This window comes from Amycolatopsis iheyensis (assembly GCF_024703995.1).
GTDB lineage: Bacteria > Actinomycetota > Actinomycetes > Mycobacteriales > Pseudonocardiaceae > Amycolatopsis > Amycolatopsis iheyensis.
This window is the reverse complement of the sequence record NZ_JAMXQV010000023.1, coordinates 1-172,253: the sequence shown is the minus strand read 5'-3', so window position 1 is coordinate 172,253 and position 172,253 is coordinate 1. Positions and strand designations below refer to the sequence as shown.

At 71.6% G+C, this 172,253-nt stretch carries 167 protein-coding genes and 1 pseudogene; 90 read left to right on the top strand and 78 right to left on the bottom strand.

Translation table 11 applies throughout. The annotated features are described in order from the left end of the window. Positions 1–271: 271 nt before the first annotated feature. The 6 genes from M8542_RS36000 to M8542_RS35975 all read right to left on the bottom strand — a co-directional run bounded on the left by M8542_RS36000 (position 272) and on the right by M8542_RS35975 (position 4,458). Complete coding sequence (locus M8542_RS36000; protein WP_257924793.1) at positions 272–640, bottom strand: hypothetical protein; 369 nt, start codon at positions 638–640, stop codon at positions 272–274. Next, complete coding sequence (locus M8542_RS35995; RefSeq protein WP_257924792.1) at positions 637–1,977, bottom strand: alpha/beta hydrolase; 1,341 nt, start codon at positions 1,975–1,977, stop codon at positions 637–639. Before M8542_RS35995 ends, M8542_RS36000 begins: the two co-directional genes overlap by 4 nt. A gap of 25 nt (positions 1,978–2,002) precedes the next feature. Next, positions 2,003–3,307, bottom strand: coding sequence for a WXG100 family type VII secretion target (locus M8542_RS35990; RefSeq protein ID WP_257924791.1), 1,305 nt, complete (start codon positions 3,305–3,307; stop codon positions 2,003–2,005). Further along, complete coding sequence (locus M8542_RS35985) at positions 3,304–3,690, bottom strand: hypothetical protein (RefSeq protein ID WP_257924790.1); 387 nt, start codon at positions 3,688–3,690, stop codon at positions 3,304–3,306. Before M8542_RS35985 ends, M8542_RS35990 begins: the two co-directional genes overlap by 4 nt. A gap of 103 nt (positions 3,691–3,793) precedes the next feature. Continuing rightward, positions 3,794–4,096 (bottom strand): hypothetical protein, encoded by a 303-nt coding sequence (locus M8542_RS35980; RefSeq protein WP_020644701.1) that lies wholly within the window; start codon positions 4,094–4,096, stop codon positions 3,794–3,796. Positions 4,097–4,113: 17 nt separating this feature from the next. Then, positions 4,114–4,458 carry a WXG100 family type VII secretion target gene (locus tag M8542_RS35975; RefSeq protein ID WP_155541946.1) on the bottom strand — a complete coding sequence of 115 codons (345 nt, stop codon included), beginning with the start codon at positions 4,456–4,458 and terminating at the stop codon, positions 4,114–4,116. Between the two features lie 256 nt (positions 4,459–4,714). On the opposite strand from M8542_RS35975, the gene M8542_RS35970 reads away from it, so the two are divergent. Next, complete coding sequence (locus tag M8542_RS35970) at positions 4,715–6,133, top strand: class I adenylate-forming enzyme family protein (protein ID WP_257924789.1); 1,419 nt, start codon at positions 4,715–4,717, stop codon at positions 6,131–6,133. On the opposite strand, the gene M8542_RS35965 is transcribed toward M8542_RS35970, so the two are convergent. The 7 genes from M8542_RS35965 to eccCa form a co-directional block, all read right to left on the bottom strand. Further along, complete coding sequence (locus tag M8542_RS35965) at positions 6,130–6,615, bottom strand: nucleotidyltransferase domain-containing protein (RefSeq protein WP_257924788.1); 486 nt, start codon at positions 6,613–6,615, stop codon at positions 6,130–6,132. The two genes, M8542_RS35970 and M8542_RS35965, sit on opposite strands and share 4 nt — an antisense overlap. Continuing rightward, positions 6,612–7,055, bottom strand: a complete 444-nt coding sequence (locus tag M8542_RS35960) for a YdeI/OmpD-associated family protein (RefSeq protein ID WP_257924787.1) — start codon at positions 7,053–7,055, stop codon at positions 6,612–6,614. The genes M8542_RS35965 and M8542_RS35960 overlap by 4 nt, the downstream gene beginning before the upstream one ends. Positions 7,056–7,105: 50 nt before the next feature. Then, positions 7,106–7,810: a S1 family peptidase gene (locus M8542_RS35955; protein WP_372508692.1), complete on the bottom strand. Its 705-nt coding sequence runs from the start codon at positions 7,808–7,810 to the stop codon at positions 7,106–7,108. A 111-nt stretch (positions 7,811–7,921) separates the two neighbouring features. Next, complete coding sequence (locus M8542_RS35950) at positions 7,922–9,673, bottom strand: arabinofuranosyltransferase AftB family protein (RefSeq protein ID WP_257924785.1); 1,752 nt, start codon at positions 9,671–9,673, stop codon at positions 7,922–7,924. Positions 9,674–9,828: 155 nt separating this feature from the next. Further along, positions 9,829–11,706, bottom strand: a complete 1,878-nt coding sequence (locus tag M8542_RS35945) for an FG-GAP-like repeat-containing protein (RefSeq protein WP_257924784.1) — start codon at positions 11,704–11,706, stop codon at positions 9,829–9,831. Between the two features lie 694 nt (positions 11,707–12,400). Continuing rightward, entirely contained in the window at positions 12,401–13,621 is a 1,221-nt protein-coding gene (locus M8542_RS35940; RefSeq protein WP_257924783.1) for an HNH endonuclease signature motif containing protein, read from the bottom strand. 214 nt (positions 13,622–13,835) lie between these two features. Then, positions 13,836–17,759, bottom strand: a complete 3,924-nt coding sequence (gene eccCa, locus M8542_RS35935; RefSeq protein ID WP_257924782.1) for a type VII secretion protein EccCa — start codon at positions 17,757–17,759, stop codon at positions 13,836–13,838. Between the two features lie 143 nt (positions 17,760–17,902). Here eccCa and M8542_RS35930 point away from each other — a divergent pair, with 143 nt between their 5' ends. Genes M8542_RS35930 through eccD form a run of 6 tightly spaced genes read left to right on the top strand, consistent with a single transcriptional unit; the run spans position 17,903 to position 23,353 of the window. Further along, entirely contained in the window at positions 17,903–18,676 is a 774-nt protein-coding gene (locus M8542_RS35930) for a WXG100 family type VII secretion target (RefSeq protein ID WP_257924781.1), read from the top strand. 37 nt (positions 18,677–18,713) lie between these two features. Further along, positions 18,714–19,793: a hypothetical protein gene (locus tag M8542_RS35925; protein ID WP_257924780.1), complete on the top strand. Its 1,080-nt coding sequence runs from the start codon at positions 18,714–18,716 to the stop codon at positions 19,791–19,793. A 3-nt stretch (positions 19,794–19,796) separates the two neighbouring features. Then, on the top strand, positions 19,797–21,158 hold the full coding sequence (locus tag M8542_RS35920) for a WXG100 family type VII secretion target (protein WP_257924779.1): 1,362 nt from the start codon (positions 19,797–19,799) through the stop codon (positions 21,156–21,158). Continuing rightward, the gene (locus M8542_RS35915) at positions 21,158–21,628 is read left to right on the top strand and encodes a hypothetical protein (RefSeq protein WP_257924778.1); all 471 of its coding nucleotides are present in this window, start codon (positions 21,158–21,160) and stop codon (positions 21,626–21,628) included. The genes M8542_RS35920 and M8542_RS35915 overlap by 1 nt, the downstream gene beginning before the upstream one ends. Continuing rightward, the gene (locus tag M8542_RS35910) at positions 21,625–21,945 is read left to right on the top strand and encodes a YbaB/EbfC family nucleoid-associated protein (RefSeq protein ID WP_257924777.1); all 321 of its coding nucleotides are present in this window, start codon (positions 21,625–21,627) and stop codon (positions 21,943–21,945) included. Before M8542_RS35915 ends, M8542_RS35910 begins: the two co-directional genes overlap by 4 nt. 37 nt (positions 21,946–21,982) lie before the next feature. Further along, the gene (gene eccD / locus M8542_RS35905) at positions 21,983–23,353 is read left to right on the top strand and encodes a type VII secretion integral membrane protein EccD (protein ID WP_257924776.1); all 1,371 of its coding nucleotides are present in this window, start codon (positions 21,983–21,985) and stop codon (positions 23,351–23,353) included. 3 nt (positions 23,354–23,356) lie between these two features. On the opposite strand, the gene M8542_RS35900 is transcribed toward eccD, so the two are convergent. Both M8542_RS35900 and M8542_RS35895 read right to left on the bottom strand, forming a co-directional pair. Continuing rightward, positions 23,357–23,905: a DUF1062 domain-containing protein gene (locus M8542_RS35900; RefSeq protein WP_257924775.1), complete on the bottom strand. Its 549-nt coding sequence runs from the start codon at positions 23,903–23,905 to the stop codon at positions 23,357–23,359. Positions 23,906–24,083: 178 nt separating this feature from the next. After that, complete coding sequence (locus M8542_RS35895) at positions 24,084–25,133, bottom strand: type VII secretion protein EccE (protein ID WP_257924774.1); 1,050 nt, start codon at positions 25,131–25,133, stop codon at positions 24,084–24,086. A gap of 141 nt (positions 25,134–25,274) precedes the next feature. Here M8542_RS35895 and eccB point away from each other — a divergent pair, with 141 nt between their 5' ends. From eccB to M8542_RS35880, 3 genes are read left to right on the top strand one after another with little or no spacing between them, the layout of a single operon-like run. After that, positions 25,275–26,696: a type VII secretion protein EccB gene (eccB, locus tag M8542_RS35890; RefSeq protein ID WP_257924773.1), complete on the top strand. Its 1,422-nt coding sequence runs from the start codon at positions 25,275–25,277 to the stop codon at positions 26,694–26,696. An 11-nt stretch (positions 26,697–26,707) separates the two neighbouring features. Beyond that, entirely contained in the window at positions 26,708–27,406 is a 699-nt protein-coding gene (locus tag M8542_RS35885; RefSeq protein ID WP_257924772.1) for a response regulator transcription factor, read from the top strand. Then, positions 27,403–28,059, top strand: a complete 657-nt coding sequence (locus tag M8542_RS35880; protein ID WP_257924771.1) for a response regulator — start codon at positions 27,403–27,405, stop codon at positions 28,057–28,059. Before M8542_RS35885 ends, M8542_RS35880 begins: the two co-directional genes overlap by 4 nt. Positions 28,060–28,064: 5 nt before the next feature. Here M8542_RS35880 and M8542_RS35875 read toward each other — a convergent pair whose 3' ends face one another. Beyond that, positions 28,065–29,051 carry a hypothetical protein gene (locus M8542_RS35875; protein ID WP_257924770.1) on the bottom strand — a complete coding sequence of 329 codons (987 nt, stop codon included), beginning with the start codon at positions 29,049–29,051 and terminating at the stop codon, positions 28,065–28,067. Between the two features lie 200 nt (positions 29,052–29,251). Then, on the bottom strand, positions 29,252–30,046 hold the full coding sequence (locus M8542_RS35870) for a carbon-nitrogen hydrolase family protein (RefSeq protein WP_257924802.1): 795 nt from the start codon (positions 30,044–30,046) through the stop codon (positions 29,252–29,254). Positions 30,047–30,129: 83 nt separating this feature from the next. Here M8542_RS35870 and hisD point away from each other — a divergent pair, with 83 nt between their 5' ends. The 5 genes from hisD to M8542_RS35845 are packed head-to-tail and all read left to right on the top strand — an operon-like array spanning position 30,130 to position 33,781. Next, the gene (gene hisD, locus M8542_RS35865) at positions 30,130–31,455 is read left to right on the top strand and encodes a histidinol dehydrogenase (protein ID WP_257924769.1); all 1,326 of its coding nucleotides are present in this window, start codon (positions 30,130–30,132) and stop codon (positions 31,453–31,455) included. Continuing rightward, positions 31,452–32,552, top strand: coding sequence for a histidinol-phosphate transaminase (locus tag M8542_RS35860; protein WP_257924768.1), 1,101 nt, complete (start codon positions 31,452–31,454; stop codon positions 32,550–32,552). The genes hisD and M8542_RS35860 overlap by 4 nt, the downstream gene beginning before the upstream one ends. Next, positions 32,549–33,148 (top strand): imidazoleglycerol-phosphate dehydratase HisB, encoded by a 600-nt coding sequence (gene hisB, locus M8542_RS35855; protein WP_257924767.1) that lies wholly within the window; start codon positions 32,549–32,551, stop codon positions 33,146–33,148. Before M8542_RS35860 ends, hisB begins: the two co-directional genes overlap by 4 nt. Further along, on the top strand, positions 33,145–33,303 hold the full coding sequence (locus tag M8542_RS35850) for a CG2302 family histidine operon protein (protein WP_257924766.1): 159 nt from the start codon (positions 33,145–33,147) through the stop codon (positions 33,301–33,303). Before hisB ends, M8542_RS35850 begins: the two co-directional genes overlap by 4 nt. A 55-nt stretch (positions 33,304–33,358) precedes the next feature. Continuing rightward, positions 33,359–33,781 (top strand): nitroreductase/quinone reductase family protein, encoded by a 423-nt coding sequence (locus M8542_RS35845; RefSeq protein WP_257924765.1) that lies wholly within the window; start codon positions 33,359–33,361, stop codon positions 33,779–33,781. 61 nt (positions 33,782–33,842) lie between these two features. On the opposite strand, the gene M8542_RS35840 is transcribed toward M8542_RS35845, so the two are convergent. Then, entirely contained in the window at positions 33,843–36,035 is a 2,193-nt protein-coding gene (locus tag M8542_RS35840; protein ID WP_257924764.1) for an MMPL family transporter, read from the bottom strand. A 206-nt stretch (positions 36,036–36,241) separates the two neighbouring features. Here M8542_RS35840 and M8542_RS35835 point away from each other — a divergent pair, with 206 nt between their 5' ends. Beyond that, entirely contained in the window at positions 36,242–36,835 is a 594-nt protein-coding gene (locus M8542_RS35835; protein ID WP_257924763.1) for a TetR/AcrR family transcriptional regulator, read from the top strand. 267 nt (positions 36,836–37,102) lie between these two features. Here M8542_RS35835 and M8542_RS35830 read toward each other — a convergent pair whose 3' ends face one another. Further along, positions 37,103–37,636: an RNA 2'-phosphotransferase gene (locus tag M8542_RS35830; RefSeq protein WP_257924762.1), complete on the bottom strand. Its 534-nt coding sequence runs from the start codon at positions 37,634–37,636 to the stop codon at positions 37,103–37,105. A gap of 33 nt (positions 37,637–37,669) precedes the next feature. Next, a complete protein-coding gene (gene soxR / locus M8542_RS35825) occupies positions 37,670–38,131 on the bottom strand; it encodes a redox-sensitive transcriptional activator SoxR (RefSeq protein ID WP_257924761.1) in 462 nt (153 codons plus the stop codon). Between the two features lie 53 nt (positions 38,132–38,184). On the opposite strand from soxR, the gene M8542_RS35820 reads away from it, so the two are divergent. The 3 genes from M8542_RS35820 to M8542_RS35810 are packed head-to-tail and all read left to right on the top strand — an operon-like array spanning position 38,185 to position 40,208. After that, complete coding sequence (locus M8542_RS35820; RefSeq protein WP_257924760.1) at positions 38,185–38,877, top strand: thiamine pyrophosphate-binding protein; 693 nt, start codon at positions 38,185–38,187, stop codon at positions 38,875–38,877. A gap of 7 nt (positions 38,878–38,884) precedes the next feature. Then, positions 38,885–39,775, top strand: coding sequence for a transketolase family protein (locus M8542_RS35815; protein ID WP_443642672.1), 891 nt, complete (start codon positions 38,885–38,887; stop codon positions 39,773–39,775). A gap of 10 nt (positions 39,776–39,785) precedes the next feature. Further along, complete coding sequence (locus tag M8542_RS35810) at positions 39,786–40,208, top strand: NUDIX hydrolase (protein WP_257924758.1); 423 nt, start codon at positions 39,786–39,788, stop codon at positions 40,206–40,208. Here the strand turns inward: M8542_RS35810 and M8542_RS35805 are convergent. Genes M8542_RS35805 through M8542_RS35795 form a run of 3 tightly spaced genes read right to left on the bottom strand, consistent with a single transcriptional unit; the run spans position 40,194 to position 42,157 of the window. After that, positions 40,194–40,721, bottom strand: a complete 528-nt coding sequence (locus M8542_RS35805) for an NIPSNAP family protein (RefSeq protein WP_257924757.1) — start codon at positions 40,719–40,721, stop codon at positions 40,194–40,196. The two genes, M8542_RS35810 and M8542_RS35805, sit on opposite strands and share 15 nt — an antisense overlap. A gap of 38 nt (positions 40,722–40,759) precedes the next feature. Next, positions 40,760–41,932: an acyl-CoA dehydrogenase family protein gene (locus tag M8542_RS35800; RefSeq protein WP_257924756.1), complete on the bottom strand. Its 1,173-nt coding sequence runs from the start codon at positions 41,930–41,932 to the stop codon at positions 40,760–40,762. A gap of 48 nt (positions 41,933–41,980) precedes the next feature. After that, positions 41,981–42,157 carry a hypothetical protein gene (locus M8542_RS35795; RefSeq protein WP_257924755.1) on the bottom strand — a complete coding sequence of 59 codons (177 nt, stop codon included), beginning with the start codon at positions 42,155–42,157 and terminating at the stop codon, positions 41,981–41,983. Between the two features lie 170 nt (positions 42,158–42,327). Between M8542_RS35795 and M8542_RS35790 the strand changes: the two genes are divergently transcribed. The 6 genes from M8542_RS35790 (at position 42,328) to M8542_RS35765 (ending at position 47,774) form a co-directional block, all read left to right on the top strand. Next, on the top strand, positions 42,328–43,182 hold the full coding sequence (locus M8542_RS35790) for a hypothetical protein (protein ID WP_257924754.1): 855 nt from the start codon (positions 42,328–42,330) through the stop codon (positions 43,180–43,182). A gap of 32 nt (positions 43,183–43,214) precedes the next feature. Continuing rightward, entirely contained in the window at positions 43,215–43,832 is a 618-nt protein-coding gene (gene hisH / locus M8542_RS35785; protein WP_257924801.1) for an imidazole glycerol phosphate synthase subunit HisH, read from the top strand. Positions 43,833–43,867: 35 nt separating this feature from the next. Further along, entirely contained in the window at positions 43,868–44,605 is a 738-nt protein-coding gene (priA, locus tag M8542_RS35780) for a bifunctional 1-(5-phosphoribosyl)-5-((5-phosphoribosylamino)methylideneamino)imidazole-4-carboxamide isomerase/phosphoribosylanthranilate isomerase PriA (RefSeq protein WP_257924753.1), read from the top strand. A 30-nt stretch (positions 44,606–44,635) separates the two neighbouring features. Next, entirely contained in the window at positions 44,636–46,828 is a 2,193-nt protein-coding gene (locus tag M8542_RS35775) for a hypothetical protein (RefSeq protein ID WP_257924752.1), read from the top strand. A gap of 78 nt (positions 46,829–46,906) precedes the next feature. Continuing rightward, positions 46,907–47,248 carry a DUF1330 domain-containing protein gene (locus M8542_RS35770; RefSeq protein ID WP_257924751.1) on the top strand — a complete coding sequence of 114 codons (342 nt, stop codon included), beginning with the start codon at positions 46,907–46,909 and terminating at the stop codon, positions 47,246–47,248. Positions 47,249–47,297: 49 nt separating this feature from the next. Then, positions 47,298–47,774, top strand: a complete 477-nt coding sequence (locus M8542_RS35765; RefSeq protein WP_257924750.1) for a GNAT family N-acetyltransferase — start codon at positions 47,298–47,300, stop codon at positions 47,772–47,774. Here M8542_RS35765 and M8542_RS35760 read toward each other — a convergent pair. From M8542_RS35760 to M8542_RS35750, 3 genes are read right to left on the bottom strand one after another with little or no spacing between them, the layout of a single operon-like run. Continuing rightward, positions 47,758–48,144: a PPOX class F420-dependent oxidoreductase gene (locus tag M8542_RS35760; protein WP_257924749.1), complete on the bottom strand. Its 387-nt coding sequence runs from the start codon at positions 48,142–48,144 to the stop codon at positions 47,758–47,760. The two genes, M8542_RS35765 and M8542_RS35760, sit on opposite strands and share 17 nt — an antisense overlap. Before the next feature lie 13 nt (positions 48,145–48,157). After that, complete coding sequence (locus M8542_RS35755) at positions 48,158–48,892, bottom strand: ABC transporter permease (protein ID WP_257924748.1); 735 nt, start codon at positions 48,890–48,892, stop codon at positions 48,158–48,160. Continuing rightward, entirely contained in the window at positions 48,889–49,602 is a 714-nt protein-coding gene (locus M8542_RS35750) for an ABC transporter ATP-binding protein (RefSeq protein WP_257924747.1), read from the bottom strand. The genes M8542_RS35755 and M8542_RS35750 overlap by 4 nt, the downstream gene beginning before the upstream one ends. Before the next feature lie 145 nt (positions 49,603–49,747). On the opposite strand from M8542_RS35750, the gene M8542_RS35745 reads away from it, so the two are divergent. Further along, on the top strand, positions 49,748–50,695 hold the full coding sequence (locus M8542_RS35745; protein WP_257924746.1) for a hypothetical protein: 948 nt from the start codon (positions 49,748–49,750) through the stop codon (positions 50,693–50,695). Here M8542_RS35745 and M8542_RS35740 read toward each other — a convergent pair. The 6 genes from M8542_RS35740 to M8542_RS35715 all read right to left on the bottom strand — a co-directional run bounded on the left by M8542_RS35740 (position 50,685) and on the right by M8542_RS35715 (position 55,059). After that, positions 50,685–51,647 (bottom strand): hypothetical protein, encoded by a 963-nt coding sequence (locus M8542_RS35740; RefSeq protein ID WP_257924745.1) that lies wholly within the window; start codon positions 51,645–51,647, stop codon positions 50,685–50,687. The two genes, M8542_RS35745 and M8542_RS35740, sit on opposite strands and share 11 nt — an antisense overlap. Next, a complete protein-coding gene (locus tag M8542_RS35735) occupies positions 51,644–52,141 on the bottom strand; it encodes an RNA polymerase sigma factor (RefSeq protein WP_257924744.1) in 498 nt (165 codons plus the stop codon). The genes M8542_RS35740 and M8542_RS35735 overlap by 4 nt, the downstream gene beginning before the upstream one ends. Before the next feature lie 70 nt (positions 52,142–52,211). Further along, positions 52,212–53,327, bottom strand: a complete 1,116-nt coding sequence (locus M8542_RS35730; RefSeq protein WP_257924743.1) for a phytase — start codon at positions 53,325–53,327, stop codon at positions 52,212–52,214. Positions 53,328–53,396: 69 nt separating this feature from the next. Next, positions 53,397–53,969 carry a DUF3558 domain-containing protein gene (locus tag M8542_RS35725; protein WP_257924742.1) on the bottom strand — a complete coding sequence of 191 codons (573 nt, stop codon included), beginning with the start codon at positions 53,967–53,969 and terminating at the stop codon, positions 53,397–53,399. Positions 53,970–54,004: 35 nt separating this feature from the next. After that, positions 54,005–54,412, bottom strand: coding sequence for a hypothetical protein (locus M8542_RS35720; protein ID WP_257924741.1), 408 nt, complete (start codon positions 54,410–54,412; stop codon positions 54,005–54,007). A gap of 62 nt (positions 54,413–54,474) precedes the next feature. Next, positions 54,475–55,059 carry a TetR/AcrR family transcriptional regulator gene (locus tag M8542_RS35715; RefSeq protein ID WP_257924740.1) on the bottom strand — a complete coding sequence of 195 codons (585 nt, stop codon included), beginning with the start codon at positions 55,057–55,059 and terminating at the stop codon, positions 54,475–54,477. A gap of 38 nt (positions 55,060–55,097) precedes the next feature. Between M8542_RS35715 and hisF the strand changes: the two genes are divergently transcribed. Genes hisF through M8542_RS35685 form a run of 6 tightly spaced genes read left to right on the top strand, consistent with a single transcriptional unit; the run spans position 55,098 to position 58,293 of the window. Next, the gene (gene hisF, locus M8542_RS35710; protein ID WP_257924739.1) at positions 55,098–55,871 is read left to right on the top strand and encodes an imidazole glycerol phosphate synthase subunit HisF; all 774 of its coding nucleotides are present in this window, start codon (positions 55,098–55,100) and stop codon (positions 55,869–55,871) included. Further along, positions 55,868–56,245: a hypothetical protein gene (locus tag M8542_RS35705; protein WP_257924738.1), complete on the top strand. Its 378-nt coding sequence runs from the start codon at positions 55,868–55,870 to the stop codon at positions 56,243–56,245. The genes hisF and M8542_RS35705 overlap by 4 nt, the downstream gene beginning before the upstream one ends. Next, positions 56,242–56,604, top strand: a complete 363-nt coding sequence (gene hisI / locus M8542_RS35700; RefSeq protein WP_257924737.1) for a phosphoribosyl-AMP cyclohydrolase — start codon at positions 56,242–56,244, stop codon at positions 56,602–56,604. Before M8542_RS35705 ends, hisI begins: the two co-directional genes overlap by 4 nt. Then, positions 56,601–56,963 carry a DUF1304 domain-containing protein gene (locus M8542_RS35695; RefSeq protein ID WP_257924736.1) on the top strand — a complete coding sequence of 121 codons (363 nt, stop codon included), beginning with the start codon at positions 56,601–56,603 and terminating at the stop codon, positions 56,961–56,963. Before hisI ends, M8542_RS35695 begins: the two co-directional genes overlap by 4 nt. A gap of 58 nt (positions 56,964–57,021) precedes the next feature. Then, positions 57,022–57,753, top strand: a complete 732-nt coding sequence (locus M8542_RS35690) for a hypothetical protein (protein ID WP_257924735.1) — start codon at positions 57,022–57,024, stop codon at positions 57,751–57,753. A 15-nt stretch (positions 57,754–57,768) separates the two neighbouring features. Next, complete coding sequence (locus tag M8542_RS35685) at positions 57,769–58,293, top strand: hypothetical protein (RefSeq protein WP_257924734.1); 525 nt, start codon at positions 57,769–57,771, stop codon at positions 58,291–58,293. A gap of 143 nt (positions 58,294–58,436) precedes the next feature. On the opposite strand, the gene M8542_RS35680 is transcribed toward M8542_RS35685, so the two are convergent. Further along, positions 58,437–59,270, bottom strand: a complete 834-nt coding sequence (locus M8542_RS35680; RefSeq protein WP_257924733.1) for a helix-turn-helix domain-containing protein — start codon at positions 59,268–59,270, stop codon at positions 58,437–58,439. A 127-nt stretch (positions 59,271–59,397) separates the two neighbouring features. On the opposite strand from M8542_RS35680, the gene M8542_RS35675 reads away from it, so the two are divergent. Then, positions 59,398–60,441 carry a DUF3592 domain-containing protein gene (locus M8542_RS35675; protein ID WP_257924732.1) on the top strand — a complete coding sequence of 348 codons (1,044 nt, stop codon included), beginning with the start codon at positions 59,398–59,400 and terminating at the stop codon, positions 60,439–60,441. On the opposite strand, the gene M8542_RS35670 is transcribed toward M8542_RS35675, so the two are convergent. After that, complete coding sequence (locus tag M8542_RS35670) at positions 60,422–61,054, bottom strand: TetR/AcrR family transcriptional regulator (RefSeq protein ID WP_257924731.1); 633 nt, start codon at positions 61,052–61,054, stop codon at positions 60,422–60,424. The genes M8542_RS35675 and M8542_RS35670 overlap by 20 nt on opposite strands. A 79-nt stretch (positions 61,055–61,133) precedes the next feature. On the opposite strand from M8542_RS35670, the gene M8542_RS35665 reads away from it, so the two are divergent. The 10 genes from M8542_RS35665 to M8542_RS35620 all read left to right on the top strand — a co-directional run bounded on the left by M8542_RS35665 (position 61,134) and on the right by M8542_RS35620 (position 69,730). Further along, on the top strand, positions 61,134–62,693 hold the full coding sequence (locus M8542_RS35665) for an anthranilate synthase component I (RefSeq protein WP_257924730.1): 1,560 nt from the start codon (positions 61,134–61,136) through the stop codon (positions 62,691–62,693). Further along, positions 62,686–63,258 carry a Trp biosynthesis-associated membrane protein gene (locus tag M8542_RS35660; RefSeq protein WP_372508688.1) on the top strand — a complete coding sequence of 191 codons (573 nt, stop codon included), beginning with the start codon at positions 62,686–62,688 and terminating at the stop codon, positions 63,256–63,258. Before M8542_RS35665 ends, M8542_RS35660 begins: the two co-directional genes overlap by 8 nt. 124 nt (positions 63,259–63,382) lie before the next feature. Beyond that, positions 63,383–64,192 carry an indole-3-glycerol phosphate synthase TrpC gene (trpC, locus tag M8542_RS35655; protein ID WP_257924729.1) on the top strand — a complete coding sequence of 270 codons (810 nt, stop codon included), beginning with the start codon at positions 63,383–63,385 and terminating at the stop codon, positions 64,190–64,192. After that, on the top strand, positions 64,171–65,400 hold the full coding sequence (gene trpB, locus M8542_RS35650; protein ID WP_257924799.1) for a tryptophan synthase subunit beta: 1,230 nt from the start codon (positions 64,171–64,173) through the stop codon (positions 65,398–65,400). Before trpC ends, trpB begins: the two co-directional genes overlap by 22 nt. After that, positions 65,397–66,188, top strand: coding sequence for a tryptophan synthase subunit alpha (trpA, locus tag M8542_RS35645; protein WP_257924728.1), 792 nt, complete (start codon positions 65,397–65,399; stop codon positions 66,186–66,188). Before trpB ends, trpA begins: the two co-directional genes overlap by 4 nt. 33 nt (positions 66,189–66,221) lie before the next feature. Beyond that, complete coding sequence (locus tag M8542_RS35640) at positions 66,222–66,599, top strand: MerR family transcriptional regulator (protein WP_257924727.1); 378 nt, start codon at positions 66,222–66,224, stop codon at positions 66,597–66,599. Positions 66,600–66,641: 42 nt separating this feature from the next. Beyond that, complete coding sequence (locus M8542_RS35635; RefSeq protein ID WP_257924726.1) at positions 66,642–67,262, top strand: hypothetical protein; 621 nt, start codon at positions 66,642–66,644, stop codon at positions 67,260–67,262. Then, the gene (locus tag M8542_RS35630) at positions 67,259–68,380 is read left to right on the top strand and encodes a PrsW family intramembrane metalloprotease (protein WP_257924725.1); all 1,122 of its coding nucleotides are present in this window, start codon (positions 67,259–67,261) and stop codon (positions 68,378–68,380) included. The genes M8542_RS35635 and M8542_RS35630 overlap by 4 nt, the downstream gene beginning before the upstream one ends. A gap of 74 nt (positions 68,381–68,454) precedes the next feature. Next, the gene (locus M8542_RS35625; protein ID WP_257924724.1) at positions 68,455–69,003 is read left to right on the top strand and encodes a Uma2 family endonuclease; all 549 of its coding nucleotides are present in this window, start codon (positions 68,455–68,457) and stop codon (positions 69,001–69,003) included. 46 nt (positions 69,004–69,049) lie between these two features. Beyond that, on the top strand, positions 69,050–69,730 hold the full coding sequence (locus M8542_RS35620; RefSeq protein WP_257924723.1) for a peptidoglycan recognition protein family protein: 681 nt from the start codon (positions 69,050–69,052) through the stop codon (positions 69,728–69,730). On the opposite strand, the gene M8542_RS35615 is transcribed toward M8542_RS35620, so the two are convergent. Further along, the gene (locus M8542_RS35615) at positions 69,683–71,041 is read right to left on the bottom strand and encodes a type I glutamate--ammonia ligase (RefSeq protein WP_257924722.1); all 1,359 of its coding nucleotides are present in this window, start codon (positions 71,039–71,041) and stop codon (positions 69,683–69,685) included. The two genes, M8542_RS35620 and M8542_RS35615, sit on opposite strands and share 48 nt — an antisense overlap. A 49-nt stretch (positions 71,042–71,090) precedes the next feature. Here M8542_RS35615 and M8542_RS35610 point away from each other — a divergent pair, with 49 nt between their 5' ends. Genes M8542_RS35610 through lgt form a run of 4 tightly spaced genes read left to right on the top strand, consistent with a single transcriptional unit; the run spans position 71,091 to position 75,828 of the window. Further along, a complete protein-coding gene (locus tag M8542_RS35610; protein ID WP_257924721.1) occupies positions 71,091–72,524 on the top strand; it encodes an APC family permease in 1,434 nt (477 codons plus the stop codon). Next, positions 72,521–73,645 carry an amidohydrolase family protein gene (locus M8542_RS35605; protein WP_257924720.1) on the top strand — a complete coding sequence of 375 codons (1,125 nt, stop codon included), beginning with the start codon at positions 72,521–72,523 and terminating at the stop codon, positions 73,643–73,645. Before M8542_RS35610 ends, M8542_RS35605 begins: the two co-directional genes overlap by 4 nt. Continuing rightward, positions 73,642–74,811 (top strand): M20 metallopeptidase family protein, encoded by a 1,170-nt coding sequence (locus tag M8542_RS35600; RefSeq protein ID WP_257924719.1) that lies wholly within the window; start codon positions 73,642–73,644, stop codon positions 74,809–74,811. The genes M8542_RS35605 and M8542_RS35600 overlap by 4 nt, the downstream gene beginning before the upstream one ends. 15 nt (positions 74,812–74,826) lie before the next feature. Then, positions 74,827–75,828, top strand: coding sequence for a prolipoprotein diacylglyceryl transferase (gene lgt / locus M8542_RS35595; protein WP_257924718.1), 1,002 nt, complete (start codon positions 74,827–74,829; stop codon positions 75,826–75,828). Positions 75,829–75,873: 45 nt separating this feature from the next. Here the strand turns inward: lgt and M8542_RS35590 are convergent, their stop codons facing one another. The 4 genes from M8542_RS35590 to M8542_RS35575 all read right to left on the bottom strand — a co-directional run bounded on the left by M8542_RS35590 (position 75,874) and on the right by M8542_RS35575 (position 79,151). Further along, positions 75,874–76,800, bottom strand: a complete 927-nt coding sequence (locus M8542_RS35590; RefSeq protein ID WP_257924717.1) for a hypothetical protein — start codon at positions 76,798–76,800, stop codon at positions 75,874–75,876. Positions 76,801–76,808: 8 nt separating this feature from the next. Further along, positions 76,809–77,855 (bottom strand): hypothetical protein, encoded by a 1,047-nt coding sequence (locus M8542_RS35585; protein WP_257924716.1) that lies wholly within the window; start codon positions 77,853–77,855, stop codon positions 76,809–76,811. Between the two features lie 17 nt (positions 77,856–77,872). Then, positions 77,873–78,262: a hypothetical protein gene (locus M8542_RS35580; protein WP_257924715.1), complete on the bottom strand. Its 390-nt coding sequence runs from the start codon at positions 78,260–78,262 to the stop codon at positions 77,873–77,875. Positions 78,263–78,362: 100 nt separating this feature from the next. Beyond that, positions 78,363–79,151 carry an SDR family oxidoreductase gene (locus M8542_RS35575; RefSeq protein WP_257924714.1) on the bottom strand — a complete coding sequence of 263 codons (789 nt, stop codon included), beginning with the start codon at positions 79,149–79,151 and terminating at the stop codon, positions 78,363–78,365. Between the two features lie 312 nt (positions 79,152–79,463). Here M8542_RS35575 and gltB point away from each other — a divergent pair, with 312 nt between their 5' ends. The 7 genes from gltB to M8542_RS35540 all read left to right on the top strand — a co-directional run bounded on the left by gltB (position 79,464) and on the right by M8542_RS35540 (position 93,312). Next, positions 79,464–84,017, top strand: coding sequence for a glutamate synthase large subunit (gene gltB / locus M8542_RS35570; RefSeq protein ID WP_257924713.1), 4,554 nt, complete (start codon positions 79,464–79,466; stop codon positions 84,015–84,017). Continuing rightward, positions 84,010–85,518, top strand: coding sequence for a glutamate synthase subunit beta (locus M8542_RS35565; protein ID WP_257924712.1), 1,509 nt, complete (start codon positions 84,010–84,012; stop codon positions 85,516–85,518). Before gltB ends, M8542_RS35565 begins: the two co-directional genes overlap by 8 nt. 113 nt (positions 85,519–85,631) lie before the next feature. Next, on the top strand, positions 85,632–88,838 hold the full coding sequence (locus M8542_RS35560) for a P-loop domain-containing protein (RefSeq protein WP_257924711.1): 3,207 nt from the start codon (positions 85,632–85,634) through the stop codon (positions 88,836–88,838). Between the two features lie 112 nt (positions 88,839–88,950). Beyond that, on the top strand, positions 88,951–89,838 hold the full coding sequence (locus M8542_RS35555; protein ID WP_257924710.1) for a trypsin-like serine peptidase: 888 nt from the start codon (positions 88,951–88,953) through the stop codon (positions 89,836–89,838). An 81-nt stretch (positions 89,839–89,919) separates the two neighbouring features. Continuing rightward, complete coding sequence (locus M8542_RS35550) at positions 89,920–91,311, top strand: alpha/beta hydrolase (protein ID WP_257924709.1); 1,392 nt, start codon at positions 89,920–89,922, stop codon at positions 91,309–91,311. A gap of 66 nt (positions 91,312–91,377) precedes the next feature. After that, positions 91,378–91,701: a hypothetical protein gene (locus tag M8542_RS35545; protein WP_257924708.1), complete on the top strand. Its 324-nt coding sequence runs from the start codon at positions 91,378–91,380 to the stop codon at positions 91,699–91,701. Between the two features lie 219 nt (positions 91,702–91,920). Continuing rightward, on the top strand, positions 91,921–93,312 hold the full coding sequence (locus M8542_RS35540) for a class II 3-deoxy-7-phosphoheptulonate synthase (protein ID WP_257924707.1): 1,392 nt from the start codon (positions 91,921–91,923) through the stop codon (positions 93,310–93,312). Here M8542_RS35540 and M8542_RS35535 read toward each other — a convergent pair. Continuing rightward, a complete protein-coding gene (locus M8542_RS35535) occupies positions 93,309–94,091 on the bottom strand; it encodes an SDR family NAD(P)-dependent oxidoreductase (RefSeq protein WP_257924706.1) in 783 nt (260 codons plus the stop codon). The genes M8542_RS35540 and M8542_RS35535 overlap by 4 nt on opposite strands. An 86-nt stretch (positions 94,092–94,177) precedes the next feature. On the opposite strand from M8542_RS35535, the gene M8542_RS35530 reads away from it, so the two are divergent. Then, on the top strand, positions 94,178–95,014 hold the full coding sequence (locus M8542_RS35530) for a helix-turn-helix transcriptional regulator (RefSeq protein ID WP_257924705.1): 837 nt from the start codon (positions 94,178–94,180) through the stop codon (positions 95,012–95,014). Positions 95,015–95,166: 152 nt separating this feature from the next. Here the strand turns inward: M8542_RS35530 and M8542_RS35525 are convergent, their stop codons facing one another. The 5 genes from M8542_RS35525 to pknB all read right to left on the bottom strand — a co-directional run bounded on the left by M8542_RS35525 (position 95,167) and on the right by pknB (position 101,297). After that, complete coding sequence (locus M8542_RS35525) at positions 95,167–96,483, bottom strand: wax ester/triacylglycerol synthase family O-acyltransferase (protein WP_257924704.1); 1,317 nt, start codon at positions 96,481–96,483, stop codon at positions 95,167–95,169. Between the two features lie 185 nt (positions 96,484–96,668). After that, complete coding sequence (locus M8542_RS35520; RefSeq protein WP_257924703.1) at positions 96,669–97,370, bottom strand: hypothetical protein; 702 nt, start codon at positions 97,368–97,370, stop codon at positions 96,669–96,671. Between the two features lie 136 nt (positions 97,371–97,506). Then, a complete protein-coding gene (locus M8542_RS35515; protein ID WP_257924702.1) occupies positions 97,507–99,012 on the bottom strand; it encodes an SPFH domain-containing protein in 1,506 nt (501 codons plus the stop codon). A 57-nt stretch (positions 99,013–99,069) separates the two neighbouring features. After that, positions 99,070–99,279 (bottom strand): NfeD C-terminal domain-containing protein, encoded by a 210-nt coding sequence (locus M8542_RS35510; protein ID WP_020644793.1) that lies wholly within the window; start codon positions 99,277–99,279, stop codon positions 99,070–99,072. Then, positions 99,276–101,297 (bottom strand): Stk1 family PASTA domain-containing Ser/Thr kinase, encoded by a 2,022-nt coding sequence (gene pknB / locus M8542_RS35505; RefSeq protein WP_257924701.1) that lies wholly within the window; start codon positions 101,295–101,297, stop codon positions 99,276–99,278. The genes M8542_RS35510 and pknB overlap by 4 nt, the downstream gene beginning before the upstream one ends. 103 nt (positions 101,298–101,400) lie before the next feature. Between pknB and M8542_RS35500 the strand changes: the two genes are divergently transcribed. Continuing rightward, positions 101,401–101,769, top strand: coding sequence for an Rv2175c family DNA-binding protein (locus tag M8542_RS35500; protein WP_257924700.1), 369 nt, complete (start codon positions 101,401–101,403; stop codon positions 101,767–101,769). A gap of 414 nt (positions 101,770–102,183) precedes the next feature. Here M8542_RS35500 and M8542_RS50685 read toward each other — a convergent pair. After that, positions 102,184–102,852 (bottom strand): annotated as a pseudogene (locus M8542_RS50685) (MFS transporter); the annotation flags it as partial. Between the two features lie 22 nt (positions 102,853–102,874). On the opposite strand from M8542_RS50685, the gene M8542_RS35490 reads away from it, so the two are divergent. Together M8542_RS35490 and M8542_RS35485 are read left to right on the top strand one after the other, a co-directional pair. Continuing rightward, positions 102,875–103,402, top strand: coding sequence for a CGNR zinc finger domain-containing protein (locus M8542_RS35490; RefSeq protein WP_257924698.1), 528 nt, complete (start codon positions 102,875–102,877; stop codon positions 103,400–103,402). A 111-nt stretch (positions 103,403–103,513) separates the two neighbouring features. Then, the gene (locus M8542_RS35485; protein WP_257924697.1) at positions 103,514–104,110 is read left to right on the top strand and encodes an MmpS family transport accessory protein; all 597 of its coding nucleotides are present in this window, start codon (positions 103,514–103,516) and stop codon (positions 104,108–104,110) included. Between the two features lie 45 nt (positions 104,111–104,155). On the opposite strand, the gene M8542_RS35480 is transcribed toward M8542_RS35485, so the two are convergent. From M8542_RS35480 to merB, 5 genes are read right to left on the bottom strand one after another with little or no spacing between them, the layout of a single operon-like run. Then, entirely contained in the window at positions 104,156–104,935 is a 780-nt protein-coding gene (locus tag M8542_RS35480; RefSeq protein WP_257924696.1) for an LLM class F420-dependent oxidoreductase, read from the bottom strand. Continuing rightward, complete coding sequence (locus tag M8542_RS35475) at positions 104,932–105,858, bottom strand: phytoene/squalene synthase family protein (protein WP_257924695.1); 927 nt, start codon at positions 105,856–105,858, stop codon at positions 104,932–104,934. The genes M8542_RS35480 and M8542_RS35475 overlap by 4 nt, the downstream gene beginning before the upstream one ends. Then, entirely contained in the window at positions 105,855–107,324 is a 1,470-nt protein-coding gene (gene crtI / locus M8542_RS35470) for a phytoene desaturase family protein (RefSeq protein ID WP_257924694.1), read from the bottom strand. The genes M8542_RS35475 and crtI overlap by 4 nt, the downstream gene beginning before the upstream one ends. 1 nt (position 107,325) lies before the next feature. Further along, complete coding sequence (locus tag M8542_RS35465) at positions 107,326–108,417, bottom strand: polyprenyl synthetase family protein (RefSeq protein WP_257924693.1); 1,092 nt, start codon at positions 108,415–108,417, stop codon at positions 107,326–107,328. 60 nt (positions 108,418–108,477) lie between these two features. Further along, the gene (gene merB, locus M8542_RS35460; protein ID WP_257924692.1) at positions 108,478–109,170 is read right to left on the bottom strand and encodes an organomercurial lyase; all 693 of its coding nucleotides are present in this window, start codon (positions 109,168–109,170) and stop codon (positions 108,478–108,480) included. 49 nt (positions 109,171–109,219) lie between these two features. Here merB and M8542_RS35455 point away from each other — a divergent pair, with 49 nt between their 5' ends. The 3 genes from M8542_RS35455 to M8542_RS35445 all read left to right on the top strand — a co-directional run bounded on the left by M8542_RS35455 (position 109,220) and on the right by M8542_RS35445 (position 112,910). Beyond that, positions 109,220–110,104, top strand: a complete 885-nt coding sequence (locus M8542_RS35455; protein ID WP_257924691.1) for a methylenetetrahydrofolate reductase — start codon at positions 109,220–109,222, stop codon at positions 110,102–110,104. 42 nt (positions 110,105–110,146) lie between these two features. After that, a complete protein-coding gene (locus M8542_RS35450; protein WP_257924690.1) occupies positions 110,147–111,829 on the top strand; it encodes a DUF885 domain-containing protein in 1,683 nt (560 codons plus the stop codon). Positions 111,830–112,040: 211 nt separating this feature from the next. After that, positions 112,041–112,910, top strand: coding sequence for a DMT family transporter (locus M8542_RS35445; RefSeq protein WP_257924689.1), 870 nt, complete (start codon positions 112,041–112,043; stop codon positions 112,908–112,910). Here M8542_RS35445 and M8542_RS35440 read toward each other — a convergent pair. From M8542_RS35440 to M8542_RS35430, 3 genes are all read right to left on the bottom strand, one after another. Continuing rightward, complete coding sequence (locus tag M8542_RS35440) at positions 112,907–113,479, bottom strand: GNAT family N-acetyltransferase (protein WP_257924688.1); 573 nt, start codon at positions 113,477–113,479, stop codon at positions 112,907–112,909. The genes M8542_RS35445 and M8542_RS35440 overlap by 4 nt on opposite strands. Beyond that, on the bottom strand, positions 113,476–113,988 hold the full coding sequence (locus M8542_RS35435; protein WP_257924687.1) for a YbaK/EbsC family protein: 513 nt from the start codon (positions 113,986–113,988) through the stop codon (positions 113,476–113,478). Before M8542_RS35435 ends, M8542_RS35440 begins: the two co-directional genes overlap by 4 nt. Before the next feature lie 277 nt (positions 113,989–114,265). Continuing rightward, entirely contained in the window at positions 114,266–114,658 is a 393-nt protein-coding gene (locus M8542_RS35430) for a hypothetical protein (RefSeq protein ID WP_257924686.1), read from the bottom strand. Between the two features lie 27 nt (positions 114,659–114,685). Between M8542_RS35430 and M8542_RS35425 the strand changes: the two genes are divergently transcribed. The 5 genes from M8542_RS35425 to M8542_RS35405 all read left to right on the top strand — a co-directional run bounded on the left by M8542_RS35425 (position 114,686) and on the right by M8542_RS35405 (position 118,837). Then, a complete protein-coding gene (locus M8542_RS35425; protein WP_257924685.1) occupies positions 114,686–115,324 on the top strand; it encodes an SAV_6107 family HEPN domain-containing protein in 639 nt (212 codons plus the stop codon). Then, complete coding sequence (locus M8542_RS35420) at positions 115,314–116,081, top strand: maleylpyruvate isomerase family mycothiol-dependent enzyme (protein WP_257924684.1); 768 nt, start codon at positions 115,314–115,316, stop codon at positions 116,079–116,081. Before M8542_RS35425 ends, M8542_RS35420 begins: the two co-directional genes overlap by 11 nt. Positions 116,082–116,139: 58 nt before the next feature. Beyond that, a complete protein-coding gene (locus tag M8542_RS35415) occupies positions 116,140–116,871 on the top strand; it encodes a VOC family protein (RefSeq protein WP_257924683.1) in 732 nt (243 codons plus the stop codon). 14 nt (positions 116,872–116,885) lie between these two features. Then, entirely contained in the window at positions 116,886–117,722 is an 837-nt protein-coding gene (locus M8542_RS35410; protein WP_257924682.1) for an alpha/beta fold hydrolase, read from the top strand. Between the two features lie 74 nt (positions 117,723–117,796). Next, positions 117,797–118,837, top strand: a complete 1,041-nt coding sequence (locus M8542_RS35405) for a GNAT family N-acetyltransferase (RefSeq protein ID WP_257924798.1) — start codon at positions 117,797–117,799, stop codon at positions 118,835–118,837. 23 nt (positions 118,838–118,860) lie between these two features. Here the strand turns inward: M8542_RS35405 and def are convergent, their stop codons facing one another. The 6 genes from def to M8542_RS35375 are packed head-to-tail and all read right to left on the bottom strand — an operon-like array spanning position 118,861 to position 128,379. Next, a complete protein-coding gene (gene def, locus M8542_RS35400) occupies positions 118,861–119,361 on the bottom strand; it encodes a peptide deformylase (protein WP_257924681.1) in 501 nt (166 codons plus the stop codon). A gap of 36 nt (positions 119,362–119,397) precedes the next feature. Next, positions 119,398–124,077, bottom strand: a complete 4,680-nt coding sequence (locus M8542_RS35395) for a DEAD/DEAH box helicase (protein ID WP_257924680.1) — start codon at positions 124,075–124,077, stop codon at positions 119,398–119,400. Then, positions 124,058–124,858 (bottom strand): DeoR/GlpR family DNA-binding transcription regulator, encoded by an 801-nt coding sequence (locus M8542_RS35390; RefSeq protein WP_257924679.1) that lies wholly within the window; start codon positions 124,856–124,858, stop codon positions 124,058–124,060. Before M8542_RS35390 ends, M8542_RS35395 begins: the two co-directional genes overlap by 20 nt. Further along, on the bottom strand, positions 124,830–126,107 hold the full coding sequence (locus M8542_RS35385) for an MFS transporter (RefSeq protein WP_257924678.1): 1,278 nt from the start codon (positions 126,105–126,107) through the stop codon (positions 124,830–124,832). Before M8542_RS35385 ends, M8542_RS35390 begins: the two co-directional genes overlap by 29 nt. Beyond that, on the bottom strand, positions 126,104–127,132 hold the full coding sequence (pdxA, locus tag M8542_RS35380) for a 4-hydroxythreonine-4-phosphate dehydrogenase PdxA (RefSeq protein ID WP_257924677.1): 1,029 nt from the start codon (positions 127,130–127,132) through the stop codon (positions 126,104–126,106). Before pdxA ends, M8542_RS35385 begins: the two co-directional genes overlap by 4 nt. Continuing rightward, complete coding sequence (locus M8542_RS35375) at positions 127,129–128,379, bottom strand: four-carbon acid sugar kinase family protein (protein ID WP_257924676.1); 1,251 nt, start codon at positions 128,377–128,379, stop codon at positions 127,129–127,131. The genes pdxA and M8542_RS35375 overlap by 4 nt, the downstream gene beginning before the upstream one ends. A 180-nt stretch (positions 128,380–128,559) precedes the next feature. Between M8542_RS35375 and M8542_RS35370 the strand changes: the two genes are divergently transcribed. The 4 genes from M8542_RS35370 (at position 128,560) to M8542_RS35355 (ending at position 132,526) form a co-directional block, all read left to right on the top strand. Next, on the top strand, positions 128,560–130,398 hold the full coding sequence (locus M8542_RS35370; RefSeq protein WP_257924797.1) for an Hsp70 family protein: 1,839 nt from the start codon (positions 128,560–128,562) through the stop codon (positions 130,396–130,398). 36 nt (positions 130,399–130,434) lie between these two features. Next, positions 130,435–130,629 (top strand): DUF3046 domain-containing protein, encoded by a 195-nt coding sequence (locus M8542_RS35365; RefSeq protein ID WP_176175862.1) that lies wholly within the window; start codon positions 130,435–130,437, stop codon positions 130,627–130,629. A 227-nt stretch (positions 130,630–130,856) separates the two neighbouring features. Then, on the top strand, positions 130,857–131,906 hold the full coding sequence (gene recA / locus M8542_RS35360; RefSeq protein WP_257924675.1) for a recombinase RecA: 1,050 nt from the start codon (positions 130,857–130,859) through the stop codon (positions 131,904–131,906). Between the two features lie 92 nt (positions 131,907–131,998). Beyond that, positions 131,999–132,526: a regulatory protein RecX gene (locus tag M8542_RS35355; RefSeq protein ID WP_257924796.1), complete on the top strand. Its 528-nt coding sequence runs from the start codon at positions 131,999–132,001 to the stop codon at positions 132,524–132,526. Positions 132,527–132,545: 19 nt separating this feature from the next. Here M8542_RS35355 and M8542_RS35350 read toward each other — a convergent pair whose 3' ends face one another. From M8542_RS35350 to edd, 4 genes are all read right to left on the bottom strand, one after another. Continuing rightward, positions 132,546–133,922 carry an MFS transporter gene (locus tag M8542_RS35350; RefSeq protein ID WP_257924674.1) on the bottom strand — a complete coding sequence of 459 codons (1,377 nt, stop codon included), beginning with the start codon at positions 133,920–133,922 and terminating at the stop codon, positions 132,546–132,548. Between the two features lie 18 nt (positions 133,923–133,940). Further along, positions 133,941–135,908, bottom strand: a complete 1,968-nt coding sequence (locus M8542_RS35345; RefSeq protein ID WP_257924673.1) for a PEP/pyruvate-binding domain-containing protein — start codon at positions 135,906–135,908, stop codon at positions 133,941–133,943. 213 nt (positions 135,909–136,121) lie between these two features. Further along, a complete protein-coding gene (eda, locus tag M8542_RS35340) occupies positions 136,122–136,733 on the bottom strand; it encodes a bifunctional 4-hydroxy-2-oxoglutarate aldolase/2-dehydro-3-deoxy-phosphogluconate aldolase (protein WP_257924672.1) in 612 nt (203 codons plus the stop codon). Continuing rightward, complete coding sequence (gene edd, locus M8542_RS35335) at positions 136,730–138,619, bottom strand: phosphogluconate dehydratase (RefSeq protein WP_257924671.1); 1,890 nt, start codon at positions 138,617–138,619, stop codon at positions 136,730–136,732. Before edd ends, eda begins: the two co-directional genes overlap by 4 nt. 253 nt (positions 138,620–138,872) lie before the next feature. Between edd and M8542_RS35330 the strand changes: the two genes are divergently transcribed. From M8542_RS35330 to M8542_RS35300, 7 genes are read left to right on the top strand one after another with little or no spacing between them, the layout of a single operon-like run. Beyond that, complete coding sequence (locus M8542_RS35330) at positions 138,873–139,160, top strand: Rv0250c family protein (RefSeq protein WP_163046790.1); 288 nt, start codon at positions 138,873–138,875, stop codon at positions 139,158–139,160. After that, positions 139,157–139,981 carry a succinate dehydrogenase subunit SdhC gene (sdhC, locus tag M8542_RS35325; RefSeq protein ID WP_257924670.1) on the top strand — a complete coding sequence of 275 codons (825 nt, stop codon included), beginning with the start codon at positions 139,157–139,159 and terminating at the stop codon, positions 139,979–139,981. Before M8542_RS35330 ends, sdhC begins: the two co-directional genes overlap by 4 nt. A 51-nt stretch (positions 139,982–140,032) precedes the next feature. Beyond that, positions 140,033–141,949 (top strand): fumarate reductase/succinate dehydrogenase flavoprotein subunit, encoded by a 1,917-nt coding sequence (locus M8542_RS35320; RefSeq protein WP_257924669.1) that lies wholly within the window; start codon positions 140,033–140,035, stop codon positions 141,947–141,949. Further along, positions 141,946–142,698 (top strand): succinate dehydrogenase/fumarate reductase iron-sulfur subunit, encoded by a 753-nt coding sequence (locus tag M8542_RS35315; RefSeq protein WP_257924668.1) that lies wholly within the window; start codon positions 141,946–141,948, stop codon positions 142,696–142,698. The genes M8542_RS35320 and M8542_RS35315 overlap by 4 nt, the downstream gene beginning before the upstream one ends. Further along, complete coding sequence (locus M8542_RS35310; RefSeq protein WP_257924667.1) at positions 142,695–143,285, top strand: nucleotidyltransferase domain-containing protein; 591 nt, start codon at positions 142,695–142,697, stop codon at positions 143,283–143,285. The genes M8542_RS35315 and M8542_RS35310 overlap by 4 nt, the downstream gene beginning before the upstream one ends. 12 nt (positions 143,286–143,297) lie before the next feature. Next, positions 143,298–143,822, top strand: coding sequence for a GNAT family N-acetyltransferase (locus tag M8542_RS35305; protein WP_257924666.1), 525 nt, complete (start codon positions 143,298–143,300; stop codon positions 143,820–143,822). After that, complete coding sequence (locus tag M8542_RS35300; protein ID WP_257924665.1) at positions 143,819–144,934, top strand: amidohydrolase family protein; 1,116 nt, start codon at positions 143,819–143,821, stop codon at positions 144,932–144,934. The genes M8542_RS35305 and M8542_RS35300 overlap by 4 nt, the downstream gene beginning before the upstream one ends. Here M8542_RS35300 and M8542_RS35295 read toward each other — a convergent pair. Beyond that, a complete protein-coding gene (locus tag M8542_RS35295; RefSeq protein WP_257924664.1) occupies positions 144,921–145,772 on the bottom strand; it encodes a helix-turn-helix domain-containing protein in 852 nt (283 codons plus the stop codon). The genes M8542_RS35300 and M8542_RS35295 overlap by 14 nt on opposite strands. A gap of 395 nt (positions 145,773–146,167) precedes the next feature. Between M8542_RS35295 and M8542_RS35290 the strand changes: the two genes are divergently transcribed. Then, positions 146,168–146,857: a YoaK family protein gene (locus M8542_RS35290; protein ID WP_257924663.1), complete on the top strand. Its 690-nt coding sequence runs from the start codon at positions 146,168–146,170 to the stop codon at positions 146,855–146,857. On the opposite strand, the gene M8542_RS35285 is transcribed toward M8542_RS35290, so the two are convergent. The 5 genes from M8542_RS35285 to M8542_RS35265 form a co-directional block, all read right to left on the bottom strand. Then, on the bottom strand, positions 146,811–147,548 hold the full coding sequence (locus tag M8542_RS35285) for an SDR family NAD(P)-dependent oxidoreductase (protein ID WP_257924662.1): 738 nt from the start codon (positions 147,546–147,548) through the stop codon (positions 146,811–146,813). The two genes, M8542_RS35290 and M8542_RS35285, sit on opposite strands and share 47 nt — an antisense overlap. A gap of 75 nt (positions 147,549–147,623) precedes the next feature. Continuing rightward, on the bottom strand, positions 147,624–148,481 hold the full coding sequence (locus M8542_RS35280; RefSeq protein ID WP_257924661.1) for an amino acid ABC transporter permease: 858 nt from the start codon (positions 148,479–148,481) through the stop codon (positions 147,624–147,626). After that, positions 148,478–149,125, bottom strand: a complete 648-nt coding sequence (locus M8542_RS35275; protein ID WP_257924660.1) for an amino acid ABC transporter permease — start codon at positions 149,123–149,125, stop codon at positions 148,478–148,480. Before M8542_RS35275 ends, M8542_RS35280 begins: the two co-directional genes overlap by 4 nt. Positions 149,126–149,207: 82 nt before the next feature. Beyond that, entirely contained in the window at positions 149,208–150,134 is a 927-nt protein-coding gene (locus tag M8542_RS35270) for a glutamate ABC transporter substrate-binding protein (RefSeq protein ID WP_257924659.1), read from the bottom strand. Positions 150,135–150,190: 56 nt separating this feature from the next. Next, positions 150,191–150,919, bottom strand: coding sequence for an amino acid ABC transporter ATP-binding protein (locus M8542_RS35265; protein WP_257924795.1), 729 nt, complete (start codon positions 150,917–150,919; stop codon positions 150,191–150,193). A gap of 285 nt (positions 150,920–151,204) precedes the next feature. On the opposite strand from M8542_RS35265, the gene M8542_RS35260 reads away from it, so the two are divergent. Then, entirely contained in the window at positions 151,205–151,879 is a 675-nt protein-coding gene (locus M8542_RS35260; protein WP_257924794.1) for a response regulator transcription factor, read from the top strand. Positions 151,880–151,884: 5 nt separating this feature from the next. Further along, positions 151,885–153,276 carry a sensor histidine kinase gene (locus M8542_RS35255; RefSeq protein ID WP_257924658.1) on the top strand — a complete coding sequence of 464 codons (1,392 nt, stop codon included), beginning with the start codon at positions 151,885–151,887 and terminating at the stop codon, positions 153,274–153,276. On the opposite strand, the gene M8542_RS35250 is transcribed toward M8542_RS35255, so the two are convergent. Next, positions 153,273–154,199 carry a TAXI family TRAP transporter solute-binding subunit gene (locus M8542_RS35250; RefSeq protein WP_257924657.1) on the bottom strand — a complete coding sequence of 309 codons (927 nt, stop codon included), beginning with the start codon at positions 154,197–154,199 and terminating at the stop codon, positions 153,273–153,275. The genes M8542_RS35255 and M8542_RS35250 overlap by 4 nt on opposite strands. A gap of 18 nt (positions 154,200–154,217) precedes the next feature. After that, complete coding sequence (locus M8542_RS35245; protein WP_257924656.1) at positions 154,218–154,580, bottom strand: beta-class carbonic anhydrase; 363 nt, start codon at positions 154,578–154,580, stop codon at positions 154,218–154,220. A gap of 136 nt (positions 154,581–154,716) precedes the next feature. Between M8542_RS35245 and M8542_RS35240 the strand changes: the two genes are divergently transcribed. Continuing rightward, complete coding sequence (locus M8542_RS35240) at positions 154,717–155,649, top strand: zinc-binding dehydrogenase (protein WP_257924655.1); 933 nt, start codon at positions 154,717–154,719, stop codon at positions 155,647–155,649. A 91-nt stretch (positions 155,650–155,740) separates the two neighbouring features. Then, the gene (locus M8542_RS35235) at positions 155,741–156,280 is read left to right on the top strand and encodes a hypothetical protein (RefSeq protein WP_257924654.1); all 540 of its coding nucleotides are present in this window, start codon (positions 155,741–155,743) and stop codon (positions 156,278–156,280) included. On the opposite strand, the gene M8542_RS35230 is transcribed toward M8542_RS35235, so the two are convergent. Continuing rightward, positions 156,277–156,921 (bottom strand): TetR/AcrR family transcriptional regulator, encoded by a 645-nt coding sequence (locus M8542_RS35230; protein ID WP_257924653.1) that lies wholly within the window; start codon positions 156,919–156,921, stop codon positions 156,277–156,279. The genes M8542_RS35235 and M8542_RS35230 overlap by 4 nt on opposite strands. Before the next feature lie 88 nt (positions 156,922–157,009). Here M8542_RS35230 and M8542_RS35225 point away from each other — a divergent pair, with 88 nt between their 5' ends. The 3 genes from M8542_RS35225 to M8542_RS35215 all read left to right on the top strand — a co-directional run bounded on the left by M8542_RS35225 (position 157,010) and on the right by M8542_RS35215 (position 160,096). Continuing rightward, positions 157,010–158,083: an FAD-dependent oxidoreductase gene (locus M8542_RS35225; protein ID WP_257924652.1), complete on the top strand. Its 1,074-nt coding sequence runs from the start codon at positions 157,010–157,012 to the stop codon at positions 158,081–158,083. 61 nt (positions 158,084–158,144) lie between these two features. Then, complete coding sequence (gene miaB / locus M8542_RS35220) at positions 158,145–159,626, top strand: tRNA (N6-isopentenyl adenosine(37)-C2)-methylthiotransferase MiaB (RefSeq protein WP_257924651.1); 1,482 nt, start codon at positions 158,145–158,147, stop codon at positions 159,624–159,626. Continuing rightward, entirely contained in the window at positions 159,623–160,096 is a 474-nt protein-coding gene (locus M8542_RS35215) for an Rv2732c family membrane protein (protein WP_257924650.1), read from the top strand. Before miaB ends, M8542_RS35215 begins: the two co-directional genes overlap by 4 nt. On the opposite strand, the gene M8542_RS35210 is transcribed toward M8542_RS35215, so the two are convergent. Beyond that, on the bottom strand, positions 160,093–160,524 hold the full coding sequence (locus M8542_RS35210; RefSeq protein WP_257924649.1) for a hypothetical protein: 432 nt from the start codon (positions 160,522–160,524) through the stop codon (positions 160,093–160,095). The two genes, M8542_RS35215 and M8542_RS35210, sit on opposite strands and share 4 nt — an antisense overlap. Before the next feature lie 147 nt (positions 160,525–160,671). Beyond that, positions 160,672–161,985, bottom strand: coding sequence for a DUF349 domain-containing protein (locus tag M8542_RS35205; RefSeq protein WP_257924648.1), 1,314 nt, complete (start codon positions 161,983–161,985; stop codon positions 160,672–160,674). Between the two features lie 219 nt (positions 161,986–162,204). Here M8542_RS35205 and miaA point away from each other — a divergent pair, with 219 nt between their 5' ends. Further along, on the top strand, positions 162,205–163,107 hold the full coding sequence (gene miaA, locus M8542_RS35200; protein ID WP_257924647.1) for a tRNA (adenosine(37)-N6)-dimethylallyltransferase MiaA: 903 nt from the start codon (positions 162,205–162,207) through the stop codon (positions 163,105–163,107). Between the two features lie 10 nt (positions 163,108–163,117). After that, positions 163,118–163,945 (top strand): diaminopimelate epimerase, encoded by an 828-nt coding sequence (dapF, locus tag M8542_RS35195; protein ID WP_257924646.1) that lies wholly within the window; start codon positions 163,118–163,120, stop codon positions 163,943–163,945. 16 nt (positions 163,946–163,961) lie between these two features. On the opposite strand, the gene valS is transcribed toward dapF, so the two are convergent. Both valS and M8542_RS35185 read right to left on the bottom strand, forming a co-directional pair. Next, the gene (gene valS, locus M8542_RS35190) at positions 163,962–166,475 is read right to left on the bottom strand and encodes a valine--tRNA ligase (protein ID WP_257924645.1); all 2,514 of its coding nucleotides are present in this window, start codon (positions 166,473–166,475) and stop codon (positions 163,962–163,964) included. A 9-nt stretch (positions 166,476–166,484) separates the two neighbouring features. Next, positions 166,485–167,738, bottom strand: coding sequence for an MFS transporter (locus tag M8542_RS35185; RefSeq protein WP_257924644.1), 1,254 nt, complete (start codon positions 167,736–167,738; stop codon positions 166,485–166,487). 61 nt (positions 167,739–167,799) lie between these two features. On the opposite strand from M8542_RS35185, the gene M8542_RS35180 reads away from it, so the two are divergent. The 3 genes from M8542_RS35180 (at position 167,800) to M8542_RS35170 (ending at position 170,865) form a co-directional block, all read left to right on the top strand. Further along, positions 167,800–168,303 (top strand): ArsR/SmtB family transcription factor, encoded by a 504-nt coding sequence (locus tag M8542_RS35180; protein ID WP_257924643.1) that lies wholly within the window; start codon positions 167,800–167,802, stop codon positions 168,301–168,303. A gap of 42 nt (positions 168,304–168,345) precedes the next feature. After that, the gene (gene hflX / locus M8542_RS35175; RefSeq protein WP_257924642.1) at positions 168,346–169,794 is read left to right on the top strand and encodes a GTPase HflX; all 1,449 of its coding nucleotides are present in this window, start codon (positions 168,346–168,348) and stop codon (positions 169,792–169,794) included. A 66-nt stretch (positions 169,795–169,860) separates the two neighbouring features. After that, positions 169,861–170,865, top strand: coding sequence for an SdiA-regulated/phytase-like domain-containing protein (locus tag M8542_RS35170; RefSeq protein WP_257924641.1), 1,005 nt, complete (start codon positions 169,861–169,863; stop codon positions 170,863–170,865). 219 nt (positions 170,866–171,084) lie between these two features. On the opposite strand, the gene lexA is transcribed toward M8542_RS35170, so the two are convergent. Beyond that, positions 171,085–171,744 (bottom strand): transcriptional repressor LexA, encoded by a 660-nt coding sequence (lexA, locus tag M8542_RS35165; RefSeq protein WP_257924640.1) that lies wholly within the window; start codon positions 171,742–171,744, stop codon positions 171,085–171,087. Positions 171,745–172,253: the final 509 nt, after the last annotated feature.

Below are 172,253 nucleotides of genomic sequence, written 5' to 3'. Positions count from 1 at the left end.
CGCAAACGCTGGACGATGCGCTGGAAACCCGCGTTGAACGCGTTCGAGATCGCGTTCGACGGCCGCCTGGCCGCCGGACGCAAGTAGATCCTTTCAACCCGAGTTACACCGCTCGTTTGACAGACCCTACCTGGAGGGTCGGTTCGCCGGAACTCGCGTGATTGAAGCCGGAACTGGCGTGATTGAAGGCGGAACTCGCGTGATCAGAAGGGCATCTCGCGTGATTGGGGAGGCATCACTCGTGATTGGAGGGGCATCACGGGTGGACTTGTCAGGCGGGGACTGGGCGGGTTGAGCCGATTATTGCCACCGCGTTGCCCGCTCGGGTGATGTGGACTGTGAAGTCTGCGCCTTCGCGGCTGAAGCGGGCGATCAGCTCGCGTGGGGTGCTGCGGTCGTGGGCCTGCCAGCCGCGCTGTTCCAGCGTTGGGCGGACGACCTCGGTCAGGCGGCGTTCCGGCTCGCCGGGGTGGTCGAGCCGGACGCCGTACTGCCAGCACCGCACCTGGCCGGGGCGGGTCGGGTCGCAGTCGAGCTCGCCGTCGACCGTGCGGTCGGCCGTGGGGCCGAACACCGCCGCGACGCTGTCGATCACGTCCGTCAGCTCGCCCGCCAAGCGGTCCAGGTCCGACGCGGTCATCGCAGCACACCCCCGTCGTTCAGGAACTCGACGCCGTGCTCCAGGATGCCATCCGGCTGGAAGGTGCCGTCAAGGGTCGTGGGACCGCTGGTGACGACGCGGTAGATGTTCGTCCACGACTCCGAACCCGGCTTCAGCACGTCACTGTGCGAGGACAGCCCCCACAGCTGGTCCCCGGACGCGGACCGCCCGGTCTCCAGATCGGTGACGCCGGGGAAGGTGTCCGGGTCCGCGCCGTGCCCGATGCCGGTCCACTCCAGGCCCCACGCGTTGCCCTGGGCGATCTCGATCGGGTCGAGCGGCGCGGTCATCGAGTACCGCTGGACGCCCGCCTGGCTCGCCGGCAGGTCGGCCGGCGACCAGACGCCGTGCCCCATGCCCGCCGACTCGACGTGCAGCACCCGGTCGACGTCGAGGCCCTGGGTCTCGGCCAGCCCGACCGTCGCGCCGCCGTAGCTGTGCCCGATCGCCGTCAGCGCGACGTCGGAGCCGGCGTGGCTCGCGATCTCGCCGCGCAGGTCGTCGGTGAAGTGCTTGAGGTCGGGCGCCATCGCCTCCGCGTAGCTCGCGGAAGGACCCTGCACCACCGGGTTCTGCGGGAACACGCCGTCGGCCCAGACGACCATCGCCGTGCGCCCGGTCGGGTCCGCCGCCACCAGGCTGCGCCCGAGTCCGGCGTAGGCGTCGAAGTTGGACATCTGCGTGTTGACGCCGGGGACGAACAGCCCGACGTTGCGCGTGCCCGGCTCGATGTGCCCGACCAGCTCGGCGATCCGGCCGTTGCCCGCCGGGTCGAACTTCAGGATCTGCCGGTTGTTCGCCAGGATGTCCTCGTACAGCTTGATCCGCGACTGCGACCGCGCGATCTCGTCGGCGTCGGTGAGCGACGCCAGCCGGGTCCGTTCCGCGGTCAGCGCGTCGGACACCTTCGTCCGGTTGGCGGCGATCGCCTGCGCCCACGCGCCGGTGTCCGCCGAACCACCGATGCCCGCGGGGTTTCCGGCGGGCGGCAGGGGATCCTCGGGCAGCAGGGCCCGGTACATCGCGGCGATCTGCGCGTCGGTGCGGCGATAACCCGCCGCCGACGCCGTCAGTCCGTTTTGGACTGTCTGCAGGTGCGACACCTGGGACTCGAGCTTCGAACCCAGCTCGGTCATGGTCTTTTCGAACGTCTTGGCCGCGGCCTTGGCCTCGTCGACCTGGCCGAACGCGGTGGCGGGCACCTTCTCACCCGCAACCGCCCGCTGCGCCGAGGAAAGTGCCTCGGCGAGGGTGCCGTACTGGCCGGCCACCTGGTCGAGGCGGGCCGGGGCGACGCGGTATCCAGCAGCCGTCACGGCCCGCCTCCAACTAGAGAGTGACTCAGTACGCTTCCGGCTCTTCGCCGATCACCGGAGGCGCGACCGGGGCCGACTGACCCCAGACGTTCTCCGTTTCCACCAGCCACGCGGGAATCCGGCGCCCGGACCCCATGTCGCCACTGCCGCCCATGCCCATCGGCATCATGGGCATCATCGGCATCGCGCCCTTGGCCGCCGACGCCGCCGCGGCTCCGGCCGCGCCGCCGGCGAGCCCGCTCAGCGCGTTGCCCGCGCCGCCGTCGCCGGCCAGGCCGGAGTGCGCCGCCGGGCCGTCCGCGCCGCCGCCGATGCCGGCGCCGCCGGGAATGCCGCCCGCGCCGCCCAGCGAAGGCGCGTCACCGCCGCCGATCGGGATGCCGCCACCGGCCCCGCCCTCGACGCCGGCGCCACCGCCGCCGAGCTTCGTGCCCGGCGCCTCGTCCTTGTTCTCCTTGGGGTCCTTGCCCGACGCCCACCCGGGCACCTTCGGCATGATCGACCCGAACCGGCCGAACGCGGCGGCCGAAGCCGCGGCGAGCCCGGCGGTGAACATGTCGCCGAACAGCGGGTTCGACGTCGGCACGGTCGTCCCCGGCTGCTGCGGGGTGCCGGTCGAGGGCAGCGGGTGCCCGTCGCCCGGGGTGACGACGACGCCGGGGTCGGTGACGCCGTTGCCGACGAGCCCGGGCGAACCGGCGCTCCCGGCCCCGCCGCCGGCGGGCGGCGCGGTCGGCGTCTCGACGGCGTTCGGTGACGCCGGGATCGAGTCTTCGGCCACCGTGTACTCACCGGCCAGCTGGGTCATCACCACGATCGCCTTGCCGTGCGCGTTGCCCGCGGCGTTGGCGGCGGACTGCTGCGCCTCGACGTTGGCGATGGCCTGCTGGCGCTGCTGCGCCGCGGCCTGCATGACGGCGGGCGAGGCGTCCGGCGGCAGCAGCGGCGGGTTGACCGCGAGCGCGACGTCGGCGGGGGAGACGTCCGGCACCGAAACCGGCGGCGGCATCTCCTTCTTGGCCTTCACCAGCGCGTCGGCGGCGTCGTCGAGCATCACGTTCATCGCTTCGGCGGTCTGCGCCACCTTCGAGATGCCGTTCGCGAGGTCGACGATCATGTGCTGGTACTGATCGGCGGCGCCACCGGTCCACTGGTCCTTGAACTCGGTCAGCTCGCCGTTGAGGTTGTGGGCCTGCTCGTGCAGGTGCAGCGCGGCGGACTTCCACTTGTCGGCGGCGTGCCGCGCGCTGTTCGGGTCACCCGCCTGCAGCATCGCGTACAGCTGCTGGTGGCTGTACGCGGCGAAGTTCGTGTGCGCGGTGTTCGTCATCCCTTGCGGCTCCCGTCCGAGTCGCCCAGGCCGAGCAGGCCGAGCACGGGGTCGAGCAGGCCGGTGACGGCGCCCGAGGTGTGGAGGTCTCCGGCGACCGCCTCGTCGGCGTGCTGGTAGCCGTCGGCGACCGTGGTGGTGACGTCCTGCGCGAACCCGATCGCGCTGCGGACCTGGTCGAGCACGCCCTGCATCTCCGCGACGGCGGCGCGGTGGGCCTCGGCCAGCGAGCCGGCCTCGCCGAACTCGCCGAACAGCAGCGGCTCCTGGCCGAGGGTGAGCAGGAAGTCGTTCGGCTTGGCCATCGCGTGGATCTGGGTTTCCAGCTCCCGCACGAAGTCCTTCAGCGATTCCAGGTGGACGTAGTACGACTGGTCTGGCATCGGGTCCCGGCTCTCTGGGTCGCACGCTCTGACAGTGGGAAAGCCGGTCGGCCGGTGCGAGCGGGGGGTTTCCCGCACCGGCCGACCGACGTCTGGGCGCGGATCAGCCCGCGAACAGTCCCTGGTTGCGGTTCTCCAGCGACTGCTGGAGGTCGTGGGCCTCGCCGACCTTGCCGCCGAACTGGGCGATGATGGCGACGATGTCCGCGGTGGCCTGGCGCAGCCGGGTCTCCGACTGGCGGGCCGCGTCACCGGCGGAGCTGCCGGAGGCGTACCAGGTCGCGGTGATCGGCTGGAGGTTCTGGTGCAGCTGCTCCAGCTGCGAGGTGAGGGCCTTGGCCTTGGCGGCCAGGGACGCCGAGCTGTGCTGCAGCGCGGCGAAGTTGATTTCGACGACGTCGGCCATCGATCAGTCCTCTCAGGTCAGGGGTTGAGGCGGGGGATCACGCCCGAGCCCTCGAGGGTGTTGCCGACCCCCTGGAAGCTCTGGTGGACGTCGGCGTCGCCGCGGCCGTAGTTCTGGTGGCTGGTGTGGACGAGCTGCGACATGGTGTCGAGCTCCTTGACCGCCACGGTCATCTTCTCCTGCAGGCGCCGCTGGAGGTCCCAGAACGCGACAGCCTGGTCACCCTTGTAGTTGCGGAGCGCCTCGGTCAGCTCGGACTCCAAGCTGGCCATCGTGGACTTGGCGTTCGTCGCGGTTTCCTCGAAACCCTGGACGGCGCGCGTCATGGCAGCGGAATCTGCCTGGAATCCCGGACTGGACATCGACGGGCCACCTCCTTCCTGAAGCGAATAACCCCTGGCGCGGTGGTCCGCGCGGTGTGAAACTCACGCTAGAAAAGAGCGTGGTGTGGTCAAACGGCACAACTGCCGGTCGCGGTGACGGCTTTTATACCCACAGGGATCACCCCGCCCGCGCGTCTGCCGTGGCAGACGGGGAAAACCGCAGGTCGGCGCGGTTCTGCCGAAATTCTGAGATCCGCCCGGTAGACCCGGAGGCCCCGGGCGAAAGGCGGTCGAGATGGTCCACCCGCAGGCACTGCTGGACGAGCTGGGGCGCGCCCCGGACGTCCCGGCGTTCGAACTCGGCTCGCGGGTCACCACCCGCGGCGCGCTGCGGGAGCTCGTCGGGCGGTGTGCCGCCGGCCTGCGGGCCGCCGGGATCCGGCCGGGTGACGGGGTCGGGCTCGCCACCGGGGTCACGCCCGAAGGGTTCGCCGCGCTGGTCGCCGTGCACGTGCTCGGCGGCCGCGCGGTCGCGGTGCGGGCCGGGCTCCCGGAAGCGCAGGTGCGCCACGTCCTCGGCGACGTCGCGGCGGTCGTCGTGGACGGCTCCGTCGAGCTGGGTGCCGCCGGGGTGCCGGTCCTGCGGCTCGACGACGTGCTCCGGGCGGACTACGCCGAGCCGGTGCCGCGGGGGCGGCCGGACGACATCGCGACGGTCGTGTTCACCAGCGGCAGCACCGGCGTCCCCAAGGGGGTGGCCTACAGCTACCGCGCGCTGACCGAGGGCCGGGTGTGGCAGCCGCCGGCACCCGGCTCCGCCCACGCGCGGCTCGGCGAGAAGTTCGGCCGGTACCTGCTGTTCGGCTCGCTCGCGAGCGCGGTGATGGTGGAGCAGCTGGCGTTGTCGCTGTTCGCCGGCGGCACCGCCGTGATCCCCGAAGACCTGCCGGACTTCCCGTACATCCTGCCGCGGCTGCGGATCACGGCGGCGCTGACCACCGTGCCCCGGCTGATCCAGGTCCTGGACGTGCTGCGCACCGAAGACGTCGACCTGAGCGGGCTGCGGATGTTGATGGTGGCCGGTTCCCCGGTGCCGCCGCACAAGCTGGCCGAGGCGGCCCAGCGGGTCGGGCCGGCGATGCACCACGCGTACGGGCAGACCGAGACCGGGATGCTGACCGTCTGCCGGGCCGACGAGGGCCCGGGCTCGGTCGGGAAAGCTTGTGACGCCGTCGAAATCGACGTCCGCGCCGGCGGCGAGATCTGGGTGCGGACGCCGTCGGCGTTCGCGGGGTACTGGCGGGACGAGGCGGCCACGGCCGAAGTGCTGCGCGACGGCTGGGTGCGCACCCAGGACCTCGGGCATCTCGACGCGGCGGGTTACCTGCACCTGTCCGGCCGCGCCCGCGACGTCGTGATCGTCAACGCGATCATCCACTACACCGGCCCGATCGAGCGGGCGATCGCCGCGCACCCGGACGTCGACCAGGCCTACGTCGTGGCGGTTCCGGACGAGCGCACCGGCGAGGCGGCGCACGCGTTCGTGGTCCCGGCGCCCGGCCGGTCACCCGAGCCGGCCGCGCTGCGCAAGGCGGTGGCGGCGGAGCTGGGCGAGGCGGCGGTGCCGGCGCGGTTCACGTTCGTGGGCGCGGTTCCGGTGGCGCCGTCGGGGAAACCGGACAAGGCGGCGCTGCGGCAGTCCATTGTGGACTAGAAGTGGGTGGTCACCCCGAAGGCCTCGCGGAGGTGGCGCATGTCCGCGAGGTCGTGCGGCCGGGCGTCGTAGCCCTGGTGGAAGAAGACCTGCTGGGCAACGGAAACGCACGGCACTTCGACGCCGAGGACTCGGCCGGTGACGAAGCAGTCTGCGGGGTACGGAAAAGTCGCGCCCTGATCGTCGGCGGCCTGGGTGGCCGAGCCGTCTTCGGCGAAGACGAGCGGGTGCAGGTCCAGTTCGGTCCGGCCGTCGGAAAGCACGAACCGGACCGGGCGCAGGTCGAGGGTTTCGCGGTAGCCCAGGCCGTCGAGTGCCGCCAGCACGGCGGGCTCCTGGTCGGCGCGGTGCAGCAGGTCGAGGTCGCGGTGTTCGCGTGTCCGGTGGCCCAGAAGCGCGTCGATGCCCCAGCCGCCGGCCAGCCACACCCGCGCCGGGCGAACGGCGTCGAGCACGCGCAGCAGCGTGCCCGCGTCCATCATGGATCGGCACGCAGGTCGGTGATCACCTTGGCGACGCGACGCTGCCGGGTCTCTTCGGTCTTCGCTTGGCCGATCGGCAGCACGAACCGCTGCTTCGCGCTGTAGGAAAGGCTTTCGAACCGGGCCCGCGCGATGTCGTCAGCGGCGAGCGCCGCGGTCAGGTCCGGCGGGATCTCCAGCACCCGCGGCGCGGTGTCGAGCGCGATCTCCACCTCGACGTCGTCGCCCGCGGCGACGCCGGCCTTCTCGCGGTTCTCCGCGCTCAGCGACAGCAGGAACTGCCCGGCCCGGCTCGCGACCGTCGTGCGGTAGGTGTGCCCGCCGAGCGTCACGGTGACCGCGGGCTTCTTGCCGGCGCCGAGCGCTTCGACGACCTCGGCGGGAACCGGCAGGCCGGTCGCGGTCTTGCCGCCGAGCAGCACCTGGGTGCGGAACTTCATGGCGCGAGTATGCCGCGGGAAGGCCGAAGCGGCCTCCCCGCGACACTCCGTCAGACGCCGGCGGTGGTGCGGATCCAGCTGCGGCTCGAGTCGATGCTCGCGTAGTTCTGCGTGCCCTGCGGGTTCGAACCGGAGTTGTTGCCCGTCGAGCAGACGCCCACCTGGACGCCGTTGTAGAGCTGCGGGCCACCCGAGTCGCCGTGCCACGCCGAGCCGTTGACGCCCTGGCTGGCGATCGCGCGGCCGCCGAACGCGTCGGTGCTGGTGCCCGTCACGCGCACGTTGGCCGCCTTGAGGGTGCTCGAGGGCGGGCTGGTGCCCTGCGTGCGGCCCCAGCCGTAGATCTGGTTGGTCGAGCCCGTCGGCGGGTTCCCGGTGCCGAGCTTCATGAAGGTCGTGTTCACCGCGGTGCTCAGGTGCAGCAGCGCGATGTCACCGTTCGGCGAGGCCTTCTGCTGGTCGACGTTCGCGTTCGTGCCCTGCTGCAGCGTCACGTTGCCGACCTTGACGTGCATGCCCGGCGAGTTCAGGCAGTGCTGGGCGGTGAGCACCCACTGCGGGGCGATGATCGTCCCCGAGCACTCGAAGCCGCCGTAGGTCGTCACGTTGTTCCAGTAGATCTGGGCGCCCCACGGCGCGGAGGAGACGGTGCTCCCGCCGATGATGTCCTCCTGGGCGTTCGCCACTCCCGCTGAGACCAGACTCAACGCCGCGGCGGCAGCACCCACCGCGGCAACAGCCCTCGACATTCGCATGAAAATGCCCTTCGGCCCAGGTGATCCGGATATCCGTCCCGAACGGGACGACCAGCTCAAACTAAAAGCCGTGAAGGATTCGCGAAACCTACCGAAGTCGGGTAATCGCTGTCAGCGACAGGTCTGGGCCACGGCCGGGTCGTGGTCGTAGCGGAGACCGGTGCGCCCGACCGCGTGCACGAGGTTGTCCCAGAACCGGCCGAACGTCAGCGGCGCCCGGACCGAGTCGAGCATCTCCTGGTTGTGCGGGCACGCCAGGGTGCGGCGGATCGCGTCGAGGTGCTCCGGCGTGAAGTCGCCCCGCGCCGCCAGCTCGGCCGGCGACGTCCCCTGACCGAACTGGGCCGCCTCCCAGTCGATGCCCGCGTACTTGTTGTGGCCGATCCGCCGGTCCGCGTACGGCGTGGTGTGCGCGGCGACCGGGTTCGACAGGCCGATCGGGTCGTGCACCCACATGTCCAGCGGCAGCAGCTGGCCGGGTCCGCCGATGTTGAAGAACGTGACGACGCTGTGCCCGTTCGACGACGGGTACCGGTGCCAGCTGCCGTCCTTCGCCGGCACGAAGACCGACGGCGTCGGGTCCGCCGCCAGGAGCGCTTCGATCGGGCGGGTGATCACCGTGAACTGGTCGAAGTCCTCGGCGAGGATCGGGTGGACGTGGTGGCTCTCGGACACGTACGCGGCCCGCTCGTCGGCGATGCCCAGCGTCTCGTTGAACGGCTTCGCCAGCGGGGTGTAGTCGGTGCGCAGCCAGCCCGCGGCGACCACCGCCCACGCGCCGAGCGCGAGCGCGGGCACCACGGTGGCCCGGGTGAGCTTGACGACCAGCACCGGCAGCAGCAGGCAGAACAGTGCGGGCAGCAGCATCCGGGCGTGCATGAAGTCGCCGCCCACGCGGACCACGTAGAGCGCCAAGGCGGCCGCGCCGACCACGGGCACGGCCACGACGACCGCGACGCGCCGGTCGATCCGGGTCCGCAGCAGGGCCAGCCCGCCGAGCAGGACGCACAGGAGGAGCGGGACCCAGAGGTAGTACGGGTCGGTGAAGTCGCGCAGGTACGCCCAGCCGCGGCTCCACAGCGTGTTGGAGGCCTCCTTGACCAGGGCGGTGTTCGGCGTGAGCAGGCCGTAGTAGCCCATCCGGAAGATCTGGTAGGCGACCGGCAGGGCCGCCGCCACCGCCACCCACGCCACCGCGCGCAGCCAGCCACGCCACTCGAGCACCAGCAGGCCGAGGCCCGCGACCGCGGTGAACAACGCCAGGTCGGGGCGGACGAGCACGCCGAGGCCGACCACCAGCGCGGTGACCCACACCGGGCCGGCGGGGGTGTTGCGCGCGTGGCGCACGAGCAGCCACCAGGTGACGCCCAGCCACAGCGTGATCAGGCCGGTCTCCAGGCCGGAGGTGGCGAAGTCGCGGAACGGCGGCAGCGCGATCAGCACGAGCGCGCCGGCGGGCGCGACGAACGTGGGCCGCGCCGCCCCGACGAGCCGCCGGGTGCCGTCGAGGGCGAAGAGCAGGCCGCCGGTGGAGCACAGCAGCCCCATGACCACCGCGAGCCACTCGAGCCGCAGCCCCGGGATCCAGGCGAACACCGCCAGCAGGTACGTCCAGAGCGTGCTGGTGTTGGACTCGACGCGCTCACCCATGTTGAAGACCGGGCCGTTGCCGTCGAGCAGCTGGCGGACCGTGCGCAGGACGATCAGGCCGTCGTCGCTCATCCAGCGCCGGTTCCAGGCGAGCACCGCGAACAGGGCGACGGTGAGCCCCAGCGCGAGCCAGTTCCAGAGCCGCGCGCGCCCGCCGCCTTCGGTCTCGTCGACGGGCGGAGCGGGGGTCTCGTCGGCGACGACCGTGCTCATCTGCGGGAAGCTCCTTGGGCCGAAGGTCCCGGGCGCACCACGGGGTTCGCGGCTCCGGATGATCGATGCGCCGCTCGCGCGCACTTTACCAACCAGCGAAAACGGCCCGGGCCAGGGGGAGTCCCCGGCCCGGGCCGTCGTTCCCGCGCGGCTCGCTACATGATCGTGATCGCCCGGGGCAGCGGAACCTCGCTGTTGTAGGCGAAGTTGTCGTGCCACTTGACGCTGGTGCCGACGAACTTGGTGCCGTCGGACACCGCGACGTAGACGTCGGCGGCGGTCCCGCGGGTGAAGACCGCGATGTCGGCCTTGCCGTCGCCGTTGAAGTCGCCGGTCGCGGGGATCTCGCCGTCGAGCCCGAAGGCGTCGTGCCACTTGACGCTGTTGCCGACGAACTTCGTGCCGTCCGACAGCGAGACGAACACGTCGGACGTGGTGCCGCGGGTGAACGTGGCGATGTCGTCCTTGCCGTCGCCGTTGAAGTCGCCGACCGCCGGCTGCTCGCTGTTCCACGCGAAGCTGTCGTGCCACTTGACGCCGTTGCCGACGAACTTGGTGCCGTCGGACAGCGCGACGTAGACGTCGGCGGTGCTGCCGCGGGTGAAGACCGCGATGTCGTCCTTGCCGTCCCCGTTGAAGTCCCCGATCGCGGGCAGCTCGGTGCCGTAGCCGAAGTCCCCGTGCCAGAGCGCGCCGGCGCCGAACTTGGTGCCGTCGGAGAGGGCGACGTAGACGTCGCCGGAGGTGCTGAGCGTGAAGGTGGCGATGTCGTCCTTGCCGTCGCCGTTGAAGTCGCCGACCATCGGGACCTCGCCGTTGGGGGCGAAGTAGTCGTGCCACAGCACGCCGTTGCCGTCGAACTTGGTGCCGTCGGACAGCGCGACGTAGACGTCGCCGGTGCTGCCGCGGGCGAACGTCGCGACGTCGGCCTTGCCGTCGCCGTTGAAGTCACCGGAGAGCGGGATTTCGCTGCCGACCGAGAAGCGGTCGTGCCACAGGACGCTGGTGCCGGCGAACTTCGTCCCGTCCGAGCCGGCCACGAAGACGTCGCCGGCGGAGCCGCGGGTGAAGGTGGCGATGTCGGCCTTGCCGTCGCCGGTGAAGTCGGTCAGCGACCGCGCGCCGGTCGTCACCGAGAACACCGGGCTCATCGTGCCGGTGGAGGAGACGATGAGGTAGGACCAGGTGGTCTTGGCCGTGGCCGAGTGCAGGAACGTCGTCCCCGGCGTCTCGGCGACCCGCAGTTCCGCGGCCGGGCTCGGCGTGCCGTTCGGGCTGGCGTAGACGGAGTAGCTGGTGGCCCCGGCCTCCGGGGTCCAGGACAGCGTGACCCCGTGACCGACGGCCTTCGCCGTGCCGACGATGGCCTGGCCGCGGATCCAGGAGGTCAGGTCGTCGACCCGGACACCGGTCGTACCCTGCTGGGTGCCGGTCTCACCGAAGCAGCCGTGCTGCCAGGAGGTGCCGGTGACGGCGACGACGGTGCCGTCCGCGCGGTAGACCGGCCCACCGGCGTCGCCCTTGCAGGCGTCGACCCCGCCGGCCCCGGTCAGCGCGAGGGTGGTCGCGGTGCTCGTGGCGGCGGTGAACGCGGCGACGTGCGCCTCGTTGGGCACCCACTCGGTGGCGGTGCGCCCCCAGCCGGCGAGCGTCAGCGTGTCGGACGGCCCGGGCACGCCGGCGGCGGCGCTGAGCTTGAGCGGCGTGACGTCGGTGACCGCGGTGTCGATCCGGGCCAGCGCGACGTCGCGGTCGGTGCGCTTGACCAGCGAAGTCACCTTCGCGGTGTGCCCGCCGACGGTGACGGTGACGGGCTTGACCGCCGGGTCGTCGGGGAAGCAGCTCGCGGCGGTGAGGACGAGCGCGGGCTCGACGAGCGCGCCACTGCAGGCGCGTCCCTCCGCGGTGAGCTTCGCGGTGAAGCCGATGTTCGTGCCGGCACCGCCGGGGACGGCGCTCGCGGGAACCGCCGCCAGCAGACCGGCGACGACCACCGCCGCCGAGACCGTGGCGGCTCTTCGGGAGTTGATCACGGGTTTCCGTTTCTCTCAGGGGTTGGCGATGCAGGAGTCCGGCGCGGCGGTGACGCCGGTCGCGGGCGTTGCCGCTTCGCGAGCGAGGGATTGCCGTCGGCGACCACGACCGCAGTCGGGCGGGCGGTTCTCGCGCTGCGCATGGTTTTGGTGTCCTTCTCCGGTGGGTCAACCGGGATCCGGTACTGGTCGGCGGCGAAGTCCTCGCCGACCGTGCGGAATGCACGCGGCATGGTGTTCGCTCACCGAAATTTCGGCGCGTTCGGCCGAATGGCGTGAAGAAGCGCTCCCCGTTTCCCCGCCTGGTATTCCTCCCCTAGTCGACCCCGCCTGACCTGTCCATACGCCGAATGTCGCAACCGCTGTGACGGCGGCCGCAGGCGCGGAAAAGGTCCCCTCTCGGGCTTTTGTCCGTTTCCGGGTAATGACTGGAAACGGCTGTTCGCCCGTTGATCCCATCGTTGACGGGGAAGGGGCATTACCGGAAGCATCGGTGATGTACCTCACATTCCGGCCGTCGAGGTGGTTGGTTAGTGTGTGAAAGCCTGCCCTCTTCGGGGTGGTGCTGAGGGGATATTTCTATTTATTTGGCGAGCCGCTTTTTGTGGTGTTCGCAATTCTTTCGCGCGACCGCTTGGGCGCGTGGGTGTAGGCCCGTAGCCGGTTGGCTGCGGGCCTGTCCCATGTTCGGTTGTCAGGCTGCGGTGGGTATCGGTTGGTGGAGGTTGTTGCGCCGGGGTTGTCGGCGCTTGTCCAACCACACCGGCGGTAAGAACTCCGGAAGCCCGTCAGCCGCGATGCGGACCTCCCACCCGGAACGATGCAGCAACCGGTGGTGGTGAGCGCACATCAACGCCAAGTTCATCAAGTCCGTCGGGCCACCGTCAGCCCAGTGCCGGATGTGATGACCCTGGCAATGCCGCGGTGGACGATGGCAACCCGGGAAGGCGCAGCCGCGGTCACGCAGGTAGAGGGCGTTGCGGATATGGGTGGGGATCAAGCGACGGGCACGGCCCAGGTCCAGCGGGGCGCTGGCGCTGTCGAGGACTGCGGGGATCAGCCTGCAGTCGCAGGCATGGATCCGAGCCTCCGCCGCGCTCATCGTGCCGGTGTCACCCAGCAGGGCCGTGCCGAGGCCGGAGGTCAGATTCTGCAGCGGGATGGTGACCATCACGTGGGCTCGTTCGCCGGCCTGGGTGGGCAGGTCGGGGGTATTCAACGCGAGGTCGATGGCGTCGGAGAACGCGTCGCCGTAACGCTCGGCCGGGGACCGGTGGTCCTCCGAGCCGCGCCGCTGGGCCAGCGAGTCCAGCAGCGCGCTGGCCCGGGTGCCGGTCTCGTCGTCGAGATGACCGGACAGTTCCCAGATGCCGGTCTTCTTGCGGCGGAGGGAGAGTTCGCGCTGGGGGGTGGCGGGTTCGGTCTCCTCGGGCGCGGTGCCGTCGGGGTCGAGGTGGGCCACGATCCGCGCGCCCAGGGCCGCGACCTGCTTGTGCCCGGAGTCTTCGGCGAAGCTGAGCAGACTCTGCTCGGCTTCCTCACGGTGCTCGGGTGGGATCTGGGTCAGTGTCGCGACGATTGTGTCGATCATCGGGTTGCTCAGCGAGCCAGACGCGGCAACCGAGCCGGTGGCGGGAGCGATCGCCGGGATCGGGGCGCCGTCGAGAGCGCGGGAGGGATTGATGGTCCGGGCGCGCTTGAGGAGCTTCTCGGCGGTCGATTTGGGGATGTCGGCCAGTTGTGCCAGCAGGTGGGGAACGGAGCGGTAGCCGAAGAGTTCCAGGACGCCGCGGGTTTCGATTTCCACGAGCAGCGTCCCGAGTTCGGCTTCGGCGGTCCGGACGACGCCCAGCAGAGTGCTGATCCGGTCGGCGAGGGCGACCGGATCGGCTTGCCAGGCGAAGTTTCTGTCCACACCCCAAGATTACCGGGGTTCGAACACCAGTTCATCACACGATCAGGTGGCAGGTTAACGAACCGTCCGGACCACAGAACACCAGCCACAGCAGCAAAGCTAGGGAGAGATTCGTTGCGTGGGGAATCGGCGCTACCGGCCACACCAGGAATAGACCACAGGGCGCCGATTTCCCACGCCCCGGCGAAGCCGTATCAGTAAAATCAGGGAAAAGTCAGGAATCCACAGGCTTAGTCCAAGCAACTTGAACAAGCCCAGTCCCATAACGCCGAGAAACAAGAGTACCCCGCCCAGGAGGCTGCAAAGAAGGCTTCACATCAGCAAGCAAAGCCCCTTCATCCTTGGTCCCAGACATAACAAGCCCAGGAGAACCAAGCTCTCGCAACCGCTGAAGAACGGGCTCGAAGAGAGCCCGCCCAGCCCCACCGGACCCCCGAACGATCACAAGGTGCAACCCGATATCCCGAGCTTGAGGAAGGAACTCGAGCAAGGGCTGCAAGGGATTCCGCCCAACGGTGGCAACAAGCTCATAGTCATCGACAAGCACGAAAAGCTCAGGCCCCCGCCACCAGGACCGGTTCCGCAGCTGCTCGGGAGTGACGGAAGGCCCAGGCAACCGGTTCCGCATGGCGGTAGCACACTCACCGATGAGATCGGTCAGCTTCCCTTCAGCACCGGCATAACCGAGAAGGTGCTCCTCGGACACAGCCCCGAGCAACCCCCGCCGATAGTCGGCAACGATGATCGCGGCTTCCTCGGGCGAGTAAGCCGAAGTGATCCCGTGGGCGAGAGCACGAAGCAGCGAACTCTTACCGGACTCGACGTCGCCGAAGGCCACAAAATGCGGGTCGGCGGCGAAGTCCAGGTGAACCGGCCGCAACGTCGATTCCGCGATGCCCAGGGTGACCTGCCGCGAAGGAGCAGCGGGAAGGGTGTCCAGAGGCACTTCGGGCGGCAGCAGCCGGACCTGAGGAGCCCGCGGCCCCTTCCAAGCATCGGAAATCCGCCGGGTCAGGTCGACACCCCCGGCGCCGATCGTCTCCGGGCGCTGGTCGGCGTCGATGCGGGGCAACGCCGCCAGGAAGTGCAGTTTTTCGGCCGTGATGCCACGTCCCGGCCGGTCCGCCGGGACGTTCACCGCCACCTTGCGGTCGATCGACGAGTCCTGGGGGTCACCCAGCCGCAGCTCGAAACGGGTGCCGATCGCGTCGCGCAGCTGGGCGCGGACGCCGATCCACTGGTTCAACGAGACGATCACGTGGATGCCGAACCCGAGCCCGCGCGCGGCCAGCCCGGTGATCTGCTCCTCCAGCTGCTCGTACTCCTGGCGGATCGTGGTCCAGTTGTCCACGAACAGGAACACGTCGCCGAACTCGCGGCCGTCCGTGCTCTCGGTGAACTCGGCGCGGCGCTGGCGGAACGTCGTGATCGACTCGATCCCGTTGGCGGCGAAGAACTCCTCGCGCTGCTCCAGCAACGTCGTGAGCTCGGCGACGACCCGGCGGCAGCGCTGCGCGTCGCGGCGGGTGGCGTAGCCGGACGTGTGCGGCAGGCCGGCGATCGGGGCGAGCGCGCCGCCGCCCATGTCCAGCACGAAGATCTGCACTTCGGCCGGGGTGTGGGTGAGCGCGAGCATGCCCGCGATGTCCTTCATCAGCGTCGACTTGCCGCTCTGCGGCGCGCCGACGATCATCGCGTGGCCGGCGGCGCCCGAGAAGTCGGCCCACAGCATGTCCCGGCGCTGCTCGAACGGCTTGTCCACCAGCGCGACCGGGATCGTCAGCTTGCCGTTGCCGCCCCAGCCGAGCGGGCACAGGCCGCGGGCGGCGTCCTCGCCCAGCGGGGGGAGCAGCTGGTCCAGCGTCGGCGGTTCGGCCAGCGGCGGCAGCCAGATCTGGTGCGCCGCCGGCCCGCGGCCCTCGAGCCGGGACAGCATCGCGTGGATGATCGTCTCGCCGGTGCCGTCGACGACGGGGGCGTCCGAGACTTCGGTGGTCACCGGGATCTCGACCGGCGCCAGGGAGAACGGCAGCACGCCGAGCTCCTGGCCGTCCTCGCGGACGACCGTGCTGCGCGGCGGCAGCTCTCCGGAGACGTACGCCGCCTTGAGCCGGATCAGCGTTTCCGTGTCGGACTTCAGGTACGCCGACCCCGGCACCGGCGGCAGGTGGTAGGCGTCGGCGACGCCCAGCACCGTGCGGCTCTCGGCGGCCGAGAACGTCCGCAGGCCGATCCGGTACGACAGGTGCGAGTCCAGCCCGCGCAGCCGCCCCTCCTCGAGCCGCTGTGACGCCAGCAGGAGGTGGATGCCGAGAGATCGTCCGAGCCGGCCGATCGCGACGAACAGGTCGATGAACTCCGGCCGCGCGGACAGCAGCTCGGAGAACTCGTCGATGATGACCAGCAGCGACGGCAGCGGGTCGAGCGTCACGCCGTCCGCGCGCGCCTTCTCGTAGTCGCGCACCGAGGCGTAGTTCCCGGCCGCGTGCAGCAGCTCCTGGCGCCGCAGCAGCTCGCCGTTCAGGGCGTCGGCCATCCGGTCGACGAGCGCGAGGTCGTCGGACAGGTTCGTGATGACGGCGCAGGTGTGCGGCAGATCGGTCATGCCGGCGAACGTCGCGCCGCCCTTGAAGTCGATCAGCGCCAGGTTGAGCGTCTCCGACGAGTGCATCACGGCGAGCGCCGTCACCAGCGTGCGCAGCAGCTCGCTCTTGCCGGACCCGGTCGCGCCGATGACCAGGCCGTGCGGGCCCATGCCGCCCTCGGCCGACTCCTTGAGGTCCAGGTCCACCGGGCGGCCCTCGGGGTTGACGCCGAGCGGGATCCGCAGCCGGTCGCGGGCCGCGCGCGGCGCCCAGGTCACCGTCGTGTCGGTGTCGCGCGGGTCGCCGATGCCGAGCAGCCCGGCCAGCCCGAACGTCGACGACATCGGCTTCTCGCCGACGACCGCGGCGGGCGTGTGCAACGGTGTCAGCATGCGGGCCAGCGCCTCGGCGGCGCCGCGGTCGAGGACGTCCGGGCGGCCGAGGAAGCCGAGGCGCTGCTCGGTCGCGTCGCCGACGACCATGCCGAGCGACTCGGGCTCGGTGTGCAGGCTCAGCAGCCGCTCGGTCGAGTACGTGCGCGGGTGCTCCTGGCCGATCTCGAGCACCGTGACGCCGAGGCGGCCGTCCTCGCCGATCAGGCGGGGCTCGCCGTGGGCGTTGCCGCCGTCGACCACCACGATCAGGTGCGGCAGGTCGAGCTCGGCGGCGCGGCGGCTGAACGCGGGGCGTTCGCCCAGGTCCGCGCCGAGCAGCTCGGCCAGGCCGGCCGCCGAGTCCGCGGCCAGCCGCCGGGAGCCGACGGCGTCGGACGCGCCGGCCGCCGTCGCGTGCGGCAGCCACTTGGCCCACTCCCAGTCGTGCTGCCGGTCGGCCGGCACGCACAGCGCGACCCGCAGGTCGGAGGGGGAGTGGAAGGCGACGAGCTGGCAGACCAGCGCCCGCACCAGGCCCAGGACGTGCGGCCGCCGGCCGGCCACGGTCACCGCGGCGAACGAGCGCAGCGACAACGCCACCGGCAGGCCGTCGACCGTCGAGTAGGTGCGGATGAAGTGCTTGAGGCTGGTGGAGGACACCGGGTCCAGGTCTTCCAGCGGCACGGTCTGCGGGGCCTTGAGCGGGGTCGCCAGCCGCTGCGGGCCGGTGCCCGCGCGGACCTGCGCGAACTGCGGGTCGGTGCGCCGCCGGTCCCAGAGCTTCCCGGTCTCGACGTAGGCCCACAGGTCGGCCGGGTCGGGCTGGACGGCGATCATGGCCGCGCGCTGGCCGTCGGCGATGTCGCGGACCTGGGCCCGCAGGCCGGAGAGATAACGCTGGTAGTCGCGGCGCTCGTCGTTGATCTGCGCTTTCTTGGCCATGCCGCCGCGCCCGAGCGACATCACGACCATGCCGCCCATGGCGCAGATGAACAGCGCGCCGAAGATGTAGGTCATCACCCCGCCGTCGCGTCCGATGTAGACGAACGACATCGCGCCCATGCCGAGCATCATCGGCAGGAACATCATCAGCTGCAGCATCCCGCCGGAGCTGCTCTTGGGGAGCATCGGCGGCGACTGCAGCACGATCTCGGTAGGGCGCTCGGGCGAGAGGCTCATACTGCAATGCTCCAGCGGATCGGGGTGGCTCTCACCGGTATTTTGGCCACTTGCCGACACGGCGCGGTGGGTACTTTTGCCGTCCGCCCGCTTCCGGGGCCGAACTTACGCTCTGCCGAGCAGCCACCCGCGGAAGGAGAGCCATGGCCGGCGAGTACCGGGCTGAGCCCGAGGCGATGCGCTCGTCCGTCGGCAACGTCGGGGGCATCATCGCGCACGGCATCAACGCCGTGGCCGACCTCGAACGGCTGGTCGTGCAGCCGGTGTCGTTCGCGGGGTTCGGTAGCGCGGTCGCCGCCGCGAACGCGGCCCTGCACTCCAGCCAGGTCACCGCCGTCCGCACGCTCCTGCAGCTGCTGCAGCAGATCAACGCGCTCGTCAAGGCCAGCGCCGACGCCTACCAGGCGGCGGACCGCGACGCCGCCGCCGGCTACGGCGGTGGCCACGACGGGTCCACGACACCCACGTCGTCGATCTGGGGGAGCCCGCACGCGTCCGAGCTGGCCACGCTGGCCATCAACGACAGCGCGGGCGCCCACGGCGAGCCGTCCTCGGTCGGCAACGTGCTGCGCTACCTGGGGGACGCGCAGCTGGGCCGGCTCGGCGACCACCCGATCACCGACACGCGCTTCCACGGTGTCGCCGACTTCAACGACTGGCTGGCCGGCGACGCCGACAACCAGGCGCGGGTCGGGCTGATCGAGGTCTACGCCGGCACGGCGCGCACCTTTTCCGACGTTCCCGGCGGCGTGCACAGCGGGGACGTCGTGGTGGTCGAACCACTGCTGTTCTCCGACCGCCAGCCGGTCATCGGCGTCGCCGGCGACGGCGGCCGCCTGTACAACCACGGGCTGCTCGACGCCCGCATCAGCGGGCTGGCGAAGGTCAGCGTGTACCGGCCCGCCTCCGTCGTCTGATCGTCCTGTGCTCACCAGAGAGAACTTGTGAGGTCCGATGCTGACTTTCCCGAACTCCAGCGCGATGGACGCGACCGCGTCGTCGGGCGGGCCGATCACCATCCTGCCGCAGATCGTCACCGGCCAGCCGGAGCAGATCGCGCAGCACGTGCTCGACCTGGTGAAGAAGGCCGAGCAGTTCCTGAGCATGTACACCGAGCTGAACAAGGCCGCCGACCAGCTCGGCAAGATCTGGTCGGGCGCGGCGAGCGAGTCGGCGCTGAAGAAGATCGGCGACTCCCTCAAGCAGCTCGAGACGATCATCAACGTCGTCCAGAAGGGCGCGGAGCTGCTCGGCATCTCCGGCACGCTGATCAAGACGGCGCAGCAGGCCTACCGCTCGGTGGTGGCCGCGGTGAACCCGACGGTCGCCTCGCTGATGTCGAACCCGTGGACCTACGGTGCGGCGGTCGCTTTGTCGACGGCGACCAGCGCGTCGCTGCGCGCGTTCATCACCGCGATCGGCGCGCTGCTCAAGGCGCTCGGCGCGGGTGACCTCGCGCAGCAGGTCACGCAGCTCGCGCAGGTCATCGGCGCGATCGAGAAGCTCTTCCACCACGACTCCGGCAGCTCGGGCGCCACGACGCCGTCGATCGGGAACACCCCGGTCACGGCGCCCCAGGCCCCGCCGTCGGTGGCAAGTCCGGCCGGGCAGCAGGCAGCGTCGTCAGGAAGTCCCACCCCCGGCGGTGAGGGGATCCCGCAGCAGCCTTCGTTCACCGACTACACCCCGCCCGCGCTCGCCAGCTCTTCGCCGAGTTCCAGCGGCGGCGCGACGACGCCGGTGACCGGCAACGGCACCCCGCTCGACCCGTCGAACAGCTGGATCGCGGTGAACCCCGGCCAGAACGGCGCCACCGTGCCGACGCAGCCGTCCCCGGTCACCCAGCCGGCCCCGGTCACCGGCGGCGCGGGCTCGATCGGTGGCGCGAACGAGGTCACCATCCACACGAACCTCACCACCGGTGAGTCCACTGTGGAGGCTCCGGGCGGCCAGGACTTCGACATCGACATCGCGATGGACTACAACGGCAAGCACTTCAGCCAGCACGTCGGTTACGACGCGGCCGGGAACTAGCCCATGTGGTCCTCGGGGGTGGTCGACGCGTCGGGAGTGGTCAGCTCCGTGCTGTCCGGGTACCGGCGCGTCCTCGTCGAGTGCCAGAGACGCGTCACCGGGGATCCCGGTGCGCTGAGCGCCGCGTCGCAGCGGGTCGCCACCCAGGCCTCGACGGTTTCCGGCAAGGCGAAGGAGATCGACGAGTCCGCGAAGAACCTGCACGCGGACTGGGACGGCGACGCCTACACCGCGTTCGCCACGGCGGCGCAGACGCTGAACCAGGAGCTCACCGAAGCCGCCGCGAAGCTCGACGACCAGGCGCAACGGCTTTCGACCGCGTCGCAGCTCGTGCAGTCGGCCAAGGCCGCCGTCGACTCCGTCATCGCGCAGTTCGACCAGTACGCCCAGCAGCTGACCGCGCAGGCCCGCGCGGTGAACTCCGCGTCGGTCGGCGCGTTCATCCAGGCCGCGCGGCAGCTGGGGGAGCAGAGCGTCGAGGCCGCCCGGCAGGTCGTCGACGAGTTCTCCGAGGCGCTCGCCGAGCTGTTCCCGCCCGAGGGCACCCAGCGGCTGGAGTACAAGCTCGGCAAGAAGACCGGCGGGCCGCTGGGCTGGCTCAACGGCAGCCCGCTCGACGGGCGCAAGCGGCCGCGGAGCGCGCCGTCGTGGTTCAAGAACTCGGGCTGGAAGAAGCTCACCTGGGACGGCCTCGAAGGCACGCGCGCGCCGAAGAAGGCGGACACGCCGTTCGGGCAGCCGAAGCCGGAGAGCGTCAAGGACAAGCTGGGCCGCAACACCGAGATCACGTACTACAAGTTCAAGCACGAGCAGGACGGCTTCAGCCCGGAGTACGACGGCAAGATCACCTCGAAGGGCTGGGACGTCGGCGCGTCCGGGCACACCGAACTGGCCGCGGTCAAGGAAGAAGCCGAGCTCAAGGGCGACTGGGGCCCCGCCGCGGCGCACGCCAAGGGCACGGTCTTCGCCGGCGGCGAGGCGAGCGCGTCCGGCACGATCGGCGCGCACGGCGTCGGCGCGCACGCGAACGTCTTCGCCGGCGGCAAGATCGAGGGCGAGGTGGCCGCGGACGTCGCCGGCATCGGCGTCGGCGCGAACGGCACCCTGCAGTACGGCATCGGCGCGCAGCTCGACGCCCAGGCCGTGTACGACGCCGGGCATCTCAAGGTGAACTTCAAGGCGGGCGCGGCGCTGGGCCTCGGCGCCGGGATCGGCGCGAAGATCGACATCGACCTGCCGAAGCTCGGCCACACCATCGGCGAGTACGGCGGCGCGGCGGTCGACTACGTCGGTCACGCGGCCAACGACGCGGCCGACGCCGTCGGATCCGCTTGGGACGACGCAGTTTCGTATGTGGGGCTGTGATGACCCTTCCCCTGGACCTCGTCATCCCGGACGGCTGGACGGCCGTCGACCCGGGTGACTCGGGCGCGGTGTTCGTCGCCGTGCACGACGCGCCACCGGGGGAGTTCGTCCCGAACATCACCGTGAGCGTGCAGCAGCGGCCGGACGAGGCGTCGATCGACGCCATCGCCGCCGAAGCCGTCGAACGCCTTTCGCTGACCTCGGCCGGGCTCGACGTGCTGAGCCGCCGCGACGTCGGCGCCCCGGCCGCGCCCGGCGTCATGCAGCTGCTCCACCTGCGCACCGGCGAAGGCGAAGAGCTGATCCAGACCCAGGTGCACCTGACGGTCCCCGGCGCGACGCCGGCGGAGCGGCTGGTGCTCGAGCTCGCCTGCACGGCCGCGCCCGCGACCGCGCGGACGCTCTCACCCGGTTTCCAGCGGTTCGTGGGCAGTGTCCGCGTCCGCCAGCACGAAGGGATGCAACAGTGACCGATCCGTACGCGGTGCCGGACATGGACGAGCTGCTCGCACAGGTGCGCAAGCAGACCGAAGAGGTCCAGCGGATCCAGCGCACGGTCGAGGCGATGGAGGTCAAGGCGCACTCGCGGCAGAACGAGGTCACCGTCACCCTCCGCGGCGACGGCCGGTTCACCTCGATCGACATCGACCCGCGCGCGATCCGCGAGTACGACGCCCGCAACCTCTCGGAGATCGTCCTCGAGGCGGTGAACGCCGGGCTGTCGAAGCTGGCCGAGGCGTCCAACGCCAAGTTCGCCCCGGTGATCGCGGCCGCGAAGAACGTCTGATGACCACCGCCGACGTACTCTTTTCCGCGGAGGCGGCATGACTACGGCTCTTACGGGGACGACCCGGCGGGTCACGGTGGTGACCCCGCGGGCTCGCGTCGACGTCGCGCTGCCGCAGCAGTCGACGTTCGCCGAGCTGGTGCCGCAGCTGGTCCGGCTGGCCGGGGCGGCCGGGCAGGCGTCGGCCGAGCACCCCGGCTGGGTGCTGTCGCGGCTCGGCGGTGCGCCACTGGCGCTCGGCCTGAGCGTCGCGGCCGCCCAGATCCGGGACGGCGAAGTGCTGCACCTGACCCCGCGGGAGCGCCCGCGGGGTCCCTTGCTGTTCGACGACGTCGTCGACTCGATCGCGAGCGTCGCCGACACCTCCGGCGGCTGGGGTCCCTCGGTCGCGCGGCGGTCCGGCTTGGTCGCCGCGGTGGTGCTGCTGCTGGCGGGCGGACTTCTCGTGCAGGCGGCGGCGTCCGGCAGCGTGCTGGCGCCGGTCGGGACCGGGTTGCTGGCCCTGGTGCTGCTGCTCGGCGGTGGCGCGTTGAGCCGCGCGTACGGCGACGCGGAGGCCGGGGCCGCGGGCGCGGTCGCCGGTGTCGGCGTCGCGTTGCTGGCCGGGATGTCCGTGCTGCCCCCGCACCCGCTGTTCTCGCTCTCGGCCGGGCCGCTGGCGGCCGGCTTCGCGGCGGTGACGGTGTACGGCGTCCTGGCGGCGGTCTCGGTGGCCGACCGGCTGCCGTGGTTCGTCGCGATCACCAGCGCGGCGGGCTTCGGCGCGGTGACGACCGGGGTGGTGCTGCTGGCGGGGGTGTCCGCGGGCTCGGCCGCGGCCGTGGTCGCCGTGCTGTGCACGGCCCTGGCGGCGGTGGCCCCGATGCTGGCGCTGCGCCTGGCGCGGTTGCCGCTGCCCCGCGTGCCCGACGACATGGCAGCCTTCCGCGCGGACGAACAGCCGTCGCTGGGCACCGAGATGATCGGCCGGACGTCACGTGCCCAGGCGGTGCTGACCGGGTTGCTGGTCGGCCTGGGCCTGGTGGTGCTCTGCGCGTCGATCGTGCTGTCCACGGGCGGGCCGTGGGAAGCCGGGCTGGCCGCGGTGCTCGGGGTGGCCTGGGTCCTGCGGTCGCGGTCCTACGCGGGCAAGGCGCAACGCCTGGTCCTGGTCGGCTTCGGCGTCCTCGGCCTGGTGACGGCCGGGGTGTGGCTGGTGGCCTCGGGCAACCGGACGGTGGTGTTCGCGGCGGGCTGCGCGGTGGTCCTGGCGGCGGCGATCTGCCTGGTCTACGCGACGCGGGTGGCGCGCGGGCTGCGTTCGCCGTACTGGTCGCGGCTGCTGGACGTCTCGGAGTTCCTGGTCCTGCTCTCGCTGGTGCCGTTCGTGGGCATGATCGCCGGGGTGTACGACGCGGTTCGCGGCTGAGCCTCACCGCTTGAGCGTGAAGGTGAAGTCGCCGGAGAGCCGGCCGTCCAGCCGGACCGCCGACACGAGTTTCCCTTCCGCAAGCAGCCATTCGACTTCGGCGCGCGGTAACGCGCACCCGTCGGCGATCAGCCGCACCGGCCGGATCGGGATCGGCGTCGTGAAGCGGACCGACACGTCGATCACCTCGCGGTCGAGGTGAGCGGACCCGCCGGTGTCGAGCCGCCAGGCGCCCGCCCAATCGAGGGCGACACGGTTGCGGCGCCGCAGCGCCGGGTCCGCCAGCAGCTCGGCGGCGAGGCCGGGATCGTTGTGGTGCAAACGATCCAGCAGCTCCGGCCGGACGGACCGGACGTTCGCCCGCTCGAAGACCGTGAGCTTCACCGTGTCCCCGCACGAGGTGCAGAGCGCGAGGAGCCAGGCGTCGATCAGCTTGTGGTGGGCGTTGACCCGGAACTTGCCGGTGGTCCGGAAGGTCTCCGACGCGCACGCGTGGCAGCGGCGGCGGACGAGCGGCAGGCGGGTGGGCAGGACGAACCAGGTGGTGAGCACAGGAGTACACCGATTCCAGTGAGAAGACCGCAGCAGAAGGCGGCGCGGCGCACAGCGGCGACGCGCGACAGATCAGCGTTCGGGGGTTCTCACATCGTGTACAACGGCACGTCCTGGCCTGGGCGACTCGGTCCAGCCGGACGTTAGCGGCGCCGGGCGGCGCCGTTCCACTCGTTTTTCAGCTGTCCAAGGCGAGGGGCAGGGTCCGGCGCACCGCGGCGCCGTGGCGGCCGTGCAGCGGGACCACCGGCAGGCCCGGCGCGGGCACCGGAGCCCCCGGCCGCGCCCCGACGCGGATCGTCACTTCGGCCTTCTCCCGCCCACCCGGCGTCCGGGACAGCGTGTACGACGTCGCGGTGAAGGCCGCGTCCGGCGTCGACCAGTCCAGCACCTTCGGCGACCGCGGCGCGAAGCACATCTGCGCCGCGTCACCCCACGTCCACGCACGCCAATGATCCGGCGGGCCCGAAGCCGCGCCCTGGACGCCCAGCGCCACGCGAAGCTCCTTCGCCAGCTCGCCGGCCTCCAGCACCGTGCTCTGGTACCCGGCCTCGGCCAGCGCGCCCATCAGGCTCAACGCCGCCGACGCCGTGCTGCGCAACGCGCCCAGGTCGCCGCCGCCGCGGGCCAGCGCCGCGATCGGCGCGAGGTCCGGGCGGTAGCGGACCGCCAGCCAGCGCACCCGCAGCACCTGGTCGCCGCGCGGGATGGCCCAGGTCAGCAGCTGCGCCGACGCCAGCGGGACGTCGGTGCGCCGGTAGGCCGCACGCAGCACGTCCACCAGCGGCCCCGGCGCGCCCGGGCCCTGGGTCAGCCGGACCAGGGCACTCCAGCCGCCGTCGACCTCCGCGACGCCGAAGCGGTTGCCCGCGCGGTCGACGTGCTGGCGCACCTTCACCGGGCCGGCCACCGAAAGCAGCGCGTCCGGGCTTTCGCGGCGCGTGTCGTGGCGGCGCAACCGGTAGGCCGTCCACGTCAGCGCCCAGCCCCCCGCGTGCCGCCCGGCGAAGCGCACCGAGGTGAGCAGCACGAGCAGCCCGGCGGCGGCGCTGACGCCGATCCGCAGGGGCTGCGGCACGGCGTCCACCAGCCACACGAGCAGGACGGCGATCCCGGCGATCTCCCACAACGCGGCCTGCAGCGGCCGGATCGGCAGCAGCCACGGCAACGGCGTCGATGCGGGCCGGGACGGTGCCGGGCGCACGGCGCCGGCGGTTTCGACGGACACGGGTTCCCCTTTCCCCGGGCCTGCGACGCTACTGCCTCCCCAGATACCGCGTGGGCGTAAAAATTACCCTCGCCGGGCCCGCGGGTGCGGCTTAACCTCGGGCACTCGGGAGGACGACGCACACAGCCGGGGGCACAGCGCGTGTGGACGCAGCGGGACCAGATCCAGGCGTACCAGTTCCTCCGGCGCAGGCTGGTCTCCGCGCTCGTCGCCGCCGACGCCAACCACCCCGTCTCGCCCAGCCGCCGGCTCGTCCTCGCCACCGTGCTGGGCCTCGTCGCCGCGCTGCTCGTCACCGCCGTCTTCGGCATCATCGGCCTGCTCAACCCCTCCGGCGGCAAGGACTGGCTGGCCGGTGGCAAGGTGATCGTCGAGGAGGGCTCGGGCGCGCGGTTCGTGCTCGGCGCCGACGGCGTGCTGCACCCGGTCCTCAACTACGCCTCCGCGCGGCTGCTGGCCGGCGGCAACGGCGACGCGACGGTGTCCGTCTCCTCGGAGAACCTCGGCAAGGCCGGCCGCGGCACCCAGATCGGCATCCCCGGCGCGCCCGACTCGCTGCCGGCGGCGAGTGCGCTGGTGGCCACCCCGTGGACGAGCTGCACCCGCACGACCCAGGACGCGCCCGCGTCGGCTGAGCCGCGCACCGCCGTCCTGCTCGCCGCGCCCGCGTCCGGCGTCGAGCTGCCCCGCGACCAGGGCGTGATCGTCCGGCTGCCGTGGGGCGACCGCTTCCTGCTCGCCGACGGCCGCCGCTACAAGCTGAGCGACGAGGCCGCGACCGCGTTGCAGTTCGACAGCTACCCGACGATCGCGGTGTCCGCGCGGTGGATCGACACCGTCCCGGCCGGGCGTGACCTCACCGCGCTGCCGGTCGACGGCGCCGGCGGCCCCGGGCCACGGGTGGGCGGGCGCGACACCCGCGTCGGCGAGGTGCTCGCGGTCGTGGACGCGATGGCCGCGCCCGGCGCCGCGACGTCGTACTACCTCGTCCGCCCCGACGGGCTCGAGCCGGTGGGGCAGACCGAAGCGAGCCTGCTGGTGACCACGGAGGCCAACGCCGCCGCGTACGAGGGCGCGCCCAAGCCGGTGGAGGTCCGCGCGGCGGACGTCGCCGCGGCGCGGAAGGTCGGCGCGCCGCGGGCCGGTGGCGCCGACCCGGCCGCGTTGCCCGACCGCATCCCCGGCAAGGCGCCGATCACCGGCAACTCGGTCGCGTTGTGCATCCAGGGCAGCCGGTTGCTCGTTTCGGCCGAATTCCCGCTTCCCGCCGGCGCCAAGGCAATCCAGGTCGCGACGAGGACCGAAGCTCGGGTGGCGGACGAGGTGTTCGTCCCCCCGTCGGGGGGCGCGGTCGTCGTCGAATCCGGTTCGGCCACCACCTACCTGGTGACCGACACGGGCCGGAAGTACCCGGTGGTGAACGCGCAGGCGGTGGCTTCGCTCGGCTACGGAAGCGTGGCGAAGTCATCGGTCACAGGTAGTTTGCTGGCATTGGTGCCGACGGGCCCCGCGCTGGACCCGGCCACGGCCGGGCAGCCGGCTCCGTCGGGTGGAACGGGGTGAAAGTCGTGCAGATGACAGAGGAAGAGCGTTCGACCGACGACGTGCCGGGCCAGGGGCGGGTCCGCGTCGCGGTCGTCGAGGACCACCCGCTGTACCGCGTCTCGGTGGAGCGGGTGCTCGCCGAAGCCGACTTCGTCGAGCTCGGCGCGGTGGTCGATTCGGTCGCCCGGTTCCACGTCCACCGGCAGCCGCCGGGCAGCGTCGTGCTGCTCGACCTCGGCCTGCCCGGTGTCGCGGGGGCGGCGGCGGTGCTGGAGGTCTGCGAGCTGGGGCACCACGTGCTCGTCGTCTCCGCGCAGGCGGAGCCCGAGGTGGTGCTGGGGGCGATCGCGGCGGGGGCGCGCGGGTTCCTGTCCAAGGACGTCGACGCGGACGAGCTGCTGATCGCGATCAAGACGGTCGCCGGGGGCGGCGCGTACGTCTCCGCGGTAGTCGCCGGGATGATCATGAAGGACAACGCCGACCGGCCCGCGCCGTCGGCGGAGGTCGAGCTGTCGCCGCGGGAGGAGCAGGTGCTGCGGCTCGTCGCGGCGGGGGAGCGCGACGTCGACATCGCGCTGATCCTCGGCATCGGCGTCCGGACGGTCCGGGGTTACCTCGACCGCATCCGCGACAAGACGGGTGAGCGACGGCGACCGGGCCTGGTCAAGGAAGCGATCCGGCGCGGCCTCATCGGCGGCACGGACCCGCGGCGCGGCGGCCGCAAATGAGCGAGCCCGCCGAGGACGCCCCGGCCCCCCGACGGATCCACGTCGGGGTCATCGAGGACCACCCGCTCTACCGGTACGCGCTCACCCGCGTGCTCACCGAGGCCCCGGACATCGAGCTCGGCGCGGTCGCCGACTCCGTGGCCCGGTTCGCGGTCCAGGACCAGCCCGCGGGCAGCGTGGTGGTCCTCGACCTGAAGCTCCGTGGCGTCCAGGACGCGGCCGCGGTCCTGGAAGTGGGGCAGATGGGGCACAAGGTGCTGGTGGTGTCCGCACACGCGGAACAGCCGGAGGTGCTCGGCGCCATGCAGGCGGGCGCGAAGGGCTTCCTGTCCAAGGACGTCGACGGCGACGAGCTCCTGCGCGCGATCCGCACCATCGCCGACGACAACGCGTACGTGTCGCCGACGCTGGCCGGAATGATCATCCAGGACAGCGAAGAGCGGCACGCGGGCCCGAAGATCGTGCTGTCCGAGCGCGAGAAGCAGGTCCTCCGGCTGGTGGCGGCCGGGGAGCGCGACGTCGACGTGGCGGAGATCCTCAACATCAGCGTCCGCACGGTCCGGTCCTACCTGGACCGCATCCGCGACAAGACGGGCGAGCGCCGCCGCGCCGGCTTCGTCCGCGTGGCGATCCGCGAAGGCCTGCTTCGCTAGCACTTTCACGTGAAAGTGCGGCTCAGCCGCCGGCGGACGCCGTAGCCGGTCGCGGCCATCGCCAGGGCGAAGGCCCACAACGGCCACAGCAGCATCGGCAGGGTGACCAGCGGCCAGTCCGTCACCGCGGCGAGGGCCGAGTCACTCGTGGCGAAGGACAGCAGGAGGTCCTTGGCGGTGGTCGCCACCAGCACGGCGACCACCAGGCCGGGCACCACCGCCAGCCGGACGGGGACCCGCTTGCCGCGCAGCCCGGGGATCCAGCGGGGGAAGACCTCTCCCCAGGGCCGGATCAGCCCGCTGGTGAGCCAGGCGCCCGCGGCGGCCGACACGGCCAGGCCGAGACCCGCCCACAGGACCGGTTCGCCGAAGCCGAACATGGCGAACCCCGGCACGCGGAAGAACATCAGCACACGGGTGAGCGCGTAGAGCAGTGGTGCTTCCATCGCGATCTTCGTCCAGAACCGGGTCCGCGCCGTCACACGGGCGAGCCGCTGCGCACGGTCGTCGGTCGGCTCGGTGTGGCCGAGCCGCAGGTGCCGGGCGAGGACGGTGCCGAACGCGGCCACGGTGCCGAGGAGCGTGACCTGCAGCACCAGGCCCGGAGACAGCAGGACCGCCGGGCTCACCTCGGCGAAACCGAGGACCGAACCGACCAGGATGGCCGGGAGGTAGCCGACCAGGATCAGGCCGGAGCCGTCCATCAGCAGCACCAGCGCGAGGATCGACACCCCGGCAGCCCAGATCGCGACCCGGCGGCTCGCCAGCAGCCACAGCGCCCCGGCCAGCGCGACGACCGCGCAGGCGGTGAAGATGCCGTTGGCCCAGCCGTCCGAGTAGGCGGCCAGGGCCGAGCTGAACTTCCGGTCGGGCCGGTCCAAGGGATTGGGCCGGCCCTGGACGAGCCAGTACAGACCGAGCACGCTCAGCACGAAGCTCGTCACGGCCGCCGCCACCAGCGGCAGGCGTGGCCCGGGATCAGTGGTTTCCATGGCGGCAACCCTCGCTGTCCCAGGGGCTGCCGCACTTCCCCCGCCGGGACGGGCCCGCTCCCTCTCCGGCGGGAGCCGGCCCGGCGCCGCGGCCTCGGCTCAAGCGCCCCAATGTGGCCTTGGTTGCGTCAGACGCACCGAAGGGCCCCTTGGGTGCGTGAGACGCACCGAAGGCCACATTGGGGCGCTCGGGACCGGAGTCAGAGCCGGCGGTTGGCCAAGGCGCCCGTCGCCGCGCGGGCCTTGGCCGACACCGCGGTGTCGACGTCCACCACCAGCGTCTCCGGGGCCGCGCCCGCGGCGGCGTGCACCCGGCCGAAGCCGTCCGACACCGTCGAGTAGCCGATGCCCGTCGGGGCCTTCGGGTTCACCGTGAGGCCCGTCGCCGCCGGGTCGGCCTGGCCGCACGCCAGCACCCAGCAGCCCGAATCCAGGGCCCGCGCCCGCACCAGCACCTCCCACTGCTCGCGCTTGCCCTCGCCGGCGCCCCAGGACGCCGGCAGCAGCACGACGTCGGCGCCGTCGTCGGCCAGGGCGCGGAACAGCTCCGGGAACCGCAGGTCGTAGCAGGTCGCGACGCCGTAGACGACGCCGTCCAGCTCGAAGGTGGTCACCGCGTCGCCGGGGGCCACGGTGTCGGACTCGGCGAAGCCGAACGCGTCGTAGAGGTGGATCTTGTCGTAGCCGCGGTGCTGCCCGCCGCCGGTGACCAGCAGCGTGTTGCGCACCCGGCCCTCGTCGGCGGGGGTGAACATCCCGGCGACGACCAGCACGTCGTGCTCGGCCGCGACCGCGGCCACCGCCGAGGCCCACGGCCCGTCCAGCGGCTCCGCGACCGGTTCCAGGGGCCGCCCGAACCGCGCCATGGTCGCCTCGGGGAACACGACGATCCGCGCGCGGTCCGCCACCGCGGCCTCGACGCCTTCACGAACCAGCTTCAGGTTCGCTTCCGGGTCGTCACCCGAGTTGACCTGGCACAACGCGATTCGCGCCACTGCTGCCTCCTGCATGCTGGGATCCGCCGTCACGGGGGAGTATCGCTGAAAACCCCTTCGGCGTGACCTCGTACCCTGGGGGCATGTTGAACCGCACCGACCTGCGTGGGCAGGTCCCGACCGCCGCCGAACTGCGCGCCACGCTCCCACGCGCCGAATACGACGTGGACGCGGCGCTGCATCACGTGCGCCCGGTGGTCGAGGCGGTCCGTGACCGCGGTGTCGATGCCGTCCTCGAGTACACGGAGAAGTTCGACAAGGTCCGTCCGGCGTCGGTGCGGGTGCCGCGTGCTTCGCTCACGCAGGCTCTGGAGCAGCTGGACCCGGCTGTGCGCGCCGCGCTCGAGGAGTCGATCACCCGCGCCCGGAAGGTGCACGCCGAGCAGCGCCGCACCGACGTCACGACCACGGTCGTCGACGGCGGCACGGTCACCGAGAAGTGGGTGCCGGTCGAGCGCGTCGGGCTCTACGCGCCGGGCGGGCTGGCCGTGTACCCGTCCACTGTGGTCATGAACGTCGTCCCGGCGCAGATCGCCGGCGTCGGCTCGCTGGTCGTCTGCTCGCCGCCGCAGGCCGCTTTCGACGGCCTGCCGCACCCGACCATCCTCGCCGCCGCCGAGCTGCTCGGCGTCGACGAGGTGTGGGCGGCCGGCGGCGCGCAGGCCGTCGCGCTGCTCGCGTACGGCGGCACGGACACCGACGGCGCCGAGCTCACCCCGGTCGACATCGTCACCGGGCCGGGCAACATCTACCTCACCGCGGCCAAGCGGCTCCTGCGCGGCCTGATCGGCATCGACGCCGAGGCCGGCCCGACCGAGATCGCCATCCTCGCCGACGAGACGGCCGACCCGGTGCACGTCGCCGCCGACCTGATCAGCCAGGCCGAGCACGACCCCCTCGCCGCGAGCGTCCTGGTGACGACCTCGCTCGAGCTCGCCGACGCCGTCGACAAGGAACTGGTGAACCGCGTCGCCGCGACGAAGCACTCGGAACGCGTCGCCGAGGCCTTGGGCGGCAAGCAGTCCGGCGTGATCCTGGTGTCCACAGTGGACGATGGGCTGCGTGTCGTCGACGCGTACGCCGCCGAGCACCTCGAGATCCAGACGGCGGACTCGCGCGCGGTCGCGGCCCGGGTCCGCAACGCGGGCGCCATCTTCGTCGGCGCGTACGCCCCGGTGTCGCTCGGCGACTACTGCGCCGGGTCCAACCACGTGCTGCCCACCGGCGGGTTCGCCCGCCACTCCTCGGGGCTGTCCGTGCAGAGCTTCCTCAAGGGCATCCACGTCGTGGACTACACCGAGGACGCCCTGCGCGAGGTCGCCGGCCGCGTCGTCGCGCTGGCCGACGCCGAGGACCTGCCCGCGCACGGCGAGGCCGTCACTGCGCGCTTCGGAGGTTCGATCCGATGACGATCGGCGAAGACGTCACCCTGGACCAGCTGCCGCTGCGCGAAGACCTGCGCGGCAAGTCGCCCTACGGCGCGCCGCAGCTGGACGTCCCGGTCCGGCTCAACACCAACGAAAACCCGTACCCGCCGCCGCCCGCGCTGGTCTCGGACGTCGCCGAAGCGGTCCGTCTCGAAGCGGCCGAGCTGCACCGTTACCCGGATCGGGACGCGGTGGCGCTGCGCCAGGACCTGGCCGACTACCTGAGCGTGTCGACGCGGGTGGTGCTGTCGGAGGCGAACGTGTGGGCCGCCAACGGGTCCAACGAGGTGCTGCAGCAGATCCTGCAGGCGTTCGGCGGGCCCGGGCGCAGCGCGCTCGGCTTCGAGCCGTCGTACTCGATGCACCCGATCATCGCGTCGGGCACGCGCACCGAGTGGGTGCCCGCGCCGCGCCGTCCCGATTTCACGCTGGACACGGCCGCGGCGGCCGCGGTCATCGCCTCGAAGCGGCCCGACGTCGTGTTCGTCACCAGCCCGAACAACCCGACGGGTGGCTCGATCCCGCTCGACGAGCTGCGCTCACTGCTCGACGTGGCCACCGGGATCGTGGTCGTCGACGAGGCGTACGCGGAGTTTTCGTCGCAGCCGAGCGCGGTTTCGCTGCTGGCGGACTACCCGGCTTCGTTGATCGTCTCACGCACGATGAGCAAGGCGTTCGCGTTCGCGGGTGGCCGGCTCGGCTACCTGGCGGCGGCCCCGGCGGTGGTGGACGCACTGCAGCTGGTGCGGCTGCCCTACCACCTGTCCCGCCTGACGCAGGCGGCGGCGCGGGCGGCACTGCGCCACGCGGACGCCACTTTGGACAGCGTGCACAAGCTGGCCGCGGAGCGCGACCGCGTCGTGGAAGCGTTGGCGGGCCTGGGGTACGACCCGGTGCCGAGCGACTCGAACTTCGTCCTGTTCGGACGGTTCGCTTCGCCGTCGGCGGCTTGGCAGTCCTATTTGGAGTGCGGAGTGCTGATCCGCGACCCGGGCATCGAAGGACACCTGCGCGTCAGCATCGGCACGCCGGAAGAGAACGACGCCTTCCTCGAGGCGAGTAAGGAAGTTTCCCGATGACCCGCATCGGCAAGGTCGAGCGCACCACCAAGGAGTCCTCGATCTTCGTCCAGCTGGACCTCGACGGCACGGGCGAGGTCGACATCTCGACCGGCGTCCCGTTCTACGACCACATGCTGACGGCGTTCGGCGTGCACGGCTCCCTGGACCTGAAGGTCGAGGCCACCGGCGACGTCCACATCGACGCGCACCACACGGTGGAGGACACGGCGATCGTGCTGGGCCAGGCGATCCGCCAGGCCCTGGGCGACAAGAGCGGCATCCGCCGCTTCGGCGACGCGTGGATCCCGATGGACGAAACGCTGGCCCACGCGGCAATCGACGTCTCGGGCCGGCCGTACTGCGTGCACGTGGGCGAGCCGGAGCAGTTCAACACCTTCACGATCGGCAACAACTACCCGTTCGTGCTTACCCGCCACGTGTTCGACTCGCTGTCGTTCCACGCGCAGATCGCGTTGCACGTGCGGGTGATCCACGGCCGCGACCCCCACCACATCGCGGAGGCGGAGTACAAGGCGGTGGCTCGCGCGTTGCGTGCGGCAACCGAACCGGACCCGCGCGCGGCCGGCATCCCGTCGACGAAGGGCGTTCTGTGAGCAAGGAAGTCGTCGGAGTCCTCCTGCTGGCCTTGGGCGGCTTCCTGGTGGGCGGGGTGTACTCGACGTGGAAGACGGCGAAGTTCATGGCGGGGGTGCTGGGCATCGCGGCGCTGCTCGCCATCGGCGGCGCGATCTTCTGGTTCGCCAGCTGACCGATTCCTTTCGCGGGCGCGGGCGGTCCACCTTGCAGACGAGCCGAGGAGGACCATGCCCACCGACGAGGAGTTCCGGACCTACAACCAGGGCGTCATCAGCGAGTTCCGCGCCAACCACGGCACGGTGCGCGAACCACCGTTCCCGATCCTGCTGCTGACCACGACCGGGGCGCGCACCGGACGGCGGACGACCGTGCCGCTCGGCTTCGCAGTCGACGACCGGGGCCGCATCTTCGTCGTCGGCTCCAAGGCCGGTGCGCCGCGGCACCCGGCCTGGTTCCACAATCTGCGGGCCGACCCGGCCGTGACGGTCGAACTCGGCGACGGCACCTATCGGGCCCAGGCCGTCGTGACGACCGGCGAGGAACGCGACCGCCTCTACCGCCGGGTTTCCGACGGCACCTCCGCCTACGAGCGGAACACCGACCGGGTCTTCCCGGTGGTCGTCCTCGACGGTGTTCCGGCCCCGGCCTGAACACCGTGAAGGGCACCCTCGTGGCTTTCAAGCCCACGAGGGTGCCCTTCACGGCACAGCGCTAGCGGCTCGCGCCGACCAGTTCACGCTCGTCATCGCCCGGAGCGTCGAGGTGCTTCGTGAGCTTCTCGCCCTCCACGTCGACGTCCGGCAGGATCCGGTCCAGCCACTTCGGCAGCCACCACGCGCCGCGGCCGAGCAGGGACATCACCGCCGGCACCAGCGTCATGCGGACCACGAACGCGTCCACCAGCACGCCGAACGCCAGCGCGAAGCCGATCGACTGGATCAGCGCCGACTCGGCCAGGATGAACCCGGCGAACACGCTGATCATGATCAGCGCCGCCGCGACGACCACCCGCGCGCCATGGCGGAAGCCGGTGACCATCGCCTCCTGCGGCTCGGCGCCGTGGACGTGCTCCTCGCGCATCCGCGTCACCAGGAACACCTGGTAGTCCATCGCCAGTCCGAAAAGGACACCGATCAGCAGGATCGGCAGCATGCTCATGATCGGCCCGGTGGACTCGACGCCGAGCAGGTCGGTCAGCCAGCCCCACTGGAACACCGCGACCACCGCGCCGAACGTCGCCGCGACCGAGCCGAGGAAACCGATCGTCGCCTTCAGTGGCACCACCACCGAGCGGAACACCAGCATCAGCAGCACGAACGCCAGCCCGACGATCAACGCGAGGTAGGGGAGCATCGCGTCGGACAGCTTCTCCGAGACGTCGATGTTCGCCGCGGTCTGCCCGGTGACGGCCAGCTTCGCGCCGGTCGCGTTCTCCAGGACGCCGGATTCGCTGCGGATCGCGGCCACCAGGTCCTCGGTCTGGGTGCTGCTCGGACCGCTCTTGGGGATCACCGTGAGCAACGCCGTGTCACCGGCCTGGTTGACGCGCGGCGGGGTGACGGCGGCGACGTCGGGCAGCTTCGCGATGTTCGATGCGGCCTGGCCGAGCGCGACCTGGCGGTTGGTGCTCGCGCCGGCGTCGACGACGACCAGCAGCGGGCCGTTCGAACCCTCGCCGAAGCTGCGGCTGGCGATGTCGTACGCCTTCTTCTGCGTCGACTCGGGCGCGGCGGTGCTGTCGTTGGGCAGGCCGAGCTGCATGCCGAGCGCGGGCAGCGCGACGACGGCCATCCCGGCCAGCGCGACGAGCAGCACCGGGATCCGGTGGCGGGCGACGAACCGCGCCCAGCGCTCGCCGTGCGTCGTTTCGACGGGCTTGCGGCGCAGGCGGATGCGCTCGCCGGCCACCCGGGTGCCGGCGAAGCCGAGGATCGCGGGCAGCAGCGTCAGGGCGATGAGCACGGCGACCGCGACGGTCACGGCCGCGGCGACGCCCATCTGGCCGAGGAACGGGATGCCGACGACGGTCAGGCCGGCCAGCGCGATGATGACGGTGAGCCCGGCGAACACGACGGCCGAGCCGGCGGTGCCGGTCGCGCGTCCCGCGGCCTCCTCGGGGTCGCGGCCGAGTTTCAGCTCGTGCCGGTAGCGGGAGACGATGAACAGCGCGTAGTCGATGCCGACGGCCAGCCCGATCATCAGCGCCAGGATCGGCGTGTTCGAGTTCAGCTCGAGGAACCCGGAGGCGAGGAAGATGCCGCCCATCCCGGTGCCGACGCCGATGAGCGCGGTGAGCAGCGGGATCCCGGCGGCGACGAGCGAGCCGAAGGTGATGATCAGCACGACGGCCGCGACCGCGACGCCGAGGCCTTCGGTGGCGCCGGTCTCGGGGATGCCCTGCACGGCGTCGCCGCCGAACTCGACGGTGAACCCGTGCGCGCGGGCCTCCTCGGCGGGCTCTTGCAGCGCCTCGCGGTCACCGTCCGTGAGCTCGTACGCCTTCGCGCCGTAGCTGACCTGGGCGAGCGCGACGCGCTTGTCGGGCGAGATCGACTGCGCCTGGAACGGGTCCACGACGGCGGCGACCTTCGGCGCGGTCTTCAGCTGCCCGACCAGCGCCTCGACCGCGGCCTTGCCCTTGGCGTCGGTGACCGTGGTGCCGGCCGGCGCCTCGATGACGACGCGCGCGGTCGCGCCACCCGCGTTGGCCTGCGGGAACTTCTCGGTCAGCTGGTCGATGGCCCGCTGCGACTCGGTGCCGGGGATCGTCACCGAGTTCGACAGCTGGCCGGAGAGCGTGAGGGCGCCCAGCCCGAGCGCCACGAGGACGGCCGCCCAGACGGCGGCGACCAGCGCTCGCCGTCGGAAGGACAACCGGCCCAGCCGGTACAGGAAGGTCGCCACGAGTCAGCTCCGTTTCGCCCGAACGGGGTCGGTTCACTCCATAAGGTTGCCCCTCCAAGCTAGCCGATCGGCTAGGCGACTTCCAAGCCGATCGGCAAGTATGTGACTTGCCGAACAGCAAGGTTTATCCCAGCCGATCGGCAAGGAGACGGTTTGCCGATCGACAGGCAGTGACGTACGCTCCGACGGCTCGCTGAGGAGGAAGAATGACCGCCGGCCCGGCCGAGGACACCCGGACCCGACTGCTGCACACCGCGTTGCGGCTGTTCACCGAACACGGGGTCGAGGGCACGTCGCTGCAGATGATCGCCGACGCGCTGGGCGTCACGAAGGCGGCCGTCTACTACCACTTCAAGACGAAGGCGGAGATCACCGAGGCGGTGGCCGAGCCGGGCGTGCGCGACCTGGACGAGCTGGTGCTGCGCGCGGCCGCGCAGAAACGCCGGGGCGCGCAGGTGGACCTGCTGCTGGAGGGGTTCGTCGACCTGGTGATCCGGCACCGCGCGCTGGTGGCGCTGTTTTCGAGCGACCCGGGCCTGGTCCGCGCGATCGAGAAGTCGGCCCACGGCGGCATGGAGGGCTTCGGCCAGGCCCTTTTGGGAATCCTGTCGGGCCCTGACCCGGACGCGACGGCCCGAGTGAACGCGATGGTCACCCTGACCGGAATCGCCATGGCCGGCGGCTCCCCGGACCTGGCGAGCCTGAGCGACGACGAACTCCGCACCGAGCTGCTGGACGTGGGCCGCCGCCTGCTGGGCCGCCCCCGCCGCCGAACCCCCACCGTCGTGTCGACCCTTTAATCACGAGTGTCGACCCTCCCATCACACGTGATGTCCCGCTGATCACACGACTCCCGCGCCGAATCACGCGAGTCCCGCCCCCAATCACGTGAGTTCCGGCTCCGATCACGTGAATCACGGGCCCGATCACGCGAGTTCCGTGCCTGGCTGGACGACTCGCGGGGCTGGAGGGCCGGGTTCATGTGCGCGAAGTCGGGACTCGCGTGATTGGAAGCCGATCTCGCGTGATTGGGGAGGCATCACGTGTGATTGGGGGGACGACACGGGTCAGGTGAGGCGGTGGAGGAACTCAGGGGGGACGGTGGCGGTGAGCCAGACGTTGTTGGCGCTCACCTGGAAGCTGTGGCCGGCGGCGGACATCGCGGCGGCGTCGATCCGGAGGATGACCGGCTTGCCGCGGCGGGCGGCGACGACGCGGGCCGTGTCGGTGGTGGGGGAGAGGTGGACCGCGTGGCGGTTCATCGGGCGGAGGCCCTCGCGCAGGATCGCGTCGAGGAACTTCGGGACCGTGCCGTGGTAGAGGATGTCCGGTGGGGTCGCGTCCGGGAGGCCGAGGTCGACCGTGACGCTGTGGCCCTGACTGGCGCGGATGCGCGTGCCGGATTCGTCGAAGGCGAAGCGGCGCTTGTTGTTCGTCTCGACGACCTCGTCGAGCTGCTCGCGCGTGATGCGCAACGCGGCGAGGAGGGCGTCGACGGGGACCCAGCCGCCGGGGGCGAGGGTCAGGCCGATCGCGGCCGGGTCGTGACGCAGGTGCCGTGACATCCGCTTCGAGATGCGGGTCAGTTCTTTTTCGTTCATTGCCTCCCCAGCGTCCCCCGGCGGGCAACCGATTTAGATGCCGCCCTCTAGTGCTGGGCGTAGTTTGCTTGCGCCGGGGCCGAAGCGGGCCAGCTGGTCGTCGTTGTTGTAGAGCGCGCAGCTGCGTAGTGACAGGCAGCCGCAGCCGACGCAGCCGGTGAGGCGGTCGCGGAGGCGTTGCAGGGCGTCGATCCGGGCGTCCAGCTCCTGTTGCCAGTCTCGGGACAGGCGAGCCCAGTCCGCTTTTGTCGGGGCGTGGTCCTCGGGGAGTGTCGCCAGCGACGCGCTGATGTCCTCCAGGGAGAGGCCGACCCGTTGCGCGGCGCGGATGAACGCGATCCGCCGCAGCACCGAGCGCGCGTAGCGGCGCTGGTTGCCCGCCGAACGCTCCGAGCTGATCAGCCCTTTCTCCTCGTAGAACCGCAGCGCCGTGTGCGGCACCCCGCTGCGTTCCGCCACCTGTCCGATGCTGAGATGTTCAGCGAGCCTCGTCACCAGCTCAGGCTATCCTTGACTTCGAGTTTAGTCGAGGTTGCATCGTCGGAGACATGACCACTGCGACCGAACCGGGCTACGCCGAGCTGCCGCGACTGATCTCGCTGATGACGGGCGACGACAAGCACCACGCCGCCGCCGAGTCCACTGTGGACGTCTTGTGGGTGCTGTACGACCGCGTGCTCGACGTCACGCCCGAAACCTTCCGCGAGCCCGGCCGCGACCGCTTCCTGCTGTCCAAAGGACACGGTCCGATGGCTTACTACGCCGTGCTGACGGCGAAGGGCTTCCTCGCCGAGGCGGAGCTGCCGACGTGGTCCGACCCGGTGTCGCGGCTCGGCCACCACCCCGACCGGCGGCGCGTCCCCGGCGTCGAGATCTCCAGCGGCTCCCTCGGCCACGGCCTGCCGATCGCCCTCGGCACCGCGCTCGGCCTGCGCGCCCGCGGCCTCGGAAAGCCGAAGGTCGTGACGCTCGTCGGCGACGCCGAGCTGGACGAGGGCTCGAACCACGAAGCCATCGTCGTCGCCGCCCGCGCCGGCCTCGAAAACCTCACCGCGGTGGTGATCGACAACCAGTCCTCGACGCGCGGCTGGCCCGGCGGCATCGCCCGCCGCTTCGACGTCGAGGGCTGGGAGACCCGCACGGTGTCCGGCCGCGACCACGACGCGCTGTACGACGCCTTCACCACCGCCCACCCCGGCCGGCCGCTGGCCGTGGTCGCCGTCGTCGAACCGAAGGGCTGAACCCATGCTGTCGATGCGGGAAACGTTCCTCGCCACCACCGAGCGGATCCTCGACGCCGACCCGGACGTCGCGGTCGTGCTGGCCGACATCTCCGCCGCGCAGCTCGCCGGCGCCGCCCGGCGGCACCCGGACCGGGTGATCAACGTCGGCATCCGCGAGCAGCTGCTGGTCAGCACCGGCGCCGGCCTGGCGCTCGCCGGGCTGCGGCCGATCGTGCACACCTTCCCGTCGTTCCTGGTGGAACGCGGATTCGAGCAGATCAAGCTGGACTTCTCGCACCAGGACGTCGGCGGGGTGCTGGTGTCCTACGGCGCCTCCTACGACATGACGACGGCCGGGCGCACCCACCAGTCGCCGGGCGACGTCGCGCTGATCGACTCGCTGCCGGGCTGGACGGTCCACGTGCCGGGCCACCCGGAGGAGGCCCGGCGGCTGCTGCTGGAGTCCATCCCCGGCGACGGCCGCGTCTACCTGCGCCTTTCGGCCCAGGAGAACGCGGAATCCCACCTCGGCGTCGGCTTCACGCGGCTGCGCCACGGCTCGCGCGGTGTCGTCGTCGCCGTCGGCCCGGTGCTCGACCGCGTGCTGCGGGCGACCGGCGGCCAGGACGTCACGGTGCTCTACGCCTCGACGATCCGCCCGTTCGACGCCGCGGGCCTGCGCGCCGCGGCCCTCGACGCGACGGCGGACATCGTCCTCGTCGAGCCGTACCTGGCCGGCACATCGGCGCACTGGGTCGCCGAAGCGCTCTCGGACGTGCCGCACCGCCTGAAGTCCCTCGGTGTCCGGCGGGACACCGAGATCCGGACCTACGGCGAGATCGCCGACCACGACCTCGCCCACGGTCTCGACGCGGGCACCCTGCGGGCGTCGATCGCGGAGTTCCTGGCCCGGTAGCTTGGGGGCCATGGGGTCTGCGATCCGTCCGCTCGCGCTCGGGGTCATCCGGCGCGGCGACGCACTGCTCGTCTTCGAAGCCGTCGACGCCGGCAAGGTCTTCTACCGGCCGCTCGGCGGCGGCATCGAGTTCGGCGAAAGCAGCGAAGCCGCGCTCCGGCGCGAGTTCCGCGAAGAGCTCGACGCGGAAGTGACGGTCGGCCGGCTGCTCGGCGTGCTCGAGAACGTCTTCACCTGGCAGGGCCGGCCGGGGCACGAGATCGTCTTCCTCTACGAAGCCGCCTTCGCAGAGGAAGGCTTCTACGCCCAAGAGGAAATGAAGATCATCGACGACCCGAACACCGCGTACTGGATCGACCTCGCGGACTTCCGCGAAGGGCGCAAGACGCTCTACCCCACCGGGCTCACCGAGCTGCTCTCACCGGATCAGTGACCGCGAAGTCGCTTCGAGGCTCACCTCCCCGGCGGGACGGCTGAACGACACCGTGAACGGCCCGTCTTCGCGCACCGGCAGCTGCGGGAAGGTGTTCGGCGACGGCTCGGTCTCGAACACGGCGAACGCCGAGGGCGGCGGCTCGCCGAAGGTCACGTCCAGACCGGCGCCCGGTGGGGGCGCGGCCAATCCGCGCCGGACCGGGCGCAGCAGCAGGACGTTGTCCGAGTCCACCATCGTCGCGTTCGCCTCGTCGCGGAACTTCCGCCACACCTCGCCGAAGTAGAACGCTTCCAGCGCCGCCTTCCGGTCGGCGAGGGACCGGAAACCCCGCAGCCACACGAACTCGTCCGGTGACGCCCGCGACCGGAACAGCCCGAACAGGTGCGCGCCGGCCGCTTCCTGCGGCTCGACGAACTCGCGCTCGAACAACGAGATCAGCTCATCGCGCCGGCCGGGGCGCAGGGTGTAGCGCCGCAGTTCGAGCACGGTTTCGAAAGCAGAGAAGTCCATGCCCGGGAAGCTACCCGGCACCACCGACAAAAACCGGATCAGCGGAACGCGGCCAGCCCCGTCACCGCCTGGCCGAGTGACAGCGCGTGCATCTCCTCGGTGCCTTCGTAGGTCAGCACCGTCTCGAGGTTCGCCATGTGCCGCATCACCGGGTACTCCAGGGAAATCCCGTTCGCGCCGAGCATCGTGCGGGCTTCGCGCGCCACGGAGATCGCCGAGCGCACGTTCGCCATCTTCCCGAAGCTGACCTGGTTGTGGTGCAGGGAACCGGCGTCCTTGAGCCGCCCGATCTGCAGCGCCACCAGCCCCGCGCGGTTCACCTCGACGACCAGGTCGGCCAGCTTCCGCTGGGTCAGCTGGAAGCCGGCGAGCGGCTTGCCGAACTGTTCCCGCGCCAGGGTGTACTCCAACGCCGATTCGTAGCACGCGCGCGCCGCGCCGACGACGCCGAACAAGATCCCGTACCGGGCTTCGTTCAGGCACGACAGCGGCCCGCGCAGCCCGCGGACGTCGGGGAACGCGGCCGAGGCCGGCAGCCGCACGCCGTCGAGCACCAGTTCCGCCGTCAGCGAAGCCCGCAGCGACAGCTTGTGCTTGACCTCGTTGGCGGTGAACCCGGGCGTCGACGTCGGCACGACGAACCCGCGGATCCCGTCGTCGGTCTGGGCCCAGACGACCGCGACGTCGGCGACGGTCCCGTTGGTGATCCACATCTTCGTGCCCGAGAGCACCCAGTCGGACCCGTCGCGCACCGCGCGTGTCCGCATCGAGCCCGGGTCGCTGCCCGCGTCCGGCTCGGTCAGCCCGAAGCAGCCCAGCGCGTCACCGGTGGCCATCCGCGGCAGCCACTCCTGCCGCTGCTCTTCGCTGCCCCACTTGTGGATCGCGTACATCGCCAGCGAGCCCTGCACCGAGACGAAGCTCCGCAGCCCGGAGTCGACGGCTTCGAGCTCACGGCACGCGATGCCGTACGCGACCGCGCTGGTGCCGGCGCAGCCGTAGCCCTCCAGGTGCATGCCGAGCAGCCCGAGCGAGCCGAAGCCCTTGGCGAGCTCGGCGGCGGGCAGCGCGCCCGTTTCGTACCAGTCGGCGACCCGCTCCAGCAGGTGGTCCTTCGCGTACGCGCGGACGGCGTCGCGGATGGCGCGCTCCTCCTCGGCGAGCCCGGCGTCGAGGTCGAGGAAGTCGTGCGGATCAGGGGTGCGGCTCATGAGGGGCTCCCGGGGACGCGTCGGTGCGGTCTCCGCAGGAAACCACAGTCAGGCGTCTGTTCCCCGCGTGGCGTTCGTCACGCGGACAGCAGACGCGGTCGGCGTGCACCGCTTCCGCACCTGCTGGCGCGGGATCAACAGCTCGCTGAACTGCGGGAACGGCACGCTGTCCACGTCGTCGCGCCAGGCGTGCAGCATCTCGGACAGCAGATCGTCCTCGCCCATGTTCGCCTCCCTGGCGTCCGGTCGCGCGGGGCTGAACCCACACGATCGGGTGACTTGGTACCCAGCGAGCGGGACGACGAAACGTCGTCGGCCGAGATTCTTCCGGCGGCTCACCCGCTCGTGGCAGAATCGCGACGCCGCCGCCCAGGCTCTACTCCCGAGGAGCGCTCATGCGCGCGGCCAGTCTGCTCGCCCTCACCACCGCCGCCCTGCTCACGGCCACCGGCGTCGCCACGGCGCACGAGCCGCAGTGGCGTCAGGTCGGCCACACGACCGCCGAGAACCGGGTCAGCGGCGAAGGCATCACGACCCTCCGCCTGCCCGGCCACGCCCCCGAGACCGTCTACCGCAACGGCGCCACCATCCCGCAGCCGCTCAAGGACGAGGGCTGGGGCCACGTCGGCGACCCGGACTCGCTGCGCGGCTACCTCTTCGACGTCTACCAGCACACCGTCACGCCGACGCCGACAACGAAGATGTACCTGGTCACCAAGCCCGACGGCACCACGACCGAGTTCGTCCACCCCCTGCAGGCCGACGAGCCCGCCGCGAACGCCAACGCCCAGGTCGCGGCCACCCCGGACGGCCAGTGGCTCGTCTCCGGCCCGCTCGGCGAGATCGACCGCCTCTACGTCTCCGCGACGCCGTTCCTCAACCCCCGCGGCCCCAGGACCGCCGGCGACCTGCCGGTCGCCGCCCGCATCCACCTCGACCACCACATCCGCAGCGCCCAGGGCTGCGACTTCGTCACCTCGACCCGGCTGGTCTGCGCGACCAGCGACCCGTATAACGACTTGTACCCGACGAACCTGCAGCTCCTGCAGATCGACCTGCCCCGGCCGCTCAACGGCCACGACGTCACCGCGAAGGTCCGGGAAATCGGCCAGGTCCCGCTGGTCAGCACCTGCACCGGCACGTTCACGCCCGAGGGCGTCGACTACGACGCAGGAGTGCTGCGGGTCGAGGTCGTGCCGCCGGCGCCGTGCAACACCGTGACGGACGTCTATTCGTTCGAGCGCCGCTGAGGGCGACGGCTACGCTGGGTGGCGTGTCTCGTGTGGTGATCCTCGACTACGGTTCCGGCAACCTCCGCTCCGCCGAACGCGCCGTGGCGCGCGCCGGGGCCGAAGTCGAGGTCACCGCCGACCCGCACGCCGCGCTCGAGGCCGACGGCCTGCTCGTGCCCGGCGTCGGCGCGTACTCGGCGTGCATGGCCGGGCTCCTGGAGGTCAAGGGCCACCGGATCATCGGCAAGCGCCTCGCCGGCGGCCGTCCGGTGCTCGGCATCTGCGTCGGCATGCAGATCCTCTTCTCCCGCGGCGTCGAGCACGGCGAGGAGACCGAGGGCACGGGAGAGTGGCCGGGCGTCGTCGACCGGCTCAACGCCGACGTCCTGCCGCACATGGGCTGGAACACCGTGCGCGCGCCCGCGGACTCGCAGCTGTTCGCCGGGCTCGACCCGGACGAGCGGTTCTACTTCGTGCACTCCTACGCCGCGCGCAAGTGGGAGCTGGAATCGGGCATCGGCCAGGAGCCGAAGGTCACCTGGGCCGAGCACGGCGAGGACTTCGTCGCGGCGGTCGAGAACGGGCCGCTCTGGGCCACCCAGTTCCACCCGGAGAAGTCCGGCGACGCGGGTGCGAAGCTGCTGAAGAACTGGCTCGCCACCCTCTGACCGGGTGACCGGGGTCTCCGCTTTAGAGTTAGCGCGTGACTTTCACGCTGCTTCCCGCCGTTGATGTGGCCGATGGCCAGGCCGTGCGACTCGTCCAGGGCGAGGCCGGCACCGAGACCTCCTATGGCAGCCCGCTGGAGGCGGCGTTCGCCTGGCAGCGCGACGGCGCCGAGTGGATCCACCTGGTCGACCTCGACGCCGCGTTCGGCAAGGGCAGCAACCGCGAGCTGCTCGCCGAGGTCGTCGGCAAGCTCGACGTCCAGGTCGAGCTGTCCGGCGGCATCCGCGACGACGCGTCGCTGACGGCCGCGCTGGCCACCGGCGCCCGCCGCGTCAACCTCGGCACGGCCGCGCTCGAGGATCCGGAGTGGACGGCGCGCGTGATCGGCGAGTACGGCGACCGCGTGGCGATCGGCCTGGACGTCCGGATCACCGAGGCGGGCCACCGCCTCTCGGCCCGCGGCTGGACTTCCGACGGCGGCGACCTGTGGGACGTCCTGGAGCGCTTGGACCGCGACGGCGCGTCCCGGTACGTGGTCACGGACGTGAGCAAGGACGGCACGTTGCGCGGACCCAACCTGGAGCTGCTGCGGGACGTCGTCGCGCGGACCGACGCGCCGGTGATCGCGTCCGGCGGGGTGTCCAGTGTGGACGATCTGGTCGCGCTGGCCGGGCTGGAAGCCGATGGGGTCGAGGGGTCGATCGTCGGGAAGGCGCTGTACGCCGGGGCGTTCACGCTGCCGGCGGCGCTGGCCGCGGTGTCTCGCGCGTAACGCCGCGCATGCCGGTGGTGACCTTCACCGGTGTTGACGGATGTGGAACGTGCCCTCGTCGAGTGCGTCGAGCGAGGCGAGCCCCTGGACCTCGCGGGTGAGCGGACCGTCCGGGCCTCGGTCATCCGGCAGATCCTGATCGGCACGCTCGCGCCGGAGCCGGATCCGCACGGGATCGACCTCACCGGTGCGCGCATCGAGGGCCGGCTGGACCTGATGAACGTGCGGAGCACGGTCGCCATCCGGCTGACGGCTTGTCTGCTGGCCGAAGGCATCGATGCTCGGTACGCCGATCTGGGGCCGATGCGGCTGGCCGACTGCCGGATCGAAAGCGAATCCGATTTCGCACTCAACGGGAGGCAGCTGAGCACCCCGAACCTGGTTCTGCGAGGCGCGACGATCGTGTCGGATGGGGCAGCCGCGTGTTACTTGCGGGAGGCGCGCATCGACGGTGCTGTCGTCTTGGCCAAGGCGACGGTGACGAGCAGGTCGAGTCTGGCCTTCGACGGGCAGTCGATGGCGGTCTCCGGCACGGTCGACCTGCGGGAAGGCAAGTTCGAAGCGTCCAGCTCCCGTGCTGCGATCTCCCTTTACGGCGCGCACATCCGCGGCTCGCTCGAGGGATCGGGTGCCGTCATCCGCAACGATCTCGGCGCTGCCTTGGATCTGGAGCTGGCTGTCGTCGAACGGCCCGCGTTGCTGCGGTGGGGGTTCATTGCTGAAGGAGTCGGGCGGCGTGGAGCGATTTGCCTCCAGCGGGCTGACCTGTCCACGCTGGAATGCCCCGGCGCGACAGTGCGCAACACTGCCGGACCCGCCATCATGGCCCACGCCGCTCACGTGCGGGGGCAGGTCCTGATCAACAAAGAGTTCGTCGCGCACGGTGCGAAGGGTGCGACGGTCGACCTGTCCCGGGCTCGCGTCGACGGGCTGTTGAACTGCGAAGGCAGCAAGATCGTCGGCCGCGGCGGGGTGGCGCTGGATGTCTCCAACGCTTCGGTTTCCCAGTCGGTTCTGCTGCGGAAGGTGGTCATCGAGGGAGACCACGAGTTCGGCGCCGTCTCGCTGTTCGGTGCGACCATCGGCGAAGCAGTCGAGTGCGCCGGCGCGGAGCTGAAGAACTCCGGAGGGCCTGCGCTCTACGCGAACTACTTCGCGGTCGCCGGACACGTCCTTCTGATGGACGGCTTCACGGCCTCCGGGTCCGGCGCCAGGGGCGCGGTCTCCCTCGTCGGGGCCAAGATCGGCGGGTTGCTTTCGGTCGTCAGCGCGCGGTTGTGGAATCCTTCGGGGCCCGCATTGGTCGTCGCGCTCGCACAACTGGGGCGCACGTTGGAGATCTTCGGTCCGAGCGCCGAATGCACGGGATCGGGTCGGGGCGGTGCCGTGGACCTGACGAGCGTCCGGGTCGCCGGAAACGTGAGGATCCAGCATGTTCCGATCCGCAACCGGACTGGGTGCGGGCTGAGCCTGAACCAGGCCGTTGTGGGGGAGTCGGTCGAGATCGACGCCACGATCACCGGTGGCGGTGACCCCGTCGCCCTCGACCTGGAGCGGGCCTCGGTGGCCGGCACCTTACTGCTCAAGCCTGACCGCATCACCCACAAACAGTCGCCGAGCAAGCGCATGCAGGTCGACGGGCTCACGTTCGCCGGCCTGCCGCAGGGCGTGACGAGCGCCGAATGGCTGGCCTTGCTGAGCACCGGGACTCCGCACTACTCGGCCCAGGCCTACCAGCACTTGGCGGCGGCCGAAAAGACCGCGGGCAACGACGGCGGGGTGCGCAAGGCGTTGATGGCCCAGCGCCGCGACCAGCTCGCCAAGAACGCGCTGACCAGTACGTCCGAGCGTGCCTGGGTGAAGCTGACCGGAGCGGTGCTCGGCTACGGGTACCAGCCGTGGCGCGCCCTCGTCGCCCTCTTCGCGACGCTGCTGGTCGCGGTGGTCGCCGCAGCAGTCCTCGGTGGTCTCGGTGGCTTGGCGAAGGTGCGCAGCGTGCCGACAGCGCCGATCGAGCAGTGCGCCGTGATCGACCGGGTCGCGGTCGGCTTGGACGTCGGCACGCCGTTGACCACCTCCTCAGCCAGGGCGAGGTGTGAGCCGACCGAGAGCGCGATCGGCACGGCGTTGACGATCGCCGGCTGGGTGCTGAAGGTCTTCGCGTGGGCGTTCGCCACGCTGTTCATCGCCGGGTTCACCGGCGCGGTCCGCAAAACTACGTGAGAGCATTACCTCCCGCGTAATCGACGCCGAGCACCCCTCAAGGCAGCATTCCTTTCACCAGCAGCGAAAGGAACCCCGATGACCGCCTACGGACTCGCCCACCTGCGTCCCGCCGACACGCTCCACGAGGAAGTCTTCCGGTACCTGGAACGCATCCAGGCGACGCTCGACCCGTACGGCGGCAAGTTCGTCGTGCACGGCTCGCCCGTCGAGGTCATGGAAGGGGAGTGGCCCGGCACGCTCGTCGTCATCGAGTTCCCCAGCCTGGACGCCGCGCGCGAGTGGTACGACTCGGCCGCCTACCGGGAAATCCTGCGGATGCGGGCCGACCACATCCCGGGTGACCTGGTGCTCGTCGACGGCTGCGGGCCCGACCACGACTCCGCCGCGCTCGCCGCCGTGTTGCGCGCCGCCGCGTAGGCCGAAAAGCGGCTGACAGCGACCGCCCGCTTCCCCTAGGTTGCCGCGGGTGGAGGAGATCGTCACCCAGCTCGAGATGACCACCGTCGGGCAGTTCAACCCCGCGCCCGTCGTCGACGGCGTCAGCCTCGAGGCCACCGAGCCGGGGCCGGACATCCAAGACCTGCACGTGCGGATCGGGACGCCCTACGCCTGGCCGAGCGCCGCCCGCACGGACGACGCCTGGGAAACCTGGCTCGCCGAACCGGAACGCCGGTACCGGCTCGTCGAATACCGCGGCGAGGTCGCCGGCGCCGCGGACTTCGAGGCGCAGCCCGGCAACAGCGTCGAGATCACCACCTTCGGCCTGTTGCCCGAGTTCGTCGGGAAAGGACTCGGCGGGTACGCGCTCACCCTCGTCGTCGCCGACGCGTGGGCCGTGCCCGGGACCCGGCGCGTCTGGCTGCACACCTCGACGCTCGATCACCCGAACGCGCTGCCGAACTACCTCCGGCGCGGCTTCCGGGCCTTCAGTCGTCCAGCTTGACCGCGATCCCCACCGTGCGGTCGGCCGGGCCGCGCAGCTTCGAGAAGAACATCGTCACGCGCCCGACGATGCCGTACTTGCGTGCGATCGCCTTCCGCACGCGCTCGGTCTCGGCCAGGTCCAGCAGCCTCGCCTGGCCGCCGACCACCGCGCCGTGCGTTTTCTGCCCACGCAGGTCGCACGCCTGGACCTCGACGCGGCCGCTGTTGCGGATGCGCTTGACCTTGCCCGCCTTCCGCTCCGACCACAGCACGAGCTCGCCGCCATCGCCGGCCACCCAGATCGGGGTCGGCACCGCACGCCCGTCTCGGCGGAACGTGGTCAGGACGACGTAGCGCTCGGCCGCGAGCCGGTCCGTTTCGGATGCCATGGCCCCACGGTAGTCAGGGCGTCCGCCGCCGCAGCGTCGCCGCGCCGAGCACCAGCGCCAGCAGCGCGCAGCACGCCACCACCACGAGGTTGCGCAGGATCACCGCGTCCACCGTCGACGACGCCGTCACGCGGGTCAGCGCCTCGACCGCGTACGACAGCGGCATCACGTCCGACAGCCACCGCAGCAGCCAGCCCATGTCGTCACGCGGCACGAACAGCCCGCACAGCAGGATCTGCGGTAGCACGAACACCGGCATGAACTGGATGGCCTGGAACTCGGTGCGCGCGAACGCGCTGACGAACAGCCCGAGCGCCATGCCCAGCAGCGCGTCCAGCACCGCGATCACCAGCAGCATGCCGACCGAACCGGCGAGGTCGAGCCCGAGCCACCACAGCGACACCCCCGCCGCCAGCGCGACCTGCACGACGGCGATCGCGCCGAACGCCAGCGCGTAGCCGAAGAGCAGGTCGAGCCGGCCGATCGGGAGCGTCATCAGCCGTTCGAGGGTCGCCGTGGTGCGCTCCCGCAACGTCGTGATCGACGCGATCAGGAACATGATCAGGAACGGGAACACGCCGAGCAGCGCGGGCGCGATGTGGCTGAACACCAGCGTCGAGTTGAAGACGTACCGCAGCAGGATCATCAGCAGCGTCGGCACCAGGACCAGCATCACGACGGTGCGCGGGTCGTGCCGCAGCTGCGTCAGGATGCGCCGCGTGGTGGCGAGCGTCAGTGCCGGGTTCACGATGCGGTCCTCACCAGGTGCAGGAAGGCCCCTTCGAGGTCCGCGGCGCCGGTGCGCTCGCGCAGGGCCAAGGGCGCGTCGTCGGCCAGCAGGACGCCTTCGCGCATCAGCAGGAGGCGGTCGCAGCGCGCCGCCTCGTCCATGACGTGGCTGGAGACCAGCAGCGTCGCGCCCGCGTCGGCGAGCCGGCGGAACAACGCCCACAGCTCGTCGCGCAGCACCGGGTCGAGCCCGACGGTCGGCTCGTCGAGCACCAGCAGCTCCGGCTTCCCCAGCAGCGCGACGGCGAGGTTCGCCCGGTTGTGCTGCCCACCGGACAGCGAGCCGACGAGCTTGCCGGCGTGGTCGGCCAGGCCGACTTCGGCGATCACCCGGTCCACATCGGACGCCGGGGCGCGCAGCACCGCGGCGAAGTACCGCAGGGCCTCCCGGACGGTCAGGTCCGCGTAGATCGCCGGGTTCTGCGTGGCGTAGCCGATCCGCCGCCGCAGTGGCGGGCTGCCGGCCGGCAGCCCGAGCACGGTGACCGTGCCGCCTTCGACGATCTGCACGCCGACGACCGTGCGCAGCAACGTCGTCTTGCCGCAGCCACTCGGGCCGAGCAGCCCGGTGACGGCGCCGCGGGGCACCTCGAAGCTCACGTCGCGCACGACCACCCGGCCACCGCGCCGGACCCGCAGGCCGGTGACCGCCAGCGCAGAATTAGTCATGTGTTTAATTCTGCGCGCGATGAGAAGCGGCCGTCAAGGGGGCAGCCGGCGGAACCGGATCCCGCACGTCGGCAGAAGCGCGTCAACCTCTTGGTTTGCGACGATTTTCGGGTTGGGCTCCACCCATGCACCGGAGGGCAGGTCGATGGCCGTCACGCAGGCAGTACCGGTTCACCCGCAAGCGCGTTTCTTCGGCGCGGGGCCCTACCCCGCGCGGCGCACCGTGGTCGCGCTCGTCGCGATCCTGGCGGGCTTCGCGCTCACCGCGCTGTGGTCGGCGCCGTTCGTCGACTCGGTGATCGGCGACAGCGTCGCGAACGGAATCCTCGGCCACGACGCGAAAGCGACCCCGATCAGCGGGGTCCTCGCCGGGACGTTGTTCGCCTTCGTCTCCGGGCTCGCGGGCTCGTTCACCGCCTGCAACATCGCCGCCTTCGGCGCGGTCGCCCCGCTGGTCAGCGGCCAGGCGAACGAGAAGCGGCGCTTCGCCACCACGCTCAAGCCGCTCGGCTGGATCGCCGCCGGCATGCTCACCGTGTCGATCGGTTACGGCGTGGTCGTCGCGCTCGTCGGCACGCGGATGCCGCAGTTCTCCACCGCGACCGGCAGCGGCCTCACCCCGCGCAGCATCCAGTCCATGGTCGCCTTCGGCGTCGTCGGCATCGTGTTCCTGGTCATGGGCCTGATCGCGCTCGGCATCGTGCCCAACCCGTTCGCCGGGTTCGTCGCCCGCCACCCGGTCGCGCCGCTGGTCCTGATGGGCGCGCTCATCGGCGGCTTCCTCATCGGCCGGCCGTACCCGTTGTTCCGCGTCATGTTCCGCAGCGCCGCCGAGCAGCACAACGTCGTCTACGGTGCGGCCGCGTTCGCCCTGCAGTCGCTCGGCAACATCGTCGTCATGGCGGTGCTGTTCCTGCTCCTGACGCACGCCACCGGCGGGCGCGTCCAGCGTTGGCTGGCCGCGAAGCCCGCCCGCGTCGCCACGGTCACCGGGGCGGCACTGCTCGTCGGCGGCACGTTCACGGTGCTGTACTGGGACATCCGAGTGCTCGGCCGGCTCGGGATCATCTGGTTCCCGATGGTCAGCTGGTAGCCCGGCCGAGCCACCGGTAGTCCGGGGCGGGGTCGAGCCGGACGCCGTCCGCGACGGCGACCAGCTCGGTCTCCGGGCGCGCGCCCGACACCGTCAGCCACCGCCCGGACGGCAGCTTGACCGCGACCATCGCCGCCTCGCCGTTCTTCGCCGCCACGAAGAACCCTTGGCCGCCGCGCACGGTGATAGGCGCGGCGCCGTTCACGCCGGGCGAACCCGTGCTCGCCACGGCCCGGACCGGGCCCGCCGGGCCGGTCGCGGTCAGCTCGGTGCTCGCGTCGTCCGGGCGGGTGCCCTGCACCGCGGCCGAGCGTTCGGCCAGCCCGGCCGGGAGCGGGCCGAAACGCAGCTCGCCGTGGACGCCGACCGGTTCGGCGGTGACGTTCTCGGCGACCCGCTGGGCGACGGCGCGGGCGTCGGGCACGCCGTCGACCTGGGCGGTCAGCACGTGGCCGGCGTCGAAGAGCCAGGTGAGCAAGGCCGCCCCGCCGGTGTCGCCGGTGACCATCGCGACGCGGCCGTGCACCACAACCTGGTCCTTGACCGACGCGATCCGCAGCGCCGTCCGCGACCACTCGGGGTCGTCGGTGGAGTACGCCGAGAGCGTGATCGCGGCCGGCCCGGCGAACCACCGCCGGACCTGCGGTGTCGTGCCGGGGCCGCCTTCGCGGTACTGCTCGGTGAAGCCGTCCGGCAGCCAGTCCGGGCTGTAGCCGAGCACCGGGCGCCCGGCGGCGGGTTCCAGGTCGGTCGAGGTGACCACCTGGGTGCCGACGAAGACCCCGGCGACCAGCACGACCACCGCCGCGGCGACCAGCGCGAGCCGGCCCGCCGGGCGGCGTTCGCGCCTCGCGAGCGCTTCGCGGACCGCCCGGCCGTCGGGGGCGCGGGCGGCGAGGCGGTCGAGGCTCTCCCGGATCAGCGTCTCGGTCTCGTGCTCGCTGCGGGTCATCCGTGGTCTCCGGTGGTGAGGACGTCGGCACGCGGGACGGTCCGCAGCGTGGCGAGGGCGCGGGAGATCTGGCTGCGCACGGTGGAGACGCCGCAGCGCAGGACGGCGGCGATCTCCTCGTCGGAGTAGCTCTCGTAGTAGCGGAGCACGACCGCCGCGCGTTGCTTGCGGGGCAGGGTCTCCAGCAGGCCGAGCATGGCGTCCCGCTCGTCGTAGGCGGTGGCCGGGTCGGCTTCGGGCGGACCGAGCGCGTCGAGGACGTCGTGGCTGCTCGGCACCATCCGGCGGACCGCCCGCCGCCGCCACGACAGGTACTCGTTGGTGACCATCCGCCGCACGTAGGTCGGCGGCGCGGCGATCGTGGCCCACCGCTGCTGGGCGCGCAGCAGCACGTCCTGGACGATGTCCTGCGCCAGGTGCGGGTCGTTCGTCAGGACGGTGGCATAACGCAGCAGCCCGTCCAGCCGCTCCGCCACGAAGTCTTCGAAACCCACGCTCCATGGACGCGCGAGGGGCCCGGGCTGATGCATGCGGGCGTGATCTTTTTTTCGGGTGCCGGGCGGCTCAGCGCGGGATGACGTCCTCAAGGCGCACGAACGCGAAGCCCGTGCCCGGGTCGCGCTCGCCGTCGTGGACCACCAGGAGGCCGTGCGGGAACCGGCGGCCCAGGTAGGCGGTGCTGATCGCCGAGCCGTCCGAGTGCTCGACCGAGTCCGTGCCCCGGCCCGCGACGATCCGCAGGTCGCGCGTCCGCGGGCCGTAGACGACGAACCGCGAGTCGCCCTGGCTGGAGGCGAACAGCTTGCCGTGGGCGAGGGCCAGGCCTTCGGCGTCGGCCTCGAGCCACTTGCCGCCGAAGCCGGGGTCCGGACCATCGGCGACGCACTCCTCGGTGGCCGCGTCCCAGCGCGCGGGGACGCCGTAGGAGCGCACGCGGTCGAGCAGCTCGGGCCGCCCGAAGCCGCGGGTCGAGACCGGGATCCGCCAGATCCCGACGTCTTCCTGGGCGGTGTAGAGCACGCCGCCGTCGAGCACGGACCCTTCCAGCTGCGGGCCCTCGCCCGGCTCCTCGCACGGCGACCAGGTCGTGCCGTCCGGCAGCCGGAACGACGAAGGCAGGTCGATGGTGGCGAGCGGCGCGGTGCCGACCATGCCGCCGGGCCGGTCGACGAGCTGGAGCAGCGCGACGCGCGTCTCGTGGCGGCGGGTGACGGCCACCCACCGCGTCCCGGTCTTCGGATCCCGGCCGGCGGCGAGGCCGTAGGCGGTGCGCTGTTCGTCCACATCGGACTCCGGGAACACCCGGCCGGCGGCGGGGTCGGTGACGTCCCGCAGCACGGGCGTGTGGGCCGGGTCGATCCGGTAGACGCGGACCCGGTCCTGCCCACGATCGCTCACAACGGCCAGGTCACCGACGACGTCGACGTTGTTGAACCGGCCGCCGGGCCCGGCGGGGACGATCTGCAGGGTCCGCGCGTTCAGGTCGAACGCGGCGAGGCCGCCCTCCTTGAGCGTGCCGAGCACGATGCTGCGTCCGGGATCGCGGGGGTGCACCCAGATCGCGGGGTCGTCGGCGTCGGCGGGCTCGGCGAAGGTCTGGGTCTGGAGGACGGGGGAGGGATCCTTCGCGCTTGCGTGGGCGGGGGAGGCGGTCAACAGGACGAGGGCGGCTGCGGCCACGGGGAGGAGTCTGCGCACGCGGCGCAAACTAGACGAATCGGGTGTCCTTGGTGTGAACGGCGGGTGCCATCAGCGCCCTGATTTCAGGGAAGCGAGGACCTTCTCTGCCACTGCGTGGGCTACCTCGCACGGATCGGTTTTGCCGATCTTCTCCTTCGTCTGGAAGATCGTGATGTCCACGGTCGAGTGGTCGGTCGTCCCCAGCGCCACCGAACAGCGGCCGGTCGAACGGGCGTCGGAAGTCCCATAGGCGACCACGGGGTAGCCCTCGATCGCTGCCAACGGCTGGAAGAACTTGTACGCCTTTCCTTGGGCGCGGTACACGCTGGTCAGCCCGAGGTCGTCGACGGTCGTGAAGAGAACGTGCGCACTCGCGCGGGAGCCGTCGACCGTGTCCCAGTCGCATCCAGGACCGCCCGGGCCCGTGGGGTCTGGCTTGGGTGCCACCGGGTAGCCGAACAGTTCGGTCACCTGGTCCTGTGACAGTGCGGTGCACGGCGCGGACTTGAAGGCTTCGGTGTCGAGCGGAACCTCGACCTTCGGGACACCGGGGCCGGGGACTTGCCCGCCGTCGGCCGAGGGTGGGGTGGAAGCCGGTAGAGCCTTGCCGGAGACCGAGGGCGAACATGCGGTAAGCACCATGAGCCCGGCGCAGGTCAGGAGAAGAACTCGGCGCACTAGATGATGCCTTTCGCGGAGTCGCCGATCTCGGTGGCGTGAGTGTCTTCAGCAGTCGCGTACTTGCCCAGCGCGGCTGCGAACTTGTCGGCCATCGAGTCACAGTAGTCAGCCCGCTGTTGCAACGTGTCCGCGAGAGTCTGGCCGGAGGATCGAACCAGTTTCGCGTTCTGCTCACTGGCGTAGTCGAGACCAGGACCTTGCGTGCGGGCGATCGCTTCCGCGTTCTTGATGTCATTCCGAAACTCGTTCGCCAGGTCGCGCCACTCGCGGGCGAGGCTGTGCAGCGTCGCTTCGTCGTACTCGAAACCGGCACCACCGGCCTCGGCTGCACCGTCGTACGACCCGCTGTGCGGGACCAGCGGCCGCAGCGGAGCCCGACGGGTGTTCGGGTCGTACTCAGCCACGAACGACCCCCGACGGAACTTCCACGCCAGCCCTCCCCGGCTAACCGTACGAAGTCGCCATCTTACAACGAGTGAAGTGGGTCGAGGTAGTACTGCGCCACCGGCGCCAGCAACGCGACGATCTCCTCGTCGTCCGCATCCGCCAGCGGCGGCAGCTTGATCACGTACCGCAGCAGCGCGACGCCCATCATCTGCGCCGCGATGCCCGTCACCCGGATCTTCGGCACCTCCAGGGCTCGGGCCACCTCCGCCAGCACCGTGCGCTCGATGAACTGGCGCATCATCAGCGCCACCTGCTCGTTCGTCGCCGCCGCGCGCAGCATGGCGATGAACGGTGTTCGGCCCTCCGGGGCCGCCCAGACCGCGAGGAACGCCCGCACCAGCCGTTCGCCCAGGCCCGGCCGTGGGCCCGCGAGGATCGCCGGGACCAGTGACGCCGGGTTCACCGGCAGGTTCATCGCCGCCGCGAAGAGCTGTTGCTTGCTGCCGAAGAAGTGGTGCAGCAGGGCCGCGTTCACGCCCGCGTCGGCGGCGATCCCGCGGACCGTCGCGCCGTCGTACCCCAGCTCGGCGAACCGGTGCCGCGCCGCGTCGAGGATCTTCTCGCGCGTCTCGGTCTGCCCCGGCCGCCGTCCCGCCCGTGCCATCGGTCGAGCTTAGAACGCCCTTGACTACGCTGGCGGGCATGTCTGTCGCGGTGCGGGTGATCCCCTGTCTCGACGTCGACGCGGGCCGGGTCGTGAAGGGTGTCAACTTCGCCGGCCTGCGCGACGCCGGCGACCCGGTCGAGCTGGCCCGGCGTTACGACGCCGAAGGGGCCGACGAGCTGACGTTCCTCGACGTCACGGCGTCTTCCGGCGACCGTGAGACCACCTACGACGTCGTCCGCCGCACCGCCGAGCAGGTGTTCATCCCGCTCACCGTCGGCGGCGGCGTCCGCAGCAACGAAGACGTCAACCGGCTGCTGCGCACCGGCGCGGACAAGGTCAGCATCAACACCGCCGCCATCGCCCGCCCCGAGTTCCTCCACGAGGCGTCGCGCCGGTTCGGGTCGCAGTGCATCGTGCTGTCGGTCGACGCGCGCCGCGTGCCCGAAGGCGGCGAGCCGACCGCGTCCGGCTTCGAGGTCACCACCCACGGCGGCCGCCGCGGCACGGGCATCGACGCCGTCGAGTGGGCCGCCCGCGGCGAGGAGCTCGGCGTCGGCGAGATCCTGCTCAACTCGATGGACGCCGACGGCACCAAGAACGGCTTCGACCTCGAGCTCATCGAGCTCGTCCGCAAGGCCGTGCGGGTCCCGGTGATCGCCAGCGGCGGCGCGGGCGCGGTGGAGCACTTCCTGCCCGCGGTGCGGACCGGCGCGGACGCGGTGCTCGCGGCCAGCGTGTTCCACTTCGGACAGCTGAAGATCGGCGACGTCAAGGACGCGCTGCGCGAAGGCGGGGTCGAGATCCGATGAAGTCCTGGGCCGCACCGGTCGAGGTGAAGGTCACCGCCGGCCTGCTGGTCGGGCTGCCGGTGGCGTGGGCGCTGCTCGACCTGATCCCGGTGCTCAGCGCCGGGTCCGGGCTGGAGATCTACCGGATGCCCGCGCTCGCGCTCATCCTCGGCGGCGTCGTGACCACCGGGCTCGTCCTCAAGCTGGGCAGCGCCCGCATCGGCGGCCTGGTCGTCGCGGTGGTGTTCGCGCTGCTGCACGCGTTCCTGCTGCTCGCCGCCGCGCTGTGGTGGAACAAGCTGTTCTCCGGCCTGTCCTTCGCCGGGTACGGCTACGCCTTCGTCCTGCTCAACTCGATGCCGCTCAAGCGGCACATCCTGGGAGCCCGAGCATGAGCCTCGACCCGGCCGTCGCGGCGCGCCTCAAGCGCAACGCCGACGGCCTGATCGCCGCCGTCGTCGTCGAACACGCCACATCGGACGTGCTGATGATGGCCTGGATGAATGACGACGCGCTCGCCGCGACGCTGTCCACCCGCCGCGGCACGTACTGGTCGCGCAGCCGGGCGAAGCTGTGGGTCAAGGGCGAGACGTCCGGCCACTACCAGCACGTCCGCGAGGTGCGGATCGACTGCGACGGCGATACGGTCCTGCTGCGCGTCGACCAGACCGGCCCCGCCTGTCACACCGGCACGCACACCTGTTTCGACACCGAGGAGCGCCTGCTCCTGGCCGACGAGAAAGAGCACGCGTGAGGATCGTCGCCGACGTCCTGGTCGGGCTGGTCGCCCTGATCCACGTCTACATCGTCGTCCTGGAGATGTTCCTGTGGACGACGCCGCGGGCCCGCGCGGCCTTCGGCACCACCGAGGAGTTCGCCAAGGAGAGCGCGCCGCTGGCCGCCAACCAGGGGCTGTACAACGGTTTCCTGGCGCTGGCGCTCGTCTGGGGTCTCATCGCGAGCGACCCGACGGGCTTCCAGCTCAAGCTCTACGGCGTCGTCTGCGTGATCGTCGCGGGCCTCTACGGCGCGGCGACGGCGAACAAGCGCATCCTCTTCGTGCAGGTTCTGCCGGGCACGCTGGCGCTCATCGCGCTGCTGCTCGCGCGCTGAGCAGGCCGTTTTGTGATCTCGCGGCGGTACCCTCCTGGTCCTGGGGAAGGGGACAGCCATGGGTCTGCGGTGGGGGAGAGGCGCGCTCGCGGCCGCGAGTGTGCTGCTGGGCGGTGGCGCCGTGGCGGTGTTCGCCGGCTGGCTGGTGACGGGCGGGCCGACGCTCCCCGTGGTGCTGCCGCTGGCGGCTCTTTCGTTCGTTTGCGCGGTGTGGGCCCGCCGGTTCGGCCGCCGGTACGCGGCCGCCACCGGAGCGGTGCCACCCGGCTGGGACGGCGTCGACCTCGAGGTCCAGACCGCCGGACTGCGCGTGCTCGCGACCTGGGCGACGATCGGCGCGGTGGTCTGGGCCCTGGTCGCGGCGGCCGCGGTCGCCGGCGGTCTGGCTGTGTTGGGATCATCGGGTTCAGACCCGGACGCCGAAGTCACCGCGGGCGGGATCCTGGTGGTGGCTGCCGTGGCGCTGGCGGGCCTCGTGTTCTCTCTCGTCGCGGCGGCGGGCTGGCGGCGGCGCCACCGCGCGGTCACCGAAACCGGCTGGCGGGCCGGCGCCGCGACCGTGCGCGCGGGCGGCAGCGGGCTGCCCACGGTCACCGTGGCGGTCGAGAACGCCGCCGACGTGCGCACCCAGGCGTCGACGTCGGTGCGCGGCGCGGCCCACATGGCCGACTTCCCGGGCACGGCGGTCCAGGTCGCCGGGCGTGGCCGGTGGATGGTGGTGCTCTTCCCGCGCGGGTTGTTCCGCAACATCCCGTACGCGGTCCCGGTGCGTTCGCTCGAGCAGCGATGATCCGGGGCTGAGCGAGTGCGCTACGAGGACTGGCTGCCCCGGCCGGAGAAGCGGGCGCCGCCGTGGGCGGACCGCGCCACGGCGACGCTGGACCGGCGGTTCCAGCTCTGGGCGGTGGTCATGGTGCTGGGGATCTTCGTCGCGGTGGCGTGCCTGTTCACCGGCCAGGTGGTGGCCATGATCATCGGCTTGCTGATCGGGGCGGGCGGGGTCCTCGGCGCGTTCCTCCCGGAGCGGCGCCTGCGCGCGGCACGCCGGACGGGCTGGCGCAAGGCCGAAGTGACCATTTCCCTCAAGCCGGGCGAAGACAAGTACGCGCTGATCGCGGTGCGGTTCGCGGACGGCAGCCGGATCGACCTCTGGTCCCGGCCCGGCAGCATGACCGTGCCGGCGCTGGCGCAGCCGCCGGGCCTGCCGGCCCTGGTCGCCGGGTACGGGCCGGCGATGAGCGTGCTCGTCCTGCCGAACCCGCCGTTTCGCGAGAAGCCGGTGCTGTTCGGGGCGCGCGCCGAGACCTACCGCTGGGTGCCGAAGGACTGACGTCGCAGCACGGCGAGCGCCGACTGCGAGTGGTGCCCGGCCTGCCGGGCCTTCGTGTCTCGCACCCACGACCGGCCCCAGCGCCATCTCGACACAGCTGTGCGACGACTCGCACAAAACGGCTGAACCGACCAACATCTGGTTCACCGGGCGATCTCCAGTAGCAAGCTCAGCGAGGCCTCTTCACTCAAAGCCAAGTCACGAATCTGCTTGGCGAGTTGTTTCTGGTCCGAGGTCTGAGCTTTCTCGTGGAGGAAGGCCGTCGAATTGGCGTGCTCCACGGAAACGATCGGTAGTGCATCGGCGAACTCGTAGATATCGAACGGGCCGATCAGACCTGGGTGGTAGCCGATGCCGGCAGGTACGATCCGCAGACGGACGTTGGGGCGCTCCGACATCTTTACCAGCTGATCAACCTGGTCGGACATCACCTCTGGCCCGCCGAAGTTCTCGTGGAGTGCGTGTTCGCCGAGCAATACGGTGAACTGCACCGGATCCGGGCGAGTGAGGATCTGCTGGCGCTTGAGCCGGACCTGCAGCCGCGTGTCGGCTTGCTCGAGGGTTACGGGGGCGTTGTCCATGATCGAGCGGATGTAGTCCGGGGTCTGGAGCAGACCCGGAACGATCAGAGGCGACCACGTTGTGATCGCTGTCGCCGTGCTTTCGAGGGTCAGCCGCGTGGTTAGGGCGAAAGGAGGGCCGGCAGTGCTCGAGACGAGCCAATTCGGCTCCCGGGCGTGCCTCGCGAGCGTCCGGATCCGGTCGCGCTTCTCTCCGGTCACCCCCAGCAACGCGAGGATCGCCGACACGTCCTCGACGCTCGGCAGCCGCTGCCCCTTCTCCCACAGCGACAGCACCTGCGGCAGGATCCCCAACATGTCCGCGAGCCTGCGAAGGCCGACGTTGCGTGTTTCGCGTTCTTCGCGCAGTGAAGCGGCGAGCGTTCTCGCCGCCGGCCCTGAAGACGTTGGCTTCATGGGCAAAGGATACGAATCCCGTCGATTCCCCGAATGTGCGAACACCGTCAGCGAAAGGCGACGGAAGGCCGTTCCGTTCCGGCGTCCGGGTGGCCGGAACGTGATCAAGCGGCTCTAAGCTCGTCTCATGACGCTCGAAGCCCGCGGCCGGCGGGTCTGGCTGATCCTGCTCGTCCTGGGCGTGCTGGTCTTCCTGGTCTTCGCCGCGGGCACGACGTACTCGCTGCTCGCCCCGGGCTACGTCTTCGAGGACGGCGAGCTCCTCGGCGAGGCCGGCATCCTGACCGGGTCCGCGGCGCTCGTGGCGTTCGCCTCCCACCGCCTGCGCGTCGCCGAACGGCGGATCCTCGCCGCCGACAAGGACTTCGGCGCCTGGCTGCCGGGCGAGGTCGCCACGACCGGCAGCGACGGCGTCGACCTGGCCGGGGAAACCCGCCGCCTGCGCCGGATCGCCCGGCACGCGGCGGCGCTGACGCTGGTCTGGGTCGCCTTGTTCGCCGGTGGGCTCACCGTGGCGACGCTGGTCGACACGGCCGCCGAGGACCTGCTCGCCACCGGCGTGCGCACGGCCGGCGTCGTGACCGCCGTGCACAACCCGGCCAAGGGCGCCCCCACGATGCAGGTCGAGTACGAGTCGCCGGGCCGGCACTGGTCCGCCGAGATCCACCGCGACTCGGGGCGCGCCTACGGGGTCGGCGACGCGGTGACCGCCGTCTACGACCCGGCCGACCCGGCGCACGTGCGCACCACCGAGGAGATGAACGAAAACCAGGTGCTCGTCGGCTCCGGCGTGGTCCCGATGCTGGTGGGCCTCGGCGGGCTGCCGTTCACCATCGTCGCGGCGGCCGGCTGGCGGCGCCGGGTCCGCGCGGTCGCCGCGACCGGGTGGCGGCTCGCCCGGGTGACCGTCGTGCCCGACACGCGCGGCGGGCGGCGCTCACGCCTGGCCGACGTCCACGTCGCCTACCCCGACGGCAGCGCGATCGTGCTGCGCTGCGTGCTTTCGACGCACAGTCCCGGCGCGCTGGAGAACGAGGCGAACCGCCGGGCGTGGATCGGCGGCTGGGGGCGGCAGATGGTCGTCCTCTTCCCGTACGGTCCGCGCAAACCCGGCCCGCTCCTCGTGCCGGTCCACGCGACGAGGCAGCGAGTCAGCCGATCTCCCCGGTGAGGTAGCGCTGCACGTTCGGCGCGACCGCGGCCACCAGCGTGTCGATCTCGGCCGCGGCCATCGGCTCGAACTTCGCGACGTACCGGATCATGCCCATGCCCACCAGCTGGGACGCGCAGAGCGTCATGCGCAACGGGATCCGGTCGGAGCCGATCGAGGTGATCAGCGCCGTGAAGAACTTCTGGAAGAAGTCACGCAGCGCGTGCCCGGCCTGCTCGTGGCCGGTGATGCTGCGGACGAGGGCCTGGAAGACGTCGCCGCCCGCGCCGTCCCAGCGGGTCAGGAAGGCGCGGACGATCCGCTCGCCCATCTCCTCGTCCGGGCCTTGGCGGATCTCCGCCTGCAGCTCCATCGGGTCGAACGGCAGCTGGAGGACCGCCTTCGCGAACAGGCCCTCCTTGCTGCCGAACCAGTGGTTGACCATCGCCGCGTCGACACCGGCGCGAGTGGCGATCGAGCGCACGGTCGCGCCGTCGTAGCCGTTCTCGGCGAACACCGCCCGCGCGGCGTCGACCAACGCCGTGCGGGTGTCCTGGCCGGCGGGCCTGCGCCCGCGGCGGCGGCCGGTAGTGTCGGGACTGTCCGTGGTGCTCACGCGTCCATCATGACTCATGCCACCGGCAATATTCAACGGTTATTGAATTTGACACCCGGCGGGGGCCCGGATCGCCGGTGGCGGCACAATGAGCCGCATGGCCAGCGCATCCGCCGGTTCGGCCGGCCCCGGCTCGATCAGCCCGTCCCGCGAAGACTTCCGCGCCCTCGCCGAGAGCCGCCGCGTGATCCCGGTCGTGCGCCGGGTCCTCGCCGACGGTGAAACGCCGATCGGGGTGTACCGCAAGCTCGCCGCCGACCGGCCGGGCACGTTCCTGTTCGAGTCCGCGGAAAACGGCGCCTCGTGGACCCGCTGGTCGTTCATCGGCGTCCGCAGCCCGGCCGCGCTCACGGTCCGCGACGGCGAAGCGGTCTGGACCGGCACGCCGCCGGTCGGCCTGCCCACCGAGGGCAACCCGCTCGACGTCCTGCGCGAAACGATCGAAGCGTTGCACACCGAGCCCCTGCCCGGATTGCCGCCGCTGACCGGCGGCATGGTCGGCTACGTCGGCTACGACGCCGTCCGCTGGCTGGAACGGCTGCCCGAGCTGGCCGAACGCGACCTCGACATCCCCGAGCTGACCATGCTCCTGGCCACCGACCTCGCGGCGTTCGACCACCACGAGGGCACGGTCACGCTCATCGCGAACGCCGTCAACTGGGACGACTCGCCCGAGCGCGTGGACGCGGCCTACGACGACGCCGTCGCCCGGCTGAGCGCGATGACCGAGCAGCTCCAGGTGCCCGCGCCGGCCACCGTCGCGGCGTTCGAGCGGCCCGCGCCGGAGTTCGTCCGCAAGCGGTCCAAGGAAGACTTCCACGCGGCCGTCGAAAAGGCCGTCGAGGCGATCAAGGCCGGCGAAGCGTTCCAGATCGTGCCGTCGCAACGGTTCGAGATCCCGACCGCGGCCGACGCGCTCGACATCTACCGCGTGCTCCGGACGTCCAACCCGAGCCCGTACATGTACCTGCTGCGGCTGGAAGGCTTCGACATCGTCGGCTCCAGCCCCGAATCGCTGGTCACCGTGCGGGACGGCCGCGCGACCACGCACCCGATCGCGGGCACCCGCTGGCGCGGCGCCGACCCGGAGGAGGACGCCCAGCTGGCCAAGGACCTCCTGGCCGACGAGAAGGAGCGCGCCGAGCACCTGATGCTCGTCGACCTCGGCCGCAACGACCTCGGGAAGGTCTGCAAGCCGGGCACCGTGCGCGTCGTCGACTTCTTCCAGATCGAGCGCTACAGCCACGTCATGCACATCGTGTCGACCGTCACCGGCGAGCTGGCCGACGGCAAGACGGCGTTCGACGCGGTCACCGCGTGCTTCCCGGCCGGGACGCTCTCGGGCGCGCCGAAGGTCCGCGCGATGCAGCTGATCGAGGAGCTGGAGCCGGTCCGCCGCGCGCTGTACGGCGGCGTCGTCGGCTACCTCGACTTCGCCGGCGACGCCGACACGGCGATCGCGATCCGCACGGCGCTGGTGAAGGACGGCATCGCGCACGTCCAGGCGGGCGGCGGCGTCGTCGCCGACTCGGTGCCGGACTACGAAGACACCGAATCGCTGAACAAGGCCAGGACCGTGCTCTCGGCCGTCGCCGCGGCGCAGACGATGGTGGCGGCGGGCGCGCTCGACCCGGCCGCGGACTCCGCGCATGTCTGACACGCCGGAAACCAGGCCGTCGCGGCGTCCACTGTGGATGATGGTGGTCGCGCTGCTGCTCGGCGCGCTGGCGTTGTGGGGCGCGTCACGGCTGACGTGGTTCGCGGAGTTCCGCGACGGCGGGGTGCGCGGGACCGTGCTCCACAGCGAAACCGGCGAGCAGCGGTCCACGGCGCTGGTGCCGCTCGCCCTGCTCGCGCTGGCCGGCGTCGCCGGGCTCGTGGCCACCGGCGGCTGGATGCGGCGCGTGCTGGGCGTCGTGCTGGCGCTGGCCGGGGTCGCCGCGGTCTGGTCGGGCGTGGCCGGGGTGAAGTTCTCCGGCTGGGCCGACGGGCTGCCGGTGACGGAGATGCTGCTCGGCCGCGGACTGGCCGTGCTGGGGGGAATTCTCGTCGCCGCGGGTGGGTTGGCAGCCGTCAAGGGCGCCGGGAAAGCCGCGCGGCTCGGGGCCAAGTACGCGGCTCCGGCCACACGCAAGAAGGTGCGGGATCCCGACGCCGAGCTGTGGGAAGCGCTGTCGGAAGGGGAGGACCCGACGGCCGCCCGGGACCGGCATTCGGAGTAACGCGCGCACCCGGAACCGGGCGCTCCAGATGCGGGGGTTAGCATCGTTTCGGCGGGAAGGGGAAGGTTTTTGTGAGCGACCTTGCGAGTGAAACCGTGAGCACGTGCCCGGGCGGGGGCGCCCGGTGAGCGTGCTCGAAGACATCGTCGCCGGCGTGCGGGAAGACCTCGCCGTGCGGGAATCCGCGCTGCCATTCGACGAACTGAAGGTCCGCGCGGCGGCCGCTCCGGCGCCCCGCGACGTGATGTCCGCGCTGCGTGAGTCCGGCATCGGCGTGATCGCCGAGGTGAAGCGGCGCAGCCCGTCCAAGGGCGACCTGGCCGACATCCCCGACCCCGCCTCGCTGGCGAAGGACTACGAAGACGGCGGCGCGCGGGTGATCAGCGTGCTCACCGAGCAGCGCCGCTTCGGCGGCTCGCTGGCCGACCTCGACGCGGTCCGCGCGGCGGTCGACACCCCGATCCTGCGCAAGGACTTCATCGTCAGCCCGTACCAGGTGCACGAGGCCCGCCTGCACGGCGCCGACATGGTGCTGCTGATCGTCGCCGCGCTGGAGCAGAACGCGCTCGTCGCGCTGCTCGACCGCGTCGAGTCCCTGGGCATGACCGCGCTGGTGGAGATCCACAACGCCGAGGAGGCCGACAAGGCCCTCGAGGCGGGCGCGAAGGTCATCGGCGTCAACGCGCGCAACCTGCACACCCTCGAGGTGGACCGGGACGTCTTCTCGCGGCTGGCCCCCGGCCTGCCGATGGACGTCTACAAGGTCGCCGAGTCGGGTGTCCGCGGGCCGGGCGACCTGATGTCGTACGCCGGGCACGGCGCCGACGCGGTGCTGGTCGGCGAAGGGCTCGTGGCGTCCGGCGACCCGAAGGGCGCCCTGGTCAAGCTGGTCACCGCCGGCTCCCACCCTGCCTGCCCGAGGCCCAGCCGGTGACAACTGAGCACGACAAGCACGACCCGGACGAGCGCGGCTACTACGGCCCGTACGGCGGGCGGTTCATGCCGGAGGCGCTGATCGGCGTCGTCGACGAGGTCGCCGCCGAGTACGACAAGGCCCGGCACGACCCGGAGTTCCTGAACGAGTTCAACCGCCTGCTCAAGGACTACGCGGGCCGCCCGTCGCTGCTCACCGAGGCCAAGCGCTTCGGCGAGCACGCCGGTGGCGCGCGTGTCTTCCTCAAGCGCGAAGACCTGAACCACACCGGCTCTCACAAGATCAACAACGTGCTGGGCCAGGCGCTGCTCACCAAGCGGATGGGCAAGAAGCGCGTGATCGCCGAGACCGGCGCGGGCCAGCACGGCGTCGCGACGGCCACCGCGTGCGCGCTGCTGGATCTCGACTGCGTCGTCTACATGGGCGAGGTCGACACCGAGCGCCAGGCGCTGAACGTGGCCCGCATGCGGCTGCTCGGCGCCGAGGTCATCCCGGTCAAGACCGGTTCGCGGACGCTGAAGGACGCGATCAACGAGGCCCTGCGCGACTGGGTGACCAACGCCGACACCACGCACTACCTGTTCGGCACGGCCGCCGGCCCGGCGCCGTTCCCGGCGATGGTGCGCAACTTCCACCACGTCATCGGCACCGAGGCCCGCGAGCAGATCCTGGAGCAGGCCGGCCGCCTGCCCGACGTCGTCGCGGCCTGCGTCGGCGGCGGGTCGAACGCCATCGGCATCTTCTCCGGCTTCTACGACGACCCGTCCGTGCGGCTGGTCGGCCTGGAGCCGGGCGGCGAGGGCATCGAGGGCAACCGCCACGGCGCGACGCTCACGAAGGGCACCCCGGGCAACCTGCACGGCGCGATGACGTACCTGCTGCAGGACGAGGACGGCCAGACGGTCGAGTCGCACTCGATCTCCGCTGGGCTGGACTACCCGGGCGTCGGCCCCGAGCACGCGTGGCTGAAGGACACCGGCCGCGCCGAGTACCGGCCGGTCACCGACGCCGAGGCGATGGACGCGTTCCAGCTGCTCTCGCGCACCGAGGGCATCATCCCGGCGATCGAGTCGGCGCACGCGCTGGCCGGCGCGCTGGTGCTGGGCCGCGAGCTCGGTCCGGACGGCCTGATCGTCGTCAACCTTTCGGGTCGTGGCGACAAGGACATGGACACGGCGGCGAAGTGGTTCGGGCTGGTGAACGGATGAGCGGGCTGGACGACCTCTTCGCGACCACGCGCGCGGAGGGCCGCGGCGCGCTGATCGGCTACCTCCCGGCGGGCTTCCCGACGGTCGACGGCTCCAAGGACCTGATCGCGGCGTGCGTCGACGGCGGCGCGGACCTGATCGAGGTCGGCGTCCCGTATTCGGACCCGGTGATGGACGGCCCGACCATCCAGGCCGCGTCGGTGACCGCGCTGGACAACGGGTTCCGGCTGAAGCACCTGTTCGAGGTGGTCGAGTCGGTGTCGGCCCGCGGTGGCCGCGCGGTCGTCATGACGTACTGGAACCCGGTGAACCGCTACGGCGTGGACCGCTTCGCGCGTGACCTCGCCTCGGCGGGCGGGCTCGGCCTGATCACGCCGGACCTGATCCCGGACGAAGCCGCCGCGTGGATGACCGCGTCCGAGGCTCATGGTCTGGACCGGACGTTCCTGGTGGCGCCTTCGTCTTCGGAGGAGCGGCTCGCCCTCACGGCGGCGGCGTCGTCGGGCTTCATCTACGCGACCGCGGTGATGGGCGTGACGGGCGCGCGCGACCAGGTCGGCGCGGGTGCCGAGGAGCTGGTCCGCCGCACCCGGGCGCACACTTCGCTGCCGATCGGCGTGGGCTTGGGCGTGCGTTCCGGCGAGCAAGCGGCCCAGGTGGCGTCGTTCGCGGACGCGGTGATCGTGGGCTCGGCCCTGGTCACGGCGGCCGCGGAAGGCCCGTCCGGGGTGCGTGCGCTGTCCGCCGAGCTGGCCGAAGGTGTCCGCCGGGCGGTCACTCCGGCTTGACCCGGAGTGCGCTCCAGGTGTCACTCTGGATTCGTGACGTCTTACACCCCGGCCCAGGTGACCGAAAAGACCGGTTTCACGATCGACACGCTGCGCTACTACGAGCGCATCGGCTTGCTGCACGAGGTGGGCCGCACGGCCGGCGGCCGGCGGTTCTTCACCGAGCAGGACGTCGAGTTCCTGCAGTTGTTGAGGTGCCTGCGGTACACGGGCATGCCGGTGGCGGAGATGCTGCGGTTCGTGGAGCTGCTGCGCTCGGGTGACGCGACGCGGGAAGAGCGCGTCGACGTGCTCCGGGAGCACGAGGCCCGGGTGGCCGCGCAGATTTCGCGGCTGGAGGAGCACCGGGAGCACATCCGGTTCAAGATCGAGCTGTACAGCGGCGCCGGCCAGCTGGCCTCGACCGGCTGAACACGGGAGGCCGGATCCCGCTCCCCGTGCTGTGATGGCCGGGTGACTGCGACTCCGCACGGGTGGGTGCCCGTCGAACACCGGTTCCTGGGCCTGGACCGCCGGACGTTCCCGCCCGCGCTGATCGCGCTCGTCATCGCCCTGCTGCTCGCTTACGGGCTGCCCGCGGTGAACGCGGCGATCCCGTGGCACAACGAGATCAAGGCCGGCGACCGGCTCGACCTCGGCGCCGGCGCGACCGCCATCCCACCGGTCGGCTGGCAGCTCCAGAGCGGGACGCTGCTCGGCGCGACCGCCGCCAACGCGCGCAGCCTGCAGATCGACCTGGCCACCGGCGGCGCGACGATCGCCCTGCGCGGCGCGCCGTTCCGCGGGTCGGCGGACGCGTTCCTCGACCAGGTCGAACGCGCGGAGGGCGCGGTGCCGGGGATCGACGCCGCCCGGGGCACGGTGACGACGTCCGGCGGGCTCGTCGGGGTCGGGCAGGCCGGCACCGGACCGGGCGGGGACGCCCTCGACGTCGCGTTCAAGGTGGCCGGACCGGGGGAGACGGCCGACGACGCGCCCGCGTTGCTCGTGCGGGTGCGCACCGCCCCGGGCGAGTTCGAACGGCACCGCGCCGAGATCGACGGCGTCCTGCGCAGCGTCACCCCGGGCCGATGAGCGACAAGGCGGCCCAGCTGGCCGCGATCGAGCAGTCCGGCTGGGGGCAGCCGTTCCGGTTCTTCCAGCCGCACAACCTGGCGTTCTGGGTGTACCTGGTCGGCGTCGGCGGCGGTGCGCTCACGATGGTCCGCTACTTCGGCCAGGGCTTCTACACGCCCGCGCTGACCGGCGGGATCCTGCTGTTCGGGCTGTACCTGGTGCCGTGTTTGCTGCTGCTGCGCCGCCAGAACCGCTACACGGCCCAGCCGGGTGGGCTGCTGGCGGCGGCGTTCGCCTGGGGCGGCGTCGCGGCGACGTTCTGGGTGGCGCTCCCGGCCAACTCCGCGTTGCTGGAGATCTGGACGAAGCTCGGCGGCACCGCGTTCGCGTCGAACTGGGCGGCGGGCCTCACCGCCCCGATCGACGAGGAGTTCGCGAAAGCGCTGGGGCTGGTGCTCCTGATCGGGCTCGCCCCGCGCCTGGTGCGCGGCGCCTACGACGGGTTCATCATCGGCGCGTACCTCGGCTTGGGCTTCCAGGTCTTCGAGGACGTGCTGTACGTCTACAACGGCGCGGCGCAGAGCTTCGGCGCCGACCAGCTGGGCTCGTCGCTGCAGATCTTCGTGCTGCGCGGGGTGACCGGGATCGTGTCGCACGCGTTGTTCAGCGCGATCTTCTGCGCCGGCCTGATGTGGGTGCTGGGCGGCGACCGCGCCGACCGCGACGTGGTCCGCGGCGTGCTGACGATGCTGGCGGCCATGGTGTTCCACTTCGCGTGGGACGACATGACCGGCCTCGGCGGCGGGGTGTGGCTGCCGTTCGTCCTCGCGGCGGTGGAGCTGACGTTCCTGTTCTACGTCCTGCGTCACGCCGCCCGGCGGGAGCGCGCGTGGACGCGGGACCTGCTGGGCCCGGAGGTCGAGGCGGGCGTCCTCGATCCGGCGCTGCTGGCCGCGGTGAGCGGGTTGCGGAAGCAGCGGAAGGCGTATCGCAAGCACGTCCACAGCCGCCGCGCGGCCCGGCACCGGCTCGCGGCGGCGAGCGATCTGGCGCGGGAGATCGCGCACGCCGGTGGGCAGGAGACCGGTCGCGTCGCACACGCCCGAGCCGAAGTGGTGCGGCTTCACCGGTCCTGAACGGCGTGTCGCACCGGTGTGACGCCCTCACCTGATCCAGAACTGTCGGTGGCGGTCCGCATACTCCTCGTGTGATGATCCACAACGCGTTCCTCTTGCCGCGAAGACCGGACGGCTGGACAGCTGACGACGTTCTCGCCCTGCCCGAAGAACAGACCCTGCTTCAACGGATCGAACTCGTAGACGGGATGCTGCTCGTCAGCCCATGGCCGGGACTGGAACACCAGCGGATTCTGGGGAAGCTCCAATTCGCCTGCGCACCCGCGTTGCCGGTCGGCGCCGAGTCACTGCCCGGGGCGAATGTCCGCCTCACGGCGCGGAGACTGCTGACCCCCGATTTGGTCATCGTCAACTGCCCCGGAGTCGACACCGCGGCCTACGCGGCGAGCGAGGTTCTGCTGGCGGCGGAGATCGTGTCGCCTTCGACGAAGATGCAGGACCGGATCCTCAAGCGCGCCGTCTACGCCGAGGCGCTGATCCCGTTCTACCTCCTGGTCGAGCCGGGGGACGAGAACATCGCCACCCTCTTCGAACGCCAAGGCGAGGACTACGAGCCCATCGCCAAGAGCGAAAACGGCGAACTCCGCCTCACCCGCCCCTTCGAGGCCACTCTCCGCCTCTGAACCCCTTTGTACGAAAGCTGTACGCGGCCCGCCCAAGATCCACCCCATGGACCCAGCTCACCTCCCGCGCCGCACCTTCCTCCGCGGCGCCGCCGGCCTCGCCGTCGTCGGCGCCGGGCTCCTGCTCCCGCACACCGCGCAGGCCGCCACCGCCCCCAGGATCTACAGCTGCGCCGAGTGGGGCGCCCGCCCGCCGGCGGACCCGCTCACCACCCTCGACCACCCCGCCGACCGCATCCTGATCCACCACATCGCCTGCCCCAACAGCACCGACTACTCCCTCGAGCACGCCTTCCAGGTCGCCCGGGACGATCAGCACGACCACATGGACAACAACGGCTGGTCCGACACCGGGCAGCACTTCACCGTCAGCCGCGGCGGCTACCGCCTGGAAGGGCGGCACGGCAGTCTCGACGCGCTCAAGAGCGGCACCACCATGATCCAAGGCGCGCACTGCCCCGGCCAGAACACCAACGCCATCGGCATCGAGAACGAAGGCACCTACACCAGCGTCGAGCCGCCGCAGGCGCAGTGGGACTCGCTCGTCGTCTTCTGCGCCTACATCTGCCGCCAGTACGGCATCGACGTCGAGGAGATCAAGGGCCACCGCGACTTCTACAACACCGAATGCCCCGGCGATCGCCTCTACGCCAAGCTGCCCCAGCTCAGGGCCGAGGTCTCAATGCAGGTAGCGCATCAGCGCGCACAGCTCGCCGGGCGGCAGTGAGCCCAGCGCGTCGATCTCGCCGCGGCGCACGTCCAGCACCGTCGTCGCCAGCTCCGGCCCGAAAGCCGAAGTCAGCTCGGCGTCCGCTTCGAACGCCTTCACCGCGTCGGCCAGCGACGTCGGCAGGCGGACCGCCGACGGCAGCGTCGCCGGGTCGACGTCCACCGGCTCCGGCAAAACGGCCGAAGCGGCAACACCCGCCAAGCCCGCGAAGATCAGCGCGGCCACCACCAGGTACGGGTTCGCGGTCAGGTCGAAGCACTTGACCTCGAAGTTCGCCGCCCGGTCGCGCTGGCCGGCCGGCCCCTGCACCAGCCGCAGCGGCGCCTCGCGGTTCTCCAGCCCCCACGCGCTGAAGACCCCGGCCCAGTGCGACGGCTCGAGTCGCAGGTAGCTGACCACCGACGGCGCGCCGATCGCCAGCAACGCCGGCAGCCGCGCGAGAATGCCGGCGCCGAACGCCTCCGCCGTGCCGGTCAGGCCGAACCGGCCGTCACCGCCCGAGCAGAGGTTGCGGTCGCCGTCCCAGAGGCTCAGGTGGACGTGACCGCCGTTGCCCACGCCGTCCGGCGCGAACTTCGGCGTGAACGACGCCCGCAACCCGTGCCGGTCGCTGACCGTCCGGATCGTCTCGCGCGTCAGCACCGCGACGTCCGCCGCGCGCACCGGGTCGGCCGCCGCCACCGACAGCTCGAACTGCCCCGCCGCATACTCCGGGTGGATCTGCTCCACCACCACACCTTGAGCGGTCAAAGTGGACACCAGCGCACGCAGGTAGTCCGCCTGCGCGGAAAGCCGCGCGTAGCCGTAGGCCGGGCCGGCAGTGGCCGAGCGCGGGTCGTCCGGCGCGTCGGCCGCGGTGATCACCCACTCGATCTCGAACGCCGTCCGCGCGTTGTACCCGAGCGAAGCGAGCCGGGCCGTCGCCGTCGCGGCGAGCGCCCGCGCGTCCTGCGGATGCGGCTCGCCGTCCTGGTCGTAGCGGTTGGCCGGGGCCCACGCCCAGCCCGGCTGCGCGGCCAGCGGCACGAGCGCGTCGAGGTCCGGGTGCAGCCGCAGGTCTCCGACCGGGCCTCGCGAGTAGGCACCGCCCACGATCTCGTCGGTGGCGAGGAAGAAGTCGAACGAGTTCGACGCGCCGACGCCCCACGCCGCCGCCGACCACAGCCGGTCCACCGGGACGGCCTTCACCCGCGCGATGCCGCTGTTGTCCACGAAGGTCAGCGCGACGAGCTCCACCCCGGCCGCGCGCAGGCCGTCGGCCCGGATCGCGCCCTGTTGTGCGAGTTCTGCCCGATCGAGCTGGCTCATTTCGCTCCCGTGGAGGTTCACTAGGTGACTCAGAGAAGAGGTGGAGATCGTGTCAGACACCGTCGAAACCCGTCCAGGGCTGCGCCGCTCCCTCTCCGTCTGGCAGGCCGTCGGCCTGTCGGTCGCGTTGATGGCCCCGAGCATGGCCGCCAACATCAACCCCCAGCAGACCGCGGCCGCCGCCGGCCGCGCCGTCCCGCTCGCCTTCCTGCTCTCCGCGGTCGGCGTCCTGCTGGTCGCGTACGGCTTCGTCAAGCTCTGTCAGCACTACCAGCACGCCGGCTCGGTGTACGCCTTCGTCGGCGCGACGCTCGGCCCGCGTGCCGGGGTGGTCTCCGGGATCGGCCTGCTCGGCACGTACACGTTCTACGCTGTCGTCACCAGCTCGGCCGCGGGCACGCTCGGCACGGCGTTCCTCACCCAGGTCGGGATCTGGCCGAACCCGCCGTCCTGGGGACCCTTTGTCTTGACGGCCGTCGCGTTGCTCGGCGCGTGGCTGCTGTCCGTGGTGCCCGCGCGCCGCGGCACGAGCACGCTGCTCGCCGTCGAAGGCGCGACGATCGCGGTGATCCTGCTGGTCACGGTCGTGATCCTGGTCCGCCTGCTCGCCGGGAACGCACCGGACGGCGCGAGGTTCACGATGGACGTCTTCGTCCCGGAAACCGGCTTGTCCGGCGTGTTCCTCGGCGCGGTGTTCGGCTTCCTGTCCTTCGCCGGCTTCGAAGCCGCGGCGACGCTCGGCGAGGAAACCCACGACCCGAAGCGCAACATCCCCCGCGCGATCCTCGGCACCGCGATCTTCGGCGGCGGCTACTTCGTGGTGGTCACGGCGGTCGAGATGATGGCGTTCCGCACGGACGCGACGGCGTTCCACGACTCACCGTCCCTGCTCGGCGACCTCGGCAGCCGCTACGCGGGCGCGTGGGTCGGCGACGTGATCAGCGTCGGCGCGGCGATCAGCGCGTTCGGCTGCTGCCTGGCCTGCGTGGTCGGCGGCTCACGCCTGCTGTTCGCCCTCGGCCGCGACGCGTTCGGCGGCCGCGGCATCGGCCGGACGTCCAGCCGCGGCACGCCGGTGGCCGCGGTCAGTGCGGTGACCGGCGCGGCAGTGCTGATCATCGGAGTGTGCGCGCTGTTCTTCGGCGCGACGGCGTCGGACACCTTCGCGTGGAGCGGTTCGATCGGCACGTTGATCCTGCTGGTGATCTACCTGCTCACGACGATCGGCGCGATCCTGCTGCTGTTCGTGAAGCGCCGCATGCGCGTGCCGGCGTGGCACCTCGTGTTCCCGATCGGCGCGCTCGCCGTGCTGGGTTACACGGTGTACGTCAACGTCGTGCCGTACCCGACCGAAGGACCGGCGCGGTGGTTCCCCGTGGTCGCCGGGGCCGTGCTGGTGCTGGCGGTGATCTTGGTGCTGTCCGCGCCCGGCTTCGCTCGTAGGGTGGGGGACAGGCTCAGCACAGTGGACGGAGGCGCATGACCGACCTGCTCCCGTTCGTCGCGGACCTGCCCCTGGTGGACCACCACTGCCACGGCGTCGTGACGAAGGACGTGGCGCGCGCGGACTTCGAGGTGATGCTGACCGAGGCGGACACGACGTCGCCGCTGGGGACGAGCCTGTTCGACTCGCTCATCGGGCTCGCGGTGCGCGAACGCTGCGCGCCCGTGCTCGACCTGCCGAAGCACGCTTCCGCGGAAAGTTATCTCGAACGCCGTGCCGAGCTGGGTGCGGCCGAGGTCGCGCGCCGGTTCCTGCGCGCCACCGGCACGACGGACTTCCTGCTGGACGGCGGTTTCCTGCCCGAGTCGCTGACCACGACCGGCGAGTTCGCGGCGCTGGTGGGCACTCGCGCGCACGACGTCGTCCGGCTGGAGCAGGTCGCCGAGGCGGTGATCCAGGGGACCACGGCCGCGGGATTCGCCGGCGCCTTCGCCGACGAACTGGGGAAACGCGCCGCGACCGCCGTCGGGTTCAAGTCGATCGCGGCCTACCGCGTCGGCCTCGACCTCGAGGGGGAGCGGCCGTCCGCCGCGGAGGTCGAAGCAGCCGCCGGACGGTGGCTCGCCGCGGGTGGCGGCCGGCTGGCCGACGAGGTCCTGCACCGCCACCTCGTCTGGACCGGGCTCGACCTGGGCCTGCCGGTGCAGTTCCACGTCGGCTACGGCGACTCCGACGTCGACCTGCACCGCTGCGACCCGCTGCACCTGACCGGGCTGCTGCGTGCGACCCGCGACCTCGGCGTGCCGGTCCTCCTGCTGCACAACTACCCGTTCCACCGCAATGCCGCGTATCTCGCGCAGGTCTTCGAGCACGTGTTCGTGGACGTCGGGCTCGCCACCCACAACGCGGGCTTCCGCGCGCCGACGGTCCTGGCGGAGCTGCTGGAGATCGCGCCGTTCGGGAAGGTCCTCTTCTCCACCGACGCGTTCGGCCTGGCCGAGCTGTACCACCTGGGCACGGCCCTGTTCCGGCAGGGCCTGTCGGACTTCCTGCGTGCCGCGCTCGCCGCCGACGCGCTGTCCGAAGTGGACGCCGTCCGGCTGTGTGCTTTGGTGGGACACGAGAACGCGAAGAGGATCTACCGCTTGGAGCACGGGTGAACGACCTTTGGGGCCGCTGGACGAAAGCGATCGACGACGAGCTGCCCGCGGCGGTCGAGCTGCGGCACGCGGTGCACGCCGACCCCCGTGGCTCCGGCGACGAGGAGGACACCGCCCGCCTGGTCGCCGGCGCGCTCGGTGCCGGTGAGGGCACGCGCGTCGCCAAGACCGGCCGCGCGATCCCGCTGCCCGGCGGCGACGGCCCGGTCGTGGCGCTGCGGGCGGAGCTCGACGCGCTGCCGGTGCTCGAGGGCACCGGCGTGCCGTGGGCGTCGGGCAACGAGTACATGCACGCGTGCGGCCACGACGTCCACCTCGCCGCGCTGGTCGCCGTCTGCCGGGCGGCTGTGCGCGTCGGCGTCCCGCGGCCGATCCTCGCGCTCCTGCAGCCGCGCGAAGAGACGTCGCCGCCCGGGGCGCTCGACATCGTCGAGTCCGGGGTGCTGGCCGAAGCCGGAGTCGACGCGGTGATCGGCGCGCACGTCCAGCCGCGGCTCGCGCACGGCGTCGTCGCGGCGGTGCCCGGCCCGGTGAACGCGTCCACCGACGAGTTCGAGGTGACCATGCACGGCCAGGGCGGCCACGCAGGCTACCCACAGCTGCTGCGCGACCCGATCCTCGCGCTCTCGCAGCTGGTGGTGAGCCTGCAGCAGCTCGCGTCACGCCGGATCGACCCGGTGTTCGGCGCGGTCTGCTCGGTCGGAAGGATCCAGGGCGGCGCGGCGGCGAACGTCGTCCCGAACAGCGCCAGCGCGTTCGGCTCGCTGCGCCTGATGCGCGCGAAGGACCGCGAGCGCGCGCTGGAAACGCTCGCGGAGATCGTGCACGGCACGGCGAAGGCGCACGGCTGCACCGCCGAGCTGGAGATCAGCCCGTGCGAGCCGGTGCTGAGCAACGACGTCGCGCTGGCCGAGGGCGCGGGCCGCTGGCTGGGCCACGCCGGCTTCGTCGTCGACGACAAGTTCCGCTCGTTCGGCGCCGACGACTTCGCCCACTACTGCGGCGGCGGCACGCGCGGGCTGATGCTGTTCGTCGGCCTCGGCGACACCGCGGGCGTGCCCAGCCTCCACGACGAACGGTTCCTCCCGCGCGACCAGGCTGTGGTCCAGGTCGCGCACGCGCTGGTGGCGGGCTACCTGGCCGCTGTGGAAGACCAGCCGCGCTAGCGCTACGGTGGCCCGGTGATTTCCGCCTACCTCGCGACGATCCCCAGCCCCGACCGCGGGGTGTGGCACCTGGGACCGATCCCGATCCGCGCGTACGCCCTGTGCATCATCGCCGGCATCATCGTGGCGATCTGGTGGGGGGAGCGGCGCTGGGCCGCCCGGGGCGGCACCAAGGGCACGGTCATCGACGTCGCCGTGTTCGCCGTGCCGTTCGGCCTGGTCGGCGGCCGGTTGTACCACGTGATCACCGACCCCGAGCTGTACTTCACCGAGGGCAAGAACCCCTGGAACGCGTTCGCGATCTGGGACGGCGGCCTCGGTATCTGGGGCGCCATCGCCCTCGGCGCGGTGGGCGCGCTCATCGCGTGCCGCCGCAAGGGCATCCCGCTGCCGGCGATGGCCGACGCGATCGCCCCCGGCATCGTCGTCGCGCAGGCCATCGGCCGCCTCGGCAACTACTTCAACCAGGAGCTCTACGGCGCGCACACCGACCTGCCGTGGGGCCTGGAGGTCTTCCAGCGCTTCAACCCGGACGACCCCAACAACCTGCTCAACGGCGTCGCGACCGGGCACATCCCGCTGCCGGAGAGCCCGGTCCACCCGACGTTCCTGTACGAGCTGATCTGGAACCTGCTGGTCGCGCTGCTGGTGGTGTGGGCGGACCGCAAGTTCAAGCTGGGCCACGGCCGGGCGTTCGCGCTGTACGTCGCCGGCTACACGGTGGGCCGCGGCTGGATCGAGATGATGCGCACCGACACCGCGAACCACATCCTCGGCCTGCGGGTGAACGTCTGGACGTCGATCCTGCTGTTCGTCGCGGCGGTGGTGTACTTCGTGCTCGCCGGGAAGCGGGGGCCGCGCGAGACGCCGGAGTCGCTGCGGAGCAAGGACGCGCCCGGGCCGGAGGAGGTCCCGGTGGCCGACTCCGCCGAGGAGCCCGAGCACGCCAGCGTGCCCGCGGACAAGCCGGCCGAGGAAGCGCCGGAAGAGAAGCCGGAGAAACCCGCCGACAGCTGAGTCCTTCCGACGAAAAGGCCCCCACTTCGCGTGGGGGCCTTTTCGCTAGCCGAGGAACGAGCCGCCGAAGTAGTCGTCGTCCGACCCGGGCTCGTCGCGCCGCTTGCGCCGCGGCGGCTCCGGGGATGAAGGCCGCGGCGGCGGGGCGTCGTCGGCGAGGGGATCGGCGAAGTCGTCGTCGTCCAGCTCGGGCTCGGGCGCGCGGTGCCGCGACGGCGGTGTCGGCGGCTCGGCCGGGCGGTGGTGGTCGGCGGGCGGCTCGGCGGGGCGGTGGTGGTCGGGCTGGCTGGGGTCGGCTGACCAGCGGGGGTTGGTTTGTGGGTGGTCGGGCCGGCCGGGGTCGGCTGACCAGCGCGGGTTGCCCTGCGGATGGTCGGCGGGCGGCTCGGCAGCCCAGCGGGGGTTGGCTTGCGGGTGGTCGGACTGGCCGGGCTCGGCCGACCAGCGCGGGTTGCCCTGCGGGTGGTCGGCGGGCGGCTCGGCAGCCCGGAGCGGGGTGTCCGCCGAATAACCACCCTGCGGAGCGGGCCCAGCCGCGTACGGCGACCGGCCGGTGTCGGCCAGCGGGTCCGCGGGCCGGCCGCCTTCGCGGGCTTCGAGCACCTCGTCGGCCGTCGCGCCTTCGCGCAGCTCGTCGTACATCTCGTGCGCCTCGCCGAGCGGGCCCAGGGCAAGCGCTTGCACCTCGGGATCGGCGAACGCCCGCCCGGAGGCGACGTCCTCCCAGGTGAGCTGGCCGGCTTCGACCTTGCGCTTGAGGAGCTTCAGCTGCGGCGGCGCGTCCGGTCGCGCGGCGGCGGCCTTGATCGCGGCGAGCCGCTCGGGCGACACGGTCCGCTCCACCGGCGGCAGCTTGATCTTCTCCAGATCCTTGAGCAGCTGCCGCGACTTGCTGACGCTCCGGTCCAGCGCGGACTCGGCCTCGCGGATGGCGGCCGTCTTCCAGGCGTCCGGCGGGATGGGCTGGGACATGGGTTCTCCTAGTCGATCCGGCCGCTGATGCGCCCGCTGGCCGGCCGGACCTTGGCGGCCCGCTCCTCACGGCGTTTCTCGGTCTCCGCTTTGCGGTCGCGGTGCTCCTCGACGCCTTCCTTGGCCTTGTCCTTGATGTCGTGGGCGCTGCCCGAGATGCTCTTCGCGTCGTCCTTGATGTCGCCGACGTCCCCGGCGATGCCCTTGCCGATGTCGACCAGGTCGCCGACGCTGTGCACGTCCTTGATCTTCGCCAGCTGCGAACCGATGTCCTTCAGCGAGTTCCACAGGTCGCCGACCTTCTCGACGATGTCCTTGATCATGTCGATGATCGAGATCAGCGCGTCGATCAGCGGGATGATCTCGCTGAGCGCGGTGATCGCGTCCGCGACCCAGCCGGCGATCGGGACGCACGCCTCGGCGGCCATCACCAGCAGCCGGTCGATCAGGCTCTTGAGCAGGTCCAGTGCCTTGGCGGCCAGCTTCTTCGACGTCTCGGCCAGCAGGTCGAAACCCTTGGCGATGAGCTCGGCGATCCCGGCTTCGGCGGCGAGGCCGGCCTTCCACCCGAGGTCGACGTACGCGCGGTGCGCCAGCGCGGCCGGGCCGGTCCAGTGCTCGCCGAGCACCTTCTCGTTCTCCGACATCACCACGGAGAACGCCTTCATCGTCTCGCCGATGTTGCGCCACGCCACCGCGTCGGCCGACATCTTGGAGAAGTCGCCGGTCAGCGGCTCGATGAACTGCTGGGTCAGCGTGGTGCCGGTGATCTTCTGGTACACCCACTCGACGGCGAGCACCTCGACCCCGGCGTCCTTGACGAGGTCCTGGACGTCGTCTTCGGAGGTGTCTTCGGGCTTCTGCAGCGGCTCGGTGATCGAGCTGCCGTCGTCGAAGCCGAACGACGTCTGGGCGCCCGCGCCCGGGGCCGGCGAATGCTCCTTCGGCTCGTCGCCGCCGCCGTCGTCCTTCTTCTTCTTTTCTTCGGGCTTCTCGTCCTTCTTCTTCGGCTTGTCCTTGGTGGACGTCCCGCCGCCGTGGTGCGACTTGGCCATCTCGGCTCCCCCTCGTCTCAGGCCGGGTGCGGCATCGTCGGGAAGTCGTCGGGCACCCCACCCGGCTCGCCGGCCGCGCCGCCCGCACCCGCCGACTCGAGCTTGGCGCGCAGCTCGTCCAGCAGCTTCGCCGAGTTCATGTCGTGGGTCGTGTACGCGGCCGCCGCCGACTGGACGCCCTGGCTGAGCGAGGTCAGCCGGGCGTCCCCGAACTTCAGCGTTTCGCCGTAGAGGTTGCCGACCAGGTCCACGACCGGGTGCAGCACCGTGAAGAGGCCGGTGAACCCGGACTTGTCGCACGCCGTCGAGCGCATGTACTCGTCGATCTTGCCGACGGCCTGGTGCAGGCCGTCCACCACCCCGGCGTACTCGCGCATGGCCGCGGGGTCGACTTCGAAGTCGGCCACGGATCTCCCCCTCGTTCTCCCCTGGTGATCCCTATGGTCGGGCCACACTATGACACCGGGTGGACACGAGGCGTGGGTGGTTCGGCGAAAAAATCGCCGGTCAGGACAGATCGGGCAAACCCAGCTCCAGGTTGGGGGACTGCAGGCCGCCGTCGACCTCAAGGATCTTGCCGGTGAGGTACCCGCCGGCCCGCGACGCCAGGAACACCACCGTCGCCGCGATGTCCTCGGCCTCGCCGATCTTCCCCAGCGGCGTCGCGGCCTCCATCTTCGCCTTGAGCTCCGGGTTGCCGACGACGATCTCGAGCGCCGACGTCGCCACCGAACCGACCGAGATCGCGTTCACCCGCACCCGCGGCGCCAGGTCCGCGGCCGCCAGGCGCGTGTAGTGCGCCAGGGCCGCCTTCGCCGTTCCGTAGGCCGCGAAACCACGGCCGGACAGCCGGCCCATCACCGACGAGATGTTGACGACCGAGCCGCCCGAGGCCACCAGGGACGGCGCCGCCGCCGCGGTGAGCGCGTGCGCCGTCGCGACGTTGAAGCGGAACGCCTCTTCGAGGAACTCCGCCGTCGTCTCCAGCAGGGGTCGCGGGTACGTGCCGCCGACGTTGTTGACCACCAGGTCGAGCCGGCCGAACTCCGCCACCGCCGTCGACGCCAGCGCCGCGGCGGCTTCGGGGGAGGAGAGGTCCACCGCCACCACGTGGGCCCGGCGGCCCGCGGCCGCGACGCGCGAAGCCACTTCGTCGAGCTGGGCTTCGGTGCGGGAGGCGATGACCACGTCGGTGCCCGCTTCGGCGAGGGCCACGGCGGTGGCCGCGCCGATCCCGCGGCCCGCGCCGGTGACCACCGCGACCTGGTCGGTGAGCTTGAACCGGTCGAGGATCATGCGGCGAAATGTAACACGTTCTAGTGACCCGCGGCACACTTCCGGGTGAGCCGGGTCGGCCGCGTCACGTTGGGCTTGACGGGCGTTTGCGGGCCGTATACTTAGCAGAGCGAACTACCGGGAACCCATCAGGAACTATGTCGTTCCACGCAGCCAGATCGTTACCGTCCGGCGCCGTTCGGGGCGCTCCGAAACGATGCTGGCCTGTTTCCCAGGTGTTAAAGTCGCGCTAACAAGCGGGCCATCGTCGTCCCGTGCGCTCCCCGGCCGGTAGCCCGGCCCCGCACGACAGACGACGAAGGAGGTCCCTTCATGATCTTCTCCGCCATTCCCGGCAAACAGGGTCTCTACGACCCGGAGACCGAACAGGACTCCTGCGGTGTGGCCATGGTGGCCGACATCCGCGGGCGCCGTTCGCACGGCATCGTCACCGACGGCCTGGCCGCGCTGACCAACCTGGACCACCGCGGCGCCGCCGGCGCCGAGCCGACCAGCGGTGACGGCGCGGGCATCCTCCTGCAGCTGCCCGACGCGCTGCTGCGCGCCGAGGCCGGCTTCGAGCTGCCCGAGCCCGACGACCAGGGCCACCACCGCTACGCCGCCGGAATCGCGTTCCTGCCCCAGGATGACGAACAACGCCGCAAGGCCGTCGAGCTCGCCGAGCGCATCGCCGTCGAAGAGGGCCTCGAAGTCCTCGGCTGGCGCGAGGTGCCGGTCGACGCCGACCGCGCCGACATCGGCCCGACCGCCCGCTCGGTCATGCCCTGCTTCGCGATGCTTTTCGTCACCGGCGACGGAAAGTCGGGACTGGAGCTGGACCGGCTGGCGTTCTGCCTGCGCAAGCGCGTCGAGCACGAAAGCGCGAACTCGGGCTGTGGCACTTACTTCCCGTCGCTGTCCTCGCGGACGATCGTCTACAAAGGCATGGTCACGCCGGAGCAGCTGCCCGCGTTCTTCGGCGACCTTCGTGACGAGCGGCTGGAAAGCGCCATCGCCCTGGTGCACTCCCGCTTCTCCACCAACACCTTCCCGTCGTGGCCGCTGGCGCACCCATTCCGGTTCGTGGCCCACAACGGCGAGATCAACACCATCCGCGGCAACCGCAACCGCATGCGGGCCCGCGAGGCGCTGCTCGAGTCCGAGCTGATCGACGGCGACCTTTCGCGGTTGTTCCCGATCTGCTCGCCCGACGCGTCGGACTCGGCGTCGTTCGATGAGGTGCTCGAGCTGCTGCACCTCGGCGGCCGCTCATTGCCGCACGCCGTGCTGATGATGATCCCGGAGGCGTGGGAGAACCACGCCACCATGAAGCCGGAGCGCCGCGCGTTCTACCAGTTCCACGCGAGCCTCATGGAGCCGTGGGACGGCCCGGCGTGCGTCACCTTCACCGACGGCACCCTGGTCGGGGCGGTCCTGGACCGCAACGGCCTGCGCCCGGCGCGCTGGTGGCGCACGGCCGACGACCGCGTCGTGCTCGCCAGTGAGGCGGGCGTCCTGGACGTCGCACCCAAGGACGTCGTGGCCAAGGGGCGGCTCAAGCCCGGCCGGATGTTTCTCGTGGACACCGCCGCCGGCCGGATCGTGGACGACGAAGAGGTCAAGTCCGCCCTCGCCGGCAAGCTCCCGTACGAAGGCTGGCTGCACGCGGGCCTGCTGAAGATCGCCGAGCTGCCCGACCGCGACCACGTGGTGCAGAGCCACGACTCGGTGCTGCGCCGCCAGCTTTCCTTCGGCTACACCGAAGAAGAGCTGAAGATCCTGCTCGCGCCGATGGCCGAGAAGGGCGCCGAGCCGATCGGCTCGATGGGCTCGGACACCCCGCCCGCGGTGCTGTCGAAGCGGTCCCGGCTGCTTTACGACTACTTCAAGCAGAACTTCGCCCAGGTGACCAACCCGCCGCTGGACGCGATCCGCGAAGAGCTCGTCACCTGCATGGCGCGGATCATGGGCCCGGAGCGCAACCTGCTGGCCCCCGGTCCGGCGTCGTGCCGGCACCTCAAGCTGCCGTACCCGGTCATCGACAACGACGAGCTGGCCAAGCTCATCCACATCAACGACGACGGCGACCTGCCGGGCTTCGCCTGCAGTGTCCTTTCCGGACTGTACGAAGTGGACGGCGGCGCCGAGGCGCTGGCCGGTGCGATCGAGCGCGTCCGGCGTGAGGCGTCCGAGGCGATCGCGGCCGGCGCGCGCACGCTCGTGCTGTCCGACCGCGACTCCGACCACCGGATGGCGCCGATCCCGTCGCTGCTGCTGGTCTCCGCGGTGCACCACCACCTGGTCCGCACCAAGGAACGCCTGCGCGTCGCGCTGGTCGTCGAATCCGGCGACGCACGCGAGGTGCACCACATCGCGCTGCTGCTCGGCTACGGCGCCGCCGCGGTCAACCCGTACCTGGCCTTCGAGACCATCGAGGACATGATCGGGCAGGGCGCGGTCACCGGCATCGAGCCGGCGAAGGCGGTCCGCAACTACGTGCAGGCGCTGGTCAAGGGCGTCCTGAAGATCATGTCCAAGATGGGCATCTCGACGGTCGGCGCGTACACCGCGGCCCAGGTCTTCGAGTCCCTCGGACTGGGCCAGGACCTGCTCGACGAGTACTTCACCGGCACGTCGTCGAAGCTCGGCGGCGTCGGGCTCGAGGTGCTCGCCGAAGAGGTCGCCGTGCGGCACCGCCGCGCGTACCCGGACAACCCGACCGAGCGAGTCCACCGTGGACTCGACACCGGCGGCGAGTACGCCTACCGCCGCGAGGGCGAGCTGCACCTGTTCACGCCGGAGACGGTGTTCCTGCTGCAGCACGCGTCCAAGACCGGCCGCGAAGAGGTGTACCGCTCCTACACCGACGAGGTGCACCGCCTCTACCGCGAGGGCGGCACGCTGCGCGGGCTGTTCTCCTTCCGGAACGGCGTGCGCGAGCCGATCCCGCTCGACGAGGTCGAGCCGGCCGAAGCGATCTTCAAGCGCTTCAACACCGGCGCGATGTCGTACGGCTCGATTTCGGCCGAGGCACACGAAACCCTGGCCATCGCGATGAACCGGCTCGGCGGCCGGTCCAACACCGGCGAGGGCGGCGAAGACCCCGAGCGGCTCTACGACCCCGAGCGCCGCAGCGCGATCAAGCAGGTCGCCTCGGGCCGCTTCGGTGTCACGAGCGAGTACCTGGTCAACGCCGACGACATCCAGATCAAGATGGCGCAGGGCGCGAAGCCCGGCGAGGGTGGCCAGCTGCCGCCGAACAAGGTGTACCCGTGGATCGCGCGGACCCGGCACTCCACGCCGGGCGTCGGCCTGATTTCCCCGCCACCGCACCACGACATCTACTCGATCGAGGACCTGGCGCAGCTGATCCACGACCTCAAGAACGCCAACGAGCACGCCCGCATCCACGTGAAGCTGGTGTCCTCGCTGGGTGTCGGCACGGTCGCGGCAGGCGTGTCCAAGGCGCACGCGGACGTCGTGCTCATTTCGGGGCACGACGGCGGCACCGGCGCGTCTCCGATGAACTCGCTCAAGCACGCGGGCACGCCGTGGGAGATCGGCCTGGCCGAGACCCAGCAGACGTTGCTGCTCAACGGGTTGCGCGACCGGATCACCGTCCAGGTGGACGGCGCCATGAAGACCGGGCGCGACGTCGTCATCGCGGCGCTGCTCGGCGCCGAGGAATACGGCTTCGCGACGGCCCCCCTCGTCGTCGCGGGCTGCATCATGATGCGCGTCTGCCACCTCGACACCTGCCCGGTCGGCGTCGCCACGCAGAGCCCCGAGCTGCGCAAGCGCTACACCGGCCAGGTCGAGCACGTCGTCAACTTCTTCAAGTTCGTCGCCGAAGAGGTCCGGGAAACGCTGGCGTCGCTGGGGTTCCGGACGCTCGACGAGGCCATCGGCCACGCCGAGCTGCTGAACACCGACGAGGCCGTCGACCACTGGAAGGCGTCCGGTTTGGACCTGGCGCCGATCTTCGAGATGCCGTCCGAGACGCCGTACGGTGGCGCGAAGCGGCGCACCCGCGGCCAGGACCACGGCCTCGAGCACGCCCTGGACCGCACGCTCATCCAGCTCGCCGAGGCGGCGCTGGAAGACGCGCACCAGGTCAACATCGAGCTGCCGGTGCGCAACGTCAACCGCACCGTCGGCACGCTGCTCGGCTCGGAGATCACCCGCCGCTACGGCGGAGACGGCCTGCCCGAGGGCACGATCAACGTCACGCTCACCGGATCCGCTGGGCAGTCGCTCGGCGCGTTCCTGCCGCGGGGCATCACCCTCGACATGGTCGGCGACGCGAACGACTACGTCGGCAAGGGGCTTTCGGGCGGCCGGATCGTCGTCCGCCCCGACCCGGACGCGGCGTTCGCCGCCGAAGCGCAGACGATCGCGGGCAACACGATCGCCTACGGCGCGACGGCCGGCGAGATCTTCCTGCGCGGCCAGGTCGGCGAACGGTTCTGCGTCCGCAACTCCGGCGCCACGGTCGTCGCCGAGGGCGTCGGCGACCACGCCTTCGAGTACATGACCGGCGGCCGTGCGGTGGTGCTCGGCCCGACCGGGCGGAACCTGGCGGCCGGCATGTCCGGCGGGGTGGCGTTCGTGCTCGACGTCGACCGCAAGAAGGTCAACCAGGACATGGTGGACCTGCTCAAGCCGAGCGCGGACGACCTGGTCCAGCTCAAGAAAACCGTGCAACAGCACTACGATCTCACCCGCTCCGCGGTGGCGGCCTCGCTGCTCGGCGACTGGCCGCGCCGCTCGGCGGCGTTCACGAAGGTGATGCCGCGCGACTACCAGCGGGTCCTGGACGCGGCGAAGGCGGCGCGTGCCGCCGGCCGCGACGTCGACGAGGCGATCATGGAGGCCGCTCGTGGCTGACCCGACCGGTTTCCTGAAGTACGACCGCGAAGAGCCGCCGAAGAAGTCTTACGAGGAAAGGCTTTCTTCGTGGGGCGAGGTCTACGCGGACGTCGACCCGGGCGAGCGCAACGAGAAGGTGCGCAAGCAGGCGTCGCGGTGCATGGACTGCGGTATCCCGTTCTGCCACTCCGGTGGTTCCGGCTGCCCGCTGGGCAACCTGATCCCGGAGTGGAACGACCTGGTCCGCCGCGGCGACTGGGCCGCGGCGAGCGACCGGCTGCACGCCACCAACAACTTCCCCGAGTTCACCGGGAAGCTGTGCCCGGCGCCGTGCGAGGCGGGCTGCGTCCTGTCGATTTCGCCGGCCTCGGGTGGGCCGGTGTCGATCAAGCGCGTCGAGCAGACGATCGCCGACCAGTCCTGGGAAGCGGGTTACGTCCAGCCGCAGGTGTCGGAGGAGTCGACCGGCCGGCGGGTGGCGGTGGTCGGCTCCGGGCCGGCGGGCTTGGCCGCGGCGCAGCAGCTGACCCGCGCGGGCCACGAGGTGACGGTGTTCGAGCGCGACGACCGCCTCGGCGGGCTGCTGCGCTACGGCATCCCCGAGTTCAAGATGGAGAAGAAGGTCCTCGACCGCCGCCTCGCGCAGCTGCGCAAGGAAGGCACCAAGTTCGTGACGAGCTGCGAGGTCGGCGTCGACCTCACGGTGGAGGACCTCCGCGCGCAGTACGACGCGGTGGTGCTGGCGGTGGGCGCCCTGCGCGGCCGCGACGACACGACGACGCCGGGCCGCGAGCTGACGGGCATCCACCTGGCGATGGAACACCTGGTGCCGGCCAACAAGTTCGTCGAGGGCGACGGCCCATCCCCGATCGACGCCCAGGGCAAGCACGTGGTGATCATCGGCGGCGGCGACACCGGAGCCGACTCCTACGGCACGGCAACACGCCAGGGCGCGCTTTCGGTGACCCAACTGGACCAGTACCCGACCCCACCGTCCACAAGGGACGACTCCCGGTCGCCGTGGCCGACGTGGCCGTACATCCTGCGCACGTACCCGGCCCACGAAGAGGCGGGCGAGCGGAAGTTCGCGGTGGCGGTCAAGCGTTTCGTCGGTTCCCCCGAGGGCCGCGTGACGGCGGTGGAGCTGCAGCAGGTCCGCGTCCAGAAGGACCCGGCGACCGGTCGCCGCGAAGTGATCCCGGTCAGCGAAGAGGTCCAGACGCTGCCGGCGGATCTGGTCCTGCTGGCGATCGGCTTCGAGGGTGTCGAGGAGATGCCGCTCCTTTCGGGACTGGGTCTTTCGTTGACCCGCCGGGGAACGCTGTCGTGTGGGGCGGATTGGCAGACCGAGACGCCTGGGGTGTTCGTCTGCGGTGACGCGCACCGTGGGGCATCGCTGGTGGTGTGGGCGATTGCCGAGGGTCGCTCGGTGGCGAACGCGGTGGACGCGTTCCTGACCGGGGCGTCGGATCTGCCGGCGCCGGTTCATCCGACTGCGCTGCCGCTCGCGGTCGTCTGACGTTCGGTTCACGAAGGCCCCCTCGCCACTCGGCGAGGGGGCCTTTTCGTTCCGGGTGTAACACCCTCCGCTCAGCCGACGACGCTGGGAGTGCCAGCAGAGGGGGACTGTCGATGAGCCAGCCGGACGAGCCGGTCACCGTCGAGAACGGGGTCACCGTCAGCGGCGACATGAGCGGGACCGTCGTCCAGATCGGCGCCGTCCATTACGGCACGCCCGGCCCGGCGGCGTGGTTGTACCTCGGGACGGTCCGCGACGTGGCGCCCGGCAGGCTGGTGGGGCGCGAGGCCGAGCTGGCCGAGCTGACCCGGTTCTGCCTGGCTCCCGACCCTTCACCCGGCTACGTGTGGTGGCGGGCGGAGGCGTGGAGCGGGAAGACCGCGCTGATGTCGACGTTCGTGCTCGACGCGCCCGAGGAAGTCCAAGTGGTCTCGTTCCTCATCACGGCACGGGATACGCGGGCCGACACACGTGCGGGTTTTCTGCGGGAAGTCGTTCCGCAACTGGCCGCTGTGTCGGAGGTCAGAGCCCCCGAGCCGGCGACTGAATCCGACTTCCGGGGTCTGCTCGAAACCGCGGCCAGAGTGTGCGCGGACCGCGGGCGGCGGCTGATCCTCGTCGTCGACGGGCTGGACGAAGACCGGGGCGCGGGGGACGAACGCGGAGCCAAGAGCATTGCCGAGCTGCTGCCGCGGCGCCCCGCTCACGGGCTGCGCGTCATCGTCTCGGGGCGGCCGAACCCCGGCATCCCGGCGGCGGTGCGCGACGATCACCCCCTGCGCGACCCGGCGATCGTGCGCGAACTCGCACCATCTCCCGCGGCTTCCGCGGCGAAGTACGCGATGAAGCTCGATCTCGAGCGCTTGCTCGCCGATGACGCGGGTGAGGCGAAGGACGTCCTCGGCTTGCTCGTGGCCGCCCGCAGCGGGCTCAGCCGCCGGGACCTCGAGGAGCTTGGTGGGACCCACGTCAGTGAGGTCCTGAACAGTGTCAAGAGCCGGGCATTCAGTCGCCGGCACGCCCGTTGGCGGCCCGAGACCGCTCCCGAAGTCTACTTGCTCGGCCACCAGGGCTTGTTCGCCGAAGCTGCGGAGAAGCTCGGAGAGCAAGCGGTGCGCGCTTACGGCGAGCAAATCACGAAGTGGGCCGAGAGCTATCGCGCCAAAGGGTGGCCGCCCGAGACGCCGCAGTTCCTGCTGCACGGCTACCCGCGGTTGCTCCAGGAAGCCGGGCAGCTCGATCGCGTGGTCGAGTGCGTCACGGATCTGCCGAGGCAGCGCCGCCTCATCGAGGTCGCCGGTGGCGAAGAAGCGGCTCAGGCGGAAATCGCCGAAGTCCATGCGGCATTCTGCGCCTCACCCGAGCCCGACGTCATGAGCCTGGTCAAACTCACGATGCACCGCGACGACCTCAGCGACCGGAACGCGCGGACGCCTGAGCGGCTTCCGGCGTTGTGGGCCAGGATGGGTGACTTCGACCGGGCCGAAGCACTCGCCCGGTCGATTTCGGCAGAGGACCGGCGGGCCGACGCCATCTTTGAACTGTTGGAAGTCATGGTGGCGGCCGGGCTGATCGACCGCGTCGACCGGCTGCTGGTCGAAGCTCTGCGCGAAGATCAGCACCCCGACCTTCGTACCCGGCTCGTGAGCGCGATCGCCGGAACCGGGGACTTCGCCCGCGCGAGATCGATGGCCGAAGGCCTCGCGGATTCCGATTGGCGTGCACGAGCGCTTCTCGTGGTCGCCGCCGCCGAACGGCCGGAAGATGTCGCATTGCTCCGGACAGTCGCCGACGAGATCCGTGAAGGAGTTTTTCGGCACCTGGCGATTCGTTGGGTGGCGATCTCATTGGTCGAGGCGGGTTTTCTGGAGTCTGCGATCGAACTTTCGGCTGGGCTGAATCTTTCGTACTTGTCAGTCGTGATCGAGCGAGCTGCTCGCGCGCTCTTGCCGTCGGGTGGCGAAATTTCTGATGTGCACCGGATCGCTGGCAAACTCGGCGATGAATCGGCGCGAAAACTGTTCGCCAGGATGGACCTTGAAGCGGCGGCGCGGGTCGATCCTGAAGTGGCGGTTGCAGGGTTGAGCGCTTTCGAAGAGTGGCAGCGCGAGAGCCTGCTGCTGAAGATCATAGAAATCGCTCTCGAGGACGACAACGTCGCTTTCGCGGAGTCCGCGCTCGGCGGCCTGGGGTCCTCCTACGACGAACTCGGCCTTCGCAAAGTGCTGAAGCACCTCGTTGCAAAGGGGGAGATGGCACGCGCCGAGACACTTTTGCGAAGCAGTTTGTCGGATCGGGAAGGTGAGCGGGAGTTCGCTGCCCGAGCCGCGGCGCTGACCGCGATGGCCGAAGGTGCTTTCGAGGCGGGCGACCTTGAAGCTGCCCGGGAGCTGGCCTGGCGAGCGGAAGCGATCGCTCGCCAGGTGGATGTCTCTTACCGCTACACCGGTGCGTTGCGGAGCTTCGTGGAGTTCGTCACGACGACGAAGAACGTCGACGCCGCCGAGCGGCTCGCCGCGGTTGTCCTGGTTTCCGATTTGACGGCATACGACGTCGAGCCGACTGCCCGGCTCCTGGCGGAGTCGGGCGACGTGAACGTCGCGGAGTCGCTCGCGTTCCGGCTCGGCGACCCGGCCGAGGTAATGAAGACTCTTACGCCGTTGCTTCGCCGTCTCCGAGAACAAGGGCAAACTGGCGAGATACGCCGCATCGTCGAGCGCGTCGACGGCCTTCCCGGCGAGCTCGACGCGCGGTATGCGGTCGAGTTCTACTGCGCGGCGGGGTTCCCCGACCGTGCGCTAGAGCGCGTGGACACTGTGGAAAACCGATATCAACGCGGGCAGGCGCGGTGCCGTGTGATCGAAGAACTGTGTGCGATGGGAAGGGACGATGACGCTGTCGGCATCGTCCGGCAGGCGGACAGTGATGACCGGGCCGAGTACGCCGAAGCACTGGCAAAGGCCCTCGGAGCTGCGAAGTGTGACGATGGAATCGAAATCCTGCTCGGTCTCGAGCTCAGAGGCAGCTCGGCGGTCCGGACGTTCCTCGGGGAGTTGGCCAGGCACGACGGCGAGCGCGCACTGCGGCTGGCGGTCACATCGCTGGAATCTTTCGACCTGGAAAGGGCTCTGCTGGAGATCGCGGGCAGTGTAGACGGGCCCCTTCGGTCGCGTGTGCTCGCCGAGTACATGCGGGGTGGTGACTGGGCTCGGGTCCTGCCACTGCTCAACCCGGCCGAGCAGGCCGGCTTGACCGAGGTGGTCGACCAGTTCGTCACGCTGCAGGAAGCCCGCCTGGGTCTGCGCCCCGAAGACGGCTGAAGCGCCGGCCCATTACGCCGAACGGTGGCTGTGCACTGCGTACACGGACAACTACTTTCGAGTAGTTATGCCGCTTTTGCGACAATTCACCTCCGCGGAAAGGTGGGGCGTCTTGAAGCACACGACTTTCCGGGCAGCGGTCGTCACCGCGGTCCTCTCCCTTGCGTTCGGCCTGGTCGGTGTGCCCGCCCAAGCCGCGGTGAAACCCTTCTGGACGCCCGAGGCCATGCGGGCGGCCGTTCCGATGGACCACCTCGTCAAGGCGCCCGCCTTCACGCCGCAAGATGTGGCGAAAGGACAGCGCGCGATCATCCAGAGCATCCCCAACGGCGGGGGTGTGTGGACCGGCGGCGGCCAGGTCACCCACACCGCCGGGCGGGTCTTCTTCGTCTTCAACGGCCAGAACGCCTCCTGCTCGGGTGACGCCGTCACCAGCACCAACGGCAGCGTCGTCGTCACCGCCGGGCACTGCGTCAAGTACCAGGGCACCTGGCACACCCAGTGGACGTTCGTCCCCGGGTACGACAACGGCAACGCCCCCTACAGCCAGTGGGCCGCCAAGACCACCCTCACCACGCCGCAGTGGGAAGCCAGTGAGGACATGAACTACGACGTCGGCATGGCCGTCGTGAACCCGCTCAATGGGCAGCGGCTCACCGACGTCGTCGGTGCGCAGGGCATCGCCTTCAACCAGCCCAAAAACCAGAGCATGTACACCTTCGGCTACCCGGCCGAGGCGCCCTACGACGGCACCAAGCTGGACTACTGCAGCGGCACCACCTTCACCGACTTCCTGCTGACCAAGGACCACGGCATGCGGTGCAACATGACCGGCGGCTCGAGCGGCGGCCCGTGGTTCCTGTCGTTCAACGAAGGGACCGGCGCCGGCGTCCAGGCGTCGGTGAACAGTTTCGGGTACGTCTTCCTGCCCGGCTACATGTTCGGGCCGTACTTCGGCGCCGACGCGCAGAATCTCTACAACCGCGCGCAATCCTCTTGACCGTCGTCAGCCCAGGGGTGGACTCGCGGGGCCGGCCCCTGGGCTGACGTCCGCGACCGCTTGCCGGGCCAAGCTCAGAACATGCGAAAAGCGTTGGTACTCCTGGCTTTCCTGCCCTTGCTCGCGACGCCGCCGGCCGAAGCCTCGCCGAGTCTGAAGTGGACGGCGCCGTGCCCGGACTACGGGCTGTCGCCGTCGCCCACCGCCGGCCTCGAATGCGCGAAACTGCGCGTGCCGCTCGACTACGCGCACCCCGGCCGCACGATCGAGCTGACCATCTCGCGCCACGCCGGCGTGCCCGGCAAGCGGCGTGGCGTGCTGCTGATGAACCCCGGCGGCCCGGGCAGTCCCGGGCTCGCCATGCCCGCCCAGCTCGTGCAGCGGATGGGCGGCTCCGGCCTGCCGGACGCCTACGACGTCATCGGCTTCGATCCGCGCGGCACCGGCTACAGCACGCCGGTCACCTGCGACCTGACCGCCGAGCAACGCGGTGCGGTGCTCGGCCCGTACGCGAACGGACCGCGTGACGTCGTCGCCACCGCGGCGAAAGCGCGGGTCGTCGCCGGGAAGTGCGGTGCCGCCGCGACCGCGGACCTGCTGCCGCACATGACCACCGCGAACACCGCGCGCGACCTCGACCGGATCCGGGAAGCGCTGGAGGAGCGGAAGATCTCCTACTACGGCGTCTCCTACGGCAGCTACCTCGGCGCCGCGTACGCGTCGATGTTCCCCGGCCGCGGCGACCGGATCGTGCTCGACAGCGTCCTCGGCCCGCGGGGTCTCGACGTCGTCGCGAACCAGCGGTTCGCCGAAGGCTTCGACGACCGGTTCCCCGACTTCGCCGCGTGGGCGGCCGCCCGCGACGACGACTACCACCTGGGGCGGACCCCAGCCGCGGTGACGGCGAAGTTCGCCGAACTGGCCGCCGTCCGCGGGCCGGAGTTCCGCGCGAACACCTGGAACGGCCTCTACGACGACGCGTCGTTCCCGGCGATCGCCGCGGACTGGGTGGGCACTTCGCGGGCCGCGGCGGGGCCGCTCGACAACGACTCGCACGCCGCGTTGCAGCTGCAGGTGATCTGCAACGACAACGACTGGCCCGAACGCCTCGGTTTCTACCAGCACGCGGTCGAACGCGAACGGGCGCGGCACCCGATGTTCGGCCCGGCCGCGGCGAACGTGAACCCGTGCGCGTTCTGGCCGGTCGAACGCGCGGAGCCGCCGGTGCGCCTCGGCGGCCCCGGCCCGGCGAACGTCCTGCTGGTGCAGAACCTGCGCGACCCGGCGACGCCGTTGTCGGGCGCGCGCGAGACGCGGGCGGCGTTCGGGGCCCGCGCGCGTCTGGTCACCGTCGACGCCGGCGGGCACGGTGTCTTCACTCGGAAAAACGCGTGCGGGAACCAAGCTGTGCTGGGCTATCTGCGTGACGGGGTCTTCCCCGCGGCCGACAGTTCCTGCCAATCTGCTCGATAGGGGGAATTCGCGCCGGTCGCGACGGTGATTCATTTCCCCCTGCGGTACACAAAAAGGGGAGAAATCATGAAAAGAATACTGGTTCCGGTGGTGACCGCACTCGCCGCTTTCGGCCTGCTCGCCGCACCCGCGGCCGCGCAGCCCGCGCCGTCTTCCACGGTCTGCATCCCGGAAAGCGTCCGGCTGACCGGGGTGGACGGGACGTCGATCTGCCTCGCGGTGCCGACGCCGTCGATCGACCCGCCGTTCCGGGCCGTCCGGGAAGGCAACGGCAGCCAGGACGACTGGTGCCTGTTCACCGGCCCGAAGTACAGCGGCCTGGTGCTGCGGTTGCCGGCGTTCTCGGCCGCGAACGTGTTCGCGACTTTCGCCTCCGGGCGGCCGTGCTGAAAAGGTCCGCGGCCCGAAGGTGCTGACTCCGGCGACGGGGACGAAGGCCGCCAGGTGACCCCGGCCCGCCCGGGGTCACCGGCGAGCCGGTAACCGGGATGAGAAGTCCCCAGCTCAGCGTGGGAAAAAGGCGGTCGTGAGGGTCTACACCCCGCGCGCCGGGGGCTCGGTGGCCCACCGGCAGCACCGCTGTCCGGCGGGAACCTTATCCTGGTGGTCGTGAACTGGACCGTGGACGTCCCCGTCGACACCCTGCCCGAACTGCCGCCGCTCCCGCCCGAACTGCGGGCCCGGCTCGACAAGGCACTGGCCCTCCCGGCCGCGCAGCAGCCGGAGTGGCCCGACCCCGACGCCACCCGCCGGGTCCGGGGCGTGCTGGAGAGCGTGCCGCCGATCACCGTCCCGCCGGAGATCGACCGGCTGAAGGACCGCCTGGCCATGGTCGCCCGCGGCGAGGCCTTCCTGCTGCAGGGCGGCGACTGCGCGGAGACGTTCGAGTCCAACACCGAGCCGCACATCCGCGCCAACCTGCGCACGCTGCTGCAGATGGCGGTCGTGCTGACCTACGGCGCGAGCCTCCCGGTGGTCAAGGTCGGCCGCATCGCCGGCCAGTACGCGAAGCCGCGCTCGGCCGCGACCGACGCGCTGGGCCTGCCGGTGTACCGCGGCGACATCATCAACTCCCTGGTCGCCAAGCCCGAGCTGCGCGTGCCCGACCCGGGCCGGATGATCCGCGCGTACGCGAACGCGGGCGCCGCGATGAACCTCGTCCGCGCCCTCACCGGCGCGGGCATGGCCGACCTGCACCAGGTGCACGACTGGAACAAGGACTTCGTGTCGGCCTCGCCGGCGGCGCAGCGGTTCGAGGCGCTGGCCAACGAGATCGACCGCGGCCTGCGGTTCATGAACGCGTGCGGCGTCACCGACACGTCGCTGCAGTCGACCGAGATCTTCGCCAGCCACGAGGCGCTGCTGCTCGACTACGAGCGGTCGATGCTGCGCCTGGACAACGCCGACGCGGCGAACCCGAAGCTGTACAACCTGTCGTCGCACTTCCTCTGGGTCGGCGAGCGGACCCGCCAGCTAGACGGCGCGCACATCGCGTTCGCCGAGCTGCTGGCCAACCCGATCGGGTTGAAGATCGGCCCGACGACCACGCCGGAGCAGGCGGTGGAGTACGTCGAGCGGCTCGACCCGCGCTTCGAGCCGGGCCGCCTGACGCTGATCGCCCGGATGGGCAACGGCAACGTCCGCGAGGTGCTGCCCGGCATCGTCGAGCGGGTCGAGGCGTCCGGGCACAAGGTCATCTGGCAGTGCGACCCGATGCACGGCAACACGCACGAGTCGTCGACCGGCTACAAGACCCGCCACTTCGACCGCATCGTCGACGAGGTCCAGGGCTTCTTCGAGGTGCACAACAAGCTGGGCACCTACCCGGGCGGCATCCACGTGGAGCTGACGGGCGAGGACGTCACCGAGTGCCTGGGCGGCGCCCAGGAGATCTCGGACGTCGACCTCTCGGGCCGCTACGAGACCGCGTGCGACCCGCGGCTGAACACGCAGCAGTCGCTGGAGCTGGCGTTCCTGGTCGCGGAGATGTTGCGAGGTTAGGCCCCGGCGCCACCGTCGACCGGCACGATCGCGCCGGTCACCATGGACGCGCGGTCGCTGAGCAGCCAGGCGGCCGCTTCGGCGACCTCGCGGGGCTCGGCCATGCGCCCGAGCGGGATCGACGCGGTGATCTGCCCGACGACCCCCGGGCTGGCCGCTTCCCACGCGTCGATCATGTCCGTGGCGGTGCCGCCGGGTGTGATGCCGTTGACGCGGACGCCGTGCGGCGCCCAGGTCACGGCCGCGGTCTCGGTGAGGCTGTTCAGCGCCCGCTTCATGGCGCCGTAGGCGGGCAGAGCGGGGTTTGCGCGGCGGCTGCCGATGCTTGAGGTGTTCACGATCGCCCCGCCACCGCCGCGGCGCATGAGCGCGGCTTCGGCGGTCATCGCGGTCCAGTGCGCGCGGAAGTTCACCGCGAACTGCTGGTCGATGTCTTCCTCGCTGGTGGTCTCCAGCGGACCGGGCCGCTGGCCGGCCGCGCCGTTGTTGAACGCCCCGTCGAGGCGGCCGTGCCGCTGCTCGACGTGGTCGACGGCGGCCCGGATGCTCGCGGGATCGGCCAGGTCCAGCGCGACGGCGTCGGCGTCGCCGCCCGCGTCGCGGATCTCGCCGGCGATGCGCTCGAGGCGTTCGACGCCGCGTGAGGCCAGCACGACGGCGGCGCCTTCCCTGGCGAAGAGGCGGGCCGCGGCGGCGCCGATGCCGCGGCTGGCGCCGGTGATGAGCACGACCTTGCCGGTGAGCAGGCCGATCGAGGGGGAGTCGCTGGTGTTCGTCATGGTGGAGACGCTGCCCCGGTCCGGCGCCGGTAGGCAGGCACAAGCCGTACCAGGATCCGGTGGCGGCGCGTCCGCATACTGGACGGGTGGACAAGCAAGAGCTCGGGGCGTTCCTCCGCAGCCGTCGTGAGCGGCTGCGGCCGCAGGACGTCGGCCTGCCCGCCGGGCCCCGCCGGCGAACGCCGGGGCTGCGCCGCGAGGAGGTCGCGGTGCTCGCGCACATCTCCACCGAGTACTACGTCCGCCTCGAGCAGGGCCGGGCGCCGCGTCCGTCGGGTGAGGTCCTGGCCGGGATCGCCGAGGCGTTGCGGCTGACCGACGCCGAGTCCGCGCACCTGCACGTCGTCGCGGGCACCGCACCGATCCGCGGCGGCCGGCACCCCCGCGACGTCCGCCCCAGCATCCTGGCGCTGCTGCAGCGGCTGCCGCAGACCGCCGCCTTCGTCATCTCCGCGACGTTCGAGGTGCTGGCCTGGAACGACCTCGCCGCCGCGCTCATGGAGGACTTCGCCACCGTCGCGCCCGAGCGGCGCAACCTCGCGCGCAAGGCGTTCCTCGGGCCGGCCGAGCCGCCGTACGGGATCTCCGACGCCGCCGAGTTCCGGCTCACCGTCGTCATGGAGCTGCGCGCCACCCTGGCCCGCTACCCGGCGGACCCGGACGTGCGCGGGCTGGTCGAACAGCTGCGGGCGGGCAGCGCCGACTTCGCCCGGCTGTGGGAGCGCCACGACGTGCAGGCGACGCCGGTGCTCACGAAGACGTTCCGGCACCCGACGGTGGGCGAGGTGACCGTCGACTGCGATTCCCTCGCCGTGCCCGACTGCGACCAGCACCTGGTGCTCTACACGGCGCCGCCCGGTTCGCGCGGGGCCGAAGCGCTGGCGTTCCTGGAGGTGGTGGGCTCGGCGGGCGTCAGGTCCTGAGCGCCCCAATGTGGCCTTCGGTGCTCCACCGATGCCCCCACCGCCACCCTCAACGGAGGCGCTCCGCGCCGCAGTGCTTATTCAACGCACCGAAGGCCACATTGGGTGCGTCTGACGCAACCAAGGCCACATTGGGGCGCTGGGGGCCGGGGCTAGCTGGCGTCGAGCAGGCGGGACGCGGACTTCAGGACCGCGTCCCGCAGCGAGCCGACGTCGGTCACCGCCTCGCCGTTGACCTGGAGTCCGATGTGGACCGCGTCGCGGTAGGTCGCCACCGCGATGCCCACCGCGTGGCGCGGGGCCAGCGGCACGAACGGGTACACCTCCGCCAGCCGCGCGTCGTCCAGCGACAGCCGTGCCGGGGGGATCGGGACCGTCGTGATCACCAGGTCGAACAGCATCGGCGCGGCCTGGCCCGCCGTGCGCGTGCCCAGCCTGTGCAGCAGCGCCGGGACGCGGTCGGCCAGCAGCGGCAGCGCGCCCGCGCCGCGGCTCGGGCCGGCCGCCTTGTTGCGCGTCATCGCCCGGCGGACCACCCGCAGCCGCTCGACCGGGTCGTCCTCGCCGACCGGCAGGTCGCACAGGTACCCCGACAGCTTGTTGCCGCCGAGCTGGGCGCCCGCCCGGCCGCGCACGCTCACCGGGATCAGCGCGCGCAGCGTGCGGCCGTCGGCGCGGTGGCCGCGGTTCACCAGCCATTCGCGCAGTGCGCCGGAAAGCACCGCGAGCACGACGTCGTTGGTCGTGCCGCCGTGGGCCTGGCGCACCCGGCGCAGGTCCGGCAGCGGCAGCCGCACGAATCCGAGCCGACGCTGCGCCGACGGCGGCGCCGACACCGGTGACAACGGCGGCCGCGCGGCCCGCACGAGTGACGAAGCGATGCCGGCCGTCTCGTTCGCCTGGCCCCACACGGTGCCCAGCGCGTCCTTCACCGTGTCCAAAGTGGAACGCGGTGCCGGGATCGGCCGGGCCGGCGCGGCGATCCGCTCCGGCAGCTTGACGCCGTCGAGCAGGCCGGCCGCGACCGCGTACGCCCCGGCGCCGTCGGTGAGCGCGTGGTGGAGTTTCAGCAGCAGCGCGAACTTCCCGTCCGGCAGGCCGGTGGCCAGGGTGAGCTGCCACAGCGGCCGCGTGGTGTCCAGCGGCTCGGCGATCCACCGCGACGCGTACGCCGCGAGCGGCTCCGGCTCGTAGAGCGAGCTCAGCACGACGTGGTGGATGTGGTCCGCCGCGACGAACCCCGGGTCGTCGGCCCAGCGCGCCGCGCCCGGCGGGAACAGCTCCGCGCGCGCCCGCTGGCGCAGCTTCGGCAGCCGGGCGGCCCGCTCGGCGAGGATCGCGGTCAGCGCGGCGGGATCCACTCGCCGGCGCGGCGAGAACGTCACCACCGCGCCCATGTGCATCGGGGAGTTTTCGCTTTCCAGGCAAAGGAAAGCGACGTCGAGTGCGCTGAGCGGCGAGCCTGCCATGAGCGACCTTTCCGGGTTCGCGGGTGTGCACGGCCACGTGCGTCGGAAGGGGAGGAGACTCACAACACCAGCCCGACATGACAGCCGGGTGGTCGAAGTGTTTCCACGACGCTAACTACCCACCCCGTTCATCCATTCGAGATACCCCGGGCGCCGGTGCCCGGGGTCACAGACCAAGAATCCGGCTACTCCCCGGGGGCGGGCTCGGGCTCGTCCGCCCGAACCACCGCGGGCCCCCATTCCGGGGTGAGCGCGACCTGCTTGCCGACGCGGCGCACCGGCAGGCCGTTCACCTGCCGCTTGCCCAGCCCCGGCCAGATTTCCGCGGCGTCCTTCGCCGCGGCCCGGATCGCGCCGCCGTCGAGCGTCGTGCGCGACTCGGCGATCTCGCGGTCCGTCCACTGCACGACGAGCTTGAGCGGGCCGGCCGGGGGCAGCGGCCAGAGGAACACCTCGTGGTCGACCGCGAAGCGCGTGCCGCCGGTCGGCTGCGCGCGCAGCACCGGGCCCTCGGGCTCCGACGCCGAGGGCACCGAGATCGTCTCCGAGCTGGCCCGGCTGCCGTCGGCGTAGAGGACGCCGATCAGCAACCCGTTGTAGTCCGGCTTCCGCCGGTGGTCGATCAGTCCCTCGGCGGGGTCGTCGAGCAGGCTGTCGCGCCCGTACACGGTGATGCGCAGCGTCAGCGACTCGGGCCACACCTCGATGGCCCGCAGCGCGATCACCGTGCGTTCGGACCGGCCCAGCGGCTGCGCCCACGGCAGCACCGCCGGGACGATGTGCTCGCGCGGGGGATCGGTCCAGTGCCGTCCGTTGAACGCGTAGAGCTCCTGTTCCGGGACGGGGAACAGGGGACGCTCACGCGGACCGCCGTTGAAGAACGTCATCGGGCGGTCCGCGACAGGCTGTCCGGCACCATGCGCCCACGGTAGGACACCGGCCCGGGAATTTCCGCCCCCGATCGGGCGTACGGCCCTTGCTTCCCGTGATCCGGGACACAAGGGCCGTACGCAGAGTCACCTACTAGTCGCTCAGCTTGAGCTCGCCGTTCTGCCGGGCGTGCTCGTCGAGCTGCTTCTCGGTCGGCTTGCCCATGGCGTCCATGAGCTGCCGCGCCAGGCCGAGACCGGTTCCGCCGAGCGAAAGCGCCTTGGCGAACATGTCCGACATGCCGTCGGCGCCGTTGAGCACGACCATGTGGTCGACGTTGCCGAACGCGCTCGCGCCGGCCTCGACGATCTCCGGCCAGCGCTCGGCCAGCTGCTGCGCCACGACGGCTTCCTGGTTCTCGGCCAGCGCCGCGGCCCGCGCCTTGATCGCGTCGGCCTCGGCGAGACCCTTCGCCCGGGCCGACTCCGCCTCGGCGAGGCCCTTGGCCTGAGCCGCTTCGGCCTCGGCCAGACCACGTGCCTTCGCCGCGGCCGCCTCGGCCTCACCGGTGGCCCGGGTCGCGCTCGCCGACGCCTCGGCGCGCGCCTTCGTGGCCTGCGCCTCCGCCTCGGCCGCCGTCTTCACCCGGGTCGCGTCCGCCGCGGCCCGCAGCTCGGTCTCCTTCGCCTCGGCCTGGGCCTTGGCGATCGACGCGTCACGGGCGGCGTCGGCCGTCGTCCGCGTGTCGTACGCCTTCGCGTCGGCCGGCTTGCGGACCTGCGACTGCAGCCGCTGCTCCGCGAGCGCCGCCTCCAGCTCGGCCGCCCGCGTCTCCTGCACGACGACCTCCTGGCGCGCGGTCGCCTCGGCCAGCGGGCCGGACTGGGACGCCTTCGCCCGGGCCTCGTCGACCTCGGCCTGGTAGCCGGCCTGCTGGATCTGGCTCTCGCGGACCGCGGACGCCTTCTTCGCCGCGGACACCTGCTCGACCTCGGCCGCCTCCTGGTCACGCTGCGCTTCGGCGATGCGAGCCGACGCGGCGATCGCGGCGGCGTGCGGCTTCCCCAGGTTGTTGATGTAGCCCGACTCGTCGTCGATCTCCTGGATCTGCAGCGAGTCGACGATCAGCCCCAGCTTGATCATCTCCGTGGCCGAGGACTGGCGCACCTCGCCGGTGAGCGCGTCCCGGTTGTGGATCATCTCCTCGATGGTCAGCCCGCCCACGATCGAGCGGAGGTGCCCGGAGAACAGCTCGTGGATCGTGTCGTTCATGCCCTTCTGCTGGTCCAGGAACCGGCGGGCGGCGTTGGCGATCGAGGCGAAGTCGTCGCCGACCTTGTAGATGACGACCGCGCGCACGGTGACCGGCAGGCCCTGCTTGGTTACGCAGGAGACCTGCAGGTTCACGCCGCGGGTGTCGAGCGACAGCCGCCGCGCGGTCTGGAAGCCGGGCAGGACGTTCACACCGCGGCCGGTGATGATCTTGAAGCCCAGGCTGTCCGCGGTGTCCGCGCGGTCGACCCGGACGCCGAGCCCGGAGATGATCAGCGCTTCGTTCGGCTCCGCGACCTTGTACAGCAACCGCAGGATCCCGAAGATCACCAGCAGTACGACGATGAGTCCACCGGCGGAAAGCAGCACGATTTCCAAGAGGCTCATGGCACCGACCCCCTCGCTCTTTTCTGTTGTGGGTGCGTTGGTGCCTCTACGACGCCCTCAGCGGCTCAACGGTTGCCACCGTTCGACATAAACCGTCCGCGGGGGTTCGAAGTCCACGACGAGCACCTGCGTGCCGGAGCTGAAGGTCTCGTCCGGGTCGGCCGGGTAGGCGTAGAACGCCTCCGTGCCGCCCCGGACGTTCAGGAGCACCTCGCCGATGAGGCCGGGGCCGATCGTGCCGGTCACGCGGCCGCGGCTGCCGATCATCCCCCGAAGCCCTTCAGCTTGACCTTGCTGCCCTTCTGCACGAACGTGCCCGGCTGCGGGTCCTGGTTGAACACGAAGTCGAACCCGCCGCCGTTGCCGCGGCCCCGGCCGCCGTCGCGGTCGGCCTTCAGCCCGGCCTGCTCGAGGATCTTCTGGGCGTCGTCGAACGACCGGAACCGGACGTCCGGCACCTGCACGGCGTTGTTGACGAAGACGCCGATCCGCTTTTCCTTGGCCGTCGAGTTCGCCGGCGGGTCGGTGCGGGTGACGGCGCCGCCCGGGACGTCCTGCTTGAACTCCTCGCCGGCCTGGAACGGCTCGAACCCGGCCTGCTGCAGCAGCTGGAACGCCTCGTCCTTGCTCCGCCCGGTGACGTCCGGGACCGGTGGCAGCGGGATCGGGCCCTTCGACACGATGATCGTGACCTGGCCGCCGATGTTGAGCTGGCTGCCCGCCGACGGCTCGGTGCGGATCACCGCGCCCTGCGGGACTTCGGCGTCGTAGTCGTCGGTGCCGCGGGCCGGGGTCAGCTTCGCGGTCTTGATCGCCTGCTCGGCGTCGGGCAGCGCGGTGCCGGGCCGGATGTCCGGCACGACCGGGCGGCCCTTCGACAGCACGACCGACACGGTCGAGTTCGGCTGCAGCGGCGTGCCCTCCGCGGGCTCGGCGCGCAGCACGGTGTTCGACGGCACGGTGTTGTCGTACTCCTGGCTGAACTGCGGGTTGAGCTTCACCGCGCGCAGCGCGTCGCCGGCCGCGGCCTGGTTCAGCCCGACGAGGTGCGGCACGCTCGCGGTCTTGTCGCCGCCGGTGTCGGTGAGCATGAAGACGAACGCCGTGACCAGCCCGCCGAACAGCAGCACCGCGCCGGCGATGATGGCGAACTTCTTCCGGTTGTCCACCGGCTTCTTCTCCGGCTCGGGCTCGCTGCGGCGCCGCGGCGGCCGGACCGGTGGGATCTGCTGGGTGAGGCCCGGCGGCGGCGTGCCCGGGTGGCTCAGCGCCCGCGTCGCGTTCGGGCGGTGCACCGGCATCGTCTTCTCGGTGTCGGGCAGCACCTGCGGGATCCGCGGCAGCGTGCGTTCGGTGTCGGCGACGTCGCCCTGGCCGCGGGAGACCGGGATCGGCACGGTCACCGGCAGCAGGCCCAGCTGCGCGCGCACCGCGGTCAGCTCGGTCAGGAACTCCCCGGCGTCGGCGGGGCGCAGCGCGGGGTCGCGGCGGGTCGCGCGGGTGATCAGGTCGTCGAGCGCGGGCGGCAGGTCGGGCCGCAGCTCGCTCGGGCGCGGGACGTCGTCGTTCACGTGCCGGTAGGCCACCGAGATCGCGGTGTCGCCGGTGTAGGGCACCTGGCCGGTGAGCATTTCGTAGAGCAGGATCCCGGCCGAGTAGACGTCGCCGCGAGAGGACGCCGAGCCCGTCTCGACCTGCTCCGGCGACAGGTAGGCGACCGTGCCGAGGATGACGCTCGAGCTGGTCGTGCCCGCGCTCGCCACCGCCCGCACGAGGCCGAAGTCGGCGACCTTCACTGCGCCACCGGTCTGCCCGGAGCGGCCGATCAGCACGTTCTCCGGCTTGACGTCGCGGTGCACCAGCCCGGCCTGGTGCGCGGCGGCCAGCGCCGAGAGCACCGGCTCGGCCACGCTCAGCGCGAGGGCGATGTCGAGGGGGCCCTTCTCGTCGAGCAGGTCGCGCAGCGTGCCGCCGTCGACCAGCTCCATGACCAGGAAGGCGAGCCCGGACTCGGCGCCCGGGGGCAGGTCGAACCCCTGGTCGTGCACCGCCACGACGTGGGGGTGGTGCAGCTGCGCCGCGGACTGGGCCTCGCGCACGAACCGGTCGACGAACGACCGGTCGTCCGCGAAGCGCGGGTCCATGATCTTGATCGCGACCGGACGGTCCAGCCGGGTGTCCGTCCCCCGGTAGACGGAAGACATTCCGCCGTGGGCGAGCAGCCGGTCCACCCGGTAGCGCCGCTCGAGGAGCGTGCCGACCAGGCTGGGGTGGGTGCGTGTCACAGGTAGGGATCGTACGGAACCCGACACGGTTGGTGGACGACACCTCGCGGGTCACCCGTGCGCACTAGCGGGTGAGGGGACGAAATGTGGCACAGTGTCACCTGTGAGTGGGATTCCTGTCGCCGAAGACATCCTCGACACCGCCATCGCGGTCCTCCCGTTGACGGAGGTGGCGACCGTCCTCGGGACCTCGGCCAACAAGGTCCGGCAGATGCTGCGGGACGGCCAGCTGATCGCCCTCAAGCGTGGCGGCGAACTGTGCGTGCCCGGCGCGTTCTTCGTCAAGGACGGCGTGGTCAAGGGCCTGGCCGGGACGATCACGGTGCTCGCCGACTCCGGCTTCAGCCGGACCGAGATGCTCCGCTGGCTGTTCACGGCCGACGACACCCTGCCGGGCAGCACCCCGGTCAACGCCCTGCGCACGAGCCACGGGACCGAGGTCAAGCGGCGCGCGCAGGCGATGGCGTTCTGACCGGCTGAGCGCCCCGGCCACCAGCTGCACCCCGGCCGCGCAGAGCAGCGCGGCCGGGAGCGACCACGCGGCCAAGGGCCCGGCCAGCGCCGCGCCCGCCGCCAGGCCGGTGATCTTCACGCTCGCCGCGGTGGTGAACACCTGCGCCCGGACGTGCGCCGGCGCTTCGCGGTGGCGGATCGCGAACAACGCCGTGAGCTGCGGTCCTTCGGCGAACCCGGCCAGGATCGCGCCGCCGATCAGCGGGATCGGGCCCAAGGTCGCCAGGACGGCGCTCGCGGCCAGGAGCAGCGTGCTGAGCCGGACCGTCCGGTCGGGTGACCAGGGCAGCGGATGTTTCGCGAGGACGGCGTTGGCCAGCAGGGACGCGACGGCGAGGACGGTCAGCAGGAGCGCGCCGTCCCGTGGGCCGCGAAGGTGGGCGGCGCCGAGGAGCGGGTAACAGACGGTGACCATGCCGATGCCGACGAAAGAGATCGTCGACGTGAGGGTCGCGCTCCTCAGTGGTGCGTTCTTGACGAGGACCGCGAAGCCCTCTCTGAGCCGAGCCGCTTTGGCGGGCTTTGCCCTTTTCGGCAGCAGCCAGGCGACCGGGATCGCGGCGGCGATCAAAACGACGGCGACGACCAGCCCCGTCGGCCCACCGAGGAGACCCGCGAGCCCGGGCCCGGCGAGCGCGGCGACGGTGAAGGTCATGGCGTCGAAGCGGCTGGCTCGTTCGAGCGTTTGCCCGGCGACCGCCGGCAGCTGAGCGGTCCACCCGCCGGCGATGGCGGGGTTGAGCAGCCCGGTGACGGCGGCGATCGCGACGCCCAGCGGCAGGTTGCCGAAAACGGTGGCGACGACCGCGAGTCCGCCGGAGTACCCGGCGAGCGCCAGGGCCAGCAGCCGCCCGGGCGCCGGGCTGCGGTCGAGGAGGGCCCCGAAGACGGGCCCGCCGACGGCGGCCGCGGCGGTCAGCCCGGCGAGCAGCGCCGAGCCGGCGTTCGGGCTCAGGGTGAGGCCGAGCAGGAGGAGGGCGGGTCCGGACAGCTCGTCGCCGGTCCTCGCCAGCGTCGTGCCGACCAGGTAACGCCTTAGCATGTGCGAGACGTTACAGTGGGCTATGGCCTTTCCGCACCGGGATTCCGTGCAGCGTGCTGTCGACCTGCTTGATGTGCTGCTGGTCCCATCGCCTGAGCCGGCGGCGGTGGCTGCGGTCCTGCACGCGCACGGTGAGCCGGAGGTCCGGCTGTCGCCTTCGGACGTCGCTGCGCTGCGCACGGCGGCGCTCGAGCTGCGGTCGGTGTTCGCGGCTCCTGACGTCGCTTCGGCGGCTTCGGCGCTCAACGCGCTCTTCGCGGCGTACGCGGGGCCGCCGCGGCTGACCGACCATGAGGAGGGCTACGGCTGGCACCTGCACGTCGATGCGGCTGACGATGGGCCTTGGGGAGCGTGGCTGGTGACGTCTTCGGCGCTGGGGCTGGCTTCGCTGCTGGCGTCGCGGCAGGACGTGCCGGGTGGGCTGTGCGCGTCGCCTTCGTGCGGGAAGCCGTTCGCGCACACCGGTGGGGGGAGCGCGCGGAAGTACTGCTCGCCCCGGTGCGCGACGCGGGAACGGGTCGCCGCGCACCGGCAGTCGGCGAGGTCGTAGGGCCTGTCGATCAGGGTCTTTCGGCCTGTTTTCGGCCGCGGACCGTAATACCGTGCCGAGGCCGGGCGACGGGGCGTGCGAACGCGTCGGCAGACCACGAATCGAGCACGCATGTCCGTCCCCGCAACCCGGCCCCCGGCCGGCAAGAAGCACCCCAAGTGGCCCTGGATCGCCGCGGCGGTGGCCGCCGTCGTCATCATCGGGTCGATCTCGGCCACCACCGAGCCGAAGCCCGCGCTGACGGCCGACGCGACTTCGCTGGACACCGCACCCGTTCGCACGACGGATCCGGCCGCCGCGGCCGCCGAGCGGAGCCGGTACGAGGAAGCGGCGAAGGCGTCCTCGGAAGTGGCCGAACAGTCGTCGAAGGCTGCTGCCAGCTCGGCGGCCGCGGCGGAGGCCCAGCGCAAGGCCGAGGAGGAGGCCGACCGGAAGGCCCGCCGGATCACCTACAGCGTCACCACGACCGGCTCCGGAATTTCGATGATCACGTACCTGAAGCCGGACTTCGACATGTCCCAGGAGACCGGCGTCCGCGGGAAGAAGTGGTCGAAGACGATCGACGGCGAGGGCGACACGCTGGGCATCAACATGAACGCCCAGAACGCGGGCGGTGGCACGATCTCGTGCCGGATCTCCCGCGGCGACGGCAGCGTCATCGCCGAGAACAGCAGCTCCGGGCCGTACGCCGTGGTCAGCTGCGGCTGACGAAAAAGGCCCGCCCCGGCACCCCGGGACGGGCCCGCGACAACTTCAGCTGTTGGTCTTGTCCCGCCAGGCGACCCACTTCTCGAGCGCGCTCAGGTCGTGGTCCGGCCCGCCGACCCCCACGGTGTACGTCGTGACACCGAGGTCGAGCAGCTTCGGCCCCAGCTCGTCCGGCTCGCCCTGCACGCCGCAGGATCGCTCGATCTCGCCCGGGTCGCGGCCGACGTCCGCGCAGTGCTGGTCCAGGATCTTGACCTTGCGCTCGACGACCTCCGGGTCGCCGAAGCCGTGCCAGATGTCTCCGTGCCTGGCGACCAGCTTGAGCGTCTTCTTCTCGCCGCCGCCGCCGATGAGGACCGGGATCTTGCGGGTCGGGGCCGGGTTCAGCTTGCCGAGGCGGGACTCGATGCGGGGGAGGGCCTCCGCGAGGTCGTCCAGGCGGCCGCCCGCCGTGCCGAACTCGTAGCCGTACTCGTCGTAGTCCTTCTCGAACCAGCCCGAGCCGATGCCGAGGATGAGCCGGCCGCCCGAGATGTGGTCCACCGTGCGGGCCATGTCCGCCAGCAGCTCGGGGTTGCGGTAGCTGTTGCACGTCACCAGCGCGCCGATCTCGACCCGCGACGTCGACTCGGCCCACGCGCCGAGCATGGTCCAGCACTCGAAGTGCTTGCCCTCCGGCTCGCCGTAGAGCGGGTAGAAGTGGTCCCAGTTGAAGACGATGTCGGCGCCGAGCTCTTCCGCGGCGGAGGCCGTGCGCCGGATGGCGTCGTAGTCGGCGTGCTGCGGCTGCAGCTGCAGCCCGATCCGGATGCGTCGTTCGGTCATGATCGCAGCCTACGACCGCCCCGGAACGTCTCGCGCGCCCAAACCGTCGCCAAGGGGGGTAGCGCGACCACCAGCCTCCGCGAGTTCGGCACCACCGCGCGCCGCGACAGGATGTCGTAGTCCAGCGCGACGATCTCGTCGAGGATCCCCTCGTAGAGCGTCAACGCCGTCCGCACGCACGGCCGCGACTCCGGGCGCAGCAACGCCACCCCGGCTTCGGCCCGCCGGTACACCGCTCGCGTCCGGGCGACGAAGTACGCCAGGGCCGCCCGGATCCGCGGATCCGGCCGCCGCTGCTCCAGCATTGCGCGGGTGACGCCGAACGCCGCCAGCTCCGCGGTCGGCAGGTACAGCCGGCCGCGGTCGAGGTCCTCGCCGATGTCGCGCAGGAAGTTCGTCAGCTGGAACGCCTCGCCGAGCGCGATCGCTCCCGGCTCGGCGTCGGCCAGCGGGCCGATCGTGCCGAACACCGGCAGCATCTGCAGCCCGATCACCGCGGCCGAGCCGTACATGTAGTCGCCCAGCTCGCCGAACGTCCGGTACTCGACCGGTGCGAGGTCCATCCGCATCGACTTCAGGAACGCGTCGAACAGCTCACGCGCGATGCCGTAGCGCCGCACGGTGTCGGCCAGCGCCGCGAGCACCGGGTCGTCCGGAGTCCCGCCTTCGAAGACGACGTCGACCAGGTCGCCGACCCGATCGAGGGCGGCCGCCGGGTCGCTGCCCGGCGCCGGGTTGTCGACCAGTTCGTCGGCCATCCGCGCGAACCCGTAGAGCGTGTGCGCGGCCGGCCGGGCCCGCGCCGGCAGCAGCCGGGTGGCCAGGAAGAACGTGCGCCCGTGGTGGGCGTTGATGCGGCGGCACTCGGTGTAGGCGGCACGCAGGTCCGGCGCGAGGATGCCCGCGGCGTCGAGCTCGTTCACCCGGTGATCCGCCGCGCCGCGAGCCGTCCGGAGATGAGCACCGGCGGGATGCCGACGCCCGGTGTCGTGCCGCAGCCGGCCAGCACCACGTTGCCCGCCGCGCGCACCAGGTTCGCCGGCCGGAACGGGCCCGTCTGCGTGAACGTGTGCGCCAGCGAAAACGGCGTCCCGGCCGCGAGCCCACGCGCCGCCCAGTCCGCCGGGGTGAGCGTCTCGTCGACGGTGAAGTCGTCGCCGAACCCGGTGAGCCCGCGTGCTTCGAGCGCGCGAAGCAGCTCTTCGCGGTACGGACCGCGGACGCGCTCCCAGTCGATCGGCCCGCGGCTCAGGTTCGGCGCGGGCGCCAGCACCGAGACGATCTCGCCGCCGCGTCCGGCCAGCCCGGGGTCGGTCGCCGTCGGCCGGGTGACCAGCAGCGACGGGTCGCTCATGAGCTTCCCCTCGCGGATGATCTCGGCGAACGTCCGCTCCCAGGCGCCGCCGAAGAAGATCGTGTGGTGCCCGAGGTCCCACTTTTCGGTGGTCCGGCCGTGCAGCACCACCGCGGACGGCGAATACCGCAGCGGCACCGGCCGCCGGGGCCGCGCGCCGATCAGCCGGTACGCCGAGCTCAGCTCGGTGGCGAGCACGACGGCGTCGCACGCGATCCGCTCGCCCGAGCGCGTCCGGACCGCGCGCACCCGGGACGACACCCGCTCGAGCCACGCGGCTTCGGTGCCGAACCGCACGTCCGCACCCGCCCGGGCCGCCGCGCCGGTCATCGCCCGGCCGATCTCGCCCATCCCGCCTTCGGGGTAGTAGACGCCGCCGACGGTGTCCATGTAGGCGATCACGCCGTACGCGCCGATCGCGCTCGCCGGGTCGAGGCCCGCGTAGAGCGCCTGGAAGGTGAACAGCCGCCGCACGCGCTCGTCGCGCAGGTAGCGGCCGACGCGCGGGCCGAGCCGGCCGAACCCGCCCAGCGCGGCGAGCTTCGCCAGCTCAGGGCGCGCGAGGTCGAGCGGCGAGTCGAAGTTCGTCGCCAGGAAACGGTCCTTCTGCACGGCGTACAGCTCGGTCAGCCAGCGCCGCAGCGCGCGGTAGCCGACTGCTTCACGAGCCCCGGCGAACGCCCGGATCTCGGCTTCCATCGCGTCGGCGTCGGTGCGCAACGCCAGCTCGCTGCCGTCGGCGAAGCGCGCCCGGTACGCCGGGTCCAGCCTGGTCAGGCGCAGGTTCTTGGCCAGGGACTCCCCGACCGCGGTGAACGCGTCGTCCAGCAGTTCGGGCATGGTGAGCACGCTCGCGCCGGTGTCCACGGCGTTGCCGTCGAACGTCCGCTGCCCGGCCCGGCCGCCCGGAACGTCGGCCTGCTCCAGCAGCGTGACGCGCCGGCCCGCGCCGAGCAGGTGCAGGGTCGCCGAAAGCCCGGCCAGCCCGGCCCCGATGACGACGACGTGGTCGCCGGGACCCTCGATCTTGCGCACGTCAGTACGTCCGCTGGGTGGCCTTGACGACCAGCCCGGTCAGCGCCTCGGGCGCCGGCTCGGCCAGGTGCGCGCGCTCGAGGGCGGCCATCGCCGCCGTCGTCAGCTCGTCGATCCGCCGCTCGACGGCGTCGACCGCGCCGACCTGCTGCAACGCCAGCCGGACGGTCTGCACGTCCTCGTCGGTGAGGTCGGCGGCGCCGATCGCGTCGCCGATCACGGTCGCCGCGGCCGTCTCGCCCTTCTCGGCGGCCAGCTGCAGGCCGAGTGCGACGAGCAGGGTCCGCTTGCCCTCGCGCAGGTCGTCGCCGGCCGGCTTGCCGGTGACCGACGGGTCGCCGAACACACCCAGCAGGTCGTCGCGCAGCTGGAAGGCGACCCCGACCTCGCCGCCGAACTCCAGCAGCGTCCCGATCAGCTCGGGGGACGCCCCGCCGAGCGCCGCGCCCAGGTGCAGCGGCCGCTGCACGGTGTAGGCGGCGGTCTTGAGCCGGTCGATCTTCAGCGCGGCCTCGACCGAGGCGTCGCCGGTGGCCTGCGTGCGGACGTCGAGGTACTGCCCGGCGAGGACTTCGGTGCGCATCGCGCGCCAGGCCGGGCGCGCCGCGGCGAGCGTCTCGGCGGGCAGCGGCGCGTCGGCGAACATGTCGTCGGCCCAGGCCAGCGCCAGGTCGCCGACGAGCACCGCGGTGGCCAGGCCGAACGTCGCAGGGGAGCCGAGCCAGCCCTGGTCGGCGTGCAGCTTCGCGCCGGCGATGTGCACGGTCGGGAAGCCGCGGCGGGAGTCGGAGGAGTCGATCAGGTCGTCGTGGATCAGCGCGCACGCCTGGATCAGCTCGAGGCTGGCCACCGCCTGCAGCACGCCCTCGGCGTCCGGGCCGGCCGGGTCGCCGCCCGCGCCGCGCCAGCCCCACCAGGCGAACGTCGGGCGCAGCCGCTTGCCGCCGTTCAGCACGAACTCGCTCAGCGCGTCGATCCCGGCGGCCACGGTCGGCTCGGTCCCGGTGATCTCCGCGCCCGCCCGGCCGAGGAACCCGGCCAGCGCGCGCTCGACGTGGGCGGGCAGGTCGGCGTCGGAGACGGGCGCGTTCATGCCGCCATCCTCGCGGAACCGGCGGGGGCACGAACCGCCGGGGCGCTCGGATGTGGCGAATCAGACTCCGGCCGTCGTAGGCGCCCAGAACGGGCCGGTCAGGCCCGCCTCGGCGAAGTAGGCGACCGCGCTGTCCGGTTCGCGCCGCCGGTAGCCGCGCTCGAGCCGGCCCTCGTACCAGCCGCGGGCCAGCCGCCAGAGCGTGACGAGGTCCATCACGTAGCCCTTGTCCTGGCCGGTGTCCGCGAGCCAGGCGTCCACACAGGACTCGCAGCAGAAGAGCCGCTGGTTGCCGCAGGTGTGCAGGACGTCGTCCCACATCCGCGCGGCGGGCACCATGAAGTGCGCCACCTGGGCGCCCTCGGGCGGCCCGGCCCGGTTCACGACCAGCGCGTGCGGCTGGGCGCAGCCAGGGCAGCGGGTCGCGACGAGCACCTCCGGCTCGTCGGCCACCAGGTGGGGGATGGCGAAGGAGTCCCACGCGCAGCCGCCCCACCAGAGCGTGTGCGAGCCCATCACCGAGAAGCCGAGCGACTTCGCGGCGAACGGGTGGGCGAGGACGACGTGCTCGCACTCGTCGAGCACCAGGTGGTGGGCCCCGGCGAGGCGGTGCAGCGCCTGCTTGGCCACCGCCAGCGACCCACCCGCGGCGTCGGCCAGCTCCGGCGCGGACGGCGCGCGGCCGCGGTCGGCGAAGGCGTGGTAGACGGCGAGGCGCACGTCCTCGTCCCAGCTGGCGTCGTCATACCTCATGGCTCACTCCTGTATCGAGTCTAGAGCCGGGACCCTTAACATTCGAGACATGACGTCGGTGATCGAGCGGTTGCGGGGAGACGAGCCGAAGTTCTCCATCGAGTTCTTCCCACCTCGGGACACGGCCGACGAGGCCGTCCTGTGGAAGGCGATCCGGGAGCTCGAGCCCTACGACCCGGCCTACATGTCGATCACCTACGGCGCCGGCGGCTCCAGCCGCGACGGCACGATCCGCAGCATCGCCCGCGTCGCGACCGAGACGACGCTGGTGCCGATGGCCCACCTGACCGCGGTCAACCACTCCGTCGCCGAGCTGCGCAACGTCATCGGCTGGTACGCCTCGGTCGGCGTCCGCAACATCCTCGCGCTGCGCGGCGACCCGCCCGGCGACGTCTACGGCGACTGGATCCCGCACCCCGAGGGCCTGACCTACGCCGAAGAGCTGGTCCAGCTGGTGCGTGAGCTGGGCGACTTCTGCGTCGGCGTCTCGGCGTCGACCTACGGCCACCCCCGCTCGGCCGACCTGGAGACCGACACGAAGTACCTGGTCCGCAAGCTGCGCGCGGGCGCGGACTTCGCGATCGCGCAGCTGTTCCACGACGCCGAGGACTTCCTGCGGCTGCGCGACCGGGTGGCCGCGACCGGCTGCGACGTCCCGGTGCTGCCCGGCGTCATGCCGCTGACCACGATGCGGACGCTGCAGACGACGATCAAGCTGTCCGGCGCGCCGGCGCCCCGCAAGCTCCTGGACCGGCTCGAACCGCTGGCCGATGACCCCACGGCGTTCCGCGCGGCGGGCATCGACGTCATCACGGAGCTGTGCGAGAAGCTGATCGCCGAGGGCGTGCCGAACCTGCACTTCTACACGTTCAACCGGTCCAAGGCGACACGCGAGGTGATCGCCCGGCTCGGGCTCGTCCCCGCCCGTGCTTAAGTACGTACCACTGCGTCCGAGTGGCCCGGTAGCGTGCGGCGCATGGCTCCTACTGCTTCCGATGGCGTGCACGAGATCTGTGACCGCTACGTCGACGACTTCGCGGCCGCGGACCCGGTCGCCGCGACCGCCTACGGCATCTCCGGGCACGACCACCGGCTGACCGACTACTCGGCGGACGGGTTCGCCGAGCGCGCCGCGCTGGCCGCGCGAGCGCACGCCGCGGTCACCGCCCTCGAGCCGGCCGACGCCGGCGAGCGCGCCGCCAAGGCCGTGTTCACCGAGCGCGTCGGCCTGGAGCTGGAGATCCACGAGGCCGGCCTCGACGTGGCGAGCCTCAACGTCATCTCCAGCCCGGTGCAGGAGCTGCGGATGGCGTTCGACCTGATGCCGCTGGACACCGAGCAGGACTGGACGGTCGTCGCGGCCCGGATCGGCGAGGTCCCGGCGGCACTGGCGAGCCTGCGCGCCGGCCTGCTCTCGGCGGCCGACGCGGGGCACGTCGCGGCGCTGCGTCAGGTCGCGAAGGTGGCGGAGCAGTGCGAGACGTGGGCGGGCCTGAAGGACGAGACGGGCTACTTCACCCAGCTCGCCGGCGGCGCGTCTTCCTCGGCGCTCGCGGCGGACCTCGCGCACGGCGCGAGGGCGGCCGAGGAGGCGTTCGCGGAGTTCGCCGGGTTCCTGCGCGCCGAGCTGGCGCCGAAGGCCCCGGTCAAGGACGCCGTCGGCGAGGACGTCTACCGCCTGTGGTCGCGGTTCTTCGTCGGCGCCACGCTGGACCTGCGCGAGGCGTACGAGTGGGGCTGGGCGGAGTTCGCGCGGATCGAGGCGGAGATCCGCGCGGTGGCGAACCGGATCAAGGCGGGCGCTTCCCCGGCGGAGGCCGCCGCGGTCCTGGACGCCGACCCGCGTTACCGCGTCCGCGGTCGCGCCGAGTTCGAGGCGTGGATGCAGGGCCTGTCGGACGAAGCACTGAAGTCGTTGCGCGGCAAGCACTTCGAGATTTCGGACCGGGTGATGGCGCTGGAGTGCAAGATCGCCCCGCCGGGCGGCGGCGTCGGCGCGTACTACACGGGCCCGAGCGAGGACTTCGCCCGCCCGGGCCGGATGTGGTGGTCCCTCCCGGCGGGTCGCGACGAGTTCTCGACGTGGCGCGAAACGAGCACGGTGTACCACGAGGGAGCACCGGGCCACCACCTCCAGATCGCGACGGCCGTCGACCAGTCCGAGGGCCTGAACAAGTACCAGCGCCTGATGGCGTTCACCTCGGGCCACGCGGAGGGCTGGGCGCTGTATTCGGAGCGCCTGATGCAGGAGCTGGGTTATCTCTCGGACGACGGCGACCTGCTGGGGATGCTGTCGGAGCAGCTGTTCCGGGCCGCCCGGGTGGTGGTCGACCTGGGCATGCACCTGGAGCTCGAGATCCCGGCGGGCACGGGCTTCCACGAGGGCTCGCGCTGGACGCCGGAGCTGGGCCTGGAGTTCATGCTGACCCGCACGATCACGGACCAGGCCCACGTCCGCGACGAGATCGACCGCTACCTGGGCTGGCCGGGCCAGGCCCCGGCGTACAAGATCGGCGAGCGGCTGTGGCTGGCCGCGCGGTCGGAGGCGCAGGCCCGGGCCGGGGGAGCGTTCGACATCAAGCGGTTCCACACGGAGGCGCTGCGCATGGGCGGCATGGGCTTGGACACGCTGCGGGAGCAGCTGGCCCAGCTGGACTGACGACCCGGGCGGCCGCCGGAAATCCGGTGGCCGCCCGCAGGTCTCCGCCACTAGGTTCGGTCCGTGCGCCGAATTCTGTTCGTCACCCCACCGCCTCGCGCCTGAGCGGGGTGGTCCTCGCCGCGTGGCCTCCAGCGCCCGCGGCTGATCTGTCGTGCACAACCGCCCCGCGTCGTCGAACTCCCTTTTCCTTCGACGCAGGAGCCTTTCCATGTCTGTCGACCTGCCCACGCGCGCCCGTTCCTCGGCCGCGCTCGTCATCGCCGGTGTCCTGTGGGGCACCGGTGGCCTCGCCGGTTCGCTGCTCGGCCAGCGCGCCGGCCTCCACCCGCTTGCCGTCGCCGCCTACCGCCTGCTCGTCGGCGGTGGGTTCGCGACCCTCTTCGTCCTCCTGAACGGTGGCGCCCTCCCGCGCACCGCCCAAGCGGCGAAACGACTTCTCGCCGTCGGCGCGTTGTTCGCGCTCTTCCAGGCGAGCTACTTCGCCGCCGTCTCGCTCAGCTCGGTCAGCATCGCGACCATGACCACCATCGGCGCCGCACCCGTCATGGTCACCCTCGCCGGGACCCGCCGGCCGTCCCGCTGGACGCTCGGTTCGCTGGCCGGCACCCTCGCCGGGCTGGTGCTGCTCCGGTGGACTCCCGACGAGCCGGCTCATCTCCTCGCCGGCCTCGGTCTCGCGCTCCTCGCCGCGGCCGGGTTCGCGACCCTCACCCTGATCACCGCGAAGCCGGTGCTGGAACCGTTGTCCACCACGGCGTTCGGCTGCCTGGTCGGCGGCATCCTGCTCACGCCGGTGGCGAGCTGGGCGGGCCTGGCGCTCCCGTTGCGCGTGGACGTCCTCGCGCTGGTCTGCTACCTCGGCGCGGTGCCGACCGCACTCGCCTACGCCGCGTACCTGCGCGGCCTGGCGACGGCGCACCCCGTGCTCGGCGCGCTGTCGGCGGTGCTCGAGCCGCTGACGGCCGCGGTGCTGTCCGCGCTGCTGTTCGGCGAACGGCTGAGCGTCCAGGCGTGGTGCGGCGCGGCCGTGCTGGTCGCGGCGCTGGCCGTCGGCTACTGGCGGCCTGAGCCGGCCTAGCGCGGGTCGAGGGGCAGCGCCCGCCCGAGGATCGCGAACGGCCGCGGGTCGCCGGCGAAGTGGTAGTCACGCAGGACGTCGACGAAGCCGGTGCGCCGGTAGAGCTTCCACGCCCGGCTGGTGCCCTCCGGCGTCGACAGCAGCACGTTCGCGCTCGGCACACCTTCGAGCAGGCCGCGCAGCAGGTCCTCGCCGATCTGGTGACCCTGGTTCTCCGGCTTGACGTGGATCTCGGTCAGCTCGAAGTAGTCCGCCAGCCAGCGCTCGGCCTCGGCGGGCCCGGACCGGCGGCTCAGGCCGTGCCGGACCTGCTCGTGCCACCACTGGCCGGCCCGGCCGCGGTAGCCGTAGGCGAGGCCGAGCAGGACGTCGTCGGCGTCGAGCGCGGCCATGCAGCGCCAGCCCTCACGCAGTGCGTGGGTGAGCCACATCGGCTGGCGCTGCTCGGCCGTGCCGGCCGGGTAGCGCATCGCCCGGACGTAGATGTCGAGGGCCTCGGGCAGGCGCGCCCGGAACTCGTCCGCGGAGAGCTGGACGTACCGGGAGCAGCCGGCGGGCATCGCGGTCACGGCTGTCCATCCTCCTCCGCGCCGTCGAGCGCGCCCGGGGTGCCCCCGGTCAAGGCCACGAGCTCCGCGAACGTCGTCGGGTAGACGGTCTTCGGGTGCCCGGCGGCGGCCCAGACGACGTCGTGGGCGCGCAGCGCGGTGTCGACGAGCGTCGGCAGCTTCGCCGGGTGCCCGGCGGGCGCGACGCCGCCGATCGGCTGCCCGGTGTGCGCCCGCACGAAATCGGCGTCGGCCTTGCCGATTTCGCCGCCGGCCAGGCGCTCGAGGGTGGCCGGATCGGCCCGGTGGGCACCCGAGGTCAGGGCGAGGAGCGCGTTTTTGTCGGACCCCAGGCGGAAGATGAGGCTGTTGGCGATGGCCCCGACGGGCACGCCGAGCGCTTCGGCCGCCTGGGCGGCGGTCCGGACCTCGGCGGGCAGGACACGGATGCCCTCGGCGGCGGCGTGCTGCCCGGCTTCGGCGAGCGCGGCCGCCACCTTGGCGACGGCGGGGTGGTCCAGCGAACTCATGAACCTATGAGATCACGCCACCGACCAGGTGTCCCGCACCACGTCCGGGGATTCCACCCCTGGGGTTGAGCGGACGCCGGGTCGGGGGTTACTCTGGAACTTGTTCGAACAGACGTTCGACATCCGGTGAGCGCGCACCGGTCAGGCGCCCGGCGCCGGGACGGGGGAAGCGTCTCGGCGCCGGCCCTCGACCGGGCTCACGCCGTGCAGGAGGAGGGTCGTCATGTCCGTCTCGGTCGTGTCCCCCGCGGACCCGGGGCAGCCGCAGCTGCCCATGTCACTGCGCCTGCCCGACGAACCGGCTGACGCCGGCCGTGCCTCGGTTCCGGCCGAGGGTGGTCGGTCTCACCGGCCGCGCTCGGCTGAGCCGCCTGTTGCGCCGGCGGCGGCTGTCCGCCAGCCGTTGTCGCCGCGGCCGGCCGCCGAGTCGGTCGAGACCGCTGTTGTCCACCAGCCGCAGCTGCCGCTGCGCCCCGCCGAGTCGCCCGCTGACGGCGGCCCGCGCCCGGCCGTCGGCTCGGAGGTTGTTCGCCGGCCGTTGTCGCCGCGCCCGGCCGCCAGTGTCGAGCGCGATCAGCCTCAGTCGCCTGGGTCCGCCGCGCGGGAGGCTGCTGTTGTCCATCAGCCGCGCCCCGGCGCCGGTGCCGAGGGTGATCGATCCCAGCCACACCCGGCCGCCGAGAGTGAGCAGCTTCCGATGCCGCTGCTCGCGCCCGCCGAGGCCGGTAAGTCGCCGTCCGTTGCGCACCAGCCGCGGCTGCCGCTGTCGCGGCCCGCCGCCGGCACCGAGCGCGACCGGCCCCAGCCGCGGACCCGAGCCGCTGTCGTTCACCAGCCCCAGCTGCCCTTGTCCCCGGCCGCGGGCCGGGTTCCGGTGCCGCCGGTGGAGGCCGCCGGCGATTCTGGGCAGTCCCAGCTGCCCATGTCGCTGCGGGCACCCGCCCCGCCCGTTGCCGCCGGTCTCCTGGCCCAAGCCCGGCGCGGGCTGGCCGATGCCGAACGGGAAACCGATCCCGTCGAGCGCTTCGTCGGCGCCTATCTCGCCGCGTTGCGGGGTGCCGCCGCCGTGCTCGCCGCCCGGGGGCGGCCGCACCGGGGGCGCTCGCGGCCCGCCAGCACCTGGGTGCTGCTCGACTCCGTCGCTCCCGAGCTGCGGGAGTGGTCTGCCTTCTTCGCGGGAAACTCGGCCACCCGCGCCGCCGCGCAGGCGGGGATCACCGGCAAGGTCACCGGCGAGTCGGCCGCCGAGCTGGTGCGTGCCGCCGTGCCGTTCCTCGAACTCGTCCGCCGGCTGGTGCACGGCCTCCCGATCACCGGGGAAGCCCATGTCGCGTGAGCACGGCCCGGTCGACCAGGGGCGGCTGCTCACGGCGCTGGGCATCGAAGGCCGGGTCCTGGCCGAAGCGGTCGGCGCCGGGCCCGGCGAAGCGCCGGTGCCCGCCTGCCCTGGCTGGTCGCTCGGCGAAGTCGCCCGGCACGTCGGGAGCCTTTACCGGATGGTCCGGTGCCGGCTCGCCGAAGGCCGCGTCCCCGAAGACTGGCCGCGTGACCCCGAGCCGGGCCAGAGCCTGGCCGCCTACCTCGAGACCGGCCTGACCGAGCTCCTCGACGAGCTCGCGGCACACGACCCCGAGGAACGCGCCGACACCTGGTGGCCGGCCGACCCGACCTACGGCTTCTGGCGCCGCCGGATGCTGCACGAGACCGTGATCCACCGCGTCGACGTCGAACAGGCGGCCGGCACCGAGTCGCGTGGTGTCGACGAAGACGTCGCGATCGACGGCATCGACGAAGCGCTGACCCTGTGGTTCGGCCAGAAGCTCCCGATGCTCGGGCTCACCGGCACGAAGGCGGGCTCGGTCGGCGTCCGCGCCGGCGCGCACAGCTGGATCGCGCGCGCCGGACCCGACGTGACCGAGGCCTGGCGCTGCTCGGCCGAGGAGGCCGAGGCCGCGGACGACGTCGTCACGGCGAAACCCCCGCAGCTCTACCTGTGGTTGTGGGGCCGGGCGTCCCTGACCGCGGTGACCGTGCGCGGGGTGCACGACCAGGCGGCCCAGCTCTGGGCGCTGCTGCGGCTCGCGACCCGATGAACCGGCCGGTGGGGAAGCCGAACCGGAACTGTCGGTGGTGGCGGTTAGCCTGCGGCACATGAACACGCGCCTGGTGAACCTGGTGATCGACGCGGCGCGGCCGGAAGTCCTCGCGGGCTTCTGGGCCGCGCTGCTCGGCTGGCGTGTCGCCGTCGAGGAGGCCGGCGAGGTCGACGTGCGCGCCCCGGAGACCGACGGCTGGGACCTGGACCTCGTCTTCGTGCCCGTGCCCGAACCCAAGGAGGTGAAGAACCGCATCCACCTGGACCTGGCGAGCACGAGCCGCGAACACCAGGCCGAGCTGGTCGAGCGCGCCCTCGCACTGGGTGGCAGCCGGGTCGACCTCGGGCAGGGCGAAGTGCCGTGGGTCGTGCTCGCGGACCCGGAGGGCAACGAGTTCTGCGTCCTCGAGCCCCGCGACCGGTACCTGGGCTCCGGCGCGGTGGCGGCGATCGTCGTCGACGCTCGCGACCCGGAGCCGCTGGCGGGATTCTGGGCGGGGATCACCGGGTGGCCGGTCGAGGCCCGCGAAGGCGACGTCCTGGTGGGCCTGCACGCGCCTTCGCGACGCGGGCCGTGGCTGGAGTTCCTCCGCAACGAAGACGCCAAGCGCGGCAAGAACCGGGTACACCTCGACGTGGCGCCCCCGGCGGACGCCGAGCACGCGGCGGTGGTGTCGGAGGTGATCGCGGCGGGCGCGGCGCCGGCGGACCTGGGCGGGCCCGCACTGCCGTGGCGCGTGCTGACCGATCCGGAGGGCAACGAGTTCTGCGTGCTCACCCCGCGTTGATCTAGCTTCGGGGCATGGAGACTTTCGACTGGCGGGGCCGCCGGATCGCCTGGAGCCGCGCCGGCTCCGGGCCCGCGGTGGTGTTCTGCCACGGCACGCCGTGGTCGTCGTGGCTGTGGCAGCCCTTCGCCGAGGCCCTCAGCGACGACTTCACCGTGTACCTCTGGGACATGCCCGGTTACGGCCGGTCCTCGAAGGAGGCGGACCACGCCGTCGACTTCGGGGTCCAGGCCGAGGCGTTCCAGGCGCTGCTGACGCACTGGGGCCTCGACCGGCCGCACGTCGTCGCCCACGACTACGGCGGTGCGGTGTCGCTGCGCGCGCACCTGGTCCACGGCCTGCCGTACGCGTCGCTGCTGATGGCCGACGTCGTGGCCATCCCGCCGTCGGGCTCGCCGTTCTTCCGGCTGGTCAAGGAGCATCCCGACGTGCTCGCCCAGGTGCCGCCGTACATCCACGAAGCACTGGTGCGCGCCTACATCGGCAACGCGGGTTTCCGTCAGCTGCGCGAGGCCGACCTGACGGCGTTGACCGCGCCGTGGCTCGGCGAAGCGGGCCAGCCGGCGTTCTACCGGCAGATCGCGGCGTACGACGAGAGTTTCCTGGTGGAGAACGAGGACCGGCTCGGCCGGATCGACCTCCCGGTGCGCGTCCTGTGGGGCGTTGAGGACACCTGGATCCCGCAGGCGACCGGCGAGCGGCTCGCGGCCGGCATCCCGGGCGCGACGTTCACCCCGGTCCCCGACGCCGGCCACCTCATCCAGCTGGACGCGCCGGTCGCGCTGGCGACCGAGCTGCGCTCGTGGCTGACCCGTGTTTCGCCGGGGTTGCCGGGCGACGCCGAACGCTGACCTGCGCGAAACACCGGCGCCCCGGAGCGGCAACAACGCCGCGGGAGAGTGCGGGCATGGAGATCTCGAGTGTGGTGCCCCAGCCCGCCCGGACGGCCACCGCCGACGACGCGCCGCCGGTGTGGCGCGTGCGGGTCCGGATGCACGACCACCCGGGCACCCTGGCGCGGCTCGCCATCCGGCTCGCCGACCTCGAGTGCAACATCCTCGGCCTGACCGTGCTGCCGGTGCCGGGCGGCGTGCTCGACGAAATCGTGCTGCGCCCGGCGACCGGCCTGCCCCGCGGGCACCTGGTGGCCGCGATCCGCGCCGAGGGCTGCGAGTGCACGGCGGTCATCGACGCGGACGTGCACGACCTGGTCGACCCGGCGTCCTCGACGTTGCTGGCGGCCCGCCGCGCGATCGACGACCCGGCTCGCCTGGCCGACGTGCTGAAGGACGCGCTGGCCGCGGACGTCGTCACCCGCGTCCCGGCGGCCGAAGCGAACCCGGGCCGCACCGAGAGCGGGCACCGGGCGGTGTTCGGGCCGGTCGCGGGCATCGCCCTGGTGGCGCGCCGGCGGTGGGCGCCGTTCGTGCAGCTGGAGCTGACGCGCGCCGAAGCCCTGCTGGGCCTGCTCACCGCGGCGGCTCGCAACCTCGCGGGCCCGGTGGTCCTGGACCGCCCGGACGGCGCGGCGATCGTCCTGCGCAGAGGCGTCCCGGCCGACGCCGGCGCGGTCTCGGACCTGCACCGCCGCTGTTCGACGGCGACGCTGTTCCGGCGCTACCACTCGGGGGTGCGGACGGTGCCCCGCCGCTGGCTGCACCGGCTGCTGGTGCCCCCGCGCGGCACGAGCGTGCTGGCGGTCTTCGGCCGCGACGTGATCGGGCTGGGCCAGCTGATCGGCGCGGAGATTTCCCTGCTGGTCGAGGACACTTGGCAGCGGCAGGGCATCGGCACGGCCCTGCTGGCCCGGCTCGCGGTGCTGGCGGAGGCGGACGGCGTGACGGAGCTGAAGGCGGACTGCCTGCCGGGCGACGAAGTGCTCGCGCGCACCGCGGCCCGCGCGGGCCTGCGAACCGAACGCGGCGCGGCGGACGGCACCCGGCTGCGGTTGGTCCTCCCGGGCTGAGCGGCCCGGCCACCCGAGCGGGATCAGCGCTTCCAGAACCAGTCTTTGCCGCGTGCCTCGCGCAGGGCCGTCTTCTTGCGGTCGGCCGTCAGGCGGTCCAGGTACAGGATGCCGTCCAGGTGATCGGTTTCGTGCTGGAGGCACTGCGCCAGCACGTCTTCGCCTTCCACCTCGATCGGCTCGTTGTGCACGTCGACGCCCCGGACCTTCGCGTGCTTCGCGCGGTTGGTCGGGAACCAAAGCTCCGGCACCGACAGGCAGCCCTCGTCGATCTCGTGCGTCTCTTCCGACAGCTCGACGATCTCCGGGTTGATCACGTACCCCGTCAGCCCGGCGACGTCGTAGCTGAACACCCGCAGCCCGACGCCGATCTGCGGGGCCGCCAGCCCGGCGCGGCCGTCCGGCTTGACGGAGTCCAGCAGGTCCCGCACCAGCGCCTCGAGCTTTTCGTCGAAGACCGTGACCGGGTCGCAGGCGGACTTGAGGATCGGGTCCCCGAAATAGCGCAGTTCGCGCATGGCCATGAGCAGAACATCCTTCGTGCGTGTCGGACTGGCAGCTTAGGCCCGCAGACGCAGCCCCGAGGGCGTGGCCCGGAAACCGGCCTCCCGCAGCACCTCCGCCAGCTCCGACGTCAGCGCTTGCTCGCCGTCCGCGCGCTGGACGGCCAGCTGACCCAGCCAGCCCTCCCGGACCGCCGCCGACAACGCCTGCGCCGCGTCCGACAACGGTTGCCGTTCGTCGGTGAAACTCAGCAGGGACCGCCCGCCTCGCTCGACGTACAGCGCCGGGACGCCGTCGACCAGCACCGCCAGCGCGCCGGCTTTGCGCGCCGGGCGGTGCTTCGTGTCGCCGGTCGCCGCGGGCCACGGGAGCGCCGCGCCGTACGGCTGGGCCGGGTCGGCCGCCGCCAGCACCACCGCGCGGCCGGGCGCCGGGCGGCCCGGGCCGGACAACGCGCGCAACCGGTCGACCGCGCCCTTCGCCGCGAACTGCGCCGCGCCGAGGCCTTCCACGACGTAGCCGCGGATCACCTGGCCGGTGTCTTCCATGCCGCGCAGCACCTTGTAGATCCCGGAGAACCCGCCGGTGACGCGTTCGGTGTCGAGCGCGCCGCGGGTCAGGACGCCGTGGCGTTCCAGGAACGCCTCGGTGCGTGCGTGCGCCCGCCGGGTCGCGTCGGTCTCGCGGACCGGGGTCAGCGCCCACCGCCCCGCGACCGTCGGCGGCCCGGACCGCGACGGCATCTGCGGCCGCCCCGCCCGCAGCCGCGCGTACCGGCCGCGCGGCGCCTGGCGCCGTGGCTTGTGCGCGCCGTGCCCGGCCACCTGGGCCCGCAGCGGCCCCAGCGTGTCGCCCGTGACCAGCCCCGCCCACACCAGGTCCCACAGCGCGGACACCACTTCGGCGTCGTTCGGCGCCTTCTCCACCAGGACGCTCGCGCGGTCCACCAGCTGCCGGAAGAACAGCGCCCCACCCTCCAAAGTGGACACCAGGGCGTCGTGCAGCGGCCCGGTCGGGATGTCCTCGACGACCTCGGGCAGCAGCAGGTCGGCGACGTCGGTGGGGGCGAGGGCGATCCAGCCGTCGCCGCCGGACAGCGCGCCGCAGCCCGCCCAGGTGACCTCGCCCGCGGTCGTCAGCTCGTCGAGCAGCGCGGGGGAGTAGCCCGGCAGCCGCCCGGGCAGGATCAGCGACTCCACCGCGCTCGCCGGCAGCGGCGCCCCGGCCAGCTGCTCGACGACCGACAGCACGTCGTCCGCCGTCGGCGCCGCGCGGACGCGGCCGCCGAACCCGTGCCACGACGGCAGGAACCGGCCCAGCGCCGCCGGTTCGACCGGCTCGACCTCGGCCCGCAGCTTCGCCAGCGATGCCCGCCGCAGCCGGCGCAGCACCGCCGAATCGCAGTATTCGATCCCGACACCATGGGTGTCCGGATGTCCGACGGGGCTCAGCTCGCCGCGCACCAGGCGGCCTTCCCCGGTCATCCGGTCGAGGACGCCGGTGACGACGGCGAGCCCGAGCCCGAACCGCTGCGCCACCGTCGACGCCGCGAACGGCCCGCGGCTGCGGGCGTAGCGGAACAGCAGGTCGCCCAGCGGATCCGCGACCGGTTCGGTGAACGCCTCGGGCACGCCCACCGGCAGCGCGGTACCCAGCGCGTCACGAACCTTGCCCGAGTCTTCGATCGCGAGGAACCGCTCCTCGCCGCCGATCCGCACCCGGATCGCCCGACGCGCCGACTCCAGCTCGGCGAGCCACTCGGCCTGGATCCCGCGCTCGGCCGCCTCCTCGACGGTCAGGTCGCCGAGGAACCGCAGCAGGTCGGCGGCGTCCTCGGCCGAGCGTGCGTGCCGATCGGGCTCGAGCCGCTGCAGCGACCGCTCCACCTCGCGCACGGCCTCCGGGTCGAGCAGTTCGCGGATCGCCTCGGTGCCCAGCAGCTCGGCCAGCAGCCCCGAGTCCAGCGACAGCGCCGCCGCGCGTCGTTCGGCCAGCGGCGCGTCGGTTTCGTACAGGAACATCCCGACGTAGCCGAAGAGCAGGCTGCGCGCGAACGGCGACGCGGCCGGCGTCTCGACCTCCACCAGCCGGACCTTGCGGGCCCGAACGTCGGCCATCAGCTCGCGCAGGCCGCCCACGTCGTAGACGTCCTGCAGGACCTCCCGCATCGCCTCCAGCACGACCGGGAACCGCTCGTACTTCGCCGCGACCGACAGCAGCTGCGACGCGCGTTGCCGTTGCTGCCACAGGGGAGTGCGGCGCCGCGGATCCCGCCGGGGCAGCAGCAGCGACCGCGCCGCGCACTCGCGGAACCGCGCCGCGAACACGGCCGAGCCGCCGACTTCGGCGACGATCAGCTGCTCGACCTCTTCGGGGTCGAGCAGGACGTCGTCCGCGCCGATGGTCACGTCGCCACCTTCGGAGTCGAAGGCTTCCGGCAGCCGCAGGACGATGCCGTCGTCGGAGTGCGCCACCTGCGCGTCGACGCCGCGGTTTTCCCGCAGCCGCGCGGCGATGGCCAGCGCCCACGGCGCGTTCACCTGCGCGCCGAACGGCGAATGCACGACGATCCGCCAGTCGCCCAGCTCGTCGCGGTAGCGCTCCAGCAGGATCGTCCGGTCGTTCGGGACGTGCCGGGTGGCTTCCTTCTGCTCGGCCAGGTACTGCAGCAGGTTGTCGCACGCCCGCTCGTCCAGCCCGGCCGCGGCCGCCCGCTCGCGCGCCTTCTCGGCGTCCGATGTGGACAGTTCGCGGACGAACTTGCCCAGCGCCCGGCCCAGTTCCAGGGGCCGGCCCGGCGCGTCGCCCTTCCAGAACGGCATCCGCGCCGGTTCGCCCGGCGCGGGCACCACGATGACCCGGTCGTGCGTGATGTCGGTGATCCGCCACGACGACGTGCCGAGCAGGATCGTGTCGCCGACGCGCGACTCGTAGACCATCTCCTCGTCGAACTCGCCGACGCGCGACCCGGGCTTGTCGTCCCCACCGGGCGTCATCACGGTGAACAGGCCGCGGTCCGGGATCGTGCCGCCGGAGGTGACGGCCAGCCGCTGCGAGCCCGGGCGCCCGCGCAGCTCGCCCGCGATGCGGTCCCAGGTGATCCGCGCGCGCAGCTCGCCGAACTCCTCGCTCGGGTACCGGCCGGCCAGCATGTCGAGCACCGCGTGCAGGGCGTCGTCCGGCAGCGACGCGAACGGCGCCGCCCGCCGCACCAGCGACGCGAGGTCCGGCACCGTCCACGGTTCGAGCGCCACCATCGCGACGACGTGCTGCGCCAGGACGTCGAGCGGGTTGCGCGGGTAGCGGACCGCCTCGATCGCGCCGGTCGCCATCCGTTCCGCGACCACCGCGCAGGAGACGAGGTCACCGCGGAACTTGGGGAACATCACGCCGGAGGAGACCGCGCCGACCTGGTGCCCGGCGCGGCCGACGCGCTGCAGCCCGGACGCCACCGTCGGCGGCGCCTCGATCTGCACCACCAGGTCGACCGCGCCCATGTCGATGCCCAGCTCCAGCGACGACGTCGCCACCACGCACGGCAGCCGCCCGGACTTGAGGTCTTCCTCGACGTGCGTGCGCTGCTCCCGCGACATCGACCCGTGGTGCGCCCGGGCGATCACCGGTGGGGCGCCGGTGCTGACCCCGGACTGCCCGACGGCTTCGGCCGGGAAGGAGTCCTCCGGAGTCAGCTCCGTCTGTTCCGCGGCCAGCTCGTTGAGCCGGGCCGTCATCCGCTCGGTGAGCCGCCGGGAGTTGGCGAACACGATGGTCGAGCGGTGGCCCTGGATCAGGCTCAGCACCCGCTCTTCGACGGCGGGCCAGATCGACGGCCGCTGCACCGGGTTGCCGGCCATCTCCTCCAGCGTGCCCAGCCCGCCGGGGGCGATGTCGCCGGGTGGGAACGCCTCGGTCAGCGAATCCAGGGAACCGAGCGACTCCAGTTCGTCGAGCGGGCTCGGCGCCGGGCCGCTGCGCGGGGCGTCGAGGTTGCTCATGTCCTCGACCGGGACTTCGACGCGCACTTCGATGGTCTTCGCCAGCTTCGGCTGGACCACCCGCACCGGCCGGCCGCCGGCCAGGAACGCGCTCACCTCGTCGATCGGGCGGACGGTCGCCGACAGGCCGATCCGCTGCGCCGGCTTCGGGAGCAGCGAGTCCAGCCGCTCCAGCGACAGCGCGAGGTGCGCGCCGCGCTTGCCGCCCGCGACCGCGTGCACCTCGTCGACGATCACCGTCTCGACGCCGCGCAGCGACTCCCGCGCCGACGAAGTGAGGATGAGGAACAGCGACTCCGGTGTGGTCACCAGCACGTCGGGCGGGGTCTTGGTGAAGGAGCGCCGCTCGGCGGCCGTGGTGTCGCCGGTGCGCATGCCGACTTCGATTTCGGGCACCGCGAGCCCGAGCCGCCGCGACGCCTGCGAGATGCCGGCGAGCGGGGCCCGCAGGTTTCGCTGGACGTCGACCGCCAGGGCCTTCAGCGGCGAGACGTAGAGGATCCGGCAGCGCTTGGTGGCCTCCGCCGGTGGTGGCGCCACCGAGAGCCGGTCCAGCGCCCAGAGGAACGCGGACAGCGTCTTGCCGGAGCCGGTCGGCGCGACGACGAGGGCGTGCTCGCCCGCGTGCGCCGCCCGCCAGGCGCCTTCCTGCGCCGCCGTGGGCGCGGCGAAGGCCCCCGCGAACCAGTCCCGGGTCGCGGGGGAGAAGAGGTCGAGCACGTCACCTGCCACGTCGTCCATGATGCGCGGCACCACCGACAGTTTCGGGAGCGCCGGCCACGATCACGCTGTCGGCGAACGCCGGGTAGATGGTGTCGACCCGCAGCTCGTCGGTGATCAGCCGGTACTCGCGGTCGAGCGGCGTCCAGTAGGAAAAAGGGGCCTGGTCCAGCTTGGAGCGGTCGGCCAGCACGTACGCCTCGGCGCCCGCGTGCAGCATCGCGTGCTTGACCACCGACTGCTCCAGTGACGGGCAGCACAGCCCTCGGCCGGGCACCAGGCCGTCCGCGCCCAGGAACACCCGATCGGGTGAGATGTGCCGCAGCTGGGCGAGCACGGTCTCGCCGAGGATGGCCTCGTTGGGGTGCCGCAGCCGGCCGCCGAGGACGATCAGGTCGATTCCGGCGAAGCCCGCGAGCTCGCGGATCGCGGTCACGCCGTTCGTGACCACCGTCAGCCCCTCGCGGTGGGCGAGGTGGCGGGCGAGCCGGCCGGTGGTCGTGCCGGCGTCGAGCAGCACGACCTCGCCGTCGCGCACCACCGCGGCGGCTTGCCGGGCGATGGCGTCCTTGGCCGCGGCGTTTTCGCGGTCCTTCTCACGCGGGCTGCGTTCGGTGTCGAGCGCGCCGCCGTAGGTGCGGACGACGTGCCCGGCGCCGGCGAGCGAGGCGAGGTCACGGCGGATCGTCGACTCCGAGACGCCGAACTCCTCGGCCAGCTCCGCGATGCCGCCCGAGCCGTCGCGGACGGCTTCGAGCAGCATCGCGCGCCGGTCACGGGTTCCTGGACGCGGCTGGGACATGCGCCGAGTCTTCCACGACCGCCGGCTTCAGCCCGAAGAACGCCAGCGCGGCGGCCACCGCGAGGAACGCGGCCAGGACGACGAACCCGGTCGTCGCGCTGCCGGTGACGTCGGTGAGCCAGCCGACCAGGTACGGCCCGGCGAACCCGCCGAGGTTGCCGAGTGCGTTGATCAGGCCCATCGCCACGGCCACGACCTCGATGCCGAGGATCCGGCTGGGGATGGCCCAGAACGGCCCGTACGGCATGTAGACGCCGGTCGCGACGACGCAGAGCAGCACGAGCTGCACCGCGGCCGGCCAATGGACGAGGTTGCCGAGCAGCAGCCCGGCGATCGCCACGACCAGGGGCACGGTGACCGCGAGCCGCCGGTTGCCGGTGCGGTCCGACCAGTGCGCGCACGCGACCATCCCGGCCAGCGCGAGGACGTACGGCACGGCCGACAGGAACCCGACCGCGGTGGCCGAGCCCCCGGTCATCGTCTTCACCACTGACGGCAGCCACAGCGAAAAGCCGTAGAACCCGGTGATCCAGAAGAAGTAGATGCCGATCAGCAGCAGCACCTGCCGGTTCGCCAGCGCCTGCCGGTAACCCTGTTTCGCGAACGCGGGCTTCGCGTCTTCTTCGGCCTTCAAGGTCGTTTCGAGGTACTCGCGCTCTTCGGCCGAGATCCAGCGGGCCTTCGCCGGCCGGTCGGCCACCGCGAACCACCAGACGATCGCCCACAGCAACGGTGGCAGGCCCTGGATCACAAAGACCCAACGCCACGACATGTGGTCGAGCATCAGCCCGGACAGCGGCGACATGATGATCGCCGAGATCGGCAGGCAGGTCATCCACAACGCGTTCGCGCGGGCGCGTTCGGCCTGCGGGAACCAGGACGCCAGCAGGATCAGCACCGCGGGCCAGACGCCGCCCTCGAACAGCCCGAGCAGCAGCCGGGCCAGGTGCAGCTGGGTTTCGTTCCGCACCAGTCCGCAGAGGACGGCCGCGAACGCCCACGCGACCATCAGGATCAGCACCGTCTTGCGGGCGCTCCACTTCGCGGCCAGCACCGCGGCCGGGATCTGCAGCACCAGGTAGCCGACGAAGAAGATGCCGCTCGCCAGCCCCTTCGCGCTGGCGGACAACGGGAAGTCGTCGCCGATGTAGGGCAGGATCACCGCGACGTTCGTGCGGTCGAGGTAGGCCAGCATGTACATGACCACCGCGACCGGGATGACGTACGCCCAGCGCTTGCGGGGGATCACCGGATGCTCGGCGGGTAGATGGCGGGCAGCTTCCGCGCGTACGGCGCCAGCGTCGCTGCCGCCTTGAACGCGGCGCGCATGGTGCCGTGCGAGGCGCGGCCGGTGCCGGCGATGTCGAACGCCGTGCCGTGGTCGACCGACGTGCGCAGGATCGGCAGGCCCACGGTCACCGAGACGGTGCCGTCGAAGTCGTACGTCTTCGACGCGATGTGCCCCTGGTCGTGGTAGAGCGAGAGCACACCGTCGAAGCGGCCCTGGATCCCTTGGTGGAACACGGAATCCGCGGGGATCGGGCCGACGACGTCGAGCCCCGCGGCCCGCGCGGCCGCCACGGCGGGCGCGATCGCGACGATCTCTTCGTCGCCGAACTTGCCGTTCTCGCCGCCGTGCGGGTTCAGCGCCGCCACGGCCAGTCTCGGTTTCTCCGTGCCGAACACCTCGAGCGCGGTGTACGCCTCGCGGATCGCGTGTTCGATGTTCTCCCTGGTGATCTGGTTGATCGCTTCGCGCAGCGAAAGGTGCCGGGTGGCGAAGAAGATCTTCAGCCCGGACACCCAGAACATCGTGTTGAACCGGGTCGACCCGGTCAGCTCGCCGAGCATCTCGGTGTGCCCGAGGTGCTGCGAGCCCGCCGCCCAGATCGCCTCTTTGTTGATCGGCGCGGTGACGACCGCGTCGACCTCGCCGGCCAGCGCGAGCCGGGTCGCCACCTCGATCGCCCCCACCGCCGCGGCGCCCGCGGTCGCGTTGACCTCGCCCCACGGCAGGTCTTCGGTGACCACGCCGAGGTTCAGCACGTCGATCACGCCGGGGGTGAAACGCGCGTCGGCGACCGTGGCGATCGGGTTGACCTCCAGGTTCAGGCCCAGGTGCCGGACCACGCGGTCGAGCACCACGACGTCGCCGACCGCGACGCCGCGCGCGAGCTGCAGGGACTCCGGTTCGGCCAGGGTCTTGACGGTGATCTCCGGGCCGATGCCGACGGGGTCGCCGAGGGTGACGGCGAGGATGGGGAGGTCGCTCACGGGTTCTTCCTTCCGGTGGCCAGGACGTGGTTCAGGTGTTCCAGGCAGGCGACGGCGGCGTCCCGGCCGCCGATCAGCCCGCCCTTCGTGGCGAAGGGCAGCCTGGTGTGCGGGCCGCCGGTCAGCCGCCCGGCGACCGCCAGGGGCAGTACTTCGGTGTCGATCTCGAAGCCCTCGGCCCCGAGGGCCCTGGTGACCTCGACGGCGATGTCGCCGCCGGTGGCGTAGAGCCCGCCGATCCGGTGCGTGGCGAGCACGAGCCGGGCCGCTTCGCCGAGTGCGGGCGGGATCCGCGCCGCCACCGCCGGGTCGACCGGCGCGCCCGGCGCGGGTGCCCGGGTCCGGATGCCGACCACGCGGTGCCCGGAGCCGAGCAGCTTCCCGGCCGCGGCCGCGATGGCCGGCGGATCGGGCCGCTCCGCGTCGACGTCGACGTACCGCGCGTCCAGCACCAGCTCGGTTTCCAGCAGCTGGTCGTGGGTCTGCCCGGTGATGCTGCCGACCACGGCCAGCACCGGCGGGACGGTGTCGTGACCGGGGGCGAGCCCGAGCGCGGCGGCCAGCCGGACGCCGAAGGGCCCGGAGTCCACGGAGATCCACCGAGTGTCCTCGGCCGCCAGCCGGGCCGCGGCCTTGGCGACGGTGGTGAGGTGGCGGTTCGTCGTGGCGTCGCAGACGACGATCCCGGCGGCGCACCGCAGCGCCGCCTCGACCGCGGCCACGCCCTCCTCGACGACGTCCAGCGGCAGCTCGGCGATCTCGCGGTCGGTGGGCTGGAGCAGGGTGCGGATCCGCGACGTCTTCACCGGCGCCAGCGGATCGCGCGCGGCGGGGCTTTCGGCCAGCGGCACGCCGTCGACCAGGTGCAGGCCGCCGAGGGTGACCCGGCCGGCGTCCGGGAAGGCGGGCACGACCAGCGCGCGGGCGCCCGGCGCCGAGGCCAGGACGGCCTCGGTCTCCGCGCCGACGTTGCCGCGCAGCGTCGTGTCGACGCGCTTCACCGTGAGCTGAACCGGCCCGGCCAGCTCGATCGCCTCCCGTACCGCCTGCGCGGCGTGTGACGGCGAAGCGTGCCGGGTACCCAGGTTCACCACGAGAGCGTCGATCCCGCTCTCCGCGCGGAAACAGGGCGCGTCCGGCGCCACGGGCGCGTTGACGGACACCGCGCGCAGCCCGAAGCGGGCATACAGCGCCCCGGTCGCGTTGCTGCCGGTCAGGTCGTCGCCGAGGACGAGCAGCTTCGGCATCACCCGCTCCTTTGCGCAGTGTGTGCAACTCGATTGACCGAACCGCGCAACTATCGTGCACCGTGATCGACCTCTCCGTCAAGGAGCGGCGACTTTCGCGGGTCCGCACGCACGGTGACCGCGCGCATGGCAGCATCACCGCGAGCGCCGTCAAGGCGTGGTTTCGTGAAGGGGAGTGCTGTGCGGATCCTGTCGGTGGACCTCGGGACGTCCAACACCGTCGCCGTCCTGTCGGCGCACGGCAGGCCGCCCCGGGTCGTCGAGGTGGACGGCTCGGCCAACATGCCCTCGGCGGTGTTCGCCACCGAAGAGGGCACGATCATGGTCGGCCGCGACGCCGAGCGCCGTGCGCGCCTCGACCCGACGCGCTTCGAGCCGAACCCCAAGCGCCGCATCGACGAGCAGACCCTGCTGCTCGGCACCGACGTCGTCCCGGTGACCGACGCGCTGGCCGCCATCCTGCGCCGCGTGCTCGAAGAGACCTCCCGCCAGCTCGGCGGCGAGCAGCCCGACGAGGTCCGGCTGACCCACCCCGCGCAGTGGGGGCAGACCCGCCGCAACGTCCTGATGTCCGCCGCCCGGCTCGCCGGGATGGGCCAGAACATCCTGCTGGTGCCCGAGCCCGTCGCCGCGGCCGCGCACTTCGCGTCGTTCCCCGGCAAGTCCCTCGCGCCGGGCCAGGCGCTCGCGGTCTACGACCTCGGCGCGGGCACCTTCGACGTCGCCGTCGTCGGGGCCACGCAGAACGGCTTCACCGTGCTCGCCGAAGACGGCCTGCCCGACCTCGGCGGCCTCGACGTCGACCAGGCGCTGATGGTGCACGTCGGGCGCGAGGTCTCGCACTCCGACCCGCAGCGCTGGCAGCGGCTGCTGCGTCCCGAGTCGACCGCCGACCGGCGCACCCGGCGCGCGCTGCAGGAAGACGTCAAGGCGGCCAAGGAGGCGCTGTCGCGGCACCCGCAGACCGAGGTGCCGATGCCGGAGCCGTTCAAGGACGTCCTCGTCACGCGCGGCGAGCTGGAAGGCCTGGTCCGGCCGGCCATGCTGCGTAGTGTCGAGCTGCTTTCGCGGACGCTGCGCTCGTCCGGGCTGACCCCGGATCGCCTCGCCGGCATCTACCTCGTCGGCGGGTCGAGCCGGCTGCCGCTGGTCGGCGCGATGATCGCGGAGAAGCTCGGCGTCGTGCCGGGCAGCCTCGACCAGCCGGAGACCGCCGTCGCGCTCGGCGCCCAGCACGTCGCCCGGGACGGCCTGGGCGCACGCACCCAGAACGTCGAAGGGGCGGTGGCCGCGGGGACCGCGCCGCACCGCCCGCAGTACGCGCCGCCGCCTCCGCCGCAGTACCCGGGGTACACGCCCTCGAACTTCCCGCCCAGCGGCCCGCAGCCGGTGCCGGCGAACTTCCCCGCGTATTCGCCCGCGGAGCAGGCCGAACCGAAGTCCGGCGGGAAGAAGAAGCTGCTCATCGGCATCGCGGTCGCGGTCGTGGTGGTGCTCGCGGCCGGGCTGACCTACTTCCTGACGTCGTCGTCCTCGGTCGCCACCTACACCGCGGACCAGTGCCAGACCCCGGGGCAGGCCGACGACAAGGGCTTCACCGGCTGCCTGCGCCAGCTCGCCGGGAAGATCGCCGACACCGGCGACTGCAAGCCGGGCATGGGCAACGGCCCGGCGGCGCCGGCGGAAAGCCTCGGGGTGTCCTCGACCTGCTCCGCGCCGGGCCGGGCGGGCACGCAGGTGACCTACGTCCAAGGCGACGCCGCCACGCTCAAGCAGTACACCGACGGCCTGCTCGCCTCCGCGGGCGGCGACCGCACCGAGGCCGACTGGGGTGGCAACGGGCTGAAGGGGCACTACTCGTCGGCCGCGGGCAAGACGTCGGCGGTGCTCGTGTTCACGGTGGCGGACCGGCCGCTCGCCGGGTTCATCTACCAGCTGAATTCGAACGAGCAGGCCGCGGCGACCACGCCGGGCACGCTGGCCGACTACTTCGAGGCGAGCGTCCAGCCCGGGGAGTAGCCGGACCGTTCGCGCCCGCCGGTTAGAGTGGGCTCGATGCGGATCACGGTTTTCCGGCGGCTGATGGCCGAGGAGTTCGGCCCCGGGCGGGCCCAGGTGCTGGCCAGGGACCACGTGCTCAGCGGGCTCGGCGGGCGCACCGTCGACCAGGCGCTGACCGCGGGAATTCCGGCGAAGGAGATCTGGCGCGAGGTCTGCGACGCCTTCGACGTCCCGGCGGAGCGGCGCTGACCTGGGCGATCCCCGCCCGGCCGGGCGAAAATCCTAGCGCAAGGGTGTGTCGCTGCCGACCTCGAACAAGTGTTCGTCTAAGGTGTTGTCCACATCGGGTCCAGCGATCCACAGATTGGGCGCCGCGCCTGGAATTGTCGGTCCCCGCCGCTAGCGTCGGACCGGACAGCTGAAGAACTGACACAGAGGGCCCTCGATGGGGGCTCGGACCAGCGAGGTGGACTTCCATGCCTGCAGCACCCGACAAGGACAAGGCGCTCGAGCTCGCGCTCGCGCAGATCGACAAGCAGTACGGCAAGGGCTCGGTCATGCGGCTCGGCCAGGACGGCCGCGCGCCCGTCTCCGTGATCCCGACCGGCGCGATCGCGCTCGACGTCGCCCTCGGCATCGGCGGGCTGCCCCGCGGCCGCGTGATCGAGGTCTACGGCCCGGAGTCCTCCGGTAAGACCACGGTCGCCCTGCACGCGGTGGCGAACGCGCAGCGCGCCGGCGGCATCGCGGCGTTCATCGACGCGGAGCACGCGCTGGACCCGGAGTACGCCAAGAAGCTCGGCGTCGACACCGACGCGCTGCTGGTCTCCCAGCCGGACACCGGTGAGCAGGCGCTGGAGATCGCGGACATGCTGATCCGCTCCGGCGCGCTCGACATCCTGGTCATCGACTCCGTGGCCGCGCTCGTGCCGCGCGCGGAGATCGAGGGCGAGATGGGTGACTCGCACGTGGGTCTGCAGGCCCGCCTGATGAGCCAGGCGCTGCGCAAGATGACCGGTGCGATGAACAACTCCGGCACCACCGCGATCTTCATCAACCAGCTGCGCGAGAAGATCGGCGTCATGTTCGGCTCCCCGGAGACCACGACCGGTGGTAAGGCGCTGAAGTTCTACGCGTCGGTCCGGCTCGACGTGCGTCGCATCGAGACGCTCAAGGACGGTGGCGAGCCGGTCGGCAACCGCACCCGCGTCAAGGTCGTGAAGAACAAGATGGCCCCGCCCTTCAAGCAGGCCGAGTTCGACATCCTGTACGGCGTCGGCGTCTCCCGCGAGGGTTCGCTCATCGACATGGGTGTCGACCAGGGGATCCTGCGCAAGTCCGGCGCTTGGTACACCTACGAGGGCGACCAGCTCGGCCAGGGCAAGGAGAACGCGCGGAAGTTCCTGCGCGACAACCCGGACATCGCCAACGAGATCGAGAAGCGCATCAAGGAGAAGCTGGGCATCGGCGCGCAGGTCGACGCGGAAGCCGCCGTCGAAGCCGTGCCGGCGCCGGTCGACTTCTGATCGATCGAGTTCGGGGTCCTCACCGTGGCGCGGTCCACGGTGAGGCGCGGATGAACGACGAGGAGTGATCGAGGGTGGCGAGGGCGCCGAAAATCCCGCCGGCCGAGCTGCCTCCCGAGGAGCGGTACAAGAAGGCCAAGGAGATCTGTTACGACCTCCTGGCCGTGCGTGCGCGGACTCAGGAGGAGCTCCGGCAGGCGTTGCGCCGCAAGGGGTTCGACGAGGAGACCAGCGAAACCCTGCTCGGCAAGCTCGACCGGGCGGGGCTGGTGAACGACGCTGAGTTCGCCGAGCTGTGGGTGAAGTCCCGGCACGAGACGCAGGGGCTGTCCCGCACCGCGCTGCTGGCCGAGCTGCGGCGCAAAGGCGTCGACGACGAAGTCGCGGCGCAGGCGGCGGGCGAGGTCGACCGCGAGTCCGAGGAGCAGATGGCCAGGGAACTGGTCCGCAAGCGCCTCGGCTCGCTGGGCAACGTCGACGAGCAGACGGCGCTGCGGCGGCTCCTCGGCTTCCTGGCCCGCAAGGGCTACCCGCAGGGCCTGGCGTACACGGTGATCAAGGAGGAGCTCCGCGAGTACGGCGCGGAGTCCACCTTGCTCGACGACGCCTACATCGACTGACCCGGAGGTGCGCGGTCGGTCAGTTCCGGAGCTTCTCCGCCTGGCCGGGCTCGCGCAGCTCCGACCCGTGGCACCGGCGATCCGCGCCCGCCGGCGGGAAGCGAGGCACCAGTTCCACGCGAGGCGGCGGCGGTGAAACCCGGGCGGCCGGCGGGGCCGGGGTGAGCACCCGCGCCCGGCGGTCCGAGCGGTGCTTGCGGACCGCCAGCAAGAGCACCGCCAGCAACCCCATCGCCACGCACGTCACCGCGGCCGACAGCACCAGGAACTCGTCGAGCTCGCCGGCCGCCAGGTAGGCGCCCAGGGCCACCGCCACCAGCGCGCACACCGCTCGGTCCACAATGGACTCCATCGATAGCAGCGTCGCGCGGTGGCGGGAGTCCGGGATCGAGTCGTTCAGCAGCTGCTTCTGCACCGGGAACGCGATACCCGTCGCCACCGCGAAGACGCACAGCAGCACCACCGTCGCGAGAGGGCTCGCGAACACGACCACGCCCAGGCAGAGCGCCATCACGATGGTCAGCGTGAACACCGAGCCCACCGGGCCGATCGCGCGGCGCAGCCGGTGCGGGCGCGCCGCACCCAGGGCCTCGAACACCGTCATCGCGGCCAGCACGGCGCCGTAGAAGTTCACCGACAGCGACTTCGACTCCAGGATCGGCTGGAACAAGTTCACCTGGCAGATCCGGACCAGCGTGAACATCGCGATGCCCTGCACCATCAGCAACGCCAGCCACCGCGAAGCCCGCAGCGTCGACAGCGCGCCGCCGACTCCGGCCAGCAGCGAGGCCGTCTTGCCCGACACACGACGGCCGCCCGGGATCGGCGGAAGTTTCAGCGCGAACGCCAACGCCACGGCCGCGTTGATCGCCGTCAGCCAGTACGGGGAGGGGAGGTTCCACGCCATCAGCAGGCCGATCACCGGCCAGTAGACGATCTTGCCCACCAGGCTGTACGCCCGGCCGACCCCTTCCACCCGCAGGTAGTGCTCACCGGCGCCGGACGCGTGCAGGAACTCGTACAGGTACGCGCTCTGCGCGCCGGACACCAGCGAGCGAGCCAGCGCGATCAGGACGAAGTGGATCAGGAACCCGCTGTAGGACCCCAGGAACACCGGCACCAGGTTCGCCACCACGAGCACACCGGCGCCCGCCGCCAGCGAAGTGCGGTAGTCGAACCGGTCGGCGATCAGTCCCGTCGGGATCTCCAGCAGGCAGAACACGACGTAATAGATGCTCTGGATGCCGAAGATCTCGCCGTCGGAGAGGCCGACGAGCTTCTGGTACTGGTAGAAGATCGGCACCCACAGCAGCAGGCCGAAGAAGAACTGGAACCCGTAGGTCAGCCGGACGGCGCGCTGAACGGCGGGTTTCGCGGGCAGGCGAAAGCCCAGCATGATCGTGTCTCCCGGAACTCAGGCGGAATACGGACGCAGCTGCAGGAGATGGACGTGCTCGCCGTCGGCGAGCCATTCGATGTCCACCGGCGAGCCGAACGTGTAGTCGGGCGAGAAGTGGCCCTGCAGCAGGCGGCCGGCGACCGCGAGCCGCTGCAGCTGGTCGTGGGCCCGCTCGTCGAGGTCCGCCGTCGCGTCGCCGAGGGACACCGTGCGCCCGCCGCCCTCGACCGTCGAGTACAGGTACTGCATGGGCAGCGCCGACCCCTCGACGACGTCGGTCACCCGCGGCGAAACGTTGACGTACACCGTGCGGAAGTCCGCGCGGTTCATCGGGTTCGTCGTCACCAGCACACCGCCGAAGTCCGCCTCGACCTGCTCCTGGATCACCACGCCCATGTAGCACTCGTCGAGCGGGATGCCGGCCTGGTGCCGCAGCCGCACGCTGCGCACCGACACCAGCGAAGCCCAGACTTCCTTGACGCTGGCGAAGATCCGCTCGGCGGTGGTGACGTGGTTGAGCGACTCGTAGATCCCGGCCGCCGAGAACCCGGCGAGGTCCTCGGCGTTCGACGAACTGCGCACCACGAACGTCCGCACGCCGGCCAGCTGCGACACCAGCGCGGAGTCGATCTCCCCGGCCAGCGCGCCCGGCAGCCGGGCCGACCGGATCAATCCTTGCAGCTCGACGCACAGCGGCTCGATCTCCCGCGCCTCCAGCTCCAGGGCCATCTTCAGCTTGCCGATGGCCTGCTGGATCCGCGGCGACGACTCGAGGAACCGCCGCTGCAGCGAGAACGGCAGCGCGATGCCCCGCGGCACGCGGACGTGGTCGTCGAGCAACCGGCGGGCGCCCGCGACCAGGTCGCCGCCGGCCGGGACGTCCAGCAGCCGCGAAAGGTAGGGCAGCAGGTTCTCCCGCGGCGGCCGCGGCACCTGGTAGAAGCCGAGCAGCCGCTGCGAGCCGTGGGCCAGGACGTGGTGCAGCTCGCCGAGGTTCGCCGCCTTGGTGCCGTAGCGGTGCCGGTCGGTCGCGCGCAGCCGCGCGAGGTTCACGATCGGGCTGCGCTCGGCCTCCGGCGCCTCCAGCGTGACGCGCTGGGCGTACCAGCTCGGCGGCGTGGCCGAGGCCGGCTCGGCGACCTCCCGCAGCGAGGCGGCCTGGGCGTCCACTGTGTACTCGACCCACTTGCCGTCGAGCCCGCGGCGCTCGACGTCGTCGAGCGCGCCGAGCTGGACGGCGTTCGGGATCTGCCAGCCGGTGGCCAGCACGTTGGTGTGCGACAACGGCGTCGTGTGCCGGGCATTGACGATGCCCGACAGCCGCGGGATGTCGTCGGGCACGCGGTCCATCACGATGATGTCCGACCAGTCCAGCGTCGCGGCCCGGTACTCGGCCTCGGTGCGGAACGCACGCAGCCGGCCGGTGGCCGTGCCGGGGTTCAGCGCGACGAACGGCGCCGTCGAAAACAGCTCGTGCGCGAACACGCGTGGCAGGTCACCCGGCGGGATCTCCCGGACGATCCGCTCCTGCAGCTGGTTGGCCGGCTTGAACAGCAGCGGCAGCGACGCGTCGACGTGCCGGGCGACGAACGCGTGGAACTCGCGGATCAGCTCGGCCGGCATGGTGTCGACCTCGACCGTCTCCAGCGACAGCATCCGCGGGTGCCGGGCCAGGACGCCGAGCAGGAACCGGCGGTCCGCCCCGTGGTAGAAGTCCTGGTTGTACGAGTCGATCTCCGCGCGCACGCGTTCTTCGGGGACGCCGAGGATCTCTTCGCCGATATAGATCGCGTGAAAGGAATGGCGCGCGTTGTTCAGGAAGTGGATCACCGGCTTTTCCCGGTCCACCACGACCTTGACGAAACAATAGCCGCCCAGCGTGCCACCGAGCTGGTGGAACGCGGACAGGGAAAGACGTTCGCCGACTAGCGCGGCGGGGCTTTCGGGGGCAGCACTGGGGGCGACCACGCTGGTCAGGCTCACGGATTCTCCTCGCTGGAAACAGCGAGGAGGAACGATAACAGGGGGTGAATCACCGACTGTCGAGCAAATGGCCCGTTCAGTGGCACAAACGGGGGAACGCATGACCGCCGCCACACCCGCTCGGAGTACCGTTCCAGCGCGCTGGAACGGTACTCCCGGAATCCGGACGCCGGTTCCGCCGTTCGGACCGGAATTCCGCGGGGGTGATCTCCGCTACACGCGCAGTTTCGCGGCCTGCTCGGCCAGCTTCTCGATCGCGGCGGGATCGAGCGACGCCGTCAGCCACGAGCCGCCGATGCAGCCGACGTTCGGCAGGGCCAGGTACGTCGGCGCCGACGCCGCCGTGATCCCGCCGGTCGGGCAGAACCTCAGCGACGGCAGCGGCCCCGCGATCGACTTCAGGTACGCGACGCCGCCGGACGCCTCCGCCGGGAAGAACTTCAACGCCGACAGCCCGCGTTCGGCCAGCCGCATCGCCTCGGACACCGTGCTCGCGCCGGGCAGGAACGGCAGCCCGGTCTCGAAGCAGGCGTCGACGACCGCGTCGGTGCAGCCCGGCGTGACCAGGAACTTCGAGCCCGCGTCGGCGGCCTGCTTCGCCTGGTCCGGCGAGGTGACGGTGCCGGCGCCGATGACGATCTCCGGCACCTCCGTGGCGACGCGCTCGATCGCCGACAAGGCCGCCGGGGTGCGCAGGGTCAGCTCGATGACCCCGATGCCGCCGGCGAGCAGGGCCCGCGCCGTGGGCACCGCGTCGTCGACGTCGTCGATCACCACGACGGGCAGCACGGGGGACAGCTCGAGCAGGTCCTGACCGGTGGTCACTGACCGACCTCCTGGGTTGTGAAAGCGGGCATTCCGAAGTGCTCCGGAGTCAAACCGCCGAACACGGAAGCGCCCTGGTCAGCGGGGCCGACCGCACGGCGCAACGCGGCGAACAGCTCTCGGCCGGTGCCGGTCCAGGATGCTTCGGACGGCGGTGCGTCCACAAGCTCACGGCGGGCGAGTTCTTCGTCACCGACGAGCACGTCGAGGCTGCCCGAGGAGGCGTCCAGCCGCACGACGTCGCCGTCCGCGATGCGCGCGATCAGGCCGCCCGCCGCGGCTTCCGGCGTCACCTGGATGGCCGCCGGGACCTTGCCCGACGCGCCCGACATGCGGCCGTCGGTGAGCAACGCCACGGCGTGCCCGCGGTCCATCAGCACACCCAGCGCCGGGGTCAGCCCGTGCAACTCCGGCATGCCGTTGGCCCGCGGCCCCTGCTGCCGGACGACCACGACGACGTCGCGGTCCAGCTCGCCGGCCTCGAACGCGGCCTTGAACTCCTCCTGCGTCGTGAACACCCGGGCCGGCGCCTGTACGACCCGGTGCTCCGGCGCCACCGCCGACACCTTGACCACCGCGCGGCCGAGGTTGCCCTCGACCATCCGCAGCCCGCCGTCCGCGGCGAACGGGCGCCACGCCGGGCGCAGCACCTCCTCGTCGAGGCTGCGGGTCGGCACGTCGCGCCAGACGAGCTCGCCGTCGGAGAGGATCGGCTCGGCCCGGTAGCGGTGCAGCCCGAAGCCGGCGACCGTGTGCACGTCCTCGTGCAGCAGCCCGGCGTCGAGCAGCGTGCCGACCAGGAACTGGATGCCGCCGGCGGCGTGGAAGTGGTTGATGTCGGCGCTGCCGTTCGGGTAGACCCGCGCCAGCAGCGGCACGACGGCCGAGAGGTCGGCGAAGTCGTCCCAGGTCAGCTGGATGCCCGCGGCCGCGGCGATGGCGACCAGGTGCATCGTGTGGTTGGTCGACCCGCCGGTGGCGAGCAACGCGATGACGCCGTTGACGAACGCCTTTTCGTCGAGGACCCGCGAGACCGGCGTGTACTCCTCGCCGCGCGAGAGCGCGACGATCCGCCGGCCGGCCTCTTCGGTGAGCGCCTGCCGCAGCGCCGAGCCGGGCTGGACGAAGCTGGCACCGGGCAGGTGCAGGCCCATCACCTCGACGACCATCTGGTTCGAGTTGGCCGTGCCGTAGAAGGTGCAGGTGCCGGCGGAGTGGTACGACGCCGCTTCGGCGTCGAGGAGGTCTTCGCGGGTCGCGAGGCCCTCGGCGTAGAGCTGGCGGACGCGGGCCTTCTCCTTGTTCGGCAGGCCGGAGTTCATCGGCCCGGCCGGGACCAGCACCGCAGGCAGGTGGCCGAACGACAGCGCGCCGATCAGCAGGCCCGGCACGATCTTGTCGCAGACGCCCAGCAACAGCGCCGCGTCGAACATGTCGTGGGACAGCGCGATCGCCGTCGACATCGCGATGACCTCGCGGCTGAACAGGGACAGCTCCATGCCCGCGCGGCCCTGGGTGATGCCGTCGCACATGGCCGGCACGCCGCCGGCGAACTGCGCGACGCCGCCCGCGCGGCGCACGGACTTCTTCAGCCACGCCGGGTACTCCTGCATGGGCTGGTGCGCCGAGAGTAGGTCGTTGTAGGAGGACACGATCGCGACGCCCGGGGCGCGCGCGGCCCGGAGGGCTTCCTTGTCGACGCCGTCCATGGCGGCGAAGCCGTGGGCGAGGTTGCTGCACGCGAGGCCGCGGCGGACCGGGCCTTCTTCGTACGCGGCGGCCACGCGGCCGAGGTAGGCGGTGCGGGTCGCGGCACTGCGGGCGGCGATGCGCTCGGTGACGTCGGCGACGACTCGGTGCAGCTTCGGGGTGGGAGTGGGGCTCATGTCCGGCTCCGGATCACTGGTGTGTGGTGGTCCGCGGGACGGCAGCGCTGACGCCTCTGGGTCGTGACACTGGCCACAGTACCTCGGGAAAACGCCGAATCAAAATCGATTCAGAAGATCCACCCGCGTGACCCCGATCACCTCCGGAACCGTTAGTGTGCTAGTTGTCACATCTGCACGACGCGTGGCAAAGCCCTACGGCGAGCGATCGTCCGGCCGGCTCCTGCCAGCCCCACCACCACCGGGAGGCATGATGTCCACCTCCGAGATCGCCGAGCTGCGGCGAACCATCGGCCAGCTCAGGCAGTGCGTCGGCGCACTGCGCTCTCGTTACGGCGACGCTTCGGCGGTACGCCGGCTCGCGAACGACGTGGAGCGCCTCGACATCGACACCGCGGACCTCGACGGCACGCCGCTCGCGGTGCCCGCCCAGGCAAAACCCGCCGAGCGCGTACCGGTCCCCGACACGCCCTACGACCCGGCGCTGTGGCACGGCGCCGATGACGAGGGTGTCGGCGGCTACAAGCGCGACCAGCGGTGAGCGCTCCGGCTGACAACGGCGTCGGCACCGGCGTCCGGGCCCCCAGGCGGGCCCGGATCGCCGAGCGCACCCTCCGCACGGACCGGTGGTGGCTCCAGCCGCTGCTGACCGTGCTCGGACTGTCGGCGTTCATCATCTACGCGACGGTCCGGTCGTTCGTGCGCACCGCGTACTGGGTGCCCGACTACCACTACCTGACGCCGTTCTACTCACCCTGCCTGTCCACGTCCTGCGTCGAAGGCTCGAGCCACTTCGGCCACTGGTTCGGCGACCTGCCCGGGTTCATCCCGCTCGGCTTCGTCGTGCTGCCGTTCCTGCTCGGGTTCCGCCTGACCTGCTACTACTACCGCAAGGCCTACTACCGGGCCGTGTGGTTCTCCCCGCCCGCCTGCGCCGTCGCGGAACCGCACGCCAAGTACACCGGCGAGACGCGGCTGCCGCTCATCATCCAGAACGTCCACCGCTACTTCTTCTACGTGGCGCTGATCGTCTCGCTGGTCAACACCTACGACGCGATCACGGCGTTCCACGGCAAGACCGGCGGCTTCGGGTTCGGGCTGGGCAACATCATCCTGCTCGCCAACGTGGTCCTGCTGTGGGCGTACACGCTTTCCTGCCACTCGTGCCGGCACGTGACCGGTGGCCGGCTGAAGCACTTCTCCAAGCACCCGGTGCGCTACTGGATCTGGACGAAGGTCTCGAAGCTCAACACCCGCCACATGGCGCTGGCCTGGACGACGCTCGGCACGCTGGTGCTGACCGACTTCTACGTCATGCTCGTCGCCAGCGGCGCGATCTCGGATCTGAGATTCGTCAACTAGCGCACCCCTTCCCCAACAGCGAAGTCCCCAGTTCCGAGGTGGAATTCTTCTATGACCGAGGTCGAACGCCACAGCTACGACGTGGTGGTGATCGGAGCCGGTGGCGCCGGTCTGCGAGCGGTGATCGAGGCGCGCGAACGCGGTTTCCGCGTCGCCGTCGTGTGCAAGTCCCTGTTCGGCAAGGCGCACACGGTGATGGCCGAGGGCGGGTGCGCGGCGTCGATGGGCAACGCGAACTCGAACGACAACTGGCAGGTCCACTTCCGCGACACCATGCGCGGCGGCAAGTTCCTCAACAACTGGCGGATGGCCGAGCTGCACGCCAAGGAGGCGCCGGACCGCGTCTGGGAGCTGGAGACCTACGGCGCGCTGTTCGACCGCACCGCCGACGGCCGGATCAGCCAGCGCAACTTCGGCGGGCACACCTACCCGCGGCTGGCGCACGTCGGTGACCGCACCGGCCTCGAGCTGATCCGCACGATGCAGCAGAAGATCGTTTCGCTGCAGCAGGAGGACTTCGCCGAGACCGGCGACTACGAGGCGAAGATCAAGGTCTTCGCCGAGTGCACGGTCACCGAGCTGCTCACCACCGAGGGCAAGGTCGCCGGCGCGTTCGGCTACTGGCGCGAAAGCGGGCGGTTCATCCTCTTCGAGGCGCCCGCGGTCGTGCTCGCCACCGGCGGCATCGGCAAGTCGTTCAAGGTGACGTCGAACTCGTGGGAGTACACCGGCGACGGCCACGCGCTGGCCCTGCGCGCGGGCGCGAAGCTGATCAACATGGAGTTCGTCCAGTTCCACCCGACCGGGATGGTCTGGCCGCCGAGCGTCAAGGGCATCCTCGTCACCGAGGGCGTGCGCGGTGACGGCGGTGTGCTCAAGAACTCCGACGGCAAGCGGTTCATGTTCGAGTACGTGCCCGACGTCTTCAAGGGCCAGTACGCCGAAAGTGAAGAGGAAGCCGACCGCTGGTACGCCGACGCGGACAACAACCGGCGCACGCCGGACCTGCTGCCCCGCGACGAGGTGGCCCGCGCGATCAACTCCGAAGTCAAGGAGGGGCGCGGCTCCCCGCACGGCGGCGTGTTCCTCGACATCGCGAGCCGGCTGCCGACCGAGGAGATCAAGAAGCGGCTGCCGTCGATGTACCACCAGTTCAAGGAGCTGGCGGACGTCGACATCACGGCCGAGCCGATGGAGGTCGGCCCGACCTGCCACTACGTGATGGGCGGCATCGAGGTCGACCCGGACACCGCCGCGGCGAGCGTGCCCGGCCTGTTCGCCGCGGGCGAGTGCTCGGGCGGCATGCACGGGTCCAACCGGCTCGGCGGGAACTCGCTGTCGGACCTGCTGGTGTTCGGCCGTCGCGCGGGTCTGGGCGCGGCCGAGTACGTGGCCGGTCTCGACGGGCGGCCCGCCGTCAGCGAGTCCGATGTGGACGCCGCGGCGAAGATGGCGCTGGCGCCGTTCGACCCGCCCGCCGGCGCGTCGGCGGAAAACCCGTACACCCTGCACACCGAGCTGCAGCAGTCGATGAACGACCTGGTCGGCATCATCCGCAAGGCCGGGGAGATCGAGCAGGCGCTGGTGAAGCTCGCCGAGCTGCGGCAGCGGATCCTGCACGTCACGGTGGAAGGGCACCGGCAGTTCAACCCGGGCTGGCACCTCGCGGTCGACCTGCGCAACATGCTGATGGTCAGCGAGTGCGTCGCGAAGGCGGCGCTGACGCGGACCGAGAGCCGCGGCGGGCACACCCGGGACGACTTCCCGGGCATGGACGCCGAGTGGCGGCACAAGCTGCTGGTCTGTGCGGCGTCGGAGGGGGACAATCCCGTCGTCCCGGACATCGGCGTCACGGTGGCGGAGCAGGTGCCGCTGCGGCAGGACCTGCTGGAGCTGTTCGAGTTCGGTGAGCTCGGGAAGTACTACACCGACAACGAGCTCGAAGCGCACCCCGGGAGCAAAGCATGAGCTACAAGGCGAGTTTCCGGGTCTGGCGCGGCGACGACACGGCCGGCGAGCTGCAGGACTTCACGGTGGAGGTGAACGAGGGCGAAGTCGTCCTCGACATCATCCACCGGCTGCAGGCCACGCAGGCGTCGGACCTCGCGGTGCGCTGGAACTGCAAGGCGGGCAAGTGCGGCTCCTGCTCGGCGGAGATCAACGGCAAGCCTCGCCTGCTGTGCATGACGCGGATGTCGACGTTCACCGAGGAAGAGGTGATCACGGTGACGCCGCTGCGGACGTTCCCCGTGATCCGCGACCTGGTCACCGACGTGTCGTTCAACTACACGAAGGCACGCGAAATCCCGTCGTTCACCCCGCCCGCCGACCTCAAGCCCGGCGAATACCGGATGCAGCAGGTGGACGTCGAGCGGTCGCAGGAGTTCCGCAAGTGCATCGAGTGCTTCCTGTGCCAGAACACCTGCCACGTGGTGCGTGACCACGAGGAGAACAAGGAGTCCTTCGCCGGGCCGCGCTACCTGATGCGGATCGCGGAGCTGGAGATGCACCCGCTCGACGTCGCCGATCGGCGTGACGCGGCGCAGGAGGAGCACGGGCTCGGCTACTGCAACATCACCAAGTGCTGCAGCGAGGTCTGCCCGGAAGGCATCCACATCACCGACAACGCGCTGATCCCGATGAAGGAGCGCGTCGCGGACCGCAAGTACGACCCCATCGTGTGGCTGGGCAACAAGCTCTTCCGCCGGGACAAGTGACGCTCGCCCGTTCGACGCTCGCGAACCGTGTGCGGGCCGCCCTCGAGGCGGCTGAAGCCGGTTCGCGAGCTTCGTTACGGGGCTCGCTCGCGCGCGGGACCGCGGACGACTACAGCGACATCGACGTCGAGTGGCTGGTGCCCGCGGCCGCGTTTCCCGGCTGCGTGGACGTCGTGCCGGTGTTGTCGGCAGTGCGGCCGGTGGCGGCGGTGCGGTTCTCCCCGGACTTCCTGCATTCGCCGGTGCAGCGGCTCGTCTTCGTGCGCTTCGAGGGCGTGTCCGTGTTCTGGCGGCTCGATCTGGACATCCGTACTGACGCGGCCGACGACCGGCCCGGGCCGGCGGCCGAGGGCGAATGGTCGCGGCCCGCGAGCGCGTTGGCCAACGCGCTCGGCGCGGTGAAGGCCGTCGCACGTGGTCGGTTCGAGGACGCGCGGGGGTTGCTCGACCGGGGCTTCACGCGGATCGGCTCCGCCGACCGAGCCACCGGCGACTGGGCGGCCGACGTCGGCCGGCTGGCTGCCGCTTGCGCGCGTCTCGAGCCGGGGCTGGCCGGGTTCGCGGCGGAAGTCGCCGCGTCCGCGTGACAAGGTGGGGCCATGGAGATCGAGAAGCTGGAGCCGTCGGCTGACCGCGCCGTGATCGAACGGATCGCGGCCCTGGTCAACCAGGTCTACGCCGAGTCCGAGAAGGGGCTTTGGCAGGGGAGCACCGACCGGACTTCCGCCGACGAAGTCGCCGGGTTCGTGCGGGCCGGGGAGATCGCCGTCGCCTTCGTGGATGGTGACTTCGCCGGCTCCGTGCGAGTGCGGCGGCTCGACGACGCGACCGGTGAGTTCGGCATGCTCGCCGCCGATCCCGCGCGCCGCGGCGCCGGCGTCGGGCGGGAGCTCGTGGCGTTCGCCGAACGCTCGTGCCGTGCCGCCGGCTGCCGGGAGATGCAGCTCGAACTGCTCGTGCCGCGTGAGTGGACGCATCCGTCGAAGCAGTTCCTCGCCGAGTGGTACGACCGGCTCGGCTACCGCGTGACGCACCGCGCCGACCTCGCCGAGGACTACCCGCACCTCGCGCCTTCGCTGGCCACGCCCTGCGACTTCCTCGTCTACCGCAAGGCGCTCGCGTGAGCGTGCTCGCCGGGGCGCGGGTGCTCGACCCCGACACCGGGGAGACCACGCGCGCGGACGTCCGGCTCGACGGCGACCGGATCGCCGAGGTCGGGCCGGCCCTCGACGGCGACCCGCGGGTCGACTGCTCGGGTGGGCTGCTGATCCCCGGGCTCATCGACTGCCACGTGCACGTCGCCTTCCCGCGGCCCGAGCCGTTGCCGCGCAGCGCCCGGATCCTCGAAGCCGTGCCGGTGCTGCGGGGGTTGCTCGCCCGTGGCATCACCACCGTCCGCGACGCCTGGGGCGCCGACGCCGGCTTCAAGCACGCCTTGCGTTCCGGCTGGATCACCGGCCCCGACCTCCTCGTCAGCTTGCGTCAGCTGGGCCCGACCGGCGGGCTCGGGGACAGCTGGGAGCCGCCGGCGGGCGCCGTCGACCACTTCGGGGACCCGTCGCTGCCCGATCCGCTGTTCGACGGGCCGGACGCGGCACGCGCGGCCGTCCGCCGGATGGTGCGCGCCGGCGCCGACTGGATCAAGGTCGGCGCGAGCGGCGCCATGCGGGCGGTCCGCGACGGCGTCGACGTCCGCCCGACCGACGACGAGCTCGCCGCCTTGGTCGACGAAGCCCGCCGCTGCGGCCGGGACGTCCTGGCGCACGCGCACACGTCCGCCGCGGTCGTCTCGGCCGCCCGCGCCGGCGCACGCAGCGTCGAGCACGGCACCTTCCTCGACGACTCCGCCGTCGCGGCCCTGAGCGACGCTTGGTACGTGCCGACGCTCTCGCCGATCAGCACCGGCGAGTTCGCCGACACGCACCGGCGCTCGCTGCGCCTGGCGGCGGAAGCGGGTGTCCGCATCGCCGCCGGCTCCGACCTCGCCCCGCGTCCTCATGTCGACTTGACGACCGAGCTGCGCCTGCTGGCTTCGGTGCTCGGCGACGCGGCCGCCCTGAAGGCGGCCACGTCCGAGGCGGCGCGGTTGCTCCGGCTCGACGACGACCGCGGCCGGGTCGAGCCGGGCTTGCGCGCGGACCTGGTGCTGCTCGACGGCCCGGACCTGGACGTGACGGATATTTCCGGCCGGGTCCGGGCCGTCTGGCACGACGGGAACCGGGTCAGGTCGTCATGAGATCGAACTCCTCGGCCAGCCGGACCAGGAGCTCCCGGGACGCTCGTTCGGACAAGGCAGCCTCCTCAAGCCGCGTGCGGAGGACGTAGAAGGCTTCGACCGCCACGCGCTCGTCGATGAACAACGCCGCGGCGAAGGTTTCCTCGTAGGCCACCGGCGGGTGGTCGTCGAACTCCATGATCGTGAACCGGCTGCCGACCAGGTGGTACGGCGGCGCGGACAGCGGGACGACGCGGATCGTGCAGTGCGGCAGGTTGGTGGCCAGCACCAGGTACTGCAGCTGTTCGTGCATCAGGGCCGGGTCGCGCAGGACGGATCTCAGGGTGTGCTCGTAGACGAAGTAGGTGCAGTGGGGCGGGTTTCGCCGCTGCAGCAGCTGCTGCCGGTCGAGCCGGGACTGGATCAGCTGCTTCAGCCTGCCGGCGGTGTACCGGCCGGACAGCTCGTAGACCGTGCGCACGTAGTCTTCGGTCTGGAGCATGACCGGCAGGGCCATCGGGCTGTTCGAAATTACGCTGGTGGCGAGGTTTTCCTGGATGATGAGGGACTTCATCGGGTCGGCCAGCTGGTCGTAGTACGGGCGCACCCAGTACAGCTCGCTCGGCGGCCGGGTCAGCTCCAGCAGCCGCGCGCGCTCCGGGGCCTCGGTGCCGCAGTGGGCGAGGTAGATCGCCGCGTCGATCGGGGAGATGCGCCGGCCGTTTTCCCAGCCGGACACCTTCGACGCCGACCAGTGGGCGCGCCGCGCGACTTCACGCAGCGACAGTTGTTTCGACTCGCGCTGGGTCTTCAACTCCGCACCCATCTCGCGGGTGCGCACCGTGCTCTTTTCGGTCATGCCCGCACGCTAAGGGCAAGCACCGACAAAATGTCCCTTGCCGCGCAGGGGTTCACCGGAACGGATGTTGTGTTCTGCCTGTGTGACAAAGGATTCCGGCTGCGAAGCGGTGCGAAGCAGCTTCGCACATTGAAGCGTGCTTCGCAGTCTTAAGGGGGTGGAATGGGGGTGTGGACTTCGGTTTGGGAATCGGTTCGAGGTGCCGGTTCTTTGTCGTATCTTTGGGGCAATGCGGTGTATCGACAGGAGGTGTTCGTGGGCCGATGTGCGGGAGCAGACGATCATTTCGTCGTCGGCGCCGACGCGCGCTGAACCAATGCCGGCCGCCGCGGCTGATTGAGGCAACTCCAGCCGGCGCCCACGCGCGCCGGCCCGAGCGGTGGTTGACTGCGCACATGGCTGAGCCGAAACCACGTGACCTGGCCGCACTCCTCCTGACCCTGACGGTCGTCACCGGGGTCGTCGACGCCGTCAGCTTCCTCGGGCTGGGCCGCGTCTTCGTGGCCAACATGACCGGGAACGTCGTCTTCCTCGGGTTCGCCGCGGCCGGCGAGACGACGCTGTCCGTGCTCGCGTCGCTGACCGCGGTGCTGGCCTTCCTCGCCGGTGCGCTGGCCGGCGGCCGGCTCGCGCGGACCGACGACGACTACGGCGCCCTCCGCCAGGCCACGGCGGTGCAAGCAGCGCTGGTCGCCGCCGCCGTCGTGCTGTCCGCGACGCTCGGCAGTGGGTCGCGGCTGGGCAGTGAGCTGCTGATCGTCGTGCTGGGGGTGGCCATGGGCCTGCAGAACGCCGCCGTCCGGCGGATCGGGGCTCCCGATCTCACCACCACCGTCCTGACCATGACCCTGACCGGCTTCGCCGCGGACTCCAAAGCGGCCGGCGGGGCCGGGGCGCACCCCCTTCGCAAGGTGGCCGCGGTCGCCGCGATGCTGATGGGCGCCTTCGCGGGCGGGCTGCTGCAGCTGCACGTCGCGATGTGGACCGCGTTGACGCTCGCCCTCGTGCTGATCCTCGGCGTGCTGGTCGTGCTTCAGCTCAACCGAGCGCGCGGCCGCCGTCGACCAGCAGCCGCTGGCCCGTGACGAACCCCGCCTCCTCCGACGCGAAGAAGCTCACCGCCGCCGCGATGTCCTCCGGGGTGCCCAGCCGGCCCGACGGGACCGACGCGCGGTACTGCTCGCGCTCCGCCGCCGGCACCTCCGCGTGCCGCTCCACCGGGATGAACCCCGGGGCCACCGTGTTGACCGTGATGCCGTCCGGGGCCAGCTCACGCGCCCACGCGCGGGTCAGGCCGATCTGGGCGCTCTTCGCCGTCGCGTACGCCGAGCGGCCCGGTGGTGGGCGGTCCGCCACCTCGGAGTCGACGTGCACGATGCGGCCGTGGCCGCGCGCCCGCATGCCCGGCAGCACCGCGTGCCCCAGCAGCACCGGTGAGCGCACGAAGAAGTCCAGCTGCGCCAGGTGATCCGGCCAGTCCACTTGCGACACCGGCGCCTCCGGCTGCGGCCCGGTCGCGTTGAGCACCAGCACGGTGACCGGCCCGAGCAACGCCGTGACGGCGTCGACGAGCTCGCCGACCTGGCGCCGGTCGGTGACGTCCGCCGCGAAGGCACCCGCCCGGCCGCCTTCGGCGAGGATGCTTTCGGCGGCGGTCTTGAGGTCGGTGTCGTCGTGGTGGCCGTTGACCGCGACGGCGAACCCGTCGCGGGCCAGTCTCCGCGCGATCACCCGGCCCAGGCCGCGGGAGCTGCCGGTCACCAGTGCGACACTCATGCGCCCGACGCTAGGGGAGACCCCGGGACACGACAAGGCCCCCGGGACGGATCCCGGGGGCCTCGAACGAGTGACTCAGGCGGACGCGGCCACGACGTCCTCGGCCGCCGTCGTCGTCGCCATGACCTTCTTGTTGCGGCGGTTGCGGCGCTCCAGGTACGTCGCCAGCGCCGTGAGCAGCAGGCACATCACGACGTAGATGGCGGTCGCCACGATCGTCGACGGCACGATCGGCCGGCCGAACGCACCCTGCGAGCCGATGTAGCGCGCGTAGTACAGCAGCTCCTGGTACGTGATGATGAAGCCGAGCGCGGTGTCCTTGAGCAGCACGACGAGCTGGCTGATGATCGTCGGCAGCATCGCCCGGATCGCCTGCGGCAGCAGGACCAGGAACATCACCTGCGTCTTGCGCATGCCGAGGGCGTACGCGGCTTCGCTCTGACCCTTCGGCAGCGACTGGATGCCCGCGCGGAAGACCTCCGCGAGCACCGAGCCGTTGTACAGCGTCAGGCCGAACACCACGCCGAGGAACGGCGTCATCGGCACGCCGATCGTCGGCAGGCCGAAGTAGAAGAAGAACATCAGGATCAGCGCCGGGATGGCGCGGAAGAACTCCACGACGAACCCGGCGATCCCGCGGATCCACGCGTGGTCGGACAACCGGCCCGCCGCGAAGATCGCGCCGAAGACCAGCGCCAGCACCGTCGCGGCCGCGAACGCCTCGAGCGTCGCCAGCACCGCGTTGGCCAGGTCGCTCTGGACCTGCGCGTACTGCAGCCACTCCCACTTGCGGGCGGTGAACTGGCCGCTGTCGTAGAAGCGCCAGCCGACGTAGCCGATGAAGGCCACGACCACGATGATGCCGACGACGGCGTAGCTGCGGTAGCGCAGCCGGGCCTTCGGCCCCGGGACGTCGAAGAGGACATTGCTCATCGGGCCACGCTCCAGCGCTTCTCCAGGCTGCGTTGGACGAACGACAGCACGGCGACCAGGATGATGAAGCCGAGGGCCACCCACAGCAGGCCGACCAGCTGGCTTTCACCGCGTTCGGACAGGTACGCGCGGATCGCGCCGGCCTCGGCGACGGAGAAACCGGCGGCGATGGTGGTGTTCTTCAGCAGCGCGATCAGGGTGCTGATCAGCGGCGGCACGACCGAGCGCAGCGCCTGCGGCAGCACGACCTGGCCGAGGATCTGGCCGAAGGTCAGCCCCAGCGCCCGGCCCGCCTCGGCCTGGCCGACCGGCACCGTGTTGATGCCCGAACGCACGACCTCGCAGATGAACGCCGAGGTGTAGACGATCAGCGCGGTCAGGGCGGCCGGGAAGTAGTCGAGCTTGACGATGTCCAGCAGCGGGTACGCGAAGACGAAGAACGCGAACACCAGCGTCAGCGGAGTGTTGCGGGCGATCGTCACGTACGCCGTGCCGACGGCGCGGAACACCGGAACCGGGCTCACGCGCAGCATCGCCAGGATCGTGCCCCAGATCAGGCTGCCGACCGCCGCGAGCACGAACAGCTCGATCGTGCGGAGGAAGAACGGACCGAACAGGTCCAGGTTGTTGAGCAGGACGTCCATGGAGCCTTCCCCGCGTCCGTGGTCAGGTGGATGTGAGAGGCCGGTGGACCGGGAACACCCGATCCACCGGCCTCAGGTCACGTCAGTACTTCTCGAGGGTCGGCTTCTTGGCCTGCGAGCCCGACTTGCCGAGGGTCGCGTCGTAGATCTTCTGCCAGGTGCCGTCGTCCAGCGCCTTCTGCAGGATCTCGTTGACCTTGTCGCGCAGGACCTTGTCGTCCTTGTTCAGGCCGATGCCGTACTTCTCCGTGGAGAACGGCTGGCCGACGACCTTCAGGCTGTCCGGCTCCTGGGCCGCGTAGCCCTTGAGGATCGCGTCGTCGGTCGTGACCGCGTCGACGTCCTTCGACTGCAGCTTCTCGACGCACTGCGAGTACTTCTGGAACTCGACGATGTTGCCCGGCTCGGTCAGGTTCTCCGAGCGGATCTTCTGGATCGGCGTCGAGCCGGTGACCGAGCAGACCTTCTTGCCCTTGAGGGTGTCCTTGCCGGTGATGGACGTGTCGTCCTTGCGCACCAGCAGGTCCTGACCGGCGACGAAGTACGGGCCGGCGAAGGAGACGAGCGCCTTGCGCTTGTCGGTGATCGAGTACGTGCCGACGTAGTAGTTCACGTCGCCGTTGGCGATCGTCTGCTCGCGGGCGCCGGAGTCGACCGTGCGGAAGGTGATCTTCGACGGGTCGAAGCCGAGGCCGGCCGAGACCAAGCGCGCGATCTCGATGTCGAAGCCCTCGAACTTGCCGGTCGTCGGGTCCTTCTGGCCGAGGCCGGGCTGGTCGTCCTTGGCGCCGACGGTCAGCGCGCCCGCGGCCTTCATCTTGGCGAACACCGGGGAGCCGGCCAGGTCGACGCCGGTCGCGACCGGGTAGGTCGGCAGCGCCGCGGCGCTCGAGCCGTTCTGGTCACCCGAGCCCGGCGAGGTCGGCGTGCCTTCCTTGCCGCAGGCGGTGAGGGTGGTCAGCGTCAGACCACCCACGAGCACTCCCACCGCGAGGGTGCGGATCCTCATGTGAATCTCTCCTGTGTGTCGTCACCCGCGACGCAGCGGCGTCGCGGAACGTTCTCTCAGTGGGTCAAGATCTTGCCGAGGAAGTCCTTCGCGCGCTCGCTCTTGGGCGCGGTGAAGAACTCTTCCGGCGTCGTGTCCTCGACGATCTCGCCGTCGGCCATGAAGATCACCCGATCGGCTGCCCGGCGGGCGAAGCCCATCTCGTGGGTGACGACCAGCATCGTCATGCCGTCCTTGGCCAGGCCCGTCATGACGTCGAGGACCTCCTGGACCATTTCCGGGTCCAGCGCCGAGGTCGGCTCGTCGAACAGCATCACCTTGGGCCGCATGGCCAGCGCCCGGGCGATGGCGACGCGCTGCTGCTGACCGCCCGAGAGCTGGGCCGGGTACTTGTCGGCCTGGTTGGCGATGCCGACGCGCTCCAGCAGCTCCATCGCCGTCTTGCGGGCTTCGGCCTGCCCGGTCTTGCGGACCTTCACCGGCGCGAGCATGACGTTCTCGACGATCGTCTTGTGCGCGAAGAGGTTGAACGACTGGAACACCATGCCGACGTCGGCGCGCAGCGCCGCCAGGGCCTTGCCCTCGGCGGGCAGGGGAACGCCGTCGACGGCGATCTCGCCCGAGTTGATCGGCTCGAGCCGGTTGATGGCCCGGCACAGGGTCGACTTGCCCGACCCGGACGGACCGAGCACCACCACGACCTGGCCGCGAGGCACCTCGAGCGTGATCTCCCTGAGCACGTGCAGGTCGCCGAAGTACTTGTTCACGGCGGACGCCTTGATCATCGGCGCCGCCACCTCCGCGGTCATCTGGCCTCCAGGGTCGTTCGGATGCGGCAAGGGTCACCACAGATGGCGAGAACCTACCGTTGCTTTACCGGCTGGCAAGGCCGCTTGAGCAATACTTAGGGTTTCAAGTGGGTATCGATGTCCATTTTGGGCCGGATCGGCGGCCGCGCCACTCCGCTTCACCGAGAGTGACCGTCCGGGTGGCCGGTGCGCCCTTCGCCCGGACGTCCTAGAGTTCGTCGCTACCGGCCGGTGAAGCAGGTCACCATGGGAGGCGGACGGGTGCGGGTGCTGCTGGTGGAGGACGACGACCGGGTCGCGGGCGCCCTCATCCCGGCGCTGACCCGCCGTGGCCTGGCGATCGCCCGGCTGGCCACCGGCGCCGGCGTGCTCGACCGCGTGCACGAGGTCGACGTCATCCTGCTCGACCTGGGCCTGCCCGACATCGACGGCGTGACGCTGTGCCGCCAGATCCGCGCGGTCAGCGACGTCGCGATCATCGTCGTGTCGGCGCGCGGCGAGGTCGACGACCGGATCCAGGGGCTGCGCGCGGGCGCCGACGACTACCTGGTCAAGCCCTACGACGTCGAAGAGCTGATGGCCCGGGTCGAGGCGGTGCGCCGCCGCCGCGGCGAGCACGCCGCCGCCGAGCCGGTGGTGATCCGGGTCGGCGACGTCAGCGTCGACCTGTCCCGGCACGAGGTGCTCGTCGACGGGCAGGCGGTCGCGCTGTCGCGCAAGGAGTTCCAGGTGCTCGCGCTGGTGGCGGGCGCGCGGGGCGCGGTCTGCTCGCGTGAGCACGTGCTCACCGAGGTGTGGGGGCACCGCGGGCCCGCGGAGAGCCGGTCGCTCGACGTCCACGTCGCGACGCTGCGGACGAAGCTGGGCCGGCCGACGCTGATCGAGACGGTCCGCGGGGTCGGCTACCGGCTCGGCGGCCAGGTCGCCCGGAGCTGAGGGGCGTGCGCTTCCGGCTGCAGGGCATCGTGCTGACGCTGGTCGCGTTGCTGGTGTTCGGCCTGGGCATCCCGCTGGCCCGGTCGATCGCCGCCGGCGCGCAGCAGGACCTGTTCCTCGACCGGCTGACCGACACCGCCCGCTTCGCGTCGCTGGCGCAGCGCCCGCTGCTGGACAACAAGCCGTGGCTGCTCGAGCCGGACCTGCACCGCTACACCGAGGTCTACGGCGTCCGGGTGGTCGTCGTCGACCAGGACGGCAGGCCGGTCGCGCGGTCGGACGCCGAGCCGATCGACCTGAAGGCCGAGCGGCTCAGCGACCCGGTCCACGAAGCGCTGGCCGGGCGCCGCTCCCAGCCCGCCGGCGTGCTGATGCCGTGGGACGACACACCGCTGGTGCTCGCCGAGCCCGTGCTCGCGGACGGCGAGGTGCGGGGCGCGGTGGTCAGCGTGTCCGACACCGGCTCCGAGCGGGCCGACGTCCTGTGGTGGTGGCTGCTGCTCGCCGCGGGCGGGATCCTCGCCTTCACCCTCGCGCTGGCCGTGGCGATCCCGGTGGTCCGCTGGATCCTGCGGCCGGTGCACCGGCTCGACGACGCGACCGGCGCGCTCGTGGCCTCGGTGGTCAGCGGGCGGGAGGCCGAGCCGGTGGGGGAGAGCGGCGGGCCGCCGGAGCTGCGCCAGCTCGGCCGCTCCTTCGACCGGATGGCCGCGAGTGTGTCCGGCGCGCTGGCCGCGCAGCGCGCGTTCGTCGCCGACGCCTCGCACCAGCTGCGCAACCCGTTGACGGCGTTGAAGATCCGGCTCGGCAACCTCGACGGCCACGTGGTGGACGAGCAGTCCGCCGCCGACCTCGACGCCGCGCGCGTCGACGCCGGCCGGCTGCACCAGATCCTCGACGGCCTGCTCTCGATGGCCCGCGCCGAGGCCTCCGGCGGCGAGCTGGACCCGGTGGCGCTCGACGAGGTCGTCACCGAACGGGTCGCCGACTGGTCGGTGGTCGGCGAGGCCCGGGACGTGCGGCTGGTGGTCGACACCGACGCGAGCGAGGGCGCGCGGGTGCGGATGCCGCCGCGCGGCGCCGAAACGATCCTGGACGCGCTGCTCGACAACGCGCTGAAGTTCACCGCGGCCGGCACCGAGATCCGGGTCGCCGTCCGCCGCGACGGCGACCGCGTCGCGCTGTCGGTGCGCGACCACGGGCCGGGGCTGCGCCCGGACGAGCTCGAGCGCGCACTGGACCGGTTCTGGCGCAGCCCGGCGCACCAGAACGTGCCCGGCTCGGGTCTGGGCCTGGCGATCGTCAGCGAGCTGACCGCGCATTCCGACGGCGAGCTGACGCTCGACCTGCCCGAAGGCGGCGGCCTGCGGATCTCGATGACGTTCCCGGCGGCTTAGGTCTTCTGCGCGCGGTAGTAGCGCAACGCGCCCGGGTGCAGCGGGATCGGCTGGGTCTCGATGCCCGGGTGCACGTCGATCGACAGCGCCGCCGGGTTGGCCGCGGCCAGCTGCCCGCGCGCGTCGAACAGGCCGCGGACCAGCGCCTCGGCGACGTCGTCGCGCATCGAGCTCGAGACCACCAGGAAGTTGGGCACCACCAGCGTGGTGACCGGGCCGGCCTGGTTGTAGGTGCTGGCCGGGATCGACGCGATGCCGTACACCTGGTTGAGCGCCTGCATCTTCGGCATCACGTCGGCGATGTCGAGCAGGCGCAATGACTTCGCGTCGTTGTAGCGGGACAGGAACGGCGTCGGCAGGCCGCCGGACCAGAAGAAGGCGTCGACGTCGCCCTTCAGCAGCGCGTTGATGGAGTCTTCGAGGCCGCGCGTGGAAGTGGTGACCTTGCCGGCCAGGCCGGTGGCCTGCAGCAGCCGTTCGGCGATGTACTCGACGCCCGAAGACGGCGAGCCGATCGCGATCTTCCGGCCCGCCAGCTGGCCGACGCTGGTGATGTCGGAGTCGGTGCGCACGACGATGTGCAGGTAGTCGTCGTGGATCCGGGCGAGCGCGGCCAGCCGCGGGTCCTTCTTGTTCTCGTCGGTGGCCACGTCCGCGGCGACGAACGCGACGTCGGCCTGGCCGCCGAGCACCTTCGCGACGTTGTCCGGCGAGCCCTGGGTCTGCAGGACCTGCGGCCGTTCGATGTCCAGGCCGTTCTGCCACGCGGTGGCGAGGGTCTGGGCGAGCTTGTCGTAGACCCCGCCGGGGTTGCCCGCGGCGATCCGCAGCTCGAGCGTGCCGAAGCCGGCGGTGCAGGCGGACAGGACCAGGGTGAGGGCGGCCGCCATCGCGAGTGCGCGCATCCGCCGGGTCGAGGCCACGGCCTGATCGTGCCAGACTCAGCCGACTTCGGTCAGCTTGCCGGTGGCGACGTCGAAGACGAACCCGCGCACGGAGTCCTTCTTCGGGATGAACGGGCTGCTGCGGATCCGCGCGATGGACTGGCGGACGTCGGTGTCGAGGTCGGTGAAGGCTTCGGCGGCCCAGGCCGGCTTGACGCCGACGTCCTCCAGGATGGACTGCTTGAAGCCGTCGTCGGTGAAGGTGAGCATGCCGCAGTCGGTGTGGTGGATGAGGATGATCTCCTCGGTGACCACACCGCCGGCGTTGCGGATGACGTGGGCTTCGCCTTCCGGAAGTGGTCCCGAGAACCGCGCGGCGTAGTCGGCGTTGTTGGCCAGGAGCTCGTCGGTGACGGACATGGTGATCCTTCCCTGGGGGAGTCGATTGCACCGCCCGGCGGCGCCGGGCGCGCAATCGCGCCCAAGTGCTGGACGCGCGGTGGTCCGCTCTCTCACTTGGCCCTGCTTGCGCCGGCATCCGCTTAGCGTCGCGGCCATGAAGACAGTGGTGATCAAGGAGTTCGGCGGCCCCCGCGGGCTGGCCGTCGTCGACGCGCCGGCACCGACGCCCGGTGCGGGGCAGGTGCTGATCGACGTCGAGGCGATCGGGGTCGGCGGTGTCGACGTGCTGGTCCGCAGCGGCGCGATCGCCGGGTTCGCGGCGGGCCACGTGCCCGGTGGGGAAGTGGCGGGCACGGTGACGGCGGTCGGCGCCGGCGTCGATCCGATGTGGACCGGCCGGCGCGTGTGGGCGTTCACCGGCGTCGGCGGTGGATACGTCGAGCAGGCGCTGGCGCCGGTCGAGGAAGTCCTTGCCCTGCCTGGGGAGTTGTCCGCCGCCGACGCGGTGACGCTCGGGAGCTCCGGCGTCGTGGCGCACTTCGGGCTGGCCCACGCGCACTTCACCGCGGGCGAGTCGGTGCTGGTGCGGGGTGCGGCGGGCGGCATCGGGACCATGGCGGTGCAGCTGGCGGCCCGGGCCGGGGCGAGCGCGGTGGCGGTCATGACGTCTTCACCCGAGCGCGCCGCCCGCCTCCGCGCGTTGGGCGCGACCCACGTGCTCGATCGTGCGGGCGGTTTCGACGTGATCATCGACGTTGTCGCGGGGGCGGCGCTGTCGTCGTTCCTGACCCGGCTGAACCCGAACGGGCGGTTGGTGGTGGTCGGCGCCGTGGGCGGCCCGCCACCGGCGGACGTCGGGACGACGCTGATGACGGGGTTCCGGCAGTCGTGGTCCTTCGCGGTGTTCAGCGCGGCGTCGATCCCGGTCGCGGAGCGGCAGGCGGTGCGGGCCGCGCAGTTCGAGGCCGCTGTCCGTGGCGAGCTGCGGGCGGTGGTGCACGAGCGGCTGCCACTGGCGGACGCCGTGCTCGCCCACGAAAAGCTCGCCGCGCGGGCGGTGTTCGGACGGCTGGTGCTGGTCCCGTGACGGGTGAATCGGATTCCGGCGTAAACCGGACGGAGCAGCCGGGAGTGTGCATGATGAACCGAACGATCTTCCTGACCCGAAAAGGTGCTCCATGTCCGCTCGCGCACTGCTCCTCCTGGCCGCCGGCGTCGTCCTGCTGAGTGCCGGATGCTCGGGTGGGGTGAGCGGCACCGCCGCGCCGGCCCCGTCGGGCACTCCGGTGGCGCCGCCGAGCACTTCCGCGCCGTCGACCACCTCGGCGCCGCCCGCCACGAGTTCGACGGCGCCTTCGACCTCGGCGTCGGCGGCTGGTGGCGGGGCCGTCGAGCGGTACGAGGCCCTGCTGCACGCGATCGGGCGCCAGGACGTCCCGACGGCCTGTGAGATCGCCGGGCCCGCCGCCAAGCAGGCCGAGGACGAGGGCTTCGGGACGTGTGAGCAGACCTTCCCGATCATGTTCGGGATGATCTCCCCGGCGCAGAAGAAGGCACTGCAGACCGCCACCATCGACCAGGCCCAGGTCGTCAAGAAGAGCGCGACGAAGGTCGAGATCCCGGTCAGCGCGGTGAAGGCGAGCGTCAAGTTCGGCGAAAGCGACCTGGGTGACGCCGTGTTCGAGAAGCGCGGCGGGACCTGGTACATGGTCGACTAACCGAGGGTCGCGATCCCGGCCAGGAAGATGTCGACGCCGGCGAGGAACTGCGCGCGGTCGTCGTGCGCACGCAACTGCGTCGCCGCCTTGTGCACGAACGGGTACTTCGCGGGGTCGAGCCGGGTCCACTGCGCGGCGACGCCGGCCAGGAAGTCCGACCGGTCGGTGGTGGCGAGCCGGGCGTTCGCTGCGTTCTGCCCAGCGACGCCGAGCACGTAGTTCACCAGCGCGCCCGCGGCGTCGAAGATCGCGTCCTCCGGCACGCCGAGCGCGTCGAGCCGGCTGCCGATGCTCTCGTAGATCTCCAAGAGCGCGGGCCGCCACGGCTCCCGGGCGAGCTGGGCGCCGACCCAGGGGTGGGCGTCGATCGCGTCGAACAGGCGCAGTGCGACGGTTCGCAGGGCTTCCCGCGGCTCGGTGCCGGCGACGACGCCGGTGGTGACACCCGCGATGACCTCGTCGGTGGCCGCGGCGAGGAGATCGCTCTTGTTCGCGACGTGGTGGTAGATCGCCCCGTAGCCGGTGCGCAGGCTGGTCGTGAGCGCGCGGAACGTCAGCGCGGCCTCGCCGCCGTCGTCGAGAAGGCCGGTCGCGGTCTTGACGATCAGCTCCTGGGACAACCCGTCGGTGCGTCGTGGCATGAGGCCATCATCGCACGTTTGGATCGGCGATCCAAAGTCGTGCTAGCTTGAGTGGAGTGACGATCCAATCAAGCTCGGGAGGCACCCCGTGAACCCATCCGTGACGATCATCGGCGCCGGGCTCGGCGGGCTCGTGCTGGCCCGGGTCCTGCACCGGAACGGCATCCCGGCCACCGTCTACGAGGCGGAGGCCTCGCCGGCCGCGCGCCGCCAGGGCGGCATGCTCGACATCCACCCGTGGAACGGGCAGCCGGCCCTCGATGCGGCCGGCCTGCTCGAGGAGTTCCGGGAGCTGGTCCTGCCGGGCCGCGAGTCCTACCGCGTCCTCGACCGCGACGGGACCGTGCTGCTGGACCGGCCCGACGACGGCACCGGCGAGCGCCCCGAAGTCCAGCGCGGCGAGCTGCGTCAGCTGCTGCTCGACTCCCTGCCGCCGGACGTCGTCCGGTGGGGCCACAAGGTCGGCGGCGTGCGGGCCCTCGGCGACGGGCGCCACGAGGTGAGCTTCGCCGGCGGCACCACGCTCACGACGTCTCTGCTGGTCGGCGCGGACGGCGCGTGGTCGCGGGTCCGCCCGGTGCTGTCCGATGCCACACCGGCGTACGTGGGCATGGTGGTCGTCGAGACGTTCCTCTTCGACGCCGACACCCGCCACCCCGCCACGGCGAAGGCCGTCGGCGCCGGTTCGCTGTTCGCGCTCGCGCCGGGCAAGGGCATCCTGGCCCACCGCGAAAGTGGCGGCACGCTGCACGCGTACACGCAGCTGCGGAAGCCGGAAGACTGGCCGGCCGACGCACTCGCCGTCGGGGAGTTCGCCGGCTGGGCCCCCGAACTCACGACGTTGCTCACCGCGAGCGACACCCCGCCGGTCGTGCGCCACCTCTGCACGCTGCCGGTCGGCCACCGCTGGGCGCGCCACCCGGGAGTGACCCTGCTCGGCGACGCGGCGCACCTGATGCCCCCGAACGGCGAAGGCGCCAACCTGGCCATGCTCGACGGCGCCCAGCTGGGGGAGGCGATCGCCACCCACCCGGGCGACGCGGAAGGCGCGCTGGCCCAGCACGAAGAGGCCATGTTCGCACGCGAGGCGCACGACCAGGACGTCTACGACGTCATGTTCGGTCCCGAGGCGCCGCACAGCATGGTCGCGCTGCTGTCCTGAGCGGCCGGCCGCGCAGGGCACCGACGAGCAGCAGGTGAGCGCGGGTTTACTCTGGTAGTCGATGACCGAGACACAGGCACCCAGGGCGTACCAGATCCGCACCTTCGGCTGCCAGATGAACGTGCACGACTCCGAGCGCCTCGCCGGGCAGCTCGAGGACGCCGGGTACGCGCCGGTCGAAGACGGGGCCAAGCCCGATCTCATCGTCTTCAACACCTGCGCCGTCCGGGAGAACGCCGACAACAAGCTCTACGGCACCCTCGGGCACCTGCGGCCCGACAAGGTCGCCAACCCCGACCTGCAGATCGCCGTCGGCGGGTGCCTCGCGCAGAAGGACCGCGGGGAGATCGTCAAGCGCGCGCCCTGGGTCGACGTCGTCTTCGGCACGCACAACATCGGGTCTCTGCCCACGCTGCTGGAGCGTGCGCGGCACAACGCCGAGGCCGAGGTCGAGATCCTCGAGTCGCTGGAGACCTTCCCCTCGACGCTGCCCGCGCGCCGGGAGTCGTCCTACGCGAGCTGGGTGTCCGTCTCCGTCGGGTGCAACAACACCTGCACCTTCTGCATCGTGCCCGCGCTGCGCGGCAAGGAGCGCGACCGGCGGCCCGGCGAGATCCTCGCCGAGGTCGAGGCGCTCGTCGCCGAGGGCGTGCTCGAGGTCACGCTGCTCGGGCAGAACGTGAACTCCTACGGCGTCGAGTTCGGTGACCGGCTCGCCTTCGGGAAGCTGCTGCGCGCGGCCGGCGCCATCGACGGCCTCGAGCGCGTGCGGTTCACCTCGCCGCACCCGGCCGCGTTCACCTCCGACGTCATCGAAGCCATGGCCGAGACCCCGAACGTCTGCCACCAGCTGCACATGCCGCTGCAGTCCGGCTCCGACCGGGTGCTGCGCGAGATGAAGCGGTCCTACCGCTCGGCGCGCTTCCTGAAGATCCTCGACGAGGTCCGCGCGGCGATGCCGGACGCGGCCATCACCACCGACATCATCGTCGGCTTCCCCGGCGAGACCGAGGAGGACTTCCAGGCCACGCTCGACGTCGTCGAGCAGGCCCGGTTCTCCAGCGCGTTCACCTTCCAGTACTCGATCCGCCCCGGCACGCCGGCCGCGACGATGCCGGACCAGCTGCCCAAGGCCGTCGTGCAGGAGCGCTACGACCGGCTGGTCGAGCTGCAGAACGCGATCTCCTGGGAAGAGAACAAGAAGATCGTCGGCCGCCGCGTCGAGCTGCTCGTCGCCGCGGGCGAGGGCCGCAAGGACGCCGAGACGCACCGGATGAGCGGCCGCGCCCGCGACGGCCGCCTGGTGCACTTCACCCCGGGCGGCGCCCAGGTCCGCCCTGGTGACGTCGTCGAGACGGTGGTGACCTACGGCGCGCCGCACCACCTGGTGGCCGACGGCGACCTGCTGTCCCACCGGCGGACGCGCGCCGGTGACAACGCGGAAGCAGGGCTGCGGCCGAAGACGAGCGGCGTCACGCTGGGCCTGCCGGGCTTCGGCGCCCCGGCCGCCCAGCCCGAGCCGATGAGTGGGTGTGCGCTGTGACGGAGTCCAAGGGCAACGGCGAGCTGGCCGAGCTGGCCGCCGAAATCGACGAGGTGGGCCACCACGCGTCGCGCACGGTGGAGCTGGGCCGGCGCGGGTTCACCATCGCGGTGTTCTCGTTCGTGCTGCTGGTCTGCCTGATCCTGCCGTGGGTCGGCGACAAGGCGGGCTGGCAGGTGCTGGCCGGCGAGGGCGGCGGCATCCCGCAGCTGTTCGCGGCGACGTCGACCGGCGTCGGCATCCTCGCCTCGGCGCTGGCGCTGGTGACGCGCCGGTGGTGGCTGGCCTGGGTGTGCGCCGCCGGCGGCTGGTTCGCCTCGGTGGACGGGCTGCTGGCGATCTGGTCGCAGCAGTCGTCGCACGCCAGCGGAGCCGCGGGCGGCGGACCCGGGTTCGGCCTGATCATCGCCTGGATCGCGATGATCTGCCTCGCGGTGTCGTGGATGCGGACGGCGTTCTCGCGGTCCTAGATCACCACGAGACCGATGACGCTGGACACGGCGCTGACGTAGAGGTCGGTCTCCGGGTGGAAGACCCGCAGCGTCAGGCTGGCGCGAACGCTGAAGCTCAGGCTGAACACGAAGTTCCCGTTCGGCCGGCAGGTGCCGGTGGTCAGGTTCACCCAGACACCGGCCCGCAGCTGCTGGACGATGACGGGCTCCCCGCCGGTGATGGCTTCTTCGCCGCCGAGGTCGGCGAACGAGCCCTTGATCCTGGTGGTCTCGCCGACCTTGACGCGTGACTTGTCGGCCTTGGCGTCGACCTTGGCCTTGTGCTTCTTCTTGCCGTGCACGACGGCGGGGGCGGGCCCGGTGGCCGCGAGCGCGACGGCCGGGGCGGCGAGCGCGACGGTGCAGGCGATGACCAGTGCGGACACGAGGTTCGATGTCTTGCTCATGATCGAAGTGCAGCACCGGCGACGGCGGAAAGCGCCGGAAGACACCTGGCCGTGCAGCGCCTCACACCGCTTCGGGTGACGCGTTAACCGTCCGATTACCGCCGAAGGCCCCCTCGCCGGAACGAGGGGGCCTCCGGGCGCGAAACCTCAGCGGTCGGCGACCGCGGCTTCCGCGGCCTGCAGCCACTCACGCCACTGGGCAGCCTGCTCGTCGGCCTTCTTCGCGCGCCGCTCGTCGCCGGCGGCACGCGCCTTGGCGGCCTGGGACTCGAACTGCTCGACGCGCTCCCGGAACTGCGCCGCCCGCGCCTGCGCCTCCGGGTCCGTCCGGCGCCAGCGGGTGTCCTCGGCCGACTTGACCGAGTCCTGGACCGCCTTCAGCCTGCCGTCCAGCTCGCGGATGCGCTCGCGGGGGACCTTGCCGATCTCGTCCCACTGCTCCTGGATCTTGCGCAGTGCGTTCTTCGCCGCCTCCAGGTTGGCTGCCGCGTCGATCTTCTCGGCCTCGACCAGCAGCTCCTCCTTGCGGGAGGCGTTCTGCGAGAACTCGGCGTCACGCTCGGAGAACACCGCGGACCGGCGGGCGAAGAACTTGTCCTGTGCCGCGCGGAAGCGCTGCCACAGCGCCTCGTCGCTGTCCTTCGGCGCCCGGCCCGCCGCCTTCCACTCCGTCATCAGGTCCTTGTAGCGACCGGCCGTCTCGCCCCAGTCCTCGGACTCGCTGATGGCCTCCGCCTCGGCGATGAGCTCTTCCTTGCGCTGCTTGGCCGAGGCCCGCTGCTTGTCCAGCTCGGCGAAGTGCGACCCGCGTCGCCGGTTGAAGCCCTCGCGAGCCTTCGAGAACCGCTTCCACAGCTCGTCGTCGGTCTTGCGGTCGACGCCCTTGACCGTCTTCCACTCGTCCAGGATCGCGCGCAGCCGATCGCCCGCCGCCTTCCACTGGGTGGAGTCGGCCGCGATCTTCTCGGCCTCCTCGGCCAGCTCCTGCTTGCGGGCGACGGCGGCCGCGCGGGCCTCCTCGCGCTCCGCCTTCGCGCTGGCCAGCGCCTTCTCGGCGTGCCCGATGACGTACGCCAGCCGCGCGGCGAGCGCGGCCAGGTCGCCGACCAGGGCGGCTTCGGCCAGCCCGTCGCGGATCTGGGTGGCGCTCGACAGCGCGTGCTTCGGGTCGCCGGCGCCGGAGACCAGCCGGGTCTCCAGCAGCTCGACCTCGGTGCGCACGTCGTCGAAGCGGCGGGCGTAGTGCACCAGGCCCTCGTCGGGGCTGCCTGCCTGCCAGACACCGACCGCGCGTTCACCCTCGGCGGTGATGACGTAGACGGTCCCCTCGTCGTCGATCCGGCCCCAGGTGGACGGGGTGGGCTCGGCGGGCGGCACGGGCGGGGCGGCGTGCCCGGTGTGCAGCGCGTGCGGCACCGGGTGCGGGGCCGGGGTACCGGTGGAAGTGTTCTCCTGGGCCATCGCAGGCTCCTTATCGCCTGTACGCCCGCTCGCGCGGGCGCCCCGCCGCGGAAGCGGGGCCGGGTAATGCGGTCGTCACGGGCCGTGCTCGGATGCTACGGCCTCCAGTCGGCATTCAAGCAGCTCAGCGCGCACCGTGGTACCGGATGAGCCACTCGAAGCTCGTGATCCTACTTCCGGTGGACGCTCCGTGTCGGCCCGCCGGTATCGTCAGCCGCCGTGAACAGCCCTGTCGCCGTGGTCGGCCCGACGGCCACCGGCAAGACCGCGCTGGCCGTGGACCTGGCGCTGGCACTGGGCGGCGAAGTCGTCAACGCCGACGCCCTGCAGCTCTACCGGGGCATGGACATCGGCACTGCGAAAGCCACCGAGGCCGAACGCCGCGGCGTCCCGCACCACCTGCTCGACGTCCTGGACATCACCGAGACGGCGTCGGTCGCCGCCTACCAGCGCGACGCGCGCGCCCAGATCGAGCGGCTGCTGGCCGCCGGCCGGGTGCCGGTGCTCGCCGGCGGGTCCGGGCTCTACGTCCAGGCCGTGCTCGACGACCTGCGCTTCCCGGGCACCGACCCCGCCGTGCGCGCCCGGCTGGAGGCCGAGGTCGCGGAGCTCGGCACGCCCGCGTTGTACACCCGGTTGGGGGAACGCGACCCGGCTGCGGCGGCCGCGATCCTGCCGACCAACACACGCCGGATCGTGCGCGCCCTCGAGGTCATCGAGATCACCGGCGAGCCGTTCTCGGCGAACCTGCCCAAGCCCGGCCCGGCCCGCTACGGCACGGTCGTGGTCGGCGTCGACCGGGAGCCCGCCGAGCTCGACGAGCGCGTCAACGAGCGCGTCCGGCGGATGTTCGAGGCCGGGCTCGTCGACGAAGTGCGCGAGCTGGAAAAGCACGGCCTGCGCGACGGGCTGACGGCGTCGCGGGCGCTGGGCTACCAGCAGGTGCTCGCCGAACTGGACGGCGAAGGCGACTTCGACGCGGCCGCCGACGCGACGGCGCAGGCCACGCGGCGCTTCGTCCGGAAGCAACGGTCCTGGTTCCGGCGTGACAAGCGGATCGACTGGTTCGACGGCGCCGAGACCGGGCTGGCCGCACGCGTCCTGGATACCCTGGGCCGGTAATCTTGCCCCTATGGGCGGAATCGAGTTCCTCAAGGGGCACGGCACGCAGAACGACTTCGTGCTGCTTCCCGACGCGGCGGGCCGCCTCGAGCTGACCGAGGCCAGGATCGCCGCGCTGTGCGACCGCCAACGCGGCCTCGGGGCCGACGGTGTGCTGCGCATCGTGCGCGCCACCGCATTGGACGTCCCGTCCGCGGGCGAGTGGTTCATGGACTACCGCAACGCCGACGGCTCGATCGCCGAGATGTGCGGCAACGGCGTCCGGGTCTTCGCCCGCTACCTCGTCGACGCCGGGCTGGCCACCGAAGGCGAGTTCGTCGTCGGCACCCGGGCGGGCGACCGTCCGGTGGTGGTGCACCCGGACCGCACGGTGACGGTCGAGATGGGCCCGGCGACGATCACCGGCACGTCGGTGACGGTCGTGGCCGGCCGCCCGTTCTCCGGCGTCGCGGTCGACGTCGGCAACCCGCACCTGGTGTCGCTGCTCGACGACGACGTGGCGGACCTGGACCTGCGCGACCAGCCCGACTTCGACCACGACTTCTTCCCGCACGGGGTCAACCTGGAGTTCGTCAACCGGCTCGGGGAGGGCGCCCTGCGGATGCGCGTGCACGAGCGCGGGGTGGGCGAGACGCGGGCGTGCGGCACGGGCACGGTGGCCGCGGTGGCGGCGGCGTTCCACCTGGCGGGCACCGACACCGGCGCGTCCACAGTGGACATCCCGGGCGGCCGGGTGTCGGTCACGGTGTCCCGCGGTGGTTCGACACTGTCGGGCCCGGCGGAGATCGTGGCCCGCGGCGAGCTCGACGAAGCCTGGTGGGCCGCCGCCGCTTCGTGACGGCGACCCACCCGGGTCAGACTTCGGCTCGCACCGCGAAGTCGCCTTCGCGGGTCTCCGCCGAGGAAATCACTCCCGCGACGCGGATGTCGGGCTCGATCTGCTTGAACCGCGCCACCAGCTCCGCCGGGCCGGTCACCGTCAGCGTCTCCACCGCCGTGCGCATCGACACCTTCGCGTCCGTCTTCGCCCGGCGCACCGCCGCGATGACGTCGCCGGCCAGGGAAAGCAGCTCCGGGTCACCGTCGGCCGCGGCCACGGCCGGCCACGGCGCGCGGTGCACCGAACCCTCCTGCCACCACGACCAGACCTCCTCGGTCGCGAACGGCAGGAACGGCGCGAACAGCCGCAGCACCGCCGACAACGCCGTCACCAGCGCCGCCTGGGCCGAAGAGGCTCCCAACGGACCCAGGTCGCCGTACGCGCGGCCCTTCACCAGCTCGACGTAGTCGTCGCAGAACGTCCAGAAGAACGTCTCCGTCACCTGCAGTGCCCGCGCGTAGTCCAACGCCTCCAACGCCGCCGTGGCCTGGGAAACCACCGTGGCCAGCGACGCCAGCAAAGCGCGGTCCAGTGGCTCGGAAGCGACCGCGTCGGGTGAAGGCACGCCGAGGCCGAGCACGAACCGGCTCGCGTTGAGCAGCTTCGTCGCCAGGCGGCGGCCGACCTTCATCTGGCCCTCGTCCACCGCCGTGTCGACGCCGGGGCGCGCGCTCGCGGCCCAGTAGCGGACCGCGTCGGAACCGAAGCGCTCCAGCAGGTCCACCGGTGTCGTCACGTTGCCCTTGGACTTCGACATCTTCTTGCGGTCCGGGTCGAGCACCCAGCCCGCGATCGACGCCGCCCGCCACGGCAGCACGCCGTGCTCCAGCTCCGCGCGCACCGCCGTCGAAAACAGCCAGGTGCGGATGATCTCGTGCGCCTGCGGCCGCAGGTCCATCGGGAAAACGCGCGCGAACAGGTCGTCGTCGAGGCTCCAGCGGCCGACGATCTGCGGCGTCAGCGACGACGTCGCCCAGGTGTCCATCACATCGGGATCGGCGGTGAACCCGCCCGGCACGCCGCGCTGCTCCTCGGTGAAGCCCGGCGGGACGTCACTGCTCGGGTCGACCGGCAGCGCATCCGGCAGCAGACGCGCGTCGTGGTCCGGCTCGCCACTCGCGTCGAGCCGGTACCAGAGCGGGATCGGCACGCCGAAGAACCGCTGGCGGCTGATCAGCCAGTCACCGGCCAGGTTCTCCACCCACGACGAGTACCGGACGCGCATGTGCTTCGGCACCCAGTTCAGCTCTTCGCCGCGCGCCAGCATCTTCTCCCGGAACGCGGCGTCGTTCCCGCCGTTGCGCAGGTACCACTGCCGGCTGGCGACGATCTCCAGGGGCTTGTCGCCCCGTTCGTAGAACTTCACCGCGTGCGTGATCGGCCGCGGTTCCCCGTGCAGGGCCCCGGCTTCGCGCAGCAGGCGGACCATGATCTCGCGTCCCGTGTGGACGGTCTTGCCGACCAGCCGCGCGTACGCGTCCGAAGGCACGCCGGACGGCGCGTCCGGCAGGAACCGGCCGTCGCGGCCCAGCACCACCCGCGTGGCCAGCCGCAGCTCGCGCCACCAGGTGACGTCGGTGGTGTCCCCGAACGTGCACACCATCGCGATCCCGCGGCCCTTTTCGGGGTCCGCGAGGTGGTGCGCCACGACGGGCACCTCGACGCCGAACACCGGCGTCGTCACGGACTTCCCGAAGAGCGGCTTGAAGCGCTCGTCATCGGGGTGCGCCACCAGGGCGACGCACGCGGGCAGCAGCTCCGGCCGCGTCGTCGCGATGACGACGTCGGCGCCGTCCGGCCCGGTGAACGCGAGGTCGTGGAAGGCGCCGGGGCGTTCGCGGTCCTCCAGCTCGGCCTGGGCGACGGCGGTGCGGAACGAGACGTCCCACAGCGTCGGCGCTTCCGCCTGGTAGGCCTCGCCACGCTCGAGGTTGCGCAGGAACGCGCGCTGCGAGATCAGCCGCGACTCGTGCCCGATCGTCTGGTAGGTCATCGTCCAGTCGACCGAGAGCCCGATCTGCCGCCACAGCTGCTCGAAGACCTGCTCGTCGGTCTCGGTCAGCGACTCGCACAGCTCGACGAAGTTGCGCCGCGAGATCGAGACCACGTCCTTGCCCGGCTTTTCCGGGGCGCGGAAGTCCGGGTCGTAGGGCAGCGAAGGTTCGCAGCGCACGCCGAAGTGGTTCTGCACGCGGCGTTCGGTCGGCAGGCCGTTGTCGTCCCAGCCCATCGGGTAGAACACCTCGCGCCCGCGCATCCGCTGGAACCGCGCGAGGACGTCGGTGTGGGTGTAGGAGAACACGTGCCCGATGTGCAGCGACCCGCTGACCGTCGGCGGCGGCGTGTCGATCGAGTAGATCTCTTCGCGCGTCTTCGTGCGGTCGAAGCGGTAGGCGCCGGTGGACTCCCATACGGGTACCCACTTGGCCTCCAGACCGTCGACACCGACCTTGTCCGGGACTCGTGGGCGCTCGTAAGGGTTGCTCATGAAGCAACTCTAGGCGGCGGTGGCACCTGCTTTTTCGACGGTCGGCAGGTCGTGCATCTTCCGCAGCGGGGAGCACACCACCCACAGCGCGGCGGCGGCTTCCCCGGCGACCGCGACCCACACCGCGCCGCGCAGCCCGAGCCCTTCGCCGAGCGCGCCACCCAGCAGGCCGCCGAGCGGCAGCGTGCCCCAGACGAGGAACCGCACGCTCGCGTTCATCCGGCCCAAGAGCCGGTCGGGGCAGATCGCCTGGCGGTAGGAGACCTGCGCGACGTTGTAGACGATCACCCCGAACCCGTAGACGACCTCGCCGAACGCGGCGAGCGCGAGCCGCCAGTCCGCCCCGGTCCAGGGGACCAGCAGGTGCGCGGGCCAGGACAGCAGCGGGATCAGCCAGATCGTCCGGGCGTGGCCGATCCGCCGGGTGAGCGCGCCGGAGAAGACCGCGCCGAGGATGCCGCCCGCGCCGCCGACGGCGAGCATCACACCGACCACCGCCGGGGACAGCCCGACCGTGTGGGTGAAGAACAGCACCTGGACCGCCACGAACGCGCCACCGAAGAGGTTCGCCGTCGCCGTGCACGCCACGCTCGCGCGCAACGGCTTGTCGGAGAAGACGAACCGCAGGCCTTCGGCGATCTGCGGCAGCAGCCGGGCGTGCCCCGAGCGGTCCGGCTCGGGTTCGGTCGCGCGGATCCGCAGCAGGCACAGCGCCGACGCGAGGTAGCCGAACGCGGTGACGAGCACCGTGTTCGCCGCGCTGACCAGCTGGACCAGCACGCCCGCGCCACTCGGCCCGGCGACCTGCGCGACGGACTGGACCGCCTGCAGCTTCGCGTTGCCCTCCAGCAGGCGTTCCCGGCCGACGAGCGAGGGCAGGTACGACTGGTAGGCGACGTCGAAGAACACCGTCGCCACGCCGACGCACAGCACGACCACCAGCAGCTGGGCGAACGTCAGCACCCCGGCCCACCAGGCGAGCGGCACGCTCAGCAGCAGCGCGAAGCGGGTGAAGTCGGCGGTGAGCATCACCCGGCGGCGGCGCAGCCGATCCACCCACACCCCGGCGGGCAGCCCGATCAGCAGGAACGCCAGCGTCTGGGCCGCGGTCAGCAGGCCCATCTCGAACGGTGTCGCCGACAGCGTCAGGACGGCGAGCAGCGGAATGGCCGTGTACCCGACCATGGTGCCGAACTGGCTGGCCGTGTCGCCGGCCCAGAGCCGTCTGAAGTCGGCGTGGAAGAACAGTGACCCCCTGCGCATGCGCCGAGTGTGGCGTGAGTGATTGGAAAGTGTCAATCACTGTTCGCTCTAGGCTGTGCCGGTGCCACCCGAGAAACGACGTACCGCCACCGAAGCCGAGGCCGCCGCGCTGGCCTCCGGAATACGGCTGCGCATCATCCGGTTGACCTTCTCCGAGGCGCTCACGAACAAGGAGCTCGCCGAGCGGCTCGGCCGGGATCCCGCGACGACCCTGCACCACGTGCGCAAGCTCGTCGAGACCGGTTTCCTGGCCGCGCAGCCGCCGCGGCGCGGAGCCCGGGGCGCGAAGGAAATTCCGTATCTTTCGACGGGACTTTCCTGGACACTCGACTCATGCGGTGACAAGGACGTGGAGCAGGCGGTACTCGAGGCCTATCTGGCCGAGATCGCCGAAACCGGATTCGAGGGCGTGCACCAGACGCGCCTGGTCGTCCAGGTGGCCCCCGAGGAGCGGGCGGAGCTGGAAACGCGGCTCAACGCCCTGCTCGAGGAGTTCCGCACGCGCCCCCGCCGTCCCGGCGCGGAGCGCACCGCGCTCTACCTCGCCACCTATCCCAGCTCGTAAAAGTTCGGTTCCCGCGGCGAAACGTGGGAACATGGAGGCACGATGACAGAACTGACACACACCGAAGACCACGACGACGACCTGTACGACGGTGACCCGTCGACGGGTGAGATGGAGCTCGAGGACCGGGCGTCGCTGCGCCGGGTCAGGGGACTGTCCACGGAGCTCGAGGACGTCACCGAGGTCGAGTACCGGCAACTGCGGCTCGAACGCGTCGTGCTGGTCGGCGTGTGGACCGAGGGCACGGCCCTGCAGTCCGAGGCGTCGCTGGCCGAGCTGGCGCGCCTGGCCGAGACAGCGGGCTCGGAGGTCCTCGAAGGCCTCATCCAGCGGCGGCCCAAGCCGGACCCGGCCACCTACATCGGCTCGGGCAAGGTCAAGGAGCTGCGCGACATCGTCGGCTCCACCGGCGCCGACACCGTGATCTGCGACGGCGAGCTCTCGCCGGGCCAGCTGCGGCAGCTCGAGGAGAAGGTCAAGGTCAAGGTCATCGACCGGACCGCGCTGATCCTCGACATCTTCGCCCAGCACGCCCGGTCCAAGGAGGGCAAGGCGCAGGTCGAGCTGGCCCAGCTGCAGTACCTGATCCCGCGCCTGCGCGGGTGGGGTGCGTCGCTGTCCCGGCAGGCCGGTGGGCGTGCCGGCGGCGCGAACGGCGGCGTCGGCCTGCGTGGTCCCGGTGAGACCAAGCTCGAGACCGACCGGCGGCGGATCAACAAGCGCGTGGCGAAGCTGCGTCGCGAGATCGCCGCCATGGACACCATCCGCGAGACCAAGCGCGGGCGGCGGCTGGCCAACGAGGTGCCCAGCGTGGCGATCGTCGGCTACACCAACGCCGGCAAGTCGAGCCTGCTCAACGCGCTGACCGGGGCCGGGGTGCTGGTGGAGGACGCGCTGTTCGCCACCCTCGACCCGACCACGCGGCGCGCGCAGACCGCCGACGGCCGCGGCTACACGCTGACCGACACCGTCGGGTTCGTGCGGCACCTGCCGCACCAGCTGGTCGACGCGTTCCGCTCGACGCTGGAGGAGGCCGCGGACGCGGACCTGCTGCTGCACGTGGTGGACGGGTCCGACCCGGCGCCGGAGGAGCAGGTCAGCGCCGTGCGCGAGGTGCTCGGCGAGATCACCCGCAAGCGCAAGGAGCCGCTCCCGCCGGAGCTGCTGGTGATCAACAAGATCGACGCGTCCGACGAGGTCAGCCTCGCCCGGCTGCGGCACGCGCTGGCCGGCTCGGTCCAGGTGTCCGCCCGGACCGGGGCCGGCATCCCGGAGCTCGTCGAGGTGCTCGCCGACCGCTTGCCGCGGCCGGAGGTCACGGTCGACGTCCTCCTGCCCTACACGCGCGGCGAGCTCGTCGCGCGGGCGCACGCGGAGGGCGAGGTGCTCGAAGAGGAGCACGCCGAGGACGGCACGCGCCTGCTGGTGCGGGTCCGTCCGGACCTCGCGGCGGCTTTGCGCGAGTACGAGACCAACTCGACCAGGGCCTGAGACGTCTACATTCCAGTGTGCGATCCACCGGGGGTCGCACACTGGAATGTTTTCGGAGGTGGCTGGGTGCGCTGGGTGGTCGCTTGCGCGGCGGGTTTCTTGGCTTTGCTGAGCGGGCCGGTCCCGGCTTCCGCGGCTCCGGCCGCTCCGGAGCCGTTGTGCACGATGAAGGATTCGCGGATCGGCGAACTGTCCGGCCTGGTCTCCGACGGCTCGAAGCTCTACGCGATCAACGACGGCGGCACCAAGGTCCAGGTGTTCGTGCTCGGGCGCGACTGCAAGGTCCAGAAGGTCCTCACGGACAAGACCGACCCGTTCGACGTCGAGGACCTGGCCCGGACGCCGGACGGCACGCTGTGGCTGTCCGACACCGGTGACAACAAGAAGGGCCGGCTGACGGTCGCCCTGCTGGAGATGAGCCCGGCGGGCAAGCTCACGCTGCACCGGCTGACCTACCCGGACGGCCAGCACGACACCGAAGCGCTGATCATGGACAAGGCGGGCACGCCGTACCTGATCACGAAGGACATCCTCGGCCAGGCGCAGGTGTACCGGCCGTCGGGCCCGCTGGGCAGCCCCGGGCCGACGAACCTGGAGAAGGTCGGCACGGTGAAGATCGAAACGACCGACACGCAGGGCGGCCCGGTCGGCTCGATCGGTTCGGTGCTGGTGACCGGGGGCGCGTCGACGGCCGACGGCAGTGTCGTCGCGCTGCGGACCTACACCGACGCCTACCTCTACCCCGCGCCGGACGGCGACGTCCTGGCCGCGCTGCAGCGCACGCCGGTGCGGGTGCCGCTGGCGGGGGAGAAGCAGGGCGAGTCGATCGCGTTCGACCCCGACGGGACGTTGCTTTCGGGGAGCGAAGGCGTCGGGCAGCCGATCCGCGCGGTGAAGGGCGCGGCCGCGCTGGCCGTTGCCTCGTCCGACGAAAAGCCGGCTTCGAGCGCGGCCGGAGGGTCCGCTTCGGACGGTGGGGGAGTGCCGTACCTGCCCGCGGCGGGAATCGCGGTGGCCGTGGTGGGACTCGGCTGGTTCGGATTCAGCAAGCTGCGCCGCCGCCGGGGCTGAGCACCGGTTCGTCCTTCGCGTGGTGCGGGGCGCGGCGGCTCAGGCCGCGCAGTCCTGCGCACCACGCGAAGGAAACCTCGACCGGCGCGGCGGCGGACCGGGCCGGGCTCCCCGTCCACCCGCCGCACCGCGGTCAGGCCTGCGCTCGGCTCCCCACGGCCGAAGATCATCCGATCCGGTGAACCCTCCCGGGCCGTGCGATAGCCCGGAAGGCACCGCTCACAGGCGGCGCAGGACCGCGACCACCTTGCCGAGCACCGTGGCGTCGTCGCCCGGGATCGGGTCGTACGCCTCGTTGTGCGGCATCAGCCAGATGTGGCCGCCCTTGCGCTTGAACGTCTTGACCGTGGCCTCGCCGTCGATCATCGCCGCGACGATCTCGCCGTTGTCCGCGTCCGGCTGCTGGCGGACCACGACCCAGTCGCCGTCGGTGATGGCCGCGTCGACCATCGAGTCGCCGGTGACCTTCAGCAGGAACAGCTCGCCCTCGCCGACGATCTCCCGCGGCAGCGGGAACACGTCTTCGATGGCCTGCTCGGCCAGCACCGGGCCACCGGCGGCGATCCGGCCGACCAGCGGCACGTACGCCGCCTTCGGCATCACCGGCTGCTGGTCCATCTCGATGCCCATGGGGTTGTCGTCGGTCGCCGACAGGACGCCGACCGCGCGCGGCCGGTTCGCGTCCCGCCGCAGGTACCCCTTGCGCTGCAGGGCGCGCAGCTGGTGCGAGACCGACGACGTCGAGGTCAGGCCCACCGCCTCACCGATCTCCCGGACGCTCGGCGGGTAGCCGAAGCGGCTCACCCACGAGCGGATCACGTCGAGGACCTGCTGCTGTCGGACGGTGAGGGTCTCGTCCACGTCGTACACCTCGGGCATGGAGTGCACGCTGCCCCCGGGGGACCCACTGGTCCTGCCCGCCTTGTTCTCCTTCGCCACTGCGTCGCCTCCCAGACGTTCGCTGCACGTATCGCGCGCCGGCCGCCGCCCGCCGGGTGCGGGCAGGCTCGCCGGCGGCATCTGCCCGGCAGATGCCCTGGTCACCGACGTTAGCCCCCGGGCACGACGATTTCAAACATCTGTTCGATCGACACGCCGTGTCCGCTCGATTTTGTCAGTGGTAGGTGGTAGACCTTCGCACGGGCGTTCGATAGAACGCTTGTTCGACCTTGATCCACGGGCCGGTCCCGGCCCCGGAAACGGGCGGACACAGGGTTTCGAGGAGGTTCGGATGTCCATTCTGGCCGAACGCGGAGCGGTCCGCCCGGCGACCCCGGCCCCGGCGCACCCTCGTCCGGTGCGCGTCCTGCGCGGGCGCCGCGGCGAGGTCCAGCGCCCGCCGACACGCGCGCGGGTCGTGGCGGGCCGCCGCCCGGCGGGTGCGCCGT

Excerpts from the sequence above, each read along its gene's own strand:
- M8542_RS36000 (WP_257924793.1), bottom strand. The coding sequence starts at position 640 with ATGACCGCGTCGGACCTGGACCGCTTGGCGGGCGAGCTGACGGACGTG.
- M8542_RS35990 (WP_257924791.1), bottom strand. The coding sequence starts at position 3,307 with ATGACGAACACCGCGCACACGAACTTCGCCGCGTACAGCCACCAGCAG.
- M8542_RS35985 (WP_257924790.1), bottom strand. The coding sequence starts at position 3,690 with ATGCCAGACCAGTCGTACTACGTCCACCTGGAATCGCTGAAGGACTTC.
- M8542_RS35980 (WP_020644701.1), bottom strand. The coding sequence starts at position 4,096 with ATGGCCGACGTCGTCGAAATCAACTTCGCCGCGCTGCAGCACAGCTCG.
- M8542_RS35975 (WP_155541946.1), bottom strand. The coding sequence starts at position 4,458 with ATGTCCAGTCCGGGATTCCAGGCAGATTCCGCTGCCATGACGCGCGCC.
- M8542_RS35970 (WP_257924789.1), top strand. The coding sequence starts at position 4,715 with ATGGTCCACCCGCAGGCACTGCTGGACGAGCTGGGGCGCGCCCCGGAC.
- M8542_RS35965 (WP_257924788.1), bottom strand. The coding sequence starts at position 6,615 with ATGATGGACGCGGGCACGCTGCTGCGCGTGCTCGACGCCGTTCGCCCG.
- M8542_RS35960 (WP_257924787.1), bottom strand. The coding sequence starts at position 7,055 with ATGAAGTTCCGCACCCAGGTGCTGCTCGGCGGCAAGACCGCGACCGGC.
- M8542_RS35955 (WP_372508692.1), bottom strand. The coding sequence starts at position 7,810 with ATGCGAATGTCGAGGGCTGTTGCCGCGGTGGGTGCTGCCGCCGCGGCG.
- M8542_RS35950 (WP_257924785.1), bottom strand. The coding sequence starts at position 9,673 with ATGAGCACGGTCGTCGCCGACGAGACCCCCGCTCCGCCCGTCGACGAG.
- eccCa (WP_257924782.1), bottom strand. The coding sequence starts at position 17,759 with ATGAGCCTCTCGCCCGAGCGCCCTACCGAGATCGTGCTGCAGTCGCCG.
- M8542_RS35930 (WP_257924781.1), top strand. The coding sequence starts at position 17,903 with ATGGCCGGCGAGTACCGGGCTGAGCCCGAGGCGATGCGCTCGTCCGTC.
- M8542_RS35925 (WP_257924780.1), top strand. The coding sequence starts at position 18,714 with ATGCTGACTTTCCCGAACTCCAGCGCGATGGACGCGACCGCGTCGTCG.
- M8542_RS35920 (WP_257924779.1), top strand. The coding sequence starts at position 19,797 with ATGTGGTCCTCGGGGGTGGTCGACGCGTCGGGAGTGGTCAGCTCCGTG.
- M8542_RS35915 (WP_257924778.1), top strand. The coding sequence starts at position 21,158 with ATGACCCTTCCCCTGGACCTCGTCATCCCGGACGGCTGGACGGCCGTC.
- eccD (WP_257924776.1), top strand. The coding sequence starts at position 21,983 with ATGACTACGGCTCTTACGGGGACGACCCGGCGGGTCACGGTGGTGACC.
- M8542_RS35885 (WP_257924772.1), top strand. The coding sequence starts at position 26,708 with ATGACAGAGGAAGAGCGTTCGACCGACGACGTGCCGGGCCAGGGGCGG.
- M8542_RS35880 (WP_257924771.1), top strand. The coding sequence starts at position 27,403 with ATGAGCGAGCCCGCCGAGGACGCCCCGGCCCCCCGACGGATCCACGTC.
- M8542_RS35875 (WP_257924770.1), bottom strand. The coding sequence starts at position 29,051 with ATGGAAACCACTGATCCCGGGCCACGCCTGCCGCTGGTGGCGGCGGCC.
- hisD (WP_257924769.1), top strand. The coding sequence starts at position 30,130 with ATGTTGAACCGCACCGACCTGCGTGGGCAGGTCCCGACCGCCGCCGAA.
- M8542_RS35860 (WP_257924768.1), top strand. The coding sequence starts at position 31,452 with ATGACGATCGGCGAAGACGTCACCCTGGACCAGCTGCCGCTGCGCGAA.
- hisB (WP_257924767.1), top strand. The coding sequence starts at position 32,549 with ATGACCCGCATCGGCAAGGTCGAGCGCACCACCAAGGAGTCCTCGATC.
- M8542_RS35845 (WP_257924765.1), top strand. The coding sequence starts at position 33,359 with ATGCCCACCGACGAGGAGTTCCGGACCTACAACCAGGGCGTCATCAGC.
- M8542_RS35835 (WP_257924763.1), top strand. The coding sequence starts at position 36,242 with ATGACCGCCGGCCCGGCCGAGGACACCCGGACCCGACTGCTGCACACC.
- M8542_RS35830 (WP_257924762.1), bottom strand. The coding sequence starts at position 37,636 with ATGAACGAAAAAGAACTGACCCGCATCTCGAAGCGGATGTCACGGCAC.
- M8542_RS35820 (WP_257924760.1), top strand. The coding sequence starts at position 38,185 with ATGACCACTGCGACCGAACCGGGCTACGCCGAGCTGCCGCGACTGATC.
- M8542_RS35810 (WP_257924758.1), top strand. The coding sequence starts at position 39,786 with ATGGGGTCTGCGATCCGTCCGCTCGCGCTCGGGGTCATCCGGCGCGGC.
- M8542_RS35805 (WP_257924757.1), bottom strand. The coding sequence starts at position 40,721 with ATGGACTTCTCTGCTTTCGAAACCGTGCTCGAACTGCGGCGCTACACC.
- M8542_RS35800 (WP_257924756.1), bottom strand. The coding sequence starts at position 41,932 with ATGAGCCGCACCCCTGATCCGCACGACTTCCTCGACCTCGACGCCGGG.
- M8542_RS35795 (WP_257924755.1), bottom strand. The coding sequence starts at position 42,157 with ATGGGCGAGGACGATCTGCTGTCCGAGATGCTGCACGCCTGGCGCGAC.
- M8542_RS35790 (WP_257924754.1), top strand. The coding sequence starts at position 42,328 with ATGCGCGCGGCCAGTCTGCTCGCCCTCACCACCGCCGCCCTGCTCACG.
- M8542_RS35770 (WP_257924751.1), top strand. The coding sequence starts at position 46,907 with ATGACCGCCTACGGACTCGCCCACCTGCGTCCCGCCGACACGCTCCAC.
- M8542_RS35760 (WP_257924749.1), bottom strand. The coding sequence starts at position 48,144 with ATGGCATCCGAAACGGACCGGCTCGCGGCCGAGCGCTACGTCGTCCTG.
- M8542_RS35750 (WP_257924747.1), bottom strand. The coding sequence starts at position 49,602 with ATGACTAATTCTGCGCTGGCGGTCACCGGCCTGCGGGTCCGGCGCGGT.
- M8542_RS35745 (WP_257924746.1), top strand. The coding sequence starts at position 49,748 with ATGGCCGTCACGCAGGCAGTACCGGTTCACCCGCAAGCGCGTTTCTTC.
- M8542_RS35740 (WP_257924745.1), bottom strand. The coding sequence starts at position 51,647 with ATGACCCGCAGCGAGCACGAGACCGAGACGCTGATCCGGGAGAGCCTC.
- M8542_RS35725 (WP_257924742.1), bottom strand. The coding sequence starts at position 53,969 with ATGGTGCTTACCGCATGTTCGCCCTCGGTCTCCGGCAAGGCTCTACCG.
- M8542_RS35715 (WP_257924740.1), bottom strand. The coding sequence starts at position 55,059 with ATGGCACGGGCGGGACGGCGGCCGGGGCAGACCGAGACGCGCGAGAAG.
- hisF (WP_257924739.1), top strand. The coding sequence starts at position 55,098 with ATGTCTGTCGCGGTGCGGGTGATCCCCTGTCTCGACGTCGACGCGGGC.
- M8542_RS35705 (WP_257924738.1), top strand. The coding sequence starts at position 55,868 with ATGAAGTCCTGGGCCGCACCGGTCGAGGTGAAGGTCACCGCCGGCCTG.
- hisI (WP_257924737.1), top strand. The coding sequence starts at position 56,242 with ATGAGCCTCGACCCGGCCGTCGCGGCGCGCCTCAAGCGCAACGCCGAC.
- M8542_RS35690 (WP_257924735.1), top strand. The coding sequence starts at position 57,022 with ATGGGTCTGCGGTGGGGGAGAGGCGCGCTCGCGGCCGCGAGTGTGCTG.
- M8542_RS35680 (WP_257924733.1), bottom strand. The coding sequence starts at position 59,270 with ATGAAGCCAACGTCTTCAGGGCCGGCGGCGAGAACGCTCGCCGCTTCA.
- M8542_RS35675 (WP_257924732.1), top strand. The coding sequence starts at position 59,398 with ATGACGCTCGAAGCCCGCGGCCGGCGGGTCTGGCTGATCCTGCTCGTC.
- M8542_RS35670 (WP_257924731.1), bottom strand. The coding sequence starts at position 61,054 with ATGAGTCATGATGGACGCGTGAGCACCACGGACAGTCCCGACACTACC.
- M8542_RS35665 (WP_257924730.1), top strand. The coding sequence starts at position 61,134 with ATGGCCAGCGCATCCGCCGGTTCGGCCGGCCCCGGCTCGATCAGCCCG.
- M8542_RS35660 (WP_372508688.1), top strand. The coding sequence starts at position 62,686 with ATGTCTGACACGCCGGAAACCAGGCCGTCGCGGCGTCCACTGTGGATG.
- trpA (WP_257924728.1), top strand. The coding sequence starts at position 65,397 with ATGAGCGGGCTGGACGACCTCTTCGCGACCACGCGCGCGGAGGGCCGC.
- M8542_RS35630 (WP_257924725.1), top strand. The coding sequence starts at position 67,259 with ATGAGCGACAAGGCGGCCCAGCTGGCCGCGATCGAGCAGTCCGGCTGG.
- M8542_RS35625 (WP_257924724.1), top strand. The coding sequence starts at position 68,455 with ATGATCCACAACGCGTTCCTCTTGCCGCGAAGACCGGACGGCTGGACA.
- M8542_RS35620 (WP_257924723.1), top strand. The coding sequence starts at position 69,050 with ATGGACCCAGCTCACCTCCCGCGCCGCACCTTCCTCCGCGGCGCCGCC.
- M8542_RS35615 (WP_257924722.1), bottom strand. The coding sequence starts at position 71,041 with ATGAGCCAGCTCGATCGGGCAGAACTCGCACAACAGGGCGCGATCCGG.
- M8542_RS35605 (WP_257924720.1), top strand. The coding sequence starts at position 72,521 with ATGACCGACCTGCTCCCGTTCGTCGCGGACCTGCCCCTGGTGGACCAC.
- M8542_RS35590 (WP_257924717.1), bottom strand. The coding sequence starts at position 76,800 with ATGTCCCAGCCCATCCCGCCGGACGCCTGGAAGACGGCCGCCATCCGC.
- M8542_RS35585 (WP_257924716.1), bottom strand. The coding sequence starts at position 77,855 with ATGGCCAAGTCGCACCACGGCGGCGGGACGTCCACCAAGGACAAGCCG.
- M8542_RS35575 (WP_257924714.1), bottom strand. The coding sequence starts at position 79,151 with ATGATCCTCGACCGGTTCAAGCTCACCGACCAGGTCGCGGTGGTCACC.
- gltB (WP_257924713.1), top strand. The coding sequence starts at position 79,464 with ATGATCTTCTCCGCCATTCCCGGCAAACAGGGTCTCTACGACCCGGAG.
- M8542_RS35560 (WP_257924711.1), top strand. The coding sequence starts at position 85,632 with ATGAGCCAGCCGGACGAGCCGGTCACCGTCGAGAACGGGGTCACCGTC.
- M8542_RS35550 (WP_257924709.1), top strand. The coding sequence starts at position 89,920 with ATGCGAAAAGCGTTGGTACTCCTGGCTTTCCTGCCCTTGCTCGCGACG.
- M8542_RS35545 (WP_257924708.1), top strand. The coding sequence starts at position 91,378 with ATGAAAAGAATACTGGTTCCGGTGGTGACCGCACTCGCCGCTTTCGGC.
- M8542_RS35535 (WP_257924706.1), bottom strand. The coding sequence starts at position 94,091 with ATGACGAACACCAGCGACTCCCCCTCGATCGGCCTGCTCACCGGCAAG.
- M8542_RS35525 (WP_257924704.1), bottom strand. The coding sequence starts at position 96,483 with ATGGCAGGCTCGCCGCTCAGCGCACTCGACGTCGCTTTCCTTTGCCTG.
- M8542_RS35520 (WP_257924703.1), bottom strand. The coding sequence starts at position 97,370 with ATGACGTTCTTCAACGGCGGTCCGCGTGAGCGTCCCCTGTTCCCCGTC.
- M8542_RS35515 (WP_257924702.1), bottom strand. The coding sequence starts at position 99,012 with ATGAGCCTCTTGGAAATCGTGCTGCTTTCCGCCGGTGGACTCATCGTC.
- M8542_RS35510 (WP_020644793.1), bottom strand. The coding sequence starts at position 99,279 with ATGATCGGCAGCCGCGGCCGCGTGACCGGCACGATCGGCCCCGGCCTC.
- M8542_RS35490 (WP_257924698.1), top strand. The coding sequence starts at position 102,875 with ATGGCCTTTCCGCACCGGGATTCCGTGCAGCGTGCTGTCGACCTGCTT.
- M8542_RS35485 (WP_257924697.1), top strand. The coding sequence starts at position 103,514 with ATGTCCGTCCCCGCAACCCGGCCCCCGGCCGGCAAGAAGCACCCCAAG.
- M8542_RS35480 (WP_257924696.1), bottom strand. The coding sequence starts at position 104,935 with ATGACCGAACGACGCATCCGGATCGGGCTGCAGCTGCAGCCGCAGCAC.
- M8542_RS35465 (WP_257924693.1), bottom strand. The coding sequence starts at position 108,417 with ATGAACGCGCCCGTCTCCGACGCCGACCTGCCCGCCCACGTCGAGCGC.
- merB (WP_257924692.1), bottom strand. The coding sequence starts at position 109,170 with ATGAGGTATGACGACGCCAGCTGGGACGAGGACGTGCGCCTCGCCGTC.
- M8542_RS35455 (WP_257924691.1), top strand. The coding sequence starts at position 109,220 with ATGACGTCGGTGATCGAGCGGTTGCGGGGAGACGAGCCGAAGTTCTCC.
- M8542_RS35450 (WP_257924690.1), top strand. The coding sequence starts at position 110,147 with ATGGCTCCTACTGCTTCCGATGGCGTGCACGAGATCTGTGACCGCTAC.
- M8542_RS35445 (WP_257924689.1), top strand. The coding sequence starts at position 112,041 with ATGTCTGTCGACCTGCCCACGCGCGCCCGTTCCTCGGCCGCGCTCGTC.
- M8542_RS35435 (WP_257924687.1), bottom strand. The coding sequence starts at position 113,988 with ATGAGTTCGCTGGACCACCCCGCCGTCGCCAAGGTGGCGGCCGCGCTC.
- M8542_RS35425 (WP_257924685.1), top strand. The coding sequence starts at position 114,686 with ATGCCGCTGCTCGCGCCCGCCGAGGCCGGTAAGTCGCCGTCCGTTGCG.
- M8542_RS35420 (WP_257924684.1), top strand. The coding sequence starts at position 115,314 with ATGTCGCGTGAGCACGGCCCGGTCGACCAGGGGCGGCTGCTCACGGCG.
- M8542_RS35415 (WP_257924683.1), top strand. The coding sequence starts at position 116,140 with ATGAACACGCGCCTGGTGAACCTGGTGATCGACGCGGCGCGGCCGGAA.
- M8542_RS35410 (WP_257924682.1), top strand. The coding sequence starts at position 116,886 with ATGGAGACTTTCGACTGGCGGGGCCGCCGGATCGCCTGGAGCCGCGCC.
- def (WP_257924681.1), bottom strand. The coding sequence starts at position 119,361 with ATGGCCATGCGCGAACTGCGCTATTTCGGGGACCCGATCCTCAAGTCC.
- M8542_RS35395 (WP_257924680.1), bottom strand. The coding sequence starts at position 124,077 with ATGGACGACGTGGCAGGTGACGTGCTCGACCTCTTCTCCCCCGCGACC.
- M8542_RS35390 (WP_257924679.1), bottom strand. The coding sequence starts at position 124,858 with ATGTCCCAGCCGCGTCCAGGAACCCGTGACCGGCGCGCGATGCTGCTC.
- M8542_RS35375 (WP_257924676.1), bottom strand. The coding sequence starts at position 128,379 with ATGCCGAAGCTGCTCGTCCTCGGCGACGACCTGACCGGCAGCAACGCG.
- M8542_RS35365 (WP_176175862.1), top strand. The coding sequence starts at position 130,435 with ATGCGGATCACGGTTTTCCGGCGGCTGATGGCCGAGGAGTTCGGCCCC.
- recA (WP_257924675.1), top strand. The coding sequence starts at position 130,857 with ATGCCTGCAGCACCCGACAAGGACAAGGCGCTCGAGCTCGCGCTCGCG.
- M8542_RS35350 (WP_257924674.1), bottom strand. The coding sequence starts at position 133,922 with ATGCTGGGCTTTCGCCTGCCCGCGAAACCCGCCGTTCAGCGCGCCGTC.
- edd (WP_257924671.1), bottom strand. The coding sequence starts at position 138,619 with ATGAGCCCCACTCCCACCCCGAAGCTGCACCGAGTCGTCGCCGACGTC.
- M8542_RS35330 (WP_163046790.1), top strand. The coding sequence starts at position 138,873 with ATGTCCACCTCCGAGATCGCCGAGCTGCGGCGAACCATCGGCCAGCTC.
- M8542_RS35320 (WP_257924669.1), top strand. The coding sequence starts at position 140,033 with ATGACCGAGGTCGAACGCCACAGCTACGACGTGGTGGTGATCGGAGCC.
- M8542_RS35315 (WP_257924668.1), top strand. The coding sequence starts at position 141,946 with ATGAGCTACAAGGCGAGTTTCCGGGTCTGGCGCGGCGACGACACGGCC.
- M8542_RS35305 (WP_257924666.1), top strand. The coding sequence starts at position 143,298 with ATGGAGATCGAGAAGCTGGAGCCGTCGGCTGACCGCGCCGTGATCGAA.
- M8542_RS35295 (WP_257924664.1), bottom strand. The coding sequence starts at position 145,772 with ATGACCGAAAAGAGCACGGTGCGCACCCGCGAGATGGGTGCGGAGTTG.
- M8542_RS35290 (WP_257924663.1), top strand. The coding sequence starts at position 146,168 with ATGGCTGAGCCGAAACCACGTGACCTGGCCGCACTCCTCCTGACCCTG.
- M8542_RS35285 (WP_257924662.1), bottom strand. The coding sequence starts at position 147,548 with ATGAGTGTCGCACTGGTGACCGGCAGCTCCCGCGGCCTGGGCCGGGTG.
- M8542_RS35280 (WP_257924661.1), bottom strand. The coding sequence starts at position 148,481 with ATGAGCAATGTCCTCTTCGACGTCCCGGGGCCGAAGGCCCGGCTGCGC.
- M8542_RS35275 (WP_257924660.1), bottom strand. The coding sequence starts at position 149,125 with ATGGACGTCCTGCTCAACAACCTGGACCTGTTCGGTCCGTTCTTCCTC.
- M8542_RS35270 (WP_257924659.1), bottom strand. The coding sequence starts at position 150,134 with ATGAGGATCCGCACCCTCGCGGTGGGAGTGCTCGTGGGTGGTCTGACG.
- M8542_RS35265 (WP_257924795.1), bottom strand. The coding sequence starts at position 150,919 with ATGATCAAGGCGTCCGCCGTGAACAAGTACTTCGGCGACCTGCACGTG.
- M8542_RS35245 (WP_257924656.1), bottom strand. The coding sequence starts at position 154,580 with ATGTCCGTCACCGACGAGCTCCTGGCCAACAACGCCGACTACGCCGCG.
- M8542_RS35240 (WP_257924655.1), top strand. The coding sequence starts at position 154,717 with ATGAAGACAGTGGTGATCAAGGAGTTCGGCGGCCCCCGCGGGCTGGCC.
- M8542_RS35235 (WP_257924654.1), top strand. The coding sequence starts at position 155,741 with ATGTCCGCTCGCGCACTGCTCCTCCTGGCCGCCGGCGTCGTCCTGCTG.
- M8542_RS35230 (WP_257924653.1), bottom strand. The coding sequence starts at position 156,921 with ATGCCACGACGCACCGACGGGTTGTCCCAGGAGCTGATCGTCAAGACC.
- miaB (WP_257924651.1), top strand. The coding sequence starts at position 158,145 with ATGACCGAGACACAGGCACCCAGGGCGTACCAGATCCGCACCTTCGGC.
- M8542_RS35210 (WP_257924649.1), bottom strand. The coding sequence starts at position 160,524 with ATGAGCAAGACATCGAACCTCGTGTCCGCACTGGTCATCGCCTGCACC.
- M8542_RS35205 (WP_257924648.1), bottom strand. The coding sequence starts at position 161,985 with ATGGCCCAGGAGAACACTTCCACCGGTACCCCGGCCCCGCACCCGGTG.
- dapF (WP_257924646.1), top strand. The coding sequence starts at position 163,118 with ATGGGCGGAATCGAGTTCCTCAAGGGGCACGGCACGCAGAACGACTTC.
- valS (WP_257924645.1), bottom strand. The coding sequence starts at position 166,475 with ATGAGCAACCCTTACGAGCGCCCACGAGTCCCGGACAAGGTCGGTGTC.
- M8542_RS35185 (WP_257924644.1), bottom strand. The coding sequence starts at position 167,738 with ATGCGCAGGGGGTCACTGTTCTTCCACGCCGACTTCAGACGGCTCTGG.
- hflX (WP_257924642.1), top strand. The coding sequence starts at position 168,346 with ATGACAGAACTGACACACACCGAAGACCACGACGACGACCTGTACGAC.
- lexA (WP_257924640.1), bottom strand. The coding sequence starts at position 171,744 with ATGCCCGAGGTGTACGACGTGGACGAGACCCTCACCGTCCGACAGCAG.